Genomic DNA, 230,686 nt, shown 5'->3' on the forward strand with positions numbered 1-230,686 from the left:
CTCGTGCAGCCACTCACCATCGTCGAGGGCTTTGCTCTGTTGTCGGTGCCGAGCAGCTTCGTGCAAAACGAGATCGAACGTCATCTGCGCGCGCCCATCACCGACGCGTTGAGCCGCCGACTCGGACAACAGATCCAACTCGGGGTGCGCATCGCTCCGCCCCCCGACAGTCCCGACGACGGCGCCGTCGCACCGGCGGAAAACCTGACCTACGACGCCGAACTGGACGTCGCCGAGATCGACGAGGCCGACGAGAACGGCGACGTGCCCATCGGCACCGAGCACAGCTGGCCCAGCTACTTCTCCAAGCGCCCGCGCAACTCCGACCCAGCGGTCGCCGGCGGAACCAGCCTCAACCGCCGCTACACCTTCGACACGTTCGTCATCGGCGCCTCCAACCGGTTCGCCCACGCGGCCGCCCTGGCGATCGCCGAGGCACCGGCACGCGCCTACAACCCCTTGTTCATCTGGGGCGAGTCCGGCCTGGGCAAGACCCACCTGCTGCACGCCGCCGGTAACTACGCGCAGCGGCTGTTCCCCGGGATGCGCGTGAAGTACGTCTCCACCGAGGAATTCACCAACGACTTCATCAACTCGCTGCGCGACGACCGCAAGGTCGCCTTCAAGCGCAGCTACCGCGACGTCGACGTGCTGCTGGTCGACGACATCCAGTTCATCGAGGGCAAGGAAGGTATCCAGGAGGAGTTCTTCCATACCTTCAACACGTTGCACAACGCGAACAAGCAGATCGTCATCTCCTCCGACCGGCCGCCCAAACAGCTCGCGACCCTCGAAGATCGGTTGCGGACCCGCTTCGAGTGGGGTCTGATCACCGACGTCCAGCCGCCCGAACTCGAGACCCGTATCGCCATCCTGCGCAAGAAGGCGCAGATGGAACGGCTTGCGGTGCCCGACGACGTCCTCGAGTTGATCGCCAGCAGCATCGAACGCAACATCCGCGAACTCGAGGGCGCCCTGATCCGGGTGACCGCGTTCGCCTCCCTGAACAAGGCCCCTATCGACAAGGCGCTGGCCGAGATCGTGCTACGCGATCTGATCGCCGACGCAAGCACCATGCAGATCAGCGCGGCGACGATCATGGCCGCCACGGCCGAATACTTCGACACCACCGTCGAGGAGTTACGCGGCCCGGGCAAGACCCGCGCGCTGGCTCAGTCCCGCCAGATCGCGATGTACCTGTGCCGCGAGCTCACCGACCTCTCCCTGCCCAAGATCGGCCAGGCATTCGGGCGCGACCACACCACCGTGATGTACGCCCAACGCAAGATCCTGTCCGAGATGGCCGAGCGGCGTGAGGTGTTCGATCATGTCAAGGAGCTCACCACGCGGATTCGGCAGCGGTCCAAGCGCTGACCGCGCCTCTTTTCTTCAAAAAAACTTCTCACTCCCCTGTCACAGCAGTCACACCGGTGTGTTGTGCGCAGGCATGTGCACAACACTGCCGAACAAGCGATCGCTGATCACACTCCAGTGCACACCCGGCGCTCTTCCCCACCCGCTCACCAGGCAACGCACAGCCGCCGAGCGTGTCGTCCACAGCCCGATGAGTCCCCAAGCTGCGCCTAACCCCTTTTGTCCCCAGCATGCACAGCCCTTAATACTGGTACTGAGATATCTTCGGTCTTCCTTCTTTGAAAACCGGCCCTGGGGACGCTCGAATCACACAGCCCCGCACCGCGGAGGACCCGACGCCTTGTCGGGCCCTGCGATTAGCTTTCAAGATGGCCCCGGACGATCTACGGTTGTTCTTCGGCTGCCGTTGCGGTCGTCGTGGCTCGCTCTGTGCCATCGACGTCCGTCGCGGGAACCCACGCTAGCGGGAGGGCTGGCCCGGGGATTTGGATACTTGGCAGGTGAAGGGACGCTTTATGGACGTGGCGACGACAACTGCGGGCGTCACCGACCTGAAGTTTCGGTTGGTGCGGGAGTCTTTCGCCGATGCGGTGTCGTGGGTGGCGAAGAATCTGCCGTCCAGGCCGGCGGTGCCGGTCCTTTCCGGGATCTTGTTGTCTGGCTCCGACGACGGCCTGACCATTTCCGGGTTCGACTACGAGGTTTCCGCGGAAGCGCAAATCGCAGCCGAAATCGCTTCTCCGGGAAGTGTTTTGGTGTCGGGACGGTTGTTGTCTGACATCACGCGGGCGTTGCCCGACAAGCCCATCGATTTCTACGTCGACGGCAATCGTGTGGCATTGACCTGCGGGAACGCCCGGTTCTCGCTGCCGACGATGGCGGTCGAGGATTACCCGACGCTGCCCGACCTGCCGGAGGACACCGGCACCTTGCCGGCGGATTTGTTCGCCGAGGCGATCGGACAGGTCGCCATCGCCGCGGGTCGGGATGACACTTTGCCGATGCTGACCGGCATCCGCGTCGAAATCTCGGGCGACAAGGTAGTTCTGGCGGCCACCGACAGGTTCCGGCTGGCGGTGCGGGAATTGACCTGGTCGGCGTTGTCCCCCGACGTCGAGGCGGCGGTGTTGGTACCGGCCAAGACGCTGGCCGAGGTGGCGAAGACCGGCACCAACGGATCCGAGGTGCGGCTCTCGCTGGGCGCCGGTGCCGGGGTCGGCAAGGAAGGCCTGCTCGGTATCAGCGGGAACGGCAAACGCAGCACCACCCGGCTGCTGGATGCCGAATTCCCCAAGTTCCGCCAGCTGTTGCCGGCTGAGCACACCGCGGTGGCCACCATGAACGTGGCCGAACTGACCGAGGCGATCAAGCTGGTTGCGCTGGTGGCGGACCGTGGGGCGCAGGTCCGAATGGAATTCGCCGACGGCATGCTGCGGCTGTCGGCGGGCGCCGACGATGTCGGGCGCGCCGAGGAGGACCTGCAGGTGGATTTCGCCGGCGAGCCGTTGACGATCGCGTTCAACCCGACGTATCTGACCGACGGGCTCCGTTCGGTCGATTCCGAGCGGGTGTCGTTCGGCTTCACGACGCCGGGCAAACCGGCGCTGCTGCGGCCGGCGTCCGCCGACGACAGCCACCAGACCGGCCCCGGCCCGTTCGTCGCCCCGCCGACCGATTACGTCTACCTGCTCATGCCGGTTCGGTTGCCCGGTTAGGTGTACGTCCGCCATTTGGGACTGCGTGATTTCCGGTCCTGGGCGCAGGCCGACCTCGAACTGGGACCGGGCCGCACGGTGTTCGTCGGTCCGAATGGCTTCGGGAAGACGAACCTCATTGAGGCGCTGTGGTATTCGACCACGTTGGGTTCGCACCGGGTGAGCACCGCCGCGCCGTTGATCCGGGCGGGTGCCGACCGGGCCGTGATCTCGACGATCGTCGTCAACGAAGGCCGGGAATGTGCCGTCGATCTGGAGATCGCGGCGGGGCGCGCCAACAAGGCGCGACTGAACCGCTCGCCGATTCGCGGCACGCGCGAGGTGGTCGGGGTGTTGCGGGCGGTGCTGTTCGCCCCGGAGGATCTGGCGCTGGTACGCGGCGACCCGGCCGACCGGCGGCGTTACCTCGATGATCTGGCGACCGTGCGCCGGCCCAGGATCGCCGCGGTGCGTGCCGACTACGACAGGGTGCTGCGCCAACGTACGGCGTTGTTGAAATCCCTTGGCGCAGGAAGGCATCGGCGGGACCAGAGCGCAGTGGAAACCCTCGACGTGTGGGATGTCCGGTTGGCCGAGCACGGTGCCGAATTAATGTCCACCCGTATCGATCTCATCGAGCAGCTGGCGCCCGAGGTCGAAAAGGCCTACCAGCTACTGGCGCCCGGGTCACGCCCGGCTTCGATCGTCTACCGCCCGAGCCTGGGCGGGGACTGGGCGGGCGGGGTCGAACGCGAGGACCTCGAGGGGGCGCTGTTGTCGGCGTTGTCGGCGCGACGTGATGCGGAACTGGAGCGCGGGATGTGCCTGGTCGGGCCGCACCGAGACGATCTCGAGTTGCGGCTCGGCGAGCAGCCCGCGAAAGGCTTTGCCAGCCACGGCGAGTCGTGGTCGTTTGCGGTGGCGCTGCGGTTGGCCGCATACGAGTTGTTGCGGGCCGACGGCGGAGAGCCGGTGTTGTTGCTCGACGATGTCTTCGCCGAACTGGACACCACCCGGCGCCGCGCCCTGGCCGGGGTCGCCGAATCGGCCGAACAGGTTCTGGTGACCGCGGCGGTGCTGGAAGACATCCCGGCGGACTGGAATGCTAAACGGGTGCACATCGAGTTGCGTGACGAAGAGTCCGGGCCCGTGTCGGTGGTACGGCCGTGACCGGTGACGACGACGGGTTGACCGGTATCGACCTGGTGCGCCGCACGCTCGAGGAGGCGCGCGCGGCCGCGCGCGCCCAGGGCAAGGATGCCGGACGCGGCCGGGCGATCCCACCGAGCTCGCGCCGGGTCGCCGGCCGGCGGCGAAGCTGGTCGGGGCCGGGCCCCGACGGCCGGGATCCTCAACCGCTGGGCCGGTTGGCGCGCGACCTGGCGAAAAAGCGTGGTTGGTCGGCCCAGGTGGCGGAAGGCACCGTCCTGGGCCACTGGTCGTCGATGGTGGGCCAGCAGATCGCCGACCACGCCACACCCGTCTCCCTCAGCGAGGGGGTGCTGAGCGTGGCGGCCGAATCCACCGCCTGGGCGACCCAGCTGCGCATGATCCAGGCGCAACTGCTGGCCAAGATCGCGGCAGCGGTCGGTAATGGCGTGGTGACGTCCCTCAAGATCACCGGGCCGGTCGCCCCGTCGTGGCGCAAGGGCCCGCGCCACATCGCGGGCCGGGGACCCCGCGACACCTACGGATAGGTCGCGGCGGAGCGTCGGCGGCGGCCGCCTCAAATCCGCCAGGACGAAACGGACCCGGGTGATGCACGTCAGGACGCGACCCAAATGAAGAAATTGAGCACACGGCGCGGTCAGGTGGGCAGAAACGCGCCTAGAAAATCGGTCCTGACGGCCCCTCACGGTAGACTTGACGGGATGCGACCGCTGCGGTGACTGAACCGCTCGCATGAAACCCCGAGGAGAGCATTCCGACCGTGGCTGCCCAGAAGAAGAAGGCACAAGACGAATACGGCGCTTCAGCCATCACCGTGCTGGAAGGTCTGGAGGCCGTCCGCAAGCGCCCCGGCATGTACATCGGCTCCACCGGTGAACGCGGTCTGCACCACCTCATCTGGGAGGTGGTGGACAACTCGGTGGACGAGGCGATGGCCGGCTACGCCACCAAGGTCGACGTCCGCCTGCTCGACGACGGCAGTGTGGAGGTCGCCGACGATGGCCGCGGCATTCCGGTGGCGATGCACGCCACCGGCGCCCCCACCGTGGACGTGGTGATGACCCAATTGCACGCCGGTGGGAAATTCGGCGGCGAGAACAGTGGCTACACCGTCAGTGGTGGGCTCCACGGCGTCGGTGTGTCGGTGGTCAACGCGCTGTCCACCCGACTGGAGGTCAACATCCGGCGTGACGGGCACGAATGGTTCCAGTTCTACGACCGCGCCGTCCCGGGCACCCTCAAACAGGGAGAGGCGACCAAGAAGACGGGAACGGTGATCCGGTTCTGGGCCGACCCCGACATCTTCGAGACCACCGAATACGACTTCGAAACGGTCGCGCGCCGGCTTCAGGAGATGGCGTTCCTGAACAAGGGCCTGACGATCAACCTGACCGACGAGCGGGTCAGCAACGAGGAAGTCGTCGACGAAGTCGTCAGCGACACCGCCGAGGCGCCCAAGTCCGCGCAGGACAAGGCGGCCGAATCAACGTCGCCGCACAAGGTGAAGCACCGCACGTTCCATTACCCGGGCGGCCTGGTGGACTTCGTCAAGCACATCAACCGCACCAAGAGCGCGATCCACAGCAGCATCGTCGACTTCTCCGGCAAGGGCGAGGGCCACGAGGTCGAGATCGCGATGCAGTGGAATGCCGGCTACTCCGAGTCGGTTCACACCTTCGCCAACACGATCAACACCCACGAGGGCGGTACCCACGAAGAGGGCTTCCGCGCCGCGTTGACGTCGGTGGTCAACAAGTACGCCAAAGACCGCAAGCTGCTCAAGGACAAAGACCCCAACCTCACCGGCGACGACATCCGGGAGGGCCTGGCGGCCGTCATCTCGGTCAAGGTTGCCGAACCCCGTTCGAGGGTCAGACCAAAACCAAGCTGGGCAACACCGAGGTCAAGTCGTTCGTCCAGAAGGTCTGCAACGAGCAGCTTACCCACTGGTTCGAAGCCAACCCTTCCGATGCCAAAGTCATTGTCAACAAAGCGGTATCCTCGGCACAGGCGCGCATCGCGGCTCGCAAGGCGCGAGAGTTGGTGCGCCGCAAGAGTGCCACCGACCTTGGCGGCCTGCCCGGCAAGCTCGCCGACTGCCGGTCCACCGATCCGCGGAAGTCCGAACTGTACGTGGTGGAGGGTGATTCAGCCGGCGGCTCGGCCAAGAGCGGCCGCGATTCGATGTTCCAGGCCATACTTCCCTTGCGCGGCAAGATCATCAACGTCGAGAAGGCGCGCATCGACCGCGTGCTGAAGAACACCGAAGTCCAGTCGATCATCACCGCGCTGGGCACCGGGATCCACGACGAGTTCGACATCAGCAAGCTGCGTTACCACAAGATCGTGTTGATGGCCGACGCCGATGTCGACGGCCAGCACATCTCCACGCTGCTGTTGACGCTACTGTTCCGGTTCATGCGGCCGCTGATCGAAAACGGGCACGTGTTCCTGGCGCAACCGCCCCTCTACAAATTGAAATGGCAGCGCACCGAACCCGAGTTCGCCTACTCCGATCGCGAGCGCGACGGCCTGCTCGAGGCGGGGCAGAAGGCCGGCAAGAAGATCAACAAGGACGACGGCATTCAGCGCTACAAGGGTCTGGGTGAGATGGACGCCAAAGAGTTGTGGGAGACCACGATGGACCCGTCGGTGCGGGTGCTGCGCCAGGTCACTCTCGATGACGCCGCCGCTGCCGACGAGCTGTTCTCCATTCTGATGGGCGAGGACGTCGACGCCCGCCGCAGCTTCATCACCCGTAACGCCAAAGACGTTCGCTTCCTGGATGTCTGACCGCTCAGACGCGCCAATGCCAAAGAGGAATAGATGACTGACACCACCCTGCCGCCGGGTGACCAGCCCGCCGAGCGGATCGAACCCGTCGACATCCAGCAGGAGATGCAGCGCAGCTACATCGACTACGCCATGAGCGTGATCGTGGGCCGCGCGCTGCCCGAGGTGCGCGACGGCCTCAAGCCGGTGCACCGGCGCGTGCTGTATGCGATGTACGACTCCGGTTTCCGCCCGGACCGCAGCCACGCCAAGTCGGCGCGGTCGGTGGCCGAGACGATGGGCAATTACCACCCGCACGGCGACGCCTCGATCTACGACACCCTGGTGCGCATGGCCCAGCCGTGGTCGCTGCGGTATCCGCTGGTCGACGGGCAGGGCAACTTCGGCTCGCCGGGCAACGACCCGCCGGCCGCGATGAGGTATTGCGTCACCGAAGATGCGTTGGTGCGCTTACCGTTCGGGCAGTCCGTACGGATTGGGGACGTGGTTCCGGGCGCCGCGCCCAATTCGGACAACGCGGTCGAGTTGAAGGTTCTGGATCGGCACGGTAACCCCGTTCTGGCGGACACGCTGTTCCACTCGGGCGAGCACCAGGCTTTCAGGGTACGGACGGTTGACGGCTACGAGGTCACGGGTACGGCCAACCATCCCTTACTGTGCCTGGTCGACGTCGGCGGCGTACCCACCTTGCTGTGGAAGCTGATCGAGGAGATCCGCCCCGACGACCACGTCGTGTTGCAGCGCACGCCGCCGGTGGAACTCGGCCCTGGTGACTCCCATGACGTGCTGGAAGCCTTGCTGCTCGGTGCTTTCATCAGCGAGGGCTTCGTGTCCGAATCTCGCGCCGGGTTCAACAATCTCGACCGCGACTACTTCGACATGGTCGTCGGCGCGTACGACGCGGTCGTCGGAGGCCGGCGGTATGTATCCGCGCGGGTGATCGCCGCCGGTTCGATGCTGCACGAACTCGACGTGCAGAATCTGTCGGAACTGAGCAAGACACGGCTTGGTGGGTTGATCGGGCAGCGTTCGGCCGACAAGGCGGTACCGCATTGGCTGTGGCGGTCCCCTGCCGCAGTGAAACGCGTCTTCTTGCAAGCGCTGTTCGAGGGTGATGGCTCGTGTTCTGCGCTACCGCGCAACACAATTCAAATATTTTACTCGACACGCAGTAGGCAGCTGGCCATAGATATTCAGCAGATGCTGCTCGAGTTCGGAATCGTCTCGAGGCGATACCGGCAGGCCCTTGGCGAGCACAAGGTCGTCATCACCAATCGTGCTCAGGCCGAATTATTCGCAACCCGTGTGGGTTTCGGGGGCGCTAAGCAAGCCAAGTTGACCGCCGTACTGGCCGAGATGCCGACTTGTCGCGGGCGGGACGGAGATTACGTACCCGGACTGGCCGCGTTCATCCGCAAGTCCGCCGGCGGCTCGTGCGCTGACCGCGACTGGCTCAACCGCCACAACGTCGACCGCGTCCAACGCTGGCAAACGCATGGCGCCGAGATTCTGGCCCACATCGCAGACCCCGACGTCCGCGCCATCGCCACCGACCTCACCGACGGCCGGTTCTACTACGCGCGGGTTGCCTCGATCACCGAGGCGGGCGTGCAACCGGTGTACAGCCTGCGCGTCGACACCTCCGACCACGCATTCCTGACCAATGGTTTCGTCAGCCACAACACCGAGGCGCGGTTGACCCCGCTCGCGATGGAGATGCTGCGTGAAATCGACGAGGAGACAGTCGATTTCGTCCCCAACTACGACGGGCGGGTGCAGGAGCCGACCGTGCTGCCCAGCCGGTTTCCCAACCTGCTGGCCAACGGGTCGGGCGGCATCGCGGTTGGCATGGCGACCAACATCCCGCCGCACAACCTGCGCGAGTTGGCCGAGGCGGTCTACTGGTGCCTGGAGAACCACGAGGCCGATGAAGAAGCCACCCTGGCCGCGGTCTGCGAACGCGTCAAGGGACCCGACTTCCCGACGCACGGGCTGATCGTCGGGTCGCAGGGCATCGCCGATGCCTACAAGACCGGGCGCGGATCCATCCGCATGCGCGGCGTGGTGGAGGTGGAAGAGGATTCGCGCGGCCGCTCGTCGCTGGTGATCACCGAGTTGCCGTATCAGGTCAACCACGACAACTTCATCACCTCGATCGCCGAGCAGGTCCGCGACGGCAGGCTCGCCGGAATCGGCAACATCGAAGACCAGAGCAGCGACCGGGTGGGGCTACGCATCGTCATCGAGCTCAAGCGCGACGCGGTGGCCAAGGTGGTGCTCAACAACCTCTACAAGCACACCCAGCTGCAGACCAGCTTCGGCGCCAACATGCTGTCGATCGTCGACGGCGTGCCGCGCACGCTGCGCCTCGACCAGCTGATCCGCCACTACGTCGCCCACCAGCTCGACGTGATCGTCCGGCGCACCACCTACCGGCTGCGCAAGGCCAACGAACGCGCCCACATCCTGCGCGGCCTGGTCAAGGCGCTCGACGCGCTGGACGAGGTGATCGCGCTGATCCGGGCGTCGGAAACCGTCGATATCGCCCGGGCCGGGCTGATCGAGCTGCTCGACATCGACGACATCCAGGCCCAGGCCATCCTGGACATGCAGCTGCGGCGCCTGGCGGCCCTGGAACGCCAGCGCATCATCGACGACCTGGCCAAGATTGAGGCGGAGATCGCCGACCTCGAAGACATCCTGGCCAAGCCGGAGCGCCAGCGCGCCATTGTCCACGACGAGCTCGCCGAGATCACCGACAAGCACGGCGACGACCGGCGCACCCGGATCATCGCCGCCGACGGCGACGTCAGCGACGAGGACCTGATCGCCCGCGAGGACGTCGTCGTCACCATCACCGAAACCGGGTATGCCAAGCGCACCAAGACCGACCTGTACCGCAGCCAGAAGCGCGGCGGCAAGGGCGTGCAGGGTGCCGGGCTCAAGCAGGACGACATCGTCAGGCACTTCTTCGTGTGCTCGACGCACGACTGGATCCTGTTTTTCACCACGCAGGGGCGCGTGTACCGGGCGAAGGCCTACGAGCTGCCGGAGGCCTCACGCACCGCGCGCGGCCAGCACGTCGCCAATCTGCTGGCCTTCCAGCCCGAGGAGCGCATCGCCCAGGTGATCCAGATCCGCGGGTACGAGGACGCGCCGTACCTGGTGCTGGCCACCCGCAACGGTCTGGTCAAGAAGACCAAGCTGACCGACTTCGACTCCAACCGCTCGGGCGGCATCGTGGCCATCAACCTGCGCGACGGGGACGAGTTGGTCGGTGCGGTGCTGTGTTCCGCCGCCGACGACTTGCTACTGGTGTCGGCTAACGGACAGTCGATTAGGTTCTCGGCGACCGACGAGGCGCTGCGCCCGATGGGACGCGCCACCTCCGGGGTGCAGGGCATGCGTTTCAACGCCGACGATTACCTGTTATCGCTCAACGTGGTTCGCGAAGGCACCTATTTGCTGGTCGCGACGTCCGGCGGCTACGCGAAGCGGACCGGGATCGAGGAATACCCGGTTCAGGGCCGCGGCGGCAAGGGCGTCCTGACCGTCATGTACGACCGCCGGCGCGGCCGGCTGGTGGGCGCGCTGATCGTCGACGAGGAAAGCGAGCTTTACGCGATCACCTCCGGCGGCGGCGTGATCCGCACCGGCGCGCGCCAGGTCCGTAAGGCGGGCAGGCAGACCAAGGGCGTCCGGTTGATGAACCTCGGTGAGGGCGACACGTTACTGGCCATTGCGCGCAACGCCGAAGAGAACGCCGAGGAGGCCGTCGAGGAAGCCGGGACCGCCGGCGAGGCCGACGGCGCGAGCGAGTAGCGGGTAACGATCCGGGCGGGCGTTGCCTCGGGAAAGTCGCTGGCAACTAGACTCAGGCCGGTGACGATGCGGGCCGCTGTGGGGCCCGCGGAGGAGTCGGGCAATTAAGCTCAGGCCGGTGACGATGCGGGCCGCTGTGGGGCCCGGACGCGATGCGACTGCCGGCGCCTGGGTAGGCCCAGGTCGGACCGGGTAGGGAACGTTAGGAGTCGGGGTGACCTCACCGAGCGAGCCGGGCGCCCCCAACAAGGGTGACGGCCTTAATGGGGATGGTTCGGCCGAGCGGGGCGGCGCGCACCACGCGACGCCCGCCGCGGGTGGCCGGGGCCAGGACGCCACCGACGCACCGCCCTGGCAGCGCGGCGCGTCCAGGGCCGCCCAGTCGCCGCACCGTCAGAGCGAAGCACACGGCGAGCCGCGGGGGTCGGGCGCGCCGGGCGGTGCCGACGCCCGGCCGAACCGGTTCGTTTCCGGTATTCCCGGGGCCGGCGCCGCCGGGCCCATCAGGAACCCCACGCAGGAGATCGACGCCGTGTCGGCGCGCGGCGAGGGCTCGCCGGCCGAGGCATACGCCAGCGAGCTGCCCGACCTGTCGGGCCCGGTGCCGCGTCCCCCGCAGCGCAAGGCGACACCGCCCGAGCGCGGCGCGGAGGCGTCAAAAGGGCCCGGATCGGGTCGTCCGGAGGGCCGGGGGCCGCGCGAGGACCGCGTGCAGATGTCGCGGCGGCCGCGGGGGCCGGTCCGGGCGAGCATGCAGATCCGCCGGATCGATCCGTGGAGCACGCTGAAGGTGTCGCTGCTGCTGTCGGTGGCGCTGTTCTTCGTCTGGATGATCGCGGTGGCGTTCCTGTACCTCGTGCTCGGCGGCATGGGTGTGTGGGCCAAGCTGAACAGCAACGTCGGCGATCTGCTCAACAACACCAGCGGCAGCAGCGGCGAACTGGTGTCCAGCGGCACCATCTTCGGCGGCGCCATCCTGATCGGCCTGGTCAACATCGTCCTGCTGACGGCGATGGCGACGATCGCGGCGTTCGTCTACAACCTGACCACGGATCTGATCGGGGGCATCGAGGTGACCCTGGCGGACCGCGACTAGCGTGGATGCCAGCGTTTTGGGGGTAGGGCGGCGATTGCGGTAATCTCGTCGCTCGGCCGTACGCGAGTGCGGGCCTATAGCTCAGGCGGTTAGAGCGCTTCGCTGATAACGAAGAGGTCGGAGGTTCGAGTCCTCCTAGGCCCACAACCATGGGTCCGTTGAGACGCTACGTGAGACTGGCATTGCCGCTGGTACTGCTTGCCGCGGTCGCGGCGGTGATGCGGTCGCGACGTGAGGTCGAGGTCTGGCACATGGCGGTCGCCGATACTCCCGAACCCGGCAACGGTCAGGGGCCTTAGCTCAGTTGGTAGAGCACCGCCTTTGCAAGGCGGGTGTCAGGGGTTCGATTCCCCTAGGCTCCACAAGCACGTCGGGTCGGCCCAGGCGGTCAAGCAATCGAGCCTAGAACAACGTTGGATCGGCCAGGATGACGGTGGGCGACACATCGCCTATCCGTGTCATCACCATGGGTGTCCGGTACACCGCGCCTTGAACGCCGCACTCGTTGGTGAAGGTGTTCTCGGTCAAGAAGCCGCGCAGCGTGCCGTCAGGCTGGGGCTTCAACGACCAGCTACTTGTTTCAGCGCCGGTGGCGGTCAGGCTTTCTCCGGGGCAGAACGTCGACTTGATATACGGCGCGTTCCGCCAGTGACCGTCGCCGAAATGGAGAACTTCCGCCGCGTCACCCACGGCCTCCCGGTGGTACTGGTCCAGCATGGCGCCCGTCGCAACGCATCCCGCTGATGTGCACGAGGACCGAAAGGCCCAGAAGTACGCGGTATCGGTGATGGTGCCGGTTATCGGGGCGCCGTTGACCGTCTGGTGGGCATAGTCATAGTCCACGCGATAGGTGCCCTCGAGCACCGGACCGGGAACGGCCGGAGCCGGGCCGCTGTTCGGCGGGACGGAAACCGTCGCTGGGTCGGCCACTGTGACACCGGGCGGCACGTCGCCCGTCCGCGTGGCCACAAAAGGGGTCTGGAAGACATCCCCCCGATTGCCGCATTGGTTGGTGAGCACGGTGTCGGTCGATACGCCGCGCAGTGTGCCGTCGGGTCGGGGCTCCCACGTCCAGGCGATCACTTCGGTGTCTGTGCCTGCGACGACGCTTTTTCCGTCAGTTCCGAGGCAACGCTGGTATGGCCGTTGGCTGTGCCGGGGTGTGCGGTCCTGCCAACGATTGCCGGTGAACCGGACAATGTCTGTATCGGCTGGTGTGCTCGGCACTCGGTGATCGTTGGCGTCGAGCTTGGTCCCGGTGGCGATGCACCTGGCGGGTGTACACGACGAACGAAACGCCCACCAAGCGGTGTTTTCTCGGTTGTTGGCCTCGGGTGGAGCGTTGGGCGCGCCGTTGACCGTGGTCTTCGCGAGGTTGTAGTCCAGGCGATAGGTGCCGTCGAGCACGGCAGCGGCGGCCGGCGCGGCGGAGGTTGGCTTGGAGGCGGTGTGGTTCGTCTCGATCATGTATCCAATGACGCCGGTGGCGACGGATGTCGCCACCGCTATGGCTGCGCCGATGAGGATTGCCGGGCGCCCGCGCGTGTCCTTCGGCGCGGCCGGCGGTGGCTTGGTGGGCGATCGAGGGGCGGACCCGTAGGCCGGTCCGCCGACGGCGACGCTGGCCCGCGCACCGAGCGCGTTGGCGAACTTGCGGCACCGCTTGAACCGGTCGGCGGGATCCTTGGCCAAAGCCTTCGACAGGACGGGATCGAAGGACGCCAATTCCGGGCGCCTATCGCTCAGCTTGGGTGGTGCTGCATTGAGGTGCTGGCTGATGACGGCCACCGGGGAATGCTGATACGGGGGTCCACCCGTCAACAGGTGAAACGCGTTGGCCGCCAATGCGTACTGGTCGGCGCGCCCGTCGATGTCCGCGCCCGTCAACTGTTCGGGCGCGGCGTAGGCGACCGTTCCAACGGTCATGTTGGTGGCGGTCAGGCCGCTGACGTCGCCGAGCTGCCGGGGGACCCCGAAGTCCGCCAACAGGATCCGGCGTTCGCCGGCATGCGGCGCAGTGAGCAGGATGTTGGCCGGTCTGACGCCGCGATGCAGCAGACCCCGACGATGGGCGTAATCGAGGCCGGCGGCCACCGCGGTGACGATCGCGCAGACTTCACCAACCGGCATCCCGGCCGGGTAGTGGTCCCTTATCAGCCGCCCGGCGTCGGTGCCCTCGACATAGTCCATCGCGATCCACAGTCGGCCCTCGTACTCGCCGCGATCGTGCACTCGGACGATGTTCGGGTGCGACAGGGTGGCGGCGAGGGCGGCTTCCCGGTGAAACCTGTCCCGGAATTCGGGGTCCGCTGTCATCGCCCGGGGAAGGATCTTCAAGGCGGCGCGATGAGGCAGCCGGGGGTGTTGAGCGAGGTAGACCGCGCCCATTCCGCCAAAACCGATTTGGCGCACGATGGTGTATCCGGCAAAAGTGGTGCCGCTCGCCAACGGCATGCGGGCATACTATCGCCCCCGTCGCGGCGGTGAGCTGGTCCGGCTTGCCGGCCGGTGGCCGCGGACGCGCCCTAGTGCAGCCGGAAGGGTCTGCGGCTGGTCGCGGTGTCAGGCCGGTCGTCAAGGACGCGGTTGTATGTCGACGCTGGGCGGGCGCGGGGACGGTTCTTGAGGCCGCTGGCGCGTCGAACGCCGCACGACGCTGAATGTCACCGCCCCGCCAGCCAGTACCGCCGCGGCGGCCCCCGCGATCAGCAAGGGCCTCTTGCTGCGCCGGCGTCGCGCCGCGCGCGCGTCGCGCAGCGCCTGCGGCAGATTGGTGACGACTTCCTGGGCGGCGGCCAGTTCGTGGCCGATCGTTTCCTGGGCGGCCGCCACGTCGTGGGCGAGCCGGCCCTCCCGGTAGCGGCGGCGCAGCCCGCGGGCGGAGGCCTGCGCGGCGTCGACGCCCAGTCCCACCACGCCTCGGGTGACGTACACCGGCCCCACCACCGAGTAGGCCAGTCCTCGGGCCAGCCGCTCCCGGGGGCTCAGCCAGGATTCCGCCTTCGCGTTCATCTGCCGCCTTTCTGCGCCGGTCGTGACACCTGCTGTGGAAGTTAGCCCAGAGGTCGTCCGGGATCTCCACAGACTGCCACCAAAGAGGCGCCCGCGGGACCCTTGGCTGGGGATTGCGCGCCACGGTGGCACCGGCTGCGGCGAGGCCCGCGCGTGATGGCAGACTTGGCAGCCGTGACCAACAGCCCCATTCAGACTGCCACTGCCACGCTGCACACCAACCGCGGCGACATCAAGGTCGCCCTGTTCGGGAACCACGCGCCCAAGACCGTCGCCAACTTCGTTGGTCTGGCGCAGGGCACCAAGGACTACTCGACCCAGAACGCGTCGGGTGGATCCTCGGGCCCGTTCTATGACGGCGCCGTGTTCCACCGGGTGATCCGGGGCTTCATGATCCAGGGTGGCGACCCGACGGGCACCGGCCGCGGCGGTCCGGGCTATAAGTTCGCCGACGAGTTCCACCCCGAACTGCAGTTCGACAAGCCGTACCTGCTGGCGATGGCGAATGCGGGTCCGGGAACCAACGGTTCGCAGTTCTTCATCACCGTGGACCAGACCCCGCACCTTAACCGGCGCCACACGATCTTCGGCGAAGTCACCGACCCCGAGTCGCAGAAGGTCGTCGACGCGATCGCGACGACGGCCACCGACGGCAATGACCGCCCGACCGAGGCCGTCGTCATCGAGTCGATCACCATCGCCTAGGGTCGCTTCCCGGCCCGCCGGGACGCTTGCGCTGCACCGAACGTGAACGTGTTGAGGAAAAACCGAGGGCGTTTTCGCAGTGGTTTCACGTTCGATGGCGCTGCCGCGCTCAGCGCCGCTTGCGGCCGGCGTAACCGGCTGCCGTGAGCGCGTCGAGCACGTCCAGCGGGTTGGTTCCGAGGTCCCAACGGGAAAGCATCACCATGCCGCCGTCGACCGTTTCGATCTCGAGTAGCCGGACGGTGCGCCCGTAACGGCGGAACTCGGCGATGCGGATGACCTTGATGTCTGAGGTTTGCATTACCTGCGTTCGGAACCAGCCTCGCAGCGCGAGGCCGTCGGAGGTGATTGCCAGCTTCGGACGCGCGCGCCACGTCAGTGCCGCAAACAACGCCAGGCCCGCCGCGGCAATCCCGGTCATAACGCGCCCCGGCACGTCTGTGACCATGGTCACACTTGCGATAGCCATGAAAACGCCGGCGAGGCCACAACCTGCGATTCCAGCCGTACGCGGCGCCCATTGTGTTTGCTGCATGCAGTTTTCAACCCCTCCCACCACTGGCTATGCAGTTATCCACAAGCGCTATCAACAGTGGGGATGAATCACACGCGTGTCATTGGGTGGTCGCGACGTTGCTGACGCGGCGGCGAATCGAGCCCCGTTTGAATTCATTGCCCGCCAGGCCCCGCTCAGTGCCAGCGCATCGTGAGCAACAAACCCGTGATCATGAAAGCGAACGCGATGGCATAGTTCCAGGGGCCCAGTTGCGCCATCCAGTTGAGCGCCGTGGGTGCCTGGCTACCGACCGCGGCCAACTGGAACACCATCAGCCAGACGAGCCCGATCAGCATCAGCCCGACGAACAGCGCGACGAACCACACACTCGACGGCCCGACTTTCACCTTCACCGGGGTGCGGCTGACGGCGCCGACGGTGAAGTCGTTCTTCTTGCGGACCTTCGACTTGGGCATGGGTACCTCGCGGATATGTGGGGTTACCTGGACGACACGGTGAGGGCAACGGGGTGCAACGATAACGAGGGGGTTGCACACCCAGTTTGGATACGAGACTAACTCACCTGGCAGGTCGACCGGGAAATGGAGAAACGATGAGCGACACGCGCCGCTCGCCGTGGCGGTTCGGCGTTCCGCTGGTCTGCCTGTCGGCCGGTGTGCTCCTGGCGGCCACGCACGGGGTCTCGGGCGGCGCCGAGATCCGCCGTAGCGACGCGCCGCGGCTGGTCGACCTCGTCCGCGAAGCCCAGGCGTCGGTGAACGACCTGAACGCGCGGCGGGAAGCGCTGTCGAACGCCGTCGACGCAGCCCGCGAGCGGTCACCGGATGCCGCACTGGCCGACCTGCTGCGCCAGTCCGCCCGACTGGCCGGCGAGGCGGGCATGGATCCGGTGCACGGCCCGGGGCTGGTGGTGACCCTCGACGACGCCCAGCGCGACGCCAACGGCCGCTTCCCACGCGACGCCTCCCCCGACGACCTGGTGGTGCACCAGCAGGACATCGAAGCCGTCCTCAACGCGTTGTGGAGCGCAGGCGCCGAGGCGATCCAGATGCAGGACCAGCGAATCATCGTGACGGCGGTGCCACGCTGCGTCGGCAACACCCTGCTGCTCAACGGGCGCACCTACAGCCCGCCCTACACCGTCACCGCGATCGGCGATCCCACCGCCATGCAAGCCGCCCTTGCCGCCGCTCCCCTGGTGACCCTCTACAGGCAATACGTGGTCCGGTTCGGCCTGGGTTACCACGAACAGGTCGAGTCCGACGTGCGGATCGTCGGCCACACCGGGCCGCTGCGGATGCATTACGCGCAGCCCCTGCCGCCGGCGACCAGCGCCCCCGGTGGGCGCGGGCGGTAGCCTGTCAGGATGCGGATCCTGGTTGTCGACAACTACGACAGCTTCGTGTTCAACCTCGTGCAGTACCTGGGCCAGCTCGGCGTCCAGGCCGAGGTATGGCGCAACGACGACGCCCGGCTCGCCGATGAGCCGGCCATCACCGCGAAATTCGCCGGTGTGCTGCTGAGCCCCGGACCGGGCACGCCGGAACGCGCGGGCGCGTCGATAAGCCTCGTCCGGGCGTGTGCTGCGGCGCGGACGCCGCTGCTGGGGGTCTGCCTGGGCCACCAGGCCATCGGCGTCGCATTCGGTGCCCGGGTGGACCGTGCACCCGAGTTGCTGCACGGCAAAACCAGCAGCGTTTTCCACACCAATGTGGGTGTGCTGCAAGGCCTTCCGGATCCGTTCACCGCCACCCGCTACCACTCGCTGACGATCCTGCCGGAGACCCTGCCGTCGGTGCTGGAGGTGACGGCCCGTACCCGCAGTGGTGTGGTCATGGCGGTGCGCCACAGCGAGTTGCCGATTCACGGCGTCCAGTTCCATCCGGAGTCGATCCTGACCGAGGGCGGGCACCGGATGCTGGGAAACTGGCTCGCCGACTGTGGATGGGCACGCGACGACACGCTGGTCCGCCGGCTGGAGAACGAGGTCCGCGCCGCGGTGCGGCCGCATCTGCCCCCGGATCCGGTGGCTACTGACCGAACTTCAGCGTGATGATGCCGTCGCGGTTGACCCCGGCCCCGGCGGGCGGGTTCTGATACACCACCTTGTTGTGCATGGAACCGCCGGCGTCGACGTCGGGGCCCTTGTCCAGCACCCCGGTCCAGCCCAGCGCGCGTAACCGCGGTTCGGCGTCGGTCCAGAACATGTTGGTCACGTCGGGCATCACGAACTGGTTGCCCTTGGAGACCTGCAGCTCGATGACCGAGTCGACCGGGACCGCGGTGCCCTTGGGCGGGTTGGTGCCGACCACCTCGCCGGCTGGCCTTGGACTGTCCACGTCGGCCTGACTGAACTTGGTGAAGCCGTACACGGTGAGGTTCTTCTGCGCGACGTCGACGGTCTGGCCCGCCACGTCGGGGACCTGCTTGGTCTCCGGGCCGGAGCCGACGATGACGGTGATGACGTTGGTGATCGCCGAGGTCTGGTTGGCCGGCGGGTTGGTCCCGATGACCTTGCCCATCAGGTCCGGGGTGGACGGCGAACTGGCCTGCTTGAACTTGGTGAACCCGGCGGCTTTGAGCTTCTTGACCGCCTCGCCGTAGCTCAGCGAGGAGACGTCGGGCATCTCACGCTGCTCGGGCCCCGTGGATACGTTGATGGTGATCTCGTCACCGGCACTCACCGACGCGTTGGCGTCGGGGTCGGTGTCGATGACGTGGTCCGGTGGGATCGTCGAGTCCGGCTTCTGCAAGGTGCGCGTCTTGAAGCCGCGGTTCTGCAGTACCGCGATCGCGTCGGCGGAAACCTGGCCGCGCACGTCGGGCACCTGGACGTCGCGGGTGCCGCCGCCGAACGTGTTGAAGGCGATGACGACGACTATCGTCAGCACTGCGAGCACGGCCACCGCGACGACCCAGCGGGCGACCGAACCGCCGAGCCGCTCGTCGTCGGTGTCGGCGCCGCCCAGTGCCTGGCGGGGCAGCGGGTGGGTGCGGGGGTGGCCGCCGTGTCCGCCCGAGTGCGTGAGCAGCGACGTGCGCTCGGCGTCGGTGAGCACCTTGGGCGCCTCCGGTGGCTCACCGTTGTGCACCCGCACCAGATCGGCGCGCATCTCGGCCGCGGTCTGGTAGCGGTTTTCCGGGTTTTTGGCCAGCGCTTTGAGGACGACGGCGTCGAGGTCGGCGGAGATCCCCTCATGCCGATGCGACGGGGGAATCGGATCTTCCCGCACATGCTGATAGGCCACCGCGACCGGGGAGTCGCCGGTGAACGGCGGCTCGCCGGTGAGGATCTCGTACAGCACGCAGCCGAGCGAATAGACATCGGATCGCGCGTCCACGGAATCGCCGCGGGCCTGCTCGGGCGACAGGTACTGGGCGGTCCCGATCACGGCTGCGGTCTGGGTGACGCTGTTGCCGCTGTCGGCGATCGCGCGCGCGATGCCGAAGTCCATCACCTTGACGGCGTTGGTGGTGCTGATCATGATGTTGGCCGGCTTGACGTCGCGGTGGATGATGCCGTTCTGGTGACTGAAGTTCAGCGCCTGGCAGGCGTCGGCGATGATCTCGATGGCGCGCCGCGGGGGCAGCGGTCCCTCGGTGTGCACGATGTCGCGCAGGGTGACGCCGTCGACGTACTCCATCACGATGTAGGGCAGCGGGCCGGCGGTGGTCTCGGCCTCGCCGGTGTCGTACACGGCGACGATGGACGGGTGGTTCAGCGCCGCGGCGTTCTGGGCCTCCCGCCGGAAGCGCAGGTAGAAGCTGGGGTCACGGGCCAGATCGGCGCGCAGCACCTTGACCGCGACGTCGCGGTGCAACCTGACGTCGCGCGCCAGGTGAACTTCCGACATGCCCCCGAAGCCGAGGATCTCGCCCAGCTCGTAGCGGTCGGACAGATGCTGCGGGGTGGTCATCGCGGTATCTCGTGCCGGGCCGGCAGCGCGACCGGGGTCGGCGGGAGGCCCCGAACGGTGAACCGCGGGGGGCCCAGGCCGGACGGGGTCTTGCTCGGCGATGACGCGCCCGAGGATCCCGAGGAGGAGGGCGGGCCGCCGGTCTCGGTGACCGTCGGGGGCGGCGTCGGCTGTTGCTGGGCGTCGCCGCGGGAGTTGATCACGATCAGCACCGCGATGATGATCGCCAACGCCCCGAGCACGCCCGCGGCCCACAGCAGCGCGCGCTGGCCCGACGAGAACGTGCGCCGCGCCGGGGGTGGCCGATGCCCGCCGGTGGTCGGCCGGGACCGGCGCGCCGCCGGGCTGCGCCCACTCGAGGCGCCCGCGACCCGGGTCGGGGCGCCTGCGGACGGGATGGCCGCCGGCGAGGCGCGCCCGGGCGGCGGCGACTGGCTGGGCCTCGGCGGACGGCGGCCGGCGCGCACCGCGGCGACCGCGTCGGCGAACGGTCCCCCGCTGCGATAACGCATCCCCGGGTTCTTGACCAGGGTGATCTCGATCAGCTCGCGGACGTTGGGCGGCAACTCGGCGGGCAGCGGCGGCGGGGGTTCCTTGATGTGCTTCATCGCCACCGTCAGCGCGCCGTCGCCGGTGAACGGCCGCTTGCCGGAAACGACTTCGTAGCCGACCACGCCGAGGGAGTAGACGTCACTGGCCGGGGTCGCGTCGTGGCCCAGCGCCTGTTCGGGCGCGATGTACTGGGCGGTACCCATCACCATCCCGGTCTGGGTCACCGGTGCGGCGTCGACGGCCTTGGCGATACCGAAGTCGGTGATCTTGACCTGGCCGGTGGGGGTGATCAGGATGTTGCCCGGTTTGACGTCGCGGTGGACCAGTCCGGCGGCGTGGGCGACCTGCAGGGCCCGGCCGGTCTGCTCGAGCATGTCCAGGGCGTGCCGCAGCGACAGCCTGCCGGTGCGCTTGAGCACCGAGTTCAACGGCTCGCCGTTGACCAGCTCCATGACCAGATAGGCGGTGCGCCCCTCCCCGTCCAGCTGACTCTCGCCGTAGTCGTGGACGGCGGCGATACCCGGGTGGTTGAGCATCGCGGTGGTGCGCGCCTCGGCGCGGAAGCGCTCGATGAACTCGGGGTCCTGGGAGAACTCCTGTTTGAGCACCTTGACCGCCACACGCCGACCCAGCCTGCTGTCGACGGCCTCCCAGACCTGACCCATGCCGCCGGTGGCGATCAGGCGTTGCAGGCGGTACCGGCCGGACAGCGTCACACCTACTCGCGGGCTCATGGTCCCCCCTGTAGCGCGGCTTCGATCACGGCCCGCCCGATCGGCGCGGCGAGTGCACCCCCGGTCGCGGACAGGCGATCTCCGCCGTTCTCCACCACGACCGCGACGGCGACCTTCGGCGCTTGCGCGGGCGCAAACGCGATGTACCACGCGTGCGGTGGGGTGTGTCGCGGATCGGTGCCATGTTCTGCGGTACCAGTTTTCGATGCGATCTGCACGCCGGGAATGGCCCCTTTCTGCTGCGCGACCTTCTCGGCGCTGACCATCAGCTCTGTCAGCTTAGCCGCGACCTGCGGTGACACCGCGCGGCGCTGTTCGTAGGGCACGGCGGTGCTGATGTTGGACAGGTCCGGGCCCTTGAGGCTTTCGACCAGGTACGGCTGCATTGCCACCCCGTTGTTGGCGATCGTCGCGGCGACCTCGGCATTCTGCAGCGGCGTGACGGCGACGTCTTTCTGTCCGATGCTCGACATCCCCAGGGCAGCGGCGTCGGGGATCACCCCGACGGTGGATTCGGCGACCTGCAGCGGGATGACGGGCGGGGCGCTGTCCAGCCCGAACGAATGCGCCGTGCCGCGCAGCGCCTCCGTACCGGTCATGAGCCCCAGCTGGACGAATGCGGTGTTGCACGATTTGGCGAACGCCTCGGCGAGCGACACCGTCGGTTCGGGTCCGCATGGCCCCCCACCGTAGTTCTCCAAGGTGGCGCTACTGCCGGGCAGCGGGATCGAGGGCGCCGCGGTCAACTGCTCGCCGACCGTGGCGCCGGCCTCCAGCGCGGCCGCGGTGGTGATCACCTTGAACGTGGAGCCGGGCGGATAGGTCTCGGAGATGGCGCGGTTGGCCAGCGGATCGGCCGGGTCGTCGCGGAGCCGCTGCCACGCCTGCGCCTGCAGTTGGGGATCGTGCGAGGACAGGAGGTTGGGGTCATACGACGGCGACGACACCATGGCCAGAATCTTGCCGGTGGACGGCTCGATGGCGACGATGGCGCCTTTGCACGGCGGCCCCCCGCAGCCCTGCTGCATCGCGTCCCAGCCGGCCTGCTGGACCCGCGGGTTGATCGTGGTGTCGACGTTGCCGCCGCGCGGATCGCGGCCGGTGAGGAAGTCGGCTAGCCGCCGTCCGAAGAGCCGCGCGTCCGAGCCGTTGAGCACCGGGTCCTCGGCGCGTTCGAGCCCCGAGCTGGAATAGCGCAGCGAGTAGAAGCCGGTGACCGGCGCGTACACGTCCGGGTTCGGATACACCCGCAGGAACCGGTACCGGCTGTCGGTGGCGACCGAATAGGCCAGCAACTGGCCGCCGGCGACGATCTGGCCGCGTTGACGCGAGTACTCGTCGAGCAGGATCCGCTGGTTGCGCGGGTCGGCCCGCAGCCCGTCGGCGGCGAAGACCTGCGTCATCGTGGCGTTGAGCAAAAGCAACACCATCAACGCCATCACGGTGACCGAGATGCGGCGGAGGGAGGTGTTCATACCCGCTGTATCACCTCGGTGCCGGCGGCCTCGATGGACGACGTGTTGCGCGAGCGGGTCCGCAGCGGGCGCCGCGCGCTGTGCGAGATCCGCGCCAGGATGGCCAGCAGCACATAGTTGGCCAGCAGCGACGACCCGCCGTAGGACATCCACGGTGTGGTCAGCCCGGTGAGCGGGATCAGCTGCGTCACCCCGCCGACGACGATGAACAGCTGGACCGCCAGCGCCGACGCCAGACCGGCGGCCAGCAGCTTGCCGAAGCTGTCGCGGGTGGCGATCGCGGTGCGCAGGCCGCGGACGATGACGATGGTGTATAGCAGCAGGATGCTGGCCAGCCCGACCAGCCCGAGCTCTTCCCCGAAGGCCGCGATGATGAAGTCGGTCGCCGCGGCGGGCACGGTGTCGGGCTGGCCGTTGCCCAGGCCCGTGCCGAAGATGCCGCCGGTGGCGAAGCTGAACAGCGACTGCACGATCTGGTAGCCGCTGCCGTCGGGATCGGCGAACGGATCCCACCACGTCTGCACGCGAACCCGGACGTGCGCGAAGGCGAAGTACGCCGCGACACTCCCCGCGGCGAACAGCACCAGGCCGATGACCACCCAGCTGAATCGCTGTGTGGCCAGGTACACCACGACCAGGAAGGACGCATAGAGCAACAGCGAGGTGCCCAGGTCCTTTTCGAGGACCATCACCCCGATCGAGGTCACCCAGGCCGCCAGCAGCGGCGCAAGGTCGCGTGGGCGGGGCAGCGTCATGCCCATGACGTGCTTGCCGACGCTGGTGAACAGGCCCCGCTTGGCGATCAGGACCGCCGAGAAGAAGATCAGCAGCAGGATCTTGGAGAACTCGGCAGGCTGGATCGAGAAGCCGGGCAGCCGAATCCAGATCTTGGCGCCGTTCTGTTCGGACAGCGAGGCGGGGAGCAGCGCGGGCACCGCCAAGAAGATCAGGCCCGCCAGCCCGCAGATGTAGCCGTAGCGCGCCAGCTGGCGATGGTCCTTGAGGAAGGTGACCACCAGCGCGAACGTGGCCACCCCGACCAGGGTCCACAACATCTGCTGGGTCGCGCTGGGATGGTGGCGGCCGCTGAGTTCGTTGTCGGCGAGGTCGAGTCGGTGGATCATCACCAGGCCGAGCCCGTTGAGCAGCGCCACGATCGGCAGCAGCAGCGGGTCGGTGTAGGGGGCGAACCGCCGAACGGCCAGGTGGGCGCCGCCGAACACGGACAAAAAGACCAACCCGTAGGTCGCGATACCCCAACGCACGCCGCGTTCCTGGTTGGCCTGCACGATGAGCAGGGCGGCGACGGTGATCAGCGCGGCGAAGCCCAGTAGCAGCAGTTCCGCGTTGCGCCGGGTCGGTAGCGGAGGCGTGACCGCGACTGGCGGCTGGAGCTGGGTGGTCATGCCACCGTCCGGCAGTCGATGCCCGGCTGAGGTGGGGGTGGAGGGAGCGCGGTCACCGTTTGTGCGGGGGGCGCCGTGGGCGACGTGGTCGCAGGCGACGCCGGCAGGGTGCCGGAGGGGGTGCTCGCGGGGGTCCGGGTGGGACTCGTGGAACGGGTTGAGGTGGTGGTCGACGAGGTCGGGGGCGCGGTCGTCGCGCCGGTGGTTGTCGTGGTCGGCGGAGAGGTGGCGCGGGGTGGCGGGCAGGGCGGCAGCAGCGAGTTGGCCGACAACTCACGCAGCTGTGCGATGGCGTCGTCGAGCGTCCCGGACGGTAGCCCGGCCTGGACCTGGGCCCGTTCGGGCGGGCGCAGATCCTGCAGCTGAATCAGGTGGCAGTCGAGGGTGCCGCGGCTCTGGCTGAAGCTGACGAGGGAAAGCTCGTTGCGGGCATTGAGGCACCCGATCAGGTAGGGCTCGTGCAGGGAGATGCCCAGTAGCGAGCCCTGGATCCCGCGCACGATCGACACCAGGCCGTTGTCTTCGGCGACGTAGTAGTTGCTGCGGATGATTGCCCGGCCGATCGCCAGGCCGGCGAGCGCCACGAGCACCACCAGTGTGACGACGATCGCCGTCCGACGCCGCGACCAGCGCGGGCGGCTCGGCGTTTCGGCTTGCGGCGCAACACGTTTGGTGGCCTCTTTGCGCGGCCCGATGGCGGAGGCGCGGCCGGCGGAGGTGTTGGGCAGCGTCAGCTGGTCGTCTTCGCCGGACACCGCACCGGCCAGGATCGGCTGGGTCTGGCCGTAGTCGTAATCGACGACGTCGGCGACGACGACGGTGACGTTGTCGGGCCCGCCGCCGCGAAGCGCCAGCTCGATGAGGCGGTACGCGGCCTCGGCGACATCGGGGATCTGCAGCGCCTCTTGGATGGTTTCGTCGCTGACCGGGTCGGACAGGCCGTCCGAGCAGAGCAGGTAGCGGTCACCGGCGCGCGCTTCGCGCATGGTCAGGGTCGGTTCGACCTCGTGTCCGGTCAGCGCCCGCATGATCAACGACCGCTGCGGGTGGCTGTGCGCCTCCTCCCGGGTGATGCGGCCTTCGTCGACCAGGGTCTGGACGAAGGTGTCGTCCTTGGTGATCTGGGTCAGCTCACCGTCGCGCAACAGGTAGCCGCGCGAGTCGCCGATGTGCACAAGCCCGATGCGGTTGCCCGCGAACAGGATTGCGGTCAGCGTGGTGCCCATGCCCTCGAGTTCGGGTTCCATCTCGACCTGCGCGGCGATGGCGGCGTTGCCGGCGCGCACCGCGGCGTCGAGCTTGGCGAGCAGGTCGCCGCCGGGTTCGTCGTCGTCGAGATGGGCCAGGGCCGCGATAACCAACTGGGACGCGACCTCGCCGGCGGCGTGGCCGCCCATCCCGTCGGCCAGGGCCAGCAGCCGCGCGCCGGCGTAGACGGAGTCTTCGTTGTTCGCGCGTACCAGGCCGCGATCACTGTGGGCGGCGTATCGCAGAACCAGCGTCACGGGCGCAACTCGATCGCCGTTTTGCCGATCCGGACCGGCGTTCCCATGGGTACTCGTACCGCAGTCGTCACCTTCGCCCTGTCAAGGTAAGTGCCGTTGGTCGATCCTAGATCTTCGACGTACCATTCCGTGCCGCGCTGAGAGAGCCGGGCATGCCGCGTCGAGGCGTAGTCGTCGGTCAGCACCAGAGTCGAGTCGTCGGCGCGCCCGATCAACACCGGTTGGCCGCTGAGCGTGATCCGCGCGCCGGCCAGCGCGCCTTCGGTCACCACCAGGTAGCGGGCGGTGTCCCGGCGTTGCCGCGACGGCAGCAGCGTGCCCCGCAGCGCCAGGCCGCGGCGTACCATGACAGCACCGGTCGGGGCATAGATGTCGGTCCGCAGTATGCGCAGCACGGACCAGATGAATACCCACAACAGCGTCAAAAACCCGGCACGCGTCAGCTGCAGTACCAGTCCCTGCATCTGGCGTCCTTTCCGTCCTCGCTCGGTACTCGCGGCACCCGTGACACCGAGCACATCAGCAACGTCACGATACTTGGACGGTTGTCGTGGCGGGGCGAAGCGCGGCGGCGGTGAGCCCGGGGCGTCAGTGAATGCGAACGATGATCTCCGAGTGACCCAGCCGGATCACATCGCCGTCGGCCAGCTGCCATTCTTGTACCGGTGCGTTGTTCACGGTGGTGCCGTTGGTGGAGTTGAGGTCGGACAGCAGCGCGACCTGCCCGTCCCAGCGGATCTCGAGGTGGCGGCGCGACACCCCGGTGTCCGGCAGGCGGAACTGGGCGTCCTGTCCGCGGCCCACGATGTTGGAGCCCTCGCGCAATTGATAGGTGCGACCGCTGCCATCATCGAGCTGCAGGGTGACGGCGGTCCCGGGGACGCCGTAGCCGCCTTGGCCATAACCGTCGTAGCCGCCCAGTCGCTGGCCGTAGTCGCCGTACTGGCCGTAGTCGCCGCCCTGGCCGTAGTCGGGCTGCTGCTGGCCGTAGTCGCCCGCCTGGCCGTAGTCGGGCTGCTGGCCGTAGTCGTAGTCGCGGTGTGCGGTCTCGGAGTACCCGGGGGCCTGGGGGCTTTGCGGGGCGTACCCCCCGCCGGGGACGCTCTCGGCGTACTGCGTGTGGTCGCCGGGTCCGTAGTCGGGGCGGCTGTATGCCTGGCCTCCCTGCTGGTAGCCCTGGTCGTACCCGCCGCCCTGGTCGGGGTAGGCCGGCCGTTGCTGCTGGTGGCCCTGCTGGGGCGCGTAGCCACCCTCGTCCGGGCGGGCCGGGCCGCGACCGTAGTCGCCGTAGCCGCCGTAGCCCGGCTGGCCGCCGCCGGGCGGGCCGTAGCCGCCCTGGCGGTAACCCTGGTCGTAGCCCTGACCGCCGTAGCCGGGAGGACGCTGTTCGTAAGACTGGGGGTAACCACCTTGGTCCGGGTAGCCGCCCTGCTCCGGATAGCCGCCCTGTTCGGAAGTGCGGGGCGGCGCGTATCCGCCCTGCGGCGGGTAGCCACCCTGCGGCGGGTAGTCGCCCTGCTCCGGGTACCCCCCGCGCTGATGGTCTTGGTAGCCCGCACCCTGTTCGGGGTAGCCGCCCTGCTCCGGATAGCCGCCCTGTTCGGGAGAGCGGGGTGGCGTGTAGCCGCCCTGCGGCGGGTAGCCGCCCTGCTCCGGCCGGTGCCCCCCTCGGGGGTCCGGCCCACCGGGCCTGTCCGGGCCACCCTGCGAATCGTCTTGCGGACGGCCGTAGCGGTCGTCGTAGTACTCCTCGCCGGGCCGTCCCTGCCCCTGATCCCCGCGGTAGCTCGAATTGTCAGTCATTGCTGCTACTCCTCGTTCTGCGCCGAACGCGTGATTCGATTGTGGCCGGAGCGGATCGTCGACCGTCGGGCGGGGCTTGGCGTCGGGGTTGACAGCACCGCGTGCGCGGAACTGGCCGGTGTGCAGGTTCGGCGTCTGCTCGAACCGGACGACCACCTCACCATACGTTTGCCACCCCTGTTCATAGATGTAGTCGGCCAGGTACCGCTCGAAAGCGCTCGACGTAAGGTCCGGGTCGGCGCCTACTTTCTCGAAGTCGTGCACACCGAGGGTAATGATGTATTCGTTGGGCGCCAAAAGACGATTGCCCTGAAGGGGCCGCACGCCGTCCTCGGCCTCGCGGCGCAGCAGGGCTTCCACCTCCTGCGGAACGATCGATCCTCCGAACACCCGGGCGAACGCGTCACCGACGGTTGCCTCGAGCTTGCGCTCGATCCGCTGCGCCAGGCCCCGGTGGCTACTCATGTCTCAGCATGCACCCGCTCACGTCCGGGCATTCGGACGATGCACGGCAAACGCCTCGCCCGCGTGTCGCGTCACCCAAGCATGGTATCGGTACACCACGACGATGCGGCACCTCGGAAACTCTGAGAATATGGTATCCGCGCAGCTCAATGCGGTCGCAGGAAGCGGCGGCCCAGTGGGAGCACCGCGGGCGGCACGAGCCAGTTGGGTCCGCGGCCACTACAGTGGTATGTTCCAGCGGTTGATTTTCGGGGCGAGTGGCGGAATGGCAGACGCGCTGGCTTCAGGTGCCAGTGTCCTTCGGGACGTGGGGGTTCAAGTCCCCCTTCGCCCACCGGAGTGATGTCTCACGACATCGGAATTGGTCCGAACCCCCGTCGGGGTTCGGATTTTTTCTTTGGGCGTGCGGTGGAAGTTCCTGGCGGCCTCGGCCGGCGCGGCGCGAGACAAGTCCTCCGAATTGGTCGATACGGTCGGTACGGGCAGCTGTGGATTGGCGATGTCACAGAAACGGAACAATAGGCCCAACCGGGAAGCCCACGATCCGCGGCGGTGAACATGGAATTCGGTTGCACGCCGGCACACGTTCACCGGACGTATCAAAAGCGTGCGCGGTGAACCAATATACGACGCAATACCGGGCTGGATGTCCGAATCGCCTCGTAGACCGGTAACTCGCGGCGGCGGGCAGCAGCGGAAAACCCTTCACGACGCGTTCCAGTAATGCCACATCATTCCCCCAGCACTTGCGTCGCATTGGTGGAATGGGTGTCCATAGCTTTCACACTGCTGAGAATTCAAGAAACACCGAGGCGCAGTCTCATACATCTGATTTCCGGTCCAAATGGAATTTTCCCGCACGGAGCTGCATTGCGGCCTGTACGGTGAGTCGTGCACACCCAAACTGTCGGGAGGTTTGAGATGTCCAATCTATTTACGATGCCGGAGTTTTTACAAAATGCGGCATCAGACTTGGCGGGCATCGGTTCGGCGATCCGCTCCGCCAACGCCATGGCCGCAGCCCCGACGACCGGCGTGCTGGCAGCGGGCACCGACGAGGTGTCGGTCGCGGTGACCTCGTTGTTTTCCACACACGCCACGACATATCAACAGGTGAGCTCGCTCGTCGAAGATTTTCACGCCCGGTTCGTCCAGGCATTGATCGGCGCCGGGCAGACGTATGCGGCGGCCGAGGCCGCCAACGTTCTGCCGTTGCAGAGCCTGGGGCAAGGCATGGGCAACAGCGCCGCGGCCGCCCAGGCGACGCTGGCCAATTACGGTTACGGCAATGTCGGCCAGGGCAACTTCGGTTTCTTCAACACCGGGACCTTGAATTTCGGTATCGGCAACGTCAGCCCCAACTTCACCCCCACCAACCCCATCAGCCAGTTCGGCGGTTTCGGTCTGTTCAACACCGGTATCGACAACGTCGGGGCCTTCAACAGCGGCAGTGTGAACATCGGGATCGGCAACGTCAGCCCCAACTTCACACCGGGCAATCCGCTGACGCAATTCGGCAGCCTCGGCATGTTCAACAACGGGATCGACAACGTCGGGATCGGCAATGTCGGGGTCAACAACCAGGGCCTGCCCGTGCCCCTGCTGAGCCTGCTGGGCGTGGGCAACCACGGCACGTTCAACCAGGGCCTGTTCAACACCGGCAACTACAACACCGGCATCGGCCTGGTCGGCGACCACCTCATCGGCATCGGCCCGTTGCACGTCAGCGACTAGTCGAGACGAGCTAAAGGTCTGTGCCGCCGGAGCTCTCGGCCGCGGCGCCAGGACCGCCGCTGCGCAGGTGTCCTTCGCGGAGCAGCGCGTTGACCGACTCCTCCCAGCGGTGCATCTGGGCGGGCGTGCCGAACGGTTGCGGAAGGTGACGGTCGAGGTGAGGACGCAGAACCAGGGTGCCCAGGACCAGGACCAGGGGATGCAGCGGCGCCCACAGCCGATCCAGGTCCGGTCGGGTCTGTCCGAGGTCGTTGAGCTCGTTCCACCGATCGGCGCCGAGGGCGGCCAGCCCGTCGAAAACGACCGTCCCCAGCGGCCGCCCGCTGACCACCGCGTCGACAACGTAGTCGACGACGTCGGGCTGTTCGACTAGCAGAGCGGTCACCCGGCGTCCCATCTCGGCGACCGAGTCGGCGGGCGGATCAGGGACCGGCTCCGCCATCACCGCACTGACAACCTCGAGGACGTGGGCGTCGACGGCGCCGATGAGGTCGGCTTTGGTGGCGAAATAATGTTGCACCAACCCCAGGGAAACCTCCGCCGCGGCGGCGATCGTGCGCAGCGAGGTCGCCGCCGTGCCCTGGGCGGCGAAGAGCCGAAGTGCCGCAGCCCGGATCCGCGTGGCGCTCGGCGAGCTCGCCGCATCGACTGCGTCCGGGCTCGTTGCTGCTGATGTCATCTCCGACACGGTACGAAGCGTACTGTAACACGCATGTGCAATACCGATGTATTGTGGTGTGCATGACGCCGTCGCCCGACGATCAGGTGAGGATCAGATTCGTCCGAGACTTCCAAACCTCCGATGGTTCGGTCAGCTGCACCAAAGGTTCCGAGTTCCGCGTCGACACCGCCACTGCCGATGCGCTGCTATTGGCCGGCGTCGTCGTGACGGTTTCCGCGACGGGGTCCATGTCGTCCGGGTGACTCCGATCCGCCCGGGGTCTGCGACGGATCGACCGCGTTGATGGTGGTTGATTTCGCGTCGGCTCATCGAACATTCCCGCGAACACGTCCCGGCCGGCATCGGCAATCAACTTTTGCAGCATCGCCAGGTCCACACTGCCCGCGCGCGGGACGGACCAGGCTATTTGCTGCCATACCGACCAGCTCCCCGGCTCATGGCTTTCCTCACGCCGCGGGTTCCGGAGCGCACCAACCTTCTGGCGAGGATCGCGCTTGACATCGTGCCCGAGTGGGTAGATGCCCTAAGGAGATCGCCCCTCCCCTCAACAGATTGGGTACTCATGATGATCGAGAATCCGACCGCCCGCCGTTTCGTCGTGGCCGCAGCGCTGACGACGGCCGTCGGGCTGAGCACGCTGACCGCGGCCTGCGGCTCGAGCGGCCACGAGAACAAACCGTCGACCACGACGGTCACGACGACGGTCACCCCGCCCACCACCACCCCGACCACGCCGCCCCCGCCGCCCGCCGAGCCGGGCGGACCAGGGACCGGGCCCGGCGGAGTCACCACGAACGCGCCGGGTGGCGCGGGCGCCGGGGCAGGTCCCGGCGGGGCGAGCGCGGGTGTGCCGGGCGCCGGGGCTTCGGCCGGGCCCAATGGCGCCGGGGCGTGCGCCGGTGGCGTCTGCGTCGGGACTCCCCCCGGCTAGTAACCGGCCCGCTGCGGGCGGCGGCGTCGGTGAAACTATCTGCTGGACTGGATCCGCAGCCACCGCAGGACGTCGTCGGTGACGGGATCGGTGAGGTCGTCGAATTCGGGATGCTTGCGCAGCACCGTGCCGATCATCGAGCACACCGGGACGATGCGCTTGCCCGCATCGCGGGCGTCGTCGAGCGCCTCCTCCACCAGAAGGGTCGCCAGGCCGCGTCCACCGAATTCGGGGTGGATCTCAGTGTGGTCGAACACCCGTTGGTCGCCGCGGTCGGCGAATGAGGTGTGGCCGACGACCCGGTTGTCGACGGCAATCGTGTACCGGCCCTCCTCGGCGCTGATGGTGGCGTGGGCGCCGGTCTTGTCGACAGGCATCTGATCTCCCTGGGGTTCCGGTAAGCGGACAATCGCGACCGTACCCGCTCACTTGCCGGGCGGCCGCAGGACCTTCATCGCCAGCCGCATGATCGGTGCGGGAACGCAATCCTGCATTGACAGGGCCGTGTCGGCGGCGCGGGAGCGTAGCGGGGTGCCGCGGCTGAAGATCCGGTTCAGCGGTCCCCGGACGGCTCGATCACCACGTGCAGCGGCGGGGTGCCGACGGCGGCGCCCAGCGCGTTGGCGATGACCATCCGCTGGATCTAGCTGGTGCCTTCGAAGATGGTGTACGGCTTGGCGTCTCGATACCACTTCTCGACCGGGTGGTCGGTGATCTAGCCCCAGCCGCCCATCGTCTGGATGGCCCGCCCGGTCGCCGTGACGGCTACTTCGCTGGCGGTCCACTTCGACATCGAGCGCTCACCCCCGCTCCAATCGGATGCGGTTGGCCGCCATCCACGAGGCCCCAGGTCAGCAGCCGCGCGGCATCGATCTGGGTGGCCAGCTCGGCGTATTCCAGAGCCGCGCGGGTGATCCCGCGGTTGGCCGAGTTCCTCGTCAACGACCGCGTTGACGACGTGCACGTCGGCGATGCCGCCGTTGCCGATCCACATCTTGTGGCCGTCGATGACCCAATCGTCGCCGTCGCGACGGGCGTGGGTGCGCAGGTTCGTACGTCGCTGCCGCCCTCGGGTGCGGAGATCGCCAGCGCAGCGAGCTTCAGATCGCCTGGGGTGCCGAAGCATTCGGGGCCCCATTCCAGCATCTGCTCGGGGGTCGCTGCCTGGCCGATGGCCGAGAGCGCCAGCGCCGGCATGACGATCGCCAGCCCGCTCGCGGCGCAGCCCCAGGACAGCTCCTCCACGAACATCGGCAGCGACAACCCGGTGGGGTCGCGATCAGATCGCGGTAGAAGAGCGGACCGTAGAAGCCGCGCAGGGCCGCCTCCTCGAGCACGGGTCTCGACGGCCTCGGTGGTGCCGAAGCTCGACTAGCCGGCCGATCGGCACAGCAAACGGGTCGGGTGGGCCTTTCAGGCGGCCGAGCGCGGCCCGGCGTGGGCGATCGGCAGATGCAGTACCACCGCCGCCGCCGGAACGGCATCGTGTTCGTGACGGGCCAGCAGGGCCGCGTTGTCGGGGAGCTGACGCGAATTGATCTCGCCGCTCGCGATGCGGCGCAACGTGTCGTGGGCGCGGGCAAGCTGTTCGCGCTTGCGGTACTGACCGCCGGGCAGTTTGACACCGGCCCAGACGCCGTACTCCTCCCGGTGCGCGATGGCGTGCTGGGCGCACCGGCGTTGTTGCGCCAACGGGCACCGGCGCAGGCACTGTATGCGGGCCTCGGTCGCAGACGCCTCGTACGCGCGTGCCTTTGCCGCGCCGTCGGCGCCGTCGTCGTCGGGATAGCCGAACCACAGTTCCGGATTGGTTGCGCAGGGATGTCCCATGCCGGTCTCCTTCTCGGGCTGAAACGTCGATAGAAGCGTATACACATGGTTGCCCGGCGCGCAAGGGAACCGTGACAAAAACGTATAACAAAGGACGGGCTCGCGGGCTGTGTAATATCCGCCGTATGGCCGGAGCGTGTGGTGAGCCGTGAATCGGCCGGCGCGGCCATCCGCGCGTTGCGCGAATCGCGCGATCTGTCGCTGGCCGACCTCGCCGCGACCACCGGTGTCAGCGTCATGGGACTCAGTTTCTTGGAGCGCGGGGCTCGCAAGCCGCACAAAAGCACAGTTCAGAAGGTTGAAAACGGGCTAGGTCTGCCGCCGGGGACGTATTCGCGGCTGCTCGTGGCGGCCGATCCGGATGCCGAGCTGGCGCGGATGATGGCGGCGCAGCCGCCCGACGCGACGGCCGCCCGACGCCCGGGGGCCGTGGTGGTCGACCGGCACAGCGACACCGAGGTGCTCGAAGGCTATGCCGAAGCGCAGCTCGACGCCCTCCAATCGGTCATCGAACGACTACCCGCGACGACATCAAACGAATATGAGACGTATATTCTCTCTGTGATCGCGCAGTGCGTGAAGGCGGAGATGCTGGCCGCCGGCTCCTGGCGTGTGGCCGTGAACGCCGGCGCGGATTCGACGGGCCGGCTCATGGAGCACCTGCGGGCGCTCGAGGCCACGCGCGCCGCCTTGCTGGACCGGATGCCGCAGAGCCTGGGTGCGCGTTTCGACCGCGCCTGTGCGCGCTCGTCGCTACCGGAGACGGTCATCGCGGCTCTGCTGGGTGTCGAGACCGCGGACGTGTGGGACATCCGCAACAGGGGGGCCGTTCCACCGGGGGCCCTCCCCCGCGTCCGCGCCTTCACCGAGGCGGTCGAATCGGCGGCTCGCGATGCGACCGAGCGCGACGACTCCGAGGGGGACCAGTGATCGACAGTGAACTCATGGTGCTCGACCGGGCCCATCGCCTGTTCGCCGGCCACACCGAAGCGCCGGCGTGGGACGCGGGGCGGCCGCCGCACCGCGGTGCGGCGCGTTACCTGCAGGCGCCGAATGTCGGTGCGGGACAACGCGCCTACGAACTGGCCGCCGATCGCGGCCGGCGACGGCGCGCGGCGGCGGCCCGCACGGATGCCGAGGCCGGCCGCGTCGTCGCCGAAGCCCACCGGGACCGGGAACGTGCCCACCGGCTGACCAAGAGCGTCGTCGACGAGGCCCGCGCCGACGCCGCCGCGCCCCCGCGGACGCCGATGGCCCAGCGAGAGGCGATGCGCCGGCGGGCGGCGCGGCTACGCGCGCAACAGGCGCACGTGCTGGCCGCCCGGGCGCGATCCCGACGACACGCCGCGACGCTGCGGGCCCTGGGATACCGGCTCGCGCACCACCGCGGACCGCTGGACCTGTCCCCGAACGATCGCGCCGCCCGCGCTGTGCACGCCGCCTTGTCGCGGCTGGGACGACCGTACGTCTGGGGCGCGGCCGGCCCCGAGCGGTTCGACTGTTCCGGGCTGGTCCAGTGGTGCTATGCCCAGGCCGGGGTTCATTTGGACCGCACCACCTATCAGCAGATTCACGACGGTGTCCCGGTGCCGCGTTCGCAAGTCCGCCCGGGTGACCTGGTGTTCCCGCACGCCGGTCACGTGCAGCTGGCGATCGGCAAAGGTCTGGTCGTGGAAGCGCCCTACCCGGGGGCATCGGTGCGGATCGCCCGATTGGGCGGCAGCGTTCAGATTCGACGCCCGCTATGACCAACCACCGCCCCGCCACCCGACGAAGGGGTTGAACATGTCCGAGCAAGCCGGGCCCTCGGTCGCAGCGCTGCGCGCACGCCAAGGCGCGCTGGCGGGCCGACACGCTACCGCGGCCGACGCCGACCGTGTCCTGGCGGACGTGCTGGCCAGCGTGCACGCCGCGACCCGGGCGAGCATCCGCCGCCTCGATGCCATCGCCGAGGAGGTCGACCGCGCGGTCCTCGACCGGGCAGCCCTGGCCGCCGATACGCCTCTGGGCGCGCGTGAATTGCACAAGTTCCTGGTCGCCAAGCTGCGTGAGATCAGGGCGGTCGTCGCCGAAGCGGACGAGCTCGGCCGCGCGAAACGGGCTGTGCTGGAGCGCCTCCGGGCACAGTACGCCGCGCCGGTCGGCTAGCGGGTGCGTCCGTGCACAGCCGCGCCGACCGTGAATTGTCGATCCCAATCCGCCTGGGTACTGTCGCCCGTCATGGAGGGGCCCACGCCGGGATCTGCTGCCGACACCATAGCGGCCGCCGAAGCGGCGCTGGCCCAACAGAATTCGGCGGTTTCGCAGCTGGACCTGCAGGTCGTTTCGGCGATCCTGAACGCACACCTGACGACCGTCGAGGGCAAAGAAGCGCTGAGCGGGTTGCAGCAGGAGACCGAAGCCGCGGTACGCACGCGCTCCGACCTGGACACCCCGGCGGGTGCGCGCGACTTCCAGCGATTCCTCATCGGCAAGCTCAGGGACATCCGAGCGGTCGTGCTGGGCGCGAGCCTCGATGACACGTCGAAATCGGCACTGATGGCCGCCTGGACGTCGCTGTACGGCGCCGCCAAAGGCGGCGCGGACGCCGTGGACGACCCGTCGGAGGAGGCGGAGTCGTCGGAGGCGTCGGACGACCCCGGCGCCGAGTGGGATCCGTTGCTGGACATGCTGTCGGCCGACGACCCCGGCGCGCCGGATACCGACCCGCCCGGACCCGTGCCTGCCGAAGGCGTCGCGGCCCCGCCGGCCGTGGCGGCGCCGGCGATGCCGGCCCTTCCCGCCTTCGGTACGGGGCCGCTGTCGGGGCCGGGCACGGCGCCGGGTGCCCCGGCCGACTGGGCCCTGCCGGCTCGCGGTCTGCAGGACGGCGAGCTCGAGTCGGCGCTGCGCGACCTCGACGACGACGGCCTGCAGCGACCCGAAGAGTCGGATCCGGGTGACGAAACGGCACCCTCGACACAGGACGCCGAGAACCACGACGGGCTGGCGACCACGCACGCACCCGCGGCGGGACCGACCGCGGTCATCCTGCCCGACGGCGAAAAGGTGACCGCCGCCAGCCCACAGGTGGCCGGTGCCATCAAGGCCGCGGTCACCGGAACGCCGATCGCCGAGGCGTTTGCACGGCAGGGCATCACCATCCCCGCGCCGGGCACCGCGGTCGCCGATCCGATCGACCCGCAAGACGTCACACCCGGCGACATCGGCATGCTCACCGACCGCCATGCACTGGCCCTCGGGCCCGGTAAGGCCCTCCTGGACGGGCAGATTCGACACATCGCCACCGTGAGCGGGCCGGACTTCCTAGGCTGGGAGCACCCACCGGCGGCGACGGCCGCCCCGGCCGGTCCCGACAATCCGACACCGACCCGGCCGGCGGGCATGTGATCGCCGACAAAACCACTGCCAACAGCGAACTCGCCGGGTCCCCCGGCGGTGCATGAACAGGAGACAGCGGATGGCCGATTCGATCCACGTGGAGCCCGCGCAGCTGCGGCACGCCGCCGCCCAGCACCTGGACGCCTCCGACTACCTGCGCACCGTTCCGTCGACGCATGCCGCGATCCAGGAAAGCCTCGACTCCCTGGGGCCGATCTTCGGCGACCTGCGCGACGCCGGGCGCGAACTGCTCGAGCTCAGGCGCCAGTGCTACGAGCAGCAAGCCGACGACCACGCCGCCATGGCCGACAAGCTGCGGGTGTCGGCGAGCAGGTGGGAACAGCACGAGCAGGATGCGGCCAACGACTTCGGCGGCATCGGCGACGGCGGTCGATGACCGACCCCAATCCCGCCTTCGACACCGTCCACCCCAGCGGGCACATCCTCGTCCGGTCCTGCCGCGGCGGCTACCTGTACAGCGTCACGCTGAGCGACGAGGCGATGGAGACCGATGCCGAGACGCTGGCCCGGGGCATCCTGCTGACCGCGGACGTGTCGCATCTGAAGGCGCTGCTGGAGGTGCGCGACGAGATCCTGGCCGCCGGCCACACGCCGTCGGCTCAGGTCCCCACCCCCTACGACCTCGACACCGCGATCGAGAAGCTGCTGGCGCACGATCTGCGGCGCCGCGACGGCGTGCGGTAGCCGCGCGGCCGGGACACGGACCCGCCTATCCCAGCCACGTCTCGACCGCACCGGGATCCGGTGCGATATCGGTGGGTGGCTCGATCGGATTGGGGCCGAACAACTCCCGCGCCCGCGCGAGCAGGGCGCGCACTTCGTCGAGTTGCTGCTGCAGGGCAGATTCAGCCATGCCTGCACGCTACCCATGCCTGCGCGGCAGCACAATTCACCGACTTAGCCATGCGCGCGTGAGATGCCGTTACGCTGGGCCGGTGGTGATGGATCGGATAACGGCGCGTCGGCGTCTGCGGAGGGCGACGCGAGAATCGTTGGCGATCCCGGCCTTCAGCGCTCCGGTCGATTGCACCCCGTGGGTGACGGGCGGGCTCTGGCCCGCCTTGCTCTCACCGGTCACCGCCGAAACTGCCACGCTCGCAGAGTATTTGAAGGCCGATCTGCAGCGAATCGTCGAAAGCGCCAACGACGTGCTGAAGAGGCTGCAGCGGGCCGGACTGGTGGAGTCGATCCGGCAGGAAGAGGAGGCCCGGATCGTCGACGAGGCCCGCGCCCTGGCCGTGCAACGGGTCGAGTCGACGATCCGCCAGTTGCACGCGCTGCGGGGTGACGCGCCGGTGGCCGGTCACGAAGCCGCAGCCCCGCAGGGCCGGCACCGCGCCACCGCGTCGGGGAATGCCGAGCAGGAGGCTGCGCCCGCAGCCGAGGTCACCCCGGTCATCGAGCTCATCGAGGCCGCCGGTGCCGAGTCGGCCGACCAGCGACTGCGCCGTCTGCTGACCTTCGCGGCCCGTCAGGCACCGCGGCTGAACTGGGCGGTCGGCGACCGGGCCGACGGCAGCACGGTCCTGGTCACCGACCTGGCCCACGGGTGGATACCGCCGGGTATCGCGCTTCCGGCCGACGTGGGACTGCTGCCGCCGGAGCGACGGACCGGCACGGTCGCCGGCCTGGTAGGCGACGTCACGCGCGTCGCGGCCTACGCTCCCGGGGACCGCCTGGGCTGGCCGGACGACTTGGACCCGACGACGTCCTCGGTGCGCCCCCGCGAACTGCCCCCGGTCCCGGATGGGGGGCGGGTGCTCAGCGACGCGACGCGTGGGCGCGCGGGCCTGCCCCGGCTCGTGCACGCGTTGGCCGCGGCGGCGGCCGGCGGGACCCGGGTCCTCGACGACGAGGTGGACCTGCTGCGGGTGCATCTCGACACCGCGCTGCACCAACTGTCGGTGCAGCATCCCGGTGCGGGCCCCGGGTTGTTGCTCGACTGTCTGCTGCTGGCGGCCACCGAGGCCGCCGTCACCGGGGACGCGACCTCGGCGAACTACCACCTGGCCTGGTTCCAGAAACTGGACGCAGCACCTGGTGAGTGAACCCACGATCATGAATTGACGCTGGTCGGAGCGCTGAAGGATACTTGGCGGCGTGTCGGGATCGGGCGGTCGCGCGAACCTGAGCGACAGGGATCTCGTCGACGCGGTGCTGCGCGATCTGAGTGAGGCGGCCGACAAGTGGGAGGCGCTGGTCGCCCAGGCCGAGACCGTCACCTATAGCGTCGATCTCGGTGACGTCCACGCCGTCGCCAACTCCGACGGCAGGTTGCTGCAGCTGACGCTGCACCCGGGGGTGATGACCGGCTACACCCACGCGGAGCTGGCGGACCGGCTGAATCTGGCGATCGCCGCCCTGCGCGAAGAGGCCGAGACGCAGAACGAGGCCACCTACGGCGGCCCCCTGCAGTGAGCGCGCCGCGCCGCCTCAGCGGCCGGCGCCGGGCGGGCCGGCGAAAGCCTGGGCGATCTGTAGCCAGCGCCGCGCGTCGGCGCCCTCGGCGGTGATGTCCAGTTCGCCGAGCGGGCGCCGCTGAGTCACCAGGAAGCAGAAGTCCAGGGCCGCTCCGGTGACCCGCTGGGCGGCGTCGGGCGGCCCCCACGACCAGATGTCGCCGTCGGGGGCCCGCAACTCGACGCGGAACGGCTCGGCCGGGGCGGCCTGGTTGTGGACGAAGAACGCGTAGTCGCGGGTCCGCACCCCGAGGTGGGCGATCGACCGCAGTCGCGGCGTGGCGGGCCGGGTGACGCCGAGGGCGTCGGCGACGTCGAGGCCGTGCGCCCAGCTCTCCATGAGCCGGGCGGTGGCCATCGACGCGGCGCTCATGGGAGGGCCGAACCACGGCACCTTGCGCTCCTGCGGCACCGCCAGCAGCGCCTCGTGCAGTCGCGCCCGGTACACCCGCCACTCGCTGAGCAACTCCGACGGCGGTAGGGCCGCCAGTTCCGCCGCGCCCGCGTCGACGAAGCCGTCCGGGTCGGCCGCGGCGGCCTCGAGCGCGGCGGCGAACGCGGCCGCATCGGTGACCGCGGTGAGCGCGACCCGGTCCGTCCACAGCAGGTGCGCGATCTGGTGGGCGATGGTCCAGCCCGGTGCGGGAGTCGGAAGGGCCCACTGGTCCTGCCGAAGCGGCGCCACCAGGGCGTCGAGGCCGTCGCTCTCGGCGCGCAAGTTGGCCACGATCGGCCCGGGTCCGGCCATCATCGCCTGCTCACGAAGGCGTGGACGAGCAGCCCGCCCAGGTACAGAGCCGACCCGAACAGCGCGAATGCGGGGGCGTGTCCGTCGGCCGGGATCACCGCCGCGGCCACGGTGATCGCGGCGATGAACGCGACCCAGAACAGCGCGTCCTGCACCGCGAACACGTGCCCGCGCAACGCGTCGTCGACGTCGATCTGCATCGCGGAGTCCGCGCACAGCTTGACCACCTGGCCGGCTACGCCGAGCAGGAAGCCGCACACCACCATGACCGGAATCCGCAACCCGGCGCCCGCGGTCTGAATCAGCGCGGCGGCGGCCAGCGCGCCGTTGGCCGTGGCGTAGCGGCCCCACCGGCGGACCGCGACCGGGGTCAGCAGGTTGGCCAGGAACGCCCCGAGGCCCGTGGCGGCGAAGAAGATCAGCGCGGTGCCCAGTCCCCCGGTGTGAGGCCCGCTCAGGTGGCGGACCAGCAGCAGGATCAGCAGTGAGTTGATGCCGACCGCCATCCGGTGCGCGGCCAGGCCCGACAGGGTGCCGGCCACCGTCGGGTAGCGCATGACCGTGCGCGCCCCGTGCAGCCAGCCGGTGAGGACCGCGTACAGGGCCGACCCGTGGATGGCCCGCACCGTGTCGTCCGGGCCGAGCACCCGGGGGCCGAACCGCAACGCCAGCAGCAACGCGATCGACACCGGGATCGCGGTGAGGAAGATGATCGCTGAGGCGCCGTCGTCGCCGGCGCCCATCAGCAGGCGGGGCACGAGCATGAAATTGGCGCCCAGGAACGCCGCGACGGCGCCCGACGCGGTAGCGACCGCGTTCATGGTCACGACCTGTTCGCGCGGTACCACGTGCGGCAGCGACGCCGACAGCCCGGACGCGACGAACCGCGCCAGGCCGTTGGCGAACAACGCCGCGATCAGCAGCGCCATGTCTCCGGCCCGCACCGCCAGAATGGTGCCGATCGCGGCGATCAGGACCAGCCGGGCCGCGGTGGCGCCGACCAGCACCAGGCGCCGATCCCAGCGGTCCATCAGCGCCCCGGCGAACGGCCCCAGCAGCGAATAGGGCAAGAACAGCACCGCGAACGCGCGGGCGATCGCCATCGGGTCGGCGGCCCGGTCCGGGTTGAACAGCAACGCCCCGGCCATCCCCGCCTGGAACAGACCGTCCCCGAACTGACTCGCCATGCGCACCTGCAGCAGCCGCCAGAAATCGGGCAAACCGCGCACCGACCGCCAGATGTCCGCGGGTGCGCGCGTGGGCGTCCGGGTTTCAGTCACAGAACCGACTTCCGTGAGGGGGCAGGCACGATCGCTGCGGTCGACGCCGCTTCCCACAACAGTACAAATATTTGCGGGCGACGCTCGATTCCCCCGGGCGAGAGGGCCCGAGGATGCGATGATTGAGTAATGGCCCCGCCCGAAGATCCCGAGGACTTTGTCGCGCGCGCCGCACAGCGGGTGCGTGCGGGCACCTTGCTGCTGGCCAACACCAATCTCCTCGAACCCACGTTTCGGCGCAGCGTGATCTACATCGTGGAACACAACGAGGGCGGCACGCTGGGTGTCGTGGTCAACCGGGCCAGCGAGACTGCCGTGTACAACGTGCTGCCGCAGTGGACCAAGCTGGTGGCCAAGCCCAAGACGATGTTCATCGGGGGCCCGGTCAAGCGCGACGCGGCGCTGTGCCTGGCGACGCTGCGCGTCGGCGCCGACCCGCAGGACGTGCCGGGTTTGCGTCACGTCACCGGCCGGGTGGTGATGGTCGACCTGGACGCCGACCCGGATATGATCGCGCCGCTGGTCGAGGGCGTGCGGATCTTTGCCGGATATTCCGGTTGGACGATCGGTCAGCTGGAAGGCGAGATCGAGCGCGACGACTGGATTGTACTGTCGGCCTTGCCCTCCGACGTCCTCGTCGGGCCGCGGACCGACCTGTGGGGGCAGGTGCTGCGTCGGCAGCCGCTACCGATGTCGCTGCTTGCCACCCATCCGATCGACGTCAGCCGCAACTGAGCCCGGGCGCCGTCAGCCGCAGGACTGCGTGCAGCCGGAGCAGGCTCCACCGCAGCCGGGGGCCGTCGCCGCCTGATTCAGCGCGAAGCGCGCGCTCTGCCACGAGCCGGCGGCCAGCGTGCCCAGGGCACCGGCGACGCAGACGATAAGCACGACCAGGGCGGTGTGCGGGGAGGCGGCCAGGGCCACGACACCGCCGGCGGTGAGCATCACCGCGGCCGCCAGCTGGGTGGGGGCCATCGCCCGCAGCGCCCGCTGCACGGTGTCGGCGGTGTGCCCCCGGGAAAGCGACCAGATCCCGAACCCGGCGGATGCCGCCGCCGCGCACACACACAACACCCCCGCGATCAGCATGGGCCCACAATACGAGCCGGCCCGGGAGCGCGCGCGCCAGGGCCTGCGCCGACGCTAGCCTTGCGGACCGAGGTGCAGGTTCGGCAGGGGCGGCAGGCCCGGCACCAGGGCCAGCAGGTTGGGCATCGGCTGCCGGGGCGGCGTCTGGTTGGACAGGGCCGCCTGCCCGGGAAGGCCCAGCGGGGCCGTGGCCGGTACCGGCGCGGGCACCGGGGCGGGAAGCCCGCCCGGCGCCGTGGCGGGCGCGGCGCCGGGGAGGCCGACGGGCGACGCGACGGGTGCCTGAGCTGGCGCGGGGGCCGGTGCGCCGGGCACGGCGACACGGAACCCGTTGACGATGGCGTCCGTGGCCGGCGCGTCCGCGACCGCCTGGGCGCGGTCGGTGGTGACCGCCAGCGACACCAGATACCTGTCGTGCCCGGAGGTGGCGACGACGTGGCGCCGCGACGTGTTGAGCATCATGTCACCGTCGCGGTAGGTGCCCTCGATCACCGACGACGGGAACCCGTCGAAGTCGGCCATGGAGGCGTTGGTGGCCTCCCAGGCCGGCAGCTTCTGGCTGTCGACGTAGCCGTGCGTGATCGCCTCTCTGGGATCGAAGTTGCCGACCAGTTTGTACACCACGACCTGCGCGTTCGAGGTGTAGATGCTGTTGCCCTGGCGGTCGGCGATCACCGCGAACGCGTCGGGCACGTTGGGGTCGGGTACCTGGGTCCAGCGGGTGGGCACCGGCAGTGTGATGTCGAGCGGCTTGAATCCCTGGGGCTTCTGGGCTTCCAGCTTGACGCCCTTGGTCTGCAGGTATTCGCGGAGCGTTCCGGTGATCGCGGGTGCCGCCACCGGTGGCGCCGGTGCGACCGGGGCGGCGGCTCCGGCCACCGCGGGACTCGGCGGGACCAACGCATTCGACACCGGTGGGGTGGCGAGGACGCGGTTGCCGCCCGCCCCGCCGGGCGCCGCGGGGACGTTGGGCTGCACCGGTGCCGGCGCGGGCACGGCCGGGGCGGGTGCGGGAAGGACGGGATCCGCCGATGCCTTGGCGCCCGCGACAATCCCGACGGCGATCAAGCCGGCAACCATACCCCCGAGGAATGCCCGCTGGGTCGGGGCGAACTGAATCATCTGCGTCGGTCCTTCCCACGAGGCTTCGACACGAGCGCCCGTCGATAGTGGCTGACTGTATCCAGTGGTCAAATGCGCTGAACAGGCCCGAAATAGAGCTGGGATGAAGCTCTGATCACCGCGCGACGGAAACGAGACCAACCCGTGGCCGGCGGGAGCGCTGGGGCGGCCCTTATACCCTGTTGGCGTGACCGAATCCCCGACCGCCGCGACCGGCAGCGCCACAGCGCCGGGTCCAGTGCCGGACTCCGACGCGCCGCCGCACCGCTACACCGCGGCGCTGGCGAGCCGCATCGAGAGCACCTGGCAGGACAACTGGGCGCGGCTGGGCACGTTCAACGTCGCCAACCCGGTGGGCGCGCTGGCTCCGCCGCAAGGGACCCCGGTGCCCGAGGACAAGCTGTTCGTGCAGGACATGTTCCCCTATCCGTCGGGGGAGGGGCTGCATGTCGGCCACCCGCTGGGCTACATCGCCACCGACGTGTACGCGCGTTACTTCCGGATGACCGGCCACAATGTGCTGCACGCGTTGGGATTCGACGCTTTCGGGCTGCCCGCCGAGCAGTACGCGGTGCAGACCGGCACCCATCCGCGGACCCGGACCGAGGCAAACATCGTGAACTTCCGGCGCCAGCTGGGCCGGCTCGGTCTCGGCCACGACAGCCGGCGCAGCTTCTCGACCACCGACGTCGAGTTCTACAAGTGGACGCAGTGGATCTTCCTGCAGATCTACAACGCGTGGTTCGACACGGCGGCGGGCAAGGCCCGCCCGATCGCCGAACTGGTCGCCGAATTCGATTCCGGTGCACGCCGCCTCGACGACGGGCGGGACTGGGGCGCGCTGTCGGCGGGGGAGCGGGCCGACGTGATCGACGGCCACCGCCTGGTCTACCGCGCGGACTCGATGGTGAACTGGTGTCCCGGGCTGGGTACCGTGCTGGCCAACGAGGAGGTCACCGCCGACGGCCGCAGCGACCGCGGCAACTTCCCGGTGTTCCGGAAACGGTTGCGGCAGTGGATGATGCGCATCACCGCCTATTCCGACCGGCTGCTCGACGACCTGGACGTACTGGACTGGCCCGATCAGGTCAAGACCATGCAGCGCAACTGGATCGGCCGTTCGACCGGCGCGCAGGCGCTGTTCTCGGCGGCCACGAGCGATGGCGCGGCCGTGGACGTCGAGGTGTTCACCACCCGGCCCGACACGCTGTTCGGTGCCACCTACCTGGTCCTGGCGCCCGAGCACGACCTGGTCGACCGGCTGGTCGCTACCGCCTGGCCGGACGGTGTCGATCCCGCCTGGACCTACGACGCCGCCACGCCGGCTGACGCCGTCGCCGCCTACCGCCGCGCGATCGCCGCCAAGTCCGACCTGGAACGCCAGGAGAGCAGGGAGAAGACCGGCGTCTTCCTGGGCGCCTACGCGACCAACCCGGCCAACGGCGAGCCGGTGCCGGTCTTCATCGCCGACTACGTGCTGGCCGGCTACGGCACCGGGGCGATCATGGCGGTACCCGGCCACGATCAGCGAGACTGGGACTTCGCCCACCAGTTGGGCCTGCCGATCGTGGAAGTCATTGCCGGCGGCGATGTTTCGCAGGCCGCGTACACCGGCGACGGGGTGCTTGTGAACTCCGGTTTCCTCGACGGCATGGACGTGGCAGCGGCCAAGAAGGCGATGACGGCCCGCCTGGAATCCGACGGCCGCGGCCGCGCCCGCATCGAATTCAAGCTGCGAGACTGGCTTTTCGCGCGCCAGCGGTACTGGGGTGAGCCGTTCCCGATCGTCTACGACGGCGATGGACGCCCGCACGCCCTCGACGAGGCCGCCCTGCCCGTCGAACTGCCCGACGTGCCGGACTACTCGCCGGTCCTGTTCGATCCCGACGATGCCGGCAGCGAGCCGTCCCCGCCGCTGGCCAAGGCGGCCGACTGGGTGCACGTCGAGCTGGACCTGGGCGACGGGCTGAAGCCCTACAGCCGCGACACCAACGTGATGCCGCAGTGGGCGGGCAGCTCCTGGTACGAGCTGCGCTACACCGACCCGCACAACTCGGAGCGGTTCTGCGCCAAGGAGAACGAGGCCTACTGGATGGGCCCGCGGCCCGCCGAGCACGGCCCGGACGACCCCGGCGGCGTCGACCTGTACGTCGGGGGAGCCGAACACGCGGTGCTGCACCTGCTGTATGCGCGGTTCTGGCACAAGGTCCTCTACGACCTGGGCCACGTCAGCTCCCGAGAGCCCTACCGCCGGCTGGTCAACCAGGGCTACATCCAGGCGTTCGCCTACACCGACGCCCGCGGCTCCTACGTACCGGCCGAGGACGTGGTCGAACGCGACGGGCGCTTCGTGTACGCGGGGCCCGGCGGCGAGATCGAGGTCTTCCAGGAGTTCGGCAAGATCGGCAAGAGCCTGAAAAACTCGATCTCGCCCGACGAGATCTGCGACGAGTACGGCGCGGACACGCTGCGGGTCTACGAGATGTCGATGGGCCCGCTGGAGGCGTCGCGCCCCTGGGCCACCAAGGACGTCGTCGGTGCGCACCGCTTCCTGCAGCGGGTGTGGCGGTTGGTGGTCGACGAGGGCACCGGTGCGAGTCGGGTGGCCGACACGGCTGAGCTGGACACCGCAACCCTGCGGGTGCTGCACCGCACCATCGCCGGGGTGTCGGAAGACTATGCGGCACTGCGCAACAACACCGCCGCGGCCAAGCTCATCGAGTACACCAACCACCTCACCAAGGAGCACCGCGACGCGGTGCCCCGCGAGGCCGTCGAGCCGCTGGTGCTGATGCTGGCGCCGCTGGCCCCGCACCTGGCCGAGGAACTGTGGTCGCGGCTGGGGCACAGCGCCTCGCTGGCGCACGGTCCTTTCCCGCAGGCCGATCCCGCCTACCTCGTCGAGGACACCGTCGAGTACCCGGTGCAGGTCAACGGCAAGGTGCGCGGGCGGGTCGTGGTCGCCGCCGCCGCCGACGCCGGGTCACTGGAAGCCGCCGCGCTGGCCGACGAGAAGGTGCAGGCGTTCCTGGCCGGCGCCACTCCCCGCAAGGTGATCGTGGTCCCCGGCCGGCTGGTCAACCTGGTGATCTGACGCCCCTCAGCGCGGCCGCAGCACCACCTCGTGGACGTGACCGTCGGGCGCGGTGGCGACCGCTCCGGCGACCGCGGCCGCGACGGTCTCGGGCCGCAGGAACCTGGCGGGGTCGTACTCGCCGCCCTCGAACGCGACGAGTTCGCGTTGCATGTCGGTGTCGGTGCGGCCCGGAAAGATCGTGGTCACCCGAAGATCCGGCTCGTCCTCGCGCAGCGAGTCCGCGAACGCCCGCAGCGCGAACTTGCTGGCCGAATACGAGGCCATGCCTGGTGACACCCGGCGCCCCGCGCCGGAGTTGATGAACACCACGTGGCCGCGGGCGCGCCGCAACTCCGGCAACAGCGTCAAGGTAAGCCCCACCGCACCAAAGACATTCACCTCGAAGGTGGCGCGCCACTCCTCGACGGCGGACTCGGCGACGTGGCCGGGGATGGATACCCCGGCGTTGTGCACCAGCACGTCGAGCCCGTCGACCACCTCGCAGCTGGATTCGATGGCGTCGGAGTCGGTCAGGTCGAAGGGGAACGTGGTGGCGTCGAGCCGCTCGGCGACGGCGTCGAGCCGGCCGGAGGGCCGGCCGGCCAGCAGCAGGGTGTGCGTCGGCGCGAGCGCGGTGGCGATTGCCGAGCCGATTCCGCCGCCCGCGCCGGTGATGAGTGCAGTGGGCATGCCCCGAGCCTATGCGATGGCCGAGAATCGTTTCTTACCAGGTATTTTCACGCCTGCTTGCGTGCGGGCGACGCTCCGGCGGGACCCGGCGCCGGCTCGCCGGAGGCCAGCCGCTCCAGCGGCGCGAGTGCCTGCATCAGGGTGTCCAGGTCGGAGCCGGGCAGCTGGGTGAGCATCGCGGCCAGGGCGGCGCGCCGGTTGGCCAGCGACTCGCTCAGAACCGCCCGTCCGCGCGAGGTGATGTCGACGAGCACGGCCCGCAGGTCGGACGGATCCCGCGAACGCTTCACCAGACCGATCTTCTCCAGCCGCCGGATCGCGACCGTGGTGGTGGGGGTGCGGACCCGTTCGTGCGCGGCCAGGTCCGTCATGCGGATGGGACCCTGATCCAGCAAAGTCACCAGGATCGACAACTGCGCCAGGGTGAGCTCACCGGTCGTGTCGGTGTTGGGGTCGCCGCGGCGCAGGATCGAGAACAGCTTGGACAGAGCGCGATGCAGACCTTCCGCCAGCTCTGTCACCTCGGCCGCGGTGGACTCGCTTTCCGCCATAATCCGCCCAGTCTAACCCGCGGCGGGGCGCCGACGAGATAGCTAACGCCGACTATTTTAGGTCATCAAAGAACTTGGTCCAGGAAGCGCTGCAGGCGCTCCGTCTGCGCGGCTTCGAAGATCTGAGCGGGCGGACCCGATTCCACGACCTTGCCGTGATCCATGAAAACGACCGTGTCGGATGCGGAGCGGGCAAACCCCATCTCGTGGGTGACGACGATCATCGTCATGCCCTCGGCGCCGAGCGCGGCGATCAGTTCGAGAATGCCCTTGACCATCTCCGGGTCCAGCGCCGAAGTCGCCTCGTCGAACAGCATCACCTGGGGAGCCATCGCCAACGCGCGGGCGATCGCGACCCGTTGTTGCTGGCCGCCGGACAGCATGGCGGGATGCGCGCCGGCCTTGTGCCCGAGCCCGACGCGCTCCAGCTGCGTCCGCGCCAGGTCGCGGGCCGCGCCGGCGGACAGGCGGCGCAACTTGCGCGGTGCCAGCGCGACGTTGTCCAGCACGCTGAGGTGGGGAAAGAGGTTGAAATGCTGGAACACCATGCCGATGCGCTGACGGAGTTCGTCGGGGTCGTCGCGCAGCACCGACCGGCCGTCCAGCAGGATATCGCCGCTGTCGGGTTCGTGTAACCGGTTCAGGCTGCGCAGCAGCGTCGACTTGCCCGACCCGGACGGTCCGACCACGGCGGTGGTGCTGCCCGCGGGAACCTCGATGTCGACGCCGCGCAGCACCGCCAGCCCGCCGAGGGTCTGGTGGATTTCCTTGGCCGCCAACGATACCGACGGGCGACTCGCCGTGCCGGTCGTCACGTCATCTCCTGGTCGAACACGGCTTCGGTGTCGGCCGCCGGTCCGGACGGGGCGCGCCCGCGGCGTAGCCGGGTGTCGATGTGGTTCACCAGATGAGTCAGGGGCACAGTCAGACTCAGGTAGAACAGGCCGGCGACCACCAGCGGTGACAGGTTGCCGGTCTGCGCGTTGAGGTCGCGCCCCACCTGGAACAGCTCTCGCTGGTCGGCGACCAGGCCCAGGAAGTACACCAGCGCCGAGGCCTTCAACAGCGCGATGAACTGGTTGACCAGCGCCGGCAACACCCGCCGGATGCCCTGCGGCACCACCACCAACCGCATCGCGGCGGGGTAGCTGAAGCCCAGCGCGCGGGCGGCCTCCAGCTGGCCGGGGTCCACGCTCTGGATTCCCGCGCGCAGGATCTCGCCGATGTAGGCCGCCGCCATCATCCCCAGGGCTGCGATGCCCAGCGGATAGGGGTTGTGTTTGGTCAGGCCGCCGACCAACGGCCCGAAACCCAGCCCGACGACGAGGATGATCACGACCTCGGGAAGCCCGCGGAACACGTCGGTGTACACCCGTGCCGGCCAGCGAACCCAGCGCGAGTGCGAGATCCCCGCGATCGCCAGGCCCATGCCGAGCAGCAACCCGATGACGCCGGCGCTGCCGGTCAGGATCAACGTGTTGGGCAGACCGGTGGCGAACAGCGTGGGGACGGCCTGCCGGTAGAGGTCCCAGTCGAGGAAGGAGTCGCGCAGCTGCGCCAGCCCCGATTTCGGGGCGGTGGGGTCCACCGGCCGGCTGTGATGTTCGGCGGCGATCGCGGCGAAGTCCGGCAGGCTGGGTGCGGCAACGGCTTTCGAGCCCGGCTTCCAGCCGGGTGGCAGGGTGCGCGGCACCCAGTGCGAATACAGGTTGGCCCAGGTGCCGTCCGCGATCACCGCGTCCAGCCCGGAGTTCAGCGCGTCCAGCAGCGGCTTGTTGTCCTTGGCGACCGCGTACGCCACGAAGCCGCCCGGGCTGTAGGTGTTCGCCACGGTCACCGCCGGGTCACCCGAGCGCAGCGTGGTCGACGCCTGCAGCGCCGGAGCCACCCACGCGTCGATCTGGCGCGTCTTGAGGCTGGTGTACACGGTGGCGAAGTCGGGATATTTCACCGGCTGCAGGTGCAGGGTGTCCACGACATAGGCCTCCTCGACGGTGCCCTGGACCACCCCGATGCGCTGGCCGGCGGTCAGGTCACCGAACGACGTGATCGGCGACCCGGGCGGTACCACCAGCGCCCTGTGTGACAGGGTTAAGTGAGACAGCAGCAGTAGCCAATCATCGCTACAGGGCGAGACAGGATCACCATTTTCCGTGACTATGACGATCGCATCCCTGGACGGGTGCAGTGATAATGACCAAGTGGACAACGTGCCCGATCCAGGTGCTCGGGCGCGGCGGCGCACGTTCACCGCCGAGTACAAGGCCCGCATCCTCGACGAGTACGACGCGCTGTCGGTGGGCTCGTCGGAGCGTGGTGCGTTGCTGCGCCGTGAAGGCCTGTACAGCTCGCATATCGCCGAATGGCGAAAGGCCCGTGATGCCGGCGCTCGGGAGGGTTTGTCGGCGAAGGGCAAGCCGAAGCGCAGCGCTGAGCAGGTCGAGTTGGACAAGCTGCGGCGGCGCACCACGCAACTGCAGGCTGAGCTGGATCGGACCAAGCTAGCGCTGGAGATCACGGGAAAAGCACACGCGCTCTTGGAGATGCTCTCCGAGAGCGCGGATTTCGAGCCGAAGTCCAAGCCGTGATCGGCGAGCACCTGCCCGACCTGGAGGCCGCAACCAGCACCAAACGGGCGTGCGAATTGCTGGGTGCATCGCGGGCCACGCTCCACCGCCACCGCAACCCACCACCACGGCCGGCACGGCGGGTGCGGCCCGAGCCACTGAACAAGCTCACCGAGGCCGAACGCCAGCAGATTCTGACGGTGCTGCGCTCAGAGCAGTACTGCGATCTGGCGCCGGCGCAGGTGTGGGCGCGACTGCTTGATGATGGTGTCTACCTGTGCTCGATTCGCACCATGTACCGGCTACTGGCCATTGCCGGGGAGAACCGCGAGCGGCGTCGCCAGCGCACCCATCCGGCGCGCAAGAAACCCGAGCTGATCGCTAACGCACCAAACCGGGTCTGGTCCTGGGATATAACGAAATTGCAAGGGCCACAACGGGGTATCTTCTATCAACTCTATGTGATTATCGACATCTTCTCGCGCTACGTCGTCGGCTGGATCATCGCAGAAGTTGAGGACGGTGAGTTGGCCAAAGCATTTATCGCCGACACCATGGCCCGTCACGGCATCGCCCGCGGCCAGTTGGCCTTGCACGCTGATCGCGGCACCTCGATGACCTCCAAGCCGGTCGCCCAGTTGCTGATCGACCTGGGGGTGGACCGCAGCCACAGCCGCCCGCACGTGTCCAACGACAATCCCTACTCGGAGGCTAATTTCAAGACCCTCAAGTACTGCCCGGCGTTCCCGGGCCGGTTCGGCTCGATCGAAGATGCCCGCGCCTTCTGCACGACATTCTTCGATTACTACAACCATGAGCATCGCCACAGCGGCGTGGGCCTACACACCGTTGCATCGGTGCACTACGGCACCGCAAACGAGATCCAGGCCCAACGTGCCGCCACGCGATGCGGCCTACGCCGCTAACCCCGCTAGATTCCGGCACCGACGGCCCGCTCCACCGAAGCTGCCCACCGTCGCCTGGATCAACCAACCAACCCCGGAAGCACTCATCAAATCCGCGTAAGAAACTGTCTCACCGACCTTGACACGTTCCGGCGAGTAGTAGCCGAAGTCGTAGCCGTTGGTGAAGGCGGCGGTGCGCCGCCGCGCGTCGGTGGCCTTGATCGACGCCGAGCCGACGTCGAAGCGGCGCGACGCGACCTGGGCGAGCAGACCGGCGAAATCCGTTCCGACGAAGCGGACTTGCAGGCCCAGCTTCTTGGCGACGGCGATCAGCAACTGATTGTCGAAGCCGCTGAAGCCGCCGGTGGGGTTGATGCACGCGTTCGGCGGGGCATCCGAGAGCGTGCCCACGGTCAGCACACCCGGTATGCCGAGCCCCAGTGCGTCGACGTCCACCGCGCTCAGCGGTTCCACGGTGGCGGTGGTGTACCGGTCGCCCCGCTCGGTGGCGGCGCGGTTGATCAGGTCCTTCGGCAGCACCGTCGCGCTGTCCAGGCCGGCCGGCGCGCACTGGTTGCGGTCGGCGGCGGCCCGCGGCGCCAGCGCGCCGGACAGGCCGCACACCAGCAGGAGCGTCGCCACGAGACGGCACACCCACGAAGTCATCCCTGCCACCGTATCGACCCGCCGGTGGCGCGGCCCGCCGCGGACCGCTCAGAGCGCGATCGACGGCTCGCCGAGGACCGTGTCCGAGCCGGCGAGCACCGGCACGGTCTCGGCGGGGACGGGGACTACGTCGTCGGGCGCGGTGAAGACCCTGCGTCGGGACAGCTCGGCCAGCATCTCCTGGGCCGTCCCGTAGGAGCGGCCCACGCACGCCGCGCGCGCGGCTTCGGGATCGCGCCGATGTATCGCGGCCGTCTCGTCCTCGTAGAACGGCAGCACGTCGCCGTGGCCGCTCTGGGAGCTCACCTTGAACGCGCGGGGGATCAGTTCCTGCGAGGCGCGGATCATGGCGTGCAACCGCGGGCCCGCGTACTCGTCGTTGACGGTGCGCCGGTACTCCGCCGCCGCCGCGAAGAACGTCCGCGAATCCTTGGCGGCCCGCAGCGAGCGCAGCAGCGCGTCGAGCTGACCGAGGATCCGCGGCGTGGGGTTGGCGGCCGCGCGCGCCGAGGCGATGCCGTTGAGCAGGCCCTCCAGTTCGTAATGCTCGAGCACGGTGGCCTCGTCGAACCGCTCCACGAACGCGCCGCGGTGGTACCGGGTCGACACGATGCCGTCGTGTTCGAGCTGTACCAGCGCCTCCTGGATCGGAACGCGACTGACCCCCAGGCCGACGGCGATCTCGTTGCGGTCGACGCGGTCGCCGCTGCGCAGCTTACCCGTCAGCAGCAAATGCAGGATATGCGCGACGACCTGGTCCTTGTCCTTGACCCCGTATTTCTTCGGCATCTGTTCTCGCGTCTCTTAAAACGACTCTTCAGCGACCGTCGGCCAGCCGGCGCTGTGAAGTTTCTCATGACTTGGCGCGTGCTACCAGATGTTGGGCCGATGAAGCCGGGGCAAACAGCAGGGCGGCCGGTTATCCCCGGCTATCGCGCCACTTGCACAGCTCTGCGGCGGCGCCCAGGTCGTAGTCCGGGCCGTCGCAGCCGACGGTCAGCAGCGTGACACCGCGCCCCACCAGCGCTTCGGCGTTGGCGACGAGCCCGCCGCCGCCGTTGTCGACCGCGGCCGAGCGTTCGATCCCGGACGGGTCGCGCCCGACGTCGGCGCAGTGCCGGGCAAGCACTTCCGACTTTGCCGCGAAATCGTCGGCGGAGGTGAAGCTGTGCCAGATCTGGGCGTGCTGGGCGACGAGCCGCAACGTCTTGCGCTCGCCGCCGCCGCCGATCAGGATCGGGATGTCGCGGGTCGGCCGCGGATTCAGCTTGGCCAGCCGGTCTTTGATCCGCGGCAGCGCTTCCGCCAGGTCGTCGAGACGGCTGCCGACCGTGCCGAACTCGTAGCCGTACTCGTCGTAGTCCTTGCGCTTCCACCCGGAACCGATGCCCAGGATGAGCCGGCCGCCGCTGATGTGGTCGACGGTGCGGGCCATGTCGGCCAGCAGTTCGGGGTTGCGGTAGGAGTTGCAGGTCACCAGCGCACCGATTCCGATGCGCGAGGTCTGCTCGGCCCAGGCCCCCAGCATCGTCCAGCATTCGAAGTGCGCCCCGTCGGGATCGCCGAACAAGGGGAAGAAGTGGTCCCAGTTGAAGGCGACGTCGACACCGATGTCCTCGCAGCGGCGTACGGCGTCACGGATCTGGCCGTAGTGCGGGGCGTGCTGGGGCTGCAACTGCACGCCGATGCGAACGGGGAAGGTGGGAGTCATACCCCCCACCGTAGGCTCAGCGGGCGCCCCGCACCGTGCGCAGCAGGTCGATCAGCGCGCGCGGCTGGTCGCTCTGCACCGAGTGCCCGGAGTTCTCCACGATGTGCGCGCCGCGGAAATGCCTTGCGCGCCTGCCGAGTTCGGCCGCATCCTCGTCGCTGACGAAGCCCGATGACCCGCCGCGAATGAGCGTCACGGGCGCCGCCAGGGCGTCGACGTCCTCCCACAGGCCGGCGAAGTCGGGGAATTCGCGGATGGTGTCCCAGCGCCACGTCCAGTTGCCGTTGTCCAGCCGGCGCGAGTTGTGGAACACGCCGCGGCGCAGCGCCTTGGGCTCGCGGTGCGGCGCGGCGGCGACGGTCAGATCCAGCATCGCCTGGAAACTGGGGAACTCCCGCTCGCCGTGCATCAGGGCCACCGTGCCCTGCTGCTCCTTGGTCATCTCGGAATGACGTTGCAGCGCCGACGGGGTGACGTCGATGAGGACGAGCTCGTTGACGAGGTCGGGCGCCAGCGCCGCCACCCGCACCGCGGTCAGCCCGCCCAGCGACATGCCGACCACGAGCTCGGCCGACGGCGCGTGCTCGCGCAGCATCGGCAGCAGGGTGGCCGCGTTGTTGTGGGGCGAGTAGTCGCCGTCGTCGCGCCACGCGGAATGGCCGTGGCCGGGCAGGTCGACGGCCAGCGCCGGTTCGCCGAGCCCGACGATCACGGTGTCCCAGGTGTGCGCGTTCTGCCCGCCGCCGTGCAGGAACACGATCCGTGGGGGAGTGGCGCCCCAGCGCAGCGCGCTGATCCGGTCGTTGCCGGCGCCGGACTCGACCCGCTGCACCTCGGGCGGCGGGCCGGTCACCCCGGCCTGCTCGGCGTTCTCGGACAGCAGGGAGAACTCCGACAGGCCGGTCAGCTCGTCCTCGTACATCTCGCTCACGATCTCAGACATTACGAGCTAAGCCCCGGGTGTTTCGACGTCGCATGCTTCGCGTCAGGCCTCCAGTCTGGCCCGAATGCCGGCCAGTCGCTGTCTGAGCTCCCCTTCGTCGATGACGCCGCGCGCGATCAGCGAATGCGCCAGTGCCACCAGTTGGCTCTCCGGGTAAGGCAGGTTGGCATACCTGCTCGCCGACAGCTCGTCTTCCTCGTCCCGGCGCTTTGTGACGCTGAAGTCGAGCTCGTCGTCGCGGCAGAAGCGGTCGAGGGCGTCGCACAGGCCGTCCAGGCTGGTCTTCCACGGAGGCAAGGGGTTCGCGACACCGTACTTGGCGGCCATGACCGGCCACGACTGGTTGCGCTCCACGATCTCGTCGAGCACGACGAATTCCTCTGCGCTACTCATGGGCTTCGCCTCCCAGGTCGGTCACTCAACCACCGGACGAATGGCCGGACGGGTCGCGGTGATCACGTTGGTGGTGACGGCGGGCTTGGGCAAGGCGACGCCGATCAGGCAGTCGCGGGTGATGATCTCTGTCAACTGGTCTTCGGTCCACCCCTCGGTGCCCTTCGGCCGCATCGGCATGACCATGAAGCGGTGCTTCTGGTTGGAGTCCTCGACCCGGACTTCGACGTCGACGGGCAACTCGAGGCCGAACTCGGCGAGCACCGGTCGTGGCCATCGGACGATGCGACGTCGGTAGTTCGGGGTGCGGTACCACTCCGGCGAGTTGCCGAGAATGGGCCGCGGGTAGCACGAGCACAGGCAGCACACGATCACGTGGTGCAGCTGGGGAGTGTCCTCGAGAATCTTGAAAGCGCAGAAGTCGCTGGGCGTGCCGAAGCCGGTGGGCTCCAGCCAGTCGACGCCGATCTCCTTGCTGGCGGTGATCGCGTCGGTCAGCGCCAGCTTCTTGAACTCCGGGTCCAACCAGGCCTTGGCCACCAGTCGGGCCGCGGGGGTGGGGCCAATCTGCTCGGCGTACTCGGTCATGATGCGATGCTGCTCTGCGGTGAACAGGCCCTTCTCGATGCACAGTTCGCGTAGGGCGATCTCGAGAACCTCGAAGTCGGTAATCTCGTCGACCATCGGCTTGACGGTGCGCGCGTGGTCGTGATCAGACATAGTTCGGTGTATTCCTTTCGGGTACAACGGGAATCACGAGCAGCAAACGACGCCGCGTCAGCCGGCGGCGTGCAGCCAGCGCTCCGGGATTTCGGTCTGCAAAGTGTCGTTCGCGTGGCCGAAGTAGGAATCCCACAGGTCGGCCTGCTTGAACCGCACGATGTAGAACCACTCCGGCTTGACGTCTTCGCGACCCCAGGTCTCATCCTCCGGGGCCGGGCTCTCATAGGCGACCTCGGCGATCACCCCTTCGGCGCCGCGCAGATATTCCGGGGTACGGGTGTAGAACATCGCCGGCAGCTCGCGCACCCTCACCCGGTCACCGACCTTGAACCCGGCCTTGCCGGCCTTGCCGGCATACATCCCCGGGTCGCCCTTGCCGAGTGCTTCGATGTGGTTGCGGTTGCGCTTGACCTTCGGGCCGTTGCCTTGGAACTTGGGCTGGGCCTTCGGCAGTCGCCCGTTGAGACCGCCGGCGTAGCGGGCTTGCACCTCGGCCAGACGATCGGTCAGCTCACCCCAGGTGACGTACTCCTTCTCGAGCAGGATCTTGCCCACCGACCACAGCCAGCGCGCGTAATAGGGCAGGCCCAGATAGATCGGCAGACCCACATCGACGTCGGCGGTTCGACGCCGTTCCTCCGAAACCCAGACGCCCCCCCACCCGAGAACCTCGCAGAGCACGTAGGTCATCAGCTCCCACTGTTCTTCCTCCTTGTCCAGGAAGGGCTCGGCCACATTCAGCTGACCGCCCTGATCCTGGTTGGGCTTCAGGTACGCCCAGTAACGATCAGAGGTGATCATGTCCGGGGTGGGCCATTCCGGAATCTCCGGATAGGTCGCCTTCAGGCGCGATACCAACGCCAGCTGCTTCTCCCGCTCCGCGGCGTTACTCATCAATCAAGACTCTATTCCTCGCAAACAATTCGCTGAGGCGAGCGCCTGCCGGGAATGATGGTACTCGCAATTGACGGCATCGCGGGTGCCCTCGGCGTGCCTCACCTACTTTGAGCGCGTGGCCGACGGCGGTGCCTCACCTATTTTGAGCGCGTAACCAGAGAGGCTTGCCCGGTGTGGAGGGCAAGACCGATATGGCCGCGAGACGGCAGGTAACCAACAAACTGCATGGTCAGTACCGCAAGGCGTCGAAGGCGGATAAGACCGCGATCTTGGATCGGGTTGGTGGCTTCCACGGGGGATGGGCCGTTCGACCGCCCGGCGGATGCTGACCGGACCGCGGCTGGCGGATCCGGCTGAGCAGGTCGCGATGGGCGTAGGTTGCGCCCGCGGGGCTTCAGCGACGACGCCAGAGCGCTTCTAGAGCACGTGTGGGCCTTGATGGGCATGCCGTGCGGCAAGTACCTGGTGGTCATGGCCGAGCTATGGCTACCGCTGCTGGCCACCGCCGGTGACCTCGACAAGCCGTTCGCCACCGAGGCGGCGGTCGCCGAGCTGAAGGCGATGAGCGCGGCCACCGTCGACCGCTACCTCAAACGAGCTCGGGATGCGATGCGTATCAAGGGCATCTCGACGACCAAACCGTCACCGCTGCTGCGGAATTCGATCACTATCCGTACCTGTTCTGATGAGGCGCCCGAGACTCCGGGGTGATCGAGGCCGACACCGTGGCGCACTGCGGCCCGAGTTTGATCGGCGAGTTCGCCCGCACCCTGACCATGACCGACCTGGTGATCGGCTGGACCGAGAACTACTCGATCCGCAACAACGCCTCCAAGTGGATCACCGCCGGCATCGAGGAGCTGGAGCAGCGGTTCCCGTTTCCCGTGGTGATTTTCGACAGCGATTGCGGTGGTGAATTCATCAATCATGAGGTCGCCCAGTGGCTGCAGGACCGCGACGTCACCCAGACCCGCTCGCGGCCGTACCAGAAGAACGATCAGGCGCATGTGGAGTCCAAGAACAACCACGTGGTGCGCAAACACGCGTTCTACTCGCGCTACGACACCCCAGTGGAGCTGCAGCTGCTCAACCAGCTGTGGAAGCTGGTGTCGCTGCCGCTGAACTTCTTCACCCCGACCAAAAAGCCCCTCGGCTACACCACCACCGCAGCTGGTCGCCGCAAGCGCATCTACGACAAGCCGGCCACCCCGTGGCAGCGTCTGCAGGCATCGGGAGTGCTTGACAACCAACAACTCGCGAACGTCGCTGCCCGGATCGAAGGCATCAACCCGGCCGATCTGACCCGGCAGATCAACGCCATCCAAATGCAGCTGCTGGACCTGGCCAAGACCAAGACCAAGGCCCTAGGACGGCGCTGATGTAGTGACCTCCAGCAGGGCGGGGATTTCGCGGTATCGGGGTCTCGACGGCTGGGAGGGGCTTGCGCTGGCTGATATTAATGGGATCGTAGGTGGCCTGGTGGCCTGGTGGCCTGGTGGTCCCGATCAGGCGATGGCCCAGCCCCCGGCCGCTGAATGCAGGCCCAGGCTGGCCAATCGGGCGAGGTTGATCGCGCCGGCTCGGGCGAGGATGTCGGTCAGGATGCGTTGTTGTCCGCGGCAGCGAGCCTTGCGACCACCCCAGGGGCGCCGGGTGAAGTGACTGATCTTGCGTTCCACAACCGGCCGATACGTTCGGTAATCGGTCTGCCAGGCCGGGTCGCGTTGGCGGGCCTTGGCCAGCTGTAGGGCGGCCTCATGGGCATGGATGGTGATCACCCGTCCACGGCGGGCTTTGGTGCATTGCGCCCGCAGCGGACACGACCCACACAATGCCCCGAAGCGAGCGACCTGCTGACGCCGCCCGGTGCTGATGGCCACAGTGTGCTCGGCCGGGCAGGTGACGGTGCCCGCAGTCAGGTCGATACCGAACTGGTCTTTGGAATAGCCGTTGGCGTTGCGCACCGGGGGCACTTTGGCGCGCATGTCATGGCCACGTTGGGTCTGCTCATCGAGGGTGGCCCCATCAGCGTAAGCCGAATCGCCATACACCTCAAAGACATTGGGCTCCGACTCGTTTCGCACATGCTCACCGTGATCGGTGATCGTTTCATCGGCATCGGCATCGGCATCGGTGGCGGCATCGGTGGCGGCGGAATCGGGTGCAGCACTCGTGGTGTCGGTGACCGGGTTGCCCAGCAGCTCGTCGATGACCTCACGGTCGGCGGCGTTGGCCGCGGTGACGGCCACCGCGGTGATCAGCTCGTCATCGGGATCGATACCCAAATGGGACTTGTAGCCATCGAAGGTCCGCGCCCGCGACTTATGCCCATGGCGGGCCTCGGTATCAACGGTGGAGATCAGCCGATCCCGGGCCACCCGCCTCGCGATGCGAAACACCCCGTCGTCGCCGGCCTCGACGTCCTGGCCGGCCACCAGCGCCAGCAACTCGACCGCCTCACCGAGTGCCCCGTCAAGCTGGCGGCCATCGCAGGCCTCCAGTGCTGCCTTGGCGTCGCGCACCAGCGCATCGACCAAGGCTTCACGCGCCGTGGGATCGTCCCAGTCACACGGTGGTTTTCCCAGGCTGGCGTAGTCATCGTCGCGGGTCAGCACGGTGCGCACCGCACCGGCCACCTCCGGATCGGCCCGATCGGCCACCGCCAGTAGTTTGCGGATCGCGGCCCGCAGCTGGATCACCGTGTCCTGGGTGGCCACCGCATCCAACAGCGGAGTGGAATCGAGCACCCGGCGCCGTCCCCGCAACAACCCCGCCGCCCGCGCCGTGGTGTTGACGTCCTCGAACAACCGCCGTGGCCGATCCGATGCGCGTAGCCGGTTGCGCATCCCGACCAGCACCGTGGGATGAAACGCCTCCGCATCCACGGTCAACCCGGCGGCCGCTTTCCAGCGCAGGTCAAAGGCCAGCCGGTCGCAGGCCTCCCGATCCGAAAGCCCCTCGTAGGCCTGCAGCAGCATCACCGCGGCCATCACCCGCGCCGGCACCGTTGGCCGACCCAACGCCGAACGCTTGAACACATCAGCGAAATAATCGTCGTCGAACAGTGCACCGCCGTGGTCGGCCAGCAGCCGATAGATGCTGCCCGCCGGCAGCTGATCGCCGACAAGCAGCATCACGTCATCGAACCGGCCCTGCCGATTTTCCCGTCCCAAAGCCACGCATCTGATCCTCGCCGCCCATCCATGCGAAACCCGCTCAGCCACGCCGAAAGTCAGCGACTAAAACAGCACCGTCCTAGCCGGCGCCCGCCACATCGACCTGCAAGCATTACAACCGTCAATCAACCGATTGGCCAAGGCGAAGTAGTGCAAGCCCTCCACGCGCTCACTATGTGTGAGGCACCAGCGACCGCTTCGCGCTCACTTTTAGGTGAGGCACCTCGGCCCTGTTCGGTGATGATCACCTGCGGCACGGCGTCTTGCTACCGCATGATTTGCTATTGCCCGATCCCGAGGACCCGGGCGTCAACAGTGCATTCGGCGGTGCAGTATCGCCGCCTGACCCGATCACAGACCGGCCATCTCCACATTTGCGTTTCCGTTGAAGAGCAACGTGTTTCGTCTTCTCGTTCAATCCTGCGATCGTCGCGACCGGCTGGAATTCACCGCCACGCCGCCACGAGCACGCCCGACCCCGACGCCGCCGCCCTAGAGTAGGTAACGACGGCGAACACCGTGGAACCGTTCCCACATCGCGGCGATGCGTTCCGCCGGAGTCACCATGGCAGCGTCTGGGGGCAGAGCGTCGCCCAGCTCGTCGTACTCGACCACGCGGGTACTGAGCACGACAGGCTCGCCCTCGAGCATGTGCCGGTAGGTCAGGTTGCCGCGCTCGAAGCCCTGGGTGTCCAGCCAGTTGTGCACGCCGGGATCGCGGTGGGCCAGCACGAGGCGGATGCGCCCGTCGCGGTCGACGGTGGTGCGGCTCGGCGTGTAGCTGACCGGGCGGTACAGGTAGTCCATGCTGTTGAAGAAAACGCCCATGTTGGTGAACATCCACAGCCCGTCGTGGGCGTCGAACTCGACGATCAGCGCCTCGTCGGGGGCGAGCTCCCAGTACATGTTGGTCGCGGCCCGGCCGCGCCTGCCGTCGGCCTCGGTGGCCCCGACGCGGGGGAAGGCGTTGGGATGCCCGGCGTCGACGCCGCCGTGGGTGAAGGGGAACTCGGGCCAGTCGGACATCAGGCCGGTGACGAAGTCACCGGCCCAGCCCATCGCCTCGGCCATGCCCGCGGGCGTGGGCAGCGGCTTGGGGCAGGTCATGTCGACGCGCTCGATGCGCATCCGCGCCGGCACCTCGTCCCACCGGTCGAAGCCCTGTCGGATGAACAGTTTTCGCGATCCCGGCGTGGTGGGCAGCCAGTTCGGGCCGCGTTGCGGCCCGCCGATGTAGAGCTCGAACGTCCCGTCGTCCTCGACGTGGAGCCGATGGCCGAGCAGGTTGGCTTCCGGTGTGTCGCCGAAGGGCTCGTGCAGCACGCCCGGCCCGGGCGTGCGGGGTCCCTGGACGGTGACGTTGAAGAACCGCGACGTGCCGCGGGTGCCGGTGAGCAGGTAGGTCGATTCGCCGTCGATCCAGGCTTGCTGGTAGGTGAAGTCGGCGCAGTCGCCGCCGAGCTTGCGGGTCGGGCCGCAGAACGTGTGCAGCACCGGGTAACGGGTGTCGCGGGTCTCCAGCGCCAGGTCGAAGGCCTGGCCCAGGTTCTGGGTGAGGAAGCGGAACGCGTCGGCACGCTGCACCCCCGAGGCGGGGTTGGCGTCTTTGAAGACCCGTTCGCCGGCGCGCTGCAGCGCGGCGCAGAATTCGGTCCACGCCGCCCGCAGCGCCGCGTCGTCGGGGCCGTCACCGTAGGCCATTGTCATGCCCCCAGTCTGTCGAGCATCGCGCCGACGACATCGCATGCGCGCCAGGCGGATCCGAGCCGGCCCTCGGCCTCGATGCGCGGGCCGATGAGTTCCAGGTCGAAGCCGTGCCGATAACCGGCGGCCAGAACGTCGGTGAGGAACGCCTCGAGGGGGATCGTGCCGTCGCCGGGGACGGCGCGGGCCGGCAGCGACCGGTCGCCGAGCACGTAGTCGCTGAGTTGGACGAGCGCGGCGCGCGGCAGCGCCCGCCGCACCATCGCCTCGAAATCGCCTTCCGCCCAGCAGTGGAACACGTCGATGCAGATGCCCAGCCCGGCCATCTCGGCCAGGGTAACGGTGTCGCGCAGCGTGTGGACGAGGTGGATGTCGGCGTACAGGCTGGAGGCGTTCTCGATCGCCAGCGCCACCCCGGCCGCCCGCGCCCGTGCGACGCAGGGCGCGACCATGTCCGAAAAGCGTCGGGCCGCTTGGGTCCAGCTGAGCCCGCCGCGGCCCCCGGTGAGCAGGTAGACGGTGCGGGCCCCCACGCCCGCGGCGGCGTCGATCACGGCGCACAGCGCGTCCTGCGCGGCCCGCGGGTCGGCGGCCAGGCTGCCGCCCGCGAAGACGTGGCAGACCGCCTCGACCGTGTAGCCGTTGCGCTGCAGCAGGGTTGGGAACAACGGATCGAGCAGCTGGTCGTCCAGGACGCTCAGCCGCGACACCCCGAGCGTCCGCCAGTGCGACTCCAGCTCGGCCAGAGGGGTGCCGTAGAAGGTGACGCTGTGCACCGACAGGCGCTCGTGGGCCGGCACGGGTCAGGCCCGGTTCTCGATCGCGACGCCGAAGCGTTCGCGGAAGGCCCGAAACTCGGCGTGCAGGGCGTCGAGGTCCTCGCCGATGTCGGTCAACAGGCGCGTCGAGTAGGTGAACTTGCCGTGGCGGTCGCCGCGGTTGGCTACGAGATAGTCCCGCATCGCCGCCTCGGGCCCGGCCGCCAGGTCGCGGCCGCAGAACGTGTAGTAGCGCCGCACCGTTTCAACCGGATGGGCGACGAAGTCGGTGTAGCGGGCGTGCAGGATGCGCGGGTCGTCGACCAGCGGATTGGCCATCGTGTTGGCGATGCCGGCCCGGGTCAGCTCCAGGTGCATCTTGGCCGCGGCGTGCAGGTCGATCGGGCCGACCATGCCTTCGGCGATGTCGGCCATCATCATGGTGCGCGACGCGGCGACCTGGACCGGGTCGCGGTGCAGCCACACGATCCGGGCGTCGGGGTAGGTGTCGAACAGCTCCGCGAGCCGGAATCCGTGAAAACCCTTGAGAACCCAGCGTTTTCGGGGGCGCCGGTACTGCAGTTGCTGCAGCATGGCCTTGTGTAGCCGGTATTGTGCGGCCGCGTCGGTGGGCAGCCCGGCCACCAGCGACTGCATCGGGACCCGCCACCACGCGGTCGGCGTCATCACCCGGAAGTCGAAGGCCCAGGTGCGTTCGTCCTCTGGCAGGCCGTCGCCGAGCATGTCGTTGTAGGGGTGGCTGTGCAGCCACTTGGGCAGCTTGGCGTTGATCTCGCGCCAGTCGGCGTCGGCGCGGGCGCGGCGGGGGTCGTCCGGGCCGGCCAGTCCCGGCGGCGGCGACGGGTACATCACCTCCCAGAAGCGCAGCGCCCGCGCGTCCGGGTCGACGGACATCAGCGCGTGCATGAGCGTGGTGCCCGACCGGGGTTCGCCGGTGACGAACATCGGCGCCTCGATCACCTCGTCGCCGACGGGATAGCGGTTGCGGTCCCCGACGAACTCCAGCCGCGAGGTCAGCAGCCAATGGCACACCCGGGCGGCCTCGCGCGCACCGTCGGCGTCCAGGCCGAGCGCGTTGAGGTGGTCGACGGCGACGGCGAAGCGGTGCGGCAGCGTCGGGTCGGCGTAGTCGCGCAACCCGGTCTCGGCCTGCGCGGCCTCCAGCAGCGCCGCGGCGTCGAGGCTCACGAGACGGCCCCGCACAGCCGCAGCAGTTCGTCCTCGGTCGCCCGGACGTTGGCCGCCGAGGCCTCGGCGTACTTCAGGCCGGCCATGGCGCCGTAGTCGAGGATTTTGGGCACCCGCAGGCCCGCGTCCACGTACGTCTTGACGATCTCGGCGACCCGCCCCGGGGTACCGTGCGGCACGACGGCCAGGACCATCTCGGGTTGCACCTTGTCCAGGAACTCCACGATCCGCTCACGGGGCAGCGTCGCGGGGTCGATGTCCTGGAACCCGCGCCAGCCCTCACCCATCGGGTGCTCGAACCCGAAGCCGCGCAACGTCTCCGCGGAGACCTGCAGCAGGAACGCCCGCACCAGCGGCGCCCGCAGGATCTCGGCGAGCGCGTCGTCGTCCGCGCCGATCAGGCACACCTGGATGAAGCACGGCGTGATCGCCATCGGGTCACGGCCCGCGTGTTCGGCGGAAGCCCTTACCGCCGAGAGCATTTCGGCGTAGTGCTCCGGCGTCCAGGCGCCTGCCGGCCACCACCCGTCGGCGTGGCGGCCGGCGATGTCGAGCATCCGCGGGCCGCTGGCGCCGATCCAGATCGGGGGGAACCGCCCGTCGTAGGGTTCGATGTCCAACCGGGCTTGACGCAGCGTGTAGAACCGCCCGTCGAAGTCGATCGGGCCGTCGCTCTCCCACAGCAGCCGGATGACGTTCAGCGCCTCCTCGAAACGGGCGACCGGCCGGGCGAAGTCGAAGCCGTAGGGCACCGTGTTCTCGCTCTCGCCGCTGCCCAGGCCGAGGACGAAGCGCCCCTTGGCGAGGTGGTCGATGGTCAGCGCCGTCTGCGCGAGCATGCACGGGTGGCGCCGGACCGTGTCGACGACGGCGCTGACGACGGGAACGTTGTCGGTCAGCACCGCGGCCGCCGCCGCGACCACCAGCCCGTCGAGGTGGCGGTGCGGCGACGGGGAGGCGGCGGCGAGGTCGGTGAACTCGGGGGTCCACAGGGAGTCGGGCCAGAAGCTGACCAGGTGATCGGGCAGCCAGATCGAGTGGTAGCGGCCGTTGTCCAGCTCTGCGAGGCGAGACAGGTCCAGGGGCAGGGTCGTGCGCAGGAACGCGGCGGGCTGAACGTTCATCGAGAGATGATGCTAAGCAACCGCCCAGCGCCGTGTCGACGAATTGGCTCTCGCGCCGCCGGACGCCGGCGTGCTATCGCATGCGCTATCGCTTCGGGAAAGCCACCTGATGCTCGGTGCGCCGAAGCGCGGTGCTCACGCCCCGATGATGAACTCTTCGAGCTGGGTGCGCGCGATGTCGTCGGGCAGCTGCTGCGGCGGGCTCTTCATCAGGTAGGCCGACGCCGGGACCACCGGGCCGCCGATGCCGCGGTCCTTGGCGATCTTGGCCGCGCGCACCGCGTCGATGATGACGCCCGCGGAGTTCGGCGAGTCCCACACCTCGAGCTTGTACTCGAGGTTCAGCGGCACGTCGCCGAAGGCGCGACCCTCCAGCCGCACATAGGCCCACTTGCGGTCGTCCAGCCAGCCGACGTGGTCCGACGGGCCGATGTGAACGTCCTTGGTGTTGAACTCGCGGTGCAGGTTGGAGGTCACGGCCTGGGTCTTGGAGATTTTCTTGGACTCCAGGCGCTCGCGCTCGAGCATGTTGAGGAAGTCCATGTTGCCGCCCACGTTGAGCTGCATGGTGCGGTCCAGCTGCACACCGCGGTCCTCGAACAGCTTGGCCATGACCCGGTGGGTGATGGTGGCGCCGACCTGGCTCTTGATGTCGTCACCGACGATCGGGACCCCCGCGTCGGCGAACTTCTTGGCCCACACCGGGTCGGAGGCGATGAACACCGGCAGCGCGTTGACGAACGCCACGCCGGCGTCGATGCAGCACTGGGCGTAGAACTTGTCGGCCTCCTCCGAGCCCACCGGCAGGTAGGACACCAGGACGTCGACCTTGGCGTCCTTGAGCACCTGCACGACGTCGACGGGCTCGACGTCCGAGAGTTCGATGGTGTCGGCGTAGTACTTGCCGATGCCGTCGAGGGTGGGGCCGCGCTGCACCACCACGTTGGTGGGGGCCACGTCGGCGATCTTGATCGTGTTGTTCTCCGAGGCGAAGATCGCGTCCGAGAGGTCGAAGCCGACCTTCTTCGCGTCCACGTCGAACGCGGCCACGAACTTCACGTCGCGCACGTGGTACGGGCCGAACCGGACGTGCATGAGGCCGGGCACCGACGACGACTCGTCGGCGTTCTGGTAGTACTCGACGCCCTGGACCAGCGAGGACGCGCAGTTCCCGACGCCGACGATGGCGACTCGTACCTCCGTCAGCGCCCCTGACGGGTTGTGCTCGGTCATAGAGCGTTCTCCTAACCTCATAACTGTTTGAGCCTCGGTGTCTCGGCTGTCGTGTGTTTCGTGCAGGGATTACGTTTGTTCGGACAGGCCAGGCGCGGCCCGCTCCGCGGCGATGAGCTCGTTGAGCCATTTGACTTCACGTTCGCTGGACTCGAGTCCGAGCTGGTGCAACTGCCGGGTGTAACGGTCGAACGAGCTGCTGGCCCGTGCCACGGCTTCGCGCAGGCCTTCGCGGCGTTCCTCCACCTGACGGCGGCGGCCCTCCAGGATCCGCATCCGGGCCTCGGCCGGAGTGCGGTTGAAGAACGCCAGGTGTACCCCGAAGCCGTCGTCGGTGTAGTTGTGCGGGCCTGTGTCAGCCACCAGCTCGCTGAAGCGCCGGCGACCCTCGTCGGTCAGTCGGTAGACCCGGCGAGCCCGCCGCACCGGAGTGCCGGTCGGGGCGGCGTCCTCGGCGATCAACCCGTCGGCTTGCATGCGCCGCAACGCCGGGTAGAGCGAACCGTACGAGAACGCCCGGAATGCGCCGAGCAAGCCGGTCAGCCGCTTACGCAGTTCGTAGCCATGCATCGGCGACTCGATGAGAAGCCCCAGGATGGCAAGCTCCAGCATCGACCCACCTCCTTTGCATGTCCGGTTACGACGGCCCGACGCCTCGGGTCATCCTATCGCGTCGATATATTCGCCACAACACCGCCCATTCGCCCCGCCACCACCTGCGATTGGGGTGGCATTTGACCGGTGTTAACGGCGTGGGCGGGGTTGGCCCGCAGCCCGTCGTCACGACGACGGGTAGTTCACCCGCTTGACGGTCCCGTGTCCTGTGAAGGTGATGTAACCGCCGCCGTAATCGCTCGATGACGTACACCGACAGCGACACCGCCCCGGGCGCGGTGGGGTCGTCGGCGGGCTCGACGATCAGATACGTGCTCTTGACGTCGGACGGTTTGATGCCGAGGGTTTCCGGGGCGCCCCGCAGGATCAGCACCACGGCCGCGACCCCGTCGGGCTTGGCGCCGGGATCTTTCGTGAAGTCCAGCGGAGTCGCCACCGTAATCGGCGGTAGCCGGGCCGGGCTCGGGCCGGCGAACGCGCCGGGCATCAGCTTGCCGCGTATCAGTGGGGCGGATGGCGACGTACTCTGGTGGGCGTGCGACTGCAGCGACAGGTAGTGGACTACGCGCTTCGGCGGCGCTCCCTGCTGGCCGAGGTCTATTCGGGTCGCACCGGAGTGTCCGAGGTCTGTGACGCGAACCCGTACTTGTTGCGCGCCGCGAAGTTTCACGGGAAACCGAGCCAGGTGATGTGCCCGATCTGCCGCAAGGAGCAGCTCACCCTGGTGTCGTGGGTGTTCGGCGAGCACCTGGGCGCGGTGTCGGGGTCGGCCCGCACGGCCGAGGAGCTGGTCTTGCTGGCGACCCGCTTCGAGGAGTTCAAGGTCCACGTGGTGGAGGTATGCCGCACCTGCAGCTGGAACCACCTAGTCAAGTCGTACGTGCTCGGCGCGACGCGGCCACCGAAGGGCACCCGCGGAACGCGCAGGGCACGCAACGGCGCCCGCACCGCCATTGAATGACGAAGGCCGCCACGAGCAGTCGTCCACCGGCTGGGACGGGTCGGAGACTGAGCGTTTCGGCAAGCATGCGAACACCGGCGGGCCCGGCCGCCCGGGGCCCGGCCGGCGTCCGGTTCCGCCCGACGACCGGCTGACGGCGATCCTGCCGCCCGTCACCGACGATCGCTCCCCGCGGCGAGCGGACCCCATCGACGAGGTCAAGGCCGCGTTGGACAACCCGCCCTCGACGTCGCTGCAGGCCGAGCGGGATCAGCTCGCGGAGGTCAAGGCCGCCCTCGACGGCCGGCAGGACCGGCCTTTTTCCGGGCGACAGTCGGTGTCGGGGCCCCCGCCCCCGCCCCGTCGCGGCGGCCCGGGCGGAACCCCTGGGCGTTCACCGGCTCCCGGCTCGAGCTGGGTGGAGCGGGTCAATTGGCGGTGGGTGCGACGGGCGTCCTACCTCGCGGCGGCGGTGCTGGTGCTGTTGCCGCTCGTGACCTTCGCCATGGCGTACGTCATCGTCGACATCCCCAAGCCGGGCGACATCCGCACCAACCAGGTCTCGACCATTCTGGCCAGCGACGGCTCGGAGATCGCCAGAATCGTTCCGCCGGAAGGCAACCGGGTCGATGTCAACCTCAAGCAGGTGCCGGTGCACGTGCGTCAGGCGGTGATCGCCGCCGAGGACCGCAACTTCTACTCCAACCCCGGGTTCGACTTCACCGCGTTCGCCCGGGCGATCAACCACGACCTGTTCGGCAACGGCGGCCTGCAGGGCGGGTCGACGATCACCCAGCAGTACGTCAAGAACGCGCTGGTCGGTTCGGCGCAACACGGGTTCAGTGGCCTGATGCGCAAGGCCAAGGAACTGGTCATCGCCACCAAGATGTCGGGGGAGTGGTCCAAGGACGACGTCCTGCAGGCCTACCTGAACATCATCTACTTCGGCCGGGGTGCCTACGGCATCTCGGCGGCCGCCAAGGCGTATTTCGACAAGCCCGTCGAGCAGTTGACCGTCTCGGAAGGGGCGCTGCTGGCCGCGCTGATCCGGCGGCCGTCGACGCTGGACCCCGCCGTCGACCCCAAGGGGGCGAAGGCCCGGTGGAACTGGGTGCTCGACGGCATGGTCGAGACCAAGGCGCTGTCCCCGGGTGACCGCGCCGCCCAGGTGTTCCCGGAGACCGTGCCGCCCGATCAGGCCCGTGCGGAGAACCAGACGAGCGGCCCCGACGGGCTGATCGAGCGCCAGGTGACCAAAGAGCTGATGGAGTTGTTCAACATCGACGAGCAGACCCTGAACACCCAGGGGCTGCAGGTCACCACCACGATCGAACCGAAGGCCCAGCAGGCCGCGGAGAAGGCGGTGGCCAAGTACCTCCACGGGCAGGACCCCGACATGCGCGCCGCCGTGGTGTCGATCGACCCGCACGACGGCGCGATCCGCGCCTATTACGGCGGTCCCGACGCCAACGGCTTCGACTTCGCCCAGGCCGGGCTGCAGACGGGCTCGTCGTTCAAGGTGTTCTGCCTGATCGCCGCGCTGGAACAGGGCATCGGGCTGGGCTACCAGGTGGACAGCTCCCCACTGACGGTCGACGGCATCAAGATCACCAACGTCGACGGCGAGAGCTGCGGGACCTGCAACATCGCCCAGGCGCTCAAGCAGTCGCTGAACACCTCTTATTACCGGCTGATGCTCAAACTCAAGGGCGGGCCGCAGGCCGTCGCCGACGCCGCCCACCAGGCCGGCGTCGCGAAGAGTTTCCCCGGCGTCGAACACACGCTGTCCGAGGACGGCAAGGGCGGGCCGCCCAACAACGGGATCGTGCTGGGCCAATACGAAACCCGGCCGATCGACATGGCGTCGGCCTACGCGACGCTGGCCGACTCGGGCGTCTACCACCGGCCGCACTTCGTGCAGAAGGTCGTCAACGCCGAGGGCCAGGTCCTCTTCGACGCCGCCAACTCCGACAACAGCGGCGAGAAGCGGATCGACAAGGCCGTCGCCGACAACGTCACCGCCGCGATGGAACCGATCGCGGGCTACTCGCGCGGGCACAACCTGGCGGGCGGGCGGCCGTCGGCGGCCAAGACGGGCACCACGCAGCTGGGCGACACCAAGGCCGACAAGGACGCATGGATGGTCGGCTACACGCCGTCGCTGTCGACGGCGGTCTGGGTGGGCACCGTGAAAGGTGACCAGCCGCTGGTGACCGCCTCGGGCGCGCCGGTGTACGGGTCGGGGCTGCCGTCGGACATCTGGAAGGCGACCATGGACGGCGCGCTGAAGGGCACGCCCAACCAATCGTTCCCCAAGCCGACCGCGATCGGCGGCTACGCGGGAGTGCCCGCCCCACCACCACCGCCGCCTCCGCAGGCGCCCCCGCCGTCGGAGACGGTCATCCAGCCCACAGTGGAGATCGCGCCGGGGATCACCATTCCGGTCGGCCCGCCCACGACGGTCCCGATAGTGCCGCCGCCGTCGGACACCGGGGCCGCACCGGGCGGCCCGCAAGCCCCCCCACCGCCGCCGCCGTGACCGGCGCCGCCGAGCAGAGCGCCGCCATCTCGCCGGGACGGCTGGCCACCGACCGGCGCAGCCTGGACACCCGCGACTGCCCCAGCCGCACCGACTTTCTGGGCGCCGCCTTCGCCGACATGGTCGGGGGACCTGTCGGCCGGCACGCACTGATCGGGCGCACCCGGGTGATGACCCCGCTGCGGGTGATGTTCGTGATCGCGCTGGTTTTCCTGGCGCTCGGCTATTCGACGAAGGCGGCGTGCCTGCAGAGCCACGGCACCGGGCCGGGGGACCAGCGGGTGGCCAACTGGGACAACCAGCGCGCCTACTACGAGCTGTGCTACTCCGACACGGTGCCCCTCTACGGCGCGGAGTTGTTGAGCCAGGGCAAGTTTCCCTACAAGTCAAGCTGGGTCGAAACCGACGCCGACGGTGCGTCGCAGCTGCAGTACGACGGTCGCCCCGCGGTGCGCTACATGGAGTATCCGGTGCTGACCGGGCTCTACCAGTACGGGTCGATGGCGCTGGCCAAGACCTACACCGCGCTGAGCAAGCTGGGACCGCTGCCGGTGGTGGCCGAGGTGGTGATGTTCTTCGACGTCGCGGCGTTCGGCCTGGCGCTGGCCTGGCTGGCGACGGTGTGGGCGACCGCGGGCCTGGCCGGGCGGCGGATCTGGGACGCGGCCCTGGTGGCCGCCTCGCCGCTGGTGATCTTCCAGATCTTCACCAACTTCGACGCCCTGGCCACGGGTTTGGCGATGTCCGGGCTGCTGGCGTGGGCGCGGCGACGGCCGGTGCTCGCCGGCGTGCTGATCGGGCTGGGCGCCGCGGCCAAGCTGTATCCGCTGCTGTTCCTGGGCCCGATGCTGGTGCTGGGCATCCGGACCGGGCGCCTCGGCGCGTGGTCCCGCACCGCCGCGACGGCCGCGGCGACGTGGCTGCTGGTGAATCTGCCGGTGCTGGTGCTGTTCCCGCGGGGCTGGTCGGAGTTCTTCCGGCTCAACACCCGCCGCGGCGACGATATGGACTCGCTGTACTCCGTGGTGAAGTCGTTCACCGGTTGGCGCGGTTTCGATCCCCACCTCGGTTTCTGGGAGCCGCCCACGGTGCTCAACATCGTCGTCGCGGTGTCGTTCGCAACGTGTTGCGCGGCAATCGCTTACGTCGTGCTGACCGCGCCGCGGCGGCCGCGGGTGGCGCAGCTGGCGTTCTTGGTCGTGGCGGTGTTCCTGCTGACCAACAAGGTGTGGAGCCCGCAGTTCTCGCTGTGGCTGGTGCCGCTGGCCGTGTTGGCGTTGCCGCACCGCCGGATCCTGCTGGCCTGGATGACGATCGACGCGCTGGTCTGGGTGCCGCGAATGTACTACCTGTATTCCGAGCCGAACCGTACGCTGCCGCAGCAGGTCTTCACCACGACGGTGCTGCTGCGCGACGTGGCCGTCGTCGGATTGTGCGCGCTGGTGGTGTGGCAGATCTACCGGCCCGAGGAGGATCTGGTGCGCATGCGCGGGTGTCTGGACGACCCGGCCGGCGGGCCGTTCGACCGGGCCCCCGACGCGCCGCCCGGCTGGCTTCCGCAGTGGTTGCGGCCCGCCGGGCTGCGGCGGCCGGCGGCGCCGGCGGAGACTGACACCGAAGCGGCGACCATCCGGAGGCAGGCATGACGCAAGTTGCAATCCCGTTGTTTCCCCGGTTCACCGCGCTCGACGCGGTGGGGCCCTACGAGGTGCTGCAGCGCGTCCCGTCGATCGACATCGTGTTCGTCGGGCACCGCCGCGGTGAGGTGCGGACGGAGAACGGGATGCTGGGCTTCGCCTGTGACGCGACCTTCGACGAGGTCGCGGCGCCCGATGTGGTCGTGTTCCCCGGTGGCGTGGGCACCCGCCAATCCACGACGAGTCGGTGTGCGACTGGCTGCAGGCAGTGCACCCGAACACCACGTTCACGACGTCGGTGTGCACGGGCGCGTTGCTGCTGGCCGCCGCGGGCCTGCTCGACGGTCTGACCGCGGCCACCCACTGGGGCGCGGCCGACGTGCTCAACGGGCTGGGCGGCAGCTACGTGGCCGAACGCGTCGTCGAGCACCTGCCGCAGCGGATCATTACCGCCGCGGGGGTGTCCAGCGGCATCGATATGGCCCTGCGGCTCGTCGAATTGCTCGTAGACCGCGAGGCCGCGCAGGCCGCGCAGCTGCTCATCGAGTACGACCCGCAGCCGCCGTTCGACTCGGGTTCGCTCGCCAAGGCCGACGAGGCCACGATGGCCAGGGCCGTGGAGTACGTGCGCGTCCGGGAGTGAGTGGCCGCCGGATTTCCCGGATTGCCCCGGATTTCGCTAGGCCGCCCGCCGTCCGGTACCCTGGGGCGGTTGCCGACGCAGGCGACCCTCCTGCCACGGAACGACCGTGGCCGCTCGAGACCAGAGGAGGTGGTGAGGTTTCCATGCGTCCATACGAAATCATGGTCATTCTTGACCCCACGCTCGACGAACGCACCGTCGCCCCGTCGCTGGAGACGTTCCTCAACGTCGTCCGCAAGGACGGGGGAAGCGTCGACAAGGTCGACATCTGGGGCCGGCGCCGGCTGGCCTACGAGATCGCCAAGCACGCCGAGGGCATCTACGCCGTCATCGACGTGAAGGCCGAGCCGGCGACGGTGTCCGAGCTGGACCGCCAGCTGAGCCTCAACGAGTCGGTGCTGCGCACCAAGGTGATGCGCGCCGACAAGCACTGAGTCGACAGCACTGACTGTTCGCCGTCGGTGCGGCTGCGTAGGCTTCGCGAGAACATGCTCATGACATCGACCGTCGTAGCAGCGGACCCAGGAGGAAATTGTGGCTGGTGACACCACTATCACCGTCGTCGGAAACCTGACCGCTGATCCCGAGCTGCGGTTCACGCCCTCGGGTGCCGCCGTCGCGAATTTCACCGTCGCGTCCACACCCAGGATCTATGACCGCCAGAGCGGGGAGTGGAAGGACGGCGAGGCGCTGTTCCTGCGGTGCAACATCTGGCGGGAGGCCGCCGAGAACGTTGCCGAGAGCCTGACCCGCGGCTCCCGCGTGATCGTCACCGGGCGGCTCAAGCAGCGGTCCTTCGAGACCCGCGAAGGCGAGAAGCGCACCGTGGTCGAGGTCGAGGTCGACGAGATCGGGCCGTCGCTGCGGTATGCCACCGCCAAGGTCAACAAGGCCAGCCGCAGCGGCGGCGGCGGGGGTGGCGGCGGCTTCGGTGGCGGCGGTGGCGGCGGATCCCGTCAGGCTGCTCCGCAGGCGAGCAACGCACCGGCCGACGATCCGTGGGGCAGTGCCCCGGCGTCGGGCTCCTTCGGTGGCGGCGACGACGAGCCGCCCTTCTAGAACACGTGAACTTCACCCACGAGAACGGAAAGAACAACACACATGGCCAAGTCCACCAAGCGGCGCCCGGCGCCCGAGAAGCCGGTCAAGGCACGCAAGTGCGTCTTCTGCTCGAAGAAGGGGCAGCAGATCGACTACAAGGACACCACGTTGCTGCGCACCTACATCAGTGAGCGCGGCAAGATCCGGGCCCGCCGGGTGACCGGCAACTGCGTGCAGCACCAGCGCGACATCGCGATCGCGGTGAAGAACGCCCGCGAGGTGGCGCTGCTGCCCTTCACCTCCTCGGCGCGCTAGGCGCCGGACGCTCAACCGAAAGTACGAAGACGATGAAGCTGATTCTGACGGCTGACGTAGACCATCTCGGGACCGTCGGCGACACGGTCGAGGTCAAGGACGGGTACGGCCGCAACTTCCTGCTGCCACGCGGGTTGGCGATCGTCGCCTCGCGCGGTGCCCAGAAGCAGGCCGACGAGATTCGCCGCGCCCGCGAGACCAAGATGGTGCGCGACCGCGAGCACGCCGACGAGCTCAAGGCCGCTATCGCGGCGCTCGGTTCCGTCTCGCTACCGGTGAAGACCGCGGCGGACTCCGGCAAGCTGTTCGGCTCGGTGACCGCCAGCGACGTGGTCGCGGCCATCAAGAAGGCCGGCGGCCCCAACCTGGACCGGCGGATCGTCCGGTTGCCCAAAGCGCACATCAAGGCCGTCGGCACCCACCGGGTGTCGGTGCACCTGCACCCCGAGGTCGACGTCGACGTCGACCTCGAGGTCGTCGCGCAGGGCTAACTCCCAAATCTTTGCCTGCCGGAGGCAGTCCTTGCTGTCTGTGCACCCCGCTCGCGGCCGTGTGCGCGGTCGCGCACGGCTACCCCAGCGAACTTTTTCCGCGTAATGTCCGCGCGCGTGCCGTAACCCCCGTGTAACGAAGCGAAAATCTGGTCGAAAGACAACACGCCCGGGGCAGTAACCTGGCCCGACACGCCGATCAGATTCTTGTCCACATCAAATGTGTGGCGTTGTATGACGCGTATCTGCGGAGATGCCGTAGCACGCCGATTTGATCCACAGGTTCTCCACACCCCCCTCAACACAGGTGTCGACGGATATACACACACCATGCACAGCTCTATGAACAGCGGCCCCTTTCAGTCCGCGCCAGCAACGTTTACCGTTCTCCCGGCACGAGGTGATGCGGGTGCTGTGGGTCGGGGGGTGTCAGTGCCTTGGCTTATGGTCTGAATACCGGTTATCGAATGTACTTTCGGACACTTGAGTCAGAGGAGGATGCACCCGATGGCGGTCGTCGACGACCTGGCGCCTGGCGCGGAGTCCGCGCCGCCCAGTGAGGACTTCGGTCGTCAGCCCCCGCAGGACCTGGCTGCCGAGCAGTCGGTGTTGGGCGGGATGCTGCTGAGCAAGGATGCCATCGCCGACGTGCTGGAGCGCCTGCGGCCCGGGGACTTCTACCGCCCCGCCCACCAGAACGTCTACGACGCGATCCTGGACCTCTACGGGCGCGGGGAGCCGGCCGACGCGGTGACGGTGGCCGCCGAGCTGGACCGCCGCGGCCTGCTGCGCCGCATCGGCGGGGCGCCGTATCTGCACACCCTGATCTCGACGGTGCCCACGGCGGCCAACGCCGGGTACTACGCGGGAATCGTGGCCGAGAAGGCGCTGCTGCGCCGGCTGGTGGAGGCCGGCACGCGGGTGGTGCAGTACGGCTACGCCGGCGCCGAGGGCGCCGACGTGGCCGAGATCGTCGACCGCGCGCAGGCCGAGATCTACGACGTCGCCGAACGGCGGATGTCGGAGGACTTCGTCCCGCTCGAGGACCTGCTGCAGCCGACGATGGACGAGATCGACGCCATCGCTTCCAACGGCGGGGTGGCGCGCGGCGTGCCGACCGGGTTCACCGAGCTCGACGAGGTGACCAACGGCCTGCATCCGGGGCAGATGATCATCGTGGCGGCCAGGCCCGGCGTGGGGAAGTCGACCCTGGGTCTGGATTTCATGCGATCGTGTTCGATCAAGCACCGGATGGCCAGCGTCATCTTCTCGCTGGAGATGAGCAAGTCCGAGATCGTGATGCGGTTGCTGTCGGCGGAGGCGAAGATCAAGCTGGCCGACATGCGTTCGGGCCGGATGAGCGACGACGACTGGACCCGGCTGGCGCGGCGGATGAGCGAGATCAGCGAGGCGCCGCTGTACATCGACGACTCGCCCAACCTGACCATGATGGAGATCCGCGCCAAGGCGCGCCGGCTGCGTCAGAAGGCCAACCTCAAGCTGGTTGTGGTCGACTACCTGCAGCTGATGACCTCGGGCAAGAAGGTCGAGTCTCGGCAGATCGAGGTGTCCGAATTCTCAAGGCATCTGAAGCTTTTGGCGAAGGAGCTCGAGGTGCCGGTGGTGGCGATCAGCCAGCTCAACCGCGGGCCCGAGCAGCGCACCGACAAGAAGCCGATGCTCTCGGACCTTCGCGAGTCGGGGTGCCTGACCGCCGCCACGCGAATCCTGCGCGCGGACACCGGCGCCGAGGTCACGTTCGGTGAGCTCATGCGGACCGGCGAGCGGCCGTGGGTGTGGTCGCTGGACGAGCGGATGCGCATGGTCGCCCGCCCGATGACCAACGTCTTCCCCAGCGGGCACAAAGAGGTGTTCCGGCTCCGGCTCACCTCGGGCCGCGAGGTCGAGGCCACCGGCAACCACCCATTCATGAAGCTCGACGGCTGGACCCCCTTGGAGCAGTTGCAGGTCGGCGATCGCATCGCGGCGCCCCGGCTCGTTCCGGAGCCCTTCGACACCCAGCGCATGGACGAGTCCGAGGTGATCCTGCTGGCCCACATGATCGGCGATGGGCCGTGCGTGAAGCGCCAGCCGATCCACTATGCGTCGGTGGAGGAGGCGAACCTCGGCGCGGTGACGATCGCCGCCGCGCACTTCGGCGTGCGGGCCGTCCGCGACGAATACCCGGCGGCGCGGGTGACCACGCTGCGCCTGCCGGCGCCGGCGCCGTTGACCCACGGCAAGCGCAACCCGATCGCGGCGTGGCTGGATGGTTTGGGGCTGTTCGGCAAGCGCAGCTACGAAAAGTTCGTTCCGGAGCCGGTGTTCCGCGCTCCCAACGACCAGGTTGCGCTGTTCCTGCGGCACCTGTGGGCGACCCACGGGTCGGTGCGGTGGGACGACAAGGCGGGCCGGGGGCGGATCTACTACGCGTCGACGAGCCGGCGCCTGATCGATGACGTCGCTCAACTGCTGCTGCGGGTCGGAGTCTTCGCGCGCATCAAGCGCGCGACGAAACTCGGTTACCGCGACGGGTGGCACCTCTGCATCTACGGGGCGGAGAATCAGGCCCGCTTCCTGCGGCACGTCGGCGTCCACGGCGTGAAAGCCGCGGCGGCACAAGAGGTCCTGTCTCATCTCGAAGGCTTGGTGCGCAACACGAACCTCGACACAGTGCCGAAAGCGGTCTGGGTGCAGGTTCGCGAGGCGCTGTCCGCGAGGCAGATGACCCATCGGGAATTCGCCGCCGCCATGGGCGCTCAGTTCTGTGGGTCGACGATGTGGAAGCATTCGCCAAGCCGCTCCAGGCTGCATCGCGCCGCGGCGCTGCTCGACGACCCGGCCATTCACGCGCTGGCCACCAACGACGTCTTCTGGGACACGGTCGTCGAGATCACCAGCCTCGGCGCGCAGGACGTCTACGACGGAACCGTCGACGGTACACACAATTTCGTCGCGAACGGCATCAGCGTCCACAACTCGCTCGAACAAGATGCCGACATGGTGATCCTACTGAACCGGCCGGACGCCTTCGAGCGCGACGACCCGCGCGGGGGAGAAGCCGACTTCATTCTCGCCAAACACCGCAACGGCCCAACCAAGACGGTCACCGTCGCGCACCAGCTGCACTTGTCGCGGTTCGCCAATATGGCGCGGTGATCGAGCGCCTGTCGAGATGCAATGAAGATTGACAAGCGTGCAGTGATTGTTAAACAACAGCGTCAGTCGATCTGAGTATCTGGCAGGCATAGGTGCAGGTCAAGCCGCTAACTGCCGACTCGGCCTCAAGATCTTGTCAAAGTAGCTGCTCGAAATGAGAGTCGCGCGCCGCTGGCTTCCGCTTCAGGTGCAACCCCTTGAGGGTGAATCGATCGATTCGTGGTTGGAGGCCAGTGCACGTGCGATGGGTGGCACCGTCGGAACTCTTGCGGCAGCCGCGAAGCTTCCGGCTACCGCGAAGCCACATTGGTTGACCTGCCTGCTGCCGGCGCAGGAGCAGATGCTGGAGGCGGCCACCGGTGTACCGGCGGAGTCGTTCGAAGCGATGACGCTGAGCAGGTACGACGGGACCGCCTTGCATATTGATGTGGACACCGAGCGCCTCGATCCAATGTTTCCCTTCGGAGCTCTGCCACGGTCTCGGTTCTGCCCGGCATGCCTACGCGAAACGGGCGGTCGGTGGCAATTGCGCTGGCGACTCGGTTGGTCCTTCGCGTGCCTGGAACACAATTGCATCCTTGTCGACCAATGTCCTGGCTGCGGAAGCTATCAGCGATCGACCCAGTACTATCGCCGCATCCAGCCTCCAGCCACCTGCCGTTGCGGTCTTCCACTGGGAACGGTTCCAACGTTGCGGTGGACCGATAGACATGACTTTTCGTGGGCGCAGGAGGCGGTCAATGAGGTTATTGACGACGGCTACGGTGATTTCGGAATCTTTGACACCCACGTACGACTTTTGCAGGAGGTCCTGGGGGCTGTCAGAAGCCTTGCCAACAGGATTTTGAACTTTGCGTCGACCCACAGCCTGACGATTGAGGGCGTTGAGGATGACCTGACGGGTGAGCCTACGGTGAGTTTCGTGTCCTCACAGGCGCGAGAAACCTTGAATAACAAAGCGCCGCTTCGTGCTCTGGATGTTGCAGTCGGTACCACATTGGCCTTGAAGGTGTTGCGGCACGCAAGCGTGGTCGACTGTGGGTTGGCCGCCCGATGGTTCATTGCAGGGCAGAACGCCACCAGTGGTCCAGCGGAAATCCGCTCATGCGTGCGAGATAGCGATATCGCCGCGGCCATCGTGTTGAAGGCGCGCAACGCCGATATGGGTCCTGAACTCCAGCTGCGATACCGCTCTGCAACGACGCTGCCGTGCGCACCGAGCCCGGGGCAGAAGCGAATCCAGAAGAAGGCTGCCCGGCTGCCGGCGGCGATCTGGTCGCAATGGGCGTCTGTGTTGCTATCGGGACGTCGCAAGACTTTGGTGCTCCGCGAGACATTGTCGTGCGCCACACTGCTCGTGGGTGCAACCATCAGACCCGTTGCGGCAGTGCGCCTCCTAGGCGTCGTCGAGAGTCACAGCGTGTTGAATCACAGGCTGTGGGTTTTGTGCGACTCAAACTACTGGGAGTCGATGCAGCAGGCGCTCGTCCGGTTAAGTGACTTCCTAGAGGAGGGCGGTGGCCGGATCAACTACGAGCACCGCCGCCAGCTCGATTACTCGCTGTTGGTCAGCGATGACTTCTGGCAGCAACAGATGGAATGGGCTGCTGGCTCGCTGCCGACGGTGAGCTCGGTTGTGGCCGCGCATTGTTATTTGATTGAAAGGATAAGTGGGTCCCCGCGTCTCGCCCTCCAGTTCCACCCCGAGTTGGACTACTGGAGTTTGACGAAGCTCGTGAACGCTTTCACGGCGCACCTGACCGAGCCGACGGTGGCGGCGCTGGATCAGCGTGCACGGAGCTTCCTTGCGGAGCAGGGAGTCAGTGAACCGGTGTACTGGCACCCACCTCTCAAACTGTTTGAGGGACTTGACTTCTCGTAGGTGGCACACGAAACCGTGGGCACACAGCAAATGCCGTGCACGAGTGAAAATGCACGTAAAAGTTTCGAAAATCGACCCAGTAGCTACCTCCAAGTTGCATATCGTGGCGCACCTGACCTTACGTCGAAGGTGGAGGTAAATCCGATGAGTCGCAACAATGCAGGGCAAAATGGCCAAGGCGCAGCAGACGGCGTTGTGCAGCTTGAGTGGACAATGCGTTTCCGCGACGGTGTGAAAACCGCGTGGCTATGGCAAGTCCAAGGTGCTCCACCACTGGACCTGCTGGCTCCGATCAGGACGCCTCGGTCGTCGGCAAGTCATCGCCATATCCCAGTGACGGCATACACATTCACTAATTCTGGTGTCGTACATCTGGAATCAGGGCTTGAGCACGATCTGGTTCGCATGCTCGACCGTGACTCCACCGTCTTACGAATAATCTCCCAACCGTTCCGGTTGTCATGGCATACCGAAGAACCGGTTACCCACTTCCCCGACCTATTGACCCAGCACATCGATGGGAGTGTCACCGTATGGGATGCCAGACCACAAGACAAGCAGGACGATGGCTTTCAGGCCAAGAGCATGGTCACCCGCCGTGCCTGCGAGCGGGTTGGATGGCGCTACACGGTGTTCGCCGGAACGACCGTAACGGAACGAATGAACATGTTGTGGCTGCACGGATTTCGCCGCAGACCGCCATGGGCAACGCATTTCGAGGAACAGATACAGCAACTGGCTGAATGTGGCGACACGACGGTGGGCTCGCTTCTTTCCGCAGATGACGGGACGGGCGAACTCAAAACGGTGGTCTGGCACTTGGTGTGGACGGGCGCATTGGACATCGACATGACCGTGCCGTGGACGCTGCACACACCCGTTGTAGCGGGCAAGGAGAAGAGCCATGTCTAGCGGCCGTACCAACCTTGTCGAAGGAACACGGGTACTGACTTATCGAGGGTTCGCGGTCATCGACAAAGTCGAAGCAGCCGGCGTCATCTTGCAGTACGCCTCCGGCGACACAACGAAAACCGGTTATGCGGACATTGATTCAATCCGCATCCTTGAGAATGGCGAAGTGTCAGCACTCTGCGAACCGCTTCGCCCCCGGTGGGACGCCCTCAGCGGTGAAGCCCGCGAGGCGGCGCTGTTCAAGTTGGGAATTGTTCAAGAGATCTTGACCGGTTACCGAGACGGCCATCGCGCTCTGGCACGTCCTAGCGAGCCGAGACCGCCGTTCGGTCCGAGTGGGGCTTCGGAGAGCCAGCGCTGCACTGCGATGGCCATGCAATTGAATCTTGGGGCGCAACTCGATCGCAAACCGCCCCGTCGGATCCAGGACGAGGATTGCAGCACAGCGCATTACAGCCCGGTCACGATCAGAAGCTGGGTACGCGGGTTCAAAGAGCGTGGCCTGCTCGCGCTGATCGATGCGCGAAGTACTCGCCAGAGCAAGTCCTGGGAGTTGATCGACGAGCGATACCGTCAGGTGGCCACCCAGATAGTCGACACCTTGGACGGGGACCGATCGACCATCTCCAATCAGGAGATCGATCGCCGAACCAGAGTTCGACTGAAGGAAAACGGGCTTGAGGACGTCCAGGCACCGCAGAGAATCACCCGCCAGTTCCTGGCTGCCCTCAAACGGGAGCGAGGAGCAACGACGCGTGCACAAAAGAGCCGAAAGCTCCGCAAGGTCTCAGGCGCAAAACACTACCCGGCGATTCGCCCGGGCCAGGTGGTCGCCATCGACGTCACCCGCGCCGACAATCTCGTTTACGACACACTGACTGGCCGCGCATGCAGCGTGGAGATCATCACCGCCATCGATGTCGCGACCCGTGTGGTTCTCGCGCTACGCGTCGTTCCCAGAAGCGCCAATGGTATCGAGGCAGGGCTGCTGCTCTACGACATCTGCCGCCCTTTCTCATTGCTGGTCGAGGGTACGTCCATCAGTCAATGGAGGTGGGCGGGCCTACCTGGGCAGCTCGACCTCGGCGGCGTGGCCGTACGGGTCGGCAAGCGCCTGCTGGCACCGGACTTCAGCACTCTGCAGGGCGAGCACGGCGTTCCGTCGGTGCTACCGGATGCCATCCGATGCGACCACGGATCAATCTTCGTCTCTCAACATTTCCGGGCGCTGCTGGCGACCCTGGGAATCGATCTGATGCTCAATCGCGGCGGCAAGGCCAACGACAACCCACATGTGGAACGTTGGCACGAAACCATTCAGCGTGGGTTGCAGCAGATCCCGGGATACAAGGGCCGCAACACCTCTGAGCGCGGCAGACTGGTTAGCGAGGAGCCCCTGTTGACCGCATCGCAGCTGCGGGATCACTTACGTCGTTTCGTCGCACTCGATTACCACCGCAGCGCGCATGAGGGCCTGATCCTGTCCGGTGAAGAGGAGGCAAGGATGTGCCCGCTCGAGATGTGGGATGCGATGACTGAACTCACTGGGCGAATCGATGTGCCGCAACAATCGGATCTGATCTACCAGTTCCTCCCGGTTCGATGGGGGACCATCAGCCACGCCGGGGTGGAGTTCAAGAACCTGGTGTACGACTCGCTGAGAGTCTTTGAGCCCTATCGTTCGGTGCCAGTCGGGCAGTTCCGACCTGAAGATCGCGCGGCACCCTTCTTCTATTAAGCCGAGGATTTGTGAGGATGGCTTGCTCTCGCGGGATCTAGTGGCAGATTTCTCGGCTTAACGTTTCGGGGTGGTTAGCGTCCGTCGTATCTCAACGTCTGTGGAAGGAGACGGTTATGGATACGACGGTTGGTGGGATCGGCGCGGTTGTGGTGGCGGAGCTGCGCGCGGCCGGTTATATGGAATCGACAGTTGGTCAGTACGCGAAGACGATCAAGGCTCTGACTAAATTCGCCTCGGGGCGTGGGTATTCCACCGGTTTGGGTGCGGAGTTCGCGTCGATGACGACCAGTGCACGCACCGGTCGGTTCAGCGCTCAGCGGCGGTTCGATTACCGACGTCTGGTTACGGTGTTCGACTCGTATGTGCAGACCGGCCGGGTGGACCTGTCGGTTCGTGGCCGCGGCGGCGGAGGTCCACGACCCAAGGCGAGCGGCTTGGTTGCGCTGGACGCCGCTTGGGAGGCCGAGATGAGCCGACGCGGTCTGGCGCCGGCCACCTGTGAGGCCTATGGGCGGGTGGCGCGCAGCTATCTGGTGTTCCTGGAAGCACGCGGTATCGCCGTGCTTGACGAGGCGGATGGCGCCAGCGTTCTGGCGTTCTTGGAATCCCTACTGGATCGGTGGGCCAAGTCGTCGCTGTTTTGGGTGGTCTCGAACTTTCGCCCATTCCTGAAGGAGGAATTGTCAATTCCTGTGGATGGGCGTTTCGGGTGGCCCACGTTTCGCGTCGACGAGGAAGGATCTCAGAGGCGCCGTGCGGCTGATGCTACGAATTCGTCGAGTTGATGATCAGGCATATCGCCGGCCATCGACACCGCGGTTAGCAGATCCCAATGGGGGTGGTATTCGGACTGGCCGCTGGCATGGATCCAGCGCTGGAGGAAGCGGTCTGCGACGGTTTGTCCGTGGTGTATCGCCAGGTTTACGCGGCAGTGAGCGACGTCCTCCTCAACCGGTCCGGCGCACGACGAGACCCAATCGACAACTCCGGATATTCTTCCCTGCTGCCACAAGATGTTGCCGGGATGGAAATCGCGATGCACGAACACGCGGTCGCTGCTTGGGCGCGCATCGTGATACGCAACGACTGCTCTTTCCCATGCCCAACGGTGGCCGGTCCACGCTGGCGGGGCGTTCTCCGGCGCGTATGGCTCCCACGGGCGTAACTCCTGCGGTGCCGGTGTGGAGTGGATGGTCATCATGACGTCGATGACGGCGTCCAACCACGGGTCCAGCTCCGGTGGGTCCCACACGAGGGTGCCCGGGAGTGCGGTCATCAGTACCGTGGGCACACCTGTGTCCTGTCCTTGCGGGTCGGCGGCGATCATCTCGGGCGCCGGAACCGATGTGTCGGCCAGAAGGCCTAAGACCAGCGCCTCGTTGGCAGGAGCCCACGTCTCGTCGAAGATCCAGTCCAGGACGAATCGCTGCAGGATCACGTCGTCTCGGCCATCGAGAACGAGACGGTGAATGGCCGCGGATTGACCGCCTTGCAAGGGCTGCTGGGCAAGTACCTGACACTGTGTCTGGCGCTCAACCCATGCCAGTACCCCTGGTGGGACTGGAGCACGCAGCTGGTGGTGCAACTCATCATCGATGTCGAATCCATGCAGCACCGCCCCATTCTGTCCAACGGCCGCCCGGGTCGTCCATGTTCGGGCGCACGATCCTGACAGTCGACCGCGCTGGCTAATGTGTTTCCAGCCGCGCCCGAGTCGGTCCAGTACCAATCGGTGTCGGTTCCTTGGATGGGGCGTTTCAGGCGACTTCCGATCCGGTCTCGGCGGTCGGGTTCTGGATCGGTTCGAGTCCAGTGATGTCGATGGGGCGTTCGAGTAGTTTGCCCTTGTGGAATGTCGCGCCGGCGCGGACCAGGGCGACTAGGTGTGGGGCGTTGACCGCTCGCCAGCGGGCTTGTGCGGCGTCGATGAGCTTGTAGGCCATGGCGATTCCGGCTGCTCTGGATCCGGGTCCTTTGGTGACCTTGGTCCGCAATCGTACGGTCGCAAAAGTACTTTCGATCGGGTTGGTGGTGCGTAGGTGGATCCAGTGCTCGGCCGGATACTTGTAGAACTCCAATAGGACGTCGGCGTCCTCGACGATCTTGGCGACCGCCTTGGGGTACTTGGCGCCGTAGTCGACCTCGAAGGCCTTGATCGCGACTTGCGCCTTGTCGATGTCCTCGGCGTTGTAGATGTCCTTGATCGCCGCTGATGCGCCCGGATGCGCGGACTTCGGTAGCGCGGCAAGAACATTGGCTTGCTTGTGAAACCAACACCGCTGTTGACGGGTAGTCGGGAACACCTCGCGGACGGCTGGGCGTGTCATTCCATCTGTGTAAGTCCGGGGTGGTCCAAGATCGGACCGCCGTTGGGGCGGACAGAAGGAGTGTTTTGTGACGAAGACCACGCAGTCGTCGGCTGAGGAGAAGTCGGCGGCGCGGCGGCTGGCCGAGACGTTTTCGGCGGAGACGCTGGATTCGCTGATCAAGGATGCGGTGAAGTCGGGCACTCCGATCGACGGCGCGGACGGTTTGCTCAATGAGTTGACTAAGGCGGTGCTGGAGCGCTCGCTGCAGACCGAGATGACTCATCATCTGGGCTATGAGTCCGGGGATCTGGCCGGGCGCGGGTCGGGCAATTCGCGCAACGGGTTCAGCTCGAAGACGGTGTCCACGGTCAACGGTCCAGTGGATATCTCCGTGCCGCGCGACCGCAACGGATCGTTCGAGCCGGCGATCGTGCCCAAGAAGACCCGCCGACTCAATAACATCAATTCCGTTGTGTTGTCGCTGTATTCGCGCGGGATGACCACCCGCGACATTGAAGCCCATCTGCAGGAGGTGTACGGGGCTGCCGTGTCGCGCGAGCTGATCTCTAATGTCACCGACGTCGTGGTCGATGAGATCAAGGCCTGGCAGTCCCGCCCGCTCGATGAGGTCTATCCCATCCTCTACATCGACGGGCTGCGGTTGCGCATCAAGGACAACGGGGTGGTCACGACCAAGGTGGCCTATCTGGCCATCGGGGTGGATCTGGAGGGCCACAAACACGCCCTGGGGGTCTGGATCCAAGACTCCGAGGGCGCCAAATTCTGGCAGAAAGTCGTCATCGACCTGCGCAACCGCGGGGTGCGCGACATCCTGATCGCCTGCTGCGACGGGCTGACCGGGCTGCCTGATGCGATCCGCTCGACCTTTCCCGACACCGTGGTGCAGACCTGCGTGGTGCACGTCATCCGCAACGCCATGCGCTTCGTGTCCTACAAGGACCGCAAGAAGGTCGCGACCTCGATGCGCGCGATCTATGGCGCGTCGACCACCGAGGCCGCCGAGCTCGCGCTCAAAGAGTTCGACACCGCCTACGGGGCCCAATATCCTGGGGCAATCGACGTTTGGCGCAACGCCTGGCCAGAGTTCGTGCCGTTCCTGGATTATCCGGTGGAGCTGCGCAAGATCGTTTACACCACCAACGCCATCGAGTCGATCAACTTCCAGCTGCGCAAGATCACCAAAAACCGCGGCCATTTCCCCGACAAGGACGCCGCGATGAAGTTGCTGTATCTCGGATTGCGCAACATCTCCAGCGACAGAGGAGGATTCTCGGGCACCGGAACGTACAACTGGACTGTGGCATTGAACACACTCGCCAGACTGTTCCCGGGACGAATTCCGTTGTGTTAGACTACAATTCGTAGTCAAATCACCTCTGACTTACACGAAATTCGTGACAGGCTCATCGACCCGGCACTGCAGTCCGTAGCCGATCTCCAGCCGCAGCAGCTTCGGCAACGGCCGCAAGTCGAAACGGTCCTCGCCGTAGCTGGCGCAGTACGCGATGAACTCGGCGGTCGGCGGGCGGCCTCGCTGCCGCCACCTAACGTGATGTGACCGGCACCAGCCCCCGTCCAGTTCCGCCCACAACACACACCCCGGCAGCGCACAAACTGGCATCGGCACCTCGGCAAGTCCGGGCTGCCACTGATCCAGCAGCGGCCGCCCGGACTTGTCCCACATTTGGGAATGCCTGTAGCACAACTGATATCGGTGCTGACCGAATCCACACTCGGCCACGAGACAAGGTTGTAGCGGTCGATGACCCATCACCGCGGGATCCGCGGTCGCGGCCCACCCCTGGCGCGGCGGGCGACCGGCCTGTTTCCAACGGGTCAGGTGCGCCAGACACAGCCCGGCGTAGCGGCTGGAGTGCACACACCCACGCACCGCACACGCGGGCGAACCGAGAATGGGATCACCCACCGCGGGCACCAACACCTCGACCCGGAATTCCGGACGTACCAGCGCATCCAGGCGCTCGGCCAGCGTCGACCCAGGCGAGCCGGCCAGCGCCTCGACGCTCACCGCGGCTCATCCTGATCAGCCAGCCACCCGGCGGCCACCAACGCACGGCGAGCGTCTTCGACCTTCAAATGCGCGTACGTGTCGCCGGTCGTGGCGATCGAGGAGTGACCCAACAGGTGGGCCACCACCTCCACCGCCACCCCGCGACGCAGTAGCTCCGTGGCATAGGAGTGCCGAAACACATGTGGTCCGAACGAGATTGATGTCCGTTCCCGAATCCGGCAGACCAGGTCATAGACACTGGCATACGTCATCGGATGCCCGATCGGTCCCGACCACAGGTTGACGAACACGTAGTCGCTGTCCAGATCGCCGTACTCGGTGTGCAGGTAATCGGCATACAGCCGGATCACCCCGGCCGGCACTGGCACCCGCCGACCACTCAACCCCTTGGCCCGCGCTCCGTTGGCGTTGCGCCGCCGCACCACTGACACCAACCGGGCCGCGGCGTCGATATCGCTGTGCCGCAACCCCAACGCCTCACCAATCCGTAACCCCGACGCAGCCAGCACAGAAAACAGGAACTGGTCCCGCAGCCGATCACAGGCCGCAACGATCGCTGCGATCTGCTCGTTATCCAACGTCTCAGGGATGCGCTGCTCGGCTCGTAACCGGATCCGCCTGCTGCGTTCAGGTCGAGCTCCCAAGTGCGCCAACAGCGGACGCCACGAACCACTACGTGTCCCGCGCCGCTGCCAGGTCGTCAGCAGATCGCCCAAGTCCACCCCATGGCGTTGATGAAACTCATAGAACGCTGAGATCGCCGACAGCTTCCGGTTCACCGTCGCCTCCGTGCAGACGCTGTCCACCGTCGGCAGCGCCGCGACGTTACCCATCCGTGCGCTCCCCGGCAGCCGCAACCACGCCACGAACCGGCCCACGTCCTCCAGTCGCACCTGCGACCACAGCAGGCCACGCTGATCGAGAAACTCGAACCAGTCCCGCAGATCATGCGCGTACGCCTTGACAGTGTTCGGTGACCGCTCAACTGCATGCAGATGCGACAAAAACGACTCGGCCGCCACGACTACCACGAAATCGCGATCGACCAGCGTCCACGACTGACGATCACCAAACGGCATCACCACCGGCTGCACCCGCAGCCCAGGGCACGTCATAGTCACCGAAGATAACCAGTCCACAACGCATTTCCCGGCACCTCAAACAGCGTGTCGTCTACATCGTGGACGGTCTGCTCAGGCCCTCAGATAACCAACGAAATACTGAAACGAGCGGCCAGTTTCTTCGGGGCGGAGCTCGACCGCCAACACAAGAAATAGTCGACTTCATCGACGCCCACCGCAAGGAGTTCGGGGTCGAGCCCATTTGCACCGTCCTGCGCACCGCAGGGGTGTCGGTGGCCCCGAGCACCTACTACGACGCCAAGACCCGCGCTCCCTCAGCGCGGGCCCAACGCGATGCGGTCCTGACCCCGGTGCTGCGCGGGCTCTGGGAGGACAACTACAGCGTCTATGGGGTCCGCAAGCTGTGGAAAACGGCACGTCGGGCCGGCCACGACGTGGGTCGCGACCAGGTAGCCCGGTTGATGCGCGCGGCCGGCATCGAAGGCACCCGCCGCGGCAAACGGGTCAAGACCACCAAAGCCGACCCGGCGGCTGATCGGCACCCTGATCTGGTCGGGCGCGACTTCACCGCCGCTGCGCCCAACCAGCTCTGGGTCACCGATCTGACGTTCGTGCCGACCTGGGCCGGGGTCGCCTACGTGTGTTTCCTCATCGACGCATTCAGCAGGATGATCGTCGGGTGGCGGGTCGCCTCACACATGCGCACCACCATGGTGCTCGACGCAATTGAGATGGCTCGCTGGTCACGCGGAAATACATTGCCGGGCTTGACATGTCACTCGGATGCCGGATCACAGTTCACCTCGATCCGCTACGGTGAACGCCTCGCCGAGATCGGCGCGGCGCCCTCGATCGGCAGCGTCGGGGACAGTTTCGACAACGCGTTGGCCGAGACAGTCAACGGCTACTACAAGGCCGAGCTGATCTATGGACCGGCCCACAGCGGGCCCTGGAAGACCGTCGAGGACGTTGAGCTGGCCACCCTGAGCTGGGTGCACTGGCACAACACCAGCCGCCTACATAGCTATCTGGGCGACGCTCCTCCGACCGAGTTCGAAGCCGCGTTCTACGATGCACAACGGACCGACCAAGCCCTGATCGGAATCCAATAAACCGAGCCTCCGGCCGGACCAGGGCGGTTCATCGAGCAAGAAGCCGAGGTCATGCGCCGCGCAGTCGGCTACCTGTCCCGGGACGCCAACCCAAAATGATGTACCCGCTGGTCCTCGACCTTGCCGATGACGGTGTACCCGTCACGGTGACCTGCCGGGTCCTGGGATTCTCCACTCAGGCGTTCTACAAGTGGCGCAAAGCGCCGTTGTCACAGCGAGATTGGGACGATGCACACCTGATCAACGCCGCTCGCGACATCCACGCCGATGATCCTGCCTTCGGCTACCGGTTCATCGCTGACGAGTTGCCCGGGCGCGGGATCACCGCCGGCGAAAACCGCGTCGCACGGTTGTGCTCCCAGGAGCACATCTGGTCGAGCTTCGCCAAGAAGCGGGGGCTGAACCGTCGCTCCGGCCCACCGGTCCACGACGACCTCGTGGAGCGTCTGTTCAGCGCCCAGGCCGCCAACCAGGTCTGGCTGGCCGGACATCACCGAGCACCGCACTGACGAGGGCAAGCTCTACTTCTGCGCCATCAAAGACGTGTACTCCAACCGGATTGTGGGTTACTCGATCGACTCGCGGATGAAGTCTTCACTGGCGGTGGCTGCCCTGGATCATGCCGTGGCATTGCGCTCACCCGTCGCGACGATCGTCCATTCCGACAGGGGCAGTCAATTTCGATCGCGAAAGTTTGTCCGCGCACTGTCGCACAACGGATTACACGGATCGATGGGCCGCGTGGGGGCGTGCGGGGACAACGCAGCGATGGAATCGTTCTTCGCCCTTCTGCAACGCAACGTGCTCGACCGGAGACGCTGGTCAACCCGAGCCGAACTGCGCCTGGCGATCGTGACCTGGATTGAGCGGACCTACCACCGACGCCGCAGACAACGCGCACTCGGCAAGCTCACCCCGATAGAGTTCGAACTGCTCCACACACCAGTCGCAACCGCGGCCTGAAACTCAACACCCCGCGAGTCAACTGAACTCGGGGCAGTCCCTCTTATCGACCTGGATTTTTCATCGAATGTGGAGCTCAGGGGTGTCGTTAACGTGAAAGGTGCACTGCCGCAAGGATAATCGGAGTATTCGAGGCTCGGTTATCCAGGATGGGAGTGCACCTGTCAGATGCAGGCTACTACGGATTGGTCGAAGAATGTCCGAGTTGAGGTCCGTGGCGACGACGTGGTCGGGCACGCCGGTAACGTGATACCCCGGTTGCTGGCCGACAATCTGGGTTTGACCAGCGGTTTGTCGTCGGTGCTGTCGCGCCCAGAAGTCACCCACGACCGAGGCGCGGTGTTGCGCGATGTGGCGGTATCGATCGCCGGCGGCGCGCAGAACCTGGCCGGCACCGCGGTGCTGCGCGATCAGCACCGGTTGTTTCAGGCGGTGGCGTCGGTTCCGACGATGTGGCGGTCCCTGGGCGAGATCGACGAGCAGAGCATCACCGAGGTCACGGCCGTGCGCAACAAGGTCCGCTCTCGGGTGTGGGAGGCGATCGAGGCCCGCCACGGTGCGATCCCGGCTTCGCAGACCTGCTATGGGGACCTCGGGGACACGATCGTGATCCGCATCGACGCGTCGCTGATTCAGTCGCACAGCGATAAGCAGCACGCCGCAGGCAATTTCAAAGGCGGGTTTGGCTTCCACCCGCTGTTGGCGTGGTGTGACAACACCGGCGAACTGCTGGCGGTGATCGCCCGTGCAGGCAACGCCGGCTCGAACACCGCGGCCGATCATATCGCGATCATCGACGCCGCGATCGCGGCGATCCCGGCCAAGTGGCGCCGCAAGTTGCTGGTCACCATCGACGGCGCGGGTTCAAGCCACGCCGTCGTCGAACACCTGGAGAAACTCAATGCCCGGCCGGGGATGTCAGTGGGCTACTCGGTCGGATTCGACCTCGATGAGCGGGTCCGGGTCGCGATCGGCCAGATGCCCGATGCGGGATGGCAAGCCGCACTGGATGCCACCGGAGCGGCCCGTGACGACGCCCAGGTCGCCGAGTTGACCGGGCTGCTGCGCCACAGCACCGGAGGGGATCGGCTGGTCGGCTGGCCGGCCGGCATGCGCATCCTGGTGCGGCGCGAAGAAATCGAACACGGCACCCAGTTGTCATTGTTCGAGCAGCTGGCCGGCTACCGCTACCAGGTCCTCGCCACCTCGACTGCCGGTGGACAACCCCAGCGACTGGAAGCCCGCCACCGCGTCCACGCCCGGGTGGAGGGCTTCATCCGCACCGGCAAAGACACCGGCCTGGCCCGCTGGCCCTCACACTCGTTCGCCATCAACACCGCTTGGGTCACCGCCGTCGCGATCGCCATCGACCTGCTGTGCTGGATGCGACTGCTACTCCTGGACGGCCCACTGGCCAAAGCCGAACCCGCCACCCTGCGCTACCGGCTGCTGCACGCCGCGGCCCGGCTGATCAAACGATCCCGCTACCTGATCCTGCGGATCCCCCAAACCTGGCCCTGGGCACAAGAATTCGCCGACGCCCTCAACAGGGTCCGCGCCATACCCTGACCCACAGGCCCCTATGCCCTCTCGACCCCAAGAAAGGAGTAACCACCCCCGGGATAAAGGACCCGGCGTCACCGCACGACACGCGGCGCCGCCGCCTACCCCCAGCCTCAAAACCTCGACAAAGCTGCCGCCCCGCAGACCGCCACAGCAGAACCCGGGCCACCGTGAAATTCTGAGGTTAACGCAAACCCCGGCATAATCCGAGTGGAACACCGACCCGGCCAAGGTGCCCCGCAACGCGGCCGCGGCCTGCAGTGCGTCTTCGACCAGTTCGGTGCGCATGTGATCGGCGATCGCCCATCCCGTCACCCGCCGTGAGCAACAGTCGATCACCGTGGCCAGGTACAGGTTGGTGCCGGTGGCCAACGGCAGGTAGGTGATGTCGCCGACGTACTTGACGTTGATCACCGGCGCCGTGAAGTCCCGCTTCAGCAGATCGGGCACCTTCTGGGTGGCCGGATCCGGCACGGTGGTCTTGACGCGGCGTTTTCGCCGGTAGCCGGCGATCCCGGCACCGCGCATCACCCGCGCGACCCGCTTGTGGTTGACCCGCTCATCGTGGGGCACACCGTCGTTGAGTTCGGCGGTGATCCTCGGCGCCCCGTAGGTGTTGTCCTCGTCGTGCACCGCGCGGATACGGTCGGCCAGCGCCTCATCAGCAGCGGCCTTCGCGGCGCGGGTATCGGCGCCGGCCAGCCACGCGTAGAACGATGAACGCGCGACCTCGACGACTGCGCAGAGCCACTTCACCTCGAAGGCGTGCAGGTGGTCTGCGACGAACTGGAAGCGGCTCACCAGTTCGTCTCCCCGGCGAAATACTTGGCCGCCGAACGCAGAATGTCACGCTCGGTGGATAGCCGAGCCTCGGTGGCGCGTAGTGCCTTGTTCTCGGCGCGCAGCCGAACCAGTTCCTGCTCAGGGCTCTCCGCCTCGGGCGCGGGCTCGGCCATTACGACGCCGCGGCGGTGCCGAATCGGCACCCCGGCCGACTTGCACCACGCCGACAACGTGGCCTCGCTGACACCGAGCTCGGCAGCGATCTGGGTGATCGTCGCGCCCTCGGTGTCCCGGTAAAGCGCGACTGCATCGCGCTTGAACTCATCGGGGTAATTCTTCCTTGCCATCGGGTTGGATCATCTCGCTTCCCCCAGCACATTCCTGGGATTGAGCGTGTCCAACACACGGGGTCAAGTCCCGATCTGACACCGGCATTCGCTGATGCGCTGAACTGCGCTTATGCAGGGAAGATTAGCGAGCCTCCGCGACACGCCGAAGTTTTGTCAAAGTAGCCAGGCGTGTCTTGTCAATCTTCGTTGCATCTCGACAGCGCCGCTGTAGGTTCCGAAATCTGACTGCACTTTATCAAGACTGACTGCACCACTGTTGCACTTGGGCAGAAACGTTGAGGGTAAGTCCCCCGGGGTGGTGGGATTTCGGAAGGCTGAAGTCGAATGGCCTCGAGGGGCCTTGGTGTGTCGTTGACCGTGTTGAGGTGGGCCATCGCGTAGTGATCAGTGAGTTACCGACCAAAGTGACTCACGAGAGGAACACAACGCGACGACCCAGGACCATTCTGCCTTGCTCGCCCACGGCCGCCGAACTGCTGTCCGCCGTGCGCCAGGTCCACGACACTGCGCTGGTGTGGCATCGCACACCGCCGGCCTCTTCCTGCACACCCGACAGCATCACGGCGAAGGCACTCCACCTGCATGCGCTCAACTTCCACCTGTGGCATCACGAAGACGCCGCTCGCCACCCCGGGGTCGGCGACCGTGAGGTGGCCCGCACGAAGCGGGCCATCGACGACCTCAACGCCCGCCGCAACGCCGCCATCGAGAACATCGACGCGGCGCTGCTCGAGCGGCTCAACCCTGACAACAACGCACCGCTGCACACCGAGACCCCCGCCATGATCGTCGACCGGCTCTCGGTGCTCGCTTTGCGCGTATTGGGCACGAGTGCAACGGAATGGCGCGGTTCGCGGATTGCCGTGCTCGGGGAACAGTACGACGACCTTCTCGGTGGCCTGGAACGATTCCTCGCGCGAATTGGGGACGGCCAAATCGGATTCAAGGTCTATCGGCAATTCAAATCCGCTGGTCAGCACAGCAATTGCGCGGCCTTCGAGACACCCAACGCTCGTTGAAGGGCGAATAGACGATTCCGGCTGCCGGCGGGCGTGAAGCGTGATAGCCTGGCGATTCCGTCGCAGCCGGGGAGATCCGCGTTGACGCTGCCGACAATTATGAAGCCGTTTGCTCGACGAATTGGCAACGGCCGAGTCGGTCCCTTTAACTCGTGAATACAAGATCGGCCGAGCCGCACTACACTGCCCGCCAAGGGAGCGTGTTCGACCATTCGGAGGGAATAATGACGTTTTTCGTTCAGCCGGAGGTCGTGCTGGCCTCGGCCGGCGCCGAATCGGCGATCAGCGCCGAAACCGAGGCGGCGGCGTCAGCGGCGGCGCCCGCTTTGGTCGGAACGACGCCGATGGGCGCAGACCCCGACTCGGCGATGTTCTCGGCCGCGCTCAACTCGTGCGGCGCCGGCTACCTGGGTGTGGTTTCCGAGCACGCGGCTCAGCGCGGCCTATTCGCCGGCGCGCAGAACTTGGCGTCGGGGGTCGCCGTCGCGACCGAGGCGGCGCGCGCGACGACCCTGGGCGCCTAACAGGGGGTAGTACGCATGCCTGATCCGGGGTGGGCCGCGCGCACACCCGAGGAAAACGACATGCTGCTGAAGGCCGGGACCGGAGTGGGCACACATCTGGCCAACCAGACCGCATGGACAGCCTTGGCGGCGACGCACCACGCCTCGGGGATCGCGTCGGCGATCAACACCGCCGCGACCTCGGCGAGCTGGACGGGCGCCGGGGCGATGGCGTCGGCGGCTACCGTCACCATGCTCAACGCGTCGCTGCACGGGCTCGCCGGTTGGGTCGACGTGAAGCCGGCGGTGGTTGCGGCGGCCATCACCGCGTACGAGACCGCCAACGCCGCGATGCGCCCTGCCCCCGAATGCATTGCCAACCGGGACGAATGGGGAGTGGACAACGGCATCAACCCCATCGTGCTCGGGGCGCTGACGCCGCGCATCATCTCGCTGGACGTCGAGTACTTCGGCGTGATGTGGCCGGTCAACTCCTCGGTCGGCGCGTCCTACGGCGGGATTCTCGCGGCGCTGGCCGAAAGCCTAGCGATCCCAGCGCCGGTCGCGGCCATGGGCGCCTCACCGGCGGCCCCGGCGCAGGCAGCATCGGCGGTCGGCCAGGCGGCGGCGGACACCGCGGCGGGCGACGGCATGCGCGCCGCGCTGCAGGGCGTCTCGACGGGCACCAACGGCGCCGGCCAGTCCGCCTCGACGGGACAGGACTTCGGGAGTCAGGCCGGCACGTTCATGGAGCCGCTGCAGCAGATGATGGGCGCGGTCCCGCAGGCGCTGCAGGCCCCCATGCAGATGATGCAGGCTCCGATGAGCGCGCTGCAGCCGTTGCAGTCGATGATGGGCATGTTCGCCAACCCCGCCGGGATGGGCATGAGCGGTGCCGGGCCGGCGGCCTCGGCGGTTTCGGCGACCGGAGGGCTTTCGGCAGCCGAGGCCGGCGCGGGCGGTAGCGCGTCGTTGACCGGGGCGGGCATGTCCGCGACCAGCTTCACCCGGCCCGTCAGCGCGTTCGAGAGCGGCACCAGCGGTCGGCCGGTGGGGCTGCGGCCCAGCGGGGCACTGGGCGCGGAGACCCTGCGCCCGCAAACCACGACGGTCGGCGGCACCCCCATGGGCGGGATGCCGGTCGGGCATGCAGCGGGGGGCCAGCGCGGGTCGCGTGACAAATCCGACCAGCCCGCGACGGTGCGGGTTGTCGACGACAGATTGTGAAGCCGGCCCGGCGAAAGGGTGAATCGACAGGTAGAAATAGCCGCCATACACTCCGCTTCATGCCCCAGGCCATATGGGGGGCGGCCAACAGGAGAAGGAGAATTCCGTGACAATCAAAGTAACGCCACAAATGCTTCGCGATACGTCGAACGCCATTCAGGCGAATATGGAGCACGCGATCGGGATCGCCCAGGGGTATGTCGCAAACCAGGAAAACGTCATGAACCCGGCAACGTGGTCCGGTGACGCCGTGACCGCGTCCCACGTGACCGCCACCGAGGTCGCGGGTGACCTCAACAAGGTCCTGACCGGGGGGACGCGCCTGGCCGAGGGCCTGACGCAGGCGGCGGCCCTGATGGAAGCCCACGAGGCGGACTCCTCGCACGCATTCACCGCCCTGTTCGGTCAAGCCGGATCCTGAAACCTTTTGATAACAGATTTCTGAAAAGGAGTTCATCATGACCAATCCGATCACTTACAACCCGGGAGCCGTTGCCGATTTCGCCTCCGACGTGGGTGCCCGCGCCGGCCAGTTGCAGGCCATTTACGACGACACCGCGAACCGCACCAATGCGCTGCAGGAATTCTTCGCCGGGCACGGTGCCGCGGGATTCTTCGAGGCCCAGGCGCAGATGCTGTCGGGGCTGCAGGGGCTGATCGACACGGTGCGCCAGCACGGGCAGACGACCTCGCACGTGCTGGACGGTGCGATCAGCACCGACCAGTCCATCGCCGGCCTGTTCTGAGGCCACACACCACCGAGGACCCACGCGAAGGTGGGGCGGGTGCGCCCGCGTGCGTGCGCCCCACCTTCGCCGTGGGCTCGCCGGTGGAGGTGAAAAACCCATGCTGACAACGACACTCGACGGTTTGTGGGTACTGCAGGCGGTGGCCGGCGTGGAACAGACCTGCCCCGAGCTGGGTCTGCGGCCGCTGTTGCCGCGGCTGGACACCCCCGAGCGCGCGTTGCGTCACCCCGTGGCCGCCGACCTGACGGCCGCCGGCGCACTCGACGAGCACGGCGACGTCGATCCCATGATCCGCGAATGGCTGACCGTGCTGCTGCGCCGCGACCTGGCGCTGCTGGTGCACATCGGTGTCCCGGGCCGGGAGCCGACGCGTGCGTCCATCTGCCGATTCGCGACCTGGTGGGTGGTCCTGGAACGCCACCGCGAACTGGTGCGTCTGTACCCGGCCGGTGCCGCCGGCGACGAGAGCGGTGCGGCCGACCTGGTGGTGGGACAGGTCGAGAGGCTGTGCGGCGTTGCCGAGGCGGCGCCGCTGCGGCCGGTGACCCTGGACACCGAGCAATTGCTCGAGTCGGTGCGCGACGCCGCCAGCCTGCGCTCGTTCCTGGTCGGCCAGCGACTCGACGTCGACCAACTGCAGATCGTCACCATGGCCGCCGACCCCGCGCGGTCCGCGCACGCGTCCATCGTGGCGCTACAGGCCGGCGTCGGGCCGGAGCGGTACGCGCGCACCCACGTCGGCGATACCGCGGTGACGCTCATCGACACCCCCGCGGGCCGCGTCTGCGTCGAGAACGTGACGTCGGGACGCCGTCGGTACCAGGTGGTCTCGCCCGGATCGCGGACCGACATCAGCGGCGCGGTGCGGCGGCTCATCCGCCGCCTGCCCGCCGGCGAGGAGTGGTATTCGTATCGGCGCGTGGTATGACCCGGGTGCCCACTGCCGTACTGAAACTAAATGCCACGGAATGGCGGAAATCCTGGAGTCCTGCTAACTGTTTGAGCGTTTTGTGATTGTGCAAACACGGTGTCGCAGAACGTGTTAGCATCGCGATCGTGACGACGCCCTGGAATGAGCCGAATATCTCGGACGAGGGTGCGCTCGGACGGGGGGATCCGTCGGCGAAGCCCCACTTCCGTGATTCGGTTTCCGACACGATGCGCATTACCGATCTCGCGGCACCACGCAAGATTCCCCCGGGGTCGGGTTGGCGGAAATTCGTCTACACCGCCACTTTCCACAAAATAAATCCCGGCGAATCGCCGGGCGAACGCCACTACCGCGATTTGCAGAATCGGATCCGGCGGCATGTCCGGCGCCAGTACGTCATCACGGTCGTGTCCGGCAAGGGCGGCGTCGGGGTCACGACGATGGCGGCGTGCATCGGCGGGGTGTTCCGGGAATGCCGGCCCCAGAACGTGATTGCGATCGACGCCGACCCGGGTTTCGGAACCCTGGCCGACCGCATCGACGAGTCGCCGCCCGGCGACTACACCGCGATCATCAACGACACCGACGTGCAGGGCTATGCGGACATCCGGGAACACCTGGGGCAAAACGCGGTGGGGCTGGACGTGCTCGCCGGGAATCGCACATCGGACCAGCCCAGACCCCTGGTGCCGGCGATGTTCTCCGGTGTGCTGACGCGGCTGCGGCGAACACACACGGTTATGATCGTCGACACCGCGCCCGACCTCGAACACGAGGTGATGAAACCGGTGCTCGAGAACACCGACACCCTGGTGTTCGTTTCGGGCATCACCGCGGACCGGTCGCGCCCGGTGCTGCGCGCGGTGGACTACCTCAGGTCCCAGGGTTACCACGAACTGGTCTCGCGCAGCACGGTCATCATCAACCACACCGATACGATCACGGACAAGGAAGCGCTGGCCTACCTGACGGAGCGGTTCACCAAGGTGGGCGCGATCGTGGAAGTGATGCCATTCGATCCGCACCTGGCCAAAGGCGGGATCATCGACACGGTCCACGAGTTGAAGAAGAAATCGCGGCTGCGACTTTTCGAAATCACCGCCGGATTGGCCGACAAATACGTTCCCGACGCCGAGCGGGCGCCCCAGTGACTGCGCCGCATAAGGTCGCCTTCCCGGCGCGTTGTGCGGTCAACATTTCCTACGACAAACACCTTTGTTCCCAAGTCTTTCCCGCCGCAATTCCGGTCGAGGAATTCTTCGAGGGAATGGTCGAGCTGTTCGACGCCGACTTGAAACGCAAAGGATTCGACGGCGTCGCGCTTCCACCCGGCAGTTATGAGCTGCACAAGATCAACGGTGTGCGGCTCGACATCAACAAGAGTTTCGACGAGTTGGGGGTCCAGGACGGCGACACCCTGGTGCTGGTGCCCAGGGTGGCCGGGGATTCGTTCGAGCCGCAGTACGAGTCGCTGTCGACGGGCCTGGCGGCCATGGGCAAGTGGCTCGGCCGGGACGGCGGCGACCGGATGTTCGCGCCGGTGACTCCGCTGACCGCCGCGCACACCGCCATCGCGCTCATCGCGATGGCGGTCGCCGTGGTGGTGGGCCTGACCCTGCGTGCGCGCACCTTCACCGACAGCGTGGTTCCGGCGTCGGTGGCCGGCGGATTCGGTGCGCTGCTGCTGATCGCGACGACGGTGGTGTGGCGGGGGTGGCGGGAGCGGCGCGACCTGTTCAGCGGATTCGGCTGGCTCACCGTGGTGCTGCTGGCGGTCGCCGGTGCCTGCGCCCCGCCCGGCGCACTCGGCTCGGCCCACGGTCTGATCGGGCTCGTCATCGCGCTGCTGGGGGCCGTCGCGATCGGGGTGCTGACCCGGAAGCGCTGGCAGACCGCCGTGGTCACCGCTGTGGTGACGGTCTGCGGGATTCTGGCGGCCGTGGCCGCCGTCCGGATGTTCCGGCCGGCTTCGGCTCAGGTGCTCGCGATCTGCGTGCTGGTCGGCCTGCTCATTCTGGTCAGGATGGCCCCGCTGATCGCGCTGTGGGTGGCGCGGGTCCGACCGCCCCACTTCGGATCGATCACCGGACGGGACTTGTTCGCGCGCCGCGAGGGGATGCCCGTGGACACCGTGTCCCCGGTCAGCGAGGACGAGACCGAGGACGAGGACAACGAACTGACCGACATCACCGCGCGCGGTGCCGCGATCGACGCGTCGGCGCGGCTGGTCAACGCTGTGCAAGTCGGTGTGTGCGTGGGGGTTTCGATCGTGCTGCCCGCGGCGGTGTGGGGCGTGCTGACGCCGGGGCGCCCGTGGGCGTGGCTGGCGGTGCTGGTGGCCGGACTGGTGGCGGGGATCTTCATCACCCAGGGCCGCGGGTTCGCGGCCAAGTACCAGGCCATCGCGTTGGTGTGCGGCGCTTGTGCCGCGGTCTGTGCCGGCGTCGTCAAGTACGCGCTGGCCGCGCGGAACGTCGAGCTCGGGCTGCTGTGGCCCGCGGTGGCGGCGGGGGTGTTCGCCGCATCGGGTCTGGCGGCAGCGCTTCTGGTGCCGGCAATGAGGTTCAGGCCGATCATCAGGCTGACCGTGGAATGGGTCGAGGTGCTGGCGCTCATCGTCTTGTTGCCGGCGGCGGCGGCCCTGGGGGGGCTGTTCACGTGGCTTCGGCACTGAGGTCACCGAGACGGGCTTGCCGGCGGGCCGCCGCGGTGACCGGCGTCGTGCTGCTCGCCGCGTTCTCCTCGAATTGCGCTGTCGCACAAGCGATTACGCCTCCGGCCGTCGATCCGGCACTGGTCCCCCCCGACGGCCCGCCACGCCCCGACCAGCCGATGCGCCGCGCCAACAGTTGCTCGTCGCCGATCACCGTGCGAAATCCCGACGTGGCGCAGATGGCGCCGGGCTTCAACCTGCTCAACATCGCGAAGGCGTGGCAATACAGCACCGGCAACGGCGTCGCCGTCGCGGTCGTCGACACCGGCATCACTCCCAATCCGCGGCTGCCCGTCGTCCCCGGGGGCGACTACATCATGGGCGAGGACGGGCTCTCGGACTGCGACGCGCACGGCACGATCGTCGGTTCCATCATCGGCGCTGCGCCCCAAGGGGTTTTGCCAATGCCGCGGCCGATGCCGCCGGCACCGGCGTTTCCGGCGCCGGCCGGGCCGCCGCCGGCGATCGGAGCGGCGCCGCCGCCGGTCGAGGTCCCGCCCCCGGCGGCGCCACCGCCACCGCCGCCGCCCGTGACGATCACCCAGGTCGTTCCGCCGCCGCCCCCACCGCCGCCGCCGGAGGAGCCGGGTGCCGTGGGGCCCTCCAACGGCCCGCCGGATCCGCAGACCGACGACGAACCTGCGGTACCGCCGCCCCCGCCGGGAGCGCCCGACGGGGTGGTCGGCGTGGCCCCGCACGCCGTCGTCATCTCGATCCGCCAGTCGTCGCGGGCGTTCGAGCCCGTCAACCCGGCGCCGGCCGACCCCAACTCCGACGAACGGGTCAAAGCCGGCACGCTGAACACGTTGGCGCGGGCGGTCGTTCGCGCCGCGGACATGGGTGCGAAGGTCATCAACATCTCGGTGACCTCGTGCCTGCCGGCGGCGGCCCCCGCCGACCAGCGGGCACTGGGTGCGGCACTGTGGTACGCGGCGACCGTCAAGGACGCGGTGATCGTGGCCGCGGCCGGCAACGTCGGCGAAGCCGGGTGCGCGAACAATCCGATGTACGACCCGCTGGACCCGTCCGATCCACGTGACTGGCATCAGGTCAAGGTCATCTCGTCGCCGTCATGGTTCTCCGACTACGTCCTGTCGGTGGGTGCCGTCGACGGCGGCGGTGCCGCCCTGGACAAGAGCATGTCGGGTCCCTGGGTCGGTGTGGCGGGCCCCGGCACCCACATCATGGGTCTTTCGCCGCAGGGTGGCGGACCGGTCAACGCCTACCCGCCCGTCCGGCCGGGCGAGAAGAACATGCCGTTCTGGGGCACCAGCTTTTCGGCGGCCTTCGTCAGCGGGACCGCGGCGCTGGTGCGGGCCAAGTTTCCCGACCTGAGCGCGCATCAGGTGATCAACAGGATCGTGCAGTCGGCGCACAACCCGCCCGCCGGGGTGGACAACAAGGTCGGTTATGGGCTGGTGGACCCGGTTGCCGCGTTGACCTTCGACATCCCCGCCGGTGACCGGTTGCCGCCGGGTGCGCAGAGCCGGGTGATCAGGCCCGCGCCGCCGGCACTGCCGCCGGATCACCGGGCCCGCAACATCGCGATCGGGTTCCTCGGCGCGGTGGTGGTGGGTGTGTTGGCGGCGGCGGTCGCGGCGCGGGTGCGGAGGGCGCGATGAGGCCCGTGCTCACCGGGTTCGACCCGGGCAGCAATCGGCGGGTCGTCGGCGTGGGTGTGGTGTTCGTGCTTGGCGGGTTGGGCGCTGGGCGGTTACCCCGGCGCGGCGATCGCCGTCGCCGTGGGCGTCGCGCTGGTGTTCGTGCGCTGGTGGGGTCAGCCGGCGTGGTCGTGGGCGGTCCTGTGGCGACGCGGCCGCCGGCCGATCAGCTGGGCGGCGCCGATCACCGTCGCCAACAACCGGTCCGGCGGCGGCGTGCGGGTGCACGACGGAGTCGCGGTGGTCGCCGTGCAACTGCTCGGCCGCGCACACCGGGCCACGCGGGTCACCGGCTCGGTGAGCGTCGAAACCGAGAACGTCCTCGACGTCGCCGAATTGGTGCCGATGCTGCAGCAGCCACTCGGCCTGCAACTCGACTCGATCAGTGTCGTCACGTTCGGTTCGCGGCACGGCAGCACGGGCGACTTCCCGCGGGTTTACGACTCGGAGATCGGCACCCCGCCGTACGCGGGCCGGCGCGAAACCTGGCTGATCATGCGACTTCCGGTCATCGACAACACCGAGGCCCTGCGCTGGCGCACAACGGTTGGCGCCGCTGCCGTTTCGGTTGCCCAGCGCATCGCGGGCCTGCTGCGCTGCCAGGGGCTGCGGGCAAAGGTGGCCACCGCCACCGATCTGCTCGAGCTCGACCGCCGCCTCGGCGCGGACGCGGTGGCCGGCCCCACCCAACGCTGGAAGGCCATCCGCGGCGAAGCCGGCTGGATGACCACCTACGCCTATCCCGCCGCGGCGATCACGTCGCGGGACCTCGCCCAGGCCTGGACGTTGCGCGCCGACGAGATCATCCAGAATGTCACCGTGTATCCGGACGCGACGTGTACCGCGACGGTCACCGTGCTCACCGCGACGGCGGCCCCCACCCCGCCCAGCGTGACGTTGCGCCGGCTCAACGGCGAGCAGGCCGCCGCGGCGGGGGCCAACATGTGCGGGCCGCGACCGCACCTCCGCGGGCTGCGGCGCAGCCCGCTGCCCGCGGAGCTCGTCACCGAGATCGGCCCGTCGGGTGTCCTGGTCGGCAAACTGGGCAACGGCGACCGCCTGATGATCCCGGTCACCGACGCGGGGGAACTGTCGCGCGTGCTGGTGGCCGCCGACGACCCGATCGCCAAGCGGATCGTGATCCGCACCGCCGGCGCCGGGGAACGGGTGTGCGTGCACACCCGCGACCCGGCCCGCTGGGCCAGCGTGAAGATGCCGGGGGTCAGTGTCGTCAGCACGCCCCGGCCCACGCAGCGCACCACCGTCAGCGTCGTCGAGTACGCCCCGCGGCGCCGGACAGGCGGCGCCGACTCCGAGACCGGAGGCGCCGCGATCTCACCGACGCCGCGGCCGGCGACCGTGATCACCGTCGCCCCGGCGGGTACCGCGCTGCCGGAGGCCGACAGGCATGGCTTCGAAGTGATCATCGAACAGGTCGGCCCCGCGGCGGTGAAACTCACTGCGGCAGAGCAGAATTGGCTGGTCGAGATGGACATGTTCCGCGCCGAGAACCGCTATGTGAGCCTGGAACCGGTCACCATGTCGGTCTCCACCTAGAGACGTCGGCAACACGAGTTCGAGGCACGATTCGATGAGCGCATCCGACTTGCACACCGCCCGTAGGCTTTTCGATCGGGCGATGGCGCTCCGGAGAGAGCAGGGCCCGGCGGCCGCCCTGCCGGAATTCGTCGCCGCCACCGACGCCGACCCGTCGATGGCCGATGCGTGGCTGGGACGTATCGCCTGCGGCGACCACGCGCTGGCCTCGCTCAAACAACTCCACGCCACCAGCGAGTGGTTGCACCGCGAGACCACGCGCATCGGACAGACGCTGGCCGCCGAGATCCAGCTGGGCCCCTACATCGGGATCACCGTGGCCGATGCATCCCAGGTGGGGCTGGCGCTGTCGTCGGCGCTGACCATCGCGGGGGAGTACGCCGAGGCCGACAAGCTGCTGGACGACCGGGAGCTGCTGGATTCATGGGCCAACCACCAGTGGCACCAGCTGGCCCGGGCGTTTCTCATGTATGCCACGCAGCGCTGGCCCGAGGTGTTGTCGACGGCCGCCGAGGAGCTGCCGCCGCAGGCGATCGTCATGTCGGCGGTGACCGCGTCGATCTGCGCGCTGGCCGCCCACGCCGCCGCGCATCTCGGGCAGGGCCGGGTGGCGCTGGACTGGCTGGACCGCGTCGACGTCATCGGCCACAACTCCTCCTCGTCGCGCTTCGACGCCGACGTCCTGACGGCGTCCATCGGCCCGGCCGACATCCCGCTGCTCGTCGCAGACCTGGCGTACGTGCGGGGGATGGTGCACCGCCAGCTACGCGAGGAGGACATGGCCCAGATCTGGCTGTCGAAGGCCACCATCAACGGGGTGCTGACCGAGGCGGCCAAAGAAGCGTTGGCCGACCCGAACCTGCAGCTGGTCGTGACCGACGAGCAGACCATCGCCAGCCGCACCGACAAGTGGGACGCCGCGACCGCCAAGAGCCGCGAGCAACTCGACCACGACGACGCGGCGGGGCGGCGGGCCGAGTTGCTGGCCGAAGGCCGTGCGCTACTGGCCAGGCAGGTGGGCCTGGCGGCGGTCAAGGAGGCGGTGGCCGCCTTGGAGGACCAGCTCGAGGTGCGCATGATGCGCCTCGAGCACGGCCTGCCGGTGGAGGGGCAGACAAATCACATGCTGCTGGTCGGCCCGCCCGGCACCGGCAAGACGACCACCGCCGAGGCGCTGGGCAAGATCTACGCCGGGATGGGGATCGTGCGCCACCCCGAGATCCGCGAGGTCCGCCGGTCCGACTTCTGCGGGCACTACATCGGCGAGTCCGGTCCCAAGACCAACGCGTTGATCGAAAAGTCATTGGGAAGAATCATTTTCATGGACGAGTTCTACTCACTGGTCGAACGCCACCACGACGGGACGCCGGACATGATCGGCATGGAGGCCGTCAACCAACTGCTGGTCGCTTTGGAAGCCCACCGCTTCGACTTCTGTTTCATCGGGGCCGGCTATGAGGACCAGGTGGACGCGTTCCTGACCGTGAACCCGGGCCTGGCGGGCCGGTTCAACCGCAAGCTGCGGTTCGAGTCCTATTCCCCGGCCGAGATCGTCGAGATCGGGCGCCGCTACGCCGAGCCGCGCGCCAGCCTGCTCGACGACGCCGCGCGGGAAACGTTCCTGGATGCGGCCACCACGATCCGCAATTACACCACTCCCGGCGGGCGCCACGGCATCGACGCCATGCAGAATGGCCGGTTCGCGCGCAACGTCATCGAACGCGCCGAGGGTTTCCGCGACACCCGCGTCATCGCCCAGAAGCGCGCGGGCCGGCCGGTGACGGTGGAGGACCTGCAGATCATCACCGCCCCCGACATCGAGGCGGCGGTGCGCAGCGTGTGCTCGGACAACCGCGACATGGCCGCCATGGTCTGGTAGGGGTCTGGTAGCCGGGCTACCCGTAAATTGGTGCTGCGGCGGACCCGCGATGCGGGAAGATTCCTGTTGGCCGGCCAATCCGCCTCGCGGTCAAGTGAATAGCAAATGAACGGAGGGGCGCGGGGTGCACCGCATCTGGGCGATCACGGTCGCGCTCGCGCTCGTGCTCCTCGCCGCGCCCCCCGCACTGGCGGTGGCCCCGCCCTCGATCGACCCGGCCGCGATGCTACCCGACGAGACGGGGCCCGACCAGCCCGTCGCGCAGAAGCGCATGTGCAAGGCGCCGCTGACGTTGCCGGGCACCAACTTCCACGACCCGCCGTGGGCCAACACCTTCATGGGCGTCGGGCAGGCGCACAAGTTCGCGACCGGGGCCGGCGTCACGGTGGCGCTGATCGACACCGGCGTGGACGCCTCGCCGCGGGTGCCGGCCGAACCGGGCGGCGACTTCGTCGTCACCGACGGCGACGGGCTGACCGACTGCGACGCCCACGGCACCCTGATCGCCGGGCGGCCCGCGCTGACCGACGGCTTCGTCGGACTCGCGCCCGACGCACGGCTGACCTCGGTGCGCCAGACGTCGGAGGCCTTCGAGCCCAAGGACCAGAACCAGGCCAACCAGAACGACCCCAACCAGACACCGGCGGCGGGATCCATCCGCAGCCTGGCCCGTCCAGCGCGCGGTGGTCGCCGACTGGCTGTACTGGCAGCACCTTGCCGGTGTGCTCGACGCCGCCCTGACCGACGCCTCCTGAGCCGCCACCTCCCCGAGGCGGTAGTGTAGACGAATGACTACACCCGACGCGGGTTCCGCGCGTCCCGACGAGTTCGTGCCGACGGGCCGTGATGAGGTGATCGCGGCGATCCTGGACAGCGCGGGGCAGATGTTCGCCGACCGCGGGCCCGCGGCGGCGTCGATCCGCGATATCGCCGCGCGGGCGCGGGTGAACCACGGCCTGGTTTTCCGGCATTTCGGCAGCAAGGAGCGGCTGGTCTCGGCCGTGCTCGACCACCTGGCCGCCCAGCTGGCCAAGCTCATGGACGCCGGCGCCCCGGCGGCCGAGATCGAGGCGGCCGGCAGCCGCCAGCTGCGAGTGATCGCCCGGGCGCTCCTGGACGGGTATCCGGTGGGGCGGCTGCAGACCAGCTTCCCCGGCGCGGCCAAGCTCGTCGACGAAGTCCGGGCCCGCCACCACAGCGACGAGGAGGCGCGGCTGGCCGCCGCTCACGCCCTCGCCCTGCTGTTCGGCTGGCAGCTGTTCGAGCCGTTTCTGCGCTCGGCGACCGGGCTGCAGGACTACCCGGAGGGCGCGCTGCGGCAGTCGGTCGGGGCCGAGATGGGGCGCCTCGCCCTGGATCCGGCGGCCGGAGCCGGGCAGAATGCGTAGCGATGAGTGTCAGACCTCGAGCTGCGACGGTGCCGTAATCGGCTGTCCGGCAGGCTGATCGGGCACGGTCTCCGATGCCCGGGCGCCCGGTCCGGCTCCGTCGGCGTGCGCCTCGTCGTCGTCTGCGGGCGGTTCGGGTGTCGTGCTGCCACTGAGCTGCGCCGGGGTGGCGCTGCCGCCCGGCATGCTCGACACGGCGCCCTGGGTGCTCTGCAGGACGCTCTGTGCGGTGTACCCCGCCATCCCCACCGACTGGCCGTGTTGAGTCAGCGGGCCGAGCTGTGGCATCGACGGCAGCGAAAGCCCTTGTAGCGCAGGCGCTTCGGGTGCCCCGGGAGTTTCGCCGTCGTCCGGATGCTCCGCCGCCGCACCCGCCGAGCGACGCGCGGACGTCGACCGCGACTGGCCGGTGGCCCCGAAATCGACCCGGCTGACATGGTCGCTCAGGCGCTGATCGGTTTCGGCGTAGATGCCGGCCGCGGCGGTGATGCTGGACCCGGTTCTGGTCAGGGCGGCTTTCACGGCGGGCAATCCGTCGACCACCGGTGCCTCGACGACCGGCAGGGTTTCGTCGATCGCCGCCGAAAGGGCATCCCTTCCGCCTACGACGAGTCGCGGCGGAGCAACCGGGAAAACCAGCGCCTGCAATGCCGACCCGGCGGTTTCCAGGCGGGCCGGATCGACGATCACAAATTCGACGATGCCAAATACCCGGACGCCCAGGCCCGTCAGCGGGCGCAGAGCGCACTGCCGGACCCCGCCAAATGGGAGGGCTCAGCGGCCGATGCCTACGCCGCGCATATCCGCACCATGGTGGCGCGCATCGACGACGGCTCCGCCGCCGGCCCCGATTCGCTGCTGACTGCCGACGCGCTGATGAAAACACTTGTCGACCGGGAAGCCCAGATAAACAAGGACTATCGCCGCCATATCACCGAAGTGAAGGATGGACTGGGCATCGCCATCTTAGTGGTCTTGCCCGTTAATTCGTCGGGGGTTGTTGCCATGCGGTGGGGTCGCCGAGGTAGAGGCCACAGGCGCAGTCGAGGGCTTCTTCGGGACTGCCCGAGGGAGTTCCGTTGGGCAGGAATGAGTCTTCATATTTGTCGCTGCTGGCCAGGTAGATGGCGAATCCCCAGATGCTGGCCGAGCCGTTGTAGCGCAGCCGCATCAAGGGCATGACGGCTTGGTCGGGCAGGGCGGCTTCGACGTAGGCGAATTGGCCGTGGAATCGGGTGGTGATCGCGCTCAGCTGCGGCCACCTGTTACTGGCATGTTCGCGCAGCTTCCAGCGCAGTGAATTCTTGGTTGATTCCGGTGGTTTCGGCATGGCTTCGATGGTGCCCGATCAGCGTGGCGCGGGCCGGTCATCGGCGTGTCGTGACCAGCCCGTGATCCGCCAAAATGTGACGGTTGAGGCATGAGTGATGGATGTGACGACAGGGTCGGGGCCCGGGCATGGTGATGGTCAGCCCGCACCGGATCACGCTGAGCGCCCAAGACCGCGACACCCTCAACGGGTGGGTGCGCGCCGGGCCACACCACAAAAACTGGTGCTGCGCGCGATGATCGTGTTGCTGGCCGCCGACGGCGCGCCGAACGCGGCGATCGCCGAGGAACTGGGCATCTGCGTGGACACCGCGCGTAAGTGGCGGGCCCGGTTCGCCGGCAAGGGCATCGAGGGCCTGGCCGATGCGCCGCGTTCGGGGCGCCCACCGATCTACACCCCGGCCGACCGGGCCAAGGTCACCGCTTGGGCGTGCGAGCTGCCCGCCGAACACGACCTGCCGCTGTCGCGATGGAGTGCTGTGGATCTAGCCGCCCAACTGCGCCGCGACGGCATCGCGGCATCGGTGTCCACGGTGCGCCGCTGGCTGGACCACGATGCGCTCAAACCATGGCAGCACCGATCGTGGATCTTCGTGCGCGACCCCGACTTCGAGGCCAAAGCCGCCGTTGTGCTCGAGTTGTACGCCCGCACCTATCAGGGCACCCCACTGGGAGCCGATGAATACGTGATCTCCGCCGACGAGAAACCCTCGATCCAGGCCCGCGACCGGTGCCACCGCACCGTAGCGACCCGGCCGGGGCGCCCGATGCGGGTCAATCACGACTACCACCGCCGCGGCGCGCTGGCGTATCTGGCCGCCTACCTGGATTTTTCATCGAATGTGGAGCTCAGGGGTGTCGTTAACGTGAAAGGTGCACTGCCGCAAGGATAATCGGAGTATTCGAGGCTCGGTTATCCAGGATGGGAGTGCACCTGTCAGATGCAGGCTACTACGGATTGGTCGAAGAATGTCCGAGTTGAGGTCCGTGGCGACGACGTGGTCGGGCACGCCGGTAACGTGATACCCCGGTTGCTGGCCGACAATCTGGGTTTGACCAGCGGTTTGTCGTCGGTGCTGTCGCGCCCAGAAGTCACCCACGACCGAGGCGCGGTGTTGCGCGATGTGGCGGTATCGATCGCCGGCGGCGCGCAGAACCTGGCCGGCACCGCGGTGCTGCGCGATCAGCACCGGTTGTTTCAGGCGGTGGCGTCGGTTCCGGCGATGTGGCGGTCCCTGGGCGAGATCGACGAGCAGAGCATCACCGAGGTCACGGCCGTGCGCAACAAGGTCCGCTCTCGGGTGTGGGAGGCGATCGAGGCCCGCCACGGTGCGATCCCGGCTTCGCAGACCTGCTATGGGGACCTCGGGGACACGATCGTGATCCGCATCGACGCGTCGCTGATTCAGTCGCACAGCGATAAGCAGCACGCCGCAGGCAATTTCAAAGGCGGGTTTGGCTTCCACCCGCTGTTGGCGTGGTGTGACAACACCGGCGAACTGCTGGCGGTGATCGCCCGTGCAGGCAACGCCGGCTCGAACACCGCGGCCGATCATATCGCGATCATCGACGCCGCGATCGCGGCGATCCCGGCCAAGTGGCGCCGCAAGTTGCTGGTCACCATCGACGGCGCGGGTTCAAGCCACGCCGTCGTCGAACACCTGGAGAAACTCAATGCCCGGCCGGGGATGTCAGTGGGCTACTCGGTCGGATTCGACCTCGATGAGCGGGTCCGGGTCGCGATCGGCCAGATGCCCGATGCGGGATGGCAAGCCGCACTGGATGCCACCGGAGCGGCCCGTGACGACGCCCAGGTCGCCGAGTTGACCGGGCTGCTGCGCCACAGCACCGGAGGGGATCGGCTGGTCGGCTGGCCGGCCGGCATGCGCATCCTGGTGCGGCGCGAAGAAATCGAACACGGCACCCAGTTGTCATTGTTCGAGCAGCTGGCCGGCTACCGCTACCAGGTCCTCGCCACCTCGACTGCCGGTGGACAACCCCAGCGACTGGAAGCCCGCCACCGCGTCCACGCCCGGGTGGAGGGCTTCATCCGCACCGGCAAAGACACCGGCCTGGCCCGCTGGCCCTCACACTCGTTCGCCATCAACACCGCTTGGGTCACCGCCGTCGCGATCGCCATCGACCTGCTGTGCTGGATGCGACTGCTACTCCTGGACGGCCCACTGGCCAAAGCCGAACCCGCCACCCTGCGCTACCGGCTGCTGCACGCCGCGGCCCGGCTGATCAAACGATCCCGCTACCTGATCCTGCGGATCCCCCAAACCTGGCCCTGGGCACAAGAATTCGCCGACGCCCTCAACAGGGTCCGCGCCATACCCTGACCCACAGGCCCCTATGCCCTCTCGACCCCAAGAAAGGAGTAACCACCCCCGGGATAAAGGACCCGGCGTCACCGCACGACACGCGGCGCCGCCGCCTACCCCCAGCCTCAAAACCTCGACAAAGCTGCCGCCCCGCAGACCGCCACAGCAGAACCCGGGCCACCGTGAAATTCTGAGGCCTACGACGTGCACCAGGCCCGGGTCTTCGGCCGTTGCGAGACCTCCACCGGCATCAAGGCGTTCACCCGACTGGTCGACCAGGTCATGACCAGCCAGCCCTACGCATCAGCCACGCGGGTGTTCTTCATCGTCGATAACGGCTCCTCACACCGCGGTATCGCCGCGATCGACCGGCTCAGCGCCCGCTACCCGAATGCGACCATGATCCACACCCCCGTGCACGCCTCCTGGCTCAACCAAGTCGAGATCTACTTCTCCATCGTCCAGCGGAAAGTACTCACCCCCAACGACTTCCCCGACCTCACCGTGCTCGAGCAACGCCTGGCAACATTCCAGGATTGCTACAACCGCACCGCCGAACCATTCCGCTGGCGATACACCAGCGCTGACCTTCACCAACACCTCACCCGGCTCGACCACCACACCCCTGCCGCATGACCCCCGACGAATTAACGGGCAAGACCACTTAGTCGCCATCGCGATGAATCGCTGGTGGCCCAAGGCGTCGATCCCGTTCGAGATCATCGTTTCGACCACCGCGCTGCTCGCGGTCAACGGCATGCTCACCGCAATGGCGTGGCAATCCCGCGATCAGACCGCGGCGGGGGCGCAGCCGCTGATCGCCGCGTATCGCGACATGCTGACAAAGATCGCGACCGAGCTGGAAAGCCTGGGCGCGGACGTCCCGTCGGCCGTCAAGGACGCGTTGCCATCGACCGCTCGCGGCTTCTCGGACGTCCTGCACTCCCGCTCCGCGTCCGGCGTCGGCTCCGGCGTCACGGCGGGCCGTTCCGGGTTTGACTGGCCGCACCGGCGGTTCGAGCGGGGAACGCGCCCGGGTGGCCGTCGGTGCCGGCGCCCGGGACACCGGCGCTCGCTACGGTGGGGACGATCTTTAAGACGGGGCGGCCGAGCCGGTCGAAGCGCCGCAGGCGCCGCAAACCCCGGCGGCGCCGGTGATTCCGATGCCGACGCTGTCCCAGCTGGCGCAGCTGTCCGGGCAGGCGGCTAAGCTGTCGGCGCATGGCTCCCAGCACATGAACCTGGTCAACCAGGCGATGGGGCAGGTCCAGCAGATCGCGTCCATGTCCCAGCAGGGGCAAGGCGCCGCGGCGCCGGGCGTTGAGGCTGCCGAGCGCGCCCCCCTCGGCAGCGACGGTGCGGTGGTCACGAGCGAGCCGGCAACGGAGGCCGGCCCGGGGCAGCGCGTCGTGTGATGCCCCGGCGCGGCGATGGCGGTGCGGGCGCACGTCCCACAGCATCGAGCATCAGCAGGAGCGGAGGACAGCCATGACCGATTTGCGCGTCGACCCGACTTATCTGAAGGATCTGGCGAGGAAACTCGACAACGGCAAAACCGACGACGTGAGGGCCGATCTCGCCGAGGCCAACAAGAAGCTCAACGACATGACCTGGGACATGTGGTGGACCCACGGCCCGGCCTGCGGCGACGGCAATATCGCCGTGTCCGAGGTGGTCGCCTTGCGCGGCGCGGTGATCGCGGGTTTGGACGCCATGGCCCAGGCCCTCGCCGTGTGCCTGAAGGACGGCAGTACCGCGTACGCGGTCACCGAGGACGAGCCCGGTGCGAATCTGCGACGGCAGGTGCTCGATCGCTGATCGGGCCTACCCGCTCAACCGAGCTGGCGTAGCAGCGTTTCGATCGCCTCGGTGGCCTCGGCCGGCAACGGTTCCTGCGCTTCGGCCCGGGCGATGGTGTCCTCGGGGACCCCGGCCGCATGCGCGGTCTCCAGGGCGGACAGTTTAGCCCGCCGCCGGGTCGTGTAAAGCCGCTGCGCCAGTAGGGCATTCGGTGCGTCGGCCCCCCGCGTCATCAATTCGTCGAACTGGCGGCGCACCGTGCTCAGCGCGTTGATGAGCTCGGGGGTCATCCGGCTGATGCGGGTGGCCCGCACGGCAATGGTCTCCAGCTGGCGCAGATTGGCCAGGATCGGCGTCGCGCGCTCCGAGAATTCGGGGTCGTCGGCCGGCGGCAGTGCGGCGATGGCCAGGCTGCAGCCGTCCACCGCCGCCACGACGGCCTGTGCGATCAGCGACACCGAGCTGTCGGGCTCGGGTCGCTCCGATGCCGCGTCCTCGGGGGGCGGCGCCTGCGTCGGCGCCGCGTCGGGGGCCGGCGCGCCCCGACGAATCCTCGCAATCGTCCCGGCGGGCCACTGCAGGACTTCCTCGAGCTTGGCCCGGGTCCGCGTGCGGGGCCAGCTGCGCCCCTTCTCGAAGGCGATGAGCGCGCCGGCGTTGATGACGCCGGCGGCCGCGAGGCTGCGCTGACTGATGTCGAGTTCACGGCGGCGGGCGGCGGCCGCCGCACCGGCGCCTGCACGCAGGATCCCGACCGTTGGACCACGACGCCCGACGACGAGGTCCAAGCCCTGTACCGGGCCTGCCCGCGCCGGTGGGCATGACCCCGCGACGCCGTGGAGTCGCCGGGTGCAGAAGGGCTGTGGGTGGAGGTTGTGATCCCCGAGTCCGGCCGGCCCGGGACATTTGCGTTGCGGCAATTGCGTTCATTGGCCGAACAAAACGGGTATCCCGCGCGGGAACCGGTGGGGTCGGCCCGACGCGCCCGCCCGGGCCGCTGCTTGAGGGGTCAGCGGCCGGGCATGGCCCGCAGGACTGGCCGCGCCCGGTCGCCTGCACGCTCGACGGTCCTCCTGACGGTCAGCCGTCGCCGTCGGTGGGCACCTTGCGCCCACGGTCGGGGCGTGCCGCGAAATATCCCGTGATCGCCGCGGTGATCTGCAGGAACTTTCGCCGGGTAGCCGGGGCCATCTCGCGCCGCACGTCGATGACCCCGCCGGGCCGCAGATGCGGGTCGAAGGGAACTTCCACGACCGGACGGCCGTGCTCGACGAACTCGCGGGCCAGCGCCGCCCGGGTGCGTTTGTCGGCGTGACCGTCGGAATCGTTGAGCGCCACGACGCTGTTCTGCAGCAGCCGGGTCAGGCCCTGGTCGGACAGCCACTCCATAGTCCGGGCAGCGGCGGAGGCGCCGTCGGCCCACGGCGAGGACACCACGATCAGCGCGTCGAGATCCCGCAGCACTTCCCGCGTGAGCGGCGCGTCCATCGTCGAACCGCAGTCGACGACCGAGATCGCGAAATGGCGGTCCAACCGCAGCGCGGCCTCCCGGTAGATGGCAGGGTCGAGCACCCGGCGCGGGCCGGACGCCGGTTCGCCGCGCAGGACGTGCAACCCGACTTGGTTGCGGCCGAGGCGGGCGACCACGTCGTCGAACGAGCGCGGGTTGGTGCCGGCGGCGAGTTCCCAGAACGAGCCGTTCGTCCGCGGATCGATCCGGCTGCTCAGCCGGCCGAAGGCGGTGTCGGCGTCGATCGCCACGACGTGGTCCTGGCGGTATTCGGCCAGCAGCGATCCGACGCTGGCGGCAACCGACGTCTTCCCCACGCCGCCCTTGCCGAGGACGCCCACCTTGTAGATGCCGCGCAGGGGTGCGCGGATCGCCGTCTCGAACCGGGTCTCCTGGAGTTGCGCGGCCGAAGGGCCCGGCCTGACACGGTCGAAGGTGACCAGCCGGACCACCCGACGCCAACCACGGCCGGGGAGCAGCGCAGGCGGCGCGGGCTGGGGCGCGCCGGTGGGAGGGGCCGGAGCCTCCGGCGGCGGGGCCGCGTCCCGCGCAGGCGGCGGGGGAGGTTTCGGTGGCCCGGGCGCCCGGGCGGCGGGGGGCGTGGGGGCGGGTTGCTGTGCGGGCGGGGCAGGACGGGGCGGAACCGCCTGCCGACTCGAGGGGCGGTCCCCGGGCGCCTTCGGCTGCAGACGGTCCCGGAGGAATTCGTCGCGCTGGTTCATGGGCTCCTCGGATGCCGATGCGGACCAGTATCGATCCAGTATCGGCCACCGGCCGCGGCCGCGGCCCGCGCACGGCGGCGCCGCGCCGGTCGGCCCGCGCCCGCCGTGCACCGCGCGGCGGCGCCTCCCAGCAGCCACTTCGCCGAATTTACGCTGGCGCCGGACGCCGGGTTAGACTTGAACGAAGTTGGCATGTCAGGCGGGTTTTGTCATATCGTTTTACGACTTGTCGAGACCGGTTCCAGGCCACCGTTCAGCGCTGCACGGATACATCCCTAACAGGATCATCTCCGCCTGGGAGACAGCCTATCGACAAGACCGAAGGGGTGTGAGCCCGCAACCTCCGGGTGCGACCTCAGCGGAGCGGCCCGAAGGATCGGCGGCCGCGCGGAACGTTCAGGTGAAGGGTCAGGTGCATATGACGCCCAAGCGCGTCGGGTTGTATAACCCCGCGTTCGAGCACGATTCGTGTGGGGTAGCCATGGTCGTCGACATGCACGGCCGGCGTAGCCGCGACATCGTGGACAAGGCCATCACCGCGCTGCTCAACCTCGAACACCGCGGCGCCCAGGGCGCCGAGCCGCGCAGCGGTGACGGCGCGGGCATCCTGATCCAGGTTCCCGACGCCTTCCTGCGTGAGGTCGTGGACTTCGAGTTGCCGGCCCCGGGCAGCTATGCCACCGGGATAGCGTTCCTGCCGCAGTCCTCCAAGGACGCCGCGGCCGCATGCGCCGCGGTGGAGAAGATCGCCGAGGCCGAGGGGCTGACGGTGCTGGGCTGGCGCAACGTGCCCACCGACGACTCGTCGCTGGGCGCGCTGTCGCGCGACGCGATGCCCACCTTCCGCCAGGTGTTCATGGCGGGTGCCTCCGGCATGACGCTGGAGCGCCGCGCCTACGTGGTGCGCAAGCGTGCCGAGCACGAACTCGGCACCAAGGGCCCGGGCCAGGACGGCCCGGGCCGCGAAACCGTCTACTTCCCAAGCCTTTCCGGTCAGACGTTCGTCTACAAGGGCATGCTGACCACGCCGCAGCTCAAGGCGTTCTATCTGGACCTGCAGGACGACCGGTTGACCAGCGCGCTGGGCATCGTGCATTCCCGGTTCTCCACCAACACCTTTCCGTCGTGGCCGCTGGCGCACCCGTTCCGGCGCATCGCCCACAACGGCGAGATCAACACCGTCACCGGCAACGAGAACTGGATGCGGGCCCGCGAGGCGCTGATCAAGACCGACATCTTCGGGTCGGAAGCCGACGTCGAGAAGCTGTTCCCGATCTGCACGCCGGGTGCGTCCGACACCGCCCGCTTCGACGAGGTGCTCGAGCTGCTGCACCTGGGTGGGCGCAGCCTGGCCCACTCGGTGCTGATGATGATTCCCGAGGCCTGGGAACGGCACGAGTCGATGGACCCCGCGCGGCGGGCGTTCTACGCCTACCACGCCTCGTTGATGGAGCCGTGGGACGGCCCGGCGTCGATGACGTTCACCGACGGCACCATCGTCGGCGCGGTGCTCGACCGCAACGGCCTGCGGCCGTCGCGCATCTGGGTGACCGAGGACGGTCTGGTGGTCATGGCGTCGGAGGCCGGCGTGCTCGACCTGGACCCGGCCAAGGTGGTGCGTCGGATGCGCCTGCAGCCGGGCCGGATGTTCCTCGTGGACACCGCGCAGGGCCGCATCGTGGCCGACGAGGAGATCAAGGCGGAGCTGGCCGCCGAGCACCCCTACCAGGAGTGGCTCGACAAGGGTCTCATCCCGCTGGAGGACCTGCCGCAGGGCGACTACGTGCGGATGCCGCACGAGCGACTCGTCAAGCGTCAGTTGGCGTTCGGCTACACCTACGAAGAGCTCAACCTGCTGGTGGCGCCGATGGTGCGCACCGGCGCCGAGCCGATCGGGTCGATGGGCACCGACACCCCGGTCGCGGTGCTGTCGCAGCGTCCGCGGATTCTGTACGACTACTTCCAGCAGATGTTCGCCCAGGTGACCAACCCGCCGTTGGACGCCATCCGCGAGGAGGTGGTGACCAGCCTTCGGGTCACCACCGGCGGGGAGCGCGACCTGCTCACGCCCGAAGCGGCATCCTGTCACCAGATCAGGCTGCCGCAGCCGATCCTGCGCAACCACGAGCTGGCCAAGCTGGTCAACCTCGACCCGGACGACGAGGTCAACGGTTATCCGCACGGCATGCGTTCGGCGGTGATTCGCTGTCTGTACCCGGTGGCCGAGGGTGGAGCTGGCCTGGCCGCCGCGCTGGACGGGGTGCGGGCGCAGGCGTCGGCCGCCATCGCCGACGGCGCGCGGGTCATCATCCTGTCCGACCGCGAATCCGACGAGACGATGGCGCCGATCCCGTCGTTGCTCGCGGTGGCGGGCGTGCATCATCACCTGGTGCGCGACCGGACGCGCACCCAGGCGGGCCTGGTCGTGGAGACCGGCGACGCCCGCGAGGTGCACCACATGGCGCTCCTGGTCGGCTGCGGCGCGGCGGCGATCAACCCCTACCTCGCGTTCGAGTCGATCGAGGACATGCTCGACCGGGGTGTTTTCGAGGGCGTCTTCGACGGTTTCGACCGCGACACGGCGCTCAACAACTACGTCAAGGCCGCCGGCAAGGGCGTGCTCAAAGTGATGTCCAAGATGGGCATCTCGACGCTGGCCTCCTACACGGGGGCGCAGCTCTTCCAAGCGGTGGGGATCTCCGAGGACGTCCTCGACGAGTACTTCACCGGGCTGGCCTGCGCGACCGGCGGGATCACCCTGGAGGACATCGCCGCCGACGTTGCCGCCCGGCACCGCCTGGCCTACCTGGACCGGCCCGAGGAGCGCGCGCACCGCGAACTCGAGGTGGGCGGGGAGTACCAGTGGCGGCGCGAGGGCGAGTACCACCTTTTCAACCCCGAGACGGTCTTCAAGCTGCAACACTCGACCCGCACCGGCCAGTACAAGATCTTCAAGGAGTACACCCGCCTGGTCGACGACCAGAGCGAGCGGATGGCCTCCCTGCGCGGGCTGCTGAAGTTCCGCTCCGACGTTCGCCCGCCGGTGCCGCTGGACGAGGTCGAGCCGGCCAGCGAGATCGTCAAGCGCTTCTCGACGGGCGCGATGAGCTACGGGTCGATCTCCGCCGAGGCCCACGAGACGCTCGCCATCGCGATGAATCGGCTCGGTGGGCGGTCCAACAGCGGTGAGGGCGGCGAGGACGTCGCACGGTTCGACCGCGACCCCAACGGCGACTGGCGCCGCAGCGCGATCAAGCAGGTCGCCTCCGGGCGGTTCGGCGTAACGTCGCACTACCTGACGAACTGCACCGACATCCAGATCAAGATGGCCCAGGGCGCCAAACCCGGTGAGGGCGGCCAACTTCCGGGACACAAGGTGTACCCGTGGGTCGCCGAGGTGCGGCATTCGACGCCCGGAGTCGGGCTCATCTCGCCGCCGCCGCATCACGACATCTACTCCATCGAGGACCTGGCGCAGCTCATCCACGACTTGAAGAACGCCAATCCCTCGGCGCGGGTGCACGTGAAACTGGTGTCCGAGAACGGCGTCGGCACGGTGGCCGCGGGCGTGTCCAAGGCGCACGCCGACGTGGTGCTGATCTCCGGGCACGACGGCGGCACCGGGGCCACCCCGCTGACGTCGATGAAGCACGCCGGGGCGCCGTGGGAGCTCGGCCTGGCCGAGACGCAGCAGACCTTGCTGCTCAACGGGTTACGCGACCGGATCGTCGTCCAGGTCGACGGTCAGCTGAAGACGGGGCGCGACGTGATGATCGCCGCGCTGCTCGGCGCCGAGGAATTCGGTTTCGCCACCGCGCCGTTGGTGGTGTCCGGCTGCATCATGATGCGGGTATGTCATCTGGACACCTGCCCGGTCGGCGTGGCGACCCAGAACCCGCTGCTGCGCGAGCGTTTCAACGGCAAGCCCGAGTTCGTGGAGAACTTCTTCATGTTCCTCGCCGAGGAAGTCCGGGAATACATGGCGCAGCTAGGTTTCCGGAACTTCAACGAGGTCGTCGGGCAGGTCGGCTCGCTGGACACCACGCTGGCCCGCGCGCACTGGAAGGCGCACCGGCTGGATTTGGCGCCGGTGCTGCACGAGCCGGAGTCGGCCTTCATGAACCAGGACCTGTACTGCAGCTCGAGTCAGGATCACGGTCTGGACAAGGCGCTGGATCAGCAGTTGATCGTGATGAGCCGCGAGGCGCTGGATTCCGGTAAGCCGGTGCGGTTCTCCACCACGATCAGCAACGTGAACCGCACGGTGGGCACGATGTTGGGCCACGAGTTGACGAAAGCCTATGGTGGGCAGGGCCTGCCGGACGGAACCATCGACATCACCTTCGAGGGCTCCGCGGGCAACAGCTTCGGCGCATTCGTGCCGCGGGGGATCACGTTGCGTGTCTACGGCGACGCCAACGACTACGTCGGCAAGGGTCTGTCGGGTGGCCGGCTCGTGGTTCGCCCGTCGGACAATGCCCCGCAGGATTATGTGGCCGAGGACAACATCATCGGGGGCAACGTCATCTTGTTCGGTGCCACCAGTGGGGAGGCTTACTTGCGCGGCGTGGTCGGCGAGCGATTCGCGGTGCGCAACTCCGGGGCGCACGCCGTGGTGGAGGGCGTCGGCGACCACGGGTGCGAATACATGACCGGGGGCAAGGTCGTCATCCTCGGCCGTACCGGCCGCAACTTCGCGGCCGGCATGTCCGGCGGGGTGGCCTACGTCTACGATCCGGACGGCGAACTGCCGCAATATCTCAACACCGAGATGGTGGAACTCGAGAGCCTCGAGTCCGACGACGAGGAATGGCTGCACGGCATGATCCAGGCGCACGTCGACAACACCGATTCCGCGGTCGGGCAGCGGATCCTGGCCGACTGGCCGGGGCAGCGGCGGCATTTCGCCAAGGTAATGCCGCGGGACTACAAGCGGGTGTTGCAGGCGATCGCCGAGGCCGAGCGCGACGGCCTGGACGTCGACAAGGCGATCATGGCGGCCGCGCATGGCTGACCCGTCCGGCTTCCTGAAGTTCACGCACCGGGAACTGCCGAAGCGCCGTCCTGTCCCGCTGCGGTTGCGCGACTGGAACGAGGTCTACGAGGACTTCGACTCCGAGACGTTGCGCGAGCAGGCGACCCGCTGCATGGACTGCGGCATTCCCTTCTGCCACAACGGCTGCCCGCTGGGCAACTTGATCCCGGAATGGAATGACCTGGTCCGCAACGGTCGGTGGCGCGACGCCATCGAGCGGTTGCACGCCACGAACAACTTCCCCGACTTCACCGGCCGGCTCTGCCCGGCGCCGTGTGAGCCGGCCTGCGTGCTCGGCATCAACCAGGATCCGGTGACGATCAAGCAGATCGAGCTCGAGATCATCGACAGGGCTTTCGAGGAAGGCTTCGTGACGCCGCTACCCCCGCACACGCGGTCCGGAAAGACGGTCGCGGTGGTGGGTTCGGGCCCGGCGGGCCTGGCCGCGGCGCAGCAGCTCACCCGCGCCGGCCACGCCGTCACCGTGTTCGAGCGTGCGGACCGCATCGGCGGCCTGCTGCGCTACGGCATTCCGGAGTTCAAGATGGAAAAGCGCGTCCTGGACCGGCGGCTGGACCAGATGCGCGCCGAGGGAACCGAATTCCGGCCCGGCGTCAACGTCGGGGTCGACCTCACCGTCGAGGCGCTGCGCGCCGACTTCGACGCGGTGGTCCTGGCCGGCGGAGCCACCGACTGGCGCGACCTGCCGGTGCCCGGCCGCGAGCTGGACGGTATCCACCAGGCGATGGAGTTCCTGCCCTGGGGCAACAAGCAGGCGCTCGGCGACCTCGGCGACGGGGAGGTCGGTCCGGACGGGCAGCCGCCGATCACCGCCAAGGGCAAAAAGGTCATCATCATCGGCGGCGGTGACACCGGGGCGGACTGCCTGGGGACCGTGCACCGGCAGGGCGCGGTCGCGGTGCACCAGTTCGAGATCATGCCGCGGCCGCCGGACACCCGCGCGCAATCCACGCCCTGGCCGACCTACCCGCTGATGTACCGGGTGTCCTCGGCGCACGAAGAGGGCGGCGAGCGGGTGTTCTCGGTGAACACCGAGGAGTTCGTCGGCAAGGACGGTCGCGTGACCGGGCTCAAGGCGCACGAGGTCACCATGCAGGACGGCAAGTTCGTCAAGGTCGAGGGCTCGGAGTTCGAGCTCGAGGCGGACCTGGTGCTGCTGGCGATGGGGTTCGTCGGGCCCGAGAAGCCGGGCCTGCTCACCGACCTCGGGGTCAAGCTGACCGAGCGCGGAAACGTCGCGCGCGGTGCCGATTTCGAGACGTCGGTGCCCGGCGTCTTCGTCGCCGGCGACATGGGCCGGGGCCAGTCGCTGATCGTCTGGGCGATCGCCGAGGGCAGGGCCGCGGCCGCGGGCGTGGACCGCTACCTGATGGGGTCGACGGCGCTGCCGGCGCCCGTCAAGCCGACCGCGGTGCCGCTTCAGTAATCACAACAGTAACGCCAGAAACACGCGTAACAAAATCGGCGAGTCTGGCCCCGTTTGCCAGAGGACGGGTGTCTAATGATTCGCAGTGGGCTTCATCACACCACGGGCCACGGTGGAGTCACGCTGACTGGACCGACCGCAGGAGTGATCACTGTGAATGTCAACCCGGTACCCCGGTCACGGGTGGGGCGAATCGCCAGGTCATTGTTTCGCCACCCCGTAAAGAGCCGCGAATTTCCCGCCAAGAACGAACGCCTGGTGACCGCCGAGGAGATGTTGCTGTTCGGCGTGTAACCGCCCCTCACCACGCACTCACCGGTCCGCGGCGAGTTTGCTCGGTGCTGCCGAAGCGCTATTTCGCCCCGTCCCACAGCCCCGAATCCCGGATGGCCTCGGCCATCGGTTCGAGCACGGCGGGGTCGTGCGGCGGGGCGATGTAGACGATGCCCAGATCGAGGCCCTCGGCGGCGAGCCCGGCGGCGTCCTCGAGCACCTTGCGGTAGTTGCGCTCCCGGTCCAGCCCGAGGTGCGCGGACAGCGTGATCTCCTTCGGGTCGCGTCCGATGTCCGCGCAGCGTGCGGCCAGCACGTCGCGCTTGCGGGCGAACTCCTCCGGTGAGCCACCGGCGAAGTTCCAGTGCTGGGCGTAGCGCGCGGTGATCGGCAGGGTGCGCTTCTCGCCGCTGCCGCCGATGCAGATCGGCGGGTGCGGGCGCTGCGGCCCCTTGGGTTCGTTGCGGGCACCCTCGAGCCGGTAGTACTTGCCGTCGAAGTCGGTGATCTCCTGGCTGAGCAGGCTGATCAGCACCTGGCACGCCTCCTCGAAGCGGTCGAAGCGTTCCCGGATGCCGCCCAACTCGATGCCGTAGGCGCCCGACTCCTCCTCGTTCCAGCCGGCGCCGATCCCCAGTTCGAGCCGCCCGCCGGAGATGATGTCGAGCGCGGCGGCCATGTTGGCCAGCACCGCGGGGTGGCGGTAGTGGACGCCGGTGACCAGGGTGCCCAGCCGCAGCCGGCTGGTGGCCTGGGCCAGCGCCGTCAGCGTCGTCCAGCCCTCCAGGCAGGGACCGGTGCTGTCGGAGAAGATCGGATAGAAGTGGTCGAAGGTCCACCCCGATTCGTAGACCTCGATGTCGTCGGCCGCCCGCCAGACGGCCAGCATGTCTGCCCAGGTGGTGTTCTGGGGGGATGTCTTGAACGCGAATCGCATGCTCTCGACGGTAGCCGATCTTTATGACGCGCAACTAAACTCGAGCGGTGGGTGACGCGCTGGGGATCGACACCAGGGTCATGCTGCTGGCGGCGGGTCTGATCTTCCTGCTGGCCCTGGTTCTCGGGGTCTGGAAGTACCGGCAGATCATGGCCTCCGGCGAGGGCCGGGCACATCCCTACGTCGACATCGCGCACCGGGCGGCGTTGCTCTACTCGTTCGCGACGCTGCTGGTCGCGGTGTTCGTCGAACTCAGCGCCTGGCCGGCGTGGGTGAACCTGACCGCGGCGGGCGTCGTCGTGTTCTTCTTTGTCGCGGCCATTCTCAGCTACGTCGGCCACGGCGCGCGGCGTGACACCGTGAATCAGTTCGAGAAATCCGGCCGGGCACTGGCGCTGGGGATGGCCCTGCTGATCGCCGGCGAGATCGGCGGGTTCGCGGTTCTTCTCGCCGGGTTCGTCGCCGGGCAGCTGTGGTGAGCTGCTTCGCGTGGCTTCGCCCCGCGGGCGCGGGCACACTGGAGGAATGGATCCGGTAGTCGCGCTGCGACAGATCGCCTACTACAAGGACCGGGCGCGGGAAGACTCCCGGCGTGTCATGGCGTACCGCAACGCGGCCGACGTCGTCGAGGGCCTGGACGGCGCGGCCCGCGAGCGGCACGGCCGGGCCGACAGCTGGCAGTCGCTGCCGGGCATCGGGCCCAAGACCGCCAAGGTCATCGCGCAGGCGTGGTCGGGTCGCGAGCCCGACGCCCTGGTCGAACTGCGTTCCACGGCAAACGATCTCGGGGGCGGAAAGATCAGGACGGCCCTGCGCGGTGATCTGCACCTGCATTCGAACTGGTCGGACGGGTCGGCGTCGATCGACGAGATGATGGCCACCGCGGCGGCGCTGGGCCACGAATACTGCGCGCTGACCGATCATTCGCCGCGGCTGAAGATCGCCAACGGCCTGTCCCCGGACCGGTTGCGCGAGCAGCTCGACGCGATCGACGGGCTGCGCGAGAAGTTCGCGCCGATGCGCATCCTCACCGGGATCGAGGTGGACATCCTCGAGGACGGTGGCCTGGACCAGGAACCCGAGCTGCTGGAGCGCCTCGACGTGGTCGTGGCCAGCGTGCACTCCAAGCTGTCGATGGATGCGGCGGCCATGACCCGCCGCATGATCCGAGCCGTCTCCAATCCCCACGCCGACGTGCTGGGCCACTGCACCGGCCGACTGGTCTCCGGCAACCGCGGCATCCGACCCGAGTCGAAGTTCGACGCCGAGGCGGTGTTCAGCGCCTGCCGCGAGCACGGCACCGCGGTGGAGATCAACTCCCGGCCCGAGCGGCGCGACCCGCCGACCCGGTTGCTGAACCTGGCGCTCGAGATCGGCTGCATCTTCAGCATCGACACCGACGCGCACGCGCCCGGTCAGCTGGACTTCCTCGGCTACGGCGCCCAGCGCGCGCTGGACGCCGGCGTGCCCGTCGACCGGATCGTCAACACCTGGTCCGCGAACGAGCTGCTGGAGTGGGCGGGCTCAGTCGGGTAGGTGCGGCGTCTCCACGCCGGTCTCGCGGCCGAGCAACACCGACGGGGTGAGTGCGGATCTGCCGTAGCGGCGGCGCACCGTGTCGATCGCCTCGTCGACGGTGAGCCGGTCCCGGTGAACGGCAGCATCAGCTGCTGGGCGCCGCCGCCGTCGATGCCCGACACCGCGAAGCCGATCGGGGTCAATCCGCGCTCGGCGGCCAGGACGGGTTGCGTCGCCGACGTGGGCGATGCCAACGTTCGCGAGCGGGTGGCCCGCCCGATGCCGTCGAACCGCAGCCGCAGCACCACGGTGCGGCCAGCTGCGCGCAGCCGGGCGGTGATCCGGTCGACCAGGTTGACCACCACCGCGTCGAGGCGGACAGGCGACATCGCGGAGTCGGCCCGGCCCAACGCCCGCTGCGCACCCGCGGACTGGCGGCGCAAACCGGGGGCCACCTCACGTTCGTCGACGTTGCGCGACAGGGCATACAGCCGGCGGCCCATTGCGGCACCCACCAGCGAGGCCAGCGCGGACTCGCCGAGCTCGGCGATGTCGACCGGCGTCCCCGAAACCCGGCGCAACCCGGCGTCGTCGAGAAACGCCTCGTCCACCTAGGGCGTGTCTCCCAATTGGTTGTTTCCGACGCGGGAATGGATTACGGCGCAGGCCAATAGGACACCGCCGAGGTAGGTCAGGGCGTATTTGTCGTAGCGGGTCGCGATACCGCGCCATTGCTTGAGCCGGTTGTAGCCTCGTTCGACGGTGTTGCGCAGACCGTAGAGCTCGGCGTCGAACGCCGGTGGGCGACCCCCGGCCGATCCCTTGGCCTTGCGCCGGGCGATCTGGTCTTTGCGTTCGGGAATCGTGTGCTTGATTCTTCGGGAACGTAATTCGGTGCGCGTGCTCGGGTGTGAATACGCCTTGTCGGCGAGCAATCGGAAGTCGCCACCGGTCACACCGTGCTCAGCGCAGGCGTGGTCGTAGTCGTCGAGCAAAGGCAGCAACTGCGGATTGTCGCCGGCCTGGCCAGCGGTCAACCGGACCGCGACAACAGCTTCGCGCTGATCGGTCAGGGTGTGGATCTTGGTGGTCAGCCCGCCTCGCGAACGCCCAATTGCATGGTCGTCGGGTTCATCGGCGGATTTCTTGTAATTCGACAGGGCCCCCTTTTGCCAGCGTGTCCGACCGGGCACCCGCCGAATGTTGATGCGCCCGTACGTTCGTCGAATCCACCGACAACAGCTTCTCGATATCGCCGGCCATCTCGGCGTCGAACCCGAAGGCGTGCGCCACCTGAGCAAACATCACGTCATAGGTGCCATCCAGCGACCATCGGTGATGACGCTTCCACACCGTTTTCCATGGCCCGAAATCAGCGGGCAGGTCCCGCCACGGGCATCCCGTGCGAAACCGCCAGGCAATCCCCTCCAAAATCAACCGGTGATCACCAAACCTCCGGCCCCGCTTGCCCTCATGCGAAGGCATCAACGGCTCAACCACCGCCCAGAACTCGTCAGAAATCACACCAATCCGCGTCACCAGCCAATCCTGGCTGGTCAACAGTCGAAAAATTGGGAGACACGCCCTAGACCGGCTCGACGAGCGGGGTGCAGTCCCGGAACATCTCGAACACGGGCTCGCTGGCGCGGGCGTAGGCGCTCGTGTGCGGCGGCCCCCGATGCTCACCGGGCGCCCGCGCAGCCCCGGGTCGTCGCGTTGTTCGACCGACGCGTAGAACGAATCCAATTCCGCGTGCAGGACGGATGCCTCACACCGCACGAACATGTGTTCGCACGCGGCGGCGACAACTATTCCGGTTCGCCGTAGATGCTGCTTACCCAGATGTGGGTCAGGGTGTCGACGACCCGGGCCTCGTCGACGGCCGGCACCTCGGCCGACAGCGCGGCCATCATGGTGCGCTCGTTCATCTGGTTCAGCGACGTGGCCAGGTCTGCGGCCGGGATGGTCTCCGGCGCGGCGCCGCGGGTCCGCTCGGCGGTGATCATGGCCGCCGTCTGGTCGATCCACTTCTGCATGAAGCCCAACCACACCGCCCGCAGCTCCGAGCTGGTCGCCAGCGCCTCGGTGGCGGCCCGGGCCAGCGCACGGTGCGAGCTGAACGCGGTGAAGAACGCGTCGATGCCGTTGCGCCACACCCGCTTCGGGTCCTTGGGCAGCCGCTGCACCGCGCCGTCGAATTCGGCGTCGGCACGCGCGATCACCGGCTCGAGCAGCGAGAGCACCACCGCTTCCTTGGACTTGAAATAGAAGTAGAACGTGGGCCGCGACAGGCCCGCCCCCCTGGCCAGGTCGTCGACCGAGATGTCGGCGAACGGACGCTCCTCGAGGAGTCGCTCGGCGGTCGCCAGGATCGCCTGCTCCCGGTCGTCGCCGGAGGGGCGCGCTGCGCGGCGGCCGCGCAGGGCGCGCGTCTGGCGTGTGGTGGTCACGGCAGCGACTTTACACGGTGTCGATAGTTTCGACATGTCGTTGACGCAATCGACACCGTGTTGATAACGTAGCGGCATGACTGAGCACCTTGACGTCGTCATCGTCGGCGCCGGCATCTCCGGCGTGAGCGCGGCCTGGCACCTGCAGGACCGCTGCCCTACCAAGAGCTACGCCATCCTGGAGAAGCGGGAAGCAATGGGCGGCACCTGGGACCTGTTCCGCTACCCGGGAATTCGTTCAGACTCCGACATGCACACGCTGGGCTTCCGATTCCGCCCGTGGACCGAACGACAGGCCATCGCCGACGGCAAGCCGATCCTCGACTACGTCAAGGGCACCGCGGCCATGTACGGCATCGACAAGCACATCCGGCTCAACCACAAGGTGCTCGGTGCCGACTGGTCCCACGCGGAGAACCGCTGGACGCTGCAGATCGACGACAACGGCACGCCGGGCACGATCACCTGCACCTTTCTGTTCCTGTGCAGCGGCTACTACAACTACGAGCAGGGCTACGCCCCGGAGTTCCGGGGCGCGCAAGACTTCACCGGCCCGATCATCCACCCGCAGCACTGGCCCGAGGACCTCGACTACGCCGGCAAGAACGTCGTCGTGATCGGCAGCGGCGCCACGGCGGTGACCCTGATTCCCGCGCTGGCGGAGTCAGGCGCCGGACACGTCACGATGCTGCAGCGCTCACCGACCTACATCGTCTCCCAACCCAAGCGCGACAAGATGGCCGAGCGGCTCAACCGCCTGCTGCCGGACACCCTGGCCTACACCGCCATCCGCTGGAAGAACGTGCTGCGCCAGGCGGCGCTCTACGGCGCCTGCCGGAAGTGGCCGCGGCGCATGCGCAAGATCCTGCTCGGCTTTGTCGAACGCCAGCTGCCCGAGGGCTATGACGTGGCGAAGCACTTCGGCCCGCAGTACAACCCGTGGGACCAGCGGTTGTGCCTGGTGCCCAGCGGCGACCTGTTCCGCGCCATCCGGAAGGGCCGGGCCGAGGTGGTCACCGACACCATCGACCGGTTCACCCCGACCGGCATCCGGCTCAACTCCGGCCAGGAGCTGCCCGCCGACATCATCATCACCGCAACCGGTTTGAACCTGCAGCTGTTCGGCGGCGCGACTGTCACCGTCGACGGGGAGCCGGTGGACCTGACCACGACGATGGCCTACAAGGGCATGATGCTGTCCGGACTGCCGAACATGGTCTACACCGTCGGCTACACCAACGCGTCGTGGACGCTGAAGGCCGACCTGGTGTCCGAGTTCGCCTGCCGGGTGCTGAACTACATGGACGACAACGGGTTTGACACCGTGGTGGTCGAGCACCCGGGGTCCGATGTCGAGGAGCGCCCGTTCATGGAGTTCACTCCCGGGTATGTGCTGCGCTCGCTCGACGAGCTGCCCAAGCAGGGCTCGCGCAAGCCGTGGCGGCTCAACCAGAACTACCTGCGCGACATCTTGCTGATCCGGCACGGCAAAATCGATGACGAGGGCTTGCGGTTCACCAAAAAGCCCGCGCCCGTAGCGGTTTAGGAATCGCCTACAGCGACGACGACGATGCCGTCGTCGTCGCTGTAGGCGATCTGCCCGGGCGCGAACGTCACCCCGCCGAGGCTGATCTCGACGTCGCGCTCGCCCGCCCCGGTCTTGGTGCTCTTGCGGGGGTTGGTCCCCAGCGCCTTGATGCCGATGTCGATCCCACGCAGGGCGGCGGCGTCGCGGACGGCGCCGTTGATCACCAGCCCGGCCCAGCCGTTGGAGCGGGCCAGTTCGGCGATGACGTCTCCGACCAGCGCGGTGTGCAGCGAACCGGCGCCGTCGACGACCAGCACACCGCCCGCGCCCGGTTCGGAAAGCACGGATTTGAGCAGCGCGTTGTCCTGGAAGCACCGCACGGTGCTGATCGTTCCGGCGAAGTGCGGGCGCCCGCCGAACTGGCGGAACTGAAGATCGCAGCTGCGCACGTCGGGCCCGATTTCATCGACGAGGTCGGCGGTGGGCCGGAATTCCACGGTCACCTCAGCGGCGGCGTAGCTGGCGGATCAACAGGATGGCCAGCAGGCCGAGGGCGACCGCGACGATCAGGGGGACCGGGGACTGTCCCGGGGCCGGCGCCGGAATGTCGCGCGACACCGGGTTGGGTGCGGATTCCACCGCGGACTTCGCTTGTGCGGCGACAGCTTTGGCGGCTGCGGCGAGGTCACCGTTGGTTTCGGCCCGCTGCGCCGCCGCGACGGGTTGCCCGGCCGGCTCCTGCAGCCGTTCCGGGGGCGGCGGGCTCTTGGCGGGAGCCTTCTTGGCGGGGGCCTTCTTGGCCGCTGCGTTCGCGGCGGGCGCCTTCTTGGCGGGGGTCTTCTTAGCCGGAGCTTTCGCGGTCTTCTTGGCCGCCTTGGCAGGAGGTGCCTTCTCCGGCGGCGTCGGCGCGCCGTCGGATTGGTGATCGGGTTGCTCTTGCGGGTCTGCCATGCGGCCGCTCCTTTGCGCCATGCTCGTCGCGCATGAAAATTACTCTCGTCCCATCATGCCAGGAGGTCCGGTGGCGTCTGGGCCACACCGGCGCCGCTCACGGCCTGCGGCGGACCGCCCAGATGCCGCCCGCGGCCACGAGGGCCACCGTCACCACCACGAACGGCCACAACGGCGGGCTGCCGCCGCCCCGGTGGGGGACCGCGGCCGGCTCCGGTGTACCGGTGCCCGGCACCGTCAGCCGAAACGACCAGGATCCCGACACCACGTGGCCGTCCGCCGAGGTCACCCGGTAGTTGACCGTGTACGTCCCGGCCGGCCCGAGCGGGCGCAGCGCGATGCCGACGACCGCACCCTGCACCTCCGGGTCTCCGGTGGACCACACGTTGCCGTCGGGACCGACCACCGTCATTGCCGCGAACGCGGGCTGCAGCCGTTCGTCGAAAGTGGCGCTCACCCGGTCGGGCCCCGCCGTGAGGTCGGCGCCGTCCGCGGGATCCGCGGAGATCCGGGTCGCGTGCGCCAGCGCGACCGGGGCCTGCAGCGTTGCCGTCGTGACCAACGCGGCCATCGTGGCCAGCAACAGGCTCAACCAGGCGGCGGCGCCGGCGGCGTGGGCCGCACGCCCGTGGGGCAGGGACATCTCAGACCGAGGCCAGTCCGAGGCGGGCCATCACGTCGGCCTCGATACCGTCCAGCTGCGAGGAGATCGCGGCGTGGGCCGCCCGGCGCCGCGCGGCGGGCATGTTCTCGGCGGCGAGGACGGCCGCCGACAGATCGGTGAGCCGCTCGGTCATCGCGGCGACGAACTGCTTCGTCTCGGCGTCCTTCGGCTTCTTCTCCTGCAACAGGCGCAGGGACTTCTCGGATCCGGCAACGCGGGCCGACAGCTGGGCTCCGCGCCCGGAGAACTGGCCGATCTGCGCCAGCGGGATGCCGAGTTGGTCCGCGCGACGCTGGTCGATCACCGCCCGCGCGGCCACGGCAGCCCGGTAGAGCACGGGCGTGAGGACCGGTGCGAGCAGCCGGGACACCGTCAGCGCGCGCCGAATCCGCGTCGGCGAGAGCAGCTTGCCCTCGCGTGCCGCCTTGAGCTCCGTCTCGGCGACCTTCAACGCCGTCCGGTCGCTGTCGCGCTGAGCCTTGATCTGTGCCCTGAGCGCCTTGGCCGCGGCCTTCTCGGAGGACTTCCGATCGTCCTTCATGCGGCGGGCCTCGTTCTTGGCGGCGAGCCTGGCCTCCATCTTGGCGCGGGCCGTGATCGCCCGGGCTTCGGCGCGACGCGTCGCGCGACTCTTTCGTTTGCGGAACAGGCCCATGAGCCAACACTAATGGGGATGGACCTGCGGCAGTCCGCCAGGTCAGGCTGCGCAGGTGTTGGTGGCTAGGCGCCCAGGCGTTCCGCGGTGGCCATCCGGTCCGCGTTGCGCAGCTCGTGCGCCCGCGCCAAGAGTTCCTGCTTGGACTCCGGGGAGAGCTCGACGGCGGCCAGCGCGATGTTGCGCACCCCGTCGTGGCGCACCGCGGCCATCCACGCCAGTTCTCTGTCGAGTTTCTCGTAGTACTCATCGTCGGTGAAGTAGGCCGGCTTGATGCGGAAGAAGTTGGCCAGCGCGGCCATCGTCGCCGCCGAGGGGTTGGTGCGATTTCCCGAACGTAGCTGGGACAGGTAGGGAGCCGACATCGTGATGCCCTCGGACTTCAAGGCGGCGATCACCTCCGCCGAGGTGTGGGGTCCGCGGCCGGGCGGATAGACCGTGTCGAACAGGCGGTTCAGCCGGGCAGCAAACGTCGTGCTCATCGATATGACCTCCACGGGGTTGTAGAAGTGACTGTTTCCTAGGTGTATTTGCTGATCATGGTAGCCGGGGTCGACATACGCATTCAGTTGGCAAACGTGCGGCGATTCGCTGATGCCTGCCTCGGCGACCACTCGCCCTGCACCCTTCGAGCCTCCAATCTCTCCTCGCGCCTGTCCACCAATTCCACTAAGTTCACAGGTTATCCGCAGGATCGGGGCCGCGGACCGGCGTGGTCCGGGACCGCCGGAGTGTTTCGCAAATTGGCCTGAACGATGGTGACGGACGAAATCACCGCAACCGGCCGCGCCCGGTGAGCCATGAAGGCAAGGCTTTGCTGCGGGATCGGACCAGCCCGCCCGTGGGACGGTGCGCGAAGACGCACAAAGCCTCTGGTGTCACTGTGGTTACGGCTACCGAGCAGGACGGCCCCACCGGCGAGTACCGCCCGTGGCCGTCTCCGGAGCGGGTGGCGGGTTCGGGGACGAAACGTCCGTCGGGCGCCGCCATGCCGAGCGCCTGATCCTGGGTATTTGCCGGTAGCCATACCCGCGGCGCGGACGCGGTGGCGCTCGCCGGGCTTCGGGCCTGGCGGCTCGGGCGCCGCGGTCCACCATCCGAACGAACCGGCGGCCCCGCAACAGCGGTTGCCGAAAGGTGCGACCGTCCCTACGCCGCGAGCAGCATCGCGAGGATCGCGGTGTCGGGATGGCTGATGGGGTCGACGCCGACGCGGCTGACCATCGACGTGATCGTCCCGTCGGCCTCGGCTTCCACCCACGCCGCCCGGTGCTCGAGCCCTAGGTACGGCAGGCCCGGCAACAGGACGCATCCCGACGCCGCGCCGGTGCATTCCGGCAGCGATGGGGTGGTTTCGGAAGGGGGATGCAGCATCAGCAGTGCGGGGGGCTGATGGTCGGCGAAATAGCCTGGCTGGATGGCCGATTCACCGAAGACGGTGCCCTCGGCCAGGACCAGACCGACCGTGCCCGGCTCGGGTTCGTCGGGCAACTCCTCGCGGGCACCGAACACCGTTGTGGTGGAAAGCAATCCGGGTAGCGACGCGACGCGCACCGCGACCATCAGGAGCTGGGCCCATTCCTTTGTCGAATCGGGCCAACGCCCGGAGATCACAAACCCTTTCAGGGCACCGCGAGCATGGAAGGGAGAAATCCCTATGGGTCCACCCGATCCGGCTTCCATCTCGACCTCCGTGCGCGTCCGTTTCGAAATAACCACGCTGGTAGCTCGAATACTTCAGCATGCCTGCGGTTTCGGCGCGTTGCAACTCGACACGGCAACCACCGCCCGCGATCTCGTCATTCCCGAAAAAGCACGGGGCGCCGCGCGATCGCGCGGCGCCCCAGCCCGGGAAGGCGAGTCAGCCCGAAATCAGGCCCTTGGTCTTCGACGTCGCGGCGGCGTAGCGCGACTGGACGTCCTCCCAGTTGACGATGTTCCAGAACGCCTTGGCGAAGTCGCCCTTAACGTTCTTGTACTGCAGGTAGAAAGCGTGCTCCCACATGTCGAGCAGCAGCAGCGGAACGATGCCCAACGGGAAGTTGGACTGGTGGTCGTAGACCTGGAAGATCAGCAACCTGTTGCCCAGGGTGTCCCAGCCCAGGGCCGCCCAACCCGAGCCCTGCACCGTGGTCGCAGCGGCGTTGAACTGAGCGCGGAACGTGTCGAACGACCCAAACGCCTCGTCGATGGCGGCGGCCAGTTCGCCGGTTGGCTTGTCGCCGCCATTCGGGGACAGGTTCTTCCACCACAGCGTGTGGTTGACGTGACCGCCCAGGTTGAACGCCAGGTTCTTCTCGTACAGCAAGATCGCGGCGAAATCTTCCTTGGCGCGTGCTTCCTCGAGCTTTTCCACAGCGGCGTTGGCGCCCTTGACGTACGTGGCGTGGTGCTTGGTGTGGTGCAGCTCGTTGATCTGGCCCGAGATGTGTGGTTCCAGCGCTGCGTAGTCCCAGTCCAGATCGGGCAAGGTGTATTCGGCCACAGCATTCCTTTCTTAGTGATCGTTAGTTAACGCCTTGACGCTCATTCGCACGTGTCCGCCACGCGCCGGCCTGGCATGGTCAACCCTGCTCCATGACCGCGCGCGCCGCAAGAATCACCGCTATGGGCAATTGACGGACATACCCGTTCGTAGGCGTTTCAAGACGAAAAGTCAGGACAAGACGATGACGGCCAGAACGGCCAGCAAGAGCAGCGCGATCAGGCCCGCACGCAACGCGGCGACGCTGTGGCTGTGGTTCCACGCGGGTGAGCCGGAATACGAGCTCGAGGGGCCCTGCGAACCAGGACCGAACGAATGCGTGGCCATCAGTCGCCCTCCACCTGCACGACACCTCGCCGAAGTGAGATGAGTCACACGGAACTTTTCGTGACCGCGATCATAACCCTTTGCAACCGTCCTGAAAAATGCGGGCGGGAGGGGCGCCGGCAACTCGCGGCGGCGGCGGTAGGGCGAACGGCGTCGCTAGGCGGCGGATCCGGCTTGTCCGTGACATGAGGATGACATGAGGCAAGGGGCCGGCGATTATCCACAGCCACGGCCCATCTCAGGCACAGATACCAGTATTGATGGGTTCTATACCCCGTCGCCTCCTGGGGATAAACCTGTGGAAACTGTGGATAGCCAGCGGCCGCCGCGAGCGTCCGGGTGAGGCCGTTCCGGCGGCGTTCGGCCGGCCTTTCCCGAGACGTCTTAGGCTGGTCCGGTGATCCAGGTGTGCTCCCAGTGCGGCACTCGGTGGAATGTGCGCGAGCGACGGCGCGAATGGTGCCCCCGCTGCCGCGGCCCGCTGCTGGCGCCGCACTCGGGACCCGGGCCGGTTTCGCCGCAACCGCCGCCGCCCGACCCGCGCTGGGGCCCGGGCGCCGGCCCCCCGCCGCGCACGGCGTCCGGTGCCGCCGGCTGGCAGCGCACCCGGCCGCAATTGCCGCCGGGCTTCCGGTGGATCGCGGTGCGTCCCGGCGCCGCCCCGCCCCCGCGGCGCGGACGGCGCTCCCGGGGGCCCACTCCGCGCTACGCCGTCATGCCGCGCTGGGGTCTGGCGGACCGGGTCGACCAGGCCACCGCGACGATCCCGCCGCCGGCGAAGGCGGGACCGCCGGCCGCCGTGGTGCGCACCGCGTTGTTCGTCAGCGTGCTGGTGCTCAGCCTTACGGCCCTGGTCTATGTCGTGCGTTATGTGCTGCTGGTGATCAACAGGAACACGCTGCTCAACTCGGTGGTGGCCCTCGCCGCGCAGTGGCTGGGGGTGCTGGCCAGCGTGGCGGCGATCGCGGCGGTGAGCGTGTGCGCGGTGACGGCGACCCGGTGGCTGATCGCGCGGCGTGCCGCCGTGTTGTCGCACCACGGACTGCCGGAACCGCGCTCCGCCCGGGGTTTGTGGGCCGGGTGCCTGGTGCCGCTGGCCAACGTGGTGTGGGCGCCCGTGTACGTCATCGAACTGGCCGTCCTCGAAGAGCACTACGCCCGGCTGCGCCGGCCGATCGTGCAGTGGTGGATCGCCTGGGTGGTCGGCTACGTGGCGTGGATCTTCGCGATCGTCACCAGCTTCGCCACCGACGCCCAGGGCATCGCCAACAACACCGTCATGATGGTGCTGACGTACCTGCTCGCGGCCGTCACGGTGGCCGCGCTCGGCCGCGTCTTCGAGGGCTTCGAGCGCAAACCGGTGCAACGCCCCGCGCATCGCTGGGTGGTGGTCACCCCGGACCAGCCGGACCGGCCCGAGGCGCCCGCGCCCGCCGGCCCTGTTGAGTTGCCGGGGCGGGAACCGGCAGCATAGTGCTATGACGTGGGCCGACGAGGTGCTCGCCGGGCATCCCTTTGTGGTGGCCCACCGCGGCGCGTCGGCCGGTCGGCCCGAACACACGCTGGCCGCCTACGACCTCGCGCTCAAGGAGGGCGCCGACGGCGTGGAATGCGACGTGCGGCTCACCCGCGACGGGCACCTGGTGTGCGTGCACGACCGCCGGCTGGAGCGCACCTCCACGGGGGCCGGCCTGGTGAGCACGATGACGCTGGCCGAGTTGCGCGAGCACGAGTACGGCGCGTGGCACGACAGCTGGCGTGCGGACGGCACGCACGGCGACACCAGCCTGCTGACGCTGGATTCGCTCGTCTCGCTCGTCCTCGACTGGCACCGCCCGGTGAAGCTTTTCATCGAGACCAAGCACCCGGTCCGCTACGGCTCGTTGGTGGAGAGCAAGCTGCTGGCGCTGCTGCACCGGTTCGGTATCGCCGCGCCGGCGTCCGCCGACCGGTCCCGCGCCGTGGTGATGTCGTTTTCCGCGGCGGCGGTGTGGCGGATACGGCGCGCGGCGCCGTTGCTGCCGACTGTGCTGCTCGGTAAGACCGCCCGCTACTTGACCAGCGGCGCGGTCACCGCCGTCGGGGCCACCGCCGTCGGGCCCGCACTGTCGACCCTGAAGGAGTATCCGAAACTCGTGGACCGCGCCGTCGCGCAGGGCAGGGCGGTGTACTGCTGGAACGTCGACGAGTACGAGGACATCGACTTCTGCCGGGACATCGGGGTGGCCTGGCTCGCGACGCACCACCCGGGCCGCACCAAGGCCTGGCTGCAGAACGCGCGGGCCGGCGGGCTGGACGAAGGCGGCCCCCCGGCGGAGGGCGGCGTGCCCGGCTGACCGTCGGAGGCGAGCGCGTCGAACAGCTCGGCGGCCGCATCGTGGTTCCAGATCACCACCGAGCCCGCGTCGGTGCTGGTGAACTCGCCGATCGGGACGGTCAAGGTGGTGGTCGGTCCGTGCAGTGCCCAGCCGAGCCGCGCCAGATCCCACACGTGGTCGTCGCGCCCGACGGTCAGGGCGCCGACGACCGCGCGTGGCACCGCGTACCAGCGCCACGGGTTCAGCCACACGCCGGGATCGGCGGCGCGGTGCACCAGCGCCGATACGAACTGACGTTGGTTGGTCATCCGGTCCAGGTCGGCCCGCGGTGTGTCGCGGGACCGGACGTAGCCGAGCGCGTCGCGCCCGCCGAGGGTCTGGCAGCCGGCCGGCAGGTCGATGCCCGCCAGCGGGTCGTCCATCGGGGCGTCCGGGCACACCCGCACCCCGCCGAGCGCGTCGACCAGGGCGGCGAAACCCCCGAAGCCGATCTCGGCGTAATGGTCCAGGCGCAGCCCGGTGGCCTGTTCCACTGTCCGGGTCAACAGGGCCGCTCCGCCGATCGTGAACGCGGCGTTGAGTTTGTCCCTGCCGTGGCCCGGGATCGGAACATAGGAGTCGCGGGGCAGCGAGATCACCGTGGCGGCCACCCGGTGCCACAACCGCGGTAGGTGGACCAGCAGGATGGTGTCGGTGCGGGCGCCGCCCATGTCGCCGCCGGTGCTCAGCTCCCGCTGTTGCGCCGCGGTGAGCCCTTGGCGGCTGTCCGAGCCGACGAGCAGCCAGTTGGTGCCGCGGCCCGGGCCGGGCCGATCGGGGTAGTCGGCCAGCGCCGGCGCGCGGTGCAGCGCGGTGTCCAACCACACGGCTGCGCCGATCATGCCGGCACCGGCCATCAGGAAGACCGCCAGCAGGCTCGTCGACACGGTCCGGACCCAGCGGCGCAGGCTGCGCTTGCGACGGCTTCGGGGCGCCGCGGGCGGTGGCGGGGCACCCGGCCGCGGCGCGGCGCGGGCGCGCGAATCGGCGCGGGGCGGCCGCGGCGGCGGTTTCGCCGGCGCGACGGGCGGCGGGGCCGGTTGACGTCGGATGACCTGGGACGGTTCCGGGCGTGCTCCCGGACGCTCCGGTGGTCTCTCGCCGTGCACCCCCGACAATTTAGCTTTAGCGGCGGGCGCGCAACCCGTTGACGAACGGGCAACCCATCAGCACGCGGATCGCCCGGCTAAGGCCGGGCATGTCGCGCGCGGGCTGGTGGAAGGGCAGCCGGACGTCGCGGTCGCCGTCGTCGGCTTCGACGCGGAACCGCACGCCGTAGCGGTCGAGCCCCAGGGGACGGACGCGGCCGCGGCGCAGCGGCGCCGGCAACCGCGACACCAGCCGCGCCACGACGTCGCTGTGGGCGGTGTCGAGGTGCCACAGCAACGTCGATTCGATCGCGCAGAACGGGTCGGGCCGGGCAGCCAGCAGGTCCGCCGCGTCGACCGCCTCGGCGCCGGTGGCGTCGGCGACCACGACCGAGGCGATCTCGAGTCGCAGCAGGTCGTAGCGGCCGCAGTCCCCGGAGCGCCGGGACCCGGGGGTGCGCACCGCCAGCAGCGCGGGATTCGGGTCCTCGGAGGCGACCTGGTCGAGCAGGCCGGTGACGGCGCACGGCGGTACCTCCCGCATCCGGCCGCGCACCCAGACCAGGGACCGGACCGGCTCCCGCAGCGGCAGCGGCGCGTAGTCGGTCAGCTCCAGCACGGCCTGGGAGCCGCAGACGCCGCGGCCGGCAGCGACCGCGACGGCGAACGACCCGTCGGGCAGCAGGTGATGCACGGGCGTGGCGACCGGCGCCTCGCCCGCGCGGCCCGTCTCCAGGGCGAGCAGCGCGCCATCTGCCCGGGCGCACGCGCTGCGGATCCGTTCGGCGGTCGTCGGCGCGGCGACGGGCAACGGTGACATCCAACCTCCTTAGGTAAGCCTAAGTTAAATTACGATGAGGGAGGCCGCAAGGCCAGCGGCCGGCTGCCGTTAGGGTTTGGGTGTGGTCCGCATCGCATACCTCGGCCCCGAAGGCACCTTCACCGAGGCCGCGCTGCTGGAGATGACGGCGGCCGGCCTGGTTCCCGCCCAGCCGCCGGACGGGATGCGGCGGCTGCCGATGGACAGCACGCCCGCGGCGCTCGACGCCGTCCGCGACGGCGCCGCCGAGTTCGCCTGCGTGCCGATCGAGAACTCGATCGACGGATCGGTGATGTCCACTCTGGACAGTCTGGCGATCGGTGCGCCGCTGCAGGTCTTCGCGGAGACGACCCTGGACGTGGCGTTCAGCATCGTCGTCGGGGCGAACCGTGACACCGGCCCCGGCGCCCCGGACGTGCGCACGCTGGCGGCCTTTCCCGTGGCCGCGGCCCAGGTGCGGCGCTGGCTGGACGCCCATCTGCCGGGTGCCGAGCTGCGCCCGGCCTACTCCAACGCCGACGCGGCGCGGCAGGTGGCCGACGGCCTGGTGGACGCCGCGGTCACCTCGCCCCTGGCCGCCGCCCGCTGGGGCCTGGGCGTGCTGGCCGCCGGCGTCGTCGACGAACCCAACGCCCGCACCCGCTTCGTGCTGACCGGTCCGCCCGGGCCCCCGCCGGCCCGAACCGGCGCGGACCGCACGTCGGTGGTGCTGCGCATCGACAACGCCCCCGGCGCGTTGCTGGCCGCGCTGGCCGAGTTCGGCATCCGCGGCATCGACCTCACCCGCATCGAGTCCCGGCCCACCCGAACCGAACTGGGCACCTACCTGTTCTTCGTCGACTGCGCCGGCCACCTCGACGACGACGCCGTCGCCGAGGCACTCAAAGCGCTGCACCGTCGTTGTGTCGATGTGCGATATCTGGGTTCTTGGCCGACGGGTGCGGCCGCCGGGGTGGTGCCGCCGCCCGCCGACGAGGCCTCGCGCTGGCTGACGGGCCTGCGGGAGGGGAGGCCGTCGTGAGCGGGCGCCTGGTGCTGCTGCGGCACGGCCAGTCCTACAGCAACGTCGAGCGCAGGCTCGACACGCGGCCGCCGGGGGCGGAGCTGACGCCGCTGGGGCGCGACCAGGCCCATACGTTCGCCCAGGAATCGGGGCGCCCGGCGCTGCTCGCGCATTCCGTGGCGGTGCGGGCGTCGCAGACCGCCGCGGTGATCGGTGCCACCCTCGACATGTCCGCGACCGAGCTCGCCGGCATCCACGAGGTGCAGGTGGGCGAGCTGGAGGGCCGCAGCGACGACGGGGCCGTGGCGGAGTTCAACGCCGTCTACGAGCGGTGGCATCGCGGCGAACTCGACGTGGCGTTGCCCGGCGGCGAGAGCGCCAACGACGTGCTGGACCGTTACGTGCCGGTGCTCACCGAGTTGCGTCTGCGCTACCTCGACGACCACCAGTGGGGCGGCGACATCGTCGTCGTCAGTCACGGCGCGGCGATCCGCCTCGTTTCGGCGGTGCTGGCCGGCGTGGACGGGAACTTCGCCCTGGACAACCACCTGGACAACGCCGAGTCGGTGGTCCTCTCCCCGATCACCGACGGCCGGTGGAGTTGCGTGCGGTGGGCGAGCCTGACGCCGCCGTTCTACCCCGAAGCCGAGGCCAGCCCCGTCGCCGACGCGGTGCGCTCGAGCACCGATCCGATGGGCTGACTCAGACGGCCACCGCGACCGACTCGGTGCATCCGCAACCGACGGCGTCGCAGTCGATGACGAAGGTGTGCGGCAACAGCTCGGGGGCGAAGCAGTCCGGCTCGGTGCATTCCGACCGGCGCAGCGCGTGGCGAATGATCGTGCCGTGACAGTGGTGCAAGCCCTCCCGGCAGTCGCGGCATTCGTGGCTCATACGCCGTTCATAGCACTGGCCACCGACAAAGCCTCGGCGCCGCGCCCGGGCGGCGCGGCGTGGGCCGCTCAGGCCCAGCCCAGTTCCTCCAACCGCTCGTCGTCGATGCCGAAGTGGTGGGCGATCTCGTGGATGACCGTGATCGCCACCTCCTCGGCGACGTCGTCGTCACACGCGCACGCGTCCAGCAGCGGCTCGCGGTAGATCGTGATGGCGTCCGGCAGCGTGCCGGCGTAGTCGGAGTCCCGCTCGGTCAGCGCCACGCCCTCGTAGAGGCCGAGGAGTCCGGGATCGTCGGGGTGGCGGTCTTCGACCAGGATCACGACGTTGTCCATCGCGGCGGCCAGCTCGGGCGGGATCAGGTCGAGCGCTTCGCAGACCAGTTCGTCGAAGCGTTGCGGATCCATCCGCACCGGCACGCGCCTAGCCCCCCGGCGCGGCCTCGGCAGGCGGCGCCCCGCCGTCCGGCGGGGGTGGTGCATCCTGCGGCGGCGGGGCCTGGGGTGGCGGCGCGACCGGCTGCTGGTGCGGAAGGTGCTGGTTGTTTGGCGGGATCGGGTTCGCCGGTGCGCTGGGCTGGGCGGCCGGCGCCTGCACCGGGATCGGCGGCAGCGTGAGCCGCTCCTCCGGGATGTCCGGCGGCGGCATCGGCGGCTGACCGTTGATGAGCAGGTCGCCCTTGGCGCTGTTGACCAGCGTGGCCCAGCCGCCGGTGCCCAGCGTCGTGCCGATGCTGCACGCGACCTCCCGGCTGCCCGCCGACCAGCTGGGCAGGGCGACGGTCGGATAGATCAGCGTCAACGTGGTGGTGCGCAGCTTGATGGGCGCCAGGTAGGCGTCGGTCATCTTGGTGCACGCGTCCTTGATGAAGCCGTCCTGGTCGGGCTCCGCGGGCAGGGGCCCGGGGAACTTCTCGCCCAGGTTCACCGTACCGGTGACTTCCATCGCGTGCGGGGCGGCGCAGTCGACCGGGACGTCGACCGGCTGGTTGGTGGCCGGGTCGATGCCCAGACAGGTACCCGCGGGCCACACCTTGGACTGGTCGATGTCGGCGACCTTGCCCTTGAAGACCTGCTGCTGGTTGTTCGCGCCGGGTAACTGCAGCCCGCACAGCATCCGGCGGTCCCCCGACTGCCGCCAGGCCCGGTCACCCGGCCACAGCAGGCTCACCGTGAACCTGCTGTTGGGGTCGAACTTGGTTCCGAGGTAGTTGCGGACGGCGGGCTCGCATTGCTCCTGCGTGATCTGCTGGATGCGGGCCGGCGACGGCGGTTCGGCCTTCGAACCGTATTCCGAGCCCGGGAAAGTCCGCATGTCGACGGACTCGGCGACCTCGAACTTGTGGTCGTCGGCGCAGTTGACGATGGTCGCCGACTCCGGGCTGAGGTCTGGCCACATCAGGCAGTCGCCGGCCCCGGCGCGGTTGAAGGCGGCGTCGCTCTTGGTGCCCGTGCTGGGGACCGGGTCGGCATCGATGTAACCGGCCAGCCGCCCCGGCCCGGTGCCGCCCACCGGGATGGCGGTGACCAGCCCGGCGATCATCAGGCCGCCGAGCGCGGTGAGCAGCAGGCCGCGCCGCGTGGCCCGCGCCCGCACGGCGCGCAGCGTGCGTGGCCAGCCCGGTCCAGGCGAATCGCTGGATTCCGGGGCTTCGGGCACGGGCGCTTCCGACATCCGCTCCATTCTGACAGCAGCCGCACAGCCGGGTGACCAATGTGGCGGATGTAGTTTTGTGGGATCGAACTGGGCGGGGACGCTCCGACATCGGGCCGCGACGCCGAAAGTAGTCTCAGGGCCGTGATCGACCTGAAGCTGCTCCGGGAGGACCCCGACGCCGTACGCCGTTCCCAAATCAGCCGCGGGGAGGACCCGGCGCTGGTGGACGCCCTGCTGGCCGCCGACGCCGCGCGCCGGGCGGCGATCTCGACGGCCGACTCGTTGCGCGCCGAGCAGAAGGCCGCCAGCAAGAGTGTGGGCTCCGCCTCGCCCGAGGAGCGCCCGGCCCGGTTGCAGCGCGCCAAGGAACTCGCCGAGCAGGTCAAGACCGCCGAATCCGATCAGGCCGAGGCCGAGGCGGCGTTCACCGCCGCACCTGGCGATCCCGAACGTGATCGTCGACGGGGTCCCGGCCGGCGGGGAGGCGGATTTCGCCGTCCTCGACGTCGTCGGCGAGCCGGCGGCGATCGACGACCCGAAGGACCACCTGGAGCTCGGGGAGTCGCTCGGCCTCATCGACATGCAGCGCGGCGCCAAGGTGTCGGGCTCCCGGTTCTACTTCCTGACCGGCCGCGGGGCGCTGCTGCAGCTGGGTCTGCTGCAGTTGGCGCTGCGGCTGGGCGTCGAGAACGGGTTCGTCCCGATGATCCCGCCGGTGCTGGTGCGCCCCGAGGTGATGGCCGGCACCGGATTCCTCGGCGCCCACGCCGACGAGGTGTACCGGGTCGAGGCCGACGACCTGTACCTGGTGGGCACCTCGGAGGTGCCGCTGGCCGGCTACCACGCCGACGAGATCGTGGACCTCTCCGGCGGCCCGCTGCGGTACGCGGGCTGGTCGTCGTGCTTCCGGCGGGAGGCCGGCAGCTACGGCAAGGACACCCGCGGCATCATCCGGGTGCACCAGTTCGACAAGGTCGAAGGGTTCGTCTACTGCGTGCCCGAGGACGCCGAGTCCGAGCACCAGCGGCTGCTGGGCTGGCAGCGCCAGATGCTGGCGCAGATCGAGGTGCCGTACCGGGTGATCGACGTCGCCGCGGGCGACCTCGGCTCGTCGGCCGCCCGCAAATTCGACTGCGAGGCGTGGGTGCCCACCCAGGGGACCTACCGCGAGCTGACGTCGACGTCGAATTGCACCACCTTCCAGGCGCGCCGGCTGTCGACCCGCTACCGCGACGGGAACGGCAAGCCGCAGACCGCGGCCACCCTCAACGGCACGTTGGGCACCACGCGCTGGCTGGTCGCGATCCTGGAGAACCACCAGCAGCCCGACGGCAGCGTGCGGGTCCCGGAGGCGCTGGTCCCGTTCGTCGGCGCCGAGGTCCTGGAGCCGCGGGCCTGAGAGGGTGAGCACGATGGGCTGGGTCGGTCTGTGGTGGCGCCAGACCGATCACTACGAACAACTGACCGCCCACCTGCGGACCCGCGGGATGGCCGGACTCATCCGCGCCACCGTCTCGCTGATCGCCGCCGGGCTGGCCCTCATCGTGCTAGCGACGGTGTGGACCCCCACCGGGCCGCGGGGGACCGTGCCGGTCGCCTGCGCGCTGCTCGCCTGCGTTGCCGCCGCGACGGTCGCGGCGGTGTGGGCGCTGCGCTGGCCGTCGGGGGGCCTGGCGGTGCGGCTGGCCGTGCTGGCCAACACCGCCGTCGCGCTGGTCGCGCTGGCCCAGAGCCATCCCGTCGCGGCGCTGCTCGCGTGCACGATGTTCGCGACCATCGCCTGTTACGTCGCGCTGTTCCACACGGCGCCGTTGATGGCCTACAACTTCGCGATCGCCGCCGTGGTCGGCGCCGTCGAGGCCGCCCGGATCGCCGCCCGCTACGGCGTGGTCGCCGCGGGGTGCGGTTACTCGGTAGTGCTGATCCTGAACGTGGCGGTGCTGTTCGGCGTCCAGGCCGTGGTGCACGTGCTGCGCACCGACGCGGTGCGCGCCGAGCGCGACCAGCTCACCGGCCTGCTCAACCGGCGCGCGTTCCGGCGGCGCGCCAAGGCGCGGTTGGAGGAGCAGCGGGCCGGGTCCGGGCACCTCGTCGTCACCGTGATCGACCTGGACCGCTTCAAACTGCTCAACGACAGCTACGGGCACAGCACCGGCGACGAAGCGTTGGTGTCGGTGGCGCAGGCGTTGCGCAGCGGCGCCGGCGGCACCGCGGTCATCGGGCGTGCGGGCGGCGAGGAGTTCATGGTGGCCGACGCCTGGCGCCCGGACGAGGTGCCGGTGCGGGCGAAGCGGCTCTGCGACGCGATCGCCGCGCTGCCCTTCGGCGTCACCGCCAGCGTCGGCACCGCCGGCGTGCACGGGCGGTTCGCGGACCGGGCCGCCGAAGTCCTGCTCGCCGACCTGATCTCGGCGGCCGACGCCGCGATGTACGCGGCCAAACGGCGCGGCGGCAATCAGGTCGGCCGCCACGTGTCCCTGACGCCTGAAGGGCCCTGAAGTGTTAGGCGTCCACGGTCGTCGGCGCGGTGGCCGAATGCGCGTGCCGGTGCCGGCGCTCGAGGGTGGCGAAGTAGAAGGCGAACGCGAAGGCGAAGCTGGTGAACAGGCTCGACACAAAGTACAGCCACGGATGCCGCAACCCACGGCGGCGGCCGTCGACGATCGTGAACAGCGGCAGCAGGATCACGTTGGCGATCGTGTAGTCCTGGCCGGCCGAGCTGGCCGCGGGGTTGGTGAACATCAGCCGGATGTAGTCCGACCAGCTGCCGGGTCCCCACAGCGGGTTCGTCGACCCGTGTGCGTATTGCCGCACGAAATGGATGTTGAACCACCAGCCCAGCACGACCGAGGCGATGCCGACGGCGTAATAGACGAGTTCCAGCGGGGAGAACGTCGGGCCGCCGGCGGGGCGGGCGAAGGCCGCCGAGTTCGACGTGACGATCCAGCCGATGACGGCAAGCCCGAGAATCGCGTGCACGAGAAGCGAGACCATGGGCGCAGTTTCGCCGCGCCCGTCAGTTTTTGTCAATAATGACATAACTGCGGTGGGGTAGGTTAGCGCCATGGCCAGGACCGCGCAGACCGCGCGCAGCGAGCGCACCCGGGAGGCGCTGCGCCAGGCCGCGATGGTGCGATTCCTGGCCCAGGGCGTCGAGGACACGTCGGCCGAGCAGATCGCCGCCGACGCGGGGGTGTCGCTGCGGACCTTCTATCGCCATTTCAAGTCCAAGCACGATTTGCTGTTCGCCGACTACGACGCCGGGCTGCACTGGTTTCGCGCCGCGCTGGACGCCCGGCCGGCCGACGAGGCGATCATCGACTCGGTGCAGGCGGCCATCTTCTCGTTCCCCTACGACGTGGACGCCGTCACCAAAATCGCCTCGCTGCGCGAGGGCGAGCTCGACCCGGGCCGGATCGTCCGGCACATTCAGGAGGTCCAGGCGGATTTCGCCGACGCCGTGCAGGCGCAACTGCAGCGCCGTAGCTGTGCGGCGGGGGAGCGCGGTCCGTCGCCGGACGCCCGGCTGCACATCGCGGTGACCGCGCGCTGCATCGCGGCCGCGGTGTTCGGGGCGATGGAGGTCTGGATGGTCGGCGACGATCGCTCGCTCGGCGAGCTGGCGCGGGTGTGCCGCGCGGCGCTGGAGTCGTTGCGGGCCGGCATCACCGGCACGGGGATCACCTGAGGCAACTTTCGTCATAATTGACAAAACTTTGGGTTAGTGCCAGCCTCCCATCCTGGAGGGCTGGACATGACTGATGCTGGAACTGACGTTGACGCGATCGTCATCGGTGCCGGGCACAACGGGCTGACCGCGGCGGTGCTGCTGCAGAAGGCGGGTCTGCGGACCGTGTGCCTGGACGCCAAGCTCTACGCCGGTGGGATGGCCTCCACCGTGGAGCTTTTCGATGGCTACGAGTTCGAGATCGCCGGGTCGGTGCAGTTCCCGACCTCGTCGGAGGTGGTGGAGGAACTCGGCCTGGACACGCTGCCGACGATCGACCTGGACGTCATGTCGGTCGCGCTGCGCGGCGTCGGCGACGACCCGCTGGTCCAGTACAGCGACCCGATCAAGCTGTTCACCCACCTCAACGAGGTGCACGGGGCCGACGCGGTCAACGGCATGGCGGGGCTGATGGCGTGGAGTCAGGCGCCGACGCGGGCGCTGGGCCGCTTCGAGGCCGGCACCGAGCCGAAGACCTACGACGAGATGTACGCCTGCGCCACCAACGAATTCGAGCGCTCGGCGATCGACGACATGCTGTTCGGATCGGTGACCGACGTGCTGGACCGTTACCTGCCGGACCGCGAGAAGCACGCCGCGCTGCGCGGCTCGATGACGGTGCTGGCCGTCAACACCCTCTACCGCGGGCCGGCCACGCCCGGCAGCGCGGCGGCGTTGGCGTTCGGCCTGGGCGTTCCCGACGGGGCCACCATGCAGATGAAGAAGCTGCGTGGCGGCATCGGCGCGCTCACCGCGCACCTGTGCGAGCTGCTCGAGAGCCTCGGCGGCGAGGTGCGGCTGCGCACCAAAGTGACCGAGATCCTGGTCTCCGGCGGCCGGGTGACCGGCGTGCGCACCGAGGGGGGCGACACCATCGCCGCCCCGATTGTGGTGTCGGGCATCGCGCCCGACGTGACGGTCAACGAGCTGATCGACCCGGCCGCCGTGCCCGCCGACATCCGCGCCCGCTACGCGCGCACCGACCACCGCGGCAGCTACCTGCAGATGCATTTCGCGCTGGGCGAGGCCCCGGCGTTCGCCGCGCCCTACGAGGGGCTCAACGAGCCGGCCATGCAGGCGTCGATCGGGCTGTTCTGCACGCCCGAGGAGGTGCAGCAGCAGTGGGAGGACTGCCGGCGCGGCATCGTCCCGGCCGACCCGACCGTGGTGTTGCAGATCCCGTCGCAGAACGACCCCGACCTGGCGCCGCCGGGCAAGCACGCCGCCTCGGCCTTCGCGCTGTGGTTCCCCATCGAGGGCGCCGCCGATTACGGCCAGGCCAGGATCGAGATGGGTCAGCGCGTGATCGACAAGGTCACCCGGCTCGCAGCGAACTTCGAACGCAGCATCATCCGGCACACCACGTTCACGCCCCGGCACATGGGCGTGATGTTCGGCGCGCCGGGCGGCGACTACTGCCACGGCCTGCTCAACCCAGACCAGATCGGACCCAACCGCCCGGGCCCCAAAGGGTTTGTCGGGCAGCCTCTTCCGATCGACGGGTTGTACCTGGGCAGTGCGGGCTGCCACGGCGGGCCGGGGATCACCTTCATCCCCGGCTACAACGCCGGCCGCGCGGCGCTCGACGAACGGCGCGGCTAGCAGTCCAGGCGGGCGAACCGGCCGCTTCGGTAGAGGCGGGCGCACTCCGCTCGCCGGACCTTGCCGCTCGTGGTGATCGGGATGGAGCCGGGGGAGACCGGCACGACGTCGGAGACGCCCACGCCGTGCGACGTCGAGACCGCCGCGGTCACCTCCCGCGAGAGGGCTTCGAGCCGGCCGGCGTCCGCGCCGCCGCGCGCCCCGACCTCGACCACGGCGACCAGTCTCTCGGTGTGCTCGCCCGGGACCGCGATCGCCGCGCAGCGGCCCCGGGTGACCTCCTGGATCGTCGCCTCGATGTCGTCGGGTGAGTGGTTGCGCCCGTAGACGATCAACAGGTCCTTGATGCGGCCGAGCACGAAAAGTTGGCCCGCGGAGACGACTCCGGAGTCGCCGGTTCGCAGCCAGGGCGATTCGGGCGTGCCCGGCGACGGCGCGACGATCCGTGCGCCGAAGGTCCGCCCGGTCTCGTCCGGACGCCGCCAATACCCGGCGGCGACGTTGTCGCCGTGCACCCAGATCTCGCCCACGACGCCCTCCGGGCACTCGGTGCGGGTCTGGCCATCGACGATCCGCACGAGCGGTGCCGCCCGCAGCGGTAGCTCACCAGCGCGGCGCCCGAGTCGGCCGGGCACCGCACGGCGCGTCCCGCGGCAAGTTGCCCGGAATCGAAATGGCCCAGCGTCGCCGGCCGGCCGGGATCGCCGGTCGCCACGTACACCGTGGCTTCGGCGAGCCCGTAGGACGGGCGGAGGACCGAGTCGCGCAGGTTGTGGCGGGCGAAGCGCTCGGCGAAGCGCCGCAGTGTCGCCGGTTGTACGCGTTCGCTACCGCTGAGGATGGTGTGCACGCCGCCGAGGTCGAGGCCGGCCAGGTCGTCGTCCGACGTCTTGCGTGCGGCCAGCTCGAACGCGAAATTGGGTGCCGCCGAAAACGACTGGGAATTGGTCGCCAGCAATTGCAGCCACCGGGCAGGCCGTTGCAGAAAAGAAGCCGGACTTGTGAGCACGGCGGGAAATCCGCCCAATATCGGTGCGCAAACTCCGAGCACCAAACCCATGTCGTGAAAAAACGGCAGCCACGACACGACGGTGAGGTCCAACGGTGCGGCGCCCCCGCTGTCGGCGAAATAGCCGGACATCAGCTGCGCGAAATTCGCCAGCAAGTTCTCGTGGGAAATCATCACCCCCGCCGGCCGCCGCGTCGATCCCGACGTGTACTGCAGGTAGGCGGTGTCGGCGAAATCCGGGCGCCCGCAACCAGATTTCATCGCGGAGCCCCCACTCAGCGAATCGACTTCGATGATCGAGGTGGCACACGCACCCGGTCCCGCGGTAATCCGCCGAACGACATCGTCGATCACGGCGGACGTCGTGAGAATTGTGGTGGGCGCTGCATCGGCCAGCACGGAGTCGATGCGTTCGTCGGCGGCGCCGCCGACGGGAGCCGAAAGCGGAACCGCGACGATCCCGGCCTCCAACGCGCCCAGAAAAGCAACGATGTAATCGAGTCCCTGCGGCGCGAGAACAACGGCGCGCTCACCCGGTGACGCGCGAAGCGCGAGTTCCCGCGCGACGGTGAGCGCCCGCCGATAAGTCTGCGACCACGTGAGGGTTTCGCTGCTCCCGGCCGGGTCCCGCTCGTAGTCGACGAACGTGAATGCCGTGTCGTCGGGCTGCAGATCGGCGCACTCGCGCAGCATCGCCGAAACGGAACGTTCGATCACGAGGCGCCACCCTACCGCCGGGCGATTTTTCGCCGAACTCACGATTTCGGACTGCACAGGGGAGGCGGCGGCTACGCTGTCGCTCAACTTGGCGCATGCCCCCGGCCTGGATGCGGGGGCGGCGGTGCCGCAGCCGCCCGGCCGGGCCGGAACCGGCTACAACGGCAAACACGCTGGCAACGAAGGGGGTTGACGGACGTGGGCCAGCCACGTGTGACTCCGGTCGCCGTCGTCGGCATGGCGTGCCGGCTGCCGGGGGGCATCGACTCTCCCGAGCTGCTGTGGGCGGCGTTGCTGCGCGGTGAAGACCCGGTCACCGCACCGGCCCGGCCGCGCTGGGACCCGGGCGTCTTCGATTGCGACTTCTTCGGGATCAGCGAGAGCGAGGCCGTCGCGATCGACCCCGGGCAGCGGCTGCTGCTGGAGGTGGCCTGGGAGGCGATGGAGCGCGCCGGCCTGACCGCCGAGGCGCTGGCCGGCTCGGCGACCGGTGTGTTCCTGGGCCCGACGCACGGGCCACACGGGTTGCCGGGCAACGGCTTCGGCACGGCAGCCGGGCGGATCGCCCGCGCCCTGGGGTCGTGCGGCCCGGCGATCACGGTGGACACCGGCTGCTCCTCCGGCCTGGCCGCCGTTCACCTGGCCTGCCGCAGCCTGCACGAGGGCGAGAGCGAGGTCGCGCTGGCCGCGGAGGGATTCGCGCCGGGTGCGGCGTCGGCCGCGCTGGTGCTCAGGCGGTTGCCGGACGCGCTGGCCGACGGGGACCGGGTGCTGGGCGTCATCCGCGGCACGGCCGCCGACCAGGGACCGTCCGCGCCGGTCCCGGGCCGGCTGCCGGCGTCGGCCGTCGCGGGTGTGGACGCGGTCACCGTCGGGATGATCGAGACGCACGGCGCGGGCGTCGAGGCGCCCGGCACCGCCGCGCTGCCGGGGCTGATGAAGGCGGTCCTGGCCGTCGGGCGCGGGGTGCTCCCGCAGGCCACCACACCGTGGCCCGGGCACGGCCGAACACCCCGGCGCGCGGCGGTGTCGTCGTACGCGTCGTCGGGAACCAATGTGCACGCCATCGTCGAACAGGCCCCGCCGCAGGAGGATACGGCAACCGGGTCTGTCGGCCCGGCCGTGTTCCCGGTGTCGGCGTCCTCGCCCGAGGCGCTGCGGGAAACCGCGCACCGGCTCGCCGGCTGGGTGGACGAGCGCGCGCACTTTCTGGTGGCGTCGGATTTGGCCTACACGCTGGCGCGCCGCCGCACGCACCGGTCCGTGCGGACGGCGGTCATCGCCGGCGGCACCGGGGAGCTGGTCGCCGGCCTGCGCGCGGTGGCCGCCGGCGACACCGCGCACCGGCCCGCGGTGGGCCGCGGCGACCGGGGACCGGTGTGGGTGTTCTCCGGCGTGGGCTCGCAGTGGGCGGGGATGGGGGCCGACCTGCTGAGCAACGAACCGGTGTTCGCCGCGACCCTGGCGACGCTGGAGCCGCTGATCGCCGAGGAGTCGGGGTTCTCGGTGACCGCGGCGATGACGGCGCCCGAGGCGGTGGCCGGAATCGAGCGCGTGCAGCCGACCTTGTTCGCCGTGCAGGTGGCGCTGGCCGCCGCCTTGAGGTCGCACGGTGTCGTGCCGGGAGCCGTGATCGGCTATTCGCTCGGCGAGGCCGCGGCGGCCGCGGTGGCGGGAGCGCTGTCGCTGCCGGACGGGGTGCGGCTGGTCTGCCGCGGCGCCCGCTCGCTGGCCACGGTCGCCGCTGCGGTGGCGACGGCGTCGGTGGAGTTGCCCGCGCTGCGCGTGCGTTCGGAACTGACCACCCGCGGCGTCGACGATGTGGTCGTCGCGGCGGTACCCTCGCCGCTGTCCGCGCTGATCGCTGGATCCCCGGAGTCCGTCGGCGCGCTGCTCGCCGCGTGGCGACGGCGGGGGGTGACGGTGCGCGAAGTGGCCGCCGGCGCCGCGGCGCACTCTCCGCACGTCGACCCCGTCCTCGGCGAGCTGTCCGGGGCGCTGGCGGACCTGCGCCCGATGCCCCCGCGGGTGCCGTACTACTCGGCGACCCTGTTCGACCCGCGCGAACGACCGGCGTGCGACGCCGGCTACTGGGTGGACAACCTGCGCCACACCGTGCGGTTCTCCGCGGCGGTGCGCGCCGCTCTGGACGACGGGCACCGCGTCTTCACCGAGCTGTCCCCGCACCCGCTGCTGACCCGCGCCGTCGAGCAGACCGCCGGCAGCGCCGGGATGCCGGTGGCCGCGGTGGCGAGCATGCGGCGCGGGGAACGGCTGCCGCACGGGCTGCGGGGCGTGGTTGCCCGGGTGTACGGTGCGGGTGCGGCGGTGGACTTCTCGGTGCCCTACCCGCACGGTCGCCTGCTGGACGTGCCGCCGCCGGCCTGGACGCGCCGCCGCCTGCCCGACCCCTGCGGCGCCGTCCCGGTCGCGGGGAAGGCGGACGATGACGCCAGGGAACTGCGTGCCGAACTCGACGACCTGCCGCGGCAGGAGTGGCCCGCCCGGATCCGGCGACTGGTGTGTGAGCAGGCCGGCCTGGTCCTGAGTCGCGCGGTCGACCCCGACCGCCCGCTACCCGAGTACGGGCTGGACTCGCTGGGCGCCCTGCAACTGCGCACCAGCCTCGAGGCCGAGACGGGAATCCGGTTGGCGCCCACGGACATCAGCACCACGGCGCGCGGTCTGGCGGACCACCTGTGCGACCAGCTGGCCAGGCGCTGAGAGACAGGAGGCAGCAGTGCGAATAGGGCCACTCGACGTGTCGGCGGTCGGTGACTGGGATCCGGCCCCCGGCTCGTTGGTTTCCTGGCACCCCTCGTCGGCCGCGCGGGCCAAGGCGCTCGACGCGCCGGTGAGTGCCCTGCCGCCCAGCTACATCCAGGCCCGGCATCTGCGCAGCTTCTGCGAGCAGGCCGCCCGGGGTCTGGATCACTCCAGGCTGCTGATCGCCTCGGTCGACGTCGCCGGCCGGTGCGACCTGCGCGCGATGTCGTACGTCATCAACGCCCACCTCCGCCGGCACGACACCTATCGCAGCTGGTTCGACTACCACGACGCCGACCACATCGTGCGGCACACCATCGCGGATGCCGCCGACATCGAGTTCGTCCCCACCCGGCACGGCGCCATGACGAGCCCGCAGCTGCGCGAGCACATCGTGGCCACACCCGGCCCGCTGCACTGGGATTGCTTCAGCTTCGGGGTCATTCAGCGCGCCGAAGGATTCACGTTCTACGCCAGCGTCGACCATCTGCACGCCGACGGGCAGTTCGTCGGGGTGGGGCTCATGGAGTTCCAGACGATGTACGACGCGCTCGTCAGCGGCGGCCCGCCCGTCGGGCTGCCCCCGGCCGGCAGCTATGCGGATTTCTGCGTCCGGCAGCGCGCGTACACCTCGGCGTTGACGCCGGAGTCGCCGGAGGTGGCCGCCTGGATCGATTTCGCCGAGGCCAACGGCGGGACTTTCCCGGCGTTCCCGCTGCCGCTGGGGGACAGGTCGGTGCCCTGCGGCGGCGAGCTGCACAGCGTCACCCTGATGGGCGCGGAGCAGACCGCGCGGTTCGACGCGGCGTGCACCGCCGCCGGTGCCCGTTTCGTCGGGGGCATGTTCGCCTGCATCGCGCTGGCGTTGTACGAATTAACCGGGGCTCCAACATATTTCGGGTTGACCCCCCGTGACACCCGCAGCACCGAGGCGGACTTCAGGACGCAGGGGTGGTACACCGGGCTGATCCCCATCATCGCTCCCGCCGCGGCGTCGTTCGGTGCCGCGGCCCGCGCCGCGCAGGCGTCCTTCGATGCGGGTGGCGACCTCGCGCGGGTGCCATTCGAGCGCGTCGTGGAGCTGGCGCCATCGCTGATCCGGCCCCAGCCGCTGTTCGCCCTGGTGAACTTCTTCGACGCCCAGGTGAGCCCGCTCTCGATGCTGACCAAGATGTTCGAGGGCCTCGATGTCGGCGCGCACAGCGACGGCCGCCTCACCTACCCGCTGAACACGATGGTGGGCCGGTTCGACGAGACCGCGGCGAGCGTGTTGTTCCCCGCCAATCCGGTCGCCCGCGAATCCGTGAGCCGCTATCTGGCGGCGGTCAGGTCGGTGTGCGTCCGGGTCGCCGACACCGAAGGGGCAGCGGCGCAGGGCGACTCGCTCGCGCTGCGGCGGCAGCGGGCGTGCTGACGCCGGGCGTCCCGACGCGATGAACGCGGCCAGCCGATCCGGTGCCGCGGGCGTGTTCCCGCGGCTGGGCCGCGTGGTCGCGCGACGGCCGTGGCTGGTGATCGTGTGCTGGGCCGTGCTCGCGGGCGTCCTGTCGCTGACGATGCCGTCGCTGGAGGAGGTCTCCCAGACCCATCCGGTGGACATCCTGCCGTCCGACGCCCCGTCGGCCGTCGCGAACCAGCGCATGACCGCGGCGTTCCAGGAGGCCGGGCTGGAGAGCCTGGCGGTGGTGGTGCTGGTCGATCCCAAAGGGCTCGGCCCGGCCGACGAGGCCGTCTACCGCACCCTGGTCGGCACGCTGCGCCGGGACACCCGGGATGTGGTGATGCTGCAGGACTTCCTGGCCACCCCACCCCTGCGCGACGTCATGACCAGCAAGGACCATCGGGCCTGGATCCTGCCGGTCGGCCTGCCGGGCGAGTTGAGCTCGCGGCAGTCCAAACAGGCCTACGCGCGGGTCGCCGACATCGTCAAGCGCACCGTCGCGGGCTCCACGCTGACAGCCGAGCTGACCGGGCCCGCGGCCACCGTCGCCGACCTCAACCTGACCGGGCAACGGGACAGGACCCGGATCGAGCTCGCGATCCCGCTGCTGCTGTTCGTCATCCTGCTGGTGATCTACCGCAACCCGGTGACCATGGTGCTGCCGCTGCTGACGATCGGGCTGTCGGTCCTGGTCGCGCAACGCGTGGTGGCCGGCATCGGGACGTTGGGGCTGGGCATCGCCAACCAGGCCGTCATCTTCATGAGCGGCATGATGGTCGGCGCGGGAACCGATTACGCGGTGTTCCTCATCAGCCGCTATCACGACTATCTGCGGCAGGGCGTGGACTCCGATGAGGCGGTGGTGCGGGCGCTGGCCTCGATCGGCAAGGTGATCGCCGCCTCCGCGGCCACCGTCGCGGTCACCTTCCTGGCCATGATCTTCACCCGGCTGGGGATCCTGCGAACCGTCGGCCCGGTGCTGGGCGTCTCGATCGCGGTGGTGTTCCTGGCCGCGGTGACCCTGCTGCCGGCCATGCTGGTGCTCACCGGGCGCCGCGGCTGGACCACGCCGCGCCGCGACCTGACGCGCCGGCTGTGGCGCCGATCCGGGATCCACATCGTGCGGCGCCCAAAGGCGCATCTGCTGGCGAGCGCCCTGGTGCTGCTCGTGCTGGCCGGCTGCGCGGGCATGGCCCACTACAACTTCGACGAACGCAGGAGCCTGCCCTCCTGGGTCGGCAGCGTGCGGGGATACGCCGCCCTGGACCGGCACTTCCCGCCCAACCTGATCGTGCCCGAGTATCTCGTCATCGCGTCGCCGCACGACTTGCGCACGCCCCGAAGCCTTGCCGACCTGGAGGAGACGGCACAGCGGGTCAGCCAGGTGCCCGGTGTCGCGGCGGTGCGGGGCATCACGCGACCCATGGGCCGGCCGCTGGAGCAGGCCAGGACCTCCTGGCAGGCCGGCGAGGTCGGCGGCAAGCTGCAGGAGGGCGCCGAGCAGATCACCGGGCACACCGGAGATCTCGACAAGCTCACCGACGGGGCCACCCTGATGGCGGCCAAGCTGGGCGACGTCCGTGAGCAGGTGAACCGCGCCGTCGCCACGGCGGGCGGGCTCCTCGACGCGCTGTCCTACCTGGGGGACCTCTTCGGCGGCGACCGGACGCTCGCCGAGTTCGACGGCGCGGCGAAACTGGTCGCCGGCATGCGCGCGCTCGGCGAAAGCATCGGCGCGGACGCCGATTTCGTGGCAGACAACTCCGACTGGGCGGCGCCGGTGCTGGGGGCGCTCGACGGCAGCCGGATGTGCGACGACGAGCCGGGCTGCGTCAAGGCGCGGGCACAGTTGCGGCGCATGGTCACCGCGCGCGACGACGGAACCCTCGGCAAGCTCGCCGAGCTGGCGCGGCAGTTGCGCGCGACGCACGCCCTGCAGACCGTCGCGGCCACGGTGTCCGGGCTGCGCCGGGCGCTGCGCACCGTCGCCGGCGCGCTGGGCGCGCTGGGCGCGCTCGGGATGGGTGAGCCCGGCGGCGTGTGGGGCAAGGTCAGCTTCCTGCAGCAGGGGGCCGCGTCCCTGGCCGACGGGAGCCGCCAACTCGCCGACGGGGTGCAGTCGCTGGTCGACCAGGTCAAGAAGATGGGGCTGGGCCTGGGCGAGGCGTCGGACTTTCTGCTGGGCATGCGGGACGACGCGACCACGCCGGCGATGGCGGGCTTCTACATTCCCCGGCAGGTGTTGTCCTACGCCCTCGGCGCGGGGGAGCGGCCCGCCGCGCTACCACCCGGGGCGCGAGAGCTGTTGGGCGGCTTGAACGTCGACGAACTCAAAAAGCTCGCCTCGGCGTTCGTCTCGCCCGACGGGCACGCGGTGCGGTACCTGATCCAGACCAGCCTCGACCCGTTCAGCGGCGCCGCGATGGACCAGGTCCGCGCGATCGCCGCCGCCGCCCGGGGCGCCCTGCCGAACACCACGCTGGCCGACGCCGGCGTCTCGGTGGTGGGCCTGCCCGCCGTGCTCGAGGACACGCGCGACTACTCCGATCACGACGTCCGGCTGATCGTCGTCATGACCGTCTGCATCGTGTTGCTCATCCTGGTCCTGCTGCTGCGAGCCGTCGTCGCGCCGCTGTACCTGATCGGTTCGGTCATCGTGTCCTACCTGGCGGCGCTGGGCGTGGGCGTCATCGTGTTCCAATTCCTGCTCGGCCAGCAGTTGCATTGGAGCGTGCCAGGATTGACCTTCGTCGTGCTCGTCGCCGTGGGTGCGGACTACAACATGCTGCTCATCTCCAGGCTGCGGGAGGAGTCGGCCGCGGGCCTGCGTTCCGGGGTGATCCGCACCGTGGGCTCGACGGGCGGGGTGATCACCGCGGCGGGGCTGATCATGGCCGCCTCGATGTACGGCCTGGTGTTCGCCAGCCTCAGCAGCGTCGTGCAGGACGCCTTCGTCCTGGGCACCGGGCTGCTGCTGGACACCTTCCTGGTCCGCACCGTCACGGTGCCGGCCATCGCGGTGCTGGTCGGCGAGGCGAACTGGTGGCGCCCGTCGGTCCGCTGGCCGCTACGGCGCGACCGCCCCCGCGAGCGCAAACCGCTGCTGCCTGAGGAACTGCGCGTGCCGACCGAGGAGGCCGAGGACCTGATCGGCTTCCGGATGGACCACGGCCTGCGGCTCTAGAGATCCGGGATCAGAAGACGTTCAGGCCGACTTGGGACGTGCCCGTGTTGTTGTAGCCCACGTTGTCGGTGCCGGAGTTGACGAAGCCGGTGTTGCCCGAACCGGTGTTCTGGTAGCCGATCTGGCCGTTGCCCACGTTCCCGTAGCCGCTGTCCCCGCTGCCCATGTTGTACCAGCCGGAGGTGCCGTCGCCGGTGTTGCCCCAGCCGGAGGTCCCGGTGCCTGTGTTGCCGTAGCCCGAGCTCGCGTTCCCGCTGCTGGTCACCAGCCCCAGCCCGGTGTTGGCGCTGCCCGCGTCCCAGACGCCGGTGTTGGTGCTGCCCGAGTCGTAGAAGCCGGTGTTGGTGCTGCCCGAGTTCCCGAAGCCGGTGTTCATGTTGCCCGAGTCGCCGGCGCCGATGTTGCCGGTGCCGGAGCTCTCGACGCCGATGTTGTGGTTGCCGGCGTTGAACGGGCCGATGTTGTAGTTGCCGCCGTTGTCCAGGCCCACGTTGTGGTTGCCGCCGTTCCACAGGCCCACATCCTGGATGCCCGAGTTGGCCGAGCCGACGTCGGCGCGGCCGGAGTTGGAGTACCCCTGGTCGTAGCTGCCGGAGTTGCCGAAGCCCGTGTCGAAGCTCCCCCCGTTGCCGAAGCCGAGGCTGCCGGTGCCCGAGTTCCAGAAGCCGTGGTCGGCGTTGCCCGAGTTCAGGAAGCCGACGTCGTTGTTGCCGGAGTTGAAGAAGCCGACGTCGTTGTTGCCGGAGTTGAAAAGGCCGATGTCCCCGGTACCCGAGTTGAACGGATCGCCGAGGTGGACCGTGCCGGTGCTGGTGTTGAAGTAGAGGTTGCCCATGCCGACCTCGTTGTTGCCGGTGAGGCCGAGGCCGAAGTCGTGGCTGCCCGTGATGCCCAGGCCGATGTCGTTGCTGCCGAGGATCGCGGAGCCGAAGTTGTAGTTGCCGTTGTTCCCGTAGCCGATGTTGGTGCTGCCCTGGTTGCCCATGCCCACGTTGAGGGTGCCGATGTTGCCGAACCCGACGTTGGTGTTGCCGATGTTGCCCTCGCCCATGTTGGAGTTGCCGAGGTTGGCGTTGCCGAAGTTCCCGGAGCCGAGGTTTCCGTTGCCCACATTGATGCTGCCGACGTCTCCGCCGCCGATGTTGTAGCTGCCGACGTTGCCCTTGCCGTAGTTCAGGGTGCCGATGTTGCCGCTGCCGAGGTTGAGGTTCCCGATGTTGCCGCTGCCCATGTTGTAGCTGCCGGTGTTCCCGTTGCCGAGGTTGAGGTTGCCGGTGTTTCCACCGCCTCCGTTCCCGCTGCCGGTGTTGCCGCCGCCGAGGTTGGCGATGCCGGCGTTGCCGTAGCCGATGTTGCTGGCCAGGCTCTGCAGTTCCTGGATGATCGGCGTCAGCGGGGAGGCGGCCGCCGAGGCCCCGGAGTGGTAGCCGAACATCGCGCTCACGTCCTGCGCCCACATCTGCTCGTACTCGGCCTCGGTGGCCGCGATGGCCGGGGCGTTCTGCCCGAACAGGTTCGACGACACCAGCGAGACCAGCTGCTCCCGGTTCACCCCCACCAGCACCGGATGCACCGTGGCCGCCTGCGCGGCCTCGAAGGCCGCCGCCGTGGCCCGCATCTGCTGCGCGGCGTGCGCGACGTGCGCGCCGGCGGTGCCCAACCAGCCGGCCAACGGTGCGGCCGCGGCGGTCATCGCCGCCGCCGCCGGACCCTGCCACGCCTGGCCGGTCAGCGACGAGATGACCGAGCCGAAAGACGATGCCGCCGAACCGAGTTCGGCGCCCAGCCCATCCCAGGCCGCCGCCGCGGCCAGCATCGGGCCCGGCCCCGCGCCGGTGAACATCCGCAACGAGTTGACCTCGGGCGGCAACACCGAATAGTTCATCACGCCGATCCTTCCCCCACCGGGCCCCGCTCACCCCGGTCCCGAACATTGGCTGGCCCGGCCATCCCCGGCGACCGCGAACAGAGCCTACGGAAGGCGGGAAGCCTTTGTCGTCAGAATGCGCATTTTCACCAAAATCGGGCAAGCCCTTGGGATTTACCGGATCGACCGCCGCGCAAGATCACTTCCGCCCGGGCAGCAAAGCCCTGATCTTGCCCAACACGCCCTTGGCGCCCCGCAGGGCGTGGGCGCCCCGCAGGGCGTTCGTCACGGCGGTGGCGGCCCCGATGCCGGTGGTGGTGCCCGAGACGGGGATGCTGACCGAGGGCGCTACAGCGGGGGCGTGGCCGATTCCGTCGAGCAGCCGGCCCGGGTTCACCGCGGGCGCCGGCCCCGGGGCGTAGGCCCGGTCGATCATGGGGCGCAGCACCGCGTCGAGTGGTCCCGCCGCCTCGGGGGGCAGGCCGGCCATGTCGACGAGCGCCCGTACCAGGGGAAGCTGCCCGCCGCGGATGAAGTAGGTCGTCGTGGTGGCGCCCCGGCTGTTGGTAGTGGTGGTGATGTCCCACGGCGCCACCCGGGCGGGGTCGGAGAACGCGGTGGCGCTGTGGCCGTAGTAGCCGCCCGCGGTGATCGCGTTGAGATCGGCGAGCAGGTTGCCCACATGGTGGGGCGGGTCGGAGAAGATGTCGTACTGGCCGACGACGTTGACCGTGTCGTACTGGCTTTCCACCGGGGCCGGCACCGTGTAGTCGATGACGGGGACGTGGGTTCCCGGCCTGAACGCCCGGGACAGCAGGTTGCCGGGGTCGCCGGCCTTGACGAACCTCAGCTGATCCGGCGGCGGGGCCGTCGGGTCGGCGGCGAGCCGGGCCTGTTCGCGGTCGAGGGCCAGGGCGCCCTGCGAGAGCCCGGCCACCGAGATGGGCCCCCCGGTGCCGCGGATGGCCGTGTCGAGGTTGGCGGCCCCGGTGGCCACCGAACTGCCGACGGTCGGCGACTGCAGGCCGGTCACCGGCCAGAAGCTGCCCGGATAGGGGATGACGCGCCGCGTGGCGTCGGGGCTGTAGTACTTGGCGCCGATCTCGGGCTGGGTGGCGGGATCGAAGTGATACAGCGACCGCAGCGGCTTGTAGGGGGACGGCGCGGTGCCGGGCACGATCAAGGCGGTGTCGGCGGATGCGACGCCCTCCCCGAGCGGCGCCGCCCACGCCGTCAGTCCCACCGCCACCGCCCCGGCCAGCAGTCTGTTCACGGACGCCCCCCATGTGAATCCATCGATCTCAGAGCCTGCTCAATCCCAGTGTGAGCATGAGGAAACCGCCCGCCCCCACCATGAAACCGGTGCCCCGTTGCGTGCGCGTCCGCAGCCAGTCCCGCAGCGCCGCCGTGGCGGCGCGCGTCGCCTGGGGCGCCACCGCGTAACTCACCAGCGGGATCTCGGCCATCGCGAACGCCACGGCGTTGAACGTGAGCAGGGCCCCGGCCTGGGCCGCCGGCGCGGCACCGGCGGCGAGGATGGCCGCCATCGCCCCCAGGTAGTTGGCGGACGGCAACGCGGCCCCCAGCCCGGCGACCGCGGCGACGCACAGCGAATCGCCCTGCAGCAGCCGTCGCGCAGTCGCGGACAGGCGCCCGGAGCGGCCCGGCGGCGCGTCGGCCGGGACCCGGCGCACGACCCTGGCCGAGACGCCGGTGGTCAGCACCACGGCGACGAGCAGCGCGGTCAACCCGGTCGAGATCTGCACCCCGGCGACGGTGAGGTGCCCGGCCAGTGGGGTGGCGCCGAGGAGGAAGAGCAGGACCAGGCCCACCCCGACGCCCATTGTCAAACCGCCGCAAAGGAATACGAGCAGTTGCAGCATTGGGCGCCGCCGGTGCAGCATGAGGACCACCAGGCCGATGCGTATGGGTTCGAGGACCACCGCGAGCCCCAGCAAGAGCACGGTGGACCACATGGTGCAGAACCGTACTGCACGTGCCCGGCTCCCGGGCGGAAAACTCGCGGTGGGGCGGCCGAAGTCCGCCGGGTAAGGTCACATCCTCGGGCGCCCGGGGCGTCGGCGGAAGGGGGCGAGGTGTTCGGCATAACGACACTGCAGGACTGGGTGCCCGGGCCGGGCCCGGTCGTCTGTTGGCACGCATCACCGGCGGCCAGGGACAGCGCCCGGCAGGCGCCGGTGAGCGCGGTGCCCCCGAGTTTCCAGCAGGCCCAGCATCTGCGCCGCTATCGCGACCACGTGGCCCGGAGTCTGGACATGTCGCGACTGATGATCTTCACCTGGGACGTGGCCGGCCGGTGCGACGTGCGGGCGATGAATTTCGCGGTCAACGCCCACCTGCGCCGCCACGACACCTACCACAGCTGGTTCGAATGCGAGGATTCCGGCCCCATCGTGCGGCACACCATCGCCGATCCCGCCGCCATCGAATTCGTCCCGGTCGAGCATCCGCAGATGACGCCGGCGGATCTGCGGCACCACATCAGTGCGCCGCACCCGTTGCAGTGGGACTGCTTCGTGTTCGGAATCATGCAGGGCGCCAACCACTTCACCTTCTATGCGAGCATCGGCCACCTGTGCGTCGACCCGATGATCATCGGCGTGCTGTTCACCGAGATCCATGCGATGTACGGCGCGTTGGTGAGCGGCGAGCCGCCCGTCACGCTGCCCGAAGCGGGCCGGTACACCGACTACTGTCTGCGCCAGCACCGGGACGCGTGCGCGCTGACCGCGGAGTCACCCCGGGTCCGCGGGTGGCTGCGGTTCGCCGCCGACAACGGCGGGACCCTCCCGCACTACCCGTTGCCGCTGGGGGATCTGTCGGTGCCCCATGCGGGCAAGCTGGTCACGGAAACGCTGATGGACGAACGGCAGTCGGAGCGGTTCGAGGCGGCCTGCGTCGCGGCGGGCGCCCGCTTCAGCGGCGGGGTCTTCGCCTGCGCCGCGCTGACGCAGCGCGAGCTGACCGGCACCGGGGCGTTCTCCGTGGTCACCACGACCGACACCCGCAGGACCGCAACGGAACTGGTGACGACGGGCTGGTTCACCGGGCTGGTACCGGTCACCGTCCCCGCGGACGCGGCGCTTTTCGCCGACGCCGCCCGTGCGGCGCAGGCCTGCTTCGACGCGGGCCTGGAGCTGGCGACGGTGCCGTTCGACCGCGTGGTGGAGCTGGCGCCGCCCGCGATGGGCCTGAGCCGGCCCCGGCCCGGCAACTTCGTGATGTCGTTCCTGGATGCCAGCATCGCCCCACTGTCGACCGTGGCCAACTCCGACCTGAACTTCCGGATCTACGACGAGGGCCGGGTCTCCCATCAGGTCTCGATGTGGGTCAACCGCTTTCAGCGGGAGACGACGGTGACGGTGTTGTTCCCGGGCAATCCGGTCGCCGGCGGATCCGTCGACCGCTACCTCGCGGCGATGAAATCGGTGTACGCGCGCGTCGCCGACGGCGGGCACGGCCCGAGCCTGGCGGGTTCGCGCCCGGCCGCTAACCGCGCCGGCTGATCAGCTCGTCGAGCAGCGCGAGGAACTCGCGCGGGCGCTCCGGCGTGCATGCCGGGCTGGGCCAGGTCCCGGGCACGTCGAGCGTGACCAGCAGCGACTTGAACGGGCGGCGGATGTCCAGGGGCAGCCAGCGGCGCAAGTCGGAGCTGCCCCAGATGCGGAACCGCTGGGCGAACAGGCCCAGGCGTTCGGTCTTGTAGCCGCGGACGCTGTCCAGTGCGATGACCTTCGACGTGCCGGACGGAAAGTGGTAGCGGCGCAGGGTGATCGCCGCCCGGTCCAGCTGGACCAGGCCGTCGTCGTAGGACTGGCCGGTGGGCAGGCTCACGCCCGGGAGCTCCGCAGCTGATGTCCCCGTGCGGTCAGGCAGTGACCGTCCTCCAACCGCCATTGCCACCCGTGCAGGTTGCAGGTCAGCGTGTCGCCTTCCACCACACCGAATTTGGAGAGGTCGGCCTTGAGGTGGGGGCAACGGCGCTGAACCTGCCAGCCCTCCATCGTGACCGACGCGGAGTCGTCGTGCGTCTCGGCGAACCATCCGTCGGCGTAGGCGATCCGCTCGTCGGTCAGGCACTTGAAGAACGTGTACAGGTATTCGTTGTAGCCGCCGATCCGCCATGCCGTGAAGCGGGTCGACAAGAAGATGGTGTTGACCCAGTCCGGTTCCCGGTCGCGCAGCACGGTGCGCACCAGTTCGGGGGCGATCGTGAAGCCGTAGCGGGCTTTTTCGTCGGGAATCCGCTCGCGCACAGTTCTTTTGGGGAAGTCCAGGATCACCGTCTCGGAGCCCATCGCCAGCTCGACGGGATAGCCGATGCCGTCGCAGATCTCGTCGCTGGCCAGCATGATGGGCTCGAACAGCGCGCGCAGCGGCTCCAGCAGCGGCTCCCCGGTGGCGGGTGCCCAACCCGCCCGCTCCGCGGCGATGACCGGCGCCATCCGCTCGGCGTAGTCGGCGATGTAGTCCGCCTTGCCGGTGGTGAAGATTGCCTCGAGTTGGTCGTCGGGCAGCGGGTGGCGCATCGATTCGAGCGTCGCGCCGGAGAACTCGGCGGTCGAACCGGGGATCATCAGCAGGCCGCGGTCGTGCCCGTTGCTGCGCATCTGCTCGAGGAACACCATCTGGTCGGGGAAGATGTTGGCCGGGTCGCGGCCGTCGTCGTTGAGGTGGCGCAACTCGGGGTCGAGGAAGCAGGGCGGACCCGCGGACGGCACCACCCACGTCGCCCCGACCTGGGCGATGTACTGGCGCGCCCGGTCCATCCCCCGCTGCCTCTTCTGGACGGCGAACGACTCCTTGGCCCGCGCCGGCATGTCGTAGACCATCGGGTACCAGATGGCCCCGGAGTACTGCAGCATGTGCACGTCGACGTGGCCGAATTCGCTTGCCAGCACGTCCAAGTCGATCGGACGGGCGTCGTTCATGTTGAAAACCGTTGTGGTGCCGTCGGAAACCACCAGCGCCGAGTCGCCGATCGGGCCGTCGGCGGGAGCCCGCAGGGCGATGATCATCACGTCGAGGTCGCCCTTGGGCCCGCCGACCCGGTGCTTGACGGAGTCGACGGTCTCGAAGAACCGGTGAAAGCCCAGCTTTTCCAACTCGTTGCGCAGGTCGGGGACCGGGAAGTCCGGCAACAGCACCACCGCGTCCTTGTTGACGTGCTCCCGCAGGTTCGCCGCGTCGAAGTGGTCCTTGTGCAGGTGGGAGACGTACAGGTAGTCGCAGTCGCCGAGCGCGTCCCAGTCCAGCGCGCTGTTGTCGGGGAACGGGAACCACGAGGCGAAGTAGGCGGGGTTGACCCACGGGTCGCACAGGATGCTGCCCGCTTGGGTCCGGATCAGAAACCCGGCGTGGCCGACGCTGGTGACCTGCACAAATTCCCTTCGACGGTGGTTGAGGGTACGGCTCGTTAGCCCCCGAGCTTAGCGCGCGGGCCCATCTTCGGCCCGCCGCGATCGTCGGGCTCTTTCTGGCAGTTCGGGCGGCGCACGGCCGGGCGCACTAGGCTGGAATGCTGTGGAACCGGCATACGGGACTGTCATCCAGCTTGCCCGCCTGGTATGGCGGATGCAGGGCCTGAACATCACCGTCACGGGTGTCGAGAACCTGGCGGCCAGCGGCGGCGCCGTGGTGGCGATCAACCACACCAGCTACCTCGATTTCATGTTCGCGGGCCTGCCCGCCTACCGGCAGGGACTGGGCCGCAAAGTGCGGTTCATGGCCAAGCAGGAGGTTTTCGACCACTCGATCACCGGGCCGATCATGCGCAGCCTCCGCCACATCCCGGTGGACCGGCAGCAGGGCGCCGCCTCCTACGAGGCCGCCGTGCGGAACCTCAAGGATGGCGAGCTGGTCGGCGTCTATCCCGAGGCCACCATCAGCCGCAGCTTCGAGATCAAGGAGTTCAAGACGGGGGCCGCGCGGATGGCGGTCGAGGCCGGGGTGCCGATCGTCCCCCACATCGTCTGGGGGGCGCAGCGGATCTGGACCAAGGGGCATCCCAAGAAGCTGTGGCGCCCCAAGGTGCCGATCACGGTGCTCGTCGGCGAACCGATCGAGCCGACGCTGGGCGTGGCCGAGCTGAACGGCCTGCTGCACTCGCGCATGCAGCACCTGCTGGAGCGGGCGCAGGAGGAATACGGACCCCACCCGGCCGGCGAGTTCTGGGTGCCGCGCCGGCTGGGTGGCAGCGCCCCGTCTCTGGCCGAGGCGGCCCGGATGGACGCCGAGGAGGTGGCGGCGAGGGCGGCGCGCCGCGCCGGGGACGCGGATGGGCCGGTCTGATGGCGGAGCCGACGTTCCGCATCCTGGAGATCCTGGCCCAGCTGATGGTTCTGGCCACCGGCACCCGCATCACCTACAGCGGCGAGGAGAACATCCCGGATCGGGGCGGGGCCGTGGTGGCCATCAACCACACCAGCTACGTCGACTTCCTGCCCGCCGCGCTGGCCGTGCACCGGCGCCGCCGCCGGCTGAGGTTCATGATCAAAGCCGAGATGCAGGACGTGAAGGTGGTGAACTTCCTGATCAAGCGCACCCGGACCATTCCGGTGGACCGGCACGCGGGGGCGGGAGCCTACGCCGTCGCCGTGCAGCAGCTCCGCGAAGGCGAGCTGGTCGGGGTGTATCCGGAGGCCACCATCAGCCGTAGCTTCGAGCTCAAGGAGTTCAAGACCGGCGCGGCCCGCATGGCCGGGGAGGCCGGGGTGCCGATCGTGCCGGTCATCGTCTGGGGGGCGCAGCGGATTTGGACCAAGGACCGGCCGCGACAGCTGGGCCGCAACCACGTGCCCGTCGACGTGCGGGTCGGTGCACCGCTGCGGGCGGACGCCGACGTCGCCGAGACCGGTGCGGCGCTGCGCGCGGCGATGACTAGGCTGCTGCATCAGGCCCAGGAGCGCTACCCGCACGAGCCCGGGGCGCACTGGGTGCCGCACCGGCTGGGCGGCGGCGCGCCGACCCCGGCCGAGGCGGCCCGGATCGAGGCCGCCGAGGCGGCCGCCCGGGCCGAGGGTCGTTCGCCCGGTCAGAGGCGATAACAGGGGGAGAAACAGATGGCCGAACCGTTTTTTCGTTTCGCGGAGACGATCGTCCCGCCCGTCGTGGCGATGAACGGGACGAAGATCACCTACCAGGGGCTGGAGCACATCCCGGCGGCGGGCGGGGCGCTGGTCGCCCTCAACCACACCAGCTACCTGGACTGGCTGCCCGCGTCGCTGGCCGCCCACCGGCGCAAGCGGCGCCTGCGCTTCTTGATCAAGGCCGAGATGGCCGACGTGAAGGCTGTCGACTACGTCATCCGGCACGCCCGGCTGATCCCGGTGGACCGCCGCGACGGGCACGACGCCTACGCGGCGGCCGTCCGGTGCCTGCGCGAGGGCGAACTGGTCGGCGTGCACCCCGAGGCCACCATCAGCCGCAGCTACGAGCTGCGGGCATTCAAGACCGGCGCGGCCCGGATGGCGCTGGAGGCCCGGGTGCCGATCGTGCCGCTGATCGTCTGGGGGGCCCACCGGATCTGGCCCAAGGATCATCGCAAGAAGCTGTTCCGCAACAAGGTCCCGATCACCGTGGCGGCCGGCGCGCCGCTGCCGCCGCACGGGGACGTCGAGCAGCTCAACGCGGCGTTGCGGCACGCGATGAACTCGTTGCTGTACCGGGTCCAGGAGGAGTACCCGCACCCGGCGGGCGAATTCTGGGTGCCGCGCCGGCTGGGCGGCGGCGCGCCCACCCAGGACGACTCCCGGGCGATGCGGGCGGCCGAGCTGCGGGCTCGGGCGCAGCGGTACGGGCACGACGGCGTGACGCCACCGGGGCGCGCGCAAGACGGCATCCACTGACGACGGGCAGATCCTCCCGGTGACCCAACAATGACACTGCCGGCGCTCATCGCCTGTGACGTCGACGGCACCCTGTTGGACGACGACGAGACCATCAGGCCCCGCACCCGCGACGCGGTGCGGGCCGCGGTAGCCGGCGGCGCGCAGTTCGTGCTGGCGACCGGCCGCCCGCCGCGCTGGATACGCCCGGTGGTCGACGAGCTGGGTTTCGCGCCGATGGCGGTGTGCGCCAACGGTTCGGTCATCTACGACCCGGGCAGCGACCGGGTGGTCTCGGCGCGCACGCTCGGCGTCGACACCCTCGCCGAGCTGGCCGAGCTCGCCACCCGGGTGCTCCCCGGCGCCGGGCTGGCCGTCGAACGGATCGGGGAACGCGCCCACGACACGGCGACCCCGCAGTTCATCAGCTCGCCGGGGTACGAGCACGCGTGGCTGAATCCGGACAACACCGAGGTGTCGATCGAGGACCTGCTCAGCGCCCCGGCGATCAAGTTGCTGATCCGCCGCGCCGGTGCCCGCAGCGCCGACATGGCCGCCGCCCTGGCCAGGCACGTCGGCATCGAGGGCGACATCACCTACTCCACCGACAACGGCCTGGTCGAGATCATGCCGCTGGGGATCAGCAAGGCCACCGGCGTCGAGGAGCTCGCCAGGGCGTCGGAGATCGTCAGCGGCGAGGTGCTGGCGTTCGGCGACATGCCCAACGACCTGCCCCTGTTGCGGTGGGCCGGTCATGGCGTGGCGATGGGCAACGCCCATCCCGAGGTGCTCGCCGCCGCCGACGAGATCACCGCGCCCAACAGCGACGACGGCGTGGGCCGGGTGCTGGAACGCTGGTGGCTCTGACGGCTACATGGGCGGGTGGGCCGGCAGCGAGAAGTGTTCGGGCGGCACCTCCGGCCCGCTCGGGGCCTGGGACGACGAGGGACTCGACAGCGGCGTGGTGATGCCATCGACGACTTCGGTGACGTCGCCGGTGAGGCGCTCGAAGTTCAGGGTTCCGTGCACGAAGTTCTGCGTGATCCGCAGGGGCTCCTGGATTTCCGCGCTCGTCGGCAGCCCCAGCGGTCCCCGCTCGTAGCTCAGCGAGGCCCAGGCGTCGTAGATCGCGCCCGTGACGGGCTGGGGGCCGGTCACCGGTGACCAGTACATCGCGCCTCTGGCGAACGTGGCGAAGCGGGCGCCGCCCTCGGCGTCGCCCTCCGGCGACGTTGGCGCCCCCAGCACGCTCTTCATCCCGCCGAGCTCCTGCCAGTGCTCATAGATGGCGCCGCCCTCCAGCGCCTTGATCAGCTCCTCGGGCGGGTCGTAGAAATGCGATGCGATGTCGCGGATCTCGTCCATCAGCGCGTAGGCGGCGTTGCCCGGGCAGTCGGTGTTGCCGACATCGCGATGGGTGAAAATGGTGGGAAGGTCGGCGACCGCGCCGGCCGGGAACGTGGTGTAGTGACTGCCCGCCGACTCGAGCGCGACCGTGCTCTTGGGGTCTACGCCGTCCATACCGAGGCGCCAGCCGAGCAGCCGGCCGACGGTGCGGAGCTGGATCGGCGTCGGGGGCACGTCGTCGAAGTTGCCGATCATCGCCACACCCCAGGTGTTGCGGTTGAACCCGCCGGTGTGGAATGCCTCGACGGGCTTGGTCAGGCCCCCGGCGCTGCCCTCGAACACCTGGCCGTATTTGTCGACCAGCGCGTTGTAGGCGATGTCGCACCAGCCCAGCGTCTTGGCGTGGTAGGTGTAGATGGCTTTGACGATGCCGGCCGACTCCAGCGGGGAGTAGTCGTTGCTGCCGGCTGTGTGGTGGAGCACCGCGGCCCGAACCCCGTTGTCGTACTGGGGGGTTCCGCAGCGCAGGGATTCGTCGGCGCCCCACTCGGCCCGGCTGATGATCGGCGGCGCCTGGCCCGGCATCAGGACACCCGACGGCGGCGCCCACTGGTTCTCCGCCGGCGCTTGCGGCGGGGAGATCAGGACCGCGGAGATGTTCTGCCCGAAGCTGTGCTCCGTGGACGCCGGTTTGTAGCCCAGGCCGCGGTCCGGGGGCACAATCGGCGCCGCCGGCGCCCGGGTCACCGCCGCGTCGATCGGGCGGGTGACCGCGATCTGCACCGTCGTGGTGGTGCCGACGAAGACGGGATCGGTGCTGCGGGGCCCCTCGCTGGCACCGTCGCCGTCCGCCGGCGGGTGGTCGGGAGCCGAGGTCTGGTAGTCGGCCTGGTACCACGGGCCCCACGATCCGTCGGGCCGCTTGGCGCGCACGCGGGTCGAGCTGCCCGCCAGGTCGCCGGTCAGCGCGACCAGCGAGAACGGGGTGTCCTGCGTGAGTTCGCGAACCGTGACACCGCCGCCGAGCCCGATCAGCGGCTGCTCGGCGAGCCGGGTCTCGCGGGCCGGCGGCGGGGCCGCGGCGTGCTGCGCTCGGACCACGTCGGCCACCGACGCGACGATGACGGCGGTCGCCGCGAAAGCGCTGAGCAACATCGTGGGCGCGCGGCGGGACGACACGGGGCCGATGTTACGTGTGTTCCTATTGTTATTAATGTGACGACACGGTGTGCGGGCGCAGAAAGCCCGGACATTCGACGGCACCGCAGAGCCACACAACTCTGCGGTGCCGTCAGGTGACAGGACTTTCCGGGCTCCTAGACGGGAGGCGCCGCCGCCGGGACGGCCGCGGCCGCCGCGGGCAGGGCACCGGCGGCCGCGCCCGGCAGGGCACCTGCGGCACCCGGCAGGGCACCGGCCACGCCGGGCAGGGCGCCGGCCGCACCCGGCAGGGCACCGGCGGCACCGGGCAGGGCACCGGCCGCGCCCGGCAGGGCACCGCCGCTCTGCTGGACCTGCTGCATGATCGCCGGCATCACCAGGCCCTTGATCAGGTCGATGGCCTGGCTGGCGCCCAGCTGGTTGGCGGCCTGCATCACGTCGTTGACCAGTCCGCCGCCGCCGCTGCTGCCCCCGGCGCCGGCCGGCATGCCGCCCAGCGTGGAGGGGTCACCGAGGATCGGGTAGGTCCCGTCGGCGCCGGGGTCCAGGCCGGCCGGCGTGCTGATCGGCACCTCGCCGGCCCCGCCGACGGGGCTCAGGCCCGGGGTGAGCCCGGCTGAGGGACTGGTGAGCCCGGCCGCGGGACTGGTCAGCCCGGGGGTGGTCAGCCCGCCGCCGGGCAGACCCCCGCCGGGCAGCCCCGGGGTCGTCGGCAACGCCGCGGCGGGCGCGAGTCCGGGCGCCGCGGGCGTCAGGCCCGGGCTGGTCAGGCCCGGGGTCGCCAGGCCGGGGCTGGTCAGGCCGGGCGTCGCCAGGCCCGGGGTCCCCAGGCCGGGCGTGGCCCCGGCGCCCCCGGTCAGCGCGGGCACCGGGGGCATGTTGACCCCGAACTGGGAAAGCCCCTGCGACAGCGCGCCCATCAGCTCGTTGGGCAGGTCGGAAATCATTGCGGCCTGCTTGAATTCGTGGTGCTCGGTCGGCTTGCTGCCCGATGTCGCCTCGTAGACCAGGAAGTATGCGCAAGGACTCGCCACTGCCAGGGCGGCGACCGCGCTCATGGCTGTCGAAAGCTTGCGTCGGCGTCGGTTCGGCACGGAAGTCTCCTCAATCTAGCTATCTGTTGTTCGGCGCGTCCTGCCTTTGGATTCGGTCCGGCATGACCCACACAGAGTCGATGGTACGAGTGGGAATGGTGTGACCAGAGTGGTGATATTGAATCGTGAGCCAATCGCGACCTAGGTCAATCCGAACGGCCCTGGCTCGTCAAATGGGTTGGACCCGCGCGGTCGGATACCCTATGCAACCGATGACCGCTCGTTTCGACCTCCTCGTCGTGGGATCCGGGTTCTTCGGCCTGACCGTCGCCGAGCGCGTGGCTACCCAACTCGGCAAGCGCGTGCTCGTCGTCGAACGGCGCCCGCACATCGGCGGCAACGCCTACTCGGAGGCCGAGCCGCAGACGGGGATCGAGGTGCACAGGTACGGCGCCCACCTGTTCCACACCTCCAACAAGCGGGTCTGGGACTACGTGCGGCAGTTCACCGAGTTCACCGGTTACCAACACCGCGTGTTCGCGATGCACGACGGGCAGGCCTACCAGTTCCCGATGGGACTGGGCCTGGTGTCGCAGTTCTTCGGCAGATATTTCAGCCCCGACGAGGCGCGCCGGCTGATCGCCGAGCAGGCCGCCGAGATCGAGACCACCGACGCGCAGAACCTCGAGGAGAAGGCCATCTCGCTGATCGGCCGGCCGCTCTACGAGGCCTTCGTCAAGGGCTACACCGCCAAGCAGTGGCAGACCGATCCCAAGGAACTGCCGGCGGCCAACATCACCCGCCTGCCGGTGCGCTACACCTTCGACAACCGCTACTTCAACGACACCTACGAGGGCCTGCCGGTCGACGGCTACACCGCCTGGCTGCAGAACATGGCCGCCGACGAGCGCATCGAGGTCCGCCTCGACACCGACTGGTTCGACGTGCGCGACCGGCTGCGCGCCGAGAGCCCCGGCGCGCCGGTGGTCTACACCGGCCCGCTGGACCGCTACTTCGACTACGCCGAAGGCCGACTCGGCTGGCGCACCCTGGATTTCGAGCTCGAGGTGCTGCCCACCGGCGACTTCCAGGGCACGCCGGTGATGAACTACAACGACATCGAGGTGCCCTACACTCGCATCCACGAGTTTCGTCACTTCCACCCCGAGCGCGACTACCCCACCGACAAAACGGTGATCATGCGGGAGTTCTCCCGGTTCGCCGGGGACGACGACGAGCCCTACTATCCGATCAACACCGAGGCCGACCGCGCCGTGCTGGCCGCCTACCGGGCGCGGGCGAAGGCCGAGACCGCGGCGTCGCAGGTGCTGTTCGGCGGCCGGCTGGGCACCTACCAGTATCTGGACATGCACATGGCCATCGCCAGCGCGCTGAACATGTACGACAACGTCCTCGCGCCGCACCTGCGCGACGGCGCCCCGCTGAACGGAGAGACGGGCGAATGACCGCCGTGAGCCTGCTGGCCCGAATCATCCTGCCGCGCTCCGGCGAGCCCCTCGACGTGCGCAAGCTCTACCTTGAGGAGTCGGCCACCAACGCCCGCCGCGCGCACGCCACCACCCGCACCTCGCTGCAGATCGGCGCGGAGTCCGAGGTGTCGTTCGCCACCTACTTCAACGCGTTCCCGGCCAGCTACTGGCGGCGCTGGACGATCTGCAAGTCGGTCGTGCTGCGGGTCGAGGTGACCGGCGCGGGCCGCGTCGACGTCTACCGCACCAAGGCCACCGGCGCCCGGATCTTCGTCGAGGGCCGCCAGTTCGCCGGCAGCGACCACGAGCCGTGTGTCATCGAGATCGGCGTGGCGCTCAAGCCGTTCGAGGACGGCGGCTGGATCTGGTTCGACATCACCACCGACACCGCGGTCACCCTGCACTCCGGCGGTTGGTATGCGGCCGAGCCCGCCCCCGGCACCGCCAACATCGCGGTCGGGATCCCGACGTTCAACCGGCCCGCCGACTGCGCCAACGCCCTGGCCGACCTCACCGCCGACCCGCTGGTCGACGAGGTGATCGGCGCGGTGATCGTGCCCGACCAGGGCGTGCACAAGGTGCGCGACCACCCCGACTTCCCGGCGGCGGCCGCCCGGCTGGGCAATCGGCTGACCATCTGTGACCAGCCCAACCTCGGCGGCTCCGGCGGCTACAGCCGGGTGATGTATGAGGCGCTGAAAAACACCGACTGCCAACAGATCCTGTTCATGGACGACGACATCCGCCTCGAGCCGGACTCGATCCTGCGGGTGCTGGCGATGCACCGCTTCGCCAAGAGCCCGATGCTGATCGGCGGCCAGATGCTCAACCTGCAGGAGCCCTCGCACCTGCACATCATGGGCGAGGTCGTCAACCGGTCGAACTTCATGTGGACCGCGGCGCCGCACGCCGAATACGACCACGACTTCGCCGAGTACCCGCTGAACGACAACAACGCCAAGAGCAAGCTGTTGCACCGCCGCATCGACGTCGACTACAACGGCTGGTGGACGTGCATGATCCCGCGGCAGGTCGCCGAGGAACTGGGCCAGCCGCTGCCGCTGTTCATCAAGTGGGACGACGCCGACTACGGCCTGCGGGCCGCCGAACACGGCTATCCGACCGTCACGCTGCCCGGGGCGGCGATCTGGCACATGGCCTGGAGCGACAAGGACGACGCGATCGACTGGCAGGCCTACTTCCACCTGCGCAACCGGTTGGTGGTCGCGGCGATGCACTGGGACGGTGACGTCACCGGCCTGGTCCGCAGCCATCTCAAGGCGACGCTGAAACACCTTGCTTGCCTTGAGTATTCGACGGTGGCGATCCAGAACAAAGCGATCGACGACTTCCTGGCCGGCCCCGAGCACATCTTCTCGATCCTGGAGTCGGCGCTGCCGGAGGTGCACCGCATCCGCAAGCAGTACCCCGACGCGGTCGTCCTGCCGGCGGCCAGCGAACTGCCGCCGCCGCTGCACCAGAGCAGGGCGATGAAACCGCCGGTGAACCCGCTGTCCATCGGCTACCGACTGGTGCGCGGCATCGCCCACAACTTCACCAAGGCCGACCCGGAAGCCCACCGGCGACCCGAGTTCAACGTGCCGACCCAGGACGCGCGCTGGTTCCGGCTGTGCACCGTCGACGGCGTCACCGTGACGACGGCAGACGGTTGCGGCGTGGTCTACCGGCAGCGCGACCGGCGCAAGATGTTCGCGCTCCTGTCGGCCTCGCTGCGCCGGCAGCGGCAGCTGACGAAACGGTTCGACGAGATGCGCCGCGTGTACCGCGACGCCCTGCCGGTGCTGTCCAGCAAGCAGAAGTGGGAGACCGCGCTGCTGCCCGCCCCCGGCAACCCCGGGCATGACTGACACCCGGCCGCGCGGCGAGGCGGCAGTCATCGTGGCCGCGCAGGCGGCGCTGGCCGGTCGGCCCGGGGTGCTGCCCGCGGCGCGCGCGCTGTCCCACTTCGGCGAGCACAGCATCGGCTGGCTGGCGGTGGCGTCGGCCGGGGCGGTCCTGTCCCCCGCAAGCCGGCGGTACCCCCAGCCGGGGCGCCGCCGGGAGTGGCTTCTCGCCGGCGCGGGGACGTTCGCGGCGCACGCCGCCGCGGTGCTGGTCAAACGGCTGGTGCGGCGGCAACGGCCGCATCACCCGGCCGTTGCGGTCAACGTCGGCACCCCCAGCCGGCTGAGCTTCCCGTCGGCGCACGCCACCTCCACGACGGCGGCGGCGATCCTGCTGGGCCGGGCCGGCGGGCTGCCTCCCGGGCTGTGCCCCGCGGTCCTGGTGCCGCCGATGGCGCTGTCGCGGATACTGCTCGGCGTGCACTATCCCAGCGACGTGGTTTTCGGCGTGGCGCTCGGCGCCGCGGTCGCCCGGCTTGCACTCTGGATCGATGGAGGTGTGCCGAATGAGTGAGGACGTGGTGGTCGAACCTCCGGGCAGCCTGATCACCGGGGTGGTCAGGGCGATGCGTCCGCGGCAGTGGGTCAAGAACGTGCTGGTGCTGGCCGCGCCGCTGGCCGCGCTGGGCGGTCCGCTGCACTACAACCACTACACCGAGGTGCTCACCAAGGCGTCGGTGGCGTTCGTGGTGTTCTGCCTGGCGGCCTCGTCGATCTACCTGATCAACGACGTGCGCGACGTCGAGGCCGACCGCGAGCATCCCACCAAGCGGTTCCGGCCGATCGCGGCCGGTGTGGTGCCCGAGTGGCTGGCCTACGCCCTGGCCGTCGTCCTGGGGGTGGCCTCCCTGGCGCTCTCCTGGCTGGCGACGCCGAACCTGGCGCTGGTGATGGCCGTGTACCTGGCCATGCAGCTGGGCTACTGCTACGGCCTCAAACACCAAGCGGTGATCGACATCTGCATCGTGTCGTCGGGATTTCTGATCCGGGCCATCGCCGGCGGTGTGGCCGCCGAAATCCCGCTCTCGCAATGGTTTCTGCTGATGATGGCATTCGGGTCGCTGTTCATGGTGGCCGGCAAGCGCTACGCCGAGCTGCAGGTCGCCGAGCGCACCGGGGCCCGGATCCGCAAGTCGCTGGAGAGCTACACCAGCACGTACCTGCGCTTCGTGTGGACCATGTCGGCCACCGCGGTGGTGGTCTGCTACGGGCTGTGGGCGTTCGAGCGCGACCACCACTCCGGATCCTGGTTCGCGGTGTCGATGGTGCCGTTCACCATCGCGATCCTGCGCTACGCCGTGGACGTCGACGGCGGGCTGGCCGGGGAGCCCGAGGACATCGCGCTGCGCGACCGGGTGCTGCAGCTGCTGGCGCTGGCCTGGATCGCGACCGTCGGAGCCGCCGTTGCCTTCGGCTGACCCCCAGCCCGGCGCCGTCGGGGGGATGCGCCGGCGGCCGCCCGTCCGGCGGGTCTTCCGCACGACGTTCCCGTACGACACCGTGGTGCGGGCCAGCCTGTGGACCAGCGTGGCGGTGGTCTGCGCCCTGTTCGCGTGGGGGGCCTGGCAGCGGCGCTGGATCGCCGACGACGGGCTGATCGTGCTGCGCACCGTGCGCAACCTGCTGGCCGGCAACGGGCCGGTGTTCAACGAGGGCGAACGGGTGGAGGCCAATACCTCCACGGCGTGGACCTACCTGTTGTATGTGGGCAGCTGGGTCGGCGGGCCGCTGCGCATGGAGTACGTCGCGCTGGCGTTCGCGCTCGGGCTGTCGGTGCTGGGCGTGGCCCTGCTGATGCTGGGCACCGGCCGGTTGTACGCGCCCAGCCTGCGGGGCCGAAAGGCCGTGATCCTGCCCGCCGGGGCGCTTGTCTACATCGCGCTGCCCCCGGCGCGCGACTTCGCCACCTCGGGTCTCGAGAGCGGGCTGACGCTGGCCTACCTGGGCTTGCTGTGGTGGATGATGGTGCGCTGGGGCCAGTCGGTGCGCAACCGTCCGGAATCCCCGTTCTTCGTCGGTGCGCTGGCCTTCGTCGCCGGGTTCAGCGTCCTGGTCCGGCCCGAGCTGGCGTTGATGGGGCTGCTGGCGCTGACGATGATGCTGATCGCGGCCCGAACCTGGGCCCGGCGCGGCCTGATCGTGGCGGCCGGGGGGCTGCTGCCGGTCGCCTACCAGGTCTTCCGGATGGGTTACTACGGCCTGCTGGTGCCTGGCACCGCGCTGGCCAAGGACGCGGCCGGCGACAAGTGGTCCCAGGGCATGACCTACCTGGCCAACTTCGACGCGCCGTATGCGGTGTGGGTGCCGGTGGTCCTGCTGGTGCCGCTGGGCATCCTGCTGGCGGCGGCACGTCGCCGGCCGTCGTTTCTTCGCCCGATGCTGGCGCCCCGCTACGGACGGCTGGCTCGCGCCGTGCAGAGCCCGCCCGCGGTGGTTGCCTTCGTGCTGGTCAGCGGCTCGTTGCAGGCGCTGTACTGGATCCGGCAGGGTGGTGACTTCATGCACGGGCGGGTGCTGCTGGCGCCGCTGGCCTGCCTGCTCGCTCCCGTCTCGGTGATCCCGCTGCCGATCCCCGACGGGCAGGACTACTCGCGCGAGACGGGCTACTGGGTGGCCGGTGCGGCCGGCGCGCTCTGGCTGGGGGTGGCCGGCTGGTCGCTGTGGGCGGCGAACTCGCCCGGGATGGGCGACGACGCCACCCGGGTCACCTTCTCCGGCATCGTCGACGAGCGCCGCTTCTACGCGCAGGCCACCGGCCACGCCCACCCGACGACCGCCGCCGATTACCTGGACTACCCGCGGATGGCCGCGGTGCTCTCGGCGCTCGACAACACCCCGGACGGGGCGTTGCTGCTGCCGTCCGGTAACTACATCCAGTGGGACACCGTGCCGATGGCCCGGCCGGCTCCGGGAGGGCCCGCCGATGGCGCGGCCCCGCAAAAACCGCAGCACGCCGTGTTCTTCACCAACCTCGGCATGGTCGGCATGAACGTCGGGCTCGACGTGAGGGTGCTCGACCAGATCGGTCTGGCAAACCCGCTCGCCCAGCACACACAGCGGCTGCAGCACGGTCGCATCGGCCACGACAAGAACCTCTTCCCGGACTGGGTGATCGCCGACGGCCCCTGGGTGAAGGTCTATCCCGGGATCCCGGGCTACCTCGACCAGCAGTGGGTGGCCGAGGCCGAGGCGGCCCTGCGCTGCCCCGAGACCCAGTCGGTGCTGGGGTCGATACGCGCCCCGATGACGCTGCACCGCTTCGCCTCCAACGTTGTGCACTCCTTCGAGTTCACCCGCTACCAGATCGATCGGGTGCCGCGCTACGAGCTCGCCCGCTGCGGGCTCCCGGTGCCCGAGGAGACACCGCCACCGCCGCGCGAGTGAGCTTCCGGACGCCCCCGCCGGGCAGATTTTGTGACAAATCTCGAACCGATCACGACGGTGGCGGACCCGTGTTTCCCGCCCGGCCACCAGCAACCCCACATCTGTGCCCTTACCTGCATGCGACAGTGCCCTGGCACATGCGTTAACGGGATTACCCGCGGCCGCCGGCGCGCCGCGAATCCGCCGAAATCCATGCCCGGGCGGGGGTTTGCGCACCGCTCTCGATGTGAGCCGGGGGCCGCGGGTGTGGTTGACTACACGGGCACTGCTGCGCCCTGCGTATGCGGTAGTACGTAATTCGCGTGCTAGAGGACGCGAGAGACGATGCGCCCGGATTCGGACGCACCGAAAGGATGAGGAAGCAAGTATGACGCTTGTCGACAGGTTGCGCGGCGCCGTGGCTGGTATGCCACGTCGGCTCGTGGTGGGGGCCGTTGGCGCGGCGCTGCTCTCGAGTGTGGTCGGAGCCGTGGGGACCTCGGCGACCGCCGGGGCATTCTCGCGCCCGGGGCTGCCGGTGGAGTACCTCGAGGTCCCGTCCGCGGGCATGGGTCGCGACATCAAGGTCCAGTTCCAGAGCGGCGGAAACGGTTCGCCGGCGCTGTACCTGCTCGACGGCATGCGTGCGCAGGACGACTACAACGGCTGGGACATCAACACCCAGGCGTTCGAGTGGTACTACCAGTCGGGCATCTCGACGGTCATGCCCGTCGGCGGTCAGTCCAGCTTCTACTCCGACTGGTACAAGCCCGCCTGCGGCAAGGCCGGCTGCACCACCTACAAGTGGGAGACCTTCCTGACCAGCGAACTGCCGCAGTGGCTGAACGCCAACCGCAGCGTCAAGCCCACGGGCAGCGCCGCGGTGGGTCTCTCGATGGCCGGTTCGTCGGCGCTGATCCTGGCCGCCTACCACCCGCAGCAATTCGTCTACGCCGGCTCGCTGTCGGCGCTGCTGGACCCGTCGCAGGGCATGGGCCCGTCGCTGATCGGCCTGGCCATGGGCGATGCCGGCGGCTACAAGGCGGCGGACATGTGGGGCCCCAAGGATGACCCCGCCTGGGCGCGCAACGACCCGACGCTGCAGGTCGGCAAGCTGGTCGCCAACAACACCCGCATCTGGGTGTACTGCGGTAACGGCAAGCCGTCGGACCTCGGTGGCGACAACCTGCCCGCGAAGTTCCTGGAGGGCTTCGTGCGCACCAGCAACCTGAAGTTCCAGGACGCCTACAACGCCGCCGGCGGGCACAACGCGGTGTTCAACTTCGACGACAACGGCACGCACGACTGGCCGTACTGGGGCGCGCAGCTGCAGGCCATGAAGCCTGACCTGCAGTCGACGCTGGGCGCGACGCCCGGCGCCGGCCCGGCCGCCACGACCGCGGGCACCGCTAACAGCGCCGGCAACACCGGCGCCGGTCACTGACACACAGCAACGCCATCGGTGGCGGGGACCCTGCGGGGTCCCCGCCACCGATCGTTTCCGGCGGTGTGACCTGTTTCACCACCCTCGGTTCCGGTCGGGCCGCGACCTGGCTAATGTGCAGACAGCGACGAGACGATGGAGGGTGGCCATGAGGGTCGTACGGGGTCTGCTGCGGCTGGTGTGCGTCGCCGCGCTGGCTGTGGGACTGAGCGGTGTGGTGGCGGTGGGCGGCTCGCCCGGAAAGGCCGGCGCCGCCGGCTACGAGAGCCTGATGGTTCCTTCGGCGGCGATGGGCCGCGACATCCCGGTGGCCTTCCTCAAAGGCGGCCCGCACGCGGTCTACCTGCTCGATGCCTTCGACGCCGGGCCGGACGTCAGCAACTGGGTCACCGCAGGCAACGCGATGAACACGCTGGCCGGCAAGGGCATCTCGGTGGTCGCGCCGGCCGGCGGCGCCTACAGCATGTACACCAACTGGGAACAGGACGGCAGCAAGCAGTGGGACACGTTCCTGTCCAGCGAGCTGCCGGATTGGCTGGCCGCCAACCGGGGGCTGGCGCCCGGCGGTCATGCCGCCGTGGGCGCCGCGCAGGGCGGCTACGGCGCGATGGCGCTGGCCGCCTTCCACCCCGACCGCTTCGGCTTCGCCGGCTCGCTGTCGGGCTTCGTGTACCCGTCGAGCACCAACTACAACGGTGCGATCCTGGCGGGCCTGCAGCAATTCGGCGGCGTCGACGGCAACGGGATGTGGGGCGCCCCGCAGCTGGGCCGCTGGAAGTGGCACGACCCGACGGTGCATTCGGCACTGCTGGCGCAGAACAACACCCGGGTGTGGGTGTACAGCCCGACCAATGACGGGGCCAGCGATCCCGCGGCGGTGATCGGCCAGGCGGCCGTGGCGATGGGCGGCTCCCGCGAGTTCTACCAGATGTACCGCAGCAACGGCGGGCACAACGGGCACTTCGACTTCCCCGGCGGCGGCGACAACGGCTGGGGCTCGTGGTCGGGCCAACTCGGGGCGATGTCGGGCGACATCGTCGGCGCCATTCGCTGAGACGGCGAGCCGGTACCGTGTAGAAGGTGCAGCGGGGGGTGAGACCGCGTCGCTGCCGCCTTCCGACTGGCAGGAGAACATGGCAACCAACGCGCGGCGCAAGCGCCACCGGATGCTCGCCTGGGCCGCCGCCCTGTCGGTGGCGGGCGTGGTGTTGCTGGTGCTGGTGGCGGTGGTGGTCCTGCTGCGCAGCTCGCAGTCGCCGCCGACCGCGGTGCCGCCCGGGGTGCTGCCGCCGGCCTCGACGACGACGCACCCCCACAAGCCCCGCCCGGCCAGCCAGGCCGCCTCGTGCCCCGACGTGGACCTGATCGCGATTCCCGGCACCTGGGAGTCTTCCCCGGATGACGATCCGCTCAACCCCACGCAGTTCCCGAACGCGTTGCTGCTCAAGGTGACCGGGCCGTTGCGTCAGCAGTTCCCGCCCTCGCGGCTGGAGACCTACACCGTCCCCTACACCGCGCAGTTCAACAACCCGCTGAGCGGCGACACGCAGATGTCGTACAACGCCAGCCGGGCCGAGGGCACCCGCGCGACGATCAAGGCGATGACCGACATGAACGCCAAGTGCCCGTTGACCAGCTACGTGCTGATCGGCTTCTCGCAGGGCGCGGTGATCGGCGGCGACATCGCCAGCGACATCGGCAACGGCCGCGGCCCGGTCGACGACGACCTGGTGCTGGGCGTGACGCTGATCGCCGACGGGCGCCGCCAGCCGGGGGTGGGCAACGACGTCGGGCCCAACCCGCCGGGGGAGGGTGCAGAGGTCACCCTGCACGAGGTGCCGGTGCTGTCCGGGCTCGGTCTGACCATGACCGGTGCGCGGCCGGGCGGTTTCGGGGCGCTCAACGACAGGACCAACGAGATCTGCGCCCCGGGCGATCTCATCTGCGCCGCCCCGGACGAGGCCTTCAGCCTCACCAACCTGCCCAACACGCTGAACACGCTGGCCGGCGGCGCCGCGGGACCGGTGCACGCCCTGTACGCCACCCCGCAGTTCTGGAGCCTGGACGGGGAGCCGGCGACCGAGTGGACGCTCAACTGGGCGCGGGGCCTGATCCAGAACGCGCCGCATCCCAAACACGGGTGAGGGGACACAGCCTCAGGTAGAACGGAGCCGACCCCCAACAGCGGTACCTTGTGATTTGGTGTGCCGGGTTCGGACCCTTAACATTAAGAGAAAATTAAGAGCAGTTAGAGCGTCAAGAGCATAAGTAGCGTTGTGCTGACCCGCTCGGGTCGGAGCCGATGTGAACCGGAGCCTGCGTCATCGCGGGCCGGCCGGGTCGGCCCGTGCGCAGACCACAGGTAAATGTCGACGAGCAGTGTTTGACAGGAGAGCGGTATGGCGTACCACAACCCGTTCATCGTGAACGGGAAGATCAGATTTCCCGAGAACCTCAATCTGGCCCGGCACGTGGAGCGCTGGGCAAAGGTTCGCGGGGACAAACTGGCCTATCGGTTCCTCGACTTCTCCACCGAGCGTGAGGGCATCGCCCGCGACATCTCCTGGTCCGACTTTTCCAAGCGCAACCGGGCCGTGGGGTCCCGACTGCAGCAGGTCACCCAGCCCGGCGACCGCGTCGCGATCCTGTGCCCGCAGAACCTGGACTATCTGATCTCGTTCTTCGGCGTGCTGTACGCCGGCCGGATCGCGGTGCCGCTGTTCGACCCCAGCGAGCCGGGCCACGTCGGGCGGCTGCACGCCGTGCTCGACGACTGCACGCCCTCGACGGTCCTGACCACCAGCGACTCCGCCGAGGGCGTCCGCAAATTCTTCCGCAACCGCCCGGCCAAGGACCGGCCCCGCGTCATCGCCGTCGACGCGGTGCCCGACGAGGTCGGCGTCACCTGGGAGCAGCCGACGGGCGGGGCAGACGACATCGCCTACCTGCAGTACACGTCGGGCTCGACCCGCACGCCCACGGGGGTGCAGATCACCCACCTGAACCTGCCCACGAACGTGGTGCAGGTGCTCGACGCCCTCTCCATGGGTGGCGAGGAGGGCGACCGCGGCGTCAGCTGGCTGCCGTTCTTCCACGACATGGGCCTGATCACGGTGCTGTTGTCGCCGGTGTTCGGCCACAACATGACGTTCATGACGCCGGCCGCGTTCGTGCGCCGGCCCGGCCGCTGGATCCGGGCCATGGCGCGCCAGGACGAGAACGACAACGGGTCGGTCATCTCGGTGGCGCCGAACTTCGCGTTCGAGCACGCCGCGCTGCGCGGTGCGCCCAAGGACGGCGAGCCGCCGCTGGACCTGAGGAACGTCCGGGGGATCCTCAACGGCAGCGAGCCGGTGTCACCGGCATCGATGCGCCGGTTCTACGAGGCGTTCCAGCCCTACGGCCTGCGCGAGACGGCGATCAAGCCGTCCTACGGCCTGGCCGAGGCGACGCTGTTCGTCTCCACCACGCCGATGAACGAGGCGCCGCTGGTCATCCACGTCGACCGGGACGCGCTGAACGAGCACCGCTTCGTCGAGGTCGCCGCCGACGCGCCCAACGCCGTCGCGCAGGTGTCCGCGGGCGTGATCGGTGTCGACGAATGGGCCGTCATCGTCGACGCCGACTCGGCCACCGAGCTGCCGGACGGGCACATCGGGGAGATCTGGCTGCACGGCAACAACATGGGCGTCGGCTACTGGGGCAAGGAGGAGGAGACCACCGAGACGTTCAAGAACATCCTCAAGTCGCGTACCAGCCCGTCGCACGCGGAGGGCGCCGCCGACGACGGTATGTGGGTCCGCACCGGCGACTACGGCACCTACTACAAGGGCAACCTCTACATCACCGGCCGGATCAAGGACCTGGTCATCATCGACGGCCGCAACCACTACCCGCAGGACCTGGAGTACTCGGCCCAGGAGGCCAACAAGGCGCTGCGCACCGGGTACGTCGCCGCCTTCTCGGTGCCGGCCAACCAGCTGCCCCGGGAGGTGTTCGACAACCCGCACACCGGCCTGAGCTACGACCCGGAGGACACCTCCGAGCAGCTGGTCATCGTCGCCGAGCGCGCCGCGGGGGCGCACAAGCTCGACTACCAGCCGATCGCCGACGACATCCGGGCGGCGATCGCCGTCCGGCACGGCGTGACCGTTCGCGACCTGTTGCTGGTGCAGGCCGGGCTGATCCCGCGCACCTCCAGCGGCAAGATCGGCCGACGTGCCTGCCGGACCGCCTATCTCGACGGCAGCCTGCGCAGCGGCGTCGGTTCTCCCACCGCCTTTGCCACCGAATCAAGCTGAACCGGACATGACTGACACAGGATCTGAATCGTTGGACAACCCGCCCGCGAACGACAACCTGCCCGCGAAGAAGACCGACATGCGCGCCGACGACGATGCAGAGCGCAGCGATGAGGAGAAGCGGCGGATGCCGTCCGTCCCGGAGATGCGGGAATGGCTGCGCAACTACGTGGCCAGGTGCACCGGCCAGTCGCCCGACTCGATCGACGAGTCGGTGCCCATGGTGGAGCTGGGGCTGTCGTCGCGCGATGCCGTGGCGATGGCCGCCGACATCGAGGACATGACCGGTGTCACGCTGTCGGTCGCGGTGGCCTTCCAGCACCCGACGATCGAGTCGCTGGCCACCCGCATCATCGAGGGCGAGCCCGAGGCGGACACGTCCGCCGACGGCGACGCGGACTGGACGCGCACGGGCCCCGCCGAGCGCGTCGACATCGCGATCGTGGGACTGTCCACCCGCTTCCCGGGTGACATGGACACCCCCGCCGCGACATGGCAGGCGCTGATGGAGGGCCGCGACGCCATCACCGACCTGCCCGAGGGGCGTTGGGAGGAGTTCCTCGCCGAGCCGCGGCTGGCCGAACGGATCGCCAACGCCCAGACCCGCGGCGGCTACCTGAAGGACATCAAGGGCTTCGACTCCGAGTTCTTCGCGGTGGCCAAGACAGAAGCCGACAACATCGACCCGCAGCAGCGGATGGCGCTGGAGCTCACGTGGGAGGCGCTGGAATACGCCCGCATCCCGGCGTCGAGCCTGCGCGGCAAACCCGTCGGCGTGTACATCGGTGTCTCCAACAACGACTACGCCATGATGGCGGTCTCCGACCCCACCAGCGCGCACCCGTACGCGATCACCGGCACCGCCACCTCGATCATCGCCAACCGGGTGTCCTACTTCTACGACTTCCGTGGGCCGTCGGTGGCCGTCGACACCGCGTGCTCGAGTTCACTGGTGGCGATTCACCAGGCCGTGCAGGCGCTGCGCAACGGCGAGTGCGACGCCGCGGTGGCCGGCGGGGTCAACGCGCTGATCACCCCCGCGGTGACATTGGGATTCGACGAGATCGGCGCGGTCCTCTCGCCGGACGGCCGGATCAAGTCGTTTTCCTCGGACGCCAACGGTTACATCCGCTCCGAGGGCGCCGGCATGCTGGTGCTCAAGCGCGTCGACGACGCCCGCCGTGACGGCGACCAGATCCTGGCCGTCATCGCCGGCAGCGCGGTCAACCACGACGGCCGGTCCAACGGCCTGATCGCCCCCAACCAGGACGCGCAGGCCGACGTGCTGCGCCGGGCCTACAAGGACGCCGGCATCGACCCCCGCAACGTCGACTACATTGAGGCGCACGGTACCGGAACGGTGCTCGGCGACCCGATCGAGGCCGAGGCCCTGGGCCGCGTCGTCGGCAGGGGCCGTCCCGCCGACCGCCCGGCGCTGCTGGGGGCGTTCAAGTCCAACATCGGCCACCTGGAGTCGGCGGCCGGTGCGGCCAGCATGGCCAAGGTGGTGCTGGCGCTGCAGCACGACAAGCTGCCGCCATCCATCAACTTCGCCGGTCCCAGCCCGTACATCGACTGGGACGCGGTGCACCTGAAGGTGGTCGACCAGCCCACCGACTGGCCGCGCTACGGCGGGTACGCGCTGGCCGGCGTCTCCAGCTTCGGCTTCGGCGGGGCCAACGCGCACGTGGTGGTGCGCGAGGTGCTGCCCCGGGACGTGGTGGAGCGCGAACCCGAGCCCGCCCCGCCGCCCGAGGTGGGGGCCGAGGCCGAGGCGCCCGCCATGGAGAGTCACTCGCTGCGGTTCGACGAGTTCGGCGAGATCATCCCCGACACGGCGGCGACCGGGGAGGAAGAGCGCGAACTGCCGGGCCTCACCGAGGAGGCCCTGCGGCTCAGGGAAATCGCGCTGGAGGAGCTCGCCGCTCAGGAGGCCGCGGAACCGACCAAGCCCCTGATTCCGCTGGCGGTGTCGGCGTTCCTGACGTCGCGCAAGAAGGCCGCCGCCGCCGAACTGGCCGACTGGATGGAAAGCCCCGAGGGGCAGGCGTCGTCGCTGGAGGCGATCGGCCGGTCGCTGTCGCGGCGCAACCACGGCCGCTCGCGCGCGGTGGTGCTGGCCCACGACCACGAGGAGGCCGTCAAGGGCCTGCGCGCGGTCGCCGAGGGCAAGCAGCGCCCGGGTGTGTTCAGCGTCGACGGGCCGGTGACCAGCGGCCCGGTGTGGGCCATGGCCGGATTCGGCGCGCAGCACCGCAAGATGGGCAAGAACCTGTACCTGCGCAACGAGGTCTTCGCCGAGTGGATCGAGAAGGTCGACGCGCTCATCCAGGACGAGCGGGGCTACTCGGTGCTCGAGCTCATCCTCGACGACTCCCACGAATACGGCATCGAGACTTCCAACGTCGTCATCTTCGCGATCCAGATCGCGCTGGGCGAGTTGCTCAAGCACCACGGCGCGAAACCCGCCGCGGTGATCGGCCAGTCGCTGGGCGAGCCCGCGTCGGCCTACTTCTCCGGTGGGCTGTCGCTGGCCGACGCCACCCGGGTGATCTGCTCGCGTTCGCACCTGATGGGCGAGGGCGAGGCGATGTTGTTCGGCGAGTACATCCGGTTCATGGCGCTCGTCGAGTACTCCGCTGACGAACTCAAGACGGTGTTCGCCGACTACCCCGGCCTCGAGGTGTGCGTCTACGCCGCGCCCAGCCAGACCGTCATCGGCGGCCCGCCCGAGCAGATCGACGCGATCGTCGCCCGGGCCGAGTCGGAGGGCCGCTTCGCCCGCAAGCTGCAGACCAAGGGCGCCGGCCACACCTCGCAGATGGATCCGCTGCTCGGCGAGTTTTCAGCGGAACTGCAGGGCATCACCCCCCTGAGTCCCACCACCGGGATCTTCTCGACGGTGCACGAGGGCAGCTACGTCAAGCCCGGCGCCGAGCCGATCCACGATGTCGCGTACTGGGTCAAGGGCATGCGGCATTCCGTCTACTTCACCCACGGCGTCCGCAACGCCGTCGACAGCGGCTACACCACCTTCCTGGAACTGGCGCCCAACCCGGTGGCGCTGATGCAGATCGGCCTGACCACGGCCGCCGCGGGTCTGCCCGACGCCCAGCTGATCGCGACACTGGCCAAAAAGCAGGACGACGTCGAGTCGATGATCTCGGCCATGGCCCAGCTCTACGTCTACGGCCACGACCTCGACATCTGGACGCTGTTCACGCGGCATTCCGCCGCGCGCTTCGACCCGCAGGACTACGCGAACATCCCGCCGACCCGGTTCAAGCGCAAGGACCACTGGCTGGACGTGTCCTTCTCCGCGGGCAGCAGCTCGGTGATCCTGCCGGGCGCCCACGTCGCGCTGCCGGACGGGCGCCACGTGTGGGAGTACACGCCCCGGATCTTCACGGGCCTGGAGGCGACCGACCTGCAGGCGTTGGTGAAAGCCGCCGCCGCCGAGGTGCTTTCAGACGCCCAGCTGACGGCTGCCGAGCAGCGGGCGGTGCCCGGGCAGGGCTCGGTGCTGGTGACGACGCTGACCCGCCACCCCGGCGGCGCCTCGGTTCAGGTGCACGCCCGCGTCGGCGAGTCCTTCACGCTGGTCTACGACGCCCTGGTGACGCGGGGCGGCGCCCAGTCGGTGCTGCCGGCCGCGGTCGGCGCGGGCACGGGGATCGCGTCGGAACTCCCGGCGGCCCCTGCCGCCGCGCCGAAGGCCCCCGTCGAGGACCTGGAAGCGGAAACCACCAAGGACAGCCTGACCAACCGCTACCTGCCGTCCGACACGGTCAAGTGGTCGCCGGACTCCGGTGAGACCGTCGGGGAGCGGCTGGGCATGATCGTCGGCGTGGCGATGGGCTACGAGCCCGAGGACCTGCCGTGGGAGGTGCCGCTGGTCGAGCTGGGCCTGGACTCGCTGATGGCGGTGCGCATCAAGAACCGCGTCGAATACGACTTCGACCTGCCGCCGATCCAGCTGACGGCCGTGCGCGACGCCAACCTTTACAACATCGAGCAGCTGATCCAGTACGCGGTCGAGCACCGCGACGAGGTCTCGCAGCTGGCCGAGCACCAGAAGACGCAGACGCCCGAGGAGATCGCCAGGGAGCAGGCGCAGCTGCTCAGCGGGGCGACACCCGCCACGGTCGCGGTGCCCGCGCCCGACCCGCAGGCCGAGCCCGAGACGCAGCCGGAGTCCGACGTGGCCGTCCCGCCGCCGCCGACCGACCCGTCGGGGCCCGCGACCAACGGCGCCGCGCAGCCGGACCTGAAGGGGGCGGCCGCGGCGCTCAGCCAGCAGGCGGTGGCCAAGGCGCTCAACTCCGACGTGCCGCCGCGCGACGCGGCCGAGCGGGTCACGTTCGCCACCTGGGCGATCGTGACGGGCAAGTCCCCGGGCGGCATCTTCAACCCGCTGCCCAAGCTGGACGGCGACGCCGCCGCCAAGATGGCGCAACGGCTCTCCGAGCGCGCCGACGGCCCGATCAGCGCCGAGGACGTGCTGGCGGCGGAGACCATCGAGGCGCTGGCCGAGAAGGTGCGCGGCCACCTCGAGGCCGGTGAACTCGACGGGTTCATCCGCACGATCAGGGCGCCGCAGAACGATTCGCAGGTACCGGTGTTCGTGTTTCACCCGGCCGGCGGCTCGACCGTGGTTTACGAGCCGCTGCTCAACCGGCTGCCGGCGGACACGCCGATGTACGGCTGCGAGCGGGTCGAGGGCACCGTGCAGGAGCGGGCCGCCCAGTACGTTCCCAAACTGCTGGAACTCAACGGCGACAAGCCGTTCGTGCTGGCCGGCTGGTCGCTGGGGGGTGCCCTGGCCTATGCCTGCGCGATCGGGCTCAAGCGGGTGGGCGCCAACGTGGCGTTCGTCGGCATGATCGACACCGTGCGGGCCGGCGAGGAGATCCCGCAGACCCGCGAGGAGACCCGCAAGCGCTGGGACCGGTACGCGAGGTTCGCCGAGCGCACCTTCAACGTCGAGATCCCCGCGATCCCGTACGAGCAGCTCGAGGAGCTCGACGACGAGGGCCAGGTCAAGTTCGTGCTGGAGATCGTCCAGCAGAGCGGCGTGCAGGTCCCCGGCGGCATCATCGAGCACCAGCGCACGTCCTACCTGGACAACCGGGCGTTGGAGACCGTCCAGATCGAACCCTATGACGGCCATGTCACCCTCTACATGGCGGATCGCTACCATGACGACGTCATCGAGTTCGAACCGCGCTACGCCACCCGCAAGCCGGACGGCGGCTGGGGTGAGTACGTGTCCGACCTCGAGGTGGTGCGCATCGGTGGCGAGCACATCCAGGCCATCGACGAGCCCTTCATCGCCAAGGTGGGTGCGCACATGAGCGAGGCCTTGCAGAGCATCGAGCGCCAGACGAGTGAGGTGGGCAAGTAGTGACGGAGATGGCTCCAGCGCCCGTTCAGCACAGCACGGCCGAGAAGCTGGCCGAGTTGCACGCCCGCCTGGAGCAGGCCAAGGAGCCCGGCGGTGAGAAGGCCGCGGCGAAGCGCGACAAGAAGGGCATTCCCAGTGCCCGCGCGCGCATCCACGCGCTGGTCGATCCCGGCACCTTCCTGGAGATCGGCGCGCTGGCCCGCACCCCCAACGACCCCAACGCCCTCTACGGGGACGGCGTGGTCACCGGCCACGCCATGATCGACGGCCGGCCGGTGGGGGTGTTCTCCCACGACCAGACGGTGTTCCAGGGCTCGGTCGGGGAGATGTTCGGCCGCAAGGTCGCCCGGCTGATGGAGTGGTGCGCGATGGCCGGCTGCCCGATCGTCGGCATCAACGACTCCGCCGGTGCCCGCATCCAGGACACGGCCACCTCGCTGGCCTGGTACGCCGAGCTGGGCCGCCGCCACGAGCTGTTGTCCGGGCTGGTGCCGCAGATCTCGATCATCCTGGGCAAATGCGCCGGGGGAGCGGTGTATTCGCCGATCCAGACCGACCTGGTGGTGGCGGTGCGCGACCAGGGCTACATGTTCGTCACCGGCCCCGACGTCATCAAGGACGTGACGGGCGAGGACGTCACGCTCGACGAACTGGGCGGCGCGGACTACCAGGCCCGCTACGGCAACATCCACCAGGTGGTGGAGTCGGAGGCCGCGGCGTTCCAGTACGTGCGCGACTTCCTGTCCTTCCTGCCGTCCAACGCCTACGACAAGGCGCCGGTGGTGAACCCCGGCCTGGAGCCGGAGATCACCGCGAGCGACCTCGAGCTCGACTCGATCGTGCCGGACTCGGACAACACGGCCTACGACATGCACGAGATCCTGCTGCGGATCTTCGACGACGGCGACTTCCTCGACGTCGCCGCGCAGGCCGGGCAGGCGATGATCACGGGCTACGCGCGGGTCGACGGCCGCACCGTCGGTGTCGTCGCCAACCAGCCGATGCACATGTCCGGGGCGATCGACAACGAGGCCTCCGACAAGGCCGCGCGGTTCGTCCGGTTCTGCGACGCCTTCGACATCCCGCTGGTGTTCGTCGTGGACACCCCCGGCTTCCTGCCCGGGGTGGAGCAGGAGAAGAACGGGATCATCAAGCGCGGCGGGCGGTTCCTGTACGCGGTGGTCGAGGCCGACGTGCCCAAGGTGACGATCACGATCCGCAAGTCCTACGGCGGCGCGTACGCGGTGATGGGGTCGCGGCAGCTGACCGCCGACTTCAACTTCGCGTGGCCGACCGCGCGCATCGCGGTGATCGGGGCCGACGGTGCCGCGCAGTTGCTGATGAAGCGGTTCCCGGACCCGACCACGCCCGAGGCGCAGCAGATCAAGAAGGACTTCATCGAGGGCTACAACCTGAACATGGCGATCCCCTGGATCGCCGCCGAGCGGGGCTTCATCGACGCGGTCGTCGACCCCCACGACACGCGGCTGCTCATCCGCAAGTCCATGCACCTGCTGCGGGACAAGCAGCTGTGGTGGCGCACCGCGCGCAAGCACGGCCTGATCCCGGTCTAGTCAGTTCACGCGCGCGGCGCCGGCGCCGCGTCGGACAGCGACTGCGTGCCCAGCACGATCGCCAGGGCGAGGCGCTCGGCGTCCGCGGTGCCGGGTTCGGCGGTGTAGATCATGATGCGGATGTCGTCGGCCGCGACGACCAGCGTGTCGCAGTGCAGCGTGATGCGCCCGACGCCGGGGTGGTCGACGACCTTGTGCCGGCCGAAGTCCTGCTGCGGCACCGGGGCGCCGGACTCCCAGAGCTCGGCGAAGCGCGGGCTTGCCGCGGCCAAGTCGCGGATCAGTTGCTTGAGTCGCTGATCGGCCGGATACCGCGCCGCGGTCAACCGCAGGTCGGCGACCAGTCCGGCCTCGAATTCGGCGCGCTGAGCGGGGGTGTGCACGGTGCGGGTTCCGGGCCCGACGAGGTTGCGCCACACGCTGTTTCGCTCGTTGCCCCGCCACGTGGTGGTCGGCCCCATCAGTGCGTCGTACGGCGCATTGGCCAGCAGCAGCGTCCAGGTGGCATCGAAGACCGCGACGGGGGTGTGGGCGAGGCGGTCGAGGATGCGTTGCACGCTCGGCGTCACGTGGGCGGACACCACGCCGAGTCCGGGGGCGGCATGTCCGGCCAGCCGGAAGAGCAGTTCGCGCTCGCCGTCGGAGACCCGTAACGCGCGCGCCAGCGCCTCCACGACCTGGGCCGACGGGGCGGTGGCCCGGCCCTGCTCGAGCCTGTTCAGGTAATCCACCGAGATTCCGGCCAGCCCCGCCAGCTCCTCGCGGCGCAGCCCCGCCGCGCGCCGGCGTCCGCCGACCGGGACACCGACCGCCGCCGGCGGCACCCGGTCGCGCCAGCGCCGCACCGTCCGGCCGAACTCCCCTGACGCCATTCCTTCACTGTGCGCGACGCGCGCGGCGAGCGAAAGCTCTTGTCCTGGCCCTGGCAGTCCTACGACAACGCGACGACTGTCTGGCCATCGGAAACCGGCCCAGACTTGCAGCCATGAACCCCCCCTTGACATCCGGCACCTTGTTGATCACCGGCCCCACCGGCGGCCTGGGAAAGGCCGCGACACTGGCGATCGCGCACCGTCCCGCAGCCGAACGCCCCGACCTGTTGCTGGTCGGCAGGCCCGGCCGCGCCCTGGCCGAGGTCGCCCGCGCGGCCCGGGCGGCCGGTGCGACGACGCAGGAGATCGGCTGCGACCTCGCCCGGCTGTCCGACGTCCGCCTCGCGGGCCGGACAGCCGCGGAGCTGCTGGCGACCGGCGCGGTGCGCCCCCTGCGGGGGCTGGTGGCCAACGCCGGCCTCGCGGTCGCCGACACCCGCACCGCCTCCGCGGACGGATACGAACTGACCTTCGCCGTCAACTATCTCGCGCACGCCCAGCTCATCGGCGACCTGTGGGAGGCATTCGCCGCGCCCGCACGCATCGTGTTGGTCGGCTCGAACACCTACCACCAGAACGTCTTTCGCCGGATGCTGCGTGTCCCGGCGGCGCACTGGGCCGATCCGATCGAGCTGGCGCGGCCGGCCGCGCCCGCGGCGGCACCGAGTTTCGAACAATGCGGAATCGCCTACTCCAACTCCAAACTCGCCGCCATGTACTATGCGCACGAACTGCAGCGCCGCGCACCGGCGGGCATCTCCGTGATCGTGTTCGAGCCGGGATTCATGCCGGGCACCGGGCTGAGCAGAGCGCACGGCACCGCAATGCAACGGATGGGACGGGTCATCGAGCGAATCCCCGGTGTCTCCTCGCCCAGAAAGTCCGGACCGGTGCTCGCCTCGATCGCCCTCGACGACCGCTGGGCGCACCTGCGCGGCGGCGCGTTCGTCGTCAAAGACCAAGAGCGCGAGGTCAAACCGTTCGCGCAGGACCCCCAGCGGGAAGCCCGCCTGTGGGACGCCACCGCCGCGCTGCTGCACGCCGCGGGTGACTAGAGCGATGGTGGCGACCCGCGGCGCCCGGCTCCGCCGCGCTTGCGATCGCCACGCCACTAGCGGCTCAACGCGCCGTCGGCCAACTCGTCGAACCGGTCCAGCGCCTCCTCGGAGCCGGCGTCGATGCCGCGCAGCGGGCCGCGGTCGGCCAGGTAGCGCTGCGCGTACAGCCGGGCGACGAGCGCCTTGCGCTCGTCGCCGCGGGTCTCGCGCTCCCAGGCGGCCTGCTCGGTGAGCAGCGCGGCGGCGTAGACGTCGCCCATGAACTGGGCCAGCGGGAACAGCCGCGCCTCGGCGGTGTCGCGGTCCAGCTTGGCCCAGGCCGTGACGGCCGCGTCGAGGTCCTCGATGCGGCCGGCGACCAGGCGGGCGGTGTCGTCGTCGTCGGACACCGCGACCGCGTCGCGCAGCCGCGCCAGCAGCGTCTCGTGCGCGCTGGTCTGCTCGATGCCGCGGCGCACGTCCAGGCACAGGATGTTGTCGGGGCCCTCCCAGATCGTGTTGACCTGCCCGTCGCGCAAAAGTCTTGCCACCGGCCAGGTCTCGATGTAGCCGTTGCCGCCGTGGATCTCGATGGCGTCCGACGCCGCGGTGATCCCCAGCCGGCACACCTTGAGCTTGGTGACCGGCACCGCGATGCGCTGCCGCGGCCCGGGGCGCCGACGGTGGTTGGTGGCCCCGGTGCCGTCGAACACCAGGGCCAGCGCGGCCTCGACATCGACGGTCATCTCGGCGAGTTTGCGCCGCATCAGCGGCTTGTCGGCCAGTGCCCCGCCGAACGCGTGGCGTTGCCGCGCGTAGCACAGCGACTCGACCAGGGCGCGGCGCGCGTTGGCCAGCCCGAACAGGGCGATGCCCAGCCGCGCTGTGTTGGTCAGCTCCATCATGCGGCCCAGCCCCTTGCCGTCGGACGGGGTCGACGCGTCGCTGGGTTCCCCGGACAGCAGGAACGCCTCGGCGTCGACGAACTCGACTTCGCCGGAGGCCACCGAGCGGGTGCCCAGCTTGTCCTTCAGGCGCCGCACCCGCACCCCGTTGCGCGACCCGTCGCGGCGGGTGCGCAGCACCAGGAAGTTGGCGACGCCCTTCGATGAGTCCGGGGCGCCCTCCGGCTTGGCCAGCACGACGAACGCCTCGCCGGCGCAGTTGGACGCGAACCACTTGAAGCCGTTCAGCAGCCAGGAGTCGCCGTTGCGGGTCGCGGTCGTCTCCAGCGTCCCCAAATCGGAGCCGCCGGTGCGTTCGGTGAGCAGCTGCGCCGTCTCGCCCGCCCACTCGCCGGAGGCGAACTTGGCCAGCACGTGGTCGCGGACGTCGGCCGGCGCGTAAGCCGCCACCAGCGACTGCACCATGCCGCCGCCGGTGCCCAGCGCGCAGCCCATCCCGATGTCGGCCTGGTTGAGCAGGTAGTTGGAGGCGAACAGCGGCAGCGCCGAGCTGATCTTCGCGGCCTTCGCGTCGGAGCGCAGCGCCTGCTGGGCGTCCAACACGGCGCGCTTGGAGCGGGTGAACGACTCGGGCATGACGACCCGGCTGACGTCGTGTCCCCAGCGGTCGTAGCGCTCCAGCCGGGGCGGGTTGCGGTCGGTCTCCTCGGCCCACCGCGCGACCGGGCCGCCCATCAGCTCACCGATGTCGCTCAGGTGCGGCTCCACGACGGCCAACTCGTCGGGCCGCAGGTAGTAGGCCAAGGTGGCCTGCAGCGTGGGATCCGTGCGGTACCAGTTGAGGCCGACGGCGCCGCGGTAGTTCTCCGTCTGGTAGCGCTGCGCCTTCGCGGGGGTGGAGAAGGGCAGCCGGTCCACCGCCTCGGGGGCGTAATCACTCATGACGTGAAGGTATTACAGGGCTTACGCCGAAGCGCGGAGCGATCGCCTGCGATAGGCGCCCGTACCCCCGTCGGTGACGCGGCGGGCCAGCGCGCCGGGGTCGAGGATCAGCACGCTCTTGCCGTCCGGGCGGATCCAGCCGCGGGTGGTGAACGTGCGCAGCGCCTTGTTGACCGACACACGGTCGGCCCCGACGAGCTGGGCGAGCTCGTCCTGGCTGAGTTCGTGCGCGAGGCGCAGCCCGTCGCCCTCGCGGGTGCCGAAGCGCCGGGCCAGCACCAGCAACTGGTGCGCCACGCGGCTCGCCACGTCGCTGGACACCAGCTCGACCTGCTGGTCCTCGGTGACCTTGAGCCGCTGCGTCAGGGCTTGGAGCAGCTGCTCGGCGATCGCCGGCCAGCGCGCCATCCACGCGCGCAGGGTGGCACGGTCCAGCCACACCGCGCGCGCGTCGGTGATCGCCGTGGCCGTGCAGCTGCGCGGGCCGGGGTCGAACACCGCGAGTTCGCCGAACGCATCGGCCGGACCCAGGATCGCCCGCAGGTGAGCGCGGCCGCCGGGGCCGGCCAGGCTGATCTTCACGGTACCCGAGACGATGACATACACCCGGTCACCGGGGTCGCCCTGTGCGAATATCGTTTCGCCCGAACGGAATTCGACGGCCTGAAGCTGCCCGGTCAGCTCCGCCGCCGCGTCGGGCTCGACGCGCCGCAGGATCCCGGTGCGGTTCAGGATTTGAGCCAGGACCCGGTCCTCGTCACCGGCGGCGACATGGGATGCGGCGCTCATCTCGGCCCTCCTCATCCGGCCAGGAAGATCAGCCGGAAGTTGCCGACCTGGAGCTCGTCGCCGTCGGACAGCACCGCCGAGTCGACCTGCTCCCGGTTGAGGTAGGTGTTGTTGAGGCTGCCGAGGTCCACGACGCGGAACGTGCCGGCGTCGGCGTCCCTGCGGATCTCGGCGTGCCGGCGACTCACGGTGATGTCGTCGAGGTAGATGTCGCTGGCGGGGTGGCGGCCGATGGTGGTGACCGGCGCCTCCAGCCGGAACTGCGCTCCGGCGTTGGGTCCTCGCTTGACCACCAGCACGCCCGACCCGCGAGGCAACGCCTCGACTTCGGCGTCGTCCGCCGACCAGGCGAGCTCGTCGTGGATGTCCGCGAGCGAGGCCAGGTGGGCCGTGTTGTCGTCGGGCGCGTGATCCCGCTCGCTCGCGTCCTGCACGGGGGCCCGGTTGCGGATCACGCGGCCCGCGGGAGATCCGGCGCCGCTTGGGCCGCCGGCGACGCCGGCCGGGCCGCCGCGGGCGCCCAGCCGACGTAGGTCAGGTACAGCCCTACGAAGGTGAACGCGATGCACAGCGACACCCACAATCCCTGCGCGCCGATCATGCTGTTCGCCAGGGAGACGAAGGCCTTGGGGAAAGCCAGCAGCAGGATCCCGCGCAGGGTGATCAGCCAGCCCAGCAGCGACACGATGATTGCCGCCGCGCCGTGCCAGCTCTGGTGAGCGGCGACGACGATCAGGCCGAACAGCAGAATGAACGCGCCGGCCACCCAGGTCCACAGCGAGTTCGCCTCGAACTGCGACAGCAGCTTCTGCATGTCGGAGGCGCGCGCCACGGCCGTGACGTCGACGATGACGAGGAAAAGACCCAGTACCCGCGCGAACAGGCGCGTCCTGGCCTGGGATTCCGGTGAAGCGTTCATTGCCGTGCCTCCGTGTGATGCCGGTCCTACATCTGAATCGGACCACCATGGCAAGCGCCCGGCTAGGGACCGAAGTCCCGTTCGTGCGGACCTATGGCCCTGCCTCGGCGTGCCGCAGGGGCGGATGATCGGGCCCAGCAACCACCGATCGAGGAGTCGACCATGAAGGCGAACGTAGGCGACTGGCTCGTGATCAAGGGCACGACCACGGAATCAGCGGACCAGCGCGGACTGATCACCGAAGTGCACGGGACGGACGGCGCCCCGCCCTATGTGGTGCGCTGGCTGGTCAACGGTCACCTGGCCACGGTGTTCCCGGGCTCGGATGCCCTGGTGGCCACCGCGGCCGAACAGGAGCGGGCCGACGAACGGGCGCGGCAGCGGGTCGGCGCCGCGCGGTATCACACTGGGGCCACGAACTCCGACGTGTAGAACTCGGCCGGGTTCTGCGAGTGCGGGTTTGGGCGCTCGATGATCACCCAGACACCGGTGGTTCCCGGCCGGATCGCGTCCTGCACGGTGACCGTGCCGTTGCGGCGACGCACCACGTCGTCGCCGGGCAGAGTGCCGCGCCGAGAAGCGCGGCGGTGCGCGTTACCAATCAGGTGCGCATCGGGTCACCTCAGCCATGCGAAGTGACGCGGATCACACCGCAGGTACCCCGCCGCGCCGCGGCCCAAACCTCAGGGCTTGATGCGAATCGGTCCCGGCGACCACCACCCGCTGCGGGTGGCGGTGCCCAGGTCCAGCTGGGCGGGGCGCGCCTCGGCGATGGTGTCGAACTTGCGCAGCGACCCCCAGTCGCGGCCCCAGTCGTGGGACAGATACGTCGACATCACGTGGGCGCGCAGCAGCAGGTCGGTGATCCCCAGCAGGCCGCCGTTGACTCCGTCCTCCCAGGTGTCGGTGTCCTGCTTCTTGGCGTTGTAGTCCGGCGTGATGCGGAACTTCGGGATCTCGGTGACGCCGTTGACGTGCAGCATCGGGTGCTGGCACGGGAACGCCAGCCCGACCGCCCAGTCCATCAGCACCGGCTGCGAGGAGCCGACGTATTCCTGCACGGAGCGCAGTTCGGGCACCCGCGGCGGGGTCACCGCTATCCAGTCCTCCGGCGTGAGGGAGAGGTCCTCGGCCACCACCCGAACCGCGACCGCGTCGGCGGGTATCTGGGACCGGGCGAAGCGCAGGTTGCGCCACACCTTGGGCTGTTCGCCGTAGAGGTCGTAGGGCGTCAGCCGGCCGGCCGCGACCGGCTCACCGCCGGAGCCGGGACTGCCGTACTCCAGCACGACGGTCTGCCCGGCGGTGTATCCGTGCAGGATGCTGGTGCCGGTGATCCTGCCCGCGGCGGTCACCACCACCAGGGGGTGCCCGTCGTCCGGCCTGGGCAGTCGATACCACGCCGAGGTCAGCCTGCTCTGCCGTTGCGCTCCCGTGGTGTAGCTGCCCGCCAGCGGAACCCGGTCGGGGTCCAATCCGTAGGGCAGCGGCAGCATGGACCCGTTGATCCCCGGCGAGGCCAGCTTGGTGGGCCCGTACCAGTCGTAGTCGGTGCCCGGCTGCGGAACCGCCGTTTCCCGGACCGCCTCGGCCAGGGTGCGTTCCGGGACGCCGTTGGGGGTGAACCCCGTCGGATGGACGCCGCCCAGCGGTCCCAGCGGGCCGTAATCGCCGGGCAGGGGCGTCATGAAACCGGCGTTGCTGTCCGGCTCGACGAGCACGTCGTCGGCCAGCGCGCAGCCCCCGGAGAATTCCCGCAGGTTGTCCCAGCCGTTGGAGTAGGTGGGGTACTGGCGCACGATCCCGGCCACCATCGACGCGACGAAAACCAACGCCATGAACCCGGCCGCGATCGGCACCGGTGCTGCCGTCGCCGCCCGCGCCAGCCGGCCCTCCCCGCGGTCCCGCGGAGCGAAGTGCAGCCACACCGCCCACAGTGCCGCGACCGCGAACACCGCGAAAATCATTGCGCTGACGCTGATTCCGCCGAGCCTGGGCATGATGTTGTTGAACGGCACGCCGTAGCTCGAGACGTACCACCAGCCGTTGGTGGTGGCGAAGCACAGCGCCAGCACGAACAGCACCGCCGCGGTGAACGCCATGCGGTTGCGTGACCAGCGCAGCACCTGGTGCGACACCAGCACCGTGGTCAGCGCGGCCATCGCCGCGCCCACCGCCGCGAACAGCCCGAAGTGGTGGACCCATTTGGTGGGGGTGAACATCAGGAAGAACATGGTGCCGAAGATGACGCCCATCAGGCGCCAGGCCGGCCCGCGGGCCACGCCCGGAACGCGCTTGCGCCGCAGCATGATGAACACCGCGGTGAACAGGCACAGCGCGGTGATGAAAAAGCCGAACCGGCGCGACAGCGAACCGTCGACGGTGGGCAGGAACAGGTAGTAGTAGCGCAGGTTCTCGGTGTACCAGGCCTGGCTGGGCCCGATGTCGGTGCGGATCCGGGTGGCCTCCAGCACCGTCGACAGCGTCTGGTCGGCGAACACCACCGTCAGGATGACGAAGCCGGCGGCCAGCAGCGGGGCCACCAGCGGCCAGGTGCCGACCACGCGGTGCCGTTTGACCATGATCCGCACGATCGGGCGGCCACCGGCGACCAGGGCGGCCACCGCGATGAGGCCGGTGGGCTGCACACCCAGGGTGAAGGCGGCCGTGACGACGGCCAGCGCCGCCGGCGTCACCCGTGAGGCGCACATCGACCGCTCGATCAGCACGTAGGTGATCAGCGAACCCAGCGCAATGATCGGCTCGGGGCGAAGACCGTTGTTGAACGGCATCCACGCGGTCAGCAGGACCAGGCCGGCCGCCCAGTTGGCGGCCGTGCTGCCGGTGACCGCGGGGCCCAGCCGGGGCAGCACCTCCCGCGACAGCAGCAGCCAGCACACCAGCCCGGCGACCAGGTCGGGCAGCCGCATCCACAGGCTGCCGTCGCTGACGTGGGTCATCAGGGCCAGCAGGTTGTAGTACCAGCCGAACGGGTCCTCCGGGCTGCCGAACCAGCGGAAGTAGTTGGACATGTACCCGGCGTGGTCGGCGACGCGGGCCATGCCCAGGATGTAGCCGTCGTCGGAGGAGTTCGCGCCGATCACATGCCAGAGCAGGAAACCGAAGATCACCGTGGCGTCGATGAGGGTGAACTTGCGCCAGCGGGTGGGGATCAGTCGGTGCATGCGCCGGCCGCCCAGCTGGTCCAGGCGCCACAGCGCGATCAGCGCGACGACGGTCGCCACGACCGCCAGCACCATCGCCGTCAGCTTCAGCGTGGTCGGGGTCGTCGAGAATCGGGTGTCGACGGTCGCGGAGAGCCGCAGCCCCGGCGGGGCGGGGCCGCTCAGGTCGCTGAACACCCCGACGATCTGCGGGCGCAGGTTGGGATCGGGGAAGCCGCCGCTCAAGGGCCGACCCGCCGGATCGGTCAACCCGACGAAGGTGGCGAAGGTGCCGGCCAGGGTGGAGGTGATCTCGATGCTGGAGCATCCCGGGGCACCCCCGGGTCCTGCCACCTGATCGCGCGGCGCGCTGGCGATCACCACATTGCGGTCGGTGACGTCGACGCGCTGTTTGCCCGCGACGACGAACAGCGCATCGAGCGCGGCGTCCTTGCCCTTTTTGGGCGCCGTGCTCAGGACGACGCCGCCGTCGGGTGGCAGGGCGCCCACCACCGGGCACGGCACGCTGGCCGTCACGTCGACCGGGGTCAGCGAGATCAGCGGCGCCGTCACGCTGCCCAGTTGGCCGTTTTGCGGCCAGTTCAGCATGGCGGTGGTCTGCACGACGGGCAGCAGCGGCGTCGCGACGGACAGGACGAAACCGATGAGCCCCGCGATCGTCGCGACCCAGCGCGTCACCCGCACGTCCTGGCGGTTGGCGGGGCTCGCGGTGGCCCCGCGGCGTTCGGAGTTGATGACGCTCATGGGAGGGCTCGAATCGGTCCTTTACGGCTCCAGCCGGGCACGGTGGTCATGCCCTGCACGACGGCGGCGTTCGGCGCTTGGTCGGCCGGCACCAAACGGTGGTACTGCTCGACGGAGCCCCAGTCGCGGTGCCAGTCGCCGCGCAGGTAGGTCGCGACGGTCGAGGTGTACATCATCGCCTGGGTGAACAGGAACGGGCCGCCGGCCTCACCGGCCTGCCACCCGTTCGACGACGCCGCCGTCTGCTTGTGCTCGGGCATGATGCGGTAGTCCGGAAGCTCGGCGACGCCGAGGTGTTCGGTGAACGGCCGCTGGCAGGGGAAGTTCGCCGCGGTCGCGACGTCCATCAGCACCGGGGTCTGCGATCCGAGTAGGTGCTGCAGGGTCTGCAGCACCGGGACCCGCGGAGGGGTGAACGCGAACCACTGCTCGGAGCTCAGGTTCGGGTCGTAGGCGACGATGCGCGCCACGTTGGCCTCCGGCGGCGCCCAGGCCAGCGGGAACCGCAGGTTGCGCCACGCCGGCTCCGGCCCGATGTCGATCGGCTGCACCTCGCCCAGCGGCTGGGTGGTGCCGTCCGGGCGCGTGACCCCCCACTGCAGCTTGAGCAACTGCCCGTAGGTGAAGGTGCCGTCCTCCTTGTAGGACCAGATGGCGCCGGCGGCCGAGACCACGACCAGCGGGCGGCCCGGGTCGCGAGGAGGCAACCGATACCAGGCCGAGGTCGCCGTGGCGGCCAGCGAATTCTCGCCGTAGCTGCCCATCACCGGGGTGCGGGCCGGGTCGAGGCCGAACGGCAGCGCCGCATGCGACCCGTTGACGCCGACCGGGCCCTTGCCGCCGGCGGTGCCCGCGGAGTCGCTCATGGTGGCGTTGGGTTTGTTGGGCGAGGCGTCGGAGTTCACCACGCCGGGCTTGGTCACCACCGGGTAGGACCGCAGGTCCTCGCCCACCCCGTCGGGTTTGAAGCCGACCGGGTTGAGCCCGCCGAGCGGGCCGTAGGGCCCGAACTGCTGTCCGGGGACCGGCTGCAGCAGCCCGGCGTTCGGGTCGGGTTCGGCCAGCACGTCGTCGGCCATCGCGCAGCTGGTGAGCCCGGAAGCGATCGCCGCCAGGTTGGCCTTGCCGGTGGTGTACTGCGGGTAGCGGAACACCGCGGCCTTGGCCAGCGAGGCGACCTCGCCGACCACCATGATCGACGCGACCACCAGCAGCGGCGTCGAGGCCAGCACCCGGTTGCGCCGGTTGGCCTTGACCTCGGTGTGCCCGGCGTAGTCCATCCGGAAGTGGTACCAGGCGGCCAGCAGGCCGGTCAGGATCGACAGCGTCAGGAACATCGACGTCACCGGGTGGCTGGCGACGACCGGCGGGATGTCGTACCAGGGCACCCCGTAGTTGTTGACGTCGAACCAGCCGTTGACGCCCGAGGTCGCCCACGCCAGCACGAACAGCAGCGCGGTGACATACAGCGTCAGGTTGCGCCGGCTGTGCAGCCCGATCCGGGCGAAGGCGAACGCGGTCACGGCGCCCAGCAAGCCGGCCAGCCCCGCGAACACGCCGAACTGCACGGCCCACTTCGTCGGGGTGAACGTCAGCATCAGCAGCCCGACGGCAGTGGTGCCGATCAGCCGCCACGCCGGGCCGCTGGCCACCCCCGGCACCCGGCCGCGCCGGAGCAGCACCACCAGCACCACGAACATGCACAGCAGCACCACCAGCACGGCGAAGCGCCGCGACATCGAGCCCTCGGCGTTGCTCTCCACCGTCAGGAAGTAGTAGCGCAGGAAGTCCTGGTACCAGGCGATCGTCGGGCCGACCTTGTATTTGATGCGCGCCGACTCGGCGACCGTGGCCAGGGTCTGGCTGCGGAACACCACGACGGTGATCAGCGACAGCGCGGCCGCCAGCACCGCCAGCGGCGCGAGCAGCCCGTCGGTGGCGCGGCGCCGCCGGATCACCCCGGCGATGGCTCGCGCCCCGGTCAGCAGGGCGGCGACGGCGACCAGGCCCTGTGGGGCCAGCGTCGCGGTGAGCATCGCGACGATGATCGCGACCGCGGCCGGCGCCAGGCGGCCCAGCGCGATCGCGCGTTCGGTCAGCATCCAGGTGGCCACCGCGCCCAGGGCGATGAGCGGCTCGGGCCGCAGCCCGTTGTTGAACGGCAACCAGGCGGCCAGGAACACCGCGCCTGCGGTGAACACCGCGAGCCGGTTGGCCGCCAGGCCGCCCCGGCCGGGCCCCAGCCGCCGCAGCGCCCAGTGTCCGATGATCAGCCAGCACCCGATCCCGGCCAGCGTGGCCGGCAGCCGCATCCACACGCCGGCGGTGCTCACCGACGCCATGCCCGACAGCACGGACAGATACCAGTCGAACGGCGCATCCGTCGTCCCGAAGAAGCGGTAGTAGTTGTCGACGTAGCCGGCCTTGGGCGCGATGCGGGCGATGGTCAGGTTGTAGCCGTCGTCCGACGAGGTGGCGCCGATGACATGCCATCCCAGCAGCGTCGCGATGACCCCGGCGTCGGCCAGCCAGACCGCGGCCCCGGCGCGCCGGCGTGCACCCCGACGGAGCCGGCCGCGGCTGCGCCGGTCCAGCGCGGCCAGCGCGGCGATGGCGGCCAGCACGGCCAGCGCGCCGACGGTCATCGCGGCCGTCTTCAGCGGCGTGGGCGCCGTGATGAAGCGGGTGTCGATGTCCACCCGCGCCGACAGCCCGGGCTGGGCCGGCACTTTCAGGTCGGTGAAGATTCCGCCGACCTGCGGCTTCTTCTCCGACGGCAGCACGCCGGAGGCGCCGGGTACGCCGACGAAATCCGCGCCGACGGACCCCGTGTCAGCCCAGATGTGCAACGCCCGGCAGGTGTCCGCCGCGACCGCCGAGCGCTGCGCGACCGTGGCCACCGAGTCGCGGAACGCCGCGACGACCACGTCCTTGTCGGCGCGCACGAACAGCCCGTTCTTTCCGGCGTCGACACCGCTGGCGGGCAGCGTCGAGACCACCAGCCCGCCGTCGGCGGGCAGGGTGGCGATCGCCGGGCAGGGGATGGAGATGTCGAGCGCGCGCGGCGCCCCGGACACCAGCGGCGCGGTGACCTGGGCGACCTGCCCGTCGATGGTGCCCTGCGGCCACAGGATGGTTGCGGTGGTCTGCCGCACCGGAAGCAGAGGGACGCAGAGGCAGATCAGCACGCCCACGATGCCCGCGGCGACGGCCACCAGCCTCGGGACGCGCCGGGATTGCTGCTCGCCGTCGGGGGACACGAGGGTCGATGGTAAGCGACGCCGCTGAGGACGCAGGGCATGGACGCGGGGATAGCGCCCAGCGGGTATGCCGCAGAGCGACACGCCGAAATCGGTGTGAATTGGGTAACAATTCTCGGTTTGGCGACGGGTTGGGCCGGTAATCCCCCCGGCGCTGCTGTAGTCCCGCCCGACCCTAGTGCCGCAGCGGCCCCGGGTTCCACAGGCCGCCGCGGGTGACCGTCCCCAGCTGGAGCCGGGCCGGGCCGGCGTCGGGGTAGTAGGGCGTGAGCCGTTGCAGCGAGCCCCAGTCCCGCGACCAGTCGTCCTTGAGGTAGCTGGCCACCGTCGTGGCCTTGAGCAGCAGCTCGGTGACGCCCAGCGGGCCGCCGCCGTTGTTGTCCATCACCGGCGAATTGGCCTCGGCGCCGAAGCGGTCCGGCAGGATGCGCCACTTCGGCGTCTCGTCGACGCCGTTTCGGTGGTCGAACGGCCGCTGGCACGGGAACGCCAGGCCGACCAGCCAGTCCAGGAACACCGGGTCCCGCGACCCCACGACGTCCTGCAGCGTGCGCAGCCGCGGGATCCGCGGCGGGGTAACGGCGATCCAGTGCTGCGGCGCGAGGTCCTCGTCGTCGACGACCAGGCGCACCTGGGTGGCCGACGCCGGGATCGCCGAGAGGCCCAGCCGCAGGTTGCGCCACGCCGGTGACGCCCCCACGTCGGCGAACTGGAACGACCCGCCCGGGTGCCCGCTTGCGGCTTCGCTGTCGGTGGCCCACTGGACCTGGACCTCGCGCGGGTCGAAGCGGCCCGCGGCGCTGACCACCAGCAGCGGGCCCGCCTGGTCGCGGGGCGGCAGCCGGTACCAGCCCGACCGCAGTCGCGCGGGCACCTGGATGCCGGGCCGCCAGCTGCCCAGCACCGGGGTGCGCGCCGGGTCCAGGTTGTAGGGCAGTTGCGCGCGGGAGTTGTTGAGCCCGGGGGCCGCCCGGGTGCCGCCCTCGGTGCCGGCGCCGGTGCCGGTGACCGGGTTGTCGTCGGTGACGAAGCTGCGGTCGCCCGGCCGTTCCATCACCGGGTCGGCGCGCACGTCGGCGGGAATGCCGTTGGGGGTGAAGGCTTCCGACAGGCCGGCGCCCAGGGCCTGCGCCGCCGGTCCTGTCACCGGCGCCAGCATGCCGGCGTTGGGGTCCTGCTCCACCAGCACGTCCTGCGCCAGGCCGCAGGTGTTGCCCGTCAGGGCCTCCAGGTTGGACCGGCCGACCGACCACGCGGGGTACTGGCCGATCATCGCCAGGGTCAGCGACATCACCTCGAAGACCACCAGCACCCACGCGGCGATCGCCAAGGGGGACTGGACGATTCCGGCCAGCCGCGCCCCGTATCGCGTTCGGGGCGGCGCGTTGTCGGTGGCGACGAAGTGGAACCACGCGGCCAGCAGCAGCACCAGCGTCGTCAACCCGAGGAACAGCGTGGAGGCGCCATAGTGCCACTTGGGGAACGAATTCGACCAGGGCACACCGAAGTTGGACACGTACCACCAGCCGTTCACGCTGGCGAAGCACTGCGCCATCAGGAACAGCACCACGGCGGCGAAGACGGTGCGGTTGCGGCGCGAGCGCATGGCCCCGGCCTTCACCGCGACCGCGGCCAGCGCCCCCAGCGATCCGGCCAGCCCGGCGAACACGCCGAAGTGGTGGGTCCACTTGGTGGGGGTGAACATCATCGCGACGAACGAGATGATGGTGATGCCGATGATGCGGCGGCTCGGCCCGGCGGCCGTGCCCGGAATCCTGCCCTTGCGCAGCGACATCGCCACGGAGATGCCGAGCGCGAGGACCAGCGCCAGCACAGCGAAGCGGCGGGCCACCGAGCCGTCGGGGCTGGCCATGAACAGCCGTTCGTAGCGGAGGTGTTCGTCGAACCAGGTCAAGCTGGGGCCGACGGCGCGCTTGAGCGCGGTGGCCTGCATCTCCCCGGCCAGGGTCTGGTCGCGGAAGATCAGGATCACCGTCACGGTGGCCGCGGCGGCCAGGGGCGCCAGCAGCGGCAGCAGCCCGAACCGCTCGGATCTGCGGTGCAGGATGGTCCGCAGCGGCCCGACCGCGACCAGCAGCGCCCCGATGGAGGCGATGCCCGTCGGCCCGGAGAACAGCGTCAGCGCCCCGATGATGCAGGCCCCCGCCACGGGCAGCAGCCGGCTGGTGGCCACCGCGCGTTCCACCGAGCACCACGTCAGCAGGATGCCCAGGGCGATGATCGGTTCGGGCCGCAGCCCGTTGTCGAGCGGCAGCCACACCGCCAGGAACATGCCCGCCGCCGTCCACGCCGCCGCCCGGCTGCGCTTGACCGCGCGGCCCAGGCGGGGGATGACCTCGCGGCTGATCAGCCACCAGCAGGTCAGCGCCATGGCCAGGGTCGGCAGCCGCATCCAGATGCTGGTGGTGGTGACGTGCGCCCACAGCGCCAGCAGGTCGTAGTACCAGCCGAACGGGGCCTCGGGCGTGCCGAACCAGCGGTAGTAGTTGGCCATGTAGCCGGCGTGCTCGGACACCCGGGCCATGGTCAGGATGTAGCCGTCGTCGGAGGTGTTGGCGCCGACGAAGTGCCACCACACCAGCACCGCGATCACCAGGGCGTCCAGCCCGCCGATCGACCACCACCGCGCGGGCAGGAAGCGGCGGTGCCGGGTGCCGTCGGAGGTGTCGAGGACGTGCAGTGCGACCAGGGCGGCGGCCGTGCAGAGCAGCCCGAGGATCATCGCGGCCAGCTTCAGCGCCGTGGGGCTGCTGCTGTAGCGGGTGTCCACGGTCGCCGCGAAGCTCAGGCCTGGCGGTGCCGGTCCGCTCAGGTCGGTGAACACGCCGACGATCTGGGGCCGGAAGTCGTAGCCGCTGCGCTCCCCGCGCAGCGGTGCGCCGGGATGCTCGGCATTGGGGCCCTGCCGCAGCCCGACGAACTCGGCGACCACCTTCTCGGCGTGCGCGGTGAACGTCAGTTGCCGGCAGGCCGGGCTGAGCACCTGGCTCAACGGGGCCGTCACCACCGGGACGTTGCGCACCACCAGGACCAGGTAGTCGTTGGCGCGCTGGATGAGCAGCCCGCGGTCGACGGCCTTGGGGGCCTGCTTGGGCACCGTCGACAGCAGCACCGTCTTGTCGGTGTTCTGCGGCCCGGCCAGCCCGGCGGCGGCCTGGCACGGCACGGCGAGGTTCAGTTCGGTGGCCACGTAACCGATCAGCGGCGCCTCGACGCTGGCGAAGGTGCCGCTTTGCGGCCAGTTCAGCTGCGCGGTGGTCTGTTTGACCGGCAGCAGCGGCGTGGCGACGGCCAGCAGGGTTCCGAGTAAACCGGCGATGGTCGCCACGAGCCGAGCGATCCGGTGGTTGGTTCCCGTGTCGCTCACGGAGCTAGATGGTAGTTCTTCGGCCCTAGCTGGGGTTTCGGTGACCATCAGCCGCCGCCCCCGGGCTTGCGGATGGCCAGCACGAACGGGCCGACGGTTGCCACGGCGAAACGGGGGTCGGCGAACAGGGCCGCCCGCAGATCGACGACGTAGCGGCGGACGTTGGGCTGGTTGGGGTAGACGTCTTCGGCGAGGCGCAACGTGTAGTTGCCGTTCGCGCCGCGGCGCATCAGGAACACCGTGGGTGGCGTCCAGGGGCAGGTGTCCAGGGCGTGGATCAGCTCATCGGGCGTCTTGAGTTTCGACCATTTCTCGATCTGCGCCGCCCGCAGGTCGAACTGTGCCAGTGGGTTGGCGTAGTGCGAGGTCAGCCCCTGGAAGCCCCAATACGGGTAGTAGGACAGGAAGCTGTAGTCGGCGGTCATCACCACGACCCGGTCGGGCGGCAGCCCGGTCACCTGCCGGATGGCGGCATCGACCTTCGCGTAGAACTTCTCCGAGCCGGCCGGCCGCCGGTCGCCGCGCTGGCCGTGCCCGTCGGTGTCGGTGTAGGCGATGGTCAGGTCGGGGCGCAGCACCTCGGGGATGTCCTGGCTGAACGCGATCGCCGCGGCCAGCCCGACGGCGCCGGCCACCGGGAGGACGGCGCGGTTCCTGGCGGCCAGCGCCCGGATGGCCTCCAGGAAGCCGAACGCCCCGGCCGCGACCAGCAGCACGGTCAGGGTGGGCTGCAGCCGGAACGAGAGCAGCGTGGTGCGCGCCAGCGTGGTCAGCATCGACAGCAGCGACCACAGGTAGACCGCCAGCACGCCGATGGCCAGCGCGCCGGCCCGCACCGACGCGCGGGCGCGCAGCACCAGCCACAGCGTGCCCACCATGCAGACCGCGCCGAGCAGGGAGAACTGCAGCATCGGGAAGGTCAGCTGGGCGCCGTCGGCGGGCAGGTAGTGCGCGGCGCTGCCGGTGTTGCTGACCGGGCTGTGCGCCGCGCGCAACGCGAACGGCAGCCAGGTGGTGGCGCCGATGGCCGCCGCAATGACGGCGATGGCGGCCAGCCTGCGTAGCGGGTCCCGCGCGGCCTGCGCACCGCCGCGCCGCCAGCGCGAGCCGGCCAGCAGCGCGGCCATCAACGCCACCGTGAACGCGCTGAAGCCGAACAGCAGCGTGTACCAGGTGGCCGCCCAGCCCAGGAAGATCCCGGCGCCGACCACCGCGGCCCAGCCGCCGTTGCGATCCCCCGCGCGCAGGCCCGACCACGTCAGCACCATTACGGGCGGCAGCAGCACGGTGATCATCGCCGAGTAGGGCTCCGGCGCACCGTAGGCCAGCGTCGCCGCCGCGGTGGCGGTGGTGACCACCAGCGCGTACTCGAAGCGGATCATCCGCCACCACAGCACCAGCGCGACCGCGACCGCGACGGCGATCGAGGTGATCGCCCACGGCTTGAACACCTCCCAGGCCGGTGTGCCGGTCAGCGCGGCGGCGCGGCCGCCGATCCAGAACCAGCCCGGCGGGTAGAACGGCGGCAGGCCGAGGTAGGTCATGTCGTGCAGGGCGGGGCTGTCGGCGAGCCGGGTCAGGTATTCGGTGCGGAACTGCTGGTCGACGGAGACGCCGAACAGGTACAGCTTGGTCGCCCCCAGCGGCATGCCGAGGGTCACGACGGTGAACGCGCAGACGAACACCAGCGCGCCCAGCCGGGCGAGCAGCCGGTGGCCGCGCCGCCACGCCCAGCCGGCGCCGACGAGCCCGGCCAGGCAGCCGACCTGCCCGACGGTGGTCAGCGCGTGCAGTTGGTTCGACGACGGGTAGGCCGGCCACTGCACGCGCGAGATCGCGACCAGCGACACCACGGACACGGCGACGGCGACCAGCGCGGCCGCGGCGATCTGGCCGAGACCGGCGAGCGCGCTGCGCACGGTCAGATTGGCAGCCTGCGGAAGACGCTCCGCGGGATGTGTCGCAACACCATCATCACATAGCGGAATGCTGCTGGCGCCCAAACCAATTCCTTACCTTTTGCCGCCGCGGTCACCGCGAGGTTCGCGACGTACTCCTTGTCTACGGTGAGCGGGGCCTCCTTGATGTGCGCGCTCATCCGGGTGCGCACCTGGCCGGGCCGGATCACCAGCACGCGAACCCCGTACTCCCGCAGCGCCTCGCCGAGTCCGAGGTAGAACCCGTCCAGGCCGGCCTTGGTGGAGCCGTAGACGAAGTTGGACCGCCGCACCCGCTCCCCGGCCACCGTGCTCATCGCGATGATCTGGCCGAAGCCCTGGGCGCGCATCTTCTCGCCCAGCAGCACACCCACCGAAACCGCTGCGGTGTAGTTGATCTCGGCCGCCAGCACGGCCTTGCGCTGGTCCTGCCACAGCTCCTCGGCGTCCCCGAGCACCCCGAAGGCCACGATCGCGACGTCCACGTCCCCATGGGCGAAGGCCTGCTCGATCACCGCGGGATGGCTGTCGCTGGCGGTCGCGTCGAAGTCGACCCACTCGACCGACTTGGCGCCCGCGGCGGTCAGCGCGGCGATGGCGTCATCCTTGCGGGGATGGCCCGGCAGGTCCGCCAGCACGATTCGCGCGTGCGCGTTCTGCAGGTAGCGCTCGCAGATGGCCAACCCGATCTCGGAGGTGCCCCCGAGCAGCAGGATGGTCTGCGGATTTCCCACGGCGTCCAGCACCATCTAGAGCAACTCCAAGCGTCGGGCCATGTCGGAGGCGAACACCCGGTCGGGGTCGGCCTTGCGGCGCACGGCGATCCACTCGTCGATGCGCGGGTACATGGCGTGGAAGGTCTCGGCGCTCACACGCGAGTCCTTGGCGGTGTACACCCGGCCGCCGAATTCGAGGACCCTGCGGTCGAGTTCGTTGAGGAACTCGTTGAGGCCGGGCTTGATCGGGAAGTCGACGCAGACGTTCCAGCCGGGGATGGGAAAGCTGAGCGGGGCCTGGTTGCCCGGACCGAACAGCTTGAACACATTGAGAAACGAGTAGTGCCCAGACTTTTGGATGTCGCGGATGATGCCCTTGAACTCCTCGACCGCGGTGGTGGGCACGACGAACTGGTACTGGCCGAAACCTGCGGGGCCATAGGCCCGGTTCCATTCGCCGAACATGTCCAGCGGGTGGTAGAACTGCGTCAGGTTCTGGATCTTGCCGCGATACGTGCCCGATTTGCGGTACCACAGCTCACCGATCGGCCCGAAGGTGTACTTGTTGGCCAGCCCGTTCGGGAACACATCGGGAAATGTAAATAGTTGCGGCGCATCAAATTTCAACGGATTGCGCTGGAGCTTCTCGGGTAGCTGGTCGAGCTTGGCGAGCGAGCCCCGCGAGATCGCCGCCCGGCCCAGCTTCGGGGGTGGGCTGATCGCGTCGAACCACGCGGAGGAGTAGGTGTAGTTGGCTTCGCTGCCGTCGCTGTGAAACGCGATGGTCTCGTCCAGGCTGGCGGTCACGTCGCCGTCGGCGATGAAATAGGCGGTCTCCGTGGGCGTCATCTCGATGGTCGCGCGCAGCACGATCCCGGTCAGCCCGTTGCCCCCGACGGTGGCCCAGAACAGCTCGGCGTCGTTCCCGTCGGGGGTGAGGTGGCGGATGGCGCCGTCGGCGGTCAGCAGATCCATCGACCGCACGTGGTTGCCGAAGCTGCCCGCGCTGTGGTGGTTCTTGCCGTGGATGTCGCAGGCGATCGCGCCGCCGACGGTGACCTGGCGGGTTCCCGGCAGCACCGGAACCCACAACCCGAACGGCAGCGCCGCCTTCATCAACTGGTCCAGGCTGACGCCGGCGTCGACGTCGACCAGCCGGGTGTCGGCGCTGATCGAGTGGATGGCGTTCAGCGGCGTCATGTCGATCACCAGACCGCCGCCGTTTTGCGCGTTGTCGCCGTAGGAGCGGCCCAGCCCGCGGGCGATCACGCCGCGTCCGCCCGAGCCGGCCACCCGGGCTACGGCCTTGGCGATCACTTCGGGATCGCGGGTCGAGAGCACTTCGGCCACCGACGGTGCTGTGTGGCCGAAGCCCGTCAGCCGCGTGGTGGTGGTCGGAACGTCACTGCTCAACATCGTCAAAGAGGGTACCGCCTGTGCGTGGCGGTTCAGCGGATGCGGAAGATCACGGCCCGCTGCACGACGAAGTTGATGACGGTCGCGGTGCCCTGTGCGACCACGAAGGCGGCGGGTATCGCCCAGCCCCGGTAGTGCCACAGCGCGAGGCACAGGTGGTTCAGCCCCACCTGCACGGAGAAGGTGACCGCGTAGAGAACCATGACCGCGACGAACCGGGCGGTGCTGGGCGCCGCCTGGAATGTCCAACGGCGGTTGATCAGGTAGGCGGTGATGGTGCCGACGACGAAGCTGCTCGCCTTGGACAGATCGACCTGTAGGTGCACCGCTTTGTAGAGCACCAGGTAGAGACCGAAGTCGACGATCCCGGCCAGTCCGCCGGCGACGACGAAGCGCCCCACCTGCGTCATCAGGTTGAGGTGCGGCCGCGGCGGCGCCGCAGCGGACTCCGGGGGGATCATCGGGAGGAGTCTAACGGGGCGCGTCGGCGCCCCGGGTGCGTCAGCCGGGCAGCTTCACGTCGAGCAACTCGACCCGGTTCACGCCCTGGGGCGTCGGGTACGTCACGGTGTCGCCGGCCTGACGGCCGACGAGGGCCCGCCCCAGCGGGCTGTGCGCGGTCAGCGTCTCGTCCTCGCGGCCCACCGGCGTCTCCTCGACGATGGAGATCACCTGCATGGTGACGACCTCGCCGTCGTCGAACCGCAGCGTGACCTCGGTGCCGCTGGGCAGCGCGGCGTCGCCCTCTTCGGCGGGCAGTGGGCCCCCGCGCAGCCGCCGGTCCAGTTCGTTGATGCGGTCGGTGAGGATGACCAGCTCCTCGGCGCGCTGAATGGCCTCCGCGGCATCGCCGTGGTCGCCGACCATGCCGCGGTCGTTCCGGACTTCGACCTCCAGGCGGTCGCGGCGCTGCCGCAGCCTGTCCAACTCCGCGGCGAGGTTCTCGCTCGCCGCATCCGCCGCCGTCGGGGCCTTCTCGCTCACTTATGCCGCCCTTTCCAGCCTGTCCTGCTTTCCGTTGGTTATACACACCGATGTCGGTCCGGTCGACCGGATCACCCGTCCGGTGCGGCATCAATCCGGCTGGTCACCGCCACCCGGGTCAGGTCCTCGGCGATGACCAGATCCCCGCCGAACACCTCGGCCGCCTCGTCGCGGTATCGCCGGCTGTCGGGGTAGCGCTGCGAGAAATGGGTCAGCACCAGCCGCCGCACCCCGCACTCGACCGCCACGCGCGCCGCCTGACGCGCGGTCAGGTGTCCGTAGCGGGTCGCCAGATCGGCGTCCTGGTCCAAGAACGTCGACTCGATCACCAGCAGGTCCGCGCCGTCGGCCAGGGCGTACACGCCGTCGCACAGCCGGGTGTCCATGACGAAGGCGAAGCGCTGCCCCCGCCGTCGCTCGGTGACCTGCGCCAGCTCGACGGCCCGTCCGTCGACTTCGATCCGCCCGGATCGCTGCAACTCGCCGACGACGGGTCCGGCGATGCCGTAACGGTCGAGCAGTTCCGGCACGAAGCGGCGCGCGTCGGGTTCGATCAGCCGGTAGCCGACCGCGTCCACGGAGTGGTCGAGCGTTCGCGCTTCCAGCACCCCGAACGTTCCCGTGGCGACCGGGCCGTCCGCCGCGACGGGTTCCTCGCGCACGTCGGCCGTGTCGTAGAAAAGACAGGCGTGGCGTAGGCGGGCGAAATACTCCCGGCCGGCGGCGGGGAAGTGCGCGTGCACCGGGTGTCCTGCGCCGTCGAGGGCCAGGCGTTGCACGATTCCCGGCACGCCGAGGCAATGGTCCCCGTGGAAGTGGGTGAGGCAGATCCGGGTCACGCTGCTCACCGTCGCACCGGCCAGGAGCATCTGGCGCTGCGTCCCCTCGCCGGGGTCGAACAGCAGTGCCTCGTCATCCCAGCGCAGCAGGTATCCGTTGTGGTTGCGGTGCCGGGTGGGCACCTGGCTGGCGGTGCCGAGCACGATCAGCTCACGAGGCGACACGTGTCGAACATTATGGTCGCCGGGCGCGGGCTAGGAGAACCGACCGATCGAGGCCTGACCTAAAACGGTGGGGGTTCGTCGTCTTCGGTGGGTTCGTGGGGGCCGAAGTAGCGTTGTTGCCAGGTCTGGCGTCCGGCGTGTGCGGCGGTGCGGGCTTGGTGGTTGTTGCGGCGTTCGGCCGCCACGCGGTGGGCGCGGTCCTGGTCGCGGGTGCGGCGGCGTTTGGGCATCATCGCGGTGCGGTCGGCGCAGTAGTCCTGGGGTGGGATGTCGATTTCGGGGGCCGGGCAGCCCCCGACCGCGCGGGCCAGGCTGGGGAACAGCAGCGCGCTGCCCGGGGTGGTGACATAGGTGTGCCCGGACGGGGAGGTCAGGATCAAAGTGCCGTCGGGCAGCTGCTTTTCGGTCCAGCCGATAAACGTCTTGACCAAATGGTGAGTTTTGCAGTAGCACTTGAGGTTTGCCGCGTGGGTGGGCCCACCCTGGGCATACGGGGAGCCTGTCACGATTTCTGTGTAAGTCAGAGGTGATTTGACTACGAGTTGTATTCTAGCACAATGGGATTCGCCCAGGGAATAGTCTGGCGAGTGTGTTGAGCGCCACAGTCCAGTTGTGCGTTCCAGTACCCGAATAGCCTCCTCTCATGTTGCGCAGCCCGAGGTACAGCAACTTCATCGCGGCGTCCTTGTCCGTGAAATGACCACGGTTCTTGGTGATCTTGCGCAACTGGAAGTTGATCGACTCGATCGCATTGGTGGTGTAGACGATCTTGCGCAACTCCACCGGATAGTCCAGGAACGGAACGAATTCCCCCCAGGCGTTGTGCCACACGTCAATTGCACCCGGATATTGGGCGCCGAATTGCTGGTCGAACTCCTTGAGTGCGAGTTCGGCTCCATCGACGGTCGGCGCACTGTAGATCGCCCGCATCGCGGTGGCGACCTTCTTGCGGTCCTTATAAGACACGAAGCGCATCGCATTCCTAATGACGTGCACGACGCAGGTCTGCACCACGGTATCGGGATAGATCGAGCGGATCGCATCAGGCAGACCGGTCAGCCCGTCGCAGCAGGCGATGAGGATGTCGCGCACCCCGCGGTTGCGCAGGTCGATGACGACCTTCTGCCAGAACTTCGCCCCCTCGGAGTCCTGGATCCAGCAGCCCAAGGCGTGTTTGCGGCCCTCCAGATCCACGCCAATGGCCAAATAGGCGACCTTGGTGGTGATGACCCCGTTGTCGCCGATCCGCAGCCGCAGCCCATCGATGTAGAGGATCGGGTAGACCTCATCGAGCGGGCGGGCCTGCCAGGCCTTGATCTCATCGACCACCACCTCGGTGATATTGGAGATCAACTCCCGCGACACCGACGCCCCATAGACCTCCTGCAGGTGGGCTTCGATATCGCGGGTGGTCATTCCCCGTGAATACAGCGACAACACCACCGAATTGATGTTGTTGAGCCGGCGGGTCTTCTTCGGCACAATCGCCGGCTCAAACGAGCCGTTGCGATCACGCGGCGCATCGATCTGCACCGGGCCGTTGACGGTGGTCACCGTTTTCGGCGTGGTGCCGTTGCGCGAATTTCCCGATCCGCGTCCGGCCGGATCGCCGGCCTCATAGCCCAGATGGTGGGTTAGCTCCGCATTCAGCGCCCGCTCCAGCACGGCCTTAGTCAGCTGGTTCAGCAAACCGTCCGCGCCGTCGATCGGGGTCCCGGTCTTCACCGCATCCTTAATCAACGAGTCCAGCGTCTCTTCGGTGAACATCTCGGCCAGCCGCCGCGCCGCGGTCGTCTCCTCAGCCGGCATCTGCATGGTCTTGGTCACAAAACACTCCTTCTGTCCGCCCAACGGCGGTCCGATGATGGACCACCCCGGACTTACACAGATGGAATGACACGCCCCATACGGGATGGTGTGGTCGAGTTCGCAGTCGAAGGCCGGGCGTTCACAGCCGGGCCAGCGGCACGTCAGGTCCCGGCAGCGCACGAAATCCGCCAACGCCTTCGACGGCACGTACCCCGGCTCGGGGGCGGCGTCACCGGGATGGATCAGCGGCACCAGTTTGGCCGACGCCGCCAGCTCTGCCACCAGCTCGGGGGTGATCAGCCCGTCGGCGCACACCTGTGACCCCAGGGCCTGCCCGCCGTCGGCGCCCGGTTGGGCGATCAGGTGCACCACCGCCGCGCCGGGGGCTGCGCGCCCCCCGGCGGGGCAGTCGGTGCGCCCGCAGCGACAGCCCAACCGGTCCGCCCCGGCGGCCAGCGCCCCCAACGCATCGGCGCGGCGCTGGTCTTTGGTGCGCGGATCGTGTTCACACACCGTGCCGGCCAACCCGTCCAGCCGCTTGTCCAACGCCCGGGCGTCCACGTCGAACAGGCTGCCGCCCATCTCCACGACCCCGTCCTGGCTGGTGGCGAACCACACCTGGCGATCACATTGCCGCTGGCGGCGCCGGCGCACCGCATCGACATCGGCGCGGGCCACAATCTTGTCCACCGCCCCCGAGAGCCGGCCCCGGCTCATCGAGGGCCAGCGGCCCACCTTGAGCGCCAACTCGGCATCCACGGCAGCCAACACCTCGGGGTCGGTGATCAGATCGGTGCGGTACACGATCGTGGCGAACAACCGGAAGTCGATGTCGCCGGCCGCGAAAACCTCGCCCACCCTGGGCAGGCGTTCGCGCATCGCCCGCGCGTAGCGCACCCGGCCAGCGGCCAGACCCTGGCTGATCCGCAACGCCGCCCCTACCTCGGCGGCCACCGCCGCCATCGTGTCGATTGCCCAGTCCTCGTCCTCGCCACAGCGCGAGAGCCGATAGGCGAACAACTCCCCGACCGCCACCAACTGCGCAGCCGCGGCCCGGTTCTCAAACCGCGCCGCCGCGCCGATGCGGTCCACCAGCACCGTCGACTCGGCCGTCGTGGAGGGATGACGCCGCTCGAAGAGCTCGTCGAACCGGGCGTGCACCTCCGCCCGCGCCTCTTCATCGAACATACGTGCGAGTATGCCACCGGGGTACGACACGGCCGGTGTGATGTCTCGGGACATCGGTGACAGTTTCGTCCAGGCGCTGACCTCGGGTGCCGGCGCCTATGCCCGCGCCGAAGCCGACGTCATGCAAGACTCTGGCCGGCGCGGTGCCGGCCCTGGGCGCGGGCTGGGGCTGCGGTCTGAGCGCCGGTATGTCTGGCAACTTTGCGGGCGGGGTCACGGCCGAGCTGACCGGCTTCGGCGCCCTGCCGGACGCGGTGGCCGCGGGGCTCGGTGCGGTCGGGTTGCAGGCGGCGCAGGCGGCGCCGGTCATCGGCCTAGACAACCTGGCGGGACCCCAGGCGAACTTCATCGACGATCTGGTCGCCGCCGAGGCGGGGTTCAACACCAACCTGGTGGCCCACGAGTTAGGTCTGGAGTCGGCGCTCTTCGGCAGCACCACTGCGTTGAACGGCGCCGTCAACCGCGTCTTCAACGCGGGAAACCTCGTGCTGGGCACCGGTGAGCAAACCGTGAACACCCTCCTCGGGGCGTACCCGGCCCCGGGCGTCGACACCATGCTGATCGAAAGCGGCACGGGGGCCGGGGTTTTCAACCTCGGCAACATCGGCGGCATCGAGGGCATCGTCAACCAGACCCTGGCCGCCGGCGCCGAGCTCGCGGGCCTGCTGTGACGAAAAGGACTGTGCCCCAAAAAGCTTGATTGATGCCCGGCCCCTCCCCGCAGCGTACCCCATATGGGGAGGGGCCGGGCCCCCAAGGCTGTCGCGGCTAGACCCAGTACGGCACGCGGGCGCGGTATTGCCGCATCGCGAAGGCCGCCAGCACCCAGCCGACGACGGTCAGGGCCAGCACCACCGCCCAGTGCCGCAGCTCCTGATGCGCGCCCAGCAGCGGGGCGCGAACGATGTCGAGGTAATGCAGCAGCGGGTTGAGTTCCACGATGCTCGCCCAGCGCCCGGCGCCCTGCTGGCGCAGGGTGTCGTCGTTCCAGATGATCGGCGTCATGAAGAACAGCAGCTGCACGACCGAGAACAGCAGCGGGCCGATGTCGCGGTAGCGGGTCGCCAGGATGCCGAAACACAGGGACACCCAGATGCAGTTGAGCACGATCAGCCCCAGCGCCGGGAGCACCGACAGGTCGGCCCACGACCACGGTTTGGGAAAGATGATCGCCACGACGAGATAGATGACGATGTTGTGCGCGAACAAGATCATCTGCCGCCACACCAGCCGGTAGACGTGTACCGACAGCGGCGTCGGCAACTGCTTGATCAGTCCCTCGTTGGCCACGAAAACGTCGGCGCCCTCGATGATGGCGGCGTTGATCAGGTTCCAGATGATCAGGCCGAGCGTTACGTAGGGCAGATGCACCGACAGCTCGAGGTGGAACAGCTTCGAGTAGAGGCCGCCCATCGCGACGGCGGTGGTGCCGGTCGCGATCGTGATCCAGAACGGGCCCAGCACCGAGCGCCGGTAGCGCTGCTTGATGTCCTGCCAGCCCAGGTGCAGCCACAGCTCGTGACGCCGGAAACCGGCGGCCAGGTCACCGCGGGCCCGGGCGAACGTGCGTGACTGTGTCGCCGCATCCAGCAACGTCATCGGCGCCGCTCCTCCTCATCGCTCCGCTCTGCATCGTCGTCGGCGCGTCTCATGCCAGGCCTCCAGGGGTGCCGAACTGCTCGCGGCGCCCCATGCGGCGCAGCCGAAGCCATTCCCGAAATCCTCGGGGGTCGCGGCGGGTCACCAGGAAGAACCAGCCGAATCGGACCCACTCCTGCACCAGCAACTTGCGCAACCCGGGCTGCGACAGCAGGTAGCCGCGGTTGCGGTAGGTGAAGAAGCGCTTGCCGGAGTCGTCGGGGTACTGGGTGTGCATCCGGCCGCCGAGGATCGGCCGGAACTCCGACGTCCCGCAGGGGTGCAGGTAGACGGCCTCCAGGCAGGTGCCGAACGGCAGCCCGGAACGCACCAGCCGCCGGTGCATCTCCACCTCGTCGCCGCGGATGAACAGCCGCAGGTCGGGCACCCCGACCGACTCCAGCGTCGACGCCCGGAACAGCGCCCCGTTGAACAGCGACGCGATGCCGCGCAGCAGGTCGTCGCCGGTCTCGGTGCGCAGTTCGCCGGCCAGCCGGCGCCACACCAGGCCTCTCCGCAGCGGAAAGGCCAGCCGCGCCGGGTCGTCGGCGTTGCACACCATAGGCGACACCTCGGCCAGACCGTGTTTCCCGGCACACGCCAGCAGCGTCGCCAGCACCCGGCTATCCGCCGGGCGCCCGTCGTCGTCGGCCAGCCACACCCAGTCGGCACCCTGCGCCAGCGCGAGCAGCATCCCCAGCGCGAAACCGCCCGCACCGCCGAGGTTCCGGCGCGACGGTAGGTAGGTGGTCGGGACGGGCTGCCCCGCGACCAGTTCACGCACGCGGCTGTCATCCGACGAACCGTCGTTGTCCACCACGATCAAGTGATCGGGCAGCCGGGTCTGGGTACTCAGTGCGCCCAGAGACTTGACGAGCTCGTCGGGACGGCGGTGGGTGACGACGACGGCGACGACGGATTCGGTGACGGATTCGCTCATCCCACGGACCGGGTCTCGGCCAGCACCTCGCGCACGTGTCGGGCCGCGTCCTCGCCCTCGTAGGCGCGCACCACGTCCTCGATGCCCCCAGACTGGCGGATGACGCCGTGGTCGATCCACATCGCGGTCTTGCACAGCCGGGCCAGGAATTCGTTGGAGTGGCTGGCGAACACCAGGATCCCGGAACGCTCCACCAGGCTCTGCAACCGGGACTGGGCCTTCTTCAGGAAGTCGGCGTCCACCGCGCCGATGCCCTCGTCGAGCAGCAGGATCTCGGGGTCGATGCTGGTGACCACGCCCATCGCCAGCCGCACCCGCATCCCGGTGGAGTAGGTGCGCAGCGGCATCGACAGGTAGTCGCCGAGCTCGGTGAACTCGGCGATCTCGTCGACCTTGGCCAGCATCTGCCTCCGGGTCTGCCCGAGGAACAGGCCGCGGATGATGATGTTCTCGTATCCGGAGATCTCCGGGTCCATGCCGATGCCGAGGTCGAAGACGGGCGCCACCCGGCCGGTGACCTTCGCCCAGCCGCGGGTGGGCTCGTAGATGCCCGACAGCAGGCGCAGCAGCGTCGATTTGCCCGCCCCGTTGTGCCCGACCAGGCCGACCCGGTCGCCCAGTTCGAGCGACATGGTGATGTCGCGGAGCGCCTCGACGACGACGACGTTGGAGTTGTTGCGCCCGATCGTGCCGCCGGCCTTGCCGAGGAAGGCCTTCTTCAGGGAGCGCGACTTGGCGTCGAAGATGGGAAACTCCACCCACGCGTTGTGCGTCTGGATGTGGGGACCGGAATCGGGCACCGTCACCTGCTTTGCGACCTCTTACAGGTACTGGCCGTGCCCGGACCCGTGCTTGCTCATGCTCGGCGGCAGCGCGCCCTGACGCATCTGCTCCAGCTGCGCGCGGGCGGCCATCTGCTGGGCGAACAGCGCGGTCTGGATACCGTGGAACAGCCCCTCCAGCCAGCCGACCAGCTGCGCCTGGGCGATGCGCAGTTCGGCGTCCGACGGGGTGGCGTCCTCGCTGAACGGCAGCGTTAGGCGATCGAGCTCCTCGCGCAGTTCCGGGGCCAGACCGTCCTCGAGTTCGCGGATGCTGGTGGCGTGGATCTCGCGCAGCCGGTTGCGGCTCGCTTCGTCGAGGGGCGCCACGCGCACCTCCTCGAGCAGTTGCTTGATCATCGTGCCGATGCGCATCACCTTGGCGGGCTGCTCCACCAGGTCGGTCAACGAGCGTTCGTCGGAGTCGTCGTCCTCGACCGCCATGATCCGCGGGTCGACGCCGCCGATGACCTCGATGCCGTCATCCTCGTTGCCCGTACTCAATCGGTCACCATCCTTTTGGGATCTAGGCGTGTGGCGCGGCGGCCTTCCCGCGCCATTCGTAGATTTTGGCGCCGCCGTTGTCGTAGATCAGTTCCCACGACGGCGATTTCTCCAAAGACACTAGCCCGTCGGGCACGGCGAAACCCCGCACCGTCGGCTTGCTGATCAGGATGTAGCGGATATTGAGTGCCTTGACCGCTTGCACCACCCGCGGATCGGAGACGCCGTTGCGGGCGTAGGCCCAGATGATGAAGCGGTTGTAGCCCGGGCCCGCCTGCTGCGGGTAGTCGTAGTGGGTCCACAGCGGGTGTAGGTCGGCCACGGCGTACATCCATGCGGTGCCGTCGGTGTTGGCGTTGGCGATCAGGGTCTCGCGCGCGCCGGGCAGTTTGGCGAGGTAGGCCATCGCCATCAGGTCGCGCTGGTCGATCATCACCGAGTCGTACTTGTCGCCGAACAGGAACGCGTGACGCGGGAAGTAGTGCCAGGCGCTCCCCACACCGGCCGCCGCCACCAGGACCGCCGTCGCCGCGGCCCAGGCGCGTTCCGGCAGCGGCGTGAACCGCGTGCTCAGGCGCTTGGCTCCCCACACGACGGCCCCGACGATCGCGAACAGCGCGACACCGGCGATGGGGGGCAGCAGCAGCGTGGTGGCGGCCGCCACCCGGCGCGGGTCCTTGTAGAAGAACTCGCCGAGCGCCCCGGCGACCGCGCCGACCGGTCCGCCCAGCGGGGTCCCCGCGTCGACGTTGACCACGACCAGCACCAGCCAGGCGGCCAGCGGCCACCAGATCCGCCTGAGCAGCAGGATGAGCCCGCCGATCACCAGCAGCGCGCTCAGCCCGTACTGCACCGGGAAGTCGTTGAGGTGGCGTGAGTGCTGGAAGAGGGCGTCGAACAGGCCCCGCCTCTTGCTCAGGTAGGTGAGGAAGGAGTGCCCGGCGATGATGTCTTCCTGCTGCTTCACGCTGAGGAACTGCGGCAGCATGATCAGGCCGACCACGACCGCGACGCCGGCCAGGGTCAAAAAGTCGGCGAGCCGCCCGCGCACCGGGTGCCATAGCGCGTCGAGCAGCCACCACGCCAACAGGAACAACCCGACGACGATCCCGCCGGTGATGTGCACCGAGAACGTGCCGACCAGCGCCAGGATCGCCGCCGGAATGCGGTCGCGGTGGCGCAGCGTCGACGTGGTCAGCACCATGGTCGGCACCGCGACACCGTAGGCCGCGAGGTTGGGCATCGCGGCGACGTCGAACTCGACGTAGGGCACCGCGGTGAACGACGCCGACAGCACCGCCGCGGTCGCCGACGCCCCCGCGGTGCGCCACACCGTCGTGCGTGAACGCAGCAGGCGCCAGGTGAGAACGGCCGCGCTGACCGGGAACAGCCAGACCGCCGCCGCGACCGAGTTCAGCGTGTAGCCGGTGGTCGGCGCCGCCCCGGTGAGCTGACAGAACACCGCGGTCAGCGCGTGGAAGACCGAGGGGTAGTACAGCAGGGCCTGCGTCTCGACGTTGCGCAGCTCGCCCATGTGGGTGGAGGAGGCCTGGCCGGTGTCGAGGATGAACCGCACGGTGTTGGCGTGCCACACCGAGTCCCAGGTGCTAGGGATGGTCTGCCAGTGCGCGCCGAGGCCGCGCCAGGCGGCCCACATGATCAGCAGCGCACCCAGCAGCACGCCGGCGGCCACGGCCAACGCCGGCCCGCGGCCGATCCCGCGGGCTTCCGCCGCGCTGTCCCGGTATCGGGCGAGCAGCAGCTGCAGCCCCGTCATCGCCGCGCCCGCCAGCACCAGCGTGGCCAGCGCGGTCCAGCCGTTCCACGGGACTCCGACCGCACCCAGCGGGATGATCGCCAGTGCGACCATGCCGTAGGTCAGCGGCGGCCCGACCGCGATGGCGACCGGCCAGCTCAGCTGACTGATGCGTGCGACGATGGTGCCCGGTGCGATCAGCAGGAACAGTGCGATCAGCGTTCCGAACCAGAAACCCACCGGACTAGTATGGCTGCCCGGGTGCCTCGGCTCGGGATGCCACTGTCTGGCCGGAATGTCTGGGCACCCGCTACCGTCACAATTTCGCGGAATGGCGAAAGCTCTAAGGTGGCTGGCATGGCTTACGACGTCGCCCGGGTGCGCGGATTGCATCCTTCGCTGGGTGACGGGTGGGTGCACTTCGACGCTCCGACCGGAATGCTGATCCCCGATTCGGTCGCTACCACGGTGTCGACGGCTTTCCGCAGGTCCAGTCCCAGCATGGCGGGCGCACACCCGTCGGCGCAGCGCAGCGCGGCCATCCTGGACGCGGCGCGCGCGGCGGTTGCCGACCTGTTCAATGCCGACCCGGCCGGCGTCGTGCTGGGCGCCGATCGCGCAATCTTGTTGTCCGCGTTGGCCGAAGCGTCGTCCTCGCGCGCGGGCCTGGGCTACGAGGTGGTCGTCAGCCGCCTCGACGACGAGGCCAACATCGCCCCGTGGCTGCGGGCGGCGCACCGCTACGGCGCCAAGGTGAAGTGGGCCGAGGTCGACATCGAGACCGGTGAGCTGCCGACGTGGCAGTGGGAGAGCCTGGTGGGCAAGTCCACCCGGCTCGTCGCGGTCACCTCGGCGTCGGCGACGCTGGGCACGGTCACCGATCTGCGGGCGATGACCAAACTGGTGCACGACGTCGGCGGGCTGGTGGTGGTCGACCATTCCGCCGCCGCGCCCTACCGGTTGCTCGACGTCAAGGAGACCGACGTCGACGTGGTGGCGGTGAACGCCGCGGCCTGGGGTGGTCCGCCGGTGGGGGCGATGGTGTTCCGCGATCCGGCGATGATCAACTCGTGCGCCTCGGTCTCCACGGACCCGCGGGCCACCGGACCGGCCCGACTCGAGGTCGGCGCGCACCAGTTCGGTCTGCTGGCCGGGGCGGTCGCCAGCATCGAGTACCTGGCGGCCCTCGACGAGTCCGCGCGCGGCGCCCGCCGCGAACGCCTGCCGCTGTCAATGCAGTCCGCCGGTGCCTATCTGAACCGCGTCTTCGACTACCTGATGGTGTCGCTGCGGTCGCTGCCGCTGGTGATGCTGATCGGCCAGCCGGAGTCGCGGATACCGGTGGTCAGCTTCGCCGTGCAGGACGTGCCCGCCGAGCGGGTGATGCAACGGCTCACCGACAACGGCATCCTGGCCGTGATCGACGAGACCTCGCGCGCGTTCGACGTGCTGGGGGTCAACGACATCGGCGGCGCCGTCACGGTCGGGCTGGCGCACTACTCGACGACGGCCGAGGTCGACCAGTTGGTGCGCGCGCTAGCGTCTCTGGGTTAGACGGTCAGCAGGATCTTGCCGGTCACTTTGCCGTCCACCATCTGCCGGTGCGCGTCGCCGGCCCGCTCGATGGGCAGTCGCGCGCCGATCACCGGCCGCACCCGGCCGTCGGCGATCATGGGCCACACCGCGTCCCGCACCGCCCGCACGATCTCGGTCTTGCTGTTGGGTCCGCTCACCGGACGGGCGCGAAGCGTGGTGCCGATGACCCGCAATCGCTTGGCCAGCAGCGTGCCGAGGTTGAGCTCGGCCTTGACCCCGCCCTGCATGCCGATGACCACCAGCTGCCCATCGGTGGCCAGCGCGTCGAGGTTGCGGTCCAGGTAGGCCGCGCCCATGATGTCGAGTATCACGTCCGCGCCGCCGGTGTCCTCGCGCAGCCGGGCGACGAAGTCCTCCTCGCGGTAGTTGATCAGGATCTCGGCGCCCAGCTCGCGGCAGAACTCGAGCTTGTCCGCCGATCCGGCAGTGACGGCCACCCGGGCGCCCAGCGCCCGCGCGACCTGGGTGGCGTGGCTCCCGATGCCGCTGGACCCGCCGTGGATTAACAGCAGCTGCCCTTCGCCCAGGTGGGCGGTCATCACCAGGTTCGACCACACCGTGCACGCCACCTCGGGCAACCCGGCGGCGTCGACGAGGTCGACCCCGTCCGGGACCGGCAGCACCTGCCCGGCCGGGACGGCGACGCGCTCGGCATATCCACCGCCGGCCAGTAGCGCGCAAACCTCTTGTCCCACAGACCATTCGGAGACTTCAGGACCGACCTCGGCGACGACGCCGGAGACCTCCATGCCGATGGTCTCGCTGGCTCCCGGCGGGGGCGGGTACTTCCCGGCGGCCTGCAGCACGTCGGCGCGGTTGACGCCCGCGGCGCGGACCTCGATCAGCACCTCGCCGCTGCCGGCGGAGACGTCGGCAACCTCCTGCCAGGACAGCCGGTCGGGGGATTCGGCGACGATGGCGCGCATGCCGGTCACGCTACTAGTCCCGTTACCCTGGTCAGCGGTGGCGTGGCAGAGCGGCCTAATGCACTCGCCTTGAAAGCGAGAGACGGCTAACACCGTCCGGGGGTTCAAATCCCTCCGCCACCGCCGGTTTAGTGGGCGGTCTCGTGCAGCGTCGGGGCGTAGCGCAGCACCGCGCCGACACCGTCGGCCGGGGCGAGGCGCTCGTCGGTGCGCACCAGCGACGCCCCGATGGACACCGCGAGCATCGGCGGCGCCTCGTCGGCGCGGAAGGTCTTGGCCGGCGCGGCGCCGACGTCGCCGATCACCAGAGGTCGGCGCCGCGTGGTCGACCACGGCCAGCAGATAGTCCGGACGCCCGAAGCCCTGTTCGACGACGGGCACGACGTAGGGCAGCTCGGACACCCGGACGACGGTCTCGGCGGTCGGCCGCTGCAGGTTGCTCGTTGACCAGGACGCCCGCCGCCCCGGCCACCACGGCCCATTGCGGCAGTGTTCCCACCGCCGCCCGGTGTCAACCGATCGGAATCTCCGCGGCGATCGTGTCCATCAGCGCGGTGTAGCGGCGCAGCTCGGGATCGCGCCCCGGCTTGCCGCTGCTGATGACGCCGGCGGCCAGGCCGCGCTGCGGGTCGGCCCACATCGCGATGTTGGCCAGGCCGAGGTTGCCGAACGCGGCCGGCGCGTTGCGCCCGAACGGCCCGAAGCGGTTCGTCCCGAGCATGTACCCGGTGCCCCAGCGGGCAGGCATCAGGCCCGTCGCCACGTCCGGCCGCAGCCGTCGGCATTGGCGCACCGCGCCGCGCAGGGTCGCCTCGCTCAGCACCCGCACCCCGTCGAGTTCGCCTCCGCGGCGCAAGATTTCGGCGAACCGGGACAGCTCGTCGGCGGTCGATATCGTGTTCGACGACGGCACGATGGTCGTCAGGAACATCGGGGTGTTGGTGTAGGGGATGATCTCGTGCACGTTCCGCCGATCGCCTTGCGGAAGATCTTCGCCAGGACCGGCGGCAGCGGCCGGCCGGTCGCGTGGCTCGGCGCGACCAGCCCGACGTCTTCCTTGGCCACACCGAAGTTCGTCCACCGGAAGTCCAGCGGGTCGAGGATCTCGGTGGCCAGGATCTCGCGGATCTCCTTGCCGGTGGCCCGCCAGACGATCTCGCGGATCAACGGGCCCCAGGTCAGCGCGTGGTACATGTGCACCAGGCCCGGCCGGTAGAGCGGGCGCAACTCGCTCAGCTTCTCCAGCGCGTAGTCGTGGTCGTCGGCGCGCTTGACGTCCGGCCGCGGCCCGGTCGGGAAGGGCAGGCCGGCGCTGTGCGTCAGCACATGCCGGATCGTGATGCGATCCTTGCCGTGGCTGGTGAACGTGGGCAGGTACTCGCAGACCCGGTCGTCCAGGGCGAAGGCGCCGCGCTCGACGAGCCTGTGGACCACGGTCGCCGCCACGCCCTTGGCCGCCGAGTACACGCAGAACGGCGTGTCCGTGCCTACCGGAACCTGCTCGGCGTCCGGCGGGTCGGTCGGGGCGTTGCCCCACCCGTGGCCGATCGCCCGGTTGAGCACCACCCGCCCGTTATGCCGCAGGCACACCTGGATCGCCGGGTGCATGCCGCCCTCATACCAGTGCCGCGCGGCCGCCCAGATGCGTTCGACGGCGGCGCGGTCGATGCCGGAATGGTCCTCGTCGCCGATCGCGGTCACCGAGTCCAGGTCGGCCGGGACGCGGATCTTGCCGTCGGGGGTCTGGGGCTGGGGCGTCACCCCAGCGAGGGTACGTGCCTCACTCGCCCTTGAAGTTCGGCGGCCGCTTCTCGAACGTCGCCGAGATGCCCTCGGTCAGGTCCTTCGACGGCAGGAACGCGGCGTTCCAGGCGGCGACGTAGCGCAGGCTCTCCGAGACCGCCGCGACGCGTTGCTGGTCGAGGACGTCCTTGATCCCGTGCACGGCCAGGGGCGGGTTGGCGGCGATCTCGGCGGCGGTGGCGTGCGCGGCGGCCAGGGTGGCCTCGGCGTCGCCGAACACGTCGTTGACCAGGCCGATCTTCTCTGCGCGGGCGGCGTCGATGTCCTTGCCGGTGAGCGCGAGCTCGCGCAGGTGCCCGTCGTTCAGGATCATCGGCAGGCGGGCCAGGCTGCCGACGTCGGCGACGATCGCCAGCTTGACCTCCCGGACCGAGAACTTGGCGTCGGCGCTGGCGTAGCGGATGTCGACGGCGGAGATCAGGTCGACGCCGCCTCCGATGCACCAGCCGTGCACCGCGGCGATGGTGGGGGTGCGGCAGTCGGCGACCGCGCTGATCGCGTTCTGCATGCGCCTGATCTCGGCGTGGAACTCCGCGCGCGGGCGGGCCAGCGCGTCGCCGGCCAGCAGCGGGGTGAACGTACCGCCCATCGCGGGCACGTCCAGGCCGTAGCTGAAGTTCTTCCCGGACCCGGTGATGACGATGGCCCGCACGTCGCGGTCGGCGTCCAGGGCGGCGAACAGCTCGGGCATCTCCGACCAGAACGCGGGCCCCATCGCGTTGCCCTTGCCGGGCCCGATCAGCGTCACCCGCGCGACGTGGTCCTGGGTGTCGACGGTGACCGATTCGTACGCTCTTGCTTCGTGGGCCATGCCGAGACCGTAGCGTGACGCACATGCCACGCGATTTGCGACCCGGACCAGACTCCCCGCCGACCGACGAGCTGGAAAGCGCCGAGGCCTGCCTGGCGGTGCTGCAGCACGTCGTGCACCCCATCGCCAGCGACGACCTGTCCCGCAAGACGCCGTGTTCCGAATACGACGTGCGCCAGCTGACCGGGCACCTGCTCAACTCCATCCGGGCGCTCGGGGGCATGGTCGGCGCCGACATCCCGGCGGGCGAGGACTCCGACTCGGTGGAGCGCCAGATCGTGGGCGCGGCCCGGCCGGCGCTGGACGCCTGGCGCCGGCGCGGCCTGGACGGCAGCGTGGCATTCGGCAACGGCAAGATGGCGGCCCGGGATGCCTGCGCGGCGTGGTCGCTCGAATTCCTGGTCCACGCCTGGGATTACGCCAAGGCCGTGGGCCACGACGTCGACGTCCGCGAACCGCTGGCCGAGTACGTGCTGGAGCTGGGGCACCGGATCGTCAAGCCGGAGCTGCGTGCCATGGCCGGGTTCGACGACCCGGTGGAGGCGCCCGAGGGGGCCGGCGCGCTGGACCGGCTGGTGGCGTTCACCGGCCGCAACCCGGCCCGGGCCAAGTGAGGCCGGGTAGCCCTACACCCGCTCGAGGTAGAAGTAGTAATAGCGGCCGTCATCCAGCACGCCCTTGCCGTTCATGATGCCCATCACCGCGTCGTCGTCGACGGCCTTGAAGTGGTCGTGCACGGGCTGGCCGTCGTAGACCATCGTGGCGGTGACCTCGCCGCGGAACTCTTCGAGCCACAGGCTGGCCTCGCCCTTGCCCATCTCCTTGTTGGAGAACTTGTTTCCGTCGGCGTCCAGGCAGACCAGCGGCTGAACGTCGCGGGTGGATTTGAACGTCTTGCCGAACCAGCCGACCTTTTCCAGTTGGCCGTTCATCTTGTGTCCGGTGACGAACTCGCCGCCCTTCCACTCGCCGATCATCTGCTCGACGGTCGCGGGCCGCAGGCTCGCCCAGAACTCGTCGAGTTCGGCGTCGGGAATCGCGCCGTCGCGTTCCTTGAGCTCGGTGAACTTCCTGCGGGCCAGGGTCATCGGCTCTCCTCGGGGTGGGTGGTCCAGTCGCGGGCGAAGTCCAGCAGGGCGTCGTTCTCGTCCGGCGCCCCGATGGTGACCCGGACACCTTCGGGTGGAAACGGGCGGACCACCAGGCGCGCGGCGGCGGCCCGCTCGACGAAGTCCGCGCTGCGCGGGCCCAGCGGCAGCCAGACGAAGTTGGCCTGCGACACCGGCAGGGTGTATCCGGCTTCCCCTAGCGCGGCGGCCACGCGCGTGCGCTCGGCGACGACCGCGTCGGTGCGGGCCAGCAGCTCGTCGGCGGCCCGCAGGCAGGCGATCGCGGCGGCCTGCGAGACGCTGGTCACCGAGAACGGCACGTAGACCTGATCGAGCGCGGTGATCAGCTCGGCGGGACCGATCGCGTAGCCGACGCGCAGGCCGGCCAGCCCGTAGGCCTTGGAAAAGGTGCGCAGCACAACGACGTTGGAGTGCGCACGGACCAGTCCCAGGCTGTCCGGTGCCATGCCGTCGCGGATGTACTCGACGTAGGCCTCGTCGATGGCGACCAGGATGTGCGAGGGCACGGCGGCGACGAAGCGGGCCAGCGCGCCGGGGTCGACGACCGTGGAGGTCGGGTTGTTGGGGTTGCAGACGAAGATCAGGCGGGTGCGGTCGGTGACCGCGGCGAGCATCGCGTCGAGGTCGTAGGTGTGGTCGGTCAGCGGCACCTTGACCGAGACGGCGCCGGCGATCTGGACCAGGGGCGGATACAGCTCGAAGCTGTGCCAGCCCATCACCACCTCGTCGCCGGCCGACGCGCTGATCTGAACCAGCTGCTGGCACAGGCTGACCGACCCGCAGCCGACGGCGACGTGCTGCGGACCGAAGTCCGGGCCCACGTGCTCGGCCAGTGCGGCCTTGAGCGCCACACAGGCGTTGTCGGGGTAGCGGTTGACGTCGTCGGTGGCCCGCTCGATGGCCGCGCGCACGCTGGGCAGCGGGCCGAACACCGTCTCGTTGCTGGCCAGTTTGATCGAACCCGGCACCGTCTTGCCCGGGACGTAGACCGGCAGCCCGGCCAGCTCGGGGCGCAGACGGGCGGTCACTTCGACAGCATATGCCGGGGCTGTGTACGCTATGCCTCCGGCGGCTAGGGGATACCGGGAAGGGTTCGGGTAACCTCGGAAAGTCTGATGGAGGCGTGCCAGAGCGGCCGAATGGGGCTCACTGCTAATGAGTTGTCCCCCTCAAAGGGGACCGGAGGTTCAAATCCTCTCGCCTCCGCCAGGAGCACACACAACTGAACATGAACACAAGCGCCCGTAGCTCAACGGATAGAGCATCTGACTACGGATCAGAAGGTTAGGGGTTCGAATCCCTTCGGGCGCGCTTTCAACCAGCGAAAATAGGTTGCCTTATTATCCGGCGCCGGCTGAGTTGTCACGGATTGTCACAACTCGCGCCAAACTCTGCGCACCCTAGGCGAACGCGTTGTGTAGTGAGTGCACATGGGTTCGCGTCGATCGCTAGTAGATACGTAAGCAGCAACCCGCTAAGCATCCACACCAAATACTCAGCGGTGCCAGTTCAATCAGTTTGACGGTCGGGTCTGCGATGATCTGGATGGTGGTGCCGCCGCAGGGGCGGGGACACGCGTGGAGGCGGAGCAGGGCTTGTGGCGAGATCGGACTTGATCGTCGACTTGGTGGAAGCCCAGCAGCGCGGCGATAACACTAGATTTCGGACCCTGGTTGAAGCGATCATCGCTGAAGAGCGCAACAACCAGCACCATCTGGTCGCCGACCGGCTATCGGAGCTGATCACCACCTCGGGAACGCGGCACCTGCTGGGTCGCGATGACTCCGCGCGCCAGGTAGCGGACTTGGTGCAGGAGATTGTGCCGAAGCGGCGCCTTGCCGATGTCCAGTTGACGCCGGCGGTGGCCGCGAGCATCGCAGAACTGATCGAGGAGCATCGGCGCAGCGAGTTGCTACACAACCACGGTCTTGAACCACGCAACCGAATCCTGTTAGAAGGCCCGCCTGGCAACGGGAAAACCACGCTAGCCGAGGCGGTGGCGGCGGAGTTGATGGTGCCGTTCTATGCGGTGCGCTACGAGGGGGTCGTGTCGAGTTTCCTCGGCGAGACCACGAGCAGGCTTGACCACGTCTTCGAGTTTGCGCGCACACGCCGGTGCGTGCTGTTCTTCGACGAGTTCGACACCATCGCCAAAGAACGCGCCGATGCCCACGAGACCGGTGAGATCAAACGAGTGGTATCGACGCTGCTCTTGCAGATAGATAAGCTGCCGTCACATGTGGTGGCCATCTGCGCCACCAATCACGGTGAGCTGCTTGACCGCGCGGCTTGGCGACGCTTTCAGCTCCGACTGACGCTGGACCCGCCGTCCCGCGCCCAGGCCACCGAATTTCTGGAGAAGCTGCGCGTGCGGCTCGGCGGGAGCCTTGGGTTGGCGCCACGGACCCTGGCTGACAAGCTTGCCGGCGCCAGTTACGCCGAGATCGAGGAGTTCGCCCAAGACGTGATGCGCCGGTATGTGCTCACGTTGCCGGACGGACGCATTGAAGATGTGGTCCGCAATCGTTTACGGCAGCGTGCGCAACAGAGGGAGCGGTGACCGCACCACGCCCGCCGTTGGCGTTCGGGCCGCCAGCACGGGGCCCAATCCCGACGGGAGCACCGCGATTCGCGGGCACGCCGGTCGCCGGCCCAGACCCGGCCCGGCAGGGTCAGCGGCTCGGACCGCAGTTCACCGCACTGCAGCAGGCCATGGCGGCAGGCCGGGTCAGTGTCGACGACGACACCGCCGAAGCCGACCCCGAACTCGTTGTGGTCTTCGACTTGGCCGCCCCGGTGACCGAGTTCGCGCGCGCGGCCGCTCAGGTGCGTGGGTTGGAATTCCTCCTCGAGGTCGATGGCGACGATTTCGAGGCCGACGACGACTTTCACATCGTGAAAAAGGGCGAACCAACGACCGACATTGTGACTGACAGCCTCTACGTGGTCATGACGAACGCGCAGGCGGTCGCCGAGCTGCTGGCACTGTTTCAGCGTTGGCAGGCGAACCCCGAAGAATCGTTTCCTCGAGGGCTGGCGCCGCTGCGCAATGTTTTTGCGCTGTTACGCGACGTCCGCCGATGGGGTGCTATGGACCGTGTCCGCGAAACCGGGCTGCTCGAGCAATGGAGCGAAGACGTCGCCGTTGTTGGACAGTCAGCGACTCGGGTACGAGTCGAAATCGAACTGTGGTACCGTCGCGACCCAGCCCGCCGCACCCAGGCTGAAGCAACGGTGCGCCGCATCATCGCCGATGCTGGGGGAGCGGTCATCACGCAGGCAACGATCGCGGGAATCGAGTATCACGCCCTGCTCGCCGATATCCCCTATCCCCAAGTCGAATTGGTTGTTGAGAGCGGCCCTGAAGCGATTGCGTTGCTGACCACCGACACAATCATGTACGTATCGCCGGCTCGACCGATGACTATCCCAGCAGTAGCGCCGGCCGATGAACCGCTTAGCCCGCAGATGTTTGGTGTTAAGCCGACGAGCGATCGCCCCCGGGTCGCCCTGCTCGACGGCTTACCGATGGCAGGACATATCGCCCTTAGCGACAGGCTCGTCGTCGACGACCCCGACGAAATCGCGCAGTCCTACACCAGCAGCACCCAAATGCAGCACGGCACAGCCATGGCATCGCTGATTTGTCACGGTGATCTGAACGCCCCGGGCCCGCCACCGCCTCGGCGCATCTACGTCCGACCGATCCTGCAACCTCATCCGGTCATCGGAAGCGAAGAAACCGTGCTGCGCGACCAGCTCTTAGTCGACCTCATCCACCGATCGCTGCGCCGGATGCTTGAAGGTGAAGGGTCCGGGGACGCGCGAGCGCCCAGTGTCCGAGTCGTCAACCTGTCGATCGGCGATCCGATCCAGATATTCGTGCGCCGGATAAGCCCGCTTGCCAAGCTGCTCGATTGGCTGGCACACAGATACAACCTGGTGGTCTTGGTCAGCGCGGGAAATCACCCGATCGACACGGAGGTCCCCGCCGCGGCGATCGCAGAACCCGCCGAACTGCGCCGTGCGGTCGCTGGTTCGATGTACCAGCGTGCCCGTCAACGCCGGCTGCTCTCGCCCGCCGAAGCGGTCAACGTGGTCAGTGTCGGCGCCCTGCATGCCGATAGCGCCCCTGAAGTTGTCAGCGATACCGTGCTGGAGACGGTCAGTGCTGGGATGCCAGCGCTCTACAGTCCCGTCGGGTTCGGCCACCGCAACTCGATCAAACCCGAAGTGCTCCTACCTGGTGGCCGAAGTCTGCACCAACGACCCGGTTCAGCCGAAGGCTCCACGATGCTCTACCCGGCCGAGACCGCGATGACCGGCCCAGGCATGCGCGTAGCGGCCCCGGGTTCAGCCGGATCGCTCAACGCGAGCGCCTACACGCATGGCACCAGCAACGCTACAGCGCTAGCCACCCGTACCGTCGACGCCCTCTTCGATCGCCTGGAATCGCTGCAGTCGGCAAGCGGGGAATTCGATTTTCCGGCAGGCGAATACCATCCGGTGCTGGCTAAGACGCTACTGGTGCACGCGGCTTCATGGGGGACGATTCCGGATGACTTGGCAGGGCTTGAGATTGGCGAGCTCGACCTGACCCGCCGCCACCTATCTCAGATCCTGGGTTACGGTGCGGTCGATCCAGTCCGCGTTCTGAGCGCGACTTCCAGCAGAGCGCTGCTGGTGGGCGCCGGCTCGATTTCCGCCGACCAGCGTCACACGTTCACCTTGCCGTTGCCGCCCAGCCTGGCCGTCACCACAGAATGGCGACGGTTGACCATCACGATGGCGTGGCTGTCCCCGGTGCTCACCAGAAGCCGTCGATACCGCATGGCGCGGTTAACATTTGAGCCACCGCTTCAACGGCTTGGGATCAAGCGCGCCGAGGCCGACGGCCGGGCCAGCCGCAACGGCACGGTACAGCACGAGATCCTTGAAGGGCGCCGCGCTGTGGCCTTCGCTGCCGGTGAGGCCATCGAGATCAACGTCGATTGCCGGGCGGCTGTCGGCGCCCTGCCAACGGCGGTCCGCTATGGGCTGGCCGCGACTCTGGAAGTCGGCCCTGGGATTCGCGCAGACATCCAAGAAGAGATCCGCCAACAACTTCAGGTACGGCTGCGCGCTCAGACTGGATCCGCAAGCACTCGAATCAGCGGAGACGGCCCATTTTCTGAGTCCTAGCCAATTCTAAGGTTTTGGGATCCGCCACGAGGATCAGAAAAGCGCCCGCCCTTTTGCTGGGAATCGTGCAACGCCGCATTTGGAGTTAGAACACCGCCGTCCGCCACAGACTATGAGAACCTATAGGCCCACGCTGTCCTGCATTCCGAATCCCTTGGGCGCGCTCTCTACCAGCGCTAATAGGTATTCCTGGTATCAGGCGCCGGCTGAGTTGTCACGGATTGTCACGACTCGTGCCAAACTCTGCGCGCCGTCGGCCAGCGCGTCGGGTTGCGAGTGCACATAGGTTCGCATCGTGAAAGCCACGTCGGCGTGGCCGAGCCAGGCCGCGATCACTGCCGCCGGGACGCCCTGCAGATGCATCGTGGTGCCGCACGTATGCCGAGCGTCGTGCAACCGGATGCGAGGCACACCGGCCGCGGCGACGGCGTTGGCCCACATCTTGGACAGCGTGTCGGGGTGATACGGCTGCCCCGCTTCGTTGCACACCACGTAACCAAGATCGGCGTAGGGAGTGCCAAGTGTCAGCTTTTCGGAGGCCTGCCGTTTCTTCGCCGCTTTCAACTCGACCAGCAGCGGGTCTGGGATCGGAAGTACACGGTGGGAATCCTCCGATTTAGCTTCATCCTGCTCGACCGCCTTGCCGTCGACACTGATTCGGGTCGCGCCAATGGTCAGCGTCTTGGCCCTGAAATCGATGTTGGTCCAACGCAGGCCGCCGATCTCGCCGCGACGCAGCCCGGATAGCGCCAGATGCCAGGCGTGGCGGTTGCGGTCCTCCCGGATTCCTCGTATCAGGCGCTTCACTTGCAGGGGTGTGTAGGTGGCGAATTTCTTCGGCTTGCCAGCCACCCGGTCGACGTGAGCCACGATGTTGCGGACGAGTGTGCCGTCGTTGACGAGCTGATCGAGCACCTGTGAAAGTGTGCCGAGCAGGTAGTTGCAGGAGCGAGCGCTCCAAGGTCGTCGTCTTGTGCCGTCGGCGCGGGTGACCTGTCCGTCGCGAAGCCGCGTTATAAGCGCATCGACGTCGCGGCGAGTGAGCTTCTGCACCGGCAGATGACCCAAGCCGGCGCGAACAGGTGCGAGCACCCCGTCATACCCAGACTTGGTCTTGAGCTTGATGCCGTGCCGTGACATCAGCCAGTTCGCGCACGCTTCCTCAACCGTGAGAACGGAGGGATGCACATAGGTGCCTTTGGCGACCTCTCCGCGGATTTCATCCAGCGCCTCGCGCGCCTCCCTTTCGGTCGCGTAGCGCTTGCGCAACTGCTTACGCTTGCCATCGACAGTGCCGACGTCGACAGTGAGTTGGTAGCGGACGACGGGCCGTCCGCCGGTGCGGCGGGTCAGTTCGATGCGTTTGATCTGCGGAGGCAGCTGGCGGCGCTCAACCATTGGTCATAACCGCACAGTTAGGCCAGAGCCATGTTGATGGTCACGACGCGACCTCCGTGTGGGCGGCGATGAATCTATTAATCTCAACGAGAGTCACTCGCCGTTTGCCACATATCAATACCCACGACAGCTGTCCGGAGTCGAACAACCGATAAATCGATGACCGACTGATACGCAGCGCCGCGGCCGCTTCCGGGACTGTCAGGAGCAGACCGGCTCGGGGTAGTGGGGTCTCGACCGTCGAACTGACACCCCGTCTCTCCCAATCTGTGTCACTTCCGCTAGTCATCGTTTCTCCTCGGCTCGCGGTGACTGCTAGGTTGATCATCGGATACGGTGAACCCCTTGCGCATCGGTCGCGCGAAAGATTTTTTACCCAGTATCCGCGGGCGTTAGTGCAGCAGTCATCGCTTACTCCTTTGACGTGGGTTTGGGTGTCGGCCTGAGCTGTGAGGGCACGAGCCAGCTTCGGTGCGATCCACCGGCATCGACAGAGCGGCCGTGTGACATCTCTAGAACGTGGCGTGCCGTTAGGGCCGGTATCGGCGGCCGTCCGCTGGGGGAGCGTTGCGGGAAGGTGCGGCCGGAGAGAGGGGGCCGATGGCCACGGTCAGCCATAATCAGGGTCTCCGTAGGGGAGTAGCCGTGTGGCTCAGGTCTCGATCGTGGCACCCTGGTTATCGCGCGACACGACTTATTGTTACCTTAAGTATCTCTTAATTTTCTTAATTT

Annotated in this window: 185 protein-coding genes, 6 tRNA genes, 27 pseudogenes and 1 other annotated feature (1 of these 219 cut by a window edge); of the genes and pseudogenes, 111 read left to right on the top strand and 107 right to left on the bottom strand. The window is 68.8% G+C overall.

Features of this window, described 5'->3' with window-relative positions:
- The 10 genes and pseudogenes from dnaA to AB8998_RS00050 form a co-directional block, all read left to right on the top strand.
- Positions 1-1,374, top strand: a 1,374-nt coding sequence (gene dnaA / locus AB8998_RS00005) for a chromosomal replication initiator protein DnaA (protein ID WP_369736229.1), incomplete at its 5' end; no start/stop codon positions are given.
- A 515-nt stretch (positions 1,375-1,889) separates the two neighbouring features.
- The gene (gene dnaN, locus AB8998_RS00010) at positions 1,890-3,089 is read left to right on the top strand and encodes a DNA polymerase III subunit beta (protein ID WP_369741358.1); all 1,200 of its coding nucleotides are present in this window, start codon (positions 1,890-1,892) and stop codon (positions 3,087-3,089) included.
- Positions 3,090-4,238, top strand: coding sequence for a DNA replication/repair protein RecF (gene recF / locus AB8998_RS00015; RefSeq protein ID WP_369736231.1), 1,149 nt, complete (start codon positions 3,090-3,092; stop codon positions 4,236-4,238).
- Positions 4,235-4,765, top strand: coding sequence for a DUF721 family protein (locus tag AB8998_RS00020; RefSeq protein ID WP_369736232.1), 531 nt, complete (start codon positions 4,235-4,237; stop codon positions 4,763-4,765). The genes recF and AB8998_RS00020 overlap by 4 nt, the downstream gene beginning before the upstream one ends.
- 233 nt (positions 4,766-4,998) lie before the next feature.
- Positions 4,999-7,031 (top strand): annotated as a pseudogene (gyrB, locus tag AB8998_RS00025) (DNA topoisomerase (ATP-hydrolyzing) subunit B).
- Between the two features lie 33 nt (positions 7,032-7,064).
- Entirely contained in the window at positions 7,065-10,853 is a 3,789-nt protein-coding gene (gyrA, locus tag AB8998_RS00030) for an intein-containing DNA gyrase subunit A (RefSeq protein ID WP_369736233.1), read from the top strand.
- Positions 10,854-11,067: 214 nt separating this feature from the next.
- Positions 11,068-11,949: a DUF3566 domain-containing protein gene (locus AB8998_RS00035; RefSeq protein ID WP_369736234.1), complete on the top strand. Its 882-nt coding sequence runs from the start codon at positions 11,068-11,070 to the stop codon at positions 11,947-11,949.
- A 70-nt stretch (positions 11,950-12,019) separates the two neighbouring features.
- Positions 12,020-12,093 (top strand) — tRNA-Ile (locus AB8998_RS00040).
- 14 nt (positions 12,094-12,107) lie between these two features.
- Complete coding sequence (locus tag AB8998_RS00045) at positions 12,108-12,248, top strand: hypothetical protein (protein ID WP_369736236.1); 141 nt, start codon at positions 12,108-12,110, stop codon at positions 12,246-12,248.
- Positions 12,239-12,311, top strand: a tRNA-Ala gene (locus AB8998_RS00050). The genes AB8998_RS00045 and AB8998_RS00050 overlap by 10 nt, the downstream gene beginning before the upstream one ends.
- Positions 12,312-12,351: 40 nt before the next feature.
- Here the strand turns inward: AB8998_RS00050 and AB8998_RS00055 are convergent.
- Positions 12,352-14,403: a serine/threonine-protein kinase gene (locus tag AB8998_RS00055; RefSeq protein ID WP_369736237.1), complete on the bottom strand. Its 2,052-nt coding sequence runs from the start codon at positions 14,401-14,403 to the stop codon at positions 12,352-12,354.
- 120 nt (positions 14,404-14,523) lie between these two features.
- Complete coding sequence (cwsA, locus tag AB8998_RS00060) at positions 14,524-14,961, bottom strand: cell wall synthesis protein CwsA (protein WP_369736238.1); 438 nt, start codon at positions 14,959-14,961, stop codon at positions 14,524-14,526.
- Positions 14,962-15,117: 156 nt separating this feature from the next.
- On the opposite strand from cwsA, the gene AB8998_RS00065 reads away from it, so the two are divergent.
- Positions 15,118-15,666 (top strand): peptidylprolyl isomerase, encoded by a 549-nt coding sequence (locus AB8998_RS00065; RefSeq protein ID WP_369736239.1) that lies wholly within the window; start codon positions 15,118-15,120, stop codon positions 15,664-15,666.
- Between the two features lie 109 nt (positions 15,667-15,775).
- Here the strand turns inward: AB8998_RS00065 and AB8998_RS00070 are convergent, their stop codons facing one another.
- Positions 15,776-16,201: a PH domain-containing protein gene (locus AB8998_RS00070; protein WP_369736240.1), complete on the bottom strand. Its 426-nt coding sequence runs from the start codon at positions 16,199-16,201 to the stop codon at positions 15,776-15,778.
- A gap of 155 nt (positions 16,202-16,356) precedes the next feature.
- Positions 16,357-16,638, bottom strand: coding sequence for a cell division protein CrgA (crgA, locus tag AB8998_RS00075; protein ID WP_293344438.1), 282 nt, complete (start codon positions 16,636-16,638; stop codon positions 16,357-16,359).
- A gap of 137 nt (positions 16,639-16,775) precedes the next feature.
- Between crgA and AB8998_RS00080 the strand changes: the two genes are divergently transcribed.
- Positions 16,776-17,540, top strand: coding sequence for a DUF881 domain-containing protein (locus AB8998_RS00080; protein WP_369736241.1), 765 nt, complete (start codon positions 16,776-16,778; stop codon positions 17,538-17,540).
- Between the two features lie 9 nt (positions 17,541-17,549).
- Positions 17,550-18,236 carry an aminodeoxychorismate/anthranilate synthase component II gene (locus AB8998_RS00085; RefSeq protein ID WP_369736243.1) on the top strand — a complete coding sequence of 229 codons (687 nt, stop codon included), beginning with the start codon at positions 17,550-17,552 and terminating at the stop codon, positions 18,234-18,236.
- Here the strand turns inward: AB8998_RS00085 and pknB are convergent.
- The 7 genes from pknB to AB8998_RS00120 form a co-directional block, all read right to left on the bottom strand.
- A complete protein-coding gene (pknB, locus tag AB8998_RS00090; RefSeq protein ID WP_369736244.1) occupies positions 18,214-20,100 on the bottom strand; it encodes a Stk1 family PASTA domain-containing Ser/Thr kinase in 1,887 nt (628 codons plus the stop codon). The two genes, AB8998_RS00085 and pknB, sit on opposite strands and share 23 nt — an antisense overlap.
- Positions 20,097-21,386, bottom strand: coding sequence for a serine/threonine-protein kinase (locus tag AB8998_RS00095; RefSeq protein ID WP_369736245.1), 1,290 nt, complete (start codon positions 21,384-21,386; stop codon positions 20,097-20,099). The genes pknB and AB8998_RS00095 overlap by 4 nt, the downstream gene beginning before the upstream one ends.
- Complete coding sequence (gene pbpA, locus AB8998_RS00100; RefSeq protein ID WP_369736246.1) at positions 21,383-22,861, bottom strand: D,D-transpeptidase PbpA; 1,479 nt, start codon at positions 22,859-22,861, stop codon at positions 21,383-21,385. The genes AB8998_RS00095 and pbpA overlap by 4 nt, the downstream gene beginning before the upstream one ends.
- On the bottom strand, positions 22,858-24,267 hold the full coding sequence (locus AB8998_RS00105; protein WP_369736247.1) for an FtsW/RodA/SpoVE family cell cycle protein: 1,410 nt from the start codon (positions 24,265-24,267) through the stop codon (positions 22,858-22,860). Before AB8998_RS00105 ends, pbpA begins: the two co-directional genes overlap by 4 nt.
- Positions 24,264-25,772: a PP2C family protein-serine/threonine phosphatase gene (locus AB8998_RS00110; RefSeq protein WP_369736249.1), complete on the bottom strand. Its 1,509-nt coding sequence runs from the start codon at positions 25,770-25,772 to the stop codon at positions 24,264-24,266. Before AB8998_RS00110 ends, AB8998_RS00105 begins: the two co-directional genes overlap by 4 nt.
- Positions 25,769-26,236: an FHA domain-containing protein FhaB/FipA gene (locus AB8998_RS00115; protein ID WP_369736250.1), complete on the bottom strand. Its 468-nt coding sequence runs from the start codon at positions 26,234-26,236 to the stop codon at positions 25,769-25,771. The genes AB8998_RS00110 and AB8998_RS00115 overlap by 4 nt, the downstream gene beginning before the upstream one ends.
- A gap of 124 nt (positions 26,237-26,360) precedes the next feature.
- Positions 26,361-28,040 (bottom strand): FhaA domain-containing protein, encoded by a 1,680-nt coding sequence (locus AB8998_RS00120; RefSeq protein WP_369736251.1) that lies wholly within the window; start codon positions 28,038-28,040, stop codon positions 26,361-26,363.
- A 251-nt stretch (positions 28,041-28,291) separates the two neighbouring features.
- On the opposite strand from AB8998_RS00120, the gene AB8998_RS00125 reads away from it, so the two are divergent.
- Together AB8998_RS00125 and AB8998_RS00130 are read left to right on the top strand one after the other, a co-directional pair.
- Positions 28,292-28,374 (top strand) — tRNA-Leu (locus AB8998_RS00125).
- 587 nt (positions 28,375-28,961) lie between these two features.
- Entirely contained in the window at positions 28,962-29,774 is an 813-nt protein-coding gene (locus AB8998_RS00130) for a PE family protein (protein WP_369736252.1), read from the top strand.
- A gap of 10 nt (positions 29,775-29,784) precedes the next feature.
- Here AB8998_RS00130 and AB8998_RS00135 read toward each other — a convergent pair whose 3' ends face one another.
- Positions 29,785-30,453 (bottom strand): TetR/AcrR family transcriptional regulator, encoded by a 669-nt coding sequence (locus tag AB8998_RS00135; RefSeq protein ID WP_369736253.1) that lies wholly within the window; start codon positions 30,451-30,453, stop codon positions 29,785-29,787.
- 62 nt (positions 30,454-30,515) lie between these two features.
- Here AB8998_RS00135 and AB8998_RS00140 point away from each other — a divergent pair, with 62 nt between their 5' ends.
- Together AB8998_RS00140 and AB8998_RS00145 are read left to right on the top strand one after the other, a co-directional pair.
- On the top strand, positions 30,516-30,698 hold the full coding sequence (locus AB8998_RS00140; RefSeq protein WP_369736254.1) for a hypothetical protein: 183 nt from the start codon (positions 30,516-30,518) through the stop codon (positions 30,696-30,698).
- Between the two features lie 320 nt (positions 30,699-31,018).
- Positions 31,019-31,387, top strand: a complete 369-nt coding sequence (locus AB8998_RS00145) for a hypothetical protein (RefSeq protein WP_369736255.1) — start codon at positions 31,019-31,021, stop codon at positions 31,385-31,387.
- A 35-nt stretch (positions 31,388-31,422) separates the two neighbouring features.
- On the opposite strand, the gene AB8998_RS00150 is transcribed toward AB8998_RS00145, so the two are convergent.
- The 3 genes and pseudogenes from AB8998_RS00150 to AB8998_RS00160 form a co-directional block, all read right to left on the bottom strand.
- Positions 31,423-31,764 (bottom strand): GNAT family N-acetyltransferase, encoded by a 342-nt coding sequence (locus AB8998_RS00150; RefSeq protein ID WP_369736256.1) that lies wholly within the window; start codon positions 31,762-31,764, stop codon positions 31,423-31,425.
- Between the two features lie 48 nt (positions 31,765-31,812).
- A pseudogene (locus AB8998_RS00155) lies at positions 31,813-32,727 on the bottom strand (acyl-CoA dehydrogenase family protein); the annotation flags it as partial.
- Between the two features lie 73 nt (positions 32,728-32,800).
- Positions 32,801-33,217, bottom strand: coding sequence for a WhiB family transcriptional regulator (locus AB8998_RS00160; RefSeq protein WP_369736257.1), 417 nt, complete (start codon positions 33,215-33,217; stop codon positions 32,801-32,803).
- Between the two features lie 141 nt (positions 33,218-33,358).
- Here AB8998_RS00160 and AB8998_RS00165 point away from each other — a divergent pair, with 141 nt between their 5' ends.
- The 6 genes from AB8998_RS00165 (at position 33,359) to AB8998_RS00190 (ending at position 37,303) form a co-directional block, all read left to right on the top strand.
- Complete coding sequence (locus tag AB8998_RS00165; RefSeq protein ID WP_369736258.1) at positions 33,359-34,147, top strand: helix-turn-helix domain-containing protein; 789 nt, start codon at positions 33,359-33,361, stop codon at positions 34,145-34,147.
- Positions 34,148-34,161: 14 nt separating this feature from the next.
- Positions 34,162-34,965 (top strand): C40 family peptidase, encoded by an 804-nt coding sequence (locus AB8998_RS00170; RefSeq protein WP_369741359.1) that lies wholly within the window; start codon positions 34,162-34,164, stop codon positions 34,963-34,965.
- Between the two features lie 37 nt (positions 34,966-35,002).
- Entirely contained in the window at positions 35,003-35,365 is a 363-nt protein-coding gene (locus AB8998_RS00175; RefSeq protein ID WP_369736259.1) for a DUF4226 domain-containing protein, read from the top strand.
- A 72-nt stretch (positions 35,366-35,437) separates the two neighbouring features.
- Positions 35,438-36,607: a DUF4226 domain-containing protein gene (locus tag AB8998_RS00180; protein ID WP_369736261.1), complete on the top strand. Its 1,170-nt coding sequence runs from the start codon at positions 35,438-35,440 to the stop codon at positions 36,605-36,607.
- Between the two features lie 70 nt (positions 36,608-36,677).
- Entirely contained in the window at positions 36,678-36,995 is a 318-nt protein-coding gene (locus tag AB8998_RS00185; protein WP_369736262.1) for an ESX-1 secretion-associated protein, read from the top strand.
- A complete protein-coding gene (locus AB8998_RS00190; RefSeq protein ID WP_369736264.1) occupies positions 36,992-37,303 on the top strand; it encodes a DUF2694 family protein in 312 nt (103 codons plus the stop codon). Before AB8998_RS00185 ends, AB8998_RS00190 begins: the two co-directional genes overlap by 4 nt.
- Positions 37,304-37,328: 25 nt before the next feature.
- Here the strand turns inward: AB8998_RS00190 and AB8998_RS00195 are convergent, their stop codons facing one another.
- Positions 37,329-37,472 carry a hypothetical protein gene (locus AB8998_RS00195; protein ID WP_369736265.1) on the bottom strand — a complete coding sequence of 48 codons (144 nt, stop codon included), beginning with the start codon at positions 37,470-37,472 and terminating at the stop codon, positions 37,329-37,331.
- 88 nt (positions 37,473-37,560) lie between these two features.
- Between AB8998_RS00195 and AB8998_RS00200 the strand changes: the two genes are divergently transcribed.
- Together AB8998_RS00200 and AB8998_RS00205 are read left to right on the top strand one after the other, a co-directional pair.
- Positions 37,561-38,667: a DUF5632 domain-containing protein gene (locus tag AB8998_RS00200; RefSeq protein WP_369741360.1), complete on the top strand. Its 1,107-nt coding sequence runs from the start codon at positions 37,561-37,563 to the stop codon at positions 38,665-38,667.
- 52 nt (positions 38,668-38,719) lie between these two features.
- The gene (locus tag AB8998_RS00205; RefSeq protein ID WP_369736266.1) at positions 38,720-39,037 is read left to right on the top strand and encodes a DUF2710 family protein; all 318 of its coding nucleotides are present in this window, start codon (positions 38,720-38,722) and stop codon (positions 39,035-39,037) included.
- Between the two features lie 15 nt (positions 39,038-39,052).
- Here AB8998_RS00205 and AB8998_RS00210 read toward each other — a convergent pair whose 3' ends face one another.
- Entirely contained in the window at positions 39,053-39,826 is a 774-nt protein-coding gene (locus tag AB8998_RS00210) for a TIGR03084 family metal-binding protein (protein WP_369736267.1), read from the bottom strand.
- Entirely contained in the window at positions 39,826-41,106 is a 1,281-nt protein-coding gene (locus AB8998_RS00215; protein ID WP_369736268.1) for an MFS transporter, read from the bottom strand. The genes AB8998_RS00210 and AB8998_RS00215 overlap by 1 nt, the downstream gene beginning before the upstream one ends.
- 129 nt (positions 41,107-41,235) lie before the next feature.
- Here AB8998_RS00215 and AB8998_RS00220 point away from each other — a divergent pair, with 129 nt between their 5' ends.
- Positions 41,236-41,841: a YqgE/AlgH family protein gene (locus tag AB8998_RS00220; protein WP_369736269.1), complete on the top strand. Its 606-nt coding sequence runs from the start codon at positions 41,236-41,238 to the stop codon at positions 41,839-41,841.
- 12 nt (positions 41,842-41,853) lie between these two features.
- Here the strand turns inward: AB8998_RS00220 and AB8998_RS00225 are convergent, their stop codons facing one another.
- Both AB8998_RS00225 and AB8998_RS00230 read right to left on the bottom strand, forming a co-directional pair.
- Positions 41,854-42,195, bottom strand: coding sequence for a hypothetical protein (locus AB8998_RS00225; protein WP_369736271.1), 342 nt, complete (start codon positions 42,193-42,195; stop codon positions 41,854-41,856).
- Between the two features lie 54 nt (positions 42,196-42,249).
- Positions 42,250-43,317 (bottom strand): LpqN/LpqT family lipoprotein, encoded by a 1,068-nt coding sequence (locus AB8998_RS00230; RefSeq protein WP_369736272.1) that lies wholly within the window; start codon positions 43,315-43,317, stop codon positions 42,250-42,252.
- A 187-nt stretch (positions 43,318-43,504) separates the two neighbouring features.
- Between AB8998_RS00230 and leuS the strand changes: the two genes are divergently transcribed.
- Positions 43,505-46,411, top strand: coding sequence for a leucine--tRNA ligase (gene leuS, locus AB8998_RS00235; RefSeq protein WP_369736273.1), 2,907 nt, complete (start codon positions 43,505-43,507; stop codon positions 46,409-46,411).
- A gap of 6 nt (positions 46,412-46,417) precedes the next feature.
- Here leuS and AB8998_RS00240 read toward each other — a convergent pair whose 3' ends face one another.
- The 4 genes and pseudogenes from AB8998_RS00240 to AB8998_RS00255 form a co-directional block, all read right to left on the bottom strand.
- The gene (locus AB8998_RS00240) at positions 46,418-47,083 is read right to left on the bottom strand and encodes an SDR family oxidoreductase (protein WP_369736274.1); all 666 of its coding nucleotides are present in this window, start codon (positions 47,081-47,083) and stop codon (positions 46,418-46,420) included.
- Between the two features lie 47 nt (positions 47,084-47,130).
- Positions 47,131-47,634, bottom strand: a complete 504-nt coding sequence (locus AB8998_RS00245) for a MarR family winged helix-turn-helix transcriptional regulator (RefSeq protein WP_369736275.1) — start codon at positions 47,632-47,634, stop codon at positions 47,131-47,133.
- A gap of 65 nt (positions 47,635-47,699) precedes the next feature.
- Positions 47,700-48,449 (bottom strand): amino acid ABC transporter ATP-binding protein, encoded by a 750-nt coding sequence (locus tag AB8998_RS00250; RefSeq protein WP_369736276.1) that lies wholly within the window; start codon positions 48,447-48,449, stop codon positions 47,700-47,702.
- Positions 48,446-49,711 (bottom strand): annotated as a pseudogene (locus AB8998_RS00255) (ABC transporter substrate-binding protein/permease); the annotation flags it as partial. The gene AB8998_RS00250 and the pseudogene AB8998_RS00255, both read right to left, overlap by 4 nt.
- 82 nt (positions 49,712-49,793) lie before the next feature.
- On the opposite strand from AB8998_RS00255, the pseudogene AB8998_RS00260 reads away from it, so the two are divergent.
- Positions 49,794-51,227, top strand: a pseudogene (locus AB8998_RS00260) (IS3 family transposase).
- Here the strand turns inward: AB8998_RS00260 and AB8998_RS00265 are convergent.
- The 7 genes and pseudogenes from AB8998_RS00265 to AB8998_RS00295 form a co-directional block, all read right to left on the bottom strand.
- Positions 51,173-51,772: pseudogene (locus tag AB8998_RS00265) on the bottom strand (transporter substrate-binding domain-containing protein); the annotation flags it as partial. The pseudogenes AB8998_RS00260 and AB8998_RS00265 overlap by 55 nt on opposite strands.
- A gap of 48 nt (positions 51,773-51,820) precedes the next feature.
- Positions 51,821-52,561, bottom strand: a complete 741-nt coding sequence (locus AB8998_RS00270; RefSeq protein WP_369736277.1) for a GntR family transcriptional regulator — start codon at positions 52,559-52,561, stop codon at positions 51,821-51,823.
- 130 nt (positions 52,562-52,691) lie between these two features.
- Positions 52,692-53,483, bottom strand: a complete 792-nt coding sequence (locus AB8998_RS00275) for an LLM class F420-dependent oxidoreductase (RefSeq protein ID WP_369736278.1) — start codon at positions 53,481-53,483, stop codon at positions 52,692-52,694.
- Between the two features lie 16 nt (positions 53,484-53,499).
- On the bottom strand, positions 53,500-54,405 hold the full coding sequence (locus AB8998_RS00280) for an alpha/beta fold hydrolase (protein WP_369741361.1): 906 nt from the start codon (positions 54,403-54,405) through the stop codon (positions 53,500-53,502).
- 63 nt (positions 54,406-54,468) lie between these two features.
- On the bottom strand, positions 54,469-54,819 hold the full coding sequence (locus tag AB8998_RS00285; protein ID WP_369736279.1) for a thiocyanate hydrolase: 351 nt from the start codon (positions 54,817-54,819) through the stop codon (positions 54,469-54,471).
- A gap of 21 nt (positions 54,820-54,840) precedes the next feature.
- On the bottom strand, positions 54,841-55,539 hold the full coding sequence (scnC, locus tag AB8998_RS00290; protein ID WP_369736281.1) for a thiocyanate hydrolase subunit gamma: 699 nt from the start codon (positions 55,537-55,539) through the stop codon (positions 54,841-54,843).
- Positions 55,540-55,596: 57 nt separating this feature from the next.
- Positions 55,597-56,436, bottom strand: a complete 840-nt coding sequence (locus AB8998_RS00295; RefSeq protein WP_369736282.1) for an SH3-like domain-containing protein — start codon at positions 56,434-56,436, stop codon at positions 55,597-55,599.
- Between the two features lie 301 nt (positions 56,437-56,737).
- Between AB8998_RS00295 and AB8998_RS00300 the strand changes: the two are divergent.
- Both AB8998_RS00300 and AB8998_RS00305 read left to right on the top strand, forming a co-directional pair.
- A pseudogene (locus AB8998_RS00300) lies at positions 56,738-57,024 on the top strand (integrase catalytic domain-containing protein); the annotation flags it as partial.
- 122 nt (positions 57,025-57,146) lie between these two features.
- A complete protein-coding gene (locus tag AB8998_RS00305; protein ID WP_369736283.1) occupies positions 57,147-57,818 on the top strand; it encodes an integrase catalytic domain-containing protein in 672 nt (223 codons plus the stop codon).
- 126 nt (positions 57,819-57,944) lie between these two features.
- On the opposite strand, the gene AB8998_RS00310 is transcribed toward AB8998_RS00305, so the two are convergent.
- From AB8998_RS00310 to AB8998_RS00345, 8 genes and pseudogenes are all read right to left on the bottom strand, one after another.
- Complete coding sequence (locus AB8998_RS00310; protein ID WP_369736284.1) at positions 57,945-59,618, bottom strand: transposase; 1,674 nt, start codon at positions 59,616-59,618, stop codon at positions 57,945-57,947.
- A gap of 489 nt (positions 59,619-60,107) precedes the next feature.
- Positions 60,108-61,322 (bottom strand): DUF1214 domain-containing protein, encoded by a 1,215-nt coding sequence (locus tag AB8998_RS00315; protein ID WP_369736286.1) that lies wholly within the window; start codon positions 61,320-61,322, stop codon positions 60,108-60,110.
- A complete protein-coding gene (locus AB8998_RS00320; RefSeq protein WP_369736287.1) occupies positions 61,319-62,119 on the bottom strand; it encodes a sugar phosphate isomerase/epimerase family protein in 801 nt (266 codons plus the stop codon). Before AB8998_RS00320 ends, AB8998_RS00315 begins: the two co-directional genes overlap by 4 nt.
- A 3-nt stretch (positions 62,120-62,122) precedes the next feature.
- Positions 62,123-63,286 (bottom strand): sulfotransferase family protein, encoded by a 1,164-nt coding sequence (locus tag AB8998_RS00325; RefSeq protein WP_369736288.1) that lies wholly within the window; start codon positions 63,284-63,286, stop codon positions 62,123-62,125.
- Positions 63,283-64,410 carry an LLM class flavin-dependent oxidoreductase gene (locus tag AB8998_RS00330; RefSeq protein ID WP_369736289.1) on the bottom strand — a complete coding sequence of 376 codons (1,128 nt, stop codon included), beginning with the start codon at positions 64,408-64,410 and terminating at the stop codon, positions 63,283-63,285. The genes AB8998_RS00325 and AB8998_RS00330 overlap by 4 nt, the downstream gene beginning before the upstream one ends.
- A gap of 135 nt (positions 64,411-64,545) precedes the next feature.
- Positions 64,546-65,643: an inositol-3-phosphate synthase gene (locus AB8998_RS00335; RefSeq protein ID WP_369736290.1), complete on the bottom strand. Its 1,098-nt coding sequence runs from the start codon at positions 65,641-65,643 to the stop codon at positions 64,546-64,548.
- A 69-nt stretch (positions 65,644-65,712) separates the two neighbouring features.
- Positions 65,713-66,255 (bottom strand): PadR family transcriptional regulator, encoded by a 543-nt coding sequence (locus tag AB8998_RS00340; protein WP_369736291.1) that lies wholly within the window; start codon positions 66,253-66,255, stop codon positions 65,713-65,715.
- 168 nt (positions 66,256-66,423) lie between these two features.
- A pseudogene (locus AB8998_RS00345) lies at positions 66,424-66,625 on the bottom strand (hypothetical protein); the annotation flags it as partial.
- A 168-nt stretch (positions 66,626-66,793) separates the two neighbouring features.
- Between AB8998_RS00345 and AB8998_RS00350 the strand changes: the two are divergent.
- The 13 genes and pseudogenes from AB8998_RS00350 (at position 66,794) to AB8998_RS00410 (ending at position 82,343) form a co-directional block, all read left to right on the top strand.
- Complete coding sequence (locus AB8998_RS00350; protein ID WP_369736292.1) at positions 66,794-67,219, top strand: DUF5318 family protein; 426 nt, start codon at positions 66,794-66,796, stop codon at positions 67,217-67,219.
- Positions 67,212-69,737, top strand: a complete 2,526-nt coding sequence (locus tag AB8998_RS00355) for a transglycosylase domain-containing protein (RefSeq protein WP_369736293.1) — start codon at positions 67,212-67,214, stop codon at positions 69,735-69,737. The genes AB8998_RS00350 and AB8998_RS00355 overlap by 8 nt, the downstream gene beginning before the upstream one ends.
- On the top strand, positions 69,734-71,383 hold the full coding sequence (locus AB8998_RS00360; protein ID WP_369736294.1) for a glycosyltransferase family 87 protein: 1,650 nt from the start codon (positions 69,734-69,736) through the stop codon (positions 71,381-71,383). The genes AB8998_RS00355 and AB8998_RS00360 overlap by 4 nt, the downstream gene beginning before the upstream one ends.
- Positions 71,380-72,017 (top strand): annotated as a pseudogene (locus AB8998_RS00365) (DJ-1/PfpI family protein). The gene AB8998_RS00360 and the pseudogene AB8998_RS00365 overlap by 4 nt, the downstream one beginning before the upstream one ends.
- A gap of 143 nt (positions 72,018-72,160) precedes the next feature.
- On the top strand, positions 72,161-72,451 hold the full coding sequence (rpsF, locus tag AB8998_RS00370; RefSeq protein WP_369736295.1) for a 30S ribosomal protein S6: 291 nt from the start codon (positions 72,161-72,163) through the stop codon (positions 72,449-72,451).
- Positions 72,452-72,551: 100 nt separating this feature from the next.
- Positions 72,552-73,076, top strand: a complete 525-nt coding sequence (locus tag AB8998_RS00375; RefSeq protein WP_369736296.1) for a single-stranded DNA-binding protein — start codon at positions 72,552-72,554, stop codon at positions 73,074-73,076.
- A 42-nt stretch (positions 73,077-73,118) separates the two neighbouring features.
- A complete protein-coding gene (rpsR, locus tag AB8998_RS00380) occupies positions 73,119-73,373 on the top strand; it encodes a 30S ribosomal protein S18 (RefSeq protein WP_369736297.1) in 255 nt (84 codons plus the stop codon).
- Positions 73,374-73,405: 32 nt separating this feature from the next.
- Entirely contained in the window at positions 73,406-73,864 is a 459-nt protein-coding gene (rplI, locus tag AB8998_RS00385; protein ID WP_369736298.1) for a 50S ribosomal protein L9, read from the top strand.
- Between the two features lie 507 nt (positions 73,865-74,371).
- The gene (locus AB8998_RS00390) at positions 74,372-77,023 is read left to right on the top strand and encodes a replicative DNA helicase (RefSeq protein WP_369736299.1); all 2,652 of its coding nucleotides are present in this window, start codon (positions 74,372-74,374) and stop codon (positions 77,021-77,023) included.
- Positions 77,024-77,177: 154 nt separating this feature from the next.
- The gene (locus AB8998_RS00395; RefSeq protein WP_082122881.1) at positions 77,178-78,905 is read left to right on the top strand and encodes a TniQ family protein; all 1,728 of its coding nucleotides are present in this window, start codon (positions 77,178-77,180) and stop codon (positions 78,903-78,905) included.
- Between the two features lie 144 nt (positions 78,906-79,049).
- Positions 79,050-79,817: a TnsA-like heteromeric transposase endonuclease subunit gene (locus AB8998_RS00400; RefSeq protein WP_046182472.1), complete on the top strand. Its 768-nt coding sequence runs from the start codon at positions 79,050-79,052 to the stop codon at positions 79,815-79,817.
- On the top strand, positions 79,810-81,555 hold the full coding sequence (locus AB8998_RS00405) for an integrase (RefSeq protein WP_369736300.1): 1,746 nt from the start codon (positions 79,810-79,812) through the stop codon (positions 81,553-81,555). The genes AB8998_RS00400 and AB8998_RS00405 overlap by 8 nt, the downstream gene beginning before the upstream one ends.
- Positions 81,556-81,671: 116 nt before the next feature.
- Positions 81,672-82,343 carry a site-specific integrase gene (locus AB8998_RS00410; RefSeq protein WP_052742751.1) on the top strand — a complete coding sequence of 224 codons (672 nt, stop codon included), beginning with the start codon at positions 81,672-81,674 and terminating at the stop codon, positions 82,341-82,343.
- Here the strand turns inward: AB8998_RS00410 and AB8998_RS00415 are convergent.
- On the bottom strand, positions 82,301-83,173 hold the full coding sequence (locus tag AB8998_RS00415; RefSeq protein ID WP_082122952.1) for a phosphotransferase family protein: 873 nt from the start codon (positions 83,171-83,173) through the stop codon (positions 82,301-82,303). The genes AB8998_RS00410 and AB8998_RS00415 overlap by 43 nt on opposite strands.
- A gap of 142 nt (positions 83,174-83,315) precedes the next feature.
- Positions 83,316-83,876 (bottom strand): annotated as a pseudogene (locus tag AB8998_RS00420) (transposase); the annotation flags it as partial.
- 127 nt (positions 83,877-84,003) lie between these two features.
- Between AB8998_RS00420 and AB8998_RS00425 the strand changes: the two are divergent.
- Positions 84,004-85,239, top strand: coding sequence for an IS256 family transposase (locus tag AB8998_RS00425; protein WP_369741362.1), 1,236 nt, complete (start codon positions 84,004-84,006; stop codon positions 85,237-85,239).
- Between the two features lie 30 nt (positions 85,240-85,269).
- Here AB8998_RS00425 and AB8998_RS00430 read toward each other — a convergent pair whose 3' ends face one another.
- Together AB8998_RS00430 and AB8998_RS00435 are read right to left on the bottom strand one after the other, a co-directional pair.
- The gene (locus tag AB8998_RS00430) at positions 85,270-85,572 is read right to left on the bottom strand and encodes a hypothetical protein (protein ID WP_369736301.1); all 303 of its coding nucleotides are present in this window, start codon (positions 85,570-85,572) and stop codon (positions 85,270-85,272) included.
- Positions 85,573-85,913: 341 nt separating this feature from the next.
- A complete protein-coding gene (locus AB8998_RS00435) occupies positions 85,914-87,035 on the bottom strand; it encodes a tyrosine-type recombinase/integrase (protein WP_202377797.1) in 1,122 nt (373 codons plus the stop codon).
- A 96-nt stretch (positions 87,036-87,131) separates the two neighbouring features.
- On the opposite strand from AB8998_RS00435, the pseudogene AB8998_RS00440 reads away from it, so the two are divergent.
- The 3 genes and pseudogenes from AB8998_RS00440 to AB8998_RS00450 all read left to right on the top strand — a co-directional run.
- Positions 87,132-88,114, top strand: a pseudogene (locus AB8998_RS00440) (IS3 family transposase); the annotation flags it as partial.
- Positions 87,152-87,283, top strand: a sequence feature (AL1L pseudoknot). (Overlaps the previous pseudogene by 132 nt.)
- Before the next feature lie 24 nt (positions 88,115-88,138).
- Positions 88,139-89,077 (top strand): annotated as a pseudogene (locus AB8998_RS00445) (IS3 family transposase); the annotation flags it as partial.
- Positions 89,078-89,245: 168 nt separating this feature from the next.
- Positions 89,246-90,646, top strand: a complete 1,401-nt coding sequence (locus AB8998_RS00450; protein WP_369736302.1) for an IS1380 family transposase — start codon at positions 89,246-89,248, stop codon at positions 90,644-90,646.
- A 186-nt stretch (positions 90,647-90,832) separates the two neighbouring features.
- On the opposite strand, the pseudogene AB8998_RS00455 reads toward AB8998_RS00450, so the two are convergent.
- Positions 90,833-91,770, bottom strand: a pseudogene (locus AB8998_RS00455) (IS3 family transposase); the annotation flags it as partial.
- A gap of 488 nt (positions 91,771-92,258) precedes the next feature.
- On the opposite strand from AB8998_RS00455, the gene AB8998_RS00460 reads away from it, so the two are divergent.
- The 13 genes and pseudogenes from AB8998_RS00460 (at position 92,259) to AB8998_RS00520 (ending at position 105,400) form a co-directional block, all read left to right on the top strand.
- Positions 92,259-92,792: a DUF4254 domain-containing protein gene (locus AB8998_RS00460; RefSeq protein ID WP_369736303.1), complete on the top strand. Its 534-nt coding sequence runs from the start codon at positions 92,259-92,261 to the stop codon at positions 92,790-92,792.
- A 224-nt stretch (positions 92,793-93,016) separates the two neighbouring features.
- Positions 93,017-93,316 carry a PE domain-containing protein gene (locus AB8998_RS00465; RefSeq protein ID WP_369736304.1) on the top strand — a complete coding sequence of 100 codons (300 nt, stop codon included), beginning with the start codon at positions 93,017-93,019 and terminating at the stop codon, positions 93,314-93,316.
- 15 nt (positions 93,317-93,331) lie between these two features.
- On the top strand, positions 93,332-94,522 hold the full coding sequence (locus AB8998_RS00470; RefSeq protein WP_369736305.1) for a PPE family protein: 1,191 nt from the start codon (positions 93,332-93,334) through the stop codon (positions 94,520-94,522).
- A gap of 73 nt (positions 94,523-94,595) precedes the next feature.
- The gene (locus AB8998_RS00475) at positions 94,596-94,943 is read left to right on the top strand and encodes a WXG100 family type VII secretion target (protein WP_369736306.1); all 348 of its coding nucleotides are present in this window, start codon (positions 94,596-94,598) and stop codon (positions 94,941-94,943) included.
- A gap of 37 nt (positions 94,944-94,980) precedes the next feature.
- Complete coding sequence (locus AB8998_RS00480) at positions 94,981-95,268, top strand: WXG100 family type VII secretion target (RefSeq protein WP_144956457.1); 288 nt, start codon at positions 94,981-94,983, stop codon at positions 95,266-95,268.
- 100 nt (positions 95,269-95,368) lie between these two features.
- Positions 95,369-96,199: an ESX secretion-associated protein EspG gene (locus AB8998_RS00485; protein WP_369736307.1), complete on the top strand. Its 831-nt coding sequence runs from the start codon at positions 95,369-95,371 to the stop codon at positions 96,197-96,199.
- A gap of 128 nt (positions 96,200-96,327) precedes the next feature.
- Positions 96,328-97,353 (top strand): MinD/ParA family ATP-binding protein, encoded by a 1,026-nt coding sequence (locus AB8998_RS00490; protein ID WP_369736308.1) that lies wholly within the window; start codon positions 96,328-96,330, stop codon positions 97,351-97,353.
- Entirely contained in the window at positions 97,350-98,876 is a 1,527-nt protein-coding gene (gene eccD, locus AB8998_RS00495) for a type VII secretion integral membrane protein EccD (RefSeq protein WP_369736309.1), read from the top strand. The genes AB8998_RS00490 and eccD overlap by 4 nt, the downstream gene beginning before the upstream one ends.
- Positions 98,873-100,537, top strand: coding sequence for a S8 family serine peptidase (locus tag AB8998_RS00500; RefSeq protein ID WP_369741363.1), 1,665 nt, complete (start codon positions 98,873-98,875; stop codon positions 100,535-100,537). The genes eccD and AB8998_RS00500 overlap by 4 nt, the downstream gene beginning before the upstream one ends.
- Positions 100,534-102,133, top strand: a pseudogene (eccE, locus tag AB8998_RS00505) (type VII secretion protein EccE). The gene AB8998_RS00500 and the pseudogene eccE overlap by 4 nt, the downstream one beginning before the upstream one ends.
- 34 nt (positions 102,134-102,167) lie before the next feature.
- Positions 102,168-104,012: a type VII secretion AAA-ATPase EccA gene (gene eccA / locus AB8998_RS00510; protein ID WP_369736310.1), complete on the top strand. Its 1,845-nt coding sequence runs from the start codon at positions 102,168-102,170 to the stop codon at positions 104,010-104,012.
- A gap of 124 nt (positions 104,013-104,136) precedes the next feature.
- Positions 104,137-104,715 (top strand): annotated as a pseudogene (locus AB8998_RS00515) (S8 family serine peptidase); the annotation flags it as partial.
- A gap of 85 nt (positions 104,716-104,800) precedes the next feature.
- On the top strand, positions 104,801-105,400 hold the full coding sequence (locus tag AB8998_RS00520) for a TetR/AcrR family transcriptional regulator (RefSeq protein ID WP_369736312.1): 600 nt from the start codon (positions 104,801-104,803) through the stop codon (positions 105,398-105,400).
- Positions 105,401-105,409: 9 nt separating this feature from the next.
- Here AB8998_RS00520 and AB8998_RS00525 read toward each other — a convergent pair whose 3' ends face one another.
- The 3 genes from AB8998_RS00525 to AB8998_RS00535 all read right to left on the bottom strand — a co-directional run bounded on the left by AB8998_RS00525 (position 105,410) and on the right by AB8998_RS00535 (position 106,730).
- Positions 105,410-106,090, bottom strand: coding sequence for a hypothetical protein (locus AB8998_RS00525; protein WP_369736313.1), 681 nt, complete (start codon positions 106,088-106,090; stop codon positions 105,410-105,412).
- A gap of 84 nt (positions 106,091-106,174) precedes the next feature.
- Positions 106,175-106,330 (bottom strand): hypothetical protein, encoded by a 156-nt coding sequence (locus AB8998_RS00530; protein WP_369736314.1) that lies wholly within the window; start codon positions 106,328-106,330, stop codon positions 106,175-106,177.
- A 52-nt stretch (positions 106,331-106,382) separates the two neighbouring features.
- Positions 106,383-106,730, bottom strand: a complete 348-nt coding sequence (locus AB8998_RS00535; RefSeq protein WP_369736315.1) for a hypothetical protein — start codon at positions 106,728-106,730, stop codon at positions 106,383-106,385.
- 190 nt (positions 106,731-106,920) lie between these two features.
- Between AB8998_RS00535 and AB8998_RS00540 the strand changes: the two genes are divergently transcribed.
- The 5 genes from AB8998_RS00540 (at position 106,921) to AB8998_RS00560 (ending at position 110,871) form a co-directional block, all read left to right on the top strand.
- Positions 106,921-107,622: an IS630 family transposase gene (locus AB8998_RS00540; RefSeq protein ID WP_369736316.1), complete on the top strand. Its 702-nt coding sequence runs from the start codon at positions 106,921-106,923 to the stop codon at positions 107,620-107,622.
- 48 nt (positions 107,623-107,670) lie between these two features.
- Positions 107,671-109,071, top strand: a complete 1,401-nt coding sequence (locus AB8998_RS00545; RefSeq protein ID WP_369736317.1) for an IS1380 family transposase — start codon at positions 107,671-107,673, stop codon at positions 109,069-109,071.
- Positions 109,072-109,257: 186 nt separating this feature from the next.
- On the top strand, positions 109,258-109,689 hold the full coding sequence (locus tag AB8998_RS00550; protein WP_369736318.1) for a transposase: 432 nt from the start codon (positions 109,258-109,260) through the stop codon (positions 109,687-109,689).
- A gap of 527 nt (positions 109,690-110,216) precedes the next feature.
- Positions 110,217-110,468, top strand: a complete 252-nt coding sequence (locus tag AB8998_RS00555; protein WP_369736319.1) for a hypothetical protein — start codon at positions 110,217-110,219, stop codon at positions 110,466-110,468.
- A gap of 73 nt (positions 110,469-110,541) precedes the next feature.
- Positions 110,542-110,871 (top strand): type VII secretion target, encoded by a 330-nt coding sequence (locus AB8998_RS00560; protein ID WP_369736320.1) that lies wholly within the window; start codon positions 110,542-110,544, stop codon positions 110,869-110,871.
- A 14-nt stretch (positions 110,872-110,885) separates the two neighbouring features.
- Here the strand turns inward: AB8998_RS00560 and AB8998_RS00565 are convergent, their stop codons facing one another.
- Entirely contained in the window at positions 110,886-111,641 is a 756-nt protein-coding gene (locus AB8998_RS00565) for a transcriptional regulator (protein ID WP_369736321.1), read from the bottom strand.
- On the opposite strand from AB8998_RS00565, the pseudogene AB8998_RS00570 reads away from it, so the two are divergent.
- Positions 111,540-111,821 (top strand): annotated as a pseudogene (locus AB8998_RS00570) (hypothetical protein); the annotation flags it as partial. The gene AB8998_RS00565 and the pseudogene AB8998_RS00570 sit on opposite strands and share 102 nt — an antisense overlap.
- Positions 111,822-111,933: 112 nt before the next feature.
- Here AB8998_RS00570 and AB8998_RS00575 read toward each other — a convergent pair.
- Positions 111,934-113,085: a MinD/ParA family ATP-binding protein gene (locus AB8998_RS00575; protein WP_369736322.1), complete on the bottom strand. Its 1,152-nt coding sequence runs from the start codon at positions 113,083-113,085 to the stop codon at positions 111,934-111,936.
- 418 nt (positions 113,086-113,503) lie between these two features.
- Between AB8998_RS00575 and gltB the strand changes: the two genes are divergently transcribed.
- From gltB to AB8998_RS00590, 3 genes are all read left to right on the top strand, one after another.
- Positions 113,504-118,099: a glutamate synthase large subunit gene (gltB, locus tag AB8998_RS00580; RefSeq protein ID WP_369736323.1), complete on the top strand. Its 4,596-nt coding sequence runs from the start codon at positions 113,504-113,506 to the stop codon at positions 118,097-118,099.
- The gene (locus tag AB8998_RS00585) at positions 118,092-119,567 is read left to right on the top strand and encodes a glutamate synthase subunit beta (protein ID WP_369736324.1); all 1,476 of its coding nucleotides are present in this window, start codon (positions 118,092-118,094) and stop codon (positions 119,565-119,567) included. Before gltB ends, AB8998_RS00585 begins: the two co-directional genes overlap by 8 nt.
- Positions 119,568-119,711: 144 nt before the next feature.
- Positions 119,712-119,861 (top strand): hypothetical protein, encoded by a 150-nt coding sequence (locus AB8998_RS00590; protein WP_369741824.1) that lies wholly within the window; start codon positions 119,712-119,714, stop codon positions 119,859-119,861.
- Between the two features lie 58 nt (positions 119,862-119,919).
- Here the strand turns inward: AB8998_RS00590 and AB8998_RS00595 are convergent, their stop codons facing one another.
- Positions 119,920-120,777, bottom strand: a complete 858-nt coding sequence (locus tag AB8998_RS00595; RefSeq protein WP_369736325.1) for an LLM class F420-dependent oxidoreductase — start codon at positions 120,775-120,777, stop codon at positions 119,920-119,922.
- 80 nt (positions 120,778-120,857) lie between these two features.
- Here AB8998_RS00595 and AB8998_RS00600 point away from each other — a divergent pair, with 80 nt between their 5' ends.
- Together AB8998_RS00600 and AB8998_RS00605 are read left to right on the top strand one after the other, a co-directional pair.
- Positions 120,858-121,256 carry a hypothetical protein gene (locus AB8998_RS00600; protein ID WP_369741364.1) on the top strand — a complete coding sequence of 133 codons (399 nt, stop codon included), beginning with the start codon at positions 120,858-120,860 and terminating at the stop codon, positions 121,254-121,256.
- Positions 121,257-121,302: 46 nt separating this feature from the next.
- A complete protein-coding gene (locus tag AB8998_RS00605; protein WP_369736326.1) occupies positions 121,303-122,313 on the top strand; it encodes a PHP domain-containing protein in 1,011 nt (336 codons plus the stop codon).
- Here the strand turns inward: AB8998_RS00605 and AB8998_RS00610 are convergent.
- The 4 genes and pseudogenes from AB8998_RS00610 to AB8998_RS00625 form a co-directional block, all read right to left on the bottom strand.
- Positions 122,302-122,858, bottom strand: a pseudogene (locus AB8998_RS00610) (DinB/UmuC family translesion DNA polymerase); the annotation flags it as partial. The gene AB8998_RS00605 and the pseudogene AB8998_RS00610 overlap by 12 nt on opposite strands.
- Before the next feature lie 48 nt (positions 122,859-122,906).
- Positions 122,907-123,834, bottom strand: a pseudogene (locus AB8998_RS00615) (IS5 family transposase).
- 49 nt (positions 123,835-123,883) lie between these two features.
- Positions 123,884-124,080: pseudogene (locus tag AB8998_RS00620) on the bottom strand (Y-family DNA polymerase); the annotation flags it as partial.
- A gap of 23 nt (positions 124,081-124,103) precedes the next feature.
- On the bottom strand, positions 124,104-124,745 hold the full coding sequence (locus AB8998_RS00625; protein WP_369736327.1) for a TetR/AcrR family transcriptional regulator: 642 nt from the start codon (positions 124,743-124,745) through the stop codon (positions 124,104-124,106).
- A 76-nt stretch (positions 124,746-124,821) separates the two neighbouring features.
- Between AB8998_RS00625 and AB8998_RS00630 the strand changes: the two genes are divergently transcribed.
- Positions 124,822-126,291, top strand: a complete 1,470-nt coding sequence (locus AB8998_RS00630) for a flavin-containing monooxygenase (RefSeq protein WP_369736328.1) — start codon at positions 124,822-124,824, stop codon at positions 126,289-126,291.
- On the opposite strand, the gene rraA is transcribed toward AB8998_RS00630, so the two are convergent.
- From rraA to AB8998_RS00670, 8 genes are all read right to left on the bottom strand, one after another.
- Positions 126,288-126,776: a ribonuclease E activity regulator RraA gene (gene rraA, locus AB8998_RS00635; protein WP_369736329.1), complete on the bottom strand. Its 489-nt coding sequence runs from the start codon at positions 126,774-126,776 to the stop codon at positions 126,288-126,290. The two genes, AB8998_RS00630 and rraA, sit on opposite strands and share 4 nt — an antisense overlap.
- A gap of 1 nt (position 126,777) precedes the next feature.
- The gene (locus AB8998_RS00640) at positions 126,778-127,224 is read right to left on the bottom strand and encodes an Rv3852 family protein (RefSeq protein ID WP_369736330.1); all 447 of its coding nucleotides are present in this window, start codon (positions 127,222-127,224) and stop codon (positions 126,778-126,780) included.
- A 97-nt stretch (positions 127,225-127,321) separates the two neighbouring features.
- The gene (locus tag AB8998_RS00645) at positions 127,322-127,795 is read right to left on the bottom strand and encodes a copper resistance CopC family protein (RefSeq protein ID WP_369741365.1); all 474 of its coding nucleotides are present in this window, start codon (positions 127,793-127,795) and stop codon (positions 127,322-127,324) included.
- Between the two features lie 73 nt (positions 127,796-127,868).
- Positions 127,869-128,543, bottom strand: a complete 675-nt coding sequence (locus AB8998_RS00650; protein WP_369736331.1) for a DUF6474 family protein — start codon at positions 128,541-128,543, stop codon at positions 127,869-127,871.
- A gap of 65 nt (positions 128,544-128,608) precedes the next feature.
- Entirely contained in the window at positions 128,609-129,025 is a 417-nt protein-coding gene (locus AB8998_RS00655) for a transcriptional regulator (protein WP_369736332.1), read from the bottom strand.
- A 667-nt stretch (positions 129,026-129,692) separates the two neighbouring features.
- On the bottom strand, positions 129,693-130,226 hold the full coding sequence (locus tag AB8998_RS00660; RefSeq protein WP_369736333.1) for a peptidase: 534 nt from the start codon (positions 130,224-130,226) through the stop codon (positions 129,693-129,695).
- Positions 130,227-130,404: 178 nt separating this feature from the next.
- Positions 130,405-131,028 carry a superoxide dismutase gene (locus tag AB8998_RS00665; RefSeq protein WP_369736334.1) on the bottom strand — a complete coding sequence of 208 codons (624 nt, stop codon included), beginning with the start codon at positions 131,026-131,028 and terminating at the stop codon, positions 130,405-130,407.
- Positions 131,029-131,199: 171 nt separating this feature from the next.
- On the bottom strand, positions 131,200-131,355 hold the full coding sequence (locus tag AB8998_RS00670; protein ID WP_369736335.1) for a hypothetical protein: 156 nt from the start codon (positions 131,353-131,355) through the stop codon (positions 131,200-131,202).
- A gap of 397 nt (positions 131,356-131,752) precedes the next feature.
- Here AB8998_RS00670 and AB8998_RS00675 point away from each other — a divergent pair, with 397 nt between their 5' ends.
- Positions 131,753-132,829 (top strand): DUF4328 domain-containing protein, encoded by a 1,077-nt coding sequence (locus AB8998_RS00675; protein WP_369736336.1) that lies wholly within the window; start codon positions 131,753-131,755, stop codon positions 132,827-132,829.
- Between the two features lie 4 nt (positions 132,830-132,833).
- A complete protein-coding gene (locus AB8998_RS00680; protein ID WP_369736337.1) occupies positions 132,834-133,691 on the top strand; it encodes a glycerophosphodiester phosphodiesterase in 858 nt (285 codons plus the stop codon).
- On the opposite strand, the pseudogene AB8998_RS00685 reads toward AB8998_RS00680, so the two are convergent.
- Positions 133,655-134,821: pseudogene (locus AB8998_RS00685) on the bottom strand (LCP family protein); the annotation flags it as partial. The gene AB8998_RS00680 and the pseudogene AB8998_RS00685 sit on opposite strands and share 37 nt — an antisense overlap.
- Before the next feature lie 16 nt (positions 134,822-134,837).
- On the bottom strand, positions 134,838-135,620 hold the full coding sequence (locus AB8998_RS00690) for a DUF2470 domain-containing protein (RefSeq protein WP_369736338.1): 783 nt from the start codon (positions 135,618-135,620) through the stop codon (positions 134,838-134,840).
- An 82-nt stretch (positions 135,621-135,702) separates the two neighbouring features.
- Between AB8998_RS00690 and pheA the strand changes: the two genes are divergently transcribed.
- A complete protein-coding gene (gene pheA / locus AB8998_RS00695; protein ID WP_369736339.1) occupies positions 135,703-136,641 on the top strand; it encodes a prephenate dehydratase in 939 nt (312 codons plus the stop codon).
- Positions 136,638-137,324 (top strand): histidine phosphatase family protein, encoded by a 687-nt coding sequence (locus AB8998_RS00700; RefSeq protein WP_369736340.1) that lies wholly within the window; start codon positions 136,638-136,640, stop codon positions 137,322-137,324. The genes pheA and AB8998_RS00700 overlap by 4 nt, the downstream gene beginning before the upstream one ends.
- A gap of 1 nt (position 137,325) precedes the next feature.
- Here the strand turns inward: AB8998_RS00700 and AB8998_RS00705 are convergent, their stop codons facing one another.
- The 3 genes from AB8998_RS00705 to AB8998_RS00715 all read right to left on the bottom strand — a co-directional run bounded on the left by AB8998_RS00705 (position 137,326) and on the right by AB8998_RS00715 (position 139,200).
- Positions 137,326-137,517, bottom strand: coding sequence for a hypothetical protein (locus AB8998_RS00705; protein WP_369736341.1), 192 nt, complete (start codon positions 137,515-137,517; stop codon positions 137,326-137,328).
- A gap of 68 nt (positions 137,518-137,585) precedes the next feature.
- Positions 137,586-137,936: a metallopeptidase family protein gene (locus tag AB8998_RS00710; protein ID WP_369736342.1), complete on the bottom strand. Its 351-nt coding sequence runs from the start codon at positions 137,934-137,936 to the stop codon at positions 137,586-137,588.
- Positions 137,937-137,940: 4 nt separating this feature from the next.
- Positions 137,941-139,200, bottom strand: a complete 1,260-nt coding sequence (locus AB8998_RS00715; protein WP_369736344.1) for a septum formation family protein — start codon at positions 139,198-139,200, stop codon at positions 137,941-137,943.
- Positions 139,201-139,314: 114 nt separating this feature from the next.
- On the opposite strand from AB8998_RS00715, the pseudogene serS reads away from it, so the two are divergent.
- Together serS and AB8998_RS00725 are read left to right on the top strand one after the other, a co-directional pair.
- Positions 139,315-140,572, top strand: a pseudogene (gene serS, locus AB8998_RS00720) (serine--tRNA ligase).
- A gap of 13 nt (positions 140,573-140,585) precedes the next feature.
- Entirely contained in the window at positions 140,586-141,671 is a 1,086-nt protein-coding gene (locus AB8998_RS00725) for a GGDEF domain-containing protein (RefSeq protein ID WP_369736345.1), read from the top strand.
- A 4-nt stretch (positions 141,672-141,675) separates the two neighbouring features.
- On the opposite strand, the gene AB8998_RS00730 is transcribed toward AB8998_RS00725, so the two are convergent.
- Positions 141,676-142,167 (bottom strand): DUF2834 domain-containing protein, encoded by a 492-nt coding sequence (locus AB8998_RS00730; RefSeq protein WP_369736346.1) that lies wholly within the window; start codon positions 142,165-142,167, stop codon positions 141,676-141,678.
- Between the two features lie 70 nt (positions 142,168-142,237).
- Between AB8998_RS00730 and AB8998_RS00735 the strand changes: the two genes are divergently transcribed.
- Positions 142,238-142,861 (top strand): TetR/AcrR family transcriptional regulator, encoded by a 624-nt coding sequence (locus AB8998_RS00735; protein WP_369736347.1) that lies wholly within the window; start codon positions 142,238-142,240, stop codon positions 142,859-142,861.
- Between the two features lie 66 nt (positions 142,862-142,927).
- Positions 142,928-144,502 carry a phytoene desaturase family protein gene (locus tag AB8998_RS00740; RefSeq protein WP_369736348.1) on the top strand — a complete coding sequence of 525 codons (1,575 nt, stop codon included), beginning with the start codon at positions 142,928-142,930 and terminating at the stop codon, positions 144,500-144,502.
- On the opposite strand, the pseudogene AB8998_RS00745 reads toward AB8998_RS00740, so the two are convergent.
- Positions 144,499-146,228, bottom strand: a pseudogene (locus AB8998_RS00745) (AMP-binding protein). The gene AB8998_RS00740 and the pseudogene AB8998_RS00745 overlap by 4 nt on opposite strands.
- 213 nt (positions 146,229-146,441) lie before the next feature.
- On the opposite strand from AB8998_RS00745, the pseudogene AB8998_RS00750 reads away from it, so the two are divergent.
- From AB8998_RS00750 to AB8998_RS00765, 4 genes and pseudogenes are all read left to right on the top strand, one after another.
- A pseudogene (locus AB8998_RS00750) lies at positions 146,442-148,631 on the top strand (acyltransferase domain-containing protein); the annotation flags it as partial.
- Positions 148,632-148,745: 114 nt separating this feature from the next.
- Entirely contained in the window at positions 148,746-148,952 is a 207-nt protein-coding gene (locus AB8998_RS00755; protein WP_369741366.1) for an acyl carrier protein, read from the top strand.
- Between the two features lie 16 nt (positions 148,953-148,968).
- Positions 148,969-150,408: a condensation domain-containing protein gene (locus AB8998_RS00760; protein ID WP_369736349.1), complete on the top strand. Its 1,440-nt coding sequence runs from the start codon at positions 148,969-148,971 to the stop codon at positions 150,406-150,408.
- A gap of 19 nt (positions 150,409-150,427) precedes the next feature.
- Complete coding sequence (locus AB8998_RS00765) at positions 150,428-153,619, top strand: MMPL/RND family transporter (protein WP_369736350.1); 3,192 nt, start codon at positions 150,428-150,430, stop codon at positions 153,617-153,619.
- Between the two features lie 10 nt (positions 153,620-153,629).
- On the opposite strand, the gene AB8998_RS00770 is transcribed toward AB8998_RS00765, so the two are convergent.
- The 3 genes from AB8998_RS00770 to AB8998_RS00780 all read right to left on the bottom strand — a co-directional run bounded on the left by AB8998_RS00770 (position 153,630) and on the right by AB8998_RS00780 (position 157,462).
- Complete coding sequence (locus AB8998_RS00770) at positions 153,630-155,504, bottom strand: PPE domain-containing protein (RefSeq protein ID WP_369736352.1); 1,875 nt, start codon at positions 155,502-155,504, stop codon at positions 153,630-153,632.
- A gap of 181 nt (positions 155,505-155,685) precedes the next feature.
- The gene (locus AB8998_RS00775) at positions 155,686-156,786 is read right to left on the bottom strand and encodes a PE-PPE domain-containing protein (RefSeq protein ID WP_369741367.1); all 1,101 of its coding nucleotides are present in this window, start codon (positions 156,784-156,786) and stop codon (positions 155,686-155,688) included.
- 1 nt (position 156,787) lies between these two features.
- Entirely contained in the window at positions 156,788-157,462 is a 675-nt protein-coding gene (locus tag AB8998_RS00780) for a GAP family protein (protein ID WP_369736353.1), read from the bottom strand.
- Positions 157,463-157,582: 120 nt separating this feature from the next.
- Between AB8998_RS00780 and AB8998_RS00785 the strand changes: the two genes are divergently transcribed.
- Entirely contained in the window at positions 157,583-159,013 is a 1,431-nt protein-coding gene (locus tag AB8998_RS00785) for a condensation domain-containing protein (RefSeq protein ID WP_369736354.1), read from the top strand.
- Here AB8998_RS00785 and AB8998_RS00790 read toward each other — a convergent pair.
- Both AB8998_RS00790 and AB8998_RS00795 read right to left on the bottom strand, forming a co-directional pair.
- Entirely contained in the window at positions 158,997-159,341 is a 345-nt protein-coding gene (locus AB8998_RS00790) for a hypothetical protein (protein WP_369736356.1), read from the bottom strand. The two genes, AB8998_RS00785 and AB8998_RS00790, sit on opposite strands and share 17 nt — an antisense overlap.
- A complete protein-coding gene (locus AB8998_RS00795; protein ID WP_369736357.1) occupies positions 159,338-160,888 on the bottom strand; it encodes a Rieske 2Fe-2S domain-containing protein in 1,551 nt (516 codons plus the stop codon). Before AB8998_RS00795 ends, AB8998_RS00790 begins: the two co-directional genes overlap by 4 nt.
- Before the next feature lie 142 nt (positions 160,889-161,030).
- Here AB8998_RS00795 and AB8998_RS00800 point away from each other — a divergent pair, with 142 nt between their 5' ends.
- Genes AB8998_RS00800 through AB8998_RS00815 form a run of 4 tightly spaced genes read left to right on the top strand, consistent with a single transcriptional unit; the run spans position 161,031 to position 164,200 of the window.
- Entirely contained in the window at positions 161,031-161,798 is a 768-nt protein-coding gene (locus tag AB8998_RS00800; RefSeq protein ID WP_369736359.1) for a lysophospholipid acyltransferase family protein, read from the top strand.
- A complete protein-coding gene (locus AB8998_RS00805; RefSeq protein ID WP_369736360.1) occupies positions 161,798-162,553 on the top strand; it encodes a lysophospholipid acyltransferase family protein in 756 nt (251 codons plus the stop codon). Before AB8998_RS00800 ends, AB8998_RS00805 begins: the two co-directional genes overlap by 1 nt.
- 15 nt (positions 162,554-162,568) lie before the next feature.
- Positions 162,569-163,354, top strand: coding sequence for a lysophospholipid acyltransferase family protein (locus AB8998_RS00810; protein ID WP_369736361.1), 786 nt, complete (start codon positions 162,569-162,571; stop codon positions 163,352-163,354).
- Positions 163,355-163,384: 30 nt separating this feature from the next.
- A complete protein-coding gene (locus AB8998_RS00815; protein ID WP_369736362.1) occupies positions 163,385-164,200 on the top strand; it encodes an HAD family hydrolase in 816 nt (271 codons plus the stop codon).
- Positions 164,201-164,203: 3 nt separating this feature from the next.
- Here AB8998_RS00815 and AB8998_RS00820 read toward each other — a convergent pair whose 3' ends face one another.
- Together AB8998_RS00820 and AB8998_RS00825 are read right to left on the bottom strand one after the other, a co-directional pair.
- Entirely contained in the window at positions 164,204-165,859 is a 1,656-nt protein-coding gene (locus AB8998_RS00820) for an N-acetylmuramoyl-L-alanine amidase (protein ID WP_369736363.1), read from the bottom strand.
- A 137-nt stretch (positions 165,860-165,996) separates the two neighbouring features.
- The gene (locus AB8998_RS00825; protein WP_369736364.1) at positions 165,997-166,935 is read right to left on the bottom strand and encodes a PirG; all 939 of its coding nucleotides are present in this window, start codon (positions 166,933-166,935) and stop codon (positions 165,997-165,999) included.
- Between the two features lie 203 nt (positions 166,936-167,138).
- On the opposite strand from AB8998_RS00825, the gene glf reads away from it, so the two are divergent.
- From glf to AB8998_RS00880, 11 genes are all read left to right on the top strand, one after another.
- Positions 167,139-168,341 carry a UDP-galactopyranose mutase gene (gene glf / locus AB8998_RS00830; protein WP_369736365.1) on the top strand — a complete coding sequence of 401 codons (1,203 nt, stop codon included), beginning with the start codon at positions 167,139-167,141 and terminating at the stop codon, positions 168,339-168,341.
- Positions 168,338-170,233 (top strand): glycosyltransferase, encoded by a 1,896-nt coding sequence (locus AB8998_RS00835; RefSeq protein WP_369736367.1) that lies wholly within the window; start codon positions 168,338-168,340, stop codon positions 170,231-170,233. Before glf ends, AB8998_RS00835 begins: the two co-directional genes overlap by 4 nt.
- A complete protein-coding gene (locus AB8998_RS00840) occupies positions 170,226-170,783 on the top strand; it encodes a phosphatase PAP2 family protein (RefSeq protein ID WP_369736368.1) in 558 nt (185 codons plus the stop codon). Before AB8998_RS00835 ends, AB8998_RS00840 begins: the two co-directional genes overlap by 8 nt.
- Positions 170,776-171,687 carry a decaprenyl-phosphate phosphoribosyltransferase gene (locus AB8998_RS00845; protein WP_369736369.1) on the top strand — a complete coding sequence of 304 codons (912 nt, stop codon included), beginning with the start codon at positions 170,776-170,778 and terminating at the stop codon, positions 171,685-171,687. Before AB8998_RS00840 ends, AB8998_RS00845 begins: the two co-directional genes overlap by 8 nt.
- A 25-nt stretch (positions 171,688-171,712) precedes the next feature.
- Positions 171,713-173,653 (top strand): terminal beta-(1->2)-arabinofuranosyltransferase, encoded by a 1,941-nt coding sequence (gene aftB / locus AB8998_RS00850; protein ID WP_369741368.1) that lies wholly within the window; start codon positions 171,713-171,715, stop codon positions 173,651-173,653.
- Positions 173,654-174,020: 367 nt separating this feature from the next.
- Positions 174,021-175,076, top strand: a complete 1,056-nt coding sequence (gene ag85A, locus AB8998_RS00855; protein WP_369736370.1) for a diacylglycerol acyltransferase/mycolyltransferase Ag85A — start codon at positions 174,021-174,023, stop codon at positions 175,074-175,076.
- Between the two features lie 148 nt (positions 175,077-175,224).
- Positions 175,225-176,130, top strand: coding sequence for an esterase family protein (locus AB8998_RS00860; RefSeq protein ID WP_369736371.1), 906 nt, complete (start codon positions 175,225-175,227; stop codon positions 176,128-176,130).
- Between the two features lie 79 nt (positions 176,131-176,209).
- On the top strand, positions 176,210-177,220 hold the full coding sequence (gene culp6, locus AB8998_RS00865; RefSeq protein WP_369736372.1) for a carboxylesterase Culp6: 1,011 nt from the start codon (positions 176,210-176,212) through the stop codon (positions 177,218-177,220).
- Between the two features lie 255 nt (positions 177,221-177,475).
- Positions 177,476-179,377 (top strand): long-chain-fatty-acid--AMP ligase FadD32, encoded by a 1,902-nt coding sequence (gene fadD32, locus AB8998_RS00870; RefSeq protein ID WP_369736373.1) that lies wholly within the window; start codon positions 177,476-177,478, stop codon positions 179,375-179,377.
- A 79-nt stretch (positions 179,378-179,456) separates the two neighbouring features.
- Complete coding sequence (gene pks13, locus AB8998_RS00875; protein WP_369741369.1) at positions 179,457-184,781, top strand: polyketide synthase Pks13; 5,325 nt, start codon at positions 179,457-179,459, stop codon at positions 184,779-184,781.
- Between the two features lie 8 nt (positions 184,782-184,789).
- Positions 184,790-186,355, top strand: a complete 1,566-nt coding sequence (locus tag AB8998_RS00880) for an acyl-CoA carboxylase subunit beta (protein WP_369736374.1) — start codon at positions 184,790-184,792, stop codon at positions 186,353-186,355.
- Positions 186,356-186,360: 5 nt separating this feature from the next.
- Here the strand turns inward: AB8998_RS00880 and AB8998_RS00885 are convergent, their stop codons facing one another.
- Positions 186,361-187,227: a helix-turn-helix transcriptional regulator gene (locus tag AB8998_RS00885; RefSeq protein ID WP_369736375.1), complete on the bottom strand. Its 867-nt coding sequence runs from the start codon at positions 187,225-187,227 to the stop codon at positions 186,361-186,363.
- Positions 187,228-187,340: 113 nt separating this feature from the next.
- Between AB8998_RS00885 and AB8998_RS00890 the strand changes: the two genes are divergently transcribed.
- On the top strand, positions 187,341-188,282 hold the full coding sequence (locus AB8998_RS00890) for an SDR family NAD(P)-dependent oxidoreductase (protein ID WP_369736376.1): 942 nt from the start codon (positions 187,341-187,343) through the stop codon (positions 188,280-188,282).
- A 56-nt stretch (positions 188,283-188,338) separates the two neighbouring features.
- Here the strand turns inward: AB8998_RS00890 and AB8998_RS00895 are convergent, their stop codons facing one another.
- From AB8998_RS00895 to AB8998_RS00910, 4 genes are read right to left on the bottom strand one after another with little or no spacing between them, the layout of a single operon-like run.
- A complete protein-coding gene (locus tag AB8998_RS00895; protein ID WP_369736377.1) occupies positions 188,339-190,111 on the bottom strand; it encodes an acyl-CoA dehydrogenase family protein in 1,773 nt (590 codons plus the stop codon).
- 21 nt (positions 190,112-190,132) lie between these two features.
- Positions 190,133-190,900, bottom strand: a complete 768-nt coding sequence (locus AB8998_RS00900; protein WP_369736378.1) for a Crp/Fnr family transcriptional regulator — start codon at positions 190,898-190,900, stop codon at positions 190,133-190,135.
- An 11-nt stretch (positions 190,901-190,911) separates the two neighbouring features.
- Positions 190,912-191,334, bottom strand: a complete 423-nt coding sequence (locus AB8998_RS00905) for an FHA domain-containing protein (RefSeq protein WP_475582068.1) — start codon at positions 191,332-191,334, stop codon at positions 190,912-190,914.
- Between the two features lie 17 nt (positions 191,335-191,351).
- Positions 191,352-191,819, bottom strand: a complete 468-nt coding sequence (locus AB8998_RS00910; RefSeq protein ID WP_369736379.1) for a hypothetical protein — start codon at positions 191,817-191,819, stop codon at positions 191,352-191,354.
- A 162-nt stretch (positions 191,820-191,981) separates the two neighbouring features.
- On the opposite strand from AB8998_RS00910, the gene AB8998_RS00915 reads away from it, so the two are divergent.
- Entirely contained in the window at positions 191,982-192,251 is a 270-nt protein-coding gene (locus tag AB8998_RS00915) for a DUF1918 domain-containing protein (RefSeq protein ID WP_369736381.1), read from the top strand.
- Here AB8998_RS00915 and AB8998_RS00920 read toward each other — a convergent pair.
- From AB8998_RS00920 to AB8998_RS00980, 13 genes and pseudogenes are all read right to left on the bottom strand, one after another.
- Positions 192,221-192,403: pseudogene (locus tag AB8998_RS00920) on the bottom strand (hypothetical protein); the annotation flags it as partial. The gene AB8998_RS00915 and the pseudogene AB8998_RS00920 overlap by 31 nt on opposite strands.
- Positions 192,404-192,502: 99 nt before the next feature.
- Positions 192,503-195,748 (bottom strand): arabinosyltransferase domain-containing protein, encoded by a 3,246-nt coding sequence (locus AB8998_RS00925; protein WP_369736382.1) that lies wholly within the window; start codon positions 195,746-195,748, stop codon positions 192,503-192,505.
- The gene (locus AB8998_RS00930) at positions 195,745-199,008 is read right to left on the bottom strand and encodes an arabinosyltransferase domain-containing protein (RefSeq protein ID WP_369736383.1); all 3,264 of its coding nucleotides are present in this window, start codon (positions 199,006-199,008) and stop codon (positions 195,745-195,747) included. Before AB8998_RS00930 ends, AB8998_RS00925 begins: the two co-directional genes overlap by 4 nt.
- Positions 199,009-199,183: 175 nt before the next feature.
- On the bottom strand, positions 199,184-202,444 hold the full coding sequence (locus AB8998_RS00935; protein WP_369736384.1) for an arabinosyltransferase domain-containing protein: 3,261 nt from the start codon (positions 202,442-202,444) through the stop codon (positions 199,184-199,186).
- Positions 202,444-204,315 (bottom strand): galactan 5-O-arabinofuranosyltransferase, encoded by a 1,872-nt coding sequence (locus AB8998_RS00940; RefSeq protein WP_369736385.1) that lies wholly within the window; start codon positions 204,313-204,315, stop codon positions 202,444-202,446. The genes AB8998_RS00935 and AB8998_RS00940 overlap by 1 nt, the downstream gene beginning before the upstream one ends.
- 2 nt (positions 204,316-204,317) lie before the next feature.
- The gene (locus AB8998_RS00945) at positions 204,318-205,082 is read right to left on the bottom strand and encodes a decaprenylphospho-beta-D-erythro-pentofuranosid-2-ulose 2-reductase (RefSeq protein WP_369736386.1); all 765 of its coding nucleotides are present in this window, start codon (positions 205,080-205,082) and stop codon (positions 204,318-204,320) included.
- The gene (locus tag AB8998_RS00950; RefSeq protein WP_369736387.1) at positions 205,083-206,465 is read right to left on the bottom strand and encodes a decaprenylphosphoryl-beta-D-ribose oxidase; all 1,383 of its coding nucleotides are present in this window, start codon (positions 206,463-206,465) and stop codon (positions 205,083-205,085) included.
- Positions 206,466-206,497: 32 nt separating this feature from the next.
- On the bottom strand, positions 206,498-206,875 hold the full coding sequence (locus AB8998_RS00955) for a GtrA family protein (RefSeq protein WP_369741371.1): 378 nt from the start codon (positions 206,873-206,875) through the stop codon (positions 206,498-206,500).
- Positions 206,876-206,966: 91 nt separating this feature from the next.
- On the bottom strand, positions 206,967-207,449 hold the full coding sequence (locus AB8998_RS00960; protein ID WP_369736388.1) for a GreA/GreB family elongation factor: 483 nt from the start codon (positions 207,447-207,449) through the stop codon (positions 206,967-206,969).
- Between the two features lie 71 nt (positions 207,450-207,520).
- Positions 207,521-208,453 carry a ribonuclease Z gene (locus tag AB8998_RS00965; protein ID WP_369736390.1) on the bottom strand — a complete coding sequence of 311 codons (933 nt, stop codon included), beginning with the start codon at positions 208,451-208,453 and terminating at the stop codon, positions 207,521-207,523.
- 59 nt (positions 208,454-208,512) lie between these two features.
- A pseudogene (locus tag AB8998_RS00970) lies at positions 208,513-208,980 on the bottom strand (hypothetical protein); the annotation flags it as partial.
- Positions 208,981-209,002: 22 nt separating this feature from the next.
- Positions 209,003-210,229, bottom strand: a complete 1,227-nt coding sequence (locus AB8998_RS00975; protein ID WP_369741372.1) for an IS256 family transposase — start codon at positions 210,227-210,229, stop codon at positions 209,003-209,005.
- A 123-nt stretch (positions 210,230-210,352) separates the two neighbouring features.
- Positions 210,353-211,450, bottom strand: a pseudogene (locus AB8998_RS00980) (13E12 repeat family protein); the annotation flags it as partial.
- A 98-nt stretch (positions 211,451-211,548) separates the two neighbouring features.
- On the opposite strand from AB8998_RS00980, the gene AB8998_RS00985 reads away from it, so the two are divergent.
- Positions 211,549-212,121: a hypothetical protein gene (locus AB8998_RS00985; protein ID WP_369736391.1), complete on the top strand. Its 573-nt coding sequence runs from the start codon at positions 211,549-211,551 to the stop codon at positions 212,119-212,121.
- 97 nt (positions 212,122-212,218) lie between these two features.
- Here AB8998_RS00985 and wzm read toward each other — a convergent pair whose 3' ends face one another.
- From wzm to AB8998_RS01010, 5 genes are all read right to left on the bottom strand, one after another.
- The gene (gene wzm / locus AB8998_RS00990; RefSeq protein WP_369736393.1) at positions 212,219-213,049 is read right to left on the bottom strand and encodes a galactan export ABC transporter permease subunit Wzm/RfbD; all 831 of its coding nucleotides are present in this window, start codon (positions 213,047-213,049) and stop codon (positions 212,219-212,221) included.
- Between the two features lie 49 nt (positions 213,050-213,098).
- Positions 213,099-214,028, bottom strand: a complete 930-nt coding sequence (gene glfT1 / locus AB8998_RS00995; RefSeq protein ID WP_369736394.1) for a galactofuranosyltransferase GlfT1 — start codon at positions 214,026-214,028, stop codon at positions 213,099-213,101.
- Positions 214,025-214,828 carry a galactan export ABC transporter ATP-binding subunit Wzt/RfbE gene (wzt, locus tag AB8998_RS01000; RefSeq protein WP_369736395.1) on the bottom strand — a complete coding sequence of 268 codons (804 nt, stop codon included), beginning with the start codon at positions 214,826-214,828 and terminating at the stop codon, positions 214,025-214,027. Before wzt ends, glfT1 begins: the two co-directional genes overlap by 4 nt.
- 21 nt (positions 214,829-214,849) lie before the next feature.
- A complete protein-coding gene (locus AB8998_RS01005) occupies positions 214,850-215,293 on the bottom strand; it encodes a bacterial proteasome activator family protein (RefSeq protein ID WP_369741373.1) in 444 nt (147 codons plus the stop codon).
- Positions 215,294-215,375: 82 nt separating this feature from the next.
- Positions 215,376-217,349, bottom strand: coding sequence for a DUF6541 family protein (locus tag AB8998_RS01010; RefSeq protein ID WP_369736396.1), 1,974 nt, complete (start codon positions 217,347-217,349; stop codon positions 215,376-215,378).
- A gap of 117 nt (positions 217,350-217,466) precedes the next feature.
- Between AB8998_RS01010 and AB8998_RS01015 the strand changes: the two genes are divergently transcribed.
- Positions 217,467-218,663 (top strand): cysteine desulfurase-like protein, encoded by a 1,197-nt coding sequence (locus tag AB8998_RS01015; RefSeq protein ID WP_369736397.1) that lies wholly within the window; start codon positions 217,467-217,469, stop codon positions 218,661-218,663.
- Here AB8998_RS01015 and AB8998_RS01020 read toward each other — a convergent pair.
- Positions 218,660-219,631 (bottom strand): NAD(P)H-quinone oxidoreductase, encoded by a 972-nt coding sequence (locus tag AB8998_RS01020; RefSeq protein WP_369736399.1) that lies wholly within the window; start codon positions 219,629-219,631, stop codon positions 218,660-218,662. The two genes, AB8998_RS01015 and AB8998_RS01020, sit on opposite strands and share 4 nt — an antisense overlap.
- A gap of 36 nt (positions 219,632-219,667) precedes the next feature.
- Between AB8998_RS01020 and AB8998_RS01025 the strand changes: the two genes are divergently transcribed.
- Positions 219,668-219,754: transfer RNA gene (locus tag AB8998_RS01025), tRNA-Ser, on the top strand.
- A gap of 5 nt (positions 219,755-219,759) precedes the next feature.
- On the opposite strand, the pseudogene AB8998_RS01030 reads toward AB8998_RS01025, so the two are convergent.
- From AB8998_RS01030 to AB8998_RS01040, 3 genes and pseudogenes are all read right to left on the bottom strand, one after another.
- Positions 219,760-219,936, bottom strand: a pseudogene (locus AB8998_RS01030) (Rv2629 family ribosome hibernation factor); the annotation flags it as partial.
- 206 nt (positions 219,937-220,142) lie between these two features.
- A pseudogene (locus AB8998_RS01035) lies at positions 220,143-221,239 on the bottom strand (serine hydrolase).
- Between the two features lie 172 nt (positions 221,240-221,411).
- On the bottom strand, positions 221,412-222,245 hold the full coding sequence (locus AB8998_RS01040; protein ID WP_369736400.1) for a crotonase/enoyl-CoA hydratase family protein: 834 nt from the start codon (positions 222,243-222,245) through the stop codon (positions 221,412-221,414).
- 23 nt (positions 222,246-222,268) lie between these two features.
- Here AB8998_RS01040 and AB8998_RS01045 point away from each other — a divergent pair, with 23 nt between their 5' ends.
- Complete coding sequence (locus AB8998_RS01045) at positions 222,269-222,859, top strand: TIGR03086 family metal-binding protein (protein WP_369736401.1); 591 nt, start codon at positions 222,269-222,271, stop codon at positions 222,857-222,859.
- Between the two features lie 12 nt (positions 222,860-222,871).
- Here the strand turns inward: AB8998_RS01045 and AB8998_RS01050 are convergent, their stop codons facing one another.
- Both AB8998_RS01050 and AB8998_RS01055 read right to left on the bottom strand, forming a co-directional pair.
- On the bottom strand, positions 222,872-223,333 hold the full coding sequence (locus AB8998_RS01050; RefSeq protein ID WP_369736402.1) for a DUF4334 domain-containing protein: 462 nt from the start codon (positions 223,331-223,333) through the stop codon (positions 222,872-222,874).
- Entirely contained in the window at positions 223,330-224,403 is a 1,074-nt protein-coding gene (locus tag AB8998_RS01055; RefSeq protein WP_369736403.1) for a pyridoxal phosphate-dependent aminotransferase, read from the bottom strand. Before AB8998_RS01055 ends, AB8998_RS01050 begins: the two co-directional genes overlap by 4 nt.
- An 89-nt stretch (positions 224,404-224,492) precedes the next feature.
- Between AB8998_RS01055 and AB8998_RS01060 the strand changes: the two genes are divergently transcribed.
- The 4 genes from AB8998_RS01060 to AB8998_RS01075 all read left to right on the top strand — a co-directional run bounded on the left by AB8998_RS01060 (position 224,493) and on the right by AB8998_RS01075 (position 228,556).
- Positions 224,493-224,584 (top strand) — tRNA-Ser (locus AB8998_RS01060).
- A 29-nt stretch (positions 224,585-224,613) separates the two neighbouring features.
- Positions 224,614-224,686 (top strand) — tRNA-Arg (locus AB8998_RS01065).
- A gap of 286 nt (positions 224,687-224,972) precedes the next feature.
- Positions 224,973-225,935, top strand: a complete 963-nt coding sequence (locus AB8998_RS01070; protein ID WP_369736404.1) for an AAA family ATPase — start codon at positions 224,973-224,975, stop codon at positions 225,933-225,935.
- Positions 225,936-226,087: 152 nt separating this feature from the next.
- Positions 226,088-228,556 (top strand): S8 family peptidase, encoded by a 2,469-nt coding sequence (locus tag AB8998_RS01075; protein WP_369736405.1) that lies wholly within the window; start codon positions 226,088-226,090, stop codon positions 228,554-228,556.
- A 195-nt stretch (positions 228,557-228,751) separates the two neighbouring features.
- Here AB8998_RS01075 and AB8998_RS01080 read toward each other — a convergent pair whose 3' ends face one another.
- Positions 228,752-229,954 (bottom strand): site-specific integrase, encoded by a 1,203-nt coding sequence (locus tag AB8998_RS01080; RefSeq protein WP_369736406.1) that lies wholly within the window; start codon positions 229,952-229,954, stop codon positions 228,752-228,754.
- Between the two features lie 40 nt (positions 229,955-229,994).
- The gene (locus AB8998_RS01085) at positions 229,995-230,282 is read right to left on the bottom strand and encodes a helix-turn-helix domain-containing protein (protein ID WP_369736407.1); all 288 of its coding nucleotides are present in this window, start codon (positions 230,280-230,282) and stop codon (positions 229,995-229,997) included.
- 319 nt (positions 230,283-230,601) lie between these two features.
- Between AB8998_RS01085 and bioB the strand changes: the two genes are divergently transcribed.
- Positions 230,602-230,686, top strand: the 5' portion of a protein-coding gene (gene bioB / locus AB8998_RS01090; RefSeq protein WP_369736408.1) for a biotin synthase BioB. Its footprint extends 1,160 nt past the window's final position; the window shows 85 of its 1,245 coding nt (coding positions 1-85); the start codon lies at positions 230,602-230,604; its stop codon lies beyond the right edge, outside the window.

The sequence above is a fragment of the Mycobacterium sp. HUMS_12744610 genome (genome assembly GCF_041206865.1).
GTDB classification, from domain to species: domain Bacteria; phylum Actinomycetota; class Actinomycetes; order Mycobacteriales; family Mycobacteriaceae; genus Mycobacterium; species Mycobacterium servetii.

Bases quoted from the DNA above. Each gene is read 5' to 3' on its own strand.
- AB8998_RS00555 (WP_369736319.1), top strand. From the start codon at position 110,217: ATGCCGACGCTGTCCCAGCTGGCGCAGCTGTCCGGGCAGGCGGCTAAG.
- gltB (WP_369736323.1), top strand. From the start codon at position 113,504: ATGACGCCCAAGCGCGTCGGGTTGTATAACCCCGCGTTCGAGCACGAT.
- AB8998_RS00705 (WP_369736341.1), bottom strand. From the start codon at position 137,517: ATGAGCCACGAATGCCGCGACTGCCGGGAGGGCTTGCACCACTGTCAC.
- AB8998_RS00680 (WP_369736337.1), top strand. From the start codon at position 132,834: ATGACGTGGGCCGACGAGGTGCTCGCCGGGCATCCCTTTGTGGTGGCC.
- AB8998_RS00430 (WP_369736301.1), bottom strand. From the start codon at position 85,572: ATGTGGGACAAGTCCGGGCGGCCGCTGCTGGATCAGTGGCAGCCCGGA.
- glf (WP_369736365.1), top strand. From the start codon at position 167,139: ATGCAACCGATGACCGCTCGTTTCGACCTCCTCGTCGTGGGATCCGGG.
- AB8998_RS00275 (WP_369736278.1), bottom strand. From the start codon at position 53,483: ATGACTCCCACCTTCCCCGTTCGCATCGGCGTGCAGTTGCAGCCCCAG.
- dnaN (WP_369741358.1), top strand. From the start codon at position 1,890: ATGGACGTGGCGACGACAACTGCGGGCGTCACCGACCTGAAGTTTCGG.
- AB8998_RS00175 (WP_369736259.1), top strand. From the start codon at position 35,003: ATGTCCGAGCAAGCCGGGCCCTCGGTCGCAGCGCTGCGCGCACGCCAA.
- AB8998_RS00065 (WP_369736239.1), top strand. From the start codon at position 15,118: ATGGCAGACTTGGCAGCCGTGACCAACAGCCCCATTCAGACTGCCACT.
- AB8998_RS00605 (WP_369736326.1), top strand. From the start codon at position 121,303: ATGGATCCGGTAGTCGCGCTGCGACAGATCGCCTACTACAAGGACCGG.
- scnC (WP_369736281.1), bottom strand. From the start codon at position 55,539: ATGTCTGATCACGACCACGCGCGCACCGTCAAGCCGATGGTCGACGAG.
- AB8998_RS00770 (WP_369736352.1), bottom strand. From the start codon at position 155,504: ATGAACTATTCGGTGTTGCCGCCCGAGGTCAACTCGTTGCGGATGTTC.
- wzm (WP_369736393.1), bottom strand. From the start codon at position 213,049: ATGACGTTGCTGGATGCGGCGACACAGTCACGCACGTTCGCCCGGGCC.
- AB8998_RS00055 (WP_369736237.1), bottom strand. From the start codon at position 14,403: ATGCCGTTGGCGAGCGGCACCACTTTTGCCGGATACACCATCGTGCGC.
- AB8998_RS00400 (WP_046182472.1), top strand. From the start codon at position 79,050: ATGAGTCGCAACAATGCAGGGCAAAATGGCCAAGGCGCAGCAGACGGC.
- AB8998_RS00330 (WP_369736289.1), bottom strand. From the start codon at position 64,410: ATGAACGTTCAGCCCGCCGCGTTCCTGCGCACGACCCTGCCCCTGGAC.
- AB8998_RS01040 (WP_369736400.1), bottom strand. From the start codon at position 222,245: ATGGCCCACGAAGCAAGAGCGTACGAATCGGTCACCGTCGACACCCAG.
- AB8998_RS00900 (WP_369736378.1), bottom strand. From the start codon at position 190,900: ATGAGCGCCGCATCCCATGTCGCCGCCGGTGACGAGGACCGGGTCCTG.
- fadD32 (WP_369736373.1), top strand. From the start codon at position 177,476: ATGGCGTACCACAACCCGTTCATCGTGAACGGGAAGATCAGATTTCCC.
- AB8998_RS00600 (WP_369741364.1), top strand. From the start codon at position 120,858: ATGCTGCTGGCGGCGGGTCTGATCTTCCTGCTGGCCCTGGTTCTCGGG.
- AB8998_RS00915 (WP_369736381.1), top strand. From the start codon at position 191,982: ATGAAGGCGAACGTAGGCGACTGGCTCGTGATCAAGGGCACGACCACG.
- aftB (WP_369741368.1), top strand. From the start codon at position 171,713: ATGCGCCGGCGGCCGCCCGTCCGGCGGGTCTTCCGCACGACGTTCCCG.
- AB8998_RS00450 (WP_369736302.1), top strand. From the start codon at position 89,246: ATGCAGGCTACTACGGATTGGTCGAAGAATGTCCGAGTTGAGGTCCGT.
- AB8998_RS00935 (WP_369736384.1), bottom strand. From the start codon at position 202,444: ATGGTCACCGAAACCCCAGCTAGGGCCGAAGAACTACCATCTAGCTCC.
- AB8998_RS01015 (WP_369736397.1), top strand. From the start codon at position 217,467: ATGGCTTACGACGTCGCCCGGGTGCGCGGATTGCATCCTTCGCTGGGT.
- AB8998_RS00530 (WP_369736314.1), bottom strand. From the start codon at position 106,330: ATGGCGGCGATAGTCCTTGTTTATCTGGGCTTCCCGGTCGACAAGTGT.
- AB8998_RS00545 (WP_369736317.1), top strand. From the start codon at position 107,671: ATGCAGGCTACTACGGATTGGTCGAAGAATGTCCGAGTTGAGGTCCGT.
- crgA (WP_293344438.1), bottom strand. From the start codon at position 16,638: ATGCCCAAGTCGAAGGTCCGCAAGAAGAACGACTTCACCGTCGGCGCC.
- AB8998_RS00315 (WP_369736286.1), bottom strand. From the start codon at position 61,322: ATGACAATGGCCTACGGTGACGGCCCCGACGACGCGGCGCTGCGGGCG.
- AB8998_RS00645 (WP_369741365.1), bottom strand. From the start codon at position 127,795: ATGGCCGCGTTGGTCACGACGGCAACGCTGCAGGCCCCGGTCGCGCTG.
- AB8998_RS00145 (WP_369736255.1), top strand. From the start codon at position 31,019: ATGATGATCGAGAATCCGACCGCCCGCCGTTTCGTCGTGGCCGCAGCG.
- AB8998_RS00105 (WP_369736247.1), bottom strand. From the start codon at position 24,267: ATGACCACCCAGCTCCAGCCGCCAGTCGCGGTCACGCCTCCGCTACCG.
- AB8998_RS00340 (WP_369736291.1), bottom strand. From the start codon at position 66,255: ATGCTGGAGCTTGCCATCCTGGGGCTTCTCATCGAGTCGCCGATGCAT.
- AB8998_RS01050 (WP_369736402.1), bottom strand. From the start codon at position 223,333: ATGACCCTGGCCCGCAGGAAGTTCACCGAGCTCAAGGAACGCGACGGC.
- AB8998_RS00955 (WP_369741371.1), bottom strand. From the start codon at position 206,875: ATGACGCAGGTGGGGCGCTTCGTCGTCGCCGGCGGACTGGCCGGGATC.
- AB8998_RS00190 (WP_369736264.1), top strand. From the start codon at position 36,992: ATGACCGACCCCAATCCCGCCTTCGACACCGTCCACCCCAGCGGGCAC.
- pknB (WP_369736244.1), bottom strand. From the start codon at position 20,100: ATGACCACCCCGCAGCATCTGTCCGACCGCTACGAGCTGGGCGAGATC.
- AB8998_RS01080 (WP_369736406.1), bottom strand. From the start codon at position 229,954: ATGGTTGAGCGCCGCCAGCTGCCTCCGCAGATCAAACGCATCGAACTG.
- AB8998_RS00085 (WP_369736243.1), top strand. From the start codon at position 17,550: ATGCGGATCCTGGTTGTCGACAACTACGACAGCTTCGTGTTCAACCTC.
- AB8998_RS00860 (WP_369736371.1), top strand. From the start codon at position 175,225: ATGAGGGTCGTACGGGGTCTGCTGCGGCTGGTGTGCGTCGCCGCGCTG.
- AB8998_RS00985 (WP_369736391.1), top strand. From the start codon at position 211,549: ATGCCCGCGCCGAAGCCGACGTCATGCAAGACTCTGGCCGGCGCGGTG.
- rpsR (WP_369736297.1), top strand. From the start codon at position 73,119: ATGGCCAAGTCCACCAAGCGGCGCCCGGCGCCCGAGAAGCCGGTCAAG.
- AB8998_RS00670 (WP_369736335.1), bottom strand. From the start codon at position 131,355: ATGGCCACGCATTCGTTCGGTCCTGGTTCGCAGGGCCCCTCGAGCTCG.
- pbpA (WP_369736246.1), bottom strand. From the start codon at position 22,861: ATGAACACCTCCCTCCGCCGCATCTCGGTCACCGTGATGGCGTTGATG.
- AB8998_RS01020 (WP_369736399.1), bottom strand. From the start codon at position 219,631: ATGCGCGCCATCGTCGCCGAATCCCCCGACCGGCTGTCCTGGCAGGAG.
- AB8998_RS00160 (WP_369736257.1), bottom strand. From the start codon at position 33,217: ATGGGACATCCCTGCGCAACCAATCCGGAACTGTGGTTCGGCTATCCC.
- AB8998_RS01085 (WP_369736407.1), bottom strand. From the start codon at position 230,282: ATGATCAACCTAGCAGTCACCGCGAGCCGAGGAGAAACGATGACTAGC.
- AB8998_RS01075 (WP_369736405.1), top strand. From the start codon at position 226,088: ATGGCGGCAGGCCGGGTCAGTGTCGACGACGACACCGCCGAAGCCGAC.
- culp6 (WP_369736372.1), top strand. From the start codon at position 176,210: ATGGCAACCAACGCGCGGCGCAAGCGCCACCGGATGCTCGCCTGGGCC.
- ag85A (WP_369736370.1), top strand. From the start codon at position 174,021: ATGACGCTTGTCGACAGGTTGCGCGGCGCCGTGGCTGGTATGCCACGT.
- AB8998_RS00240 (WP_369736274.1), bottom strand. From the start codon at position 47,083: ATGCCCACTGCACTCATCACCGGCGCGGGCGGCGGAATCGGCTCGGCA.
- AB8998_RS00650 (WP_369736331.1), bottom strand. From the start codon at position 128,543: ATGGGCCTGTTCCGCAAACGAAAGAGTCGCGCGACGCGTCGCGCCGAA.
- AB8998_RS00660 (WP_369736333.1), bottom strand. From the start codon at position 130,226: ATGGAAGCCGGATCGGGTGGACCCATAGGGATTTCTCCCTTCCATGCT.
- AB8998_RS00535 (WP_369736315.1), bottom strand. From the start codon at position 106,730: ATGCCGAAACCACCGGAATCAACCAAGAATTCACTGCGCTGGAAGCTG.
- cwsA (WP_369736238.1), bottom strand. From the start codon at position 14,961: ATGAACGCGAAGGCGGAATCCTGGCTGAGCCCCCGGGAGCGGCTGGCC.
- AB8998_RS00480 (WP_144956457.1), top strand. From the start codon at position 94,981: ATGACCAATCCGATCACTTACAACCCGGGAGCCGTTGCCGATTTCGCC.
- rpsF (WP_369736295.1), top strand. From the start codon at position 72,161: ATGCGTCCATACGAAATCATGGTCATTCTTGACCCCACGCTCGACGAA.
- AB8998_RS00285 (WP_369736279.1), bottom strand. From the start codon at position 54,819: ATGAGTAGCGCAGAGGAATTCGTCGTGCTCGACGAGATCGTGGAGCGC.
- AB8998_RS00780 (WP_369736353.1), bottom strand. From the start codon at position 157,462: ATGTGGTCCACCGTGCTCTTGCTGGGGCTCGCGGTGGTCCTCGAACCC.
- AB8998_RS00170 (WP_369741359.1), top strand. From the start codon at position 34,162: ATGGTGCTCGACCGGGCCCATCGCCTGTTCGCCGGCCACACCGAAGCG.
- AB8998_RS00335 (WP_369736290.1), bottom strand. From the start codon at position 65,643: ATGACCGAGCACAACCCGTCAGGGGCGCTGACGGAGGTACGAGTCGCC.
- AB8998_RS00135 (WP_369736253.1), bottom strand. From the start codon at position 30,453: ATGACATCAGCAGCAACGAGCCCGGACGCAGTCGATGCGGCGAGCTCG.
- AB8998_RS00810 (WP_369736361.1), top strand. From the start codon at position 162,569: ATGGCCGAACCGTTTTTTCGTTTCGCGGAGACGATCGTCCCGCCCGTC.
- AB8998_RS00840 (WP_369736368.1), top strand. From the start codon at position 170,226: ATGACTGACACCCGGCCGCGCGGCGAGGCGGCAGTCATCGTGGCCGCG.
- AB8998_RS00520 (WP_369736312.1), top strand. From the start codon at position 104,801: ATGACTACACCCGACGCGGGTTCCGCGCGTCCCGACGAGTTCGTGCCG.
- AB8998_RS00815 (WP_369736362.1), top strand. From the start codon at position 163,385: ATGACACTGCCGGCGCTCATCGCCTGTGACGTCGACGGCACCCTGTTG.
- AB8998_RS00130 (WP_369736252.1), top strand. From the start codon at position 28,962: ATGTCCAATCTATTTACGATGCCGGAGTTTTTACAAAATGCGGCATCA.
- AB8998_RS00585 (WP_369736324.1), top strand. From the start codon at position 118,092: ATGGCTGACCCGTCCGGCTTCCTGAAGTTCACGCACCGGGAACTGCCG.
- AB8998_RS00220 (WP_369736269.1), top strand. From the start codon at position 41,236: ATGGCCCCGCCCGAAGATCCCGAGGACTTTGTCGCGCGCGCCGCACAG.
- AB8998_RS00195 (WP_369736265.1), bottom strand. From the start codon at position 37,472: ATGGCTGAATCTGCCCTGCAGCAGCAACTCGACGAAGTGCGCGCCCTG.
- AB8998_RS00200 (WP_369741360.1), top strand. From the start codon at position 37,561: ATGGATCGGATAACGGCGCGTCGGCGTCTGCGGAGGGCGACGCGAGAA.
- AB8998_RS00465 (WP_369736304.1), top strand. From the start codon at position 93,017: ATGACGTTTTTCGTTCAGCCGGAGGTCGTGCTGGCCTCGGCCGGCGCC.
- AB8998_RS00180 (WP_369736261.1), top strand. From the start codon at position 35,438: ATGGAGGGGCCCACGCCGGGATCTGCTGCCGACACCATAGCGGCCGCC.
- rplI (WP_369736298.1), top strand. From the start codon at position 73,406: ATGAAGCTGATTCTGACGGCTGACGTAGACCATCTCGGGACCGTCGGC.
- AB8998_RS00410 (WP_052742751.1), top strand. From the start codon at position 81,672: ATGGATACGACGGTTGGTGGGATCGGCGCGGTTGTGGTGGCGGAGCTG.
- AB8998_RS00845 (WP_369736369.1), top strand. From the start codon at position 170,776: ATGAGTGAGGACGTGGTGGTCGAACCTCCGGGCAGCCTGATCACCGGG.
- AB8998_RS00185 (WP_369736262.1), top strand. From the start codon at position 36,678: ATGGCCGATTCGATCCACGTGGAGCCCGCGCAGCTGCGGCACGCCGCC.
- AB8998_RS00230 (WP_369736272.1), bottom strand. From the start codon at position 43,317: ATGATTCAGTTCGCCCCGACCCAGCGGGCATTCCTCGGGGGTATGGTT.
- AB8998_RS00630 (WP_369736328.1), top strand. From the start codon at position 124,822: ATGACTGAGCACCTTGACGTCGTCATCGTCGGCGCCGGCATCTCCGGC.
- AB8998_RS00730 (WP_369736346.1), bottom strand. From the start codon at position 142,167: ATGGTCTCGCTTCTCGTGCACGCGATTCTCGGGCTTGCCGTCATCGGC.
- AB8998_RS00280 (WP_369741361.1), bottom strand. From the start codon at position 54,405: ATGTACGAGGACGAGCTGACCGGCCTGTCGGAGTTCTCCCTGCTGTCC.
- AB8998_RS00725 (WP_369736345.1), top strand. From the start codon at position 140,586: ATGGGCTGGGTCGGTCTGTGGTGGCGCCAGACCGATCACTACGAACAA.
- AB8998_RS00910 (WP_369736379.1), bottom strand. From the start codon at position 191,819: ATGAACGCTTCACCGGAATCCCAGGCCAGGACGCGCCTGTTCGCGCGG.
- AB8998_RS00740 (WP_369736348.1), top strand. From the start codon at position 142,928: ATGACTGATGCTGGAACTGACGTTGACGCGATCGTCATCGGTGCCGGG.
- AB8998_RS00470 (WP_369736305.1), top strand. From the start codon at position 93,332: ATGCCTGATCCGGGGTGGGCCGCGCGCACACCCGAGGAAAACGACATG.
- glfT1 (WP_369736394.1), bottom strand. From the start codon at position 214,028: ATGAGCGAATCCGTCACCGAATCCGTCGTCGCCGTCGTCGTCACCCAC.
- AB8998_RS00925 (WP_369736382.1), bottom strand. From the start codon at position 195,748: ATGAGCGTCATCAACTCCGAACGCCGCGGGGCCACCGCGAGCCCCGCC.
- AB8998_RS00655 (WP_369736332.1), bottom strand. From the start codon at position 129,025: ATGAGCACGACGTTTGCTGCCCGGCTGAACCGCCTGTTCGACACGGTC.
- AB8998_RS00575 (WP_369736322.1), bottom strand. From the start codon at position 113,085: ATGAACCAGCGCGACGAATTCCTCCGGGACCGTCTGCAGCCGAAGGCG.
- AB8998_RS00560 (WP_369736320.1), top strand. From the start codon at position 110,542: ATGACCGATTTGCGCGTCGACCCGACTTATCTGAAGGATCTGGCGAGG.
- AB8998_RS00095 (WP_369736245.1), bottom strand. From the start codon at position 21,386: ATGAGCCCGCGAGTAGGTGTGACGCTGTCCGGCCGGTACCGCCTGCAA.
- AB8998_RS00210 (WP_369736267.1), bottom strand. From the start codon at position 39,826: ATGGCCGGACCCGGGCCGATCGTGGCCAACTTGCGCGCCGAGAGCGAC.
- AB8998_RS01045 (WP_369736401.1), top strand. From the start codon at position 222,269: ATGCCACGCGATTTGCGACCCGGACCAGACTCCCCGCCGACCGACGAG.
- AB8998_RS00885 (WP_369736375.1), bottom strand. From the start codon at position 187,227: ATGGCGTCAGGGGAGTTCGGCCGGACGGTGCGGCGCTGGCGCGACCGG.
- AB8998_RS00115 (WP_369736250.1), bottom strand. From the start codon at position 26,236: ATGCAGGGACTGGTACTGCAGCTGACGCGTGCCGGGTTTTTGACGCTG.
- AB8998_RS00270 (WP_369736277.1), bottom strand. From the start codon at position 52,561: ATGCCGAAGAAATACGGGGTCAAGGACAAGGACCAGGTCGTCGCGCAT.
- AB8998_RS00435 (WP_202377797.1), bottom strand. From the start codon at position 87,035: ATGACGTGCCCTGGGCTGCGGGTGCAGCCGGTGGTGATGCCGTTTGGT.
- AB8998_RS00295 (WP_369736282.1), bottom strand. From the start codon at position 56,436: ATGAGTAACGCCGCGGAGCGGGAGAAGCAGCTGGCGTTGGTATCGCGC.
- AB8998_RS00485 (WP_369736307.1), top strand. From the start codon at position 95,369: ATGCTGACAACGACACTCGACGGTTTGTGGGTACTGCAGGCGGTGGCC.
- AB8998_RS00390 (WP_369736299.1), top strand. From the start codon at position 74,372: ATGGCGGTCGTCGACGACCTGGCGCCTGGCGCGGAGTCCGCGCCGCCC.
- AB8998_RS00475 (WP_369736306.1), top strand. From the start codon at position 94,596: ATGGGGGGCGGCCAACAGGAGAAGGAGAATTCCGTGACAATCAAAGTA.
- AB8998_RS00595 (WP_369736325.1), bottom strand. From the start codon at position 120,777: ATGCGATTCGCGTTCAAGACATCCCCCCAGAACACCACCTGGGCAGAC.
- AB8998_RS00880 (WP_369736374.1), top strand. From the start codon at position 184,790: ATGGCTCCAGCGCCCGTTCAGCACAGCACGGCCGAGAAGCTGGCCGAG.
- AB8998_RS00225 (WP_369736271.1), bottom strand. From the start codon at position 42,195: ATGCTGATCGCGGGGGTGTTGTGTGTGTGCGCGGCGGCGGCATCCGCC.
- AB8998_RS00765 (WP_369736350.1), top strand. From the start codon at position 150,428: ATGAACGCGGCCAGCCGATCCGGTGCCGCGGGCGTGTTCCCGCGGCTG.
- AB8998_RS00120 (WP_369736251.1), bottom strand. From the start codon at position 28,040: ATGAGTAGCCACCGGGGCCTGGCGCAGCGGATCGAGCGCAAGCTCGAG.
- AB8998_RS00070 (WP_369736240.1), bottom strand. From the start codon at position 16,201: ATGCAGCAAACACAATGGGCGCCGCGTACGGCTGGAATCGCAGGTTGT.
- eccA (WP_369736310.1), top strand. From the start codon at position 102,168: ATGAGCGCATCCGACTTGCACACCGCCCGTAGGCTTTTCGATCGGGCG.
- AB8998_RS00245 (WP_369736275.1), bottom strand. From the start codon at position 47,634: ATGGCGGAAAGCGAGTCCACCGCGGCCGAGGTGACAGAGCTGGCGGAA.
- AB8998_RS00080 (WP_369736241.1), top strand. From the start codon at position 16,776: ATGAGCGACACGCGCCGCTCGCCGTGGCGGTTCGGCGTTCCGCTGGTC.
- pks13 (WP_369741369.1), top strand. From the start codon at position 179,457: ATGCGCGCCGACGACGATGCAGAGCGCAGCGATGAGGAGAAGCGGCGG.
- AB8998_RS00950 (WP_369736387.1), bottom strand. From the start codon at position 206,465: ATGTTGAGCAGTGACGTTCCGACCACCACCACGCGGCTGACGGGCTTC.
- AB8998_RS00640 (WP_369736330.1), bottom strand. From the start codon at position 127,224: ATGGCAGACCCGCAAGAGCAACCCGATCACCAATCCGACGGCGCGCCG.
- AB8998_RS00690 (WP_369736338.1), bottom strand. From the start codon at position 135,620: ATGTCACCGTTGCCCGTCGCCGCGCCGACGACCGCCGAACGGATCCGC.
- AB8998_RS00395 (WP_082122881.1), top strand. From the start codon at position 77,178: ATGAGAGTCGCGCGCCGCTGGCTTCCGCTTCAGGTGCAACCCCTTGAG.
- AB8998_RS00150 (WP_369736256.1), bottom strand. From the start codon at position 31,764: ATGCCTGTCGACAAGACCGGCGCCCACGCCACCATCAGCGCCGAGGAG.
- AB8998_RS00895 (WP_369736377.1), bottom strand. From the start codon at position 190,111: ATGAGTGATTACGCCCCCGAGGCGGTGGACCGGCTGCCCTTCTCCACC.
- AB8998_RS01005 (WP_369741373.1), bottom strand. From the start codon at position 215,293: ATGGCGGTCGAGGACGACGACTCCGACGAACGCTCGTTGACCGACCTG.
- AB8998_RS00735 (WP_369736347.1), top strand. From the start codon at position 142,238: ATGGCCAGGACCGCGCAGACCGCGCGCAGCGAGCGCACCCGGGAGGCG.
- AB8998_RS00945 (WP_369736386.1), bottom strand. From the start codon at position 205,082: ATGGTGCTGGACGCCGTGGGAAATCCGCAGACCATCCTGCTGCTCGGG.
- gyrA (WP_369736233.1), top strand. From the start codon at position 7,065: ATGACTGACACCACCCTGCCGCCGGGTGACCAGCCCGCCGAGCGGATC.
- AB8998_RS00140 (WP_369736254.1), top strand. From the start codon at position 30,516: ATGACGCCGTCGCCCGACGATCAGGTGAGGATCAGATTCGTCCGAGAC.
- AB8998_RS00835 (WP_369736367.1), top strand. From the start codon at position 168,338: ATGACCGCCGTGAGCCTGCTGGCCCGAATCATCCTGCCGCGCTCCGGC.
- AB8998_RS00805 (WP_369736360.1), top strand. From the start codon at position 161,798: ATGGCGGAGCCGACGTTCCGCATCCTGGAGATCCTGGCCCAGCTGATG.
- AB8998_RS00405 (WP_369736300.1), top strand. From the start codon at position 79,810: ATGTCTAGCGGCCGTACCAACCTTGTCGAAGGAACACGGGTACTGACT.
- AB8998_RS00715 (WP_369736344.1), bottom strand. From the start codon at position 139,200: ATGGAGCGGATGTCGGAAGCGCCCGTGCCCGAAGCCCCGGAATCCAGC.
- AB8998_RS00890 (WP_369736376.1), top strand. From the start codon at position 187,341: ATGAACCCCCCCTTGACATCCGGCACCTTGTTGATCACCGGCCCCACC.